Source organism: Vibrio sp. MEBiC08052 (assembly GCF_001506075.1).
In the GTDB taxonomy this organism is placed as follows: domain Bacteria; phylum Pseudomonadota; class Gammaproteobacteria; order Enterobacterales; family Vibrionaceae; genus Vibrio.
Genome location: NZ_KQ947475.1, coordinates 3,512,003 through 3,686,525 on the forward strand (window position 1 = coordinate 3,512,003; position 174,523 = coordinate 3,686,525).

Consider the following 174,523-nt stretch of genomic DNA (forward strand, 5'->3'; position numbering starts at 1 on the left):
TTCATGTCTCCGATGCTGGTTTGAAGCTGCCCCGATGCATTTTGGATTTCCCGCATCATCGCTTGCAAGTTACCAATGAATTGGTTAATGCCATCTGCTATCTGACCCAGATCATCGCTGGAATGGACTTTCAGGCGTTGGGTCAGATCACCGTCACCACGAGAGAGACCGGTAATCATATTTTTAAGAGAAATAATGGGACGATATAAGATTTGAATGACAAAGAAGGCAATGACCACACTCACGATGGTAGCAATGATGGTTGTGGTAATGGCCGTATGTTTTGCCGAAATAAGCCCTTTAAAGGCGATGGCTTTATTGAGACCAATCACAAAATACCAGTTTTTATTAGCCACCTTGATTCGGTGCGTAAACAAAATTTTATCTTGTCCGTTGAGCACATAATCTTGTACGGTTTGCTCCTGTTTGACCGCTTTGGATACGGCATCTTTGAACCAGTCAAAATCAATACCTTTGTCCCCGGGTTTCAAGACTTCGGAAGAAGAAGCCAGCACGGTCGTGTCTTGATTCAAAATTAAAGCAACAGAACCTTCAATGTCGTTTGCGCTTTTAACCAAATGACTCAGGAAGGCAAGCTGCATATCAACACCGATCATCCCATCTTTAATTTTTTGGACCATACTGACCCAGTAAATATCAGGATTTGCCTCATCCGGATAGGGCTCTGTCATCGATGGATTGACCGCATTGCGACCATCTTGATAGTAGCTCATGGTTCTGATATCCCCGTTGAATTTATGATCGGGCCAGGCATCACTGACCTGATTCCAATATGCGTCTCCGGTTGTTTCAAAACCGATAAATGAACTGCCGGTATTGAGAGTGGTCGCAAAAATTTTTGCTTGGTTTATATAATCCTGAGGGGACTGGCCGGGAAGCGATGTATCTTTATACATGTCGCCGATGCCCTTTATTCCAGCTATTTTTTCACTGATAAACTGCTCAACCAAATCTGCTTTATTGGTGGCGTAATCTGTTCCGGAAGCAATAATCAATTGAGATATTGTTTCCGCTTGTTTCATATACGCAATGTAATTGGAAACTGATACAGAGGCACCAACGAGCAAAATAACGGAAATGAGTAGTATCTGTTTAAGTCCGTACTTTTTCATATTGAATCCTTTCAGATAATTACCCTAATAACATTGTCGTCAGGAAATATTAAAAGTTTAGTATTATTTTTGCGGTCGAAACAATTTTATTGTTATAAATATTAATAAAAGAGTATTTAAATTTGAATGGTTTGATATGAAACATGTAATAAAAATCGTATTGCATAAAAATAACCATCCAAAATCTTGGGTGGCTATTGATACGAGATTGAGTGATCTACTGGGCCAATATAGAGAGGGTTATATTGGTCAGTGAGAGCTCGCCATCAGTGACGCCGACACTCAGTTTGGTTCCGGGTTTCTGATACATTCTGACACTTAAGGCCGTGCCGTTGATGTAGAGCACTGCGATATCATCATCAACGACCAGTTGCAGCGAATAGTCAGTCTTCTCTTGGAGGTTAACTGGCCTTTCGAGCCCTTTATTCATATATTGGAACCACGGCCAGTTCGGTGTTTTATCGAAAGTCAGCCGCTTTTCATTGAGGGCAAAACGGTATTCATAAGCCTCTTCTAGTTCGTTTCCATATAGGAAAACAGAGAATCCGCGAGTCCCCGGAGTAATGTTCACTGTCGCTTCAATGCTAAAACAAGTTGAGGTATCTTCTGCCAGAACCTGTACCTGATGTGAATCAACGGTTTGCAGTTGCGTATCAGCCAACGGCGTTTTGATACAAAAAGCATCCAGCACAGATTTGAGTGGTTTCACACCCAGCGTATTATCGGTTCGCTGATAGACTTCCTGAGGAACAAACGTCCCGCCCCATTCATAATTGCCTAAATCGTCATTGTTCTCTTTGGTCGGCACCCATCCAAAAAGCACGCGTCTGGCACCATCGGTCGCTGTGCGGCCTGCATAATATGCCCGGCCATCAAATGCATCATCTGCCGGGGCTAGCCAAGGGCCGTCTAAGCTCCGGCTCATACGGTAGATCATCTTATTCTGATCACTGAATTCAGAAACAATCAGATACCACCACTCGCCAATTTTGAATAGTTCTGGCATCTCAATCATGGTGAACAGGCCCGGATACCAGAAGTCCCCCTGAAATGTCCATTCCGTCATATCTTTACTGGTAAAGGAAACCAAACGCCCCGTACGTTTTCTGTTGTCCCCCGGTGCTCTGGCCCCCAGAACCAACAAGTATTCCTCTTTTTCGTCATTCCAGACAATAAAAGGATCTCTCCAGGCAAATATGTCGTATCCTTCCTGAGGCACAATTTGATCCGCATTCCCGTTCTTTTCCCAGTGAATTAAATCTTGGCTTGTCGCCTGCATTAATTTCTGAGAGGGGATTCCCTTTTTCTTAAATATCTTATTCGCGCCAGTATAAAAAGCAGTGTAAGTATCCTCTGATGTCTGATATACGCTGCCAGCGTAGATGTACTGATCCTGATCGTCATTTGAACCATGTTCTATTGAGGTGCCGTGTTCTTCATAATGGCGAAAATCCTTGGTGGTACATAATGACCAGCCAAAAGGTTCACCCATCGGGCCCGGATTGCGGGTATCTCGTTGATGGTACAAATAGAAAACACCATCTTTGCAATAAGGCATACAGTCACCAAACCAATGCCCGTCAGGCTGATAAAAAATCTTATACATAAAATAATCTCTTTTTATTCTCACTGAGAATCTGCGGTTAATGTTTTACGTTCATTACTATGAATAACGGAAATGAAGTAGGAAATGACAAAAGCGCTACCAAACGCAATGACCATACCTAATATATAATTCAGCAGGCTGCCTGGTTGAGCGATAACCATGCCGGGAATACCGGTCATTCCCACCGCGGTCATCCCTACTTTTGTGTACACAACAAAAGCACCACCTAATGCACCACCGATAAGTGCTGCCAGAAATGGTTTGCCATAGCGGATGTTGATCCCAAATATAGCGGCTTCAGTAATGCCCAACAAACACGAAATACCCGCCGGGACAGCAATTGCTTTAACTTTTGCGTCTTTTGCTTTAAACGCAACAGCGAGACACGCTCCGCCCTGAGCAACGTTAGCCATTGACCAAATTGGTAGCAGAAAGTTAACGCCGACTTCGGGATTGGTTAACAGGCCTGCTTCAATGGCGTGGAAGCTATGATGAATGCCTGTAATGACAATCATTGAGTACGTCCCGCCAAACAGCAATCCCGCAAGCCACCCAATATGTTGATAGATGAAATTCAGAGATAATGTAATCCCATCACCTAAAGCTCGTCCAACAGGACCGATAAATAACAGCGCAATGAACCCGGTCAGAATGATAGTGACGAAAGGCGTCACGATCAGATCGAGGGAATCAGGAACGACCCGATGTAACTTGTTCTCCACGAAACTTATGAACCATGCAGCTAGTAGCACCGGGAATACCGTGCCTTGATAGCCGATCATCGCGACGTCGATGCCAAAGAAATCCATGGTATTAAAACCAGAGGCGACGCCCCATGCATTTGTTAATGCCGGATGGGTCAGAATGCCACCGAGTACGGCACCTAAAAATGGATTTCCTCCAAATTCTTTCGCGGCGGTAAAACCAATCAGAATGGGTAAAATGATAAAAGCAGCGGAACTGCACATATCAAGCATGATGAACAGCGCACTATCTGGTGATACCCACCCATTGGAACGGACTAATCCGAGTAATCCCATCAGCAACCCGGCAGAAGCAATTGCAGGGATAATAGGGACAAAAATATTCGATAAAAGTCTGGCTATCCGCTGAAAAGGGTTAAGTTTTTGGGCTGCAATATTGGTTAAATTTTCCTTTGATGTTTCATTGATGCCGGTTTGAGAGACAAATTCAGCATAGACTTTATTGACTAACCCCGTCCCAAAGATGATCTGGATTTGCCCCGCGTTGATGAAGCACCCTTTTACACCATCGACATTGTCAATTGCCTCTTGATTCAACTTGCTTTCGTCAGCCAGAACTAATCTGAGTCTGGTTGCGCAGTGTGCTGCACTGGCGATATTGTCTTTCCCTCCCAGCAATGGGATCAGTTCACGGGATATTTTTTCTATGTTCATTGCGTGACCTTGTTGCATGTTTTTGTATTGGATGTATGGATTGTTTTAATTTGTATTCAATTTGTATTAGATATCACTATTTTTTAAATGACAAATAGGACAAATAAAAAATGAGATAATGATCAATATTCGCAATTAGATATAAATAGATAACAAATAATGTGGAATAATCTGGTGGATCACATTTGTTATGCTGTTAATTGAATAGGTTCTTGATTTGTTTGAATTCTGTATGCTAGTTTTAGCCGAGATAAGGAGAGAAAATGCTGTATAAAAAAGTGATGCTGGATCTGAAATCTCGGATTGACTCGGATGAGTTGAACATCGGTGATATGTTACCGACGGAAAAAGCACTGATAGAACATTACTCGGTCAGTCGGAGTACGATTCGTAAAGCTATCGATGAATTGGTGAAACTAGGATTAGTTGAGAAGAGACAGGGCTCAGGGTCGAGTATTGTTAGCAAAACGTTAGCAAATTCAATGTCAAATTTGGTTACAACCCAAGAAATGCTCGCGAACTCAGATAAGAGTTTGGTGTATAAAGTTGTCGAGTTTCAGTTAATGTCAGCGGATAAAGAAATTGCAGAATTCTTAAAAGTTTCGCCATCGGAAAAAATTTACTTTATTCGTCGCATCAAGTTGATTAATGAGGTGCCTTCGATATACGAAGACTCCTATATTCCGGTTACGTTACTTCCTCAAATTAATCTGCTCTCCTTAGAAGGATCCAAATACAGCTATCTGGAAAATGAGCTAGGGTTTGAGATTGATGGTGCCATTCAAGATTTTGAGGCGATCCTGCCAGATCAGGATATTTGTGAGGCCTTGAACGTGTCACCTGAACGGCCACTGATTCGTATTCATTCCATCGGGAAACTCAAAGATGGGCGAGTTTTTGAGTATACGAGAACGAGCTTAAATCCTGAAACCTATACCTATAAACATTATTTAAAACGTTAATATAAGAGAAATCCACCAGTTGAGTGACCTTGAAAAGGTCACTCTCCCGAGCCTAAATGAAACGCTTAGCATTTTGGGTGTCTGGTGGGGTGAATCTGTAAATTTTCCTTACTCCTTTCTCGTCCGCATACTTGAATGTTTCTTCCATGTTTTCGAAGGTGTTATTCAATAGATAAGGGTTTTATCACGAGTCTGTTGAGCCGTATGATGAAGTCTCTAAAAAGTTGCGAGTGAAGAGAGGCAATCATGAATCATACGATCATGCCGACACTGTTTGTTTCCCACGGTTCACCGATGATGATTGTGGAACAATCTGAAACAACAGAGTTTTTTAAACGAATGGGTCAGAGCATCCCAAAGCCGAAGGCGATTGTCATGTTCTCTGCCCATTTTGATGTGGCAGGTCCGGTGATGATTACCAGTGGGCAAACCTTGGGAACGATTCATGATTTTTACGGTTTTCCTCAACCGCTTTACGAGGTTGAATATCCGGCTCATGGTGCACCGGATTTAGCACAAAAGGCTGGTGAATTGTTGCAAAATCGTGGTTTCTCAGTCGAACTGGATGATACTTTGGGGCTGGATCATGGCGCATGGGTTCCGCTGCAATATATGTTTCCGCATCGGGATATTCCGATTATCAGTATCTCTATTAATCGTCAGGCGAGTGCTCAGACTCACTACGAGTTAGGGCAAGCTTTATCATCTCTGCGGCGAGAAGGCGTTCTCTTTATTGGCTCCGGCGGAATCAGTCATAACCTGAGAGCCGTATTTTCTGCCGCGTCAGATCCGGAAAGCATTCATAAAATGCAAGTGTTCACCGACTGGGTTGCTGAAAAAATAGAGCAGCGGGATGTTGACGCGATTAATCACTATTTACAAACAGCCCCTTATGCGCAGTTTAATCATCCGACACCGGATCATTTTCTACCACTGCCCTGTATTCTGGGAACCAGTGACATATCCGAAAACGGGCAAGTGTTGCACCGCTCGGTGGATATGGAATTGCTGGCGTTAGATGCATATGGGTTTGGATTTGCGGCGTAGAAGATAGTGTGACTTTCTGCTAATCCCGGATTCATTGTGACCGATCTTAATGGAGATAGTGGCTCATGTATCATGTATGGCAGAGGCAAGCAGCCGGAATGATAATCAAACTGGCTACTCTTGATGAATCAGGCCCGACAAGGACCTCGATTGAGTGGATATCTTATCAGGTGAAGAGTGTTTTATCCCAATGTTAGCGCATCCCTTGCTAGGATAAACCCACCGATAATTGCTGCCTCATTTTTCAGTTGAGGTCTGACGATATAATCATCAATGTCGGGTATTTTAATATAATGATTTAGCTGTTGATTAACCGAAGCTTTGACCATATCCAATACATGTTCCTGTTGCATGACTCCGCCGCCCAGTATGATTTTTGCCGGAGATAGAATCAGACTATATGTAACAATAGCTTGTGCTAAGTAATAGGCCTCAACCTCCCAGAGAGGATCATCTTTGCCAATTTGATTCGGTGTCTGATAGGCTCGTTCAGCCAGAGCCGGTCCGGATGCCAGACCTTCTAAACAATCGGTGTGATAAGGACATATTCCGGCGAACGTATCTGACGGAAAACGTTTGACGGCGATATGTCCCAGTTCCGAATGATGATACCCATTGAATATCTGCAGATCTACAATGACTCCGCCACCGATTCCGGTGCCGACTGTGATATAAATACAGCTGTGTTCGCCAACCGCAGCACCGCATTTTAACTCTCCCAAAGCCGCGATATTGACATCAGTATTCAGGGCGATCGGGATGCGATATTGTGCTTGTAGTGCCCCGAGGATATTAAAACCTTTCCATGCGAGTTTAGGCGTCGATTCAATATATCCGTAAGTCGAGGATGACAAATTCAGATCGAGGGGACCAAAACATCCGACCCCCATAGCAGCAATCGAATATGACGAGAAAAAATCAGCTATTTTCCCTAGTGTCTCACTCGGATCTGTGGTTGGTATGCTGATTTTATCAATCAGATTCAGATCCTGATCAGAAACTGCCGCAATAAATTTCGTTCCACCAGCCTCTATTGCACCTAACATGAATGTATCTAACATAAAAGCCCCGTTTAATTATCAATAAAACACGGCAATAATACACCTGTGCAATATCACTTGTGATATAACATATGGATTGGCATATTAAGCCGTGATTAACTTTAAATGAAATTTATAAGTTGCGTTAAAAATAATAACTATTGAATGTAAAGTTCGACTTTATTTATCGAATTAAATAATTTCATTTTTGCTCGGATAACTTCTTTGGCCGCATCAATACAATCAGGATAAATAACATTTGGATCCCACCAACTATGTTCTGAAAGAATTTCTCTACATTTATCAAAATAAGCCGCTTTCATATCACTTGAAATATTCACTTTCTGAATACCGATTTCAATCGCACTGGTAATTTCTTCATCGGGATTTGCTGAACCGCCATGTAATACCAGAGGGATATCAACTCGGTTTGCAATATCTGTTAAAATATCCAGTTTTAGCTTGGGTTCCATATCTTTCGGATAAATACCATGTGCGGTTCCGATGGCTACGGCTAGCGTATCGACACCGGTTCGGATTACGAAGTCTTCTGCCTCGGCCGGATCGGTATATATGACTTTGCTCACACCACCTTCTACTGAGGTTCCTGTAGAACCGATGGTACCTAACTCCGCTTCAACAGAAACCCCGATGGAATGCGCTGCTTCAACTACTTTTTTGGTTAACGCCACATTATCTTCATAAGGGAGCAGCGAACCATCGATCATCACTGAAGTAAATCCACAACTGATCGCCCGCATGACATCATCAAACGAACCACCGTGATCTAAGTGAATGACAAAAGGAATCGGACTATTTGATGTTCTCTTCACCACATATGCAAAAAAATCATCGGTTAAAAATGATAATTCTGTCGGATGGATAGAAATGATTGCCGGAGCCTGACAAGCTTCTGCTTCTTCAACCACTGCACGTACAAAACTACTATCTGCCACATTAAAAGCACCGATGGCGAATTTATTCTTCTTGGCAACTGATAATAAATAATTCATTGAAACTAACATAGATAAATTCCTTATAAATTTAACTTTAATGATATAAATAATTACTCAGCAAGGACTTGCCTTCGGATCCAGAAATAGAAATATAATGCTTGATTATTTCTTTGCTCTGTTCTTCAGCTTGCCGAATAACTTCCCAATAATTTTTATTTGGATTTTCATGGAGCTGGTCTTGAATGCTATTCACATTGGCTTTCATAAAATCACTACCCACGTTAATTTTATTAATGCCTAATGTGACGGATTGTTTGATATTTTCAGCACCTACTCCAGAGCCGCCATGTAAAACCAAAGGCGAATGAGTCGCTTGTTTTATTCTTACCAGAATATCGAAATCCAATTTCGGCACCACACCTTGTGGATAGTGTCCATGTGAAGACCCATATGAGACTGCCAAAGCGTCAATCCCTGTCTGATCAATAAATTTTTTCGCTTGGTCAGGATTGGTAAACATGGCTTCATTGGTGTAGTCCCCTGACATGGTCAGGCCAATATTCCCCAGCTCGCCTTCGACACTGACATCATATATTTTGGCAAAATCCACAATTTCTTTGGTGTAACGGATATTTTCATCAAATGAATACTTCGATGCATCGACCATCACACTTGAAAAACCGTCAGCTATGCATTTTTTGATTAAGCCAATATCTTCTCCGTGATCCAAATTTAAAGCGACATCAACATTGGCCCGACTCGCCAGTTCAATGACCAGAGGTGTGATCAATTTACTGTCACAGTGATGACATAGGTGTTCCTGAACAATATCGATAATAATCGGAGCACGGAGTTCCTGCGCAGCTGATATTACACTCCTGACCGTTTCCAGGTTGAAGCAGTTTATCGCCATGACCGCATAATTTTGCTGATTTGCCTGAAATAACATCTTTTTCATAGAGACATACATGTGATTTAATCCTCTATTTATTGAGAAATTTTGATCGATGAGAGATCGAGTTCTTCTTCATCCTCATCTTCTGTCACTGCGCCTTCCTTCGGTTTTTTCTTCAGGATCACCAGCAGTAATGCGGTGATGACCGAGCCGATCAACAAGGCGATACAAAATGAGATAGGGTGGGTCATGGCAGGGACGATAAACATGCCGCCGGATGGTACCGGAGAGCCGATTCCTAGATACATCGAGATGCCACCACCAATCGCAGCACCAAAGGTACATGAGAAAATGACCCGGATTGGATCGACAGCGGCAATGGGAATGACGCCTTCGGTGATCATGCAAATCCCCATTGGGAATGCAATTTTGATATTGTTTTTTTCAGAGGTAGAGTAGATTTCTTTACCGATGATTTTGGATATGAATAAAGAGATTGTGACTCCGAAAGGCGGCACCATAGACGCCAATATTTTGATCGCTTCCGGTTCTTTAATCCCCTCAAGTAATAGGCCGTCAGCAAACAGAGAAGCCACTTTATTCACTGGCCCGCCAAAATCAAAGGCCGCCATGCCACCCATGATCATCCCAAAGACGAACCGGGTTCCGCCCTGCATACTCATCAGAAATGTGGTCATCACATTGGTTGCCCAGACAATGGGAACACCAATGACGAAATACATCAGGATGCCAATACAAACGGTGGAGACCAACGGGATGATCATCATCGGCATCAAGCCCTGAGCCCAGCTCGGGACTTTGATTCTGTCTTTTAAAAATAAGATAAAGAATCCAACCACATAGCCGCCTAACATCCCGCCAAGGAATCCGGCACCAATTGAATTGGCAATCAGTCCCATCATCAATCCGGGCGCAATCCCCGGCCGATCGGCAATCGAATAGGCAATTGCCGCAGAGATTACCGGGGCCAGTAATCCCATACCGAGCACGCCCAGAGAGACGAGTGCATCAGGAATATTATAGGCAGCTTTATAGTCATGAATAACGTTACCTCCGGTTAAATTACCGATTGCAATTAATAAACCGGCAGTGACAACTAAAGGTAACATGTAGGATATGGCTGTTAATGCATGTTTTTTCAGTTCAAGTTTCATCGTTTAACTCGCTATCATGAAGTTATACTTTAGGAATCATATCTTCCTGCAATTTATTTATTAACGCCTTAGGAGATTTAATTAATAATTGTGTTGGTACTTCAACGATACGTTTTCCCGCAAATCTCTCTTTTCCTGATATTTTTATATCGGCGGCAATAATAACGACATCCGCTTCGGCAATATTTTCTTTCCTTAATTCATTTTCTACACCGATGGTTCCCTGAGTTTCAACGTAAATACTATGCCCTAAAGATTGTGCAGCTTTTATCAGTTTTTCTTTAGCGATATACGTGTGGGCGATTCCAGAGGTGCAAGCCGTAATAGCGACTATATTCATAGTTTTAGTCCTCTTCTATGTTTTCAAATAAATTTAATAGTTCTTTTTTTGACTTGATGTTTAATAGTTGATCTAATAAATCATCATCTGCTAAAAGCTCAGATACATGAGCTAATAATTTTATATGCACTGTAGATTTATCTACCATTCTGACGGCAAATAAAATAATGAAGCGAACCGGAAGATCATCTAAAGATTCCCATGCGATATCATGAGGTGTTTTCCCAATAGCAATCGATGTTTTCATCACTGCATCTGATTTTCCATGAGGAATAGCGATGTAGGAACCCAACCCTGTTTCGCCTTCATTTTCTCTTAAATAAACATCCTTTAAAAAGGTATCTACATCTGAAATACAACCATTGTCGTAAAGCATATGACAAAGTTCATTTAATACTTCATCTTTCGTTTTTGCCTGAAGGTTTAAATTAATTAGTTTTTCATTCAATACATTTCTGATATTCATTTCAGCTTACCATTTCAATTGATTAAAATTCTATTTACAATATAGGGTGATCATCCACTTCTAGTGTTTTAGTTATTTTTAATATATTGTCGATATCTTTTTCATTAATAAAAGCACTAACGTGAACATAAGGAATTTTATAGTCAAAACTGTCTATATTAATTGTTGTTAAGATTAAATCTACATCTTCTATATTCTGAATGTTTTTTATCTTCGAAAATGGAATAATGTCGATAATTTTCCATTTGGGGAAAGATTTTAATACCCGCCCCTTTAAAAGATGAGATGTCCCTATGCCTGTGGAGCAAACAATGACAATGTTTAAAGATTGCAAGTGTTGCTCATAGTAATATTGAAAGTACAAGGTGAGATAACCGATTTCATCGTAACTAATGTTTCTATATTTGCTAAATATGATTGAATTTTTAATGATTTTTGTTAGGGAATTAAATAAAAGATCACATTCACTTCTAATTTCATTCAATAACGGGTTATGGATGTTGATGTGATGCTTTAACCTCATGATCAACAGCCTTACATGCGGCATAAGGTTTCTACGTAGCTCATTGTTATCAAAAAATTTAGCTGAACATTCATCGACCATGTTAACGATAAGAAAATCAGTAAAACTCACACACTCCATTTCCTCATGGGAACTGTCGAATTTATTTCTGTTACAGTTTTCAGAAAATCTTGATGAATAAATAAGATAATATAGATTTTCCGTTTCATAATCATTCAATCTTCTCATGGTATATGATGAGATTTTTTTGGTTAATTCTGACGCGATTTTTTTGATAGATAAGTTTTTTGTTTTTTCTTTGTTAACATTATTTACTCTATCTAAATATTGTCCTGTCTTAATTCTTTTCATCGTTACAATTATATAAATCAGTATGTTTATATAATAAGGTTCTTCTAATGATATGTTTTTTGATATGATATATTTTAAAATATTTTTAGTAAAAACGATTTCTTCATATAGGAAATAATTTTGAAGTAAAATAAGATCATAACTATAATCATTGTTAGTGATTATGTTAATGATGAAATTTTTTAGTAACTCTCTTATTTTTGCCTCGTCCCCATCAATAAAAGTTCCCTGACTTGTTTTTATGAGTTTAACATTGGTATCGTTGAGTATTTCATCTATATGATCAAGATCGTGGGCGATAGAAGATGAACTGATCATATATAATTCTGATAATCTGGAAATTGAGGTTTTTTCTGGAGAGTTCAATAATAAATAAATGAGTATTTTCTCTCTCCGCTCACTTGTAGACATTGCATGTTTTTTATAGGAATTATTATTTGAGTTGGAAAATTTGCTGATATATTCTTGGTAATTTATTTTAAATCCTTTACCGATATGATTAATGATGATGTCCATATACTTAGATTGGCTTTCTTTAATGCTTTTTATTTCGCGGTATATTGTTTTCTCAGATACATTTAATTTTATAGAGAGTTCTTTTGCAGTAATGAAATTATCCTCTTGAACTAAATGGTCAAGAATATTTTTTTGTCTTTTAGATAAAATCATATTACCCTCCTACCTGTAGTCTTTTTACTTATCCTTGTCTACAATATTTCTATCATAGCAACACAAACCACATATAATGAATAACATAATCTGTCCATTTTTAATGGACAGGATTAAAGTTAAAAATTTGATCTAGATCTTATTTGATTTTTATTATAAAAAAATACAATTAAACAGCATATTCTAATTGTGGTTCAGTTTTTGTGTTCTATGACAACTACTGGAAAATATTAGAAAGATTATCCATAAGGTTGCATGGGGATTGGATAATTGAATACAACAAATAACATCCTCAAGGGTACATCATGATATGATACTATGGGAATATTTAATAAAATATGAAAAGCTCGGAAAATCTAACTTTGATACTAGTGGTTGGGGACAGCGTCTCGAAAAAGAGTTTGCTGAGCGTGCTGGTGGCAAATTCAATATAGGAAAATTTAAATCCTTATCCATTAACAGTGCTATACCATCTAATTTGAAAGGCGAGTTTAATGTTGCTGTTGGCAATATTACCGACAGCCTGTTTCCCTCTCCTTGGTGCTGAGCCATGGGAAATGCCATAAAGACTGATAAACAGAAGGTTTCGGAGAAAATAAAGAAAGCCCTGATGAAGGCTTTCTTTTACAAAGTATAAAAACTTAAGAAAAGAGAGTTGTAAGATGATCGTTAAAACGCTTAATTTCACTTTCTACATTCGGCTCTTTGACCACATCAGTGGTAATAAAGGTCGTCAGTGCTTCCATCCCCAAAAACTCATTGGCTTTATGAAAATGTAGGTAGACCCCGTCTACGCCCTGACCCTCAAAGAATTGTTCTGGATCATTAAAGGCTTCTAAAGGTGCATTCCATGTAAGAGAAAGCATGTATTTTTTCCCTTGAAGAAGACCCCCTGAACCATATTTTTTAGACGTATCTGCGCGTGTGCGTCCATCACTTTCGTACAGAGTTCCATGACCTGCAGTAAATACCTCATCGATCCATTTTTTAACGGTCCATGGTTCACCCATCCACCAACCCGGCATCTGATAAATCAATACATCGCTGTTAAGGATTTTCTTTATCTCGTTCTGAGGATCGAACTCACTGTCAGCATTCGTAACGGTTACTGTGTGCCCAAGTTTGCTTAAAACCTCTTGTGCTGTGTTGACATAGAGCGTGTTTAACTCTCCTTTAGCGAAGTTAAAACTCTTGGCTCCATTGATAATAAGAATGTTACTCATAAAACGACGACCTCCAACTGAGTCATAGTGTGGTTTCTTTCTTAATCGATACAGAGAAGGGTACAGCACACGATCATCATGAAAAAGATGATAAAAACGTTTAAACTATTCACATTTTTCGAACAATGCAATCATTGTCTTGTCTAGGGAGAAAGAATATGGATCGCATTCAGGCGATGCAGATTTTTATGCGAGTCGCAGAAGTTAGAAGCTTCGTACGCGCAGGATGTGAATCAATCCGGCCCTGATAACGGGCGCTGAATCCAGAGAAAGGCATTGTGTGTCATGCCTCGAAGCTAGGGGCTGAAACAATCATAGGGGGAAATACATAAAGAAGAACTGCGTCGTATTTTACCCTTCAAAAGTGCTAATACCATGATAAGTAGTGTTTTTTGCTGATTGCTTCTTTTATGTTACAGCGATGCCATTCACCAGTTTGAAACGCCCTTGATGAAAACATCCCTCGACCATCTGCCTGAATTCAAACAGCAAGAGCTTGCCACGATCTCGACCATTCTGCATGATATGCTGGGAGATTATTTTGAGGGCAAAAACGGGAGTAAAAGCGAGTTTCGCATCCTGAAAATCATTCTGTTAGGCAGCCACGCCAAAGGGAATTGGGTTAACGATCCGGCCAATGGTTACATCAGCGATTACGATATTTTGGTGATCGTCAATAAAGCTGCCTTGGTGGAGGATTATGTGGTCTGGCAGCGTGCTGAAGAGCAAATTGATCGCAAAGTAAAATCCGCGCCGTTGGGTTTGATTGTTCACGATTTACAGGAAGTGAATGAACGATTGCAGCAGGGGCACTACTTTTTTCGGGATATCCGCGAAGAAGGAATCGAACTGTTTGCCGCGACACCGAAGCCTTTGATGGCGCCGGGTGATTTAACCGAGGCCGAGAAACGGGAAATTGCGCAAAAGTATTTTATGCGATGGGTTAAAAGTGCACATGATAGTTTCGCGATGTCCGGTTATGCCATGAAAGATAAACGTATTGAGCTAGCTGCTTTTGAACTTCATCAATCCGCAGAAAAATTTTTCGCCTGCGCGTTACTTGTCTGTACGAATTACTTACCCAAATCACACAATATCGAAAAGCTGAGTAAACTGTGCGCGCAAATCGAGCCTGAGTTTAAGGGATGGTCACACCATGTTTTGTTGTATCAACTGGCGAATAGCTTGGCATCAATTCAGAATGTCAATGAGCATCTGTTGATTAAGGCTTGGTTGTATTGATTCTAGTTAATGGTTTTGTAACAAGACTTAGGCATAACACGAATCAAATCTGTGAATGTGACGGATCTGATCGTTTAGTTCAATCGAATTACGTAACAAGGTCCAGAGATTTGTTAAATTTTAACAGTGGCACTGTCCTACCTTATGTCTAATAAATATGTATATTATTACATGCACATATACTAACGTAGGTAAATGTGTGATATTTGTCAAAAACATGACCCATGCAAAATGTAATAACCATTTTTGTCATTAATATCCTTAGTTCTTTTTAAAATAAAAATATAAAAAAATTAACAATAAAAGCATAAAAAAACACAATTAGTTAATATGTGTCAATTTAATGTTACAAAAACGTTTGTTTTTGTTTCTTTTTTTGTGTGTTTGTCTTTGTATTTAGCAAGGAAGTGAGTTAGCAGAAATAATCTTGTCTATAATTACTACTCTGAAAATAAAATGTATACCAATATAACATGAAATTCATCTCATTTTTTCTTATCTATAATAATAGTAATGATAATTAAAAATATAATTTAAAGCTAGTATAAATGGCATGGCTGAGTTTCATATATTCATCTGTGAGAATGTGATTTAGATCGCATATTGCGGCGTGACTATTGTGGCAAAAAAATATTATACATATCTTACCAGATAATTCTCTGGAATATAGGTGTCTAATGATTGTTGAATCAATGAGTGATATCATCAATGATGATATTTTCCTAAAGCTTAATGATTTCTGTGAAAATAATAGCCCAATCCTAAAGATTGAAGGTTTAAGTGCTGGTGGTTCAATTAAAATTAAGGCGGCTAAATATTTAATTGATGATGCATTAAAAAATAGTAATTTGAGCAAAAATAAAAGGTTTATCGAATCAAGTTCTGGAAATATGGGAGTGGCTCTCAGCATTATAGCAGCATCTAATTCTCTAAATTTTACATGTGTAGCAGATGTGAATACATCGGAACAAAATATTAGGACTATGAGAGCGTTAGGTGCTGAAGTCATTGTTATCACACAAAAGGATGACAAAGGTGGTTATCTAGGAAATAGATTAAAATATATAGAACACAAGCTAAAGGAAGACAATTCACTTATTTGGTTAAATCAATACTCAAATCCTGGTAATGTAAAATCGCATTATTCTCTTACTGCAAAATCCATATATAAGTCAATTGGAGAAATTGACTATCTCGTTATAGGAGCTGGCACGACAGGAACGCTCATGGGGTGTGCTGAATATTTTCGAATACATTCTCCAAACACAAAAATTGTTGCAGTAGATTCTGTTGGGTCTGTAACTTTTGGTGCTGAGGCAGGACCACGTTACTTACCAGGATTAGGGGCTAGCGTTCAACCGCCATTCTTTAATGCATCGTACATAGATAAGCTAATACAAGTGCCTGAAAGTGAAACTATTTTGATGTGTCGAGAGTTAGCAGAGAAATATGGTTATCTTGCAGGAGCGTCAACGGGTACTGTACTCGCTGGCATCAGAAAGATTAGCAAACTATTCAAACAATCAGATAAAGTTGTCGCGATTTCACCAGATCTTGGTAGTGGATATGTAAATACTGTTTTTAATCGTGAATGGTGTGAAAAAAAATTTGGCATTTAAATTGAGAGTAATATGAGAGATATAAAAGAAAATAAGTTTGATGTTATTGGTGGTGAATATATTAAAAATATTCTCTCCGATTGTAAGAAAGATATTCTAGATGTAATTGAAAATACATATATTTCCCACGAGGTTGGACTTGCTGAAAACCCTGATAGTTATTTTTTGAGGTTTAAAGATAAACCTGAATCTAGAATTATTGCATTACCATCATACATAAATGACTGTGAAAAATCATTGAATGTAGCAGGAATTAAATGGATATCTAGTTTCCCCCAAAATATTGAAATTAATCTACAACGTGCTTCTGCTGCAATACTATTAAATGATAGAGAGACTGGTTATCCATTCTGTTTATTAGAAGGCGCTCAAATAAGTGCGACTAGAACTGCCGCATCGGCAGTTTTAGCTGCTAATCATTTAAATAATAAAGGAAAATCTAGTGAACGAGTAGCAATTATTGGTGGCGGGGTTATTGCTAGAAATATTATTGAATTTTTCTATGCTGATAATTGGAATATTGGATCGTTTGAAATTTATGATTCATCTGAAAATAATGGTAGATTATTTTCAGAACATATGTCGTCAACTATAGGTCAAAATATAGAAATTAGTTCTTCTCTTGAAGATTCACTATCTGCCGATATTGTCATTTTCACAACTACTGCATCTTCGCCATATTTAGACCCAACATTTCGATTCAATAGTAACCAGCTTGTTCTAAACATATCTCTGAGAGATATACCTCCTGAAATAATTATTGATAGTAACAATGTATTTGATGATGTCGAACATTGTATGAAAGCAAATACGTCGCCACATCTTGCGGAGCAAATGACGGGAAATAGAAACTTTGCAAATGGGACTTTGGCTGCATTTATTATGGGTAAATTCAAGCTAGATTCAAGCAAGCCGACGATTTTTTCACCCTTTGGTCTAGGTGTATTGGACCTTGCATTATCTATGTATTTATACAATCAAAGATTGGATTTACCAGGGCGGTATACACTAAAAGATTTCTTCCCCGATGTATCAAGGTGGGGAGAGTTATCATGATAAAAAACTGCAAGATATCGTTATTAGATAAGAACTTTAACCATATATGGCTAGTTACTCCGGAAACGAGCAAACAGACAGTAGAAGGTGTTCTTTCTGGCGTCAATTTAAATGAACTGTTGGCAGAAAAAAAATGCTTGTTGTTTCGTGGGTTTAATGTCGACAGCGATAAGAATTTTAGTCAGATCGTTTCATCTTTAGCTGAACAACAATTGACGTATAAGGAGCGATCTACTCAACGTATACAAACAGCTAAAGGGGTATATACGAGTACCGAGTATCCAGCAAATAAACTCATTGCTAATCACAGTGAAAATGCTTTTCAGAATGTTATCCCAGGTAAAATTTTATTTTGTTCTTTGGTTGTTGCTGACGTAGGTGGTGAAACTCCGATTTCGGATAACAGGAAAATCCTTAAAATTCTTCCACCAGAAGTGATTGCGAAGTTTCGTGAGCATGGAGTTATATACCAAAGAAACTTTGATGGAGGATTTGATCTATCTTGGCAAGAAGCGTTTCAAACAGAAAGTCAATCTGAAGTTCAGCAATATTGTTATGATAATAAGATCGAATTTGAATGGATTTCTGAAAATCATCTTCGAACGCGACAAAAAAGGCACGCAATCATTCAGCATCCTATTACAGGTGAAGATGTTTGGTTCAACCAATTACATTTATTCCATGTGACGAACCTCGAACCGACAATCCAACAGGCTTTGTTATTATCTCTAGGCACTGATTTGTTGCCTCGTCATGCATTTTATGGAAATGGGGAAGAAATCCCTAATCATGTAGTTGATGAAATTAGGACTGCGTTTGTTCAGTCTGAAGTGGTGTTTAAGTGGCAAGTAGGTGATTTTCTTATTGGAGACAATATGCTAATTAGCCATGGACGTAAGCCTTTCGAAGGTCCCCGGGCTGTACGTGTAGCTCTTATTGATCCTGTAACTCTATGATTGGGAAATGTAACATGTCATCAAAATATTTACTTAAAGCTTTAGAAATACAGACGAAGAATCATCCAAAAAAAACGGCTGTTACTGACGAGCATGAATCGCTGAGTTTTGAAGAGTTTTACAGTCGTATATGTGAGCTGTCTGAGAAGATAAAGCAGCAATCAAATGAAGGTGCAACAGTTGCGGTTAGCATGAAAAGAAGTGTTAACTTTGTAGTTGCAGCATATGCGGTTTGGATGGCTAATAGAGTTTATGTCCCTATGGATCATAATTGGCCAGAATCAAGGAAATATAAAGTTCAGCAGTTAGCAGACGCTGAACTACTCATCGGGTTCGATAGCATTGAAGTTTTGCAACCAGAAAAAACTGGAACGACGAAATCGGATCATGCATACATCATTTTCACTTCAGGAACCACAGGTATACCTAAAGGGGTTCTGGTTAGTCATCGTGCGTATGAGCACTTGGTTAGAAAACATCAGACTGACATCTATCAGCCTTCCCTAGTGATTGATGGAAATGTAGCGATGAATGCCTCATTTTGTTTTGATAGTTCTCTGGAGCGATTGGCCTTAGTCGCTCTAGGTTACTCACTACACATAATTAGTGATGATGTAAGAAAATCACCACAATTGCTAGTGAATTACATCCGTGAAAACGATATTTGTAACATAGATTTGGTACCATCTCATCTAAAGTTATTACTTGACGTAGGTTTGGGGTCATTGGCAGTTTTACGTTTGCTCATCGTAGGTGGGGAAGCAATTAATCGTGATCTCTGGTGTTCATTGGTTTCTTTGAATATTACAGCATATAACGTATATGGGCCTACGGAAAATACCATCAACACGTCAATTGCAAAAATAGAAGGTGATATACCAACAATTGGTAAGCTTTTTGACGGAGTCGACGGTATTATCGTGAATGAATCTGGTGAGGTATGTGGTGTAGGTGAGGCCGGGGAATTATATGTTTCGGGAGCTCATCTTGCTGAGGGTTATTATAATGACCACTTGAGAACCGAGCAGTCTTTCGTCATGTTCAATGGTAAACGGTGTTATCGCACTGGTGATCTAGTTAAACAAAGTCATGAAGGCAATTTACTATTCTTAGGTAGAATTGATGAGCAAGTGAAGATCAGTGGATATCGTATCGAAGTAGAAGAAATCCGACGTGCAATTTTAAGTCTTACGGGCATTTCTGACGCAGCGGTGTCTGTAGTTCTGCGAGAAAACAACAGTCCTTCGTTACTTGCTTCCGTAGTTTTGTACGATGGTCAAGAAGTGAGCATTGATAAACTGAAATGTGAACTAGAAAAATCACTCCCCAGTTATATGATACCAACACTATGGCAAACAATTAAAAGTGTTCCTCTTACCGATAATCTTAAGTCCGATCATAAATCACTTTTGAATCAATGGAAAATCCAGGCAACAAGATCTGACCAAGTTATCCCGTCAGGCAATCTAGACAACATGTTTGAACGAGTTAAGAAAGTTTGGGTGGACGTTCTTGAACAACCAGATTTATCACTGGATACTCACTTTTTTACAGTCGGAGATTCGTTGTCAGCAATGAGTCTTATGGTTCTTCTGGAAAAGGAACTTAATTGCCAAGTATCTTTACCTGAATTGTTCAAATATCCGACTATTAGATCATTATCTACATATTTAGAATCTAGAACAGAAGAGGCTATTTGATAATGGATAAACCTATTATCTTCTGTTTCCCTCACGCCGGTGGAGGCGCTCACCAATACCTATCGTGGCAAAATATGCTTCCTCAGGATATTACTTGGCGAGCTGTTGACCGAGCTGGTCGATATTCACGTACTAGTGAGCAAACTCAAGATAGTTTCGAACATCTTGTCCAAGATCTCGTAGAACAATTGTTGCCAGATATTCATAAAGCTCCATTCGCCCTTTTTGGCCATAGTATGGGGGGAGCATTAGCATTTGAGGTGACAAAAGAACTTGAGATGAAAGGGTTATATCCCAAGTGTCTTTTTATCTCTAGCGCTGTATCTCCTTTAGATCGAGATAAAGATGAAATTCGCTTTTTTGAGTTGGAAGATCAATTGTTTCTTGATCACATACTCGGTGGTCGTGATGAGGTAAATCGTGCAGTGTTACAAATTTTCTTACAGGATATTCGAGATGAGTATAAACAATATCACCAGTATTCTCCTGATAGAGACTCAGTGCTTGAAACACCAATTGTGGCGTTATGTGGAGAAGATGAACCTATCAATGTAACTATGGATAATTGGCAAAATTTCACTAGGAAATTTCACGGTGTTTTCCAATTTCCAGGTAGTCATTTCTATTGGAAAGAAAATTTAGTCGAAGTAGCTGCTTTAATCAGTAATCAGATGAAATTAAAGGGATATTATGCCTGAGGTTTATAATAAAGATGTTATCGTCATTGTTGACGCATATACAGGTGGAAAGTATTTGATTAATGCTTTTCAGTCAATTGGCTATAAAGTTATTCACGTTGAATCACAGTTCACTCCAGATTATTTTCTTCAGGATCAGAAATTTGTGCGAAGTCAGGCTGACAAAACGATCACGTATGATTCTAAGTTAGATGAACTAGTCGAAGTGTTAAAAGAATATTCAATCAAAGCTATTATCGCAGGTAGTGAAGGTGCTGTTGAGTTAGCTGATACATTGAATGAGGCAATTGGTCTGACATTTTCAAATGATTTTTCACTATCTAATGCTAGGCGCGACAAATATGTTATGCAACAAACATTAAAACAAGCTGGTGTACCTTCAATTAGGCAAGCTAAGGTGAGTACAAAGACGGAATTATCTAATTGTCTATCAGATATCGCTGACTGGCCTGTAGTAATAAAACCTTTGAAGAGTGCAGGAACAGACGGTGTTTCAATATGTTATTCGATGAAATCGGCGCAGGAAGCATTTGATCACATAATTGATAAGTTAGATATGTTTGGTCAAACCAATACGTCAGTACTTTGTCAGGAATTTTTGGAAGGTGTTGAGTATGTGGTTAATGGTGTTGCTAGGAATAACAATTACTTTTTTACTGAGTTATATGAGTCAAAAAAACGTTTCGTGGACGGTAATCCGGTCTACGACGAGCAGATTCTTCGTTATGTTAATGACGAGTGCTATTCTTCTTTAACAGATTACACTCAATTAGCCTGTCAAGCTCTGGGCATTAAAAATGGTGCATTTCATGCTGAAGTAATGTTAACAGAAAATGGTCCAGTGTTAATTGAGGTAGGTGCAAGAGTAGCAGGGGGAGCAGATCCTTACATTATTGAAGAAACATTAGGACATTCACAAATAAGTAAATTAGTTGATGCGGTCATTCGTCCTGACTTTTTTTTCAATAGTGTTGTGCAACAACGTAATGTTAACCATTGCCACCATAAGCAAGCCGCCTACGTATATATGATCAGTCCTGATGAGGTATTTATTAAGTCGGAACTATTGCCCTATATCAAAAATGTTCCAGGGGTCATTTCGGCTAAATACCACTATAAGGTAGGAGATTTACAACCTAAGACTGTGGATCTTTTGACTGCACCAGGTGTTATTATGATTATAAAAGAGGATTATTCTAGCCTTATGGCGACTATTAAGGAAATACGCCAAATTGAAAAAAATTTCTATGAGTTAGAATTACATAAAGGTTGTGATACTTCCACCAATGATTTGTTATCTTTAGTCCAAGAAACTCAGGAAAAATTTCCTTGGTATACGAAGTTGAAAGCCATTGATACTAAAAGTCAATTTACAATTAACGATTTACCACTTATCGATGAACAAGTACTTACCGAACATTATTATCATGTAGATCATGAGTTTGAATCCGCAGATGAATATTTAACTTCGGGGACAACTTCTGGTCAAAGGAAACGGATTCTTTATGCACCATCTGATCAAGAAATATACCGTAAACAAAGAAAAAAAATAATTCAGCAATTTTGCGGCTTAGGATACAAAACTGCATGTGCCGATTTAGGAACAGGCCATGCAGCTGCAACGGCTGGAGATATATTTCATTCAATGGGGTGTGAAACGAAATTGATCGATTTCACTCGACCGATTAACGAACACATAGAAATTCTAAATCGTTTTAACCCAGAAATATTTTTTACTATGCCTATGATCTTAGATGCTCTTATTGCAACTGGAGAGCTGACTGCAAAACCAAAAAAAATTATAGTCTTAGGTGATGTAGCTAGCTTTACTTGGCAGGAGAAGGTAGCTGATTTCTTTGATATTACTACTGATGATATATTAGATTTGCTGGGCAGTATCGAAATTGGCTCTATTGCGTTTTTTAACCACGATATTGGTAGATATCAATTTGATGATTATATATTCCCCGAAGTTATGGATGCAAACAGTTTGTATCCTGAAGCAAACTATACTGGACCAGGGAAAATACTGCTACTAACCTCGTTTGCCCGTAAATTTTTCCCTGCAATTCGATTCGTTACAAATGATCTAATTGAAGATTTTCAGTCTGTAATACATGACGGCAGAACGATTTACACTTTCAAGCGTTGTCTAGGGCGTTATTCCGGTGAGTTTAAGCATGGTGAAAAGATTAATCTATCAGATATTACAGCTGCTATCGCTATGTATTCTCCATATAAAGCATATGACTTAGATGATTCTCAGGGGGGATTAGTGATTCGAATTGCTGACAGTGGGCTTAGTGAATATCAAAAAGAAAAAATCAAGAGTGAGCTTTTTAAGCGAAATCCAGATATATTCGAAATGATATCCTCAGGGTTAGTTGGTGATATTGAAATAATTCCCGTATCTGAAGAAGAAATAAACTGTACAGTTAGCAAACGTCGATATAAGTCGTAATTGGAGGTTAATAAATGTGTGGGATCGCTGGGGTAAAGCATTTTAGTAATAAAAAGTATGATATTGATAATTTTCAATCTATGTTAGATACATTATATCACAGAGGTCCTGATCAAGAGGGTATCTATAGAAGTGATAGAATTCTCATGGGGATGCGGCGATTGAAAGTCATAGCTCTTGAAAATGGAGCTCAGCCTTGCTTTAGTGATAACGGTCGATATGCGATAGTATTTAATGGAGAAATTTACAATTATGTTGACTTAAGAAATGGATTGAAGGAACGAGGTCTAAATTTTAATACAGATTCAGATGCAGAGGTTATAGTAAATTTATATCAAGAGTATGGAAGTGAATTTTATAACAAACTTGAAGGAATGTTTGCAGCAGCTATTTATGATACTAAAACTGAATCTATATTACTATTTAGAGATCGAGCAGGTAAGAAACCGCTTTACTACAGTTTTGAAGATGGGTCATTGATATTCTCCTCCGAAATTAAATCTTTACTAAAAAGTGGCTGTATCAAACGAAATCTCAATTACTCAGCTATAGATTATTTTTTGAAATTCCGTGTAATGCCAAATGACCAAAGTGTTTTTGACTCTGTACATAAAGTACCAGCAGGAACTAGCATTATTTTTAAAGGTAGTGGAATATCGAAAATTCAGCATTGGTCGGTAAATTATTCACCAAGTATTGTTAGAAAAACTGAAGTTGAGTGGATTAATGAAGTTGATTCACTACTAAATAAGTCAGTTGAGAAACGGTTATTAGCCGAAGTCCCTGTAGGAACTATGTTGAGTGGGGGGTTGGATTCAAGTCTTATTACTGCAATTGCTCGTAAGCTAGATTCTATTCATAATCTTAAAACTTTCTCTATTGGATTCCGGGATGCTGAGTTTTCTGAATTAGCATATGCTCGACGGCTAGCAGAAGATCTTGGAACGGAACACTATGAGTATATAATTGAGCCAGAAGAAGCTATTCAGGCCGCTAAAGATTTAGTGAATCATTTTGGTGAACCTTTTGCTTTTCCTTCGTCGATTGCGAGCTATTTTATGTTCAAATTAGCAAGAAAGCATGTGACAGTAGTTTTGGGAGGTGATGCTGCTGATGAATTGTTTGGAGGCTATGCTAGATACCAGCTACTACAAAGTTTCCCGAATATTCCAGCCGATATGGGGTTACCACGTAAAGTTGATCTTGACGGTGGAGACTTGGGCAATGTAACTTTTCCACATTTTTACCACTCATTATTGACTGACGGGCTTGATAGGCAAAGTAGAGAATTATTGTATAGTTCTGAATTTATAAAAATTTTGTCCCAAGAGCAGTGTATAAGTAAACAAACGAATTATACGGATCAATTGTCCTTAGAGAATAAGAGTTACTTGGATCTTGCAATGGAATATGACTTTAACCATTGGATGAATGAAGCTCAATTGGTTAAAGTTGATATAGCATCTATGGCTAATTCGTTAGAGGTACGAACTCCTTTTTTAGATAGATCTTTGGTTACATTAGCTACTTCAATGCCAAATGAATTTAAATTGAAAAACGGGAAGGAAAAGTACTTACTCTATCGAGTGGCGGAGAAATATTTACCTGAATACATATTGCATAGAAAAAAACAAGAATTGGCAGTTCCATTAGAAAAATGGTTATTAAATAATATGAGAAGTGAAGTTACAGAAACTCTTTTAAGTGAAAAAGCACTAAAAAGAGGAATATTTAATCCTGTAGCATTAACCAAATTTGTATCTGAGTTTAAATATGAAAACTGTTATGCATTGTGGACTTTATATATGTTGGAAATTTGGTTTATAAAAGTGTTTGAATCGGAGTAATTTAAGTATGTGGAATGGGTACTTTATTGGGGTGTTATTAGTATTTATTTATGTTTTTATCGCTTCTACACAAAGTGTAGTACTTAATATTTGGTTAATAAATACAAATGTATTCGTGATGGTGGCTCTGAGTTTTACAGTTGCAACCCTAGTATTTTCTTTAATTACATTGTCTAAACAACCTAAATCCTATCGAAATTTGATGGTTGAATGGCGTATGGTTTTAGCATTTAACGTTGTCACTGTATGTAATTGGCTCTTTTATTTTTTGTCAGTAAAGTATTTAGAACCATCCGTCGCAGTTACTATTACTCAGGGCTTAGGCCCTGTTATTATGACTTCGTGGTTGCTAGTTAGAAGACAAAATGTATCCAAGTTTACCCAGATTTGTCATCTAGTTATATTAGTTTCGATTTTGGTGCTATGTATATACGTTTTTACAACTAGGTCTGCACTAAGTGTATATAGTCAGTCTCAAGTTTTACTAGGTTTTATGCTTGCACTGCTCTGTTGCGTTAGTATCACAGCAACTGTACTTATCTCTAAGAAATTTGCAATTAATCACGTACCGGCTTCAACGATGCTTTCCATTCGTTTCCCGCTGTTAATTCTAGTTTCTGCTTCATTCATACCCTTTCAAGCAGATGCCTCTATTGATTTAAATGATGTTTATACGATTTTAATTGTATCGCTCCTTGGTGTATGTACATCTATTTATGTTTTACAAAAGGGGATTGAAATGGCATCACCGTTAGCAGTATCTACATCTTTGGCTGTATCCCCCCTTGTTGTTTTGGGGATTCAAAGCTTCTTAACTGACTATCCAACTTCTATCTTTCTACTTTCATTGATTACCCTGATTGTTTTAACGTCACTGGCTTCCATTTTATATGAAGGTAAGTTGTTAAAGGTTGTAGAACAATGAAGTAAAAATAGAGAAAAATACGGCAAGGCTGGTTTGTGGTTCCACAGCGTTATAGTTTTCCCAATACAAACATTCTGATACGTTGAGTTAAACAGGCTTTGTTGCGTATTAATCCCACATTCTAATACGAGTGCAGCACACTTTATGATCACATCTCCAATCCACAGGAGATGTAGTATGTACGCCAACCAAAAAAGATTTCTGGTTACGCTTGCATCTTGGCAAGGGTCACTGGCACACAAAGCATCGATGCCAATGAAATTGAAGAACATCATTGCGCACCAAACTACAGCACGACCATTTTGGAGGCTTAGAATATAAAACCAGTTCCACCCCACATCACCACAATACACAACAAAGTGCATTAACTTCCCGGCAATTTAGCGCTATTTCAGCGATAAATTTAACAATTACTTGAAATAAGAATTAAACTCATTTAGATTTTCGTCTTCTTTGATACATATCTCATTTTATTGACGGATCAAACCATCTCATGTTTCATGCTAAATACAATAATCAAGCGCAGACATCTGTGATGCCGGGTAAAAAAACACCGCTCGCACTGATGATCGCGCTCAGCTTTTCTGCCGCAGCAGTGGCAAGTGACGAGACCAAAACAACCCCAGCCGATGCAACCATGACGGTTCATGGCCGGGCGCTGTCACTTTACCGGGCACAAGAAACCGCATTTGCAACCCGGACACCAACCGCGATTGATGATACCCCACAGTCAATTCAGGTACTTCCTCGTCAGTTGATCGAAGATCAGGCGGCGCGGCAGATTACCGATTTGTACCGTTCAATGAGTGGTGTCAGCCAATACAACTACTCTCATGTGACGTTCCGCGGCTTCCGTCAGGATCATGTTTTATATGATGGTGTGCGCGGCGATCCGTTTGAAGGGCTGTCGATTCCACAGTTATTTAATATTGAGCGGGTGGAAGTATTGAAAGGCCCGGCGGCTGCCGTGATGGGCAGTGGCGAGCCGGGGGGCACCATCAACTATACGACTAAAAAACCAACTTATGAGACCAAACGCCACGTTGCTGTGACTGGCGGGAATCAGGATTATACCAGCGCTCAGGTTGAGTTATCCGGGTCTGCCAATGCCGATCAGTCACAGCGTTATCGTCTCGGTATTTATCAGGATCATGAGAATCCTTACCGTAAAAATACTGATACCCGTAACCGTATCATCGATTTAGGCTATGAGTGGGATGCAGGAGACGATACCACGATTGGTCTGCAATATGTCAATGTTACGCAGCACATCGGCGGGGGCCGGATTCGTGGTATTCCGACCGATGACGACGGTAACTTCTTGGCCGATGCATCATGGAATGCCAATGATGCCAGTGATTACCACGATCTGGATGCGCAAGTCTATCAGGCACGTATCAATCATAATTTCAATGACTGGCTCTCCGGTGATGTGACTTTCCGCTACTTTGAAAATGAAGATACGCAAAAGTATCATGAATCGAGAAGCTTGAAAGACACCAACAAAGACGGCAGAAATGATACGGTGACCCGTGAGTACCGGGATCAGTTGAGAGCGCATAAAGCCGGATCAGTGACCGGGAATCTAATCGCGCAACTAGACCAACATACCATTCTGTTCGGTGCCGATTATTACCGACTGAACAAGAAATTTACCTATTATCGTGCCCAGCGTAAAGGTGGGGTCTCGGATCGCAGTCTGACGCACCCCGACTACACACCGGATGATGTTTCATCCTATAAAAAGCCGCTCTTCAAGCAGAGTGACTCTCATGAAGAACGTTACGGGGCTTATCTTCAGGATCAATGGCAAATCACCGATGCGTGGAATGTACTCTCAGGTGTTCGGCTGGATGGCTACCGCGATGAAGTGATTGATTTGAAAAAGAAGACCAAGGAAGAGTATTCCGGTACCGGTTTCTCTTATCGGGTCGGCTCGACGTATAAAATTAACGCGCAGTTCCATCCTTATGCGGTGATTGCAACCGGTTTTGTCCCTCAGGCTGCGGCATCTCAGGTTTCCGACAATGGCGGGCCGTTCGATCCGGAAGAGAGCCTGATGTATGAAACCGGGGTGAGAACTTACCTGTTTGATAACCGGGTCAACATGAATGTGGCGCTCTACCACATTACTAAGGAAAACGTACTTCAGACCGATCCGAATGACAGCGATAGGCAGGTGGCGTACGGCAAAGTTCGCAGTCAGGGGATTGAAGTTGATGTGCTGGCCGACCTGACAGAAAACTGGGTGGCGAATCTGTCTTATGCGTATAACGATACGCTGGTCAAACAGGGTTATGGTCAGTTCTCTAACCGGACGGTCGGCAAGCGTTTTGCGAACGCACCGCATAACCAACTGGGCTTGTGGACGCGCTATCATTTCCCTGCGATTGATTCATCGATTGGCTTTGGCGCAGATTATGTCAGTGAACAGCTCACGCAAAGTGCACAAAGAGTGAAGCCTTTTACGGTGTACGATATGTCATGGCAGACACAGTGGCAGGATTGGAAGTTCCAGCTGAATGTGAAAAACCTGTTTGATAAGGCGTACGCTGTCAGCGGCTTTACAGAAGCAACCGGCCCGTTCGTCGGTGAGCGGCGGCGCGTTTACTTACAAGCGGATTATTCATTCTAATCTGTCTTGGCCCGGAATTTTCCGGGCCTTTTTGTCTTAGTAAGGCCGAATGAGATTGCGACAAACAGTTCCCTATTTCTGGTGTTATATCTGAGTTTTTCGTAATATGAACAATTCTCATTTATATAGCTCAATGCTTTGATTTTTTGGATGTTTTGCACATGCTGAAATGTTTTATGCGCCGTGTTGCTTTGCTACTCTTGCTCTCTTGTGGATTTGCACCATCAGTTCTGGCGGTAACGGTGCAGGATCAACGTGGCACTTTTTCCATCGATTATATCCCGAAGCGCATTGTGGTACTGGAGTTCTCTTTTGCCGACGCATTGGCAGCCGTGCATGTGAGCCCGATCGGGATTGCTGACGATAAAGATGCTGAACGGATACTCCCGGCTGTCCGCGCGCAATTTTCTAACTGGGTTTCGGTGGGGACGCGTTCTCAGCCGTCACTTGAGATGATTGCCGAGCTCAAACCCGATCTGATTATTGCCGATGTGGATCGCCATGCGGCGGTGTATGACGCACTGAATAAAATCGCTCCGACACTGATGTTACGTTCTCGGCGCGAGACTTATGCGGATAATCTCGCTGCCGCAGCGATCATCGGTGAGGTGGTCGGCAAAGCACAGGCGATGCAGCAACGCTTAGATTTACATCAACAACGGATGGCGCAATATCGTCAGCAACTGCACGCTTTGCAAGGCAAAACGTTACTATTTGGGGTCGCGCGGGAAAATGGCTTTTATGCCCATGCCAATGATTCATATGCGGGCGGGGTCGCGCAAGCGTTAGGATTTCAATCGCCACCGGCATTATATGATGACCAGGCCAGCCACCAGATTGGGCTAGAACAGTTGTTGGCCATTAATCCTGACTATTTAATCGTCGGAGACTATACCCCGAACAGTATTATCCATCGGTGGAAAAAGCAGCCCTTGTGGCTAATGTTAGGTGCTGTACGAGCCCACCATGTGTTTTCTGTCAGTGGTAATCTTTGGTCACGTTGTCGGGGAATTCTGGCGGCTGAATATATGGCGAAAGATCTGCTTCAGTTGGTTCCGTCATCGTCATGAGTTTTCCCCGCCGAGCTATATTTCCCGGAGCTGCTCACTCTTATATGTTGCGTATGATGCTGTTGTTGTGTCTGAGTGGTTTGATTTTGGTGCTCGGATGGTGGGGGCTATGCGCTTTTTCTGCGATTCCGATGTCACTCAGTACCCCCTATGATGCTTTTTTATCGTCTCATTCCCCGACGATTGCCGAAACTGTGATTGTTGAAATCCGTCTGCCCAGAGTAATTGAAGCGATATTAGTGGGAGGCGGATTGGCGGTTGCCGGGTTGCTGATGCAGACGCTGACCCGTAATCCGCTCGCATCGCCGAGTCTGTTTGGTGTCAATGCCGGTGCCGCTTTGGGCGTTGCGCTGACATCAACCCTGTTGTTACAGCAAGCTTATGTGAGTCAGCCGGTTGCCGCGATTATCGGCGGCGCGCTGGCTTGGTCGATTGTGGTGCTGCTTGGTGGTGCATGGCGTAGTGGTGCTGAGCGTAAACAACTGGTCTTGGCTGGTATTGCGGTCTCTGCGTTGTGTGGTGCGATGACCAAAGCGATGGTGATCTTGGTGGAAGATCAAGCTTCCGGAGTGATGACTTGGCTCGCCGGTTCTTTTGCCAGTGTGAGCTGGCAGCATGTCTCGCTGAGCTGGCCGTCGCTATCGGTCGCTTTGCTGGTGGCATGGCTGCTCTCTCCCAAGCTCAATTTATTGGCGCTGGGGGATGAACGGGTCAAAAGTCTGGGTGTCCGTCTGACATGGCTACGGGCGTTGACCGGATTACTGGTGTTTATCATTGTCGGCGTGTGTGTCAGTGCGGTCGGTTCGATCGCATTTGTCGGGTTGATCGTGCCGCATATGGCGCGGAAATTGTTTGGTTATGATTTGCGCTGGCTGATACCGGGCGCGGCATTGGTCGGCGCGATATTAACCTTAAGTGCTGACATTTTTAGTCGCTGGGTGATTTTTCCCTCAGAAACACCAGCCGGTGCTGTGCTGGCATTGATGGGAGCGCCTTGTTTTATCTATCTGGTCAGGAAAGAACGATGAATCATGGATTGAAGATGCCGCTGCTGTTGAGCGGGCTTATTGTGGTCAGTTTTTTCGTCAGCCTGAAATACGGGGCGGTTGATCTCAGTTGGACGCAGTTATGGCACGGATTACACAATCAGGGGGCTTTTGCTTTTACCATTTATGAATACCGCTTTCCGCGCGCGATTGTGGCGATTGTAGTCGGGGCGATGTTAGCCACTGCCGGGGTGTTGATTCAGGGGGTGATTCGTAATCCGCTCGCGTCTCCCGACATTCTGGGTGTCAGCCACGGGGCCGGGTTGGCGGCTGTCGCAATGATGACACTGTTTCCGGCCGTCTCGGTTTTCTGGCTGCCATGGGCTGCGCTGGTCGGAGGGATTGTTGCAGCATTCATTCTGGCGCTGTTGGTGCGGGGCAATCTGGCACCGGTGAAACTGGCGATAACCGGTGTGGCTCTTGCGGCGCTTTATGCCAGTGCGATTGATTTCATCATGCTGATTCATCCGTTAGATATCAACAATGCCTTACTCTGGCTGACCGGTAGTTTATGGGGAAGAAGCTGGGAACAAATTCAATTATTGTTGCCGTGGTGCGTACTACTACCTGTGGTGCTGGGGTTAAGTCATCCGCTCAATATTCTGGTATTAGGCGAACAACGGGCCACCAGCCTCGGGGTAACGGTTAGTCTGACGCGATTGATCGCGTTGGCGATTGCGGTGGGATGGACTTCGGCAGCGGTTGCGATTTGCGGGCCGATTAGCTTTTTGGGACTGGTTGCACCGCATCTGGCGCGCCAACTGGTCGGCGGTAAGCATCAAATTTTGCTGCCGACAGGCATGTTAGTCGGGGCACTGATCTTACTGGTTGCAGATTTTGCCTCGCGGGTGATTGATCCACCGATTGAACTTCCGGCCGGGATTCTGACCGCTGCAATCGGTGCGCCTTACTTTTTGTATTTATTAGTCAAAATGAGATAAAGATGGGACTGAAGACCGAAAATCTTGATGTCGGATACGGTGATACACCGATTGTTCAGCAGGTAAATTTGCAGATTTTGGAAGGCAAGGTTACCGCTTTACTCGGGCCGAATGGGTGTGGCAAATCAACCCTTCTGAAAGCCTTGGTTCGTATTCTCACGCCGCAGTCAGGAATGGTTCAGTGGCAAGGCAAAGATATCCGTCATTACTCATCACAGGCAATTGCGCGGGTATTATCGCTGTTGCCTCAGTCTCAGGAAGTTCCGGAAGGCATCTTAGTTCGGGATGTGGTTGGCTATGGCCGTAGTCCTTATACCGGTTTCTGGGGACAGTTAACACAGACCGATCAGCGGCAAGTCGAGCAAGCGATGCAGTTAACCGGGGTCACCGCCTTTGCCGAGCGAAAAATCGCTGAACTTTCCGGCGGCCAGTGTCAACGGGTCTGGTTAGCGATGACTTTGGCGCAGGATACAGATTATGTCTTTCTCGATGAGCCGACCACCTATCTCGATTTAAACCATCAGGTTGAACTGATGAAACTGATACGTCGTTTGAATCACGAAGGGAAAACATTAGTGACGGTTTTGCACGATATTAATCAGGCCTGCCGCTATTGTGATCATTTGGTGGTGATGAAAGCCGGGCAAGTGGTGGCGCAAGGAGCACCGACAGAGATATTAACCACGCAGTTGCTGGCGGATGTCTTTGAGCTGGATGCCGAAATTCACCGGGATCCGATTGCGGGCACGCCGATGTGTGTGGTGAAGTAGCGCTGCTCGATTTCGTGCGGCAATACCCATTTGTGCTAATAAAAATGTGTCAATAAAAAAGCGCTAAGCCAATCTGGCTTAGCGCTTTGCGTAATCGGTGCGTCTGATTACTCTTCGTTATGCATTTCTGCCCAGCTTTGGGCGCATTTAACAGCGCGTCTCCAGCCTTTATAACGACGTTGCCGCTTTTCTTCATCGTGATGTGGTGAGAAGGTGCGATCAATCTCTGCTTTGTTTTTCAGTTCGTCCAGACTATCCCAGAAACCAACTGCAAGGCCGGCAAGATAGGCGGCTCCCAAGGCGGTCACTTCAGTGACTTTCGGACGGTGTACCTGAGTATCAAGCACATCGGCCTGGAACTGCATCAGGAAGTTATTGGCAACCGCACCGCCGTCCACTCTCAGCCCGGCCAGCTTAATACCGGAGTCTGCCTGCATGGCATCGAGCACATCACGTGTCTGATAGGCGATACTTTCGAGTGTGGCTCGGATGATATGGTTTGAATTGACGCCCCGGGTCAGACCGACAATCGTGCCGCGCGCGTAGGCATCCCAATAGGGAGCGCCTAGACCGGTGAATGCCGGCACCACGTACACACCGTTTGCCGTGTCTTCTTTGGTGGCAAAGTATTCGGAATCTCTGGCATCGGAGATGAGTTTCAGTTCATCTCTGAGCCATTGAATCGCAGCCCCCCCCATAAACACTGCACCTTCAAGTGCGTAAGCGGGTTCGCCATTCGGGCCACAGGCCAGTGTGGTCAACAGGCCATTACTGGAGATGACTTTTTCCTGACCGGTATTCATCAACAGGAAGCAGCCGGTTCCATAGGTGTTCTTCGCTTGTCCTGCCTGAACACACATTTGCCCGTACAGTGCGGCTTGCTGGTCTCCGGCAATCCCGGCAATTGGAATCCGGGTTCCCCCTTTACCACCGATGTTGGTTTTACCGTAAACTTCCGAGGATTTTTTGACCTCCGGCATCATTGAGAGTGGAATAGCAAATTCAGAGAGAATTTTCTCATCCCACTGCAAGGTGTTGATGTTGAACAGCATGGTCCGGGATGCGTTGGTGTAGTCCGTGACATGGACGCGTCCTTGAGTCATTTTCCACACCAGCCAAGTATCCACTGTACCAAACAGCAGTTTGCCGGCTTCAGCATCTTCACGGGCACCTTCAACATTATCCAGAATCCATTTGATTTTTGTCCCGGAAAAATAGGGGTCTAATAACAGCCCGGTATTTTCCCGGATATAGGATTCTAGTCCGCGTGCTTTGAGGGTTTCACAGATCTCTGCGGTACGACGACATTGCCAGACAATTGCATTGTAGACCGGTTTACCGGTTTCTTTATTCCAGACAATGGTTGTTTCACGTTGGTTGGTAATCCCGATGGCTGCCACTTCGTCACTGCGAATCCCAGCCTTACCAATTGCTTCGATTAATGTTGAACTCTGGGTTGCATAGATTTCCATCGGGTCATGTTCGACCCAGCCGGCTTCGGGATAAATTTGAGTAAATTCACGCTGAGATACACTGACGATATTGGCGTCATGGTCGAGTACGACGGCCCTTGAGCTTGTGGTCCCTTGATCAAGGGCAACGACATATTTTTGCTCAGTCATGGTTCATTCCTTCATCTTTTATTGTTTCATGTTTTATTAAGTCGCTGCTTAACTTCTTTTTGTTGCTATTGTTTGTTACGGGATTCAGTGCAGTTAAATATGCGCTTCGGTATTCTCTTCTTCAGTTACATCACACTGATTCGGGATTGTACAACCCACACCCACTGTCGGCAGGTATGCTGCAATGAACTTAGGATAGGCCCAGGCCCCGAAGCACGCACCGGCAATCGGTCCGATGATCGGCACAATAAAATAGGGGATATCCTTACCACCGGTCAAGGCAAAGTCCCAACCTGCCAGATAAGCGAAAAGTTTGGGGCCGAAGTCCCGGGCTGGGTTCATGGCAAAGCCGGTCAATGGCCCTAATGAGCTGCCGATGACGGCAATCAGAACACCGATCAACAGTGGGTTCATTGCGTTTCTGTGTGCCCCGTTATTTTCATCGCCGAGCGCCAGAATCGCAAACATCAGGACTGCAGTAATGGTAAACTCAACGGCAACGGCACCAAAAAAGGATAACGATGCATTCGGATAGGTTGAAAAAATACCGGCGGTTGCGAGTGCCTCCTGACTGCTGCGTAGTATGCCATGAGTGACTTCATAGTTGACGAATAGATTGCTATACAACGCGTAAATCAATGCCGCAGAGCAAAATGCCCCGAGGATTTGTGATGCGATGTAAGGGAGTACTTTTGCTTTGTTAAAACCGTGGAATGCTGCCAGAGCTATCGTGACTGCGGGATTAATATGTGCTCCGGAGACACCTGCCGTGCAATAGATCGCAATCGACACACCGAACCCCCAAATGATACTGATTTCCCATTGTCCATATGAAGCACCGGTGAGGACCAGAGCTGCCACACAGCCAACACCGAAAAATATCAGTAACCCTGTTCCGATAAATTCAGCGATGCATTCCCCTAATAGGGTATGTTGTTTTGTACGAGCCATAGGTAAGAGTCCTTGTTTTACTCATATTATGCAGGGCTTATTCTGCATAGAATTCTTTTTGCGAAAACAAACAAACATAATTAATGAGTGTTCGAGCACAATTGTGTCTCTTTTATTTCTATTTTTGTTAATTAGAGCATTATTTTAAAGTACGACATTCTGTTTAATGGGGCAATGATGCGGTTCAAATATCGCTTTGAGCCGAGAAATAGCTCATGTTTTTAATATTTATTTAAAAAAATGTTTGATAAATGTTGTGATTTTGGGTTGGTGGTTTACTTGCCATGATTGAGCGTATGTGGGGTTGTACTTCGATCATTCATCAGCTGACAGCTGCTGTTTTCTGAGCGGGTGATAGTTGTGATAAACCTCATGATATGACGATCTTTAATTGTACGAGATGATGATTGAAATGTTCGTTCGCTCTTTTGTGAGCAATATATCGAACATTTAAGATAATAAATGACACACTATTTGTAAGTGCATTGATATCAGAAGGTTCATATTCATGGCGGTTGCCCGAAGATTAGAAACAGATGTCGTTATTATTGGTGGTGGTGCAACAGGCACCGGGATCATGCGTGACTGTGCGTTGCGGGGCATCGACTGTATTTTACTGGAACGGGATGACATTGCTTCCGGGACGACGGGGCGAAATCATGGTTTATTACATTCGGGGGCGCGTTATGCAGTGACCGATCCCGAGTCAGCAAAGGAATGCATTCAGGAAAATCAGATCCTCAGACGGATAGCCAGACACTGTGTTGAACCGACCAACGGTTTATTTGTCACTTTACCGGAAGATGATTTGGCTTATCAGGATACGTTCGTCAAGGCGTGTGGCGTTGCTGGTATTGAGACGACGCGTTTAAGTCCCGGAGAGGCACTGGCGTTAGAACCTCATGTCAATCCACAGTTGCTTGGGGCCGTCAAAGTGCCTGATGGTACATTAGACCCGTTTCGCCTGTGTAGTGCGAATGTTCTGGATGCGAAAGAACATGGTGCACGTGTTTTGAACCGGACACATGTCCAAGGCTTGATTCGTCAGGGAGATACGGTGCTTGGTGTCCGGGTCTGGCGTTCGGATACCCGTGAACACCTTGATATCTATGCCAGACAGGTGGTGAATGCCGCTGGCATCTGGGGGCAGAATATTTGCGAATATGCTGACCTGAAGATTCGTATGTTTCCCGCCAAAGGGTCTTTGCTGATCCTCGATTACCGCATTAATAACCTCGTAATTAATCGCTGCCGCAAACCGGCCGATGCCGATATCCTCGTTCCCGGTGATACCATTTCTTTAATCGGTACTACCTCTGAGCATGTCGATTATGACCAGATTGATAATTTACAGGTGACGGAGCGAGAGGTTGATTTGCTGCTGAAAGAAGGGGAAAAGTTAGCCCCGATTATGGCTAATACTCGGGTATTACGGGCATATGCCGGTGTGCGGCCATTAGTATCTGTTGATGATGATGGCAGCGGACGTAATATCAGCCGGGGGATCGTATTACTCGATCATGAAGCGCGGGATGGCCTGAAAGGGTTGACGACGATTACCGGTGGTAAGCTGATGACCTATCGTCTCATGGCCGAATGGGCAACGGATATGGTCGCTCAAAAATTGGGTCATTCAGCCCCGTGTCAAACACATCTCAAACCGCTGCCCGGAGCAAACGGGATGCCGAAGAAGGCGAAAAAAACAGCCAGCCTTGCCAAGCCGGTTTATGAATCAGCCATTTATCGTCACGGTGAACGCGCCGAAAAATTTTTAACGGATAGTCCTGAGAGTCAGGCCGTTATATGCGAGTGTGAGATGGTCACCACCGGTGAGATCGAATATGCAATTCAACAGCTGGATGTAAAAAACCTCATGGATCTCAGGCGTCGGACCCGATTAGGGATGGGGCCTTGTCAGGGGGAACTGTGTAGTTATCGGGCAGCCGCGCTGTTTTCTGAATATGCCGGTATGGATGGGTGTGAATCCGGCGCCTTGTTGACTGATTTTCTGGAAGAACGCTGGAAAGGGATTAAGCCGATCTTCTGGGGCAATGCGCTGCGGGAAGCGGAATTTAGTTACTGGATTTATCAGGGACTGCTTGGCGTGGGAGAGCAACCGCAGATGGATTCGGATATTCAGCAGGAGGAACGCCAATGATGGATTATGATATTGCCGTGATTGGCGGTGGGATTGCCGGATATAGTGCGGCGATCCGCAGTCAACAGGCGGGAAAGAAAACCGTGCTGATTAGTCAGGGGCAGAGTGCGTTGCATTTTTCTTCAGGCTCCATTGATGTATTGGGGCGTCTGCCAACGGGTGAGCGGGTTGAAGATCCTTTCGCCGCCATTCTTCAGTTACAACAGCACCAATTCGGTTCCTCAGCATTACCGGGACAGACGGACTTACATCCGTATGTGAAAGTCGGCCGGTCGGTTGTGGAGCAGAGTCTGCTGTGGTTTAAAGAGATGCTGGCCGCGGAGATCCAGCTTTCTCATCAGCCGGATTATGCGAACCACTGGCGCATTACACCGTTTGGCACCCTGAAAGCGACTTGGCTATCTCAGCCATATGTGTATCAGCACCGTTCGCAAGCGAGTTTCCGCGAAATCGTGATTGTTGCGCTGGCTGGGTACCGTGATTTTCAGCCTCAGATCCTGAAAGATAATTTAGCCCGCGTGGCTGATTTTGCCGGGATACCGATACGGATTGCTACCATTCGTCTCCCCAGCGTTGCGCACGATCAGCGTCATCCTTGTGAAAGGCGCTCGCTGGATATTGCTCACTCGTTGCAACAGGCATCAGTTTGGTCGTCATTTTGTGAGCAACTGACCCGAATGACCTGCGCTGATGATTTGGTGATTTTGCCAGCGGTGGTTGGTCATGGTGGTGGGATGACAACCTTGGCGCAATTACAACAGGCAACGCAACGTTACTTTCATGAAGTCCCGACCATGCCGCCTTCGTTGATGGGCATCCGCCTTGAAGCGGCTTTACACCGGATTTTTATACAGGCGGGAGGCATTCATCTCAAAGGAGATCAAGTTCTCGGAGGACACTTTGAAGGGCATCGTCTGACAGAAGTGTATACCCGTAATCTGACCGATATTCCGGTTCGTGCCGGGCACTATATCATGGCGACCGGTAGTTATTTCAGTCAGGGGCTTCAGGCATCACGACAGGCGATCAAAGAACCGGTTTTCGGTTTGGATGTTGCTCAAATGACTCCGCGAACCCAATGGGGAACGCATGATTTTATTGCTGATCAACCACATCCGTTTATGACCTTTGGTGTGTCAACTGACGCCCATCTTCATCCGAGTTATCGCGGTCAGCGCATCGATAACCTTTATTGTTGCGGTGCCATGCTGGCCGGATATGACCCGGTTTTTGAAGGCAGTGGTGGCGGGGTTGCCATTGCCACGGCCTATCATGCCATTGAACAATGTATGGGCCATCATGTTTGCCCGGCGACTTGTCAGGAGGCTCTGTCATGAATCGTCCTTTTACTCAGCTTGCCCCTCAGGGGACCTCGTTCGAACAGTGTATCAAGTGTACGGTATGTACCGCTTACTGCCCGGTTTCGAAGGCAAATCCTGACTATCCGGGTCCGAAGCAGTGTGGCCCTGATGGGGAGCGCTTACGGATCAAAAATCCGGCTTATTACGATGAAGCATTGAAATATTGTACCAATTGCAAACGGTGTGAAACCGCATGTCCTTCCGGGGTCAAAATTGGCGATATCATTGCCGTGGCCCGAGGGAAATATGGTCAGGAGCCGCTCAATCCGAAACGAATCCGTGATTATGTACTCAGTCATACCGATCTGTTCGGTACACTGGCATCACCGTTGGCACCGATTATCAATGCGACGACCGCTTTACCGATTGTCAAAAAAGCCATGCATCGGACCATCGGTGTTGATCAACATAAATCATTACCCAAGTATTCACACGGGACATTCAGACGCTGGTTCAGACAAAACTGCACCCGTCAGCCGTTGTATCAGCATCAGGTGACTTATTTTCACGGCTGTTATGTGAACTACAACCATCCGCAACTGGGGAAAGACTTCATCAAAGTCATGAATGCGATGAATATTGGTGTTCGCTTGTTGGAGCGTGAAAAATGTTGTGGTGTTCCTTTGATGGCGAACGGATTTCATCATAAAGCGCGCCAGAATGCTGAGGCAAATGTTCAATCGATGATCGCGGCTGTGCGGGATTATCAAACGCCGATTCTTGCCACGTCATCCACCTGCTCGTTTACCTTGCAGCAGGAATATCCACATGTGCTGGGGGTCGATAATGCTCAGGTTGCTGACAAAATCGAATATGTGACGCGCTTTTTACTGCGATCATTTATGAATGGGCAGCAACCGGTGATGAAACCATTGAATTTGAATGTGGTGTATCACACGCCTTGTCATTTGGAACGCAGCGGACAAGCGATATTTACCATTGAGTTACTGAAAATGATTCCGGGGGTTACTGTCACGGTGCTGGATAGTGAATGTTGTGGCCTGGCCGGAACGTATGGTTTTAAGGCCGAGAACTATCCGGTATCGATGAAGATCGGTGCACATTTGTTTGAATCGATTGATCAATCCGGTGCGGATCTGGTAATCACGGATTGTGAAACCTGTAAATGGCAGATTGAGGAAAACACCCGGCTTGATGCGATCCATCCGATCAGTTTGCTGGCGATGGCGGTTCAATGAAAAGCAAATCAGCTTAGGGAGAAATTGTTGATATGATTCATGATTGGCTTTGGTATTTCTAAAAATTGTATTCTGCACCGATTGAGAAATAACTATCATTTTTTAAGTATGCAATGGGTTCATTACGATTCATGGCGGAAAGGTAGTAACTTTCCGCGACCCATTTCCAATTTTTGTTGATCCGGCCTGATGCTGTTAGTTTGTAAAGGGCTGATGTCTCTTCTAGATCGAATAATCCAGAGAATAAAAACTCTGTATCTTTGATATCGTTTGCCTTCCAGCGTAAACCGAGAAATATGTCGTTGTTGTAAATCGTCGGAGGAGCGGAGCTATCACGATTATCCCATGTGTATTCAGTGATCAATCCAAGTGTTCCCCGGCTGAATGAGAACCCATAAACTGAGTATTCAAATCCGGTGACAAGCGTTTCGTAGTCTTTGCCTTCTCCTGACTTATAGGTGCTTTCCCACTTAAGCAGTAAATCGTCTTGAGTCCATTGTAATTCGGTCCCTAGCTGAAATATTTTGGCGTAAGAAGCCAGCCAGTCGTTGGTTTGTTCCACCAATCGAGGTTCACGACTATTACCATAAAAAGCACTAAGGGCGACATCTAAAGCATCTTGCCAAAAGCTGACGCGAACAGCGCTATCAACTTTGTTTTCACCATCGGGATAAAGAGGGTGGTTACTGACGCTTTTAGTTAAGGTTCGACGCTGGTCTGGTTCTCGAAAATGGCGTTTTTGATGAAAAGGAAGCAGTAGCATTTGAACTTCCCCCCATTTGGGTAACCAACGTGCTTGTAACATGGGTTGGCCCATCTTTTCCTCTGTCCCAAGTGAAATGTGTCCATCATATTGATTGACGATATTGACGGGCTGGTAGACTTCTGTCACGCCCCAATAAATCATTCCGTAGCCAAACAGCCATTCGATATTGTTATCGGTATAGGTGATATTGGCTTCTCTGAGATTGATAAATCCTTGTTTAGATTGAGCTTCATACTCGATATAAGGACTTAGCGTTGCTGACCAGTTTGAGTCGTTCCACCACAATAGTCGGGGAGCGAGTAATGCGCGGTTAGCAAATATATCGCAACACTGTCCTGATTGTGCGTCGTCTTTGTATATATCAGTTGTAATACTAACAAAACCTTCGGTTTGCCAATCAGCCCATACGGGGGAATTAAACTGAGTGTCAACATGGCAGCGAAGTATTGATGCTTTGTTGCCATTAGTTGTACCTATATGTATTGCGCAGTTGTTTGGGTTCGAACTGAGCTTGTGGAACATTGCTGCCTAGGGTCATATTTTTCCACGTTAATGAAGATGAACGCTTATTTTGCAAGTTGTCCATTTGTGAAAATTCAGGACGCCAGTAATGTTGATTATAAAGCTCATATTGAGACAGGCTCAGTCGTTTAAATAGCTCCCCTTTACGGTCGTAATACTCGATTTTTCTTGGTTGATAGATATCTTGATCAATCCAGGCGATAAGTTTGGAGTAGCCAGAATTCTCATAGCGAGGGAAACAACTCAATAACCAATAGCTTTTTCCATCCAGCATTTTTTCTCCGACTAACTCATAGCTATATTTATCTAACTCCCAAGAACTCATGTCTTCGTAAGCGAATTCACTGCCCATAAATGGTCCCGAACGGTTGTTTGAGGAGATACGTTTGACCCGTTTAATCGAGGGAAGGTACAGCCATTGATCGTCTGCTTTTATTGAATGACTGAACGTTAAAAGTGCGGTGCCTGCAATATCACGAGGTGCTTGAAAGTAAGTGATAATTTTGTCGCCGTCGTTCTCTTGTTCAATCCCTTTAATGGTCAGATCTCTGTATACGGTGTCACCATTAGCTGCAGTAATCGCCATATTTACATCTGATGTATAAGAAATATATCCAGTGTCTCGGGCGATCATTTCACTTGCAATATCAAATCCAGTGAGTGCATGAGCACTTGTTGATAATAAAATTAATAGGGTGGTGGGTATTCTCATAGTCAACTCCTTGTTGAAACACGAGTTTAGCTACGAAATATACAAAATTTAGTTAGAAACGAAACCTATACGAACGGATAGGTTGAGTCGACAGTTGGATAGGATAAAAAATTTTATACAAGAGGTAGCATAAATATTCCACGAAAAAATGTGGTTTTTATACAAGGAGTATTTTTTATGGATATTAATCTTTCAGGTAAGGATATCAATGAGATTAATGAAGTTGTGACCAGTATTGATGACATTCTTGGTCCCTCTGAGCAGCGTTATTTCGGTGAAGGTTACAAACGCACAGAGTATGAATGTAATATCAATTATGGGAATGACTCTGCACAAGGGAGTGTGAGTATTGCGTACCGAACTGGCTGGTCGCAGAAAAAGATACAGTATCGCCGTCCTCATCTGAGTACGATTGATGCGTTCTTGATTGCTGGTCGCGTTTCTTACGGCATTATCAAACGTCATTATCAGCTTTCTTCTCACCAATCGGCGCAAGCATGGATACGCCATGTATCGATTAAAGCTGGGGCTGATGCTGTGGAAGATCTGGATGCTGTCAGACTTTCTGCTGAGTTGCTGGATACCACCGGATCTTACGACAGCATGTTTGGTATGTTAACACGAGTAAAAACTAAGCTCGATAGTATGGAGATTGAAGTGGTCATTGATCATGAGGTTGTGACTGATTCAGCACTACATATTGCGTCAGTTACGGATGACGATGAGTATTTCTCCAGTGATTTTCGATTGCGTCATTGCCACCTTGCTAACAGTACCTTTTGTGACTCAATTGATGAAGTGTCCAGTGAGCTGTTGTTTAAATGTTCTGGTAAGCCCTCATCTGGTGCTATGGGACAATACCCAATGCCATGATGATCGTTGACTGGCTAACATGTTTTGCCCAGTTATCGCAGTTGGTGATGTATCGACTTGATAAGCTGGATCGCAATGAAACGCACAATTTATGGATGCGTTCTGTTTCTGTTACAACACCATATCCTATTATTCCGCGCCGTAAACACATACTCACGTTGCGTAATATGAAGAGCTCTCTGGTGAAAAAGAAAGATTCTGCATGGAGACTTGCAACCGTCAATGGTTCGATATCCGGTCACCCTGAATTCAAGATAACTGCCAAACTTTGTCACCAATTACCTCAGGGAGAAGCTGCATGAAAATAGCTATATCAGGAACTTATTCAACGGGAAAAACCACATTGACAGAAGCGTTGGCCATTGCAACTCAAGTCCCTAGGACTCAAGCACGGACGATGCGTGAGATTTTACCAGATGCGGTGCCGGGAAAAACGCTGGAACAATGCACCCCGGCCGAGCTGCTTAATTTGGGGCTGAGTCGTTTGAGTGAACGTGTCGTTAACGAAGAACGCAGTGGTGATCGCTTTTTCTCGGATGGATCCTGTCTGCACGAATGGGTATATGGTGCGGCACGATTAGAGACCGGTATTAATCCGAATGACAGTGATTTCGCCCTTGCCATAAAACGATTTGTCGGTAAGCCATATGCGTCTATTCATCGAGGTTATATTGATGCTTTCGGTAATGTAGCGAAACGCCATGCCAAAAAAACTTACAGTAAGTTTATTCATTTACCGATTGAGTTTGATTTGGTTGAGGATGGTCACCGTCCAGTGTCCGAACGGTTCAGAAAACTCTCCAATGATCTTCTGCTTTCCACTGTCAAAGAGCTCCACATTCCGTACATCACAGTAGAAGGTGAGCTTCGTCGTCGACTGCTAACTATTGTCGAACACTTGGAATTACCACTGCTCGTCGATCCAGATGAAGCGATCGAAAAAGCAGTAAACAAAGTAAAAGCAGAAGCAATAGAAATAGAAAACCATCGTCTGTCTGTATTGGCAACGCAACAGGCTTAATTCAAAGGAAGTCTTGAATAATGAAAAAATGGAAAAAAATCAGAGCCTTGCTTGCCCTCGTAGTTTGGCTTAGCTTCATGGCCCTAGCATTTGTTGGTCTAGGAAAACTTAGCTTAAATAATGACTATAAAGTCTTTTTTAGTCACGATAACCCCGATTTGATTGCATTCGAAAATATTGAGGAAAAGTACAATAGCAATGATAGTGTGCTGATTGTATTACATCCAAAATTTGGTGATGTGTTTCAAGAAAATGTTTTAAAAGCAGTGCTTGAGCTAACCGAGTATGGTTGGCAAACTCCGTATTCTTTCCGTGTCGATTCTCTGACAAACTATCAGTATACCCATGCACAAGAGGACGATCTGATAGTCGAAGACTTTGTGAATACAGAGCAACTGACAGACAACAAGTTATTGGCAGAAAAGAAAGCGTATGCTCTTAAACAGCCAGAGTTGGTTAACCGTTATTTGTCGCAAAATGCTCATTCTACAGCGATTAACGTATTAGTGCATTTGACAACAGAAGGTCAGTCTGAAGAAGTGCGTAAGGTTGCTCAGTTTTGGCAAGACAAAATTGCGGAAGTGCAGTCTCGCTACCCAAATGTACAGTTTTATCTCACTGGTCAAATTATGCAAAACGATGCCTTCGGTGAGGCAACGCAACGTGACATGGGAAGTTTAGTGCCAGGTGCTCTGTTGCTGATTATTGTCGGTACGGGAATCTATCTGCGTAGTCTGTGGAGTTCAGTGGTTGTAGCATTAACCATTATTTCTTCTGTTTTCATTGCCCTAGGGGCTGCCGGATGGTTAGGGATCGCAATTACGTCACCTTCTGCATCAGCTCCGCTGATTATTCTGACGATGGCTGTCGCTGACTGTATCCACTATTTGCAAGGTTATAAGCACGCATTGAATAAAGGGGAGGAAAAACTATTGGCATTGCAGCAGTCGATGGAAAAACATCGTTTGCCCATCATTCTGACTAGTTTCACAACTGCTGTTGGCTTTCTTTCTATGAATTTTAGTGAGTCTCCCCCGTTCAATGATTTAGGTAATATCACTTCGATCGGGGTCGTGGCAGCCATGCTCCTGACATTATTTTTTATTCCGGCCATGCTTACTCTCTTACCCGCTCGGCGTAGTCATATGGTTAAACAACAGCAATTGGTCAAACCTCTTGAAGCGATAGCTCGCTGGGCAATGGTGAAACCTGGAATAAAGATTGCGATGGTTGTGTTTGTCGGGGGTGTGATTGCCGCGAATCTAGTTCGCAATGACATTGATGATACGTTATTTGAATATTTTGATGAGTCTTATGCAGTACGTCAGGCAAATGACTTCACTTATGCCAATCTAACCGGTGTTGCGAGTATCCAGTATGCAATTCGTCCGGAGGCGGACGAATTAGTGACATCTCCGGACTTCCTACATAAGTTAGATCAATTTGTTCAACAAGCGCGTGAAACTAAAGGGGTCTACCATGTTCAATCGTTGACTGACATAATGAAACGGTTAAATAGTAGCCTGCACAACAATCAAGCAGGAGAATATCGTCTGGCGACTGACCCGGATCTGTCTGCACAGACCCTGTTACTATACGACATGTCATTGCCGTATGGCTTGAATTTGAGCAATCAAGTGGCATTAGATAAAAAAGAGCTTCGCGTTGTGGTTACTGCGAAGAAGATGTCATCAAATGATTTGATTAGGTTAGAGTCTATGCTGCGTAGCAAGCTACTAGGGCTGTTTCCTGAGAGTAGTGTCAGCCCCGGAGTGAGTGCTGACATCATGTTTGCTCATATTGGCTACCGTAATAATGTGAATATGCTAACTGCCTCTGCTGCAGCTCTATTGGTCATTTCATTCTTGATTGGCGTTATTTTACGTTCATTCAGACTTGGTGTGATCAGTATTTTACCTAACATTTTACCTGCATCTATTGCATTTGGATTGTGGGGGTTGAGTATTGGTGAAGTCGGACTGAGTCTCTCTGTCATTGCAAGTATGACGTTGGGGATTGTTGTTGATGACACGATTCATTTGTTGTATCGCTACCATACACATACCTTGCAAACTAAAGGTAAATCGGAAGAAGAATCGATTATTGCAGCAGTGAAAGAAACGGGTGTAGCCGTTATTGGTACTTCAATTGTACTCAGTGCTGGTTTCTTTGTACTGGCCTGTAGTTCTTTCAAAATGAATGCGGACATGGGGCTTATGACCGCAGTTACCATCTTAATTGCGTTAATACTGGACTTACTTCTCGTACCTGCATTACTGAAGATAACGAGCAAAAAGGTGCTGACAGCTCAGGGTAAACCACAGGTTGCTTGATTTTACTCAATCTTTTGTACAAAAAGGCTTAGGCATTCGTCCTAAGCCTTTTCTCAACATGCTCATACCAACCAAATTCTGTTGCTTTAGATACTGCATGTATACGATTGTGGACCCCGAGTTTGCGATAAATGTTTTGTAGATGGTACTTAACCGTGCATTCGTTAATATTGAGTAGACGACTGATTTCCCAGTTACTCTTACCAATCTTAAGCCAAGCGAGTAATTCTTGTTCTCTACCGGTAAGTCGGTTTTCAGGAATAAAAGGTTTAGCTAGTGTATTGTGTTCCGATATTTGGTTTAGCACGATATTGAGATGTGGTGTTAACAGATATAATGCATTGATTTCTTCACTGGAAGGTTGTCGGTCACCAAACGAAGTCAGGTAAATGTTTTTTTGGTTGCCATAATTACTGGTCAAAAGTAAACGTTTACCGTAGTCGGGATGAGTATGAGAATCCATCAGTGTTGTGATGTGGCTGTTCGAGTGTTGCAATACGTGGACTAAAAAATCACCATCTGAGTTTTTTTTCCTAAAGCATTCAGAAAACAGGGTGGAAGAAAAACCATAACAGACAGATTTCGGTGTATTGTTGTCGTCAAACAGCGCAAGAATACTAAAATTAAAGTTGATTTCGTTCTGTAGTTCACGAAACCATGTATGAGCTGAGTCTAAGTTGTTGACATACCGCAACTGATTTGAGAGTTCGAATAATCTTAACTTGTCCATAAGTAAACATATTCCATAGCAATATTATTTTATAGTTCGTTGCTCAATGAACGACGACTCTGCTTCTGATTACTGTAGCTTTCCTTTTTATTTTACGTAATATCTCCAGCAAAGTTGTTATTTGGTAAAATCAGCATCAAACGTCCATGTTAGATGACGTTACTGGATTGTTACACATCATATTTTTCATAGAGACATAGTCGTATAAGTAGCTCGAAGACCATCCAAAGTGGGACTATCGGTGGCTGGATGTTTAAGAAGCGACTCATAATATATATCAATAACACTATTAGTTTAAGTGAGTAGTTTCATAATGTAAATGCTCTTTCTCATTATCTGAATTACCCTGATATTGATATCGTCAGCTGTGATATAGAACATTCTTCAAATATAAAACAGGGGAGCAGTGCTCCCCTGTTACTTAGGTTGGGCCCGAAAGCCCTATGGACAGAATCAATTTGGATTAGTGTTGTACTGAAATAAAGCGATGAGTGACGAGTTTTTCACCGTTTGGTTCATGGACACTAATTTTGAAGCTACGAGCATGGTTTTCATTGTTTTCAACAATGACAGTACCGTGTTCTGAAGTCATTAATGTTTGATGCTGACTGCCACCATCAACTTCAACAGGAACCTGACTGACAGGTTGGCCGTTTTCAGTCACTTTGACAATCGCCTGTTCTGGCAGCGTATAAATACTCATGTCGTATTGTGATTCAGATGCAAATACATTGGCTGAAAGTAGCGTTGCAATTGCAGTAACGGCAGCTAGTGATAGTTGTTTTTTCATAATCTCACCCATATTCGTTGTTGGTTGTATTTATTATTTCGTTATGTCGAGAGTGATTATGAGCCGAAATAATTGTGACTTCGATAGCATAAACTTGTTCGTTGCTTTCTAATTTTTTGAACTTAGTCACATTTAAAATATGTGTGAGAGGAATCATTCTATTGACTTATATTTTTTTATCATATAAGGGTTAATTTTGGGTTAAGACCATGTCAGCGCCATCAACACACGTTGGTCCCGACCTGTGGAATCAGCTAGTGCGCCTGCGCCAGACAGGACGGCGGGATACTGATTACCGGCCACAAATGGCGGATTATGAGAGAGGGTGTGTTGATTCGCGAAGTTCCAGTGAGCCGAAATATTCAAAATGCTGCGGGGCACTGGTTATCTTATTGGCCATGTTAATCGCCAGATTCGTCGCATCGATGGTTAATTGCTCGATCGGAAGAGAGACTGTAGACAGGCTTGGGATCGCATAAAATGCCGCCGGCTCATTATCGATACCAATCACTGAAATATCCTGAGGAACAGAAAGCCCTCGTTCATATAACGCCCGGATTGCTCCGAGTGCCATGTCGTCATTACAAGAAAAGATAGCACTGAATGCCTGCCCTTGATCCAACAACTGCATGACGGCGGTATATCCCCAGATATGGGTACTTTTCCCTTCGACGATCAAGGCCTCATTCACCGGAATATTATTGTGGGTGAGTTGATCGCGATAAGCCTGTAATCGAAGCTGACCGGTTTGATTGTTCAACGGAGTGGTCAGACAGGCAATGTTGCGATGGCCGAGTTTCAGCAGATGTTCTACAGCAAGTACTCCGAGCTGGTATTGATCAAAACTGAAGCTGACCAGTTGCTGTGTCGATAGACTGCGGTTCAATACAACCAAGGGTCTCTGTGTCTGCTCTTGATAATGGATCAACTGGGTTTCGCTGAGATAACGACTATAGATGATGATGGCATCACAACGCTGCAGCGCGAGTGTATTCATCGCTTCAATTTCTCCGGCTTCACTGTTATGACTTTCCATGACAAACAGCTTTTTTTGGGATTTTTGGAGCGTTTGTGCGGTTTGTTTTAAGATTGAACCGAAGTAATAGCTGTCAAAGTGAGGAAGAATTAATCCGATGGTGTTTGAGGTGTTGGTCGCCAATGCTTGGGCTAAAACGTTTGGTTGATATCCCAATGATTTCATCGCATCAAGGACGCGTGCCCGGGTTTTCTCTTTGACCTGCGAGCTGCCGTTGATCACGCGGGAGACGGTTGCTTTTGATACGCCGGCTGCTTTACAGACATCAATGATGGTCGCCATCTATTCCCTCAATGTTTCTCAATCGGTCATTTTCATGCACAAAGCGCGATTTTACCGAATTCCTTCGGGTGGGGGAATGATATTTTTCCCGGGTTGATGAGGCAGACACCATTTCTCTGTAATAAGGAGAAATGGTGTCACACACCCGAATCACTGAGCCTGAGATTCGGTTAATCGTGTGATGGTCAGAACGTTCTGATCAATTTGTGCCAGTTCAGACTGAACTTCATTGATATCATTGATGCTTTCTTCAATGCTGGAAGACGCTTCGCTGGACAGGGTTAACATCTTGCCCATTTCTTCATGCAGGCCGAGTGAAGAGTTATTGACATGCTCCATCAGTGCCACGGTTGTTTCAATGACATCTTTGATTGCGTCGATTGAAGAATAAAGATTGTTCACCGTCTCTCCGGTAGAACTGAGACTTTCCTGGGTATTTTTGGATAGATTTCTCACTTCATCGGCAACGACGGCAAATCCTCGACCCTGTTCTCCGGCCCGGGCTGCCTCAATCGCGGCATTCAGTGCCAGTAAATTGGTTCTCTCTGCAATACCATCAATGACGTCCAGAATATCCTGAATCTTGTTTGAATTGGTTTTTAAGGTTTCAACATACTGCTGGAGTTCCTGACTATGCTCGGTTTGTCTTTTGACTTCACTCGATAGTCCGGCAAACTGAGTCTGAACCTTTTGAAGTACATCTGACGTATCTCTGGCATAGGATGCAACGTTCTGTAAGCTTTGGAGCATCCGTCCCAATAATTCCTTATAGCGGAACAAGTCGCGGATGGTTGTCTGTTGCAGCGAGGCGACTTTCTTCAAACTATGCAATTCATTCTGTAAGAAATAAGCTTTGAAGTGACTGTAGTAAATAGGGAAGTTATCTGTGTATTCATCGTGAAACGATTCCCCATCATGAACCTGATATAGATAAAGCGCTGTCAGGGTTTCATTTTGATGCAGTCCCAAAAATTCACCGAATGTACTGAATCCGGCAACCGCAGGGATATGATCGAAATTATGTACGGCAGAGAGCGATGAGCCGTTATGTAAGCGACGCAGAATACAGTCGTTCGCAAGCATCGCAATCGGTTCTCGCGGTTTACCGCGCTGAAATGTTGCATAATCGCGCTGGATCGAGCCTGAGAAATCTTTTGCCTTCATCAGATATAATTTGTCACCGAATGAAAAATCACAGAAGAAATTAATGGTTTCGTCTTCATAGTTAATATTGGCAATTGAGCGAATATACGTTTCATGACCAATTTTGACCCCGAAACTATATTGTTCGAGCATCGATTCAAGTTTGGATGGGGGACAACCAAAATGTCGGCATAACATCGATAGTGGTGATTGGAGTGTCATACTCCCTTCATCAAGGAATGTTTTCACGGTGCGTGTGGCGGCGTTTGTTTCGGCAATCGTAAAGTGGGTTGAAGTTACTTCAAAGTTGTGTGTTTTTAATATGCCATATCGAACTGCCGGTGCCAGTTTCACGAATACCAGACAGACTTTGTTGGTCAGGATTTTTCCGTCTAAGGCGACATCGGCCTGACCGAAATCCAGTTTGCCACCGGCTGAACTGCCAATGAAGTAACAGGGGAAACAGTCAGACTGGTAAAGGGCTTGCACAAAGAAATTTTCAGAAGAAGACAGACCATCGAAGAATGTCAGTGCAACGGTATCGAGATAGTTGACGGGAAAATCAAGGTTAACTTTTTTGATTTCATCCTGAATACGTGCGATCCGGTTTTGACGGCTGAGCTTGATTTGACCACTTTTGATATCTTCACAATGAAGTGGGACCTGAGCGATAGAAATCGCTTGAAATGCCTGCTCACTGAAGCTTTGGATGACAATGTTATCCCAGCTTTCCGGCGTTGCATGATAGAGTCCTTTGTTATCCCGTCCCCCTAGCTCTCCCGCACTCATGATCGAGACCACATGTTTTGCAAAAGGCATTGCCTCTTTTAATTTTCTTGAAATTGCTTCGAAAGAAAGATGTGGTGACACATAGGCAAGAACAAGCATGGTCGCACTGTCATGGAAGCTCATTTCTTTTAATTGATTAACACCAATCCCATGGCTTGTGATTGCTTTAACCTTCACTGGGGGTTCGTGATGTAGGGATTGTTTTTTTGAGGCATTTCGCCAAGATAGATTGAACATAAAGCCACTCCGCCTGTTAGGATTCCGGAAAAGTCTGAAATAATTGGTGCATATCTGTTCAGTTTGATTTGTTTTTATCATGAGTAAATAGCCGAAATATTATAAACAGGATGCATAAAAAACAATATAAACAGTATGGATAAGATTGCGATATGAAAACAAGCACATTATTACTTATTTCGAGAGGTAAGAGGACTTAATTAAAATAGATTTGGTAATTTATTTGATAATCAAATATTATAAATTAAATAAATTTTGATTATCAAGGTATATTATGCATGCCCCACAGTGTTCTTATATCGATGTATTTTCTCGTTTTAATCCCAACAATGAGCGGAAAACGTTTTATGTTTTACTGTTAACCGCTGTCACGATGCTGATAGAAATTATGGCCGGGAGCGTTTATGGTTCGATGGCATTACTGGCTGATGGATGGCATATGGGAACACATGCGGCCGCTTTTTGTATCACACTGTTCACTTATCGTTATGCCCGTCAGCATAAAGCAAGTCGCAAATACAGCTATGGGACCGGGAAAGTGAGTGTGCTTGGCGGTTATTCCAGCGCTGTTGGGTTGGGATTAGTCGCAATCGTGATGTTGTTTGAATCACTGTATCGTTTTATTGACCCGGTTCAAATCCATTTTACCGAAGCGATGGTGGTCGCTTTTATTGGCTTGTTGGTCAATGTTGTCAGTGTTTTTCTGTTACACGACCACGACCACGACCACGACCACGACCACGACCACGACCACGACCACGACCACGACCACGACCACGACCACGACCACGACCACGACCACCACCACCACCATGATCACAATCTTAACGCGGCATATATGCATGTTCTGGCGGACGCATTGACTTCCATACTTGCGATTGCTGCATTGCTGATTGGTAAGTTTTTAGGATGGGTTTGGTTGGATCCGGTCATGGGAATTGTCGGTGCAGTTGTGATTACCCGCTGGGCGATCCGCTTAATGAAACAGACCGCCCCCGTTTTATTAGATGAAAGTATTGATCATGACTATGAAGCGAAAGTGTTGCAGAAGCTGGAGTCGCTCAATGCTGATGTCACGGATATGCATATCTGGCGAGTCAGTGCTGATCATTTTGCTGCATCGATATGCCTGAATGCGCGTGATGGGAACAGTCCAAATTTTTTCAAACGTCAATTGGAAGAGTTTGATAGAATTCACCATCTGACGATTGAAATAAATCATGTTTGATTTTGATGCTGACCGCATGTGAGGTAAGAATGTCATCGCTGAACGAGCTGAATAATCTTCTGACGGAGTTCTATGACAAGATGTCATCTTGGGAACTTTCGGTTGTAAAAGGAACAGGCTATTCGCTGGCACAAATACATACGCTGGAAGTGTTGGGCAGCCACGGCGCAATGAAAATGAAAGATCTGGCAAATCGACTCGGGATCACGACAGGAACCTTAACCGTTCAGGTCGATAAACTGGTCAAACTGGGACTTGTTGCCCGGCATTTCCACGAAGCGGATCGCCGTTCTATCCTCGTTGACCTGACCGAATCCGGGCAGCAGATTTTTCGGCAGCATAATCAGTTGCATCTCTCTCTTTCTGAAGAACTGACCAAAAATTTGGATTCGGAAGCCAAATATGCGCTGACTGCGATTCTGAAACAAATCAATCGAGAGTTCTAAGTGAGACTTCCAATCCTTAATCCTCCCGTGGATTGATAAGCTTGACTGATTGATCCACCCGTTCCCCAATTTTCATACGTGGTGCTATTTATTTTTCTATGTCAATAAGACTGATATGACCAGTTCATAGATTGAGTGAATATAATTTGAGCATTTCAAATATATTGGTGATTAAAAATCCCCAATATCACACATGAAAATATGGATGTTGTATATTTTTATATGAGTGAAATAAATGTTTGATTCATTCAACTTGTATTAAAAATGGAATCAACATCATATTTTTATGATCTTATTATGTGTGGAATGACTTATTTTATTTTTCTGATTCAATAAAAGTCTTAGCGTTTTTATAGAAAAACAGAAAATTATACATTTTTTTTATCAAAATGAAAAATTTTTTGTGAAAATTTTGTGCAAATTATTGGTGCTTATCATAAATGTAATCTGTTTGACATGTGGTCTTGGGGTGTTTTGTGATCTTCTGCGGTAAATGGAAAATTATTAAATAATAAAAATGTTTTTAGATATCCTGCACTAGATTATTTTGTCAATATAAGAGAAAATTATTTCACCAATTAGGCAATATATTGCTTGAGCTAGGCAAGATATTGCCCGGTTGAATAAAAAATAACCGGCAAGAATAAATAAAATAGATAGATTCTAAGTGGTTGCCGGCAAAATCTGGTAATTGTTCGACCGATTTTGCATTGATTTACACTTTTATCAGCTAACAACAGAGGCATAATATGGGAAACGGAATCGTCGTTGGTAATACAGGTTCTGATCATGATGGCTTTCCTCCTACTCCTGTCACCGCAGGGTCAGGAACCGTTAAATATGATGGTATTCCTGCTGCCCGGCAAGGTGATCCTCTTGCGCCACATGATAAGCCGAAACATCCACCTCATGGACGCTCTATTGCAGCAGGTTCAGGAACGGTAATGGTTGATGGCAAGCCAGCAGCCCGTGCTGGTGACCCGATTAGTTGTGGTGGCGCTTTACAAGGTGGTAGCAGTGTTAATATCGGCTAAAAATAAGGCATTTTTGCTCAGTGCTTTTGTGTTCGGTTCTTATGGCAACATTGTCATGGCAGATGAAGTTGCACCTGCTGTCACTGTCGAATCGGCCGTGGTGAGTGGTGAAGAGCCAAATCCTGTCTCGATTCAGATGCCGGAATCGGATCAGCAAAAGTATGATTATGATATTAATTTTCTGACCGCTGATCAGGCGTATGAGAAAGGACGTTTGCTGCGTGCACAATTTAAAAATGAAGAAGCGCGACGTTATCTGAAATATGCTGCCGATAAAGGTGATGCGGATGCTGCTTATTTATATGCGATAGAGCTGTCGGAATATAACCCGACTATCCGCACACCACGGCTTGTCAGAGAGTATGTTGAGCAGTCGGCAAATCTAGGTAATCTACACGCGATGGACTACCTGTACCGACATGGTACTTGGTTACGTACCGCGATTCGACAATCATGGCAGAAACGCTACCACGATGGTTTGGTCAGACTCGCAGCGACACAACCGGCAAAAGCAGCCTATTATTTGTCGCTTTATTATGAAAAAACTGACCCGGATCAGTCTAAATATTATTTACAACGAGCGATGGATTACAGTTATCCACTGGCGTGGATGGATAATTCCAGAAGATCACTCGATGATATTAATCAGCTATATACGAAAACAAGATTTTCTACTGGGATCTATACCAACTACCGTCATGCAGCGGAGCATAATTTTATCCCGGCAATGAAAGCGTGTGTTGAACTATATGAAGGCCGCGGTGATTTTAAGAAAGCTTTTGAATGGCGTCAGCGGGCACTGGATGCCGGTGACCTGACATCTCTGGCTGTTGTCGCGAAGATATATGCAGGAGAAGCATCATCTTATCAGTTTGTGGATGAAGACTTGATTAAAGCTCGTGCTTACTCTGAACTTTACTTGGATTATGCCGGTAGTGATCGCCTGACAAGCTTGCATAAATCAATGGAACAATTTTTTGTTGATATTACTAATGAGATGACGCCCCCGGATATTGAGCGTGCTCAAAGCATTACAGACACTTATAAAGAAAAGGTAACCTTTTATAATCACGACACTTATTGGGATTTATAAATAAGGCACAGTGTTTTTATTTAATTCCCCTAAACAAAATAAGGGAATTAAATAATTGGTTGAATTCCAAGTGTAATATTATCGATTTGAAAACATTATTAAATAAGTGAATTTTTTCATTTATTTAATTGATGCGAATGTTATTCGTGTTCTCATGTCTGAGTCAGAATATTATTTCTGCTCAGATACCATTTTGCTGGTGAAATGAATATACGCAAGCAACGACTATTGGCATAGGTATTGGAGACTTGATATGTCTAAAGAAGGAAGTGTCGCTCCGAAAGAGCGCATTAATATTAAATATGTTCCTGCGACAGGGGATCAACAGGCCGAAATTGAATTACCACTCAAAACATTAGTGATTGGTGATTTCAAAGGTCATACGGAAGAAACGCCAGTTGAGGATCGCCAATCTGTTTCAGTTGATAAGAACAACTTCGAGTCAGTGATGCGTGAGAGTAACCTCTCAATCAGCGCAACTGTGAAAAATAAATTAAGTGATGACCCTGATGCTGAATTACCAGTCGAACTCAGCTTCAAGTCACTGCAAGATTTTGCTCCGGATTCAGTTGCGGCTCAGGTTCCGGAATTGAATAAACTGATTGAACTTCGTGAAGCCTTGGTTGCTTTAAAAGGTCCTTTAGGAAATATCCCTGCATTCAGAGAGCGCTTACAAGCACTGATTGCATCTGAAGAGTCTCGTGAAAAGCTCCTTGCTGAACTGGATATTGTCGGCGGGTCTGAAGAGAAAGAACCTCAAGAGTAACGATAGACGCAATACTTTTGGTGTTTTTTAACTTATTGTCATAGGAACTTGATTAATGTCTGCTACAGAAGAAACGGTACTAGAAAGCCCCCAGGCTGGTGAACTCAGCCTGTTAGATGAGATTATGGCGCAAACACGCCTTGCACCGAATGAAGAAGGTTATGATATCGCGAAAAAAGGTGTTGCCGCGTTTATCGAAAACCTGATTGGTTCAAGCCAAGAATCAGAGCCGGTTAACAAATCGCTTGTTGACCAAATGCTGGTTGAACTGGATAAAAAAATCAGTGCGCAAATGGATGAGATCCTTCACCATGAAAAATTCCAGCAAATGGAATCAGCATGGCGTGGACTGAAGCTGTTCATCGACCGTACCGATTTCAGGGAAAACAACAAAGTTGATATCATCCATGTTACCAAAGAAGAACTGTTGGAAGATTTTGAGTTTGCACCAGAAATCTCTCAATCAGGCCTGTATAAGCAGGTGTATTCTTCAGGTTATGGCCAGTTTGGTGGTGAACCAACAGGTGCGATGATCGGTAACTATGCGTTTACACCGTCCACACCGGATATGAAACTGCTGCAATACATGGGTGCGCTTGGCGCAATGGCTCATGCACCGTTCATTTCGAGTGTAGGTCCCGAATTCTTTGGTATCGACTCTTTTGAAGAACTTCCTAATATCAAAGATGTAAAATCGATCTTCGAAAGTCCAAAATATACCAAGTGGCGTTCGCTACGTGAGTCTGAAGATGCACGCTATCTGGGTCTGACTGCACCACGTTTCTTGTTGCGCGTACCTTACGATCCAATCGAAAACCCAATCAAAACGTTTAACTACCAGGAAAGTGTCCGTGAATCTCACGAACATTATCTGTGGGGTAACACTGCCTTTGCATTTGCAACTCGTCTGACTGACAGCTTTGCAAAATACAGATGGTGTCCGAACATCATCGGTCCTCAAAGTGGTGGTGCGGTTGAAGATCTGCCAGTCCACGTTTTTGAAACCATGGGTGCCTTGCAAGCGAAGATTCCAACGGAAGTGCTGATCACTGACCGTAAAGAGTTTGAACTTGCCGAAGAAGGTTTCATTGCACTGACGATGCGTAAAGGCAGCGACAACGCAGCGTTCTTCTCTGCCAACTCGATTCAGAAGCCAAAAATCTTCCCGAATACGAAAGAAGGTAAAGAAGCAGAAACCAACTACAAGCTGGGTACTCAGCTCCCTTACATGATGATTATCAACCGTTTGGCGCACTACATCAAAGTATTGCAACGCGAACAGATTGGTTCATGGAAAGAGAGACAAGACCTTGAGCGTGAACTGAATGGTTGGATCAAGCAGTATGTTGCTGATCAGGAAAACCCACCGGCAGACGTTCGTAGCCGTCGTCCACTTCGTGCTGCACGCATTGAAGTGTCTGATGTGGATGGTAACCCAGGCTGGTATCAGGTATCGCTGGCAGTTCGCCCACACTTCAAGTACATGGGTGCGAACTTCGAACTGTCACTCGTTGGCCGTTTAGATCAGTAATATGTCTTACATTGCGCCTGAAGAGGTTGCATTTGGCGTCGGCTTCTTTGAACGCTTAGAAGCCGGCGAAAGACCCCGGTCTTTGACTCAGGGCCCAGATGCAAACGATGTGCTTAATTCGATCAAGCGGAACGTTTCCAATGTTCTGAATACTCGGCTGGGAGAAGCGCAGAGCGCACCCGAGCTGGGGCTCGTTGATTTTAACGACGCAACACTGGAAACACTTGATCTGGCTGTCAGAATCCGCATGGCGATTAAGGACTGTTTGAGAAAATATGAGCCACGATTGAAAGAGATTGTGGTGACGTCAGAAAGAGACGATTTGAACCCATTATCATTGAGATTTCGGATCACTGCCGAAGTGAATAGTAGTGCTGTTCATGAAACGGTAAAACTGAATCTGTTATTGGATCAAAATCGTCAATATCGAGTGTATTGATACATGGCACAGGATAAGTACTTTCGAGAAGAACTTTCATTTTTGAAAGAGCAGGGGAAGCGTTTCACTGAAATCCATCCCCAGCTTTCTCGTTTTCTTCACGGTCAGGTGACCGACCCGGATGTCGAACGTCTACTGGAAGGTTTTGCATTCCTGACAGCACGTTTGCGTGAAAAAGTTGAAGATGAATTTCCTGAGCTGACGCATTCGATTATTAACATGTTATGGCCGAATTACCTTCGGCCTGTTCCTAGCATGAGTATTGTTGCGTTTGAGCCGGAATCGAAAGTCAGTGAGAAGCAGATTGTCCGCGCTGGTATCCAACTTGATAGTTCAGAGAAAGTTTTGGGCACGGTGTGCCATTTCCGAACCTGTCGTGATGTTGCGGTTTTCCCGTTGGTGATTGAGGATATTACCTCACATCATACCCGGGAATCGAGTACCGTTGATATCAATCTGGCGATGAAAGGCGAGATGTCCGTCGGAGAAGCGCTGGTTGACAGTCTGCGCTTTTATCTCGGTGGCGAGAAGTATAGTGCGCAAATGCTTTACCTGTGGCTCCATCATCATCTGGATAAAATGGTGATCGACGTCAATGGGACTGAATTCAGTATCCCGCGGGATGCACTTCAGTCGGTTGGTTTTTCCGGTGAAGACTCACTGCTGCCTTATCCGAAGAATGTGTATGAAGGGTATCGGATTCTGCAAGAGTATCTGTCATTTCCGGAAGCTTTCCATTTCTTTGATATTGGTGCACTGGATAAAGTGCTGCCGAAATCCGTGCGCGGCAAAATGACGCTTCGCATTCATTTTTCAAAAACATTGCCGACTGATGTGCGGATTAATCAGAGTAGTTTCCAACTCTACTGCGTGCCGATTATTAACCTGTTCGAGCATGATGCTGATCCGATTGACTTGACCGGTAAGCAGTCAGAATACCGCGTGATTCCGTCGAGTCGTTATCCGTCACACTATGAAGTGTTCAGTATTGATGGTGTATTCGGCTGGCAGGATAAAACGCAGGATAGTCAACGGATTCGCGGTGAAAAACGCGTTTATCATCCATTTGAAAGCTTTCAGCATCAGGTGGAAAGAGCCAGACAGCGTGAAGTGCTCTACTATCGTTCACGGGTCAAAGATAGTCAGCGTAATGATGGCTTCGATACTTTTATTTCGTTTATCCGCGGGGATGAAACGTTATCGGTCAATGTCGATGAAGCGATCTCGATTCAACTGACCTGTACCAACCGATTATTACCGATTGAACTGGGAGTCGGGGATATCTGTCAATCAACGGACACCTCGCCCGACTATGTGACGTTCAAAAATATTATTGCACCGACTCAGCCGTTGCGTCCGGTTTTGGATGGCAGCTTGTTGTGGGGGTTAATTTCAAATCTATCCCTCAATTACTTGTCGCTGCTTTCGAAAGATGCACTGAGCAGTGTACTCAGAACTTATGATTTCCGGGCTCTGGTTGACCGTCAGGCCGAGCGTGTGGCGAAAAAGCGTCTGGAAGGCATTATCAAAATAGAATCGAAGCCCATAGATAAATTATTAAGAGGGCTTCCTGTACGTGGTCTGCAATCCGAGATTCATATTGATCAGAGCTGTTTTGGCTCAGAAGGTGATCTTTATCTGTTCGGTCGGGTGCTGAGCCACTTTTTTGCTTTGTATGCCAACATCAATTCATTTCATGAACTGATATTGGTCAACGTCAGTAATAACGAGAAATACACATGGGGAACCCGGACAGGGATGCAGCCGCTGATATAGATTCAGCTCAAGAAAAGCAAGCGCTCATACCAATACCGGATAAGGTGAGGTCGTACAATTTCTTCCAGTTGGTGGAATTGTTACAAAAACTTCAGCGCTCGAATCCGGAAGATGAAGATTGGGAAAGAGTTTGTCGCTTGGTATTTAGTGCGAATCCCAGTTTGGGGTTTTCGCCTGCTGACGTGACGGATTTGACCCAGTTCGATGACGAGCATTTGATTTTACAAACCAATTTTTTTGGTTTGACCGGATCGCAGTCTCCGTTGCCGGGCTTCATTCTTGAGCAGCTGGTGACAGAAGACCCGGGCGGATTCAAACGTCCTTTTCTGGATTTTTTCAATAACCGCCTGATCAACTTGGTCTATCGAATCTGGCGTAAATATCGTTATTACGTGCGTTTTCAGGATGATGCGCAGGATCTGTTTTCACAACAATTATTCGCTTTGGTCGGACTGGCTGATCCTGATTTAAGAGGTGATACGCCGATCAACTGGTGCAAGATGCTGGCTTACGCCGGTGTACTGGCCGGACGAAGTCGTTCCCCGCAAGTTGTTGCCGGGATTATTGCCCACTGCTTTGATTTGGAAGATGTCAGCATCCGGCAGTGGGAAAAGCGCAGAGTGATGATCGATCCGTCGCAGCAATTCAGTCTGGGTCAGCAAAATGGCAACTTGGGGATGAATACCGTCATCGGTGAGTCGGTGATGGATTGCAACGGTAAATTTGTGATTTGTATTAAAGGGCTTTCACGCCAGCGGTTTGCAGACTTTCTGCCGATCGGTAAGGAATTCCAACCCCTGTGTAAGTTGGTGGAATTCGTTCTGCGCGAGCAGATGGCTTATGACTTGGAGCTCTCTATGGATGAGAAAGAAGTCCCCGTACTTCGATTGAACTCTCAGGATAGTGTGGCCTTAGGGTGGTATTCGTTTCTTGGCTCCGGTGAGCGTGAGAAAAACGTGTTAATTCAGGTGAGGCAATAGTGATGATTCAGAGTAAACAGCCTTCCCTCAACATAATTGTCACCAATGTTCAGGTGTTGGAGTCCGGTTTGATCTCTCGGACGTCTTGGACGCCTGCGGGTGGAACAATCGGAACGGCAACAGATAGTTTTTGGCATCTGACGGATAAGAATGGGGCGATTTACCCGAATCATTGTGAAATTTTGGTCGTTGACGGTGCTTTTTGTGTGCGTGATAACTGCGGTGAAACCTACGTGAACGGTTCATCGATGGCGTTGGGTCGCAACAAGTTAGCCCGATTGGAAAACAAAGATGAAATTCAAGTTGGTCCGTACACACTCCGTGTCCATTTAGGTAACACCGGTGACGATGATATGGCTTCCAGCAATGTGTTGGAGCAGTTATTTGATGATGATCGTCATAGTCTTTTAGCTGACGATGACGGTGAAGCCGCGACTTTAAACCGTAGCGATGAAGTCGATCACAGTGTGACTGACCCATTAATGGCATTGGATGAACTCTCTCCGCAGAACAAAGATGACAGTTATGTGTTGATTGATGGTGATGACGATGAAGTTCGGCCAGAAGATGAAACCCAAGAACAACCTTTGCTTGCGGCTGAAGAATATTACCAGCGCCCGTTGCAGGAAACGCAGCAAGAGAACGGTGAATACGATATGACCGCGTCGATTAGTCTGAAGAAAATCTTCAGATTCGGGGCGTTAAAGTTGGGCAGAAAGCCCAAACCAGACGTACAGCAGGCAGCGCCTGTCAATACGCACAGTAACCACACCAATGCGACAGACAATCAATCTGTGCACAACCGATCTGTGAGTCATGGATCAGTCGATTATCAATCAGTGAACAACGAATCAGAGGGCTATGGGATGGATGAGAACGTACTCGATCTACTCGAAGAAGAAGTCGCAAAAAGCATGTCATCGACATCAGAACAGTCTGTTGGCACAAATCATCATGGGAAACATCTGCTGACCGGTCCGATGCTGGATGGTCTGGGTGTAGATCTGACCGATAGCCATGATATGGAAAAAATGCACTTCCTTTCCGAAGAACTGGGCTTGTCGCTGCAGGCATGTGTCAAAGGACTCCTGGATCTGCACAAGCAGGTAAATCATGGTCGTTTCGATATGATGAATCGCAATCTTCAGCCCATTGAAGATAATCCGCTGCGACTGGGTCTGTCTTATGAAGAGACCATGAAAACCATGTACGATTCGCAAAAGAGTCTGGTTCATTTGTCGGCACCGGCAGCTATTACTGAAAGTTTAAAAAGCATTCAAGATCACAACGAAGCGGTTCAGTATGCGACGACAGAAGCACTGAGTCAGATTCTGGCAGCGTTTTCACCACAGGTCCTCCTCCGTCGCTTTAACAATTATAAGCGTCCGAATGAGCAACGCAGCGACTCCGAGGAAGCATGGGCTTGGAATATGTATAGCAGCTACTACCAAGAACTGACGTCTAACCGTCAAAAAGGGTTTGAAAAGCTGTTTTGGGAAATTTTCGAACAGGCTTACGACAAGAAAATCCGTGAGAAGCAACTGGAGTTCTGATTGTGAAAAAGTTTGCTTGTGTTTTATTCGCTTTGCTAATGCTTACTGCGTGCAGCAGTAGTAGCAGTAGCACCCCGGCGGATGAATATAATCCGGCAGAAGCTCCGACAACAGTGACATTCAGTATGGTGACGGATGCTGGTGTAAACCCCAATATCTGGGGCGAAGCATCACCGGTGGAAGTACAGGTCTTTGAATTGGAAGATGATTCTATGTTCATGTCAGCTGACTATGACACGATCAAAGCCAACTATAAAAAAGCACTGCGCAGTAATTTCGTCAGAGATTACGACTACATGCTAATGCCTGGCCAGTTTAAGTTTGTCAATGCATTCAAAGTTGCTCCGGAAACGCATTATATCGGTGTCATGGCGCATTTTGCCGAACCGGAACTGAGTGAATGGAAGAAAGCGGTCAAAGTCCTGAATAAAGGCCGGGAGTATCACCTGCTGATGCTGTTCAAAGACTACGATGTTAAATTAGAAAAAGTGGAATAATCGAGATGTTTGCACGTAACCGTGTTATCTGGAACGAAGGATTGTTTATCAAACCTCAGCATTTCCAACAACAACAACGATATACAGAATACTATGTTGATGCACGGATGAATTCTGTCAGTGGCTATCTGTACGGCATCTCTGAGCTGGCATTAAATCCGGAATATCTGGCATTCGGCCGGATTGCAATTGAACGTTTATCGGGCGTCATGCCTGACGGTACAGTCTTTAACGTGCCGCAGGAAGATTCGCTCCCTGAACCGCTGGAAATTGAAGACGCCTCATTGGCCGGGCAACTGGTCTATCTGGCATTGCCACTGCGGACCGAATCGTTGCTCGAAGTCAGTTGGCCGGAAGAGCGGGGTACCGGGCGTTATGAAAGCCGCCGGATGGATGTCCGCGATGTCCAGAGCCGACAAGGCGACACCACGACGATTGATGTCTCTCCGGTTCGCATGCATCTGATGCTGGAGAAAGAAGATCGCAGTTCCTATGCATCATTTGCGATTGCCCGGATTCTGGAAAAACGTCCGGACGGCAGTCTGGTGCTGGATCCTGAATTTATCCCGTGTCATCTCAATTCGTCTGTCAACGTGACGTTGCATCGGGTGGTGACTGAAATCGCCGGGCTGATGAATGAACGGGCCAAAAGTATTGCTGAACGGATCAGCTCTCCCGGTCAGGGCGCTGTTGCGGATGTATCTGACTTCATGCTGTTACAGGCGCTGAACCGTTTACAGCCGCTGATTGAGCATTTATCCAAGCTCCGGACACTTCATCCGGAACGATTGTTTGAATGTCTGGCTTCGATCTGTGGTGAACTGGCAACGTTTACTGATGAAAGTCGTCTGCCGCCAGCCATTCCGGTTTATAACCATGACATGCCGACGGACTGTTTTATGACGTTGATTCGTCACATGAGACAAAGTCTGAGTGTGGTGCTTGAACCGCGTGCTGTGTCTATCCAGCTGGATAAACGGAAATACGGCCTCATGGTGGCGCCAATCCATGACACCAACCTCATGGAAGATGCCGACTTTATTATTGCGGTCAAAGCGAGAATGCCACTGGACGAGTTGCGTCGTGTGTTTGTTCAGCAGACAAAAGTCGCTTCCGTCGAGAAGATCAGAGAACTGATTTCTCTCCAACTGCCGGGTATCCCACTGACGCCGCTGCCTGTTGCGCCTCGTCAGCTCCCTTACCATGCGGGTTATACCTATTATCAGCTTGATAAATCCAGTGCAGCTTGGTCAATGATCAGACAGGCCAGCGGCTTCGCTTTCCATGTGGCAGCGGCATTTGAAGACCTTGACTTACAATTCTGGGCGATAAGGAGTTAATGGTGGTGCAGAATACGGGTGAACACATTGACAACCTACTGTTTGATAATGTGGAAAATATTAACCGGGATCAAGACTATTGGTTCCAGTTGCGGGGTGATAATTCCAATGTCCTGATTGATGCGGCGACCCCGTTATTTGGTCTGTCACTCCGGGTCCGGAGCATGACCAGTTGTCCGAATATCGAACAGATCTATCATCAAACGGTTGAAGAGATCAAAGCGATCGAAATCGAACTGACCGAGAAAGGTTTTGATAATGCCGTATTGATGGCTTATCGATACATCTTGTGTACGTTTCTCGATGAAGCCGTGATGGGCACTGAATGGGGATCGTCCAGTATCTGGGCATCACATTCGATGCTTTCCCGTTTTCATAATGAAACCTGGGGTGGCGAAAAGGTCTACACCATTCTTGCGCGTCTCGAAGGTGAACCACAACGCTATAAGCTGCTGCTGGAGTTTATTTATCACTGTCTGATCCTTGGCTTCGAAGGCAAGTATCGCGTGATGGAAAATGGTCACAACGAGCGCGAAAGAGTGATCAGTCATTTATACGATATGCTGGCCGCGCTTGAAGAGAAAAAGATTCAACCGCTCAACCAAGCGAATCAACATATCGTCGATGCCAAGTACCGTCTGAATCGCCAACTACCGGTTTGGTCAGTTTTTCTTGGATTCTTCCTGCTGTGGAGCGGGATCTTTCTGGGTTACACATGGTTATTGCACGAGAAATCTGCTGACGTTGTGAACCAGTTAAGTCAACTTCTTAATTAATTTTTTAGGCTAGGTGATCGCTGTGATCCGAATTGAATTACCCACTCTTATTTCAAAGTTAAACCAACAAAGTAAGCTGGCGCTTGAGCAGGCAGCTTCTTTATGTATCGAACGCCAACATCCTGAAGTGACATTAGAACACTATCTCGATGTTCTGCTGGAAAATCCACTTTCGGATATTCGAGTCATCCTCAAGCAGGCCAACATCGATTTTGAAAGTGTCAAACAGGCGATTGCCAGCTCGTACACCCGTGAACATGCACTGGACACCTATCCTGCTTTTTCGCCATTGCTGGTGGAATTGCTTCAGGAAGCCTGGTTATTGTCTACCACTGAGCTAGACCAACAAGAGCTACGCTCCGGTGCGATCTTTTTGGCTGCGTTAACTCGCGTAGACCGCTATTTGCCCGTGCGTTTGATTTCGCTATTAGAAAGTATCAACCGTGAAACACTGAAGAAAAACTTCGCTGCGGTTGTGGCTGATTCTTCAGAAACGGCTGTCGAAAAAACAGCTGAGAAACGCGGTGCAAAATCACCGCTGACGGAAGCAACGACACCATTACAGAAATATTGCTCGAATATTAGTGAACAAGCGCGTCGTGGCGAGCTTGATCCCGTTTTATGCCGTGAAAATGAAATCAATCTGATGATTGATATTCTCTGTCGTCGCCGCAAGAACAATCCGATTGTAGTCGGTGATGCCGGGGTGGGTAAAAGTGCCATGATTGAAGGCCTTGCACTGCGTATCGAAGCGGGCAACGTGCCTGACCAACTGAAAAATGTTGATATCATGGCGCTCGATTTAGGTCTGCTTCAGGCGGGTGCATCGGTAAAAGGTGAATTCGAGAAACGTCTTAAAGGCGTGATTGATGCGATCAAATCGTCTCCGACACCAATTATTCTGTTTATCGACGAAGCGCATACCTTGATCGGTGCGGGTAATCAAGAAGGCGGCGCTGATGCGGCGAACTTGCTCAAACCTGCACTGGCGCGTGGTGAGTTGAGTACGGTCGCAGCGACGACTTGGAAAGAGTACAAAAAATACTTTGAAAAAGATCCGGCGCTGACCCGTCGTTTCCAGCTGGTTAAGCTGGAAGAGCCGAGTATCAACCAAGCCGTTGATATCCTGCGTGGTCTCAATAGTGTGTATGAGAAAGCACACCATGTGTTGATCACCGATGAAGCGTTGAAAGCAGCGGCAGAACTCTCGGCTCGCTATATTTCAGGCCGTCAGCTTCCGGATAAAGCGATTGATGTGTTAGATACCGCTTGTGCCCGTATTGCGATTCACCTGACTACGCCACCGAAGCGTCTCGCGCAATTGGAAACCAATTGCTACCAGCGTCAGCTCGAAATCGATATGTTGGAAAGAGCCCAGTTCCTCGGCAGTGAAAATGATGTCAAACGTCTCGATGAGCTGCGTGCTCAGGAAGATCAGGACGAGGCAGAAAAATTAACACTGCTTGAAAGCTGGGAAAGCCAGAAAGCGCTGGTTGAGTCAATTATTGAACTCCGTTCACAGCTGATCGCAATGTCGTTTCAGCATGCTGAAGAAGCCGCCCAATCGGTTGAAGCCGCTCCATTTGAAGTTTTAGATGAGTTGGCGGAAGGGCAGGATGTGTCCGAAGAGCAGTCTTCGCAAGAGCAATCTCCGCAAGAACAGTCTCCGCAAGAACTGATGGCAGCGCTGAAAAGCGAGCTGAAAGAGAAGTATGCTGAGCTTGAAGCGATCCCACATCGTGAGCGTCTGATTTACCCACAAGTGGATGCTGACCAGATCGCTGAAGTCATTGCAGACTGGACCGGGGTTCCTGTCGATCAGATGAACACCGATGAATTGCACAAAATTACTCATCTGACATCGATTTTAGGCGAAACCATCAAAGGTCAGGATACGGCTATTGAACGGGTTCACCGTCATCTGCTGACTGCCCGTGCTGACTTACGTCGCCCCGGTCGTCCGAAAGGTGCGTTCCTGTTGGTAGGGCCAAGTGGTGTCGGTAAAACAGAAACTGTTATTCAGCTGGCAGAACAACTGTATGGCGGACAACAATTCCTGACCACGATCAACATGTCTGAATATCAGGAGAAACATACCGTTTCACGTCTGATCGGCTCACCTCCGGGCTATGTCGGTTACGGTGAAGGTGGTGTTTTGACCGAAGCGATCCGCAAAATGCCTTATTCGGTCGTGCTGCTGGATGAAGTTGAAAAAGCCCATCCTGAAGTGCTGAATATTTTCTATCAGGCGTTTGATAAAGGTGAGCTTGCCGACGGTGAAGGGCGGGTGATCGATTGTAAGAACGTGGTGTTCTTCCTGACATCGAATCTCGGTTATCAGACCATCGTTGATTATGCTGACGAACCGAAAATTATTGCTGATCGGTTGTATCCTGAACTGGCTGACTTCTTTAAACCAGCATTGCTGGCCCGGATGGAAGTGATTCCTTACTTACCGCTGAAGAAAGAAGTCTTGGCTGAAATCGTTCAGGCGAAACTGACACGCTTGGAAAAACTGTTCCAAGAGCGTTATGCCGCAGAAGTTGAGATTGCCGACTCACTGATTGAGGAAATCCTGACGCGGGCGACCCGTTCTGAAAATGGCGCGCGGATGCTGGAAGCGATTATCGAAGGACAACTGTTACCACCGGTTTCGCTGGCATTGCTGAACAAACTTGCGCAGCGTGAACCGATTAATCGCGTCTATCTGGCTGCGGTTGATGGTGAATTCATCGGTGAGGTTGAATAACGATGAACCGCTGGTTAACTTACGCGACCGATCTCGTCGGTATCAGAAAGCCGCAACAACTTGCGACGCTTTTTATCGACACGGTTTCACGTGAGTTGAATCTTGATACTTGCTTATTGCTTGTACCCAGTGCCGATGGGCGGACATTAGTCCCCCATCGGTCCGATCTGGAGATGGTTTGGTCGGTGACTGATTTTGATTGTCCGTTCGCCCATGTTCTCCAGTCCTCAAAACCGATGGCCTTGTCATTAGAGAGTTTGGTTTTCTGGCAGTCTGATCGAGCCTTTGTTCAGTTGACTGAATCGGTCGGTATGTTTGATGTTGTCCGCATCGTGCCGCTGCCACTGAATCAGGATGTTGTCAAGACACTGTTATTCCTGATTGGTGAGACGGAACATCTTCACCAGATATTTGCTGATGACGATTTTCGTCGTTATGTGGATGTATTCAGCCAACAGTGGGCTTTGTTGACCGATATCGAACGTGAAGAGCAGCATCAGCGCGATCTACGCGAATCACTATTCGATGTTGAGCGTGCCCGTGAACAGCAACGTCTGACTGACTCATTGTCCCGGACACTGGTCGGACAAAGTACACCGATGGTCAAACTCAGAGAGCAGATTGTCAGTGCAGCCGGCTCTCAGTTATCGGTCATGATTCAGGGTGATACCGGGACAGGAAAAGAGCTGGTGGCTCAGGCGGTGCATGATCTGTCTGAACGGGCAAATCAGCCGTTTATTGCGATTAACTGTGCGGCGATTCCGGAAAACTTACTGGAGAGTGAGTTATTCGGCTATAGCAAAGGGGCTTTTTCCGGCGCTGAAGCCGATAAGCAAGGGCTGATCGCACAGGCCAATGGCGGCACCTTATTTCTCGATGAAATCGGTGATATGCCTTTGGTTCTGCAAGCCAAGCTGTTACGGGTACTTGAGACGCGGACATTTCGTCCGGTTGGCGGTAAAGAAGAGCTGACCTCCGATTTTCGGTTGGTTTCTGCAACGCACGTCAATCTATTGAGCCAAGTTCGCCAGAAAGCGTTTCGACAAGATCTCTATTACCGGCTGTTTCAATATCCGATTACGGTGCCGTGTCTGACTGAGCGAATCGATGACATCGCATTATTGAGTCAGCATTTTGTTCAGTTATTTAACGACTCGCACGGGACTCAGATTCGCGGGTTGAACTATAAAGCGATTGATTGCCTGAAGCAGCACAGTTTCAACGGTAATGTGCGTGAGCTGAAGCATTTAATCGAGTTTGGATGTGCACAAACACAAGACGGCCATGAAGTTCAGGTGAGTAGTTTTATTCATCGGATTCTGCCTCGTGAAGAGGTCAACCTGTTTCAGGTTGAAGAGCCGGAGTCGTGCACTGTGATTAAAGATCTCAAACAGGCGATCCAGGATTTTGAATCAAAAATCATCAGAGAACGTCTGCGATTGTTTTCCGGTGACCGTGCCAAAGCGGCAGAAAGCTTGGGGATTCCCAAACGGACACTGGCTTACAAATGCCAGAAACTGGAGATTAAAGCGCCATGAAATTAGGAATTTCTCGCTCAGTCATGAGCTTGGCGACACTGATGTTATTTCCCGCGGTTGCAGCCATTGCGGCAACCGATCCCCAAATGCCGAAACCGGAGACGTTATCCAAACCGGAGCAGTTGGTCGAACAGGCAAGTCAGTGTCGCAGTGTCTCGGAGCGTCTGGAAAGATTACGTTGTTTTGATCGGGTGTTTGAAACGCCGTTGCATCTGACGCCAGTCAAAGAGCAGACGGTCGGGGCATCGGAGTCGTGGCTACATGCGATGGATTCATTGGCGAAACTTGGTGACGGCAAAATGATGCATCTGACCGAACAAGGGGATGATGCTTGGTTGATCCTATTGGCAGCAAATCCAGCATCACGATTCGCAGATGATCAAAAGCCGGTGTTAATGATGAGCTGTATTCACCGGATCAGCCGGGTTGAACTGGCACTACCGAGCGAAATCCCTGATGCAAGAGCCAAAGTCACGATCCAGCGGGAAACACAATACTGGCGTAGTGATGATGCAGGCTTGTTACTTTCCTCGGGACGCGGTATGCCGGCAATTAGTCTGATGAAAATTATGGCCGGGCAAGACAACACGGTGTTGCGTTCTAATTCAAAGGTGGTTGATGGTCTGACTTTCGATACCTCGGGTTTAAGCGAAGCACTCAAGCCGTTAAGAACACGTTGTGATTGGTAGCTGAAATTATGGAATTATCTGAATATCGCCCGTGCATTACCACACCGATTGAGGGAGAGAACCCTGTCGGTGAACGGTTGATCGACGATTCACTATTTGATTTTGTCGAAGATCAGATGATGAAAGTCGGTTCGCTGTCCCATGCCAGTGTGCAATGGGATGAAGTTGAGCACAGCGTTTTAAAACTACTTAAAGAAAAATCAAAAGATATCAAACTGTTGGTTTATCTCTTACAGTGTTTGCATCATCAAGTGACACCGGCGCGGTTTAATTTGTCTCTGTTTATCTGGGCTGATTTTATCTCCCTGTTCTGGGAAGAGAGTTATCCGGCACCGGGTCCGCGAGGCGCATTACCACGGCGTAAATTTTTTGGACAGATCATCCAGCGTTTTGGCATTGCCATCGACAAACAGGATTTCAACCGTTTTTCCGGCGAGTTAATGAGTGATCTGGAAAGTGCGTTGGAGAGTCTCAATCAGGCGGTGGAAACCAAAGGATTGGTAACGGAGGACTTTTCCGGACTCTTAAACACCATTCGCTCGAAAATGCGCTTGGCTGAAGAGCGCCAGCGTGCCGAACAGAAAGCACAGAAGCCGAAGTCACAACCGCAGCAGGACACCGCAACAACCAGCAGTCCTTTATCAGTTGACAGTTCCAGTGATAAAGCAGCCAGACAGACCTTGTTGAAAGTGTCTGAGTTTCTTGCTGAACAGGAACAAGGCATCGGGCTGGCAATTCGTTTGCGTCGTCATGCGGTGTGGTCCGGCATTCTCTCTGAGCCTGACCATAATCCGGACGGAGAAACCATGCTGCGGCCGATGCAGCAAGATCGCATCAAAGACTACCAAGATCTGATGCGTAGCCCTGATTTGTCCTTATGGCGCAAGATCGAACAGAGTCTGACGATGGCGCCTTATTGGTTTGAGGGGCAGATGATGAGCTATCAAATTGCCCAATCTTTGGATAAGAAAGAGTGGTGTCGGGCGATCCGGGAAGAAACGACTTATTTTCTTGAGCGTTTACCCAAGTTAAAAGAGCTGAAGTTTAAAGGCGGGCAACCGTTTGTTTCAGAAGAAGTAAATGTATGGCTGGGAGAGCAGGAGCAGGCGACCACGCAGGCTTCGGTGGTCGGAAGCTGGCAGGAAAAACGTAAGGAAGCATTTACTTTGGCAAAAGAAGCCGGAATTGCTGTCGCTCTTTCCATGATTAATGGCGGCCTTGAAAAGGCGGTCGAACCCCGGGATAAATTTTATTGGCGGATGATGTCTGCTGATTTGCTCAATGAACATGGTTTTTCAGCCATGGCCGAAGAGCAATATCAGACCTTGTATCGTCAGGCGGGTTCAGCAAGTGTTTCAGAGTGGGAACCCTCACTCATGCAACGATTAGAGAAATATTCAACGTCAGAGTAAGCGAAGGATATCGTCCATGTTGAAAAAGATTTTCGGGCTGCTAAAAAAATTAATGCCAAGCATGGTAGCACTGGTGCCGGCATTACTGTTAGTTAGCTTTATTTTAATTAATATTGCCATTTGGTGGGCTGGTCCATGGCTCACAATTTATGACACAAAACCATTAGCGAGTATTACTGCGCGGCTTTTTGCCAGTCTGCTCGTCTTTTTGCTGGCGGCCGCTGTATGGGGTTTCTGGCAGTGGCGGAAACTACAGAATTACGAAGCTGAACAACAAAAAGAAGAAATTTTCCGTCAAGACCCGATTAAACTGATGGAAGAGCGACAAGAAGTTGAGCTCAATCAGGTGATTACCAATATGCGTAAGAGTCTGAAGAATAAGCGCGATTTTCTCTACTCTTCCCCTTGGTATCTGGTGCTCGGTCTGGAAAATGCCGGTAAAACCAGTCTGATTAACCGCTCCGGACAGAACTTTACCCTGTCTTCAGTGATGCGAGCTTCGGGGCAGCGCAGCGAAAATCAATATTCATTTGACTGGTGGATCGGCGACAAAGCCGTAGTGATTGACCCCGATGGTGAGTTGCTGACGCAAGGCAACCGTGATGAAGACAATGACGGTGAGATGGAACGTCGTTTGTGGAAGCACTTTGTCGAATGGCTGGAGCGCACCCGTAGCCGTCGTCCGTTGAACGGTATTGTGCTGGCTCTGGATGTGTCGCATCTGGCGACAGCTAAAGCCTCTGAACGAAAAGCCTATGCCAGTATTCTGCGTGCCCGCCTGCGCGAGTTGATGGAAACCATGTCAATTCAGTTACCGGTCTATATTGCACTGACCAAACTGGATCTGCTCTATGGCTTTGAACCCTTTTTCAGACACTATTCCAAAGCAGAACGAGAAGAAGCATTAGGATTTACTTTTCAACTCAATCCGAATGATGACCAAGATGCTTGGTTAGGAGAGTTCGAAAACGATTATCTACAGTTCATGTCAACCATTAATGACATGCTGCCAAAAGCGGTTTCCGTGCCGATGGAAGCAGAAGAACGTCATGGTGTTTACAGTTTCAGCCGTCAAATTTCCGGGCTGAAAGATATTCTGACGCAGTTCTTCCGCGAAACATTGGGCAATGACCAATATTCCTTGTCTGCTGTGGTTCGCGGGGCTTACTTTACTTCGGTGTATCAGCAAGGTGTGCCGACCAATGCGTTTGATGATGCGGCCTCGCGTCGCTATGGTTTAGACCATGCGATCAATCGTGCGCAAATCGCAAAAAATTCGACGGTCTATTTTACGTCGCAGTTATTTAGCAACATTATCTATGCCGAGTCAGGTCTGGCATCGGACAACCGCCGGGTTGCCAAGCGCAAACGGCGTCTGATGATGTTGTCGGGCGTTACCTGCGCCATCGCATCATTATTACTGTTTGGTGCGTGGCAACGTTATTATGCCGTCAACGTTGCCCATGCGGATGCGGTACTGACCAAAGTGAATGAGTTTAAAAATGAGTTGCCGAAGAATATTTATCAGGCATCGCAACGCGACATGCTCGACTCGCTCAATAAAATTCGGCAGGCCACACTGGAGTTTGGTTTCTTCCGGAATAAGTCGAGATATTTTTCAGATATGGGTCTGTATCAAGGTCACACCATCGGGCCGATGGTTGAAAAGACCTACCTGAATCTGCTTGAAACCCGTTTTCTGCCGATCCTGCTCTCTGATGTGATCGTGAAAATGAATGAAGCCGACACCGAAGTTGAAAAACTGGATGCGCTGCGGGTTTATCGCATGATGACTGACAAAGAAGGGCGTTATAAAGACATCGTGCTGGATTACTTCGGTAAATACTGGCAGAAAGAGTTCCCGGCACGCCGTGCGGTTCAGGAAGAGCTGATGGGACACTTGGATTATGCGATGGATCATACTGACCTAACCACGGCGCGGAAGAATGGTGATCCGAACGCTGAGAAGATTATGGGAGCCTACGATCAGACCATCGCTAAAGTTCAGACTGCGCTCAATGCAATGCCGAACAAACAGCGTGTCTATCGTAACCTGAAGTTGAATGCACCGACGGTACTTGGCCCGTCACTGAACTTGCGTAATCTGGTGGGGCCGGTATTTGACCTCGTCTTTGATGAGCGGGTGATGAACGGCGACGGACTATATATTCCGCAAATGCTGACTAAACGTGGCTTTGAAGATTACTTCATTCCACAGGTCGAATCGGTGTCGAAACTGGCGTTGATCGATGGCTGGGTTCTGGGACAAAACCGTTCTGCGGAGTTCAGTGAAGCGGACAAACAAGATCTGCGGGATAAAATCCGGGGACTGTATGTGGCCGACTATACCAAGACTTGGCGTGCTGCTTTGGCAGAAGTGGATATCAAATACTTCAAAGATATCAACGATGCGGTGACCGTACTGGATAATATCACCAGTAGTGTTGAGCCGATTCAGCGTCTGTTGAGAACACTGGAAGCCAACACTAAAATGATCGCGGGTATTCCCGATGATTCTGCGGCACAGAGCGAGCTGCTGAAATCACCGAAATACCGGGTTGCCTCGATGATTGATACCCCGTTTGCCGATCTGAACGGCATGTTGGATGCAGTCGGTGACAAGCCTGCTTATATCACCGAAGTGATGGGCGCGATTGATGAGCTGAAGCTGTATCTGAAAGGGATTCAGGCCTCTCCGGATATGGGAATGGCCGCGCTGAATGCGACCAAGGCGAGAATGAAACTGGTGAACGGTGATCCGATTTATACCCTCAGACGGGTGGCATCGGGACTACCGGCACCACTGGATCGCATCCTGACCAAACTGGCCGATGAAAGCTGGTATGTGATCAAGCAAGAAGCGGTTAAGTATCTGGAAGTGCGCTGGCATGATGACGTTTATCGCGTCTTCCGTGAAAAACTGGCAGATCGCTATCCGTTCAATCCAAACTCAAACAAAGATGCATCATTGACTGACTTTGAAGAGTTCTTTGCACCGAACGGTATCTTAGACAGCTTCTATCAGAACCAGTTGAAGATCTTCATTGATGAGAAAGTCGGCTTGTCTGATGCAGAAAGCGGTCAGAGTGTGGTGAAATCTGAAGTATTGGAGCAGATTGAACGGGCACGACAAATTCAGGATGCATTCTTCAACCGTAAAGGTGTACTGGATGTGAGCTTCTCGATTGAGCCGATTCGCCTGACGGGCAACAAACGTCGCAGTGTACTGAATGTTGACGGGCAGTTCTTGTCATACAGTCATGGTTCAAGAGAAAACGTCGAACTGATTTGGCCGAATACGCTGCGTGATTCTGCGATTTCTAAGATTACGCTGATCCCGACTAAGTCGAATCTGTCGCCACGGAGTATTATTATTCAGGGACCATGGGCATTCTTCCGCTTACTTGATGCGGGTGACGTACTGGCTGCAAGTACCACCTCGGTTGACTATAAGTTTACGGTTGATGGCGGTGACATGGTGTATCGCATTAACTCTGAAGCCGATGTAAATCCGTTTACCCAGCGTTTGTTTAAATCGTTCAAACTCTCAGGTAATCTATATTAATACTCAACAAATTGCGGAGTGCCTTCGGGCACTCCCTGCATTGATTAGGGCAATTTAACGCCATGTCCCCACGACTATTGATTGAAAACACACCTTTCATACTGACAGCAGAACAAGAAGAACTCCACAATCACGCCCTGTATCAGGCGGTTAAAAAAGAGATCTATCGTGAGCGTTCTCCCTTTGCGGGCGGCACCGATTGGGAACTGGTCAAACAGAACAGCGAACAGTTGGCGCAGGTCACCGGGCTTGATCTGGCGATGAGTGTCTATTACAGCATTGCTTGTCTCAAGCTGGATGGATTGCGGGGATATACCAATGGGCTGGAGCTGATGTATGGCTGTCTGGTGAGCCTGAAAGAGGAGATCAAAGAGAGCGATAAGTATATCGAGCGTTTATTCCATTGGGCCAATGCACAAGCATTGATTGAACTGCAAAACCTCCGCGCCAGTTATGAAATGCTGCGTGAGCTTTACCGTTGTGAACAGTTGTATGATCGCATCAGCTACTTACTCCAAGCGGAAAGACCGGGTGTGAAAGCTGATTTTGAGTCGATTGGGTATCTGATTTTTGAACAGATTGATCGACTGGAAACCTGTTATCAGGTCGCTTTAAAGCGGCGTGAGTTCACCGAAAGCGGTCGCCCGGCAGCGGTAGTCAAGGTCACCCAACCGGGCACGCGCTGGTGGAAGCTGATGTTGATGTTTGTGTTGGGCGGCGCGATTGCCGGCAGTGGTGTGTACTGGTGGTTATTGCAGACACTTGGCAGTTGAATGACTTTTTAACGGTATAGGTTAGAATGATTGAAAGCCCCTGATGAAAGGGGCTTTTTTCGTTTTACAGTGTAAATAGTGGGGATTTGTTGTATTGCTGTTGGTTGTTGTAGTCTCCGGCGTTGCAGTTTGACGCACAATCAGCGTCAGTGATTTCAGAGACATTGGTGCCCAGTGCGCCAGTTACTCTTGCAGAGATGCAAGCATAACCAGAAAATCTTTTTGTTTGGTTTGGTCACGCGTTGTTCAGAACCAGCTTTTACGGGCGTCCTGCCCGGAAAAGCCTAATCATTCATCCGTGAATGGTTTTCTTCGGTGGGTGGTTGATTTGAGTGTGGTGAAACACTGAATCAACGAAGCTTAATTGATCGATGTACTCATGAAATGTCATTGTATATCAACAAATCAGCACATCACCTCTTTTACTGACTGTTAAAACGTTGCTGTTTCTTGCAAACCCTACCTATATCAAAGAATGTCATGTTTGTGTCAATTATTTCTGGATGTTTTCCGTAACTTATTCAATTCTATGTACGGTGTCTGAGTGCTTATAGGTGAACCAATGGAGCTTATCTGAGAAGGGGACGACAGCAAGTTATACGGCAGGTGCTTTTTAATAATTGTTATACCTACAGGAGGATTTATGCTTAGTAAAACTGAAAAGAAGGTAAGGAAAATACTTATCAAAGTGGCTAGAGGATTATTAGATACTTATCACTTTCGAAAAATTACTTACAAAGAACTTTGGTTGACACAATATCCCAAGGAAACATGGGGGCAAGGACATACTCCGGAAGTCGTTGAATGGATTGTTAATATATCAAATGCTGATACAGATAACGGGTTACCGCCACTAAATGCTCTCGTTGTGCGTAAAGATACATCTGAACCGGGTAAAGACTGGAAATCTTGGCATAAAAGTGTAGGGAGTCCGTTTGAGTCTCAAGCACATGCACAGGCAGCTTGTTGGGCATATTGGCCGAGTATGCATGTAGTCGAAACATTCTATAGGAAGCGCTAGTAAAGGTATAACAAGGTGCTGAAGCAGATGTATTTGGTACTACTTATTTTGGTGTTAGGTTTACGGTAAAAACAGGAGTGTATATGCCAGCAGTTAGAAATATTGTAAGGGACTTTCGTGTAGAAGAAGCAAGGGCAGAAAGGAAGTGCCATGCGAATTCCTCGCACAAGATTCTCGCAGGAGAAAAGCACTTTGCATACGATGATTTAGGTAGAATTAATATATGTAAAAAGTGCGCGGATAGCGTACTTAAAGTTGCATCGGATCATATAGAAAAGGTTAGGATTGAGTTGTCTAGATAATGTAATACATAGGGTTTTCAAATGAGAAAAATATGCGGTATTGAGTTAAAAGGGCATGAAGCAATACTCACTGTGTTAGAAAAGCAAAACGATGATAGTTTTGCAGTCAAAGCAATTGATAAAAAGAAAATTGCATTGAAAGACAGTGAGAACAGAGAATGTATCAAAGAGTTTAAAAAAGAAATAAATGATTTTTTTGATACTAACGACATAAGCAAAGTTTGTATTAAAAAACGCAGTAAAAAAGGAGATTTTGCCGGAGGCGCTGATACTTTTAAAATGGAAGCGATAATTCAAGATTCAGATGTCGAGGATGTAATATTAATCTCTCCTCAAGCGATTTCTTTGTATCAAAAAAAGAACGACGCAGATGTGCCTTGTGAGCTCAATAAGTATCAACACGACGCATATTTAACAGCTTTAACTGGTGCCAAAAAGTAAAACCTTACAAAAATGAGTATAGCGTCGATAGTTAATTTTTTTCGCCATATTCGCATCCAAATCCCAACTTGATCGATGCTCTCAGGGTAAAATTCATGGATGAATTTTAAGCTTTTCGTGAGCAGGAGAGAATAAAAGCGACCCTGATTACGCGCACCGAACTCAAAAAAGATGCTTTTGGTTACTTTAATAATATGGTCCGCCCAACCTCACTCCCAAGCAACATCTATGACTATGCTTGAGAGTAACCCTGACAACTGAGGTGTACCATGATGAGTAATATACATATTCTCGGCATCGATCTAGGCAAACGCACATTCCATTGTGTCGGACATGACCGACATGGACATGAAGTGCTTCGTAAAAAATTAAATCGTGCAAAATTGCTGCTATTTTTATCTGATTTACCGACAACAACAATTGCATTTGAATCCTGTGGTGGCGCTCACTGGTTGGCTCGAAAATGTAAAAGCTATGGGCATGAAGTAAAACTCATCCCGCCTCAGTATGTAAAACCCTATATCAAATCAAATAAAAATGATTACATTGATGCATCGGCGATTGCTGAAGCGGCCTCCCGTCCCTCAATGCGTTTTGTCGCAATAAAATCGGAAAATGCTCAGGTGATAAGTGTCATTCTCCGAGCCAGAGATGCTTACCTCAAAGAGCGTACAGCGACGATGCTCAGGATAGGCGCGATTCTTGTTGAATTTGGACTCAGTCTTCCTAAAGGTCACGCAACTATGAAAAAGTTATTTCAATGGCTGGCTGAGCAACATGAATCCCTCCCTCATTTATTGATTCTTGAACTGAAAGAGCTTCATGAACATTACCTGTATTTGAGTGAGCGTATTCAAAGGCAAGAGACAAAGTTAATTCAGATGACGGCTGAAAATGAAGTTGGCGAGTTACTGATGACCATACCGGGAATTGCTCATATCACAGCAAGCACTTGTCTGGCGGCGATAGCCTCTCCGAGTCATTTTAAGTGTGGTCGGGATATGGCAGCGTGGATAGGACTTGTTCCGCGACAATATTCAACTGGTGGGAAAAACACGCTCTTAGGGATTAGTAAACGAGGGAACAAACGGCTCAGAACACTGTTTATTCATTGTGCCCGCTCAATTTTGTCCAAACCGGAAACGACGGGGAAATGCTTTGAATCATGGCTCACGAAACTGAGAGCGACCAAACCTTTTAATGTTGTGATAGTCGCACTGGCAAACAAACTGGCGAGGATCGCGTGGGCGGTGATGAATACACATCAAGCGTTCAACGCCAGGATGCTTGTTTCTTAATCAACTCAATAACGAACCAAATTTGCAATGATAATGATGACGACAACGGTCAATCGGCCAGATAGAAAACCTGACGATGTCAATAGCACTTAGCATGCTTATCCTTTTGTAAGGATTATCTGGCGCAGATATCATCGTGGAGCTGGAATGCGGGAGCATCCAAGAGAGACTCCGAATACATTAGCGCAAACCATCCCCGTTAAAATTATAGTTGCAAAAACGGGGCGGACCATACATTGACATCTATCAAAAGTAACTGGGGCGCAGTCGGAGATGCAAATGAGATCGAAGAAAGTCATTGCGTCCCAAACCACAACCTAATGATAATAAGCAGAATTTACCCCGTCTTCCCTGTTATTCCCATTCCAAAAATAACCACTCCCCATCAAAACCCCAAATTTAAACATGTTTTATAAATCCATTTGAGTATAATTATTGATTCGTATGAAAATAAATTTATCAGTAAGCATCCATCGATAAAACAATCACGGCTCAGTCAACAACGTCAATGAACTATCAAACAACTCAAATCTATAATCTGATGAGTTATGAATTTGCTCAAGTTGAAGGGGATTTTGCCTCCTTACGTGAGTCAGAGATGAAATCCGTTATCCCTGCTGGAATGCGCTTTGCTGATTTTCTTGAACAACTTCACTACGGTCATCAAGTGTTACTGACGGATGTGCCATCGGTTCCGTTGCTGATTCCGGATCGGGATGAATGCCTCTGTTTCTACTGAGCCTTATGTCGAACGAAAAACTGTGAAACTCACTTTAGAAGAGCGGCTGGTCAGGCAGCGTCAGGAACGATTACGAGAGTTGGATAAAATCCCACTGCCTTCATCTGCATGGCAGAACGTATTTAACAAACCGCCAGTCAAACCCTCCCGTTTCGCCAAATCTGCGCTGGGGGATTATGCGGCTTATACACTGGCCGTCGGGCAGGGGATTAGTGCTGCTTCTGAAGAAGCTTTTTTGACTCGTATTGGTGGTGCGGCATTGGCAGAACTGCCGGGAATGGCGCTGAAAATCGTCGGGCGAGCCGGAATGTTGGCTGCATTTGTGCCGAACAAATTAGCGGACAGTACGCTCTATAGTGCAGCCGATATGCGCAATAAAGACATGGTTGAAACCAATATTCGCTTAGGATTCAATGCGGAAGGGCGAATTTACGGCTATCACGTCAATGGGACGAATATCCCTAAGCGTGAAGTAAAACAGGTTGGTGAGCGGTTTGTCGTCGAGTTAGAGCCGGATATCACTATTGAATGGGTGCCGATCAGCGGCGATTTCGGCGGTAAACCGATCCTTGTCAATCCTATCCCGGATATGGAAAAGTTCGATATCTGGATTCATCCGGAAGCGGAGCAAGGCCAAGAATTTGATAACACCTACATTACGCCAATTGCTGATGCAGATCTGCAAGACTATATTCTGACTTTTCCGGCAGAGACTGGGTTACCGCCGTTGTATGTGGTGTATAATTTGACACCTAAAACGCGATTACCACGAACGAATGGACGGTGGATTCAAGGTGTGCCCGGTAATGGGCTATGGCAGTCTGATTTAGATGTAGTCAACAGAGTAACCAACGGTGAGGCAATCCCCTTTAAAAATGGGAGACCGATTTTTGATAAATGGTCAAAAGGTCGTCTTATCTTTGAAAATGGCGTGTTAGACGGGACGAAAGACGATTTCACTAGAGTTTATGATGAAATAGCAAACGCTAAAAATCTTTCTAGTAGTCATGCAGCAAAAAACCTTTTGAGAGATAAAGGATTAACACCTCACCATCATACTTTAACTGAAATACAGCTTATTCCGACGGACTTACATAGTAATATTCCACATATTGGTTCAGCATCAGACATGAGGTCACATAACAAATGATCAACATAGAGAAAAAACTTGAAGAACTCAATGTGATACTAGCTATTGAAGAGGTAAATACCGCGCTTCCACCTATGCCATCTAGTGCGAGTCATATTGTTCGCCACTACAAGAGATCAGTTCTTTTTTCTGAAAATGTCATTTTTAAACCGCAGTACAAAACGAGTTTAGAAGGCAGGAATGGAGATCTGTCATTAGAGGTTCTGTGGGGAATAGAAGATAGTCCTTTTAACATCGAGAAAGCCAACCAAAGTTTGAAAAATTTAGAAGCAGAGAGTGACCTTTACTCAATTGGCGGTAGTTCAGGAAGTAATCATATTTGTGTATCAACGGATGACAATGCCATTTATTTGTTCACGAATGGTATTGATATGACAAGGTTTAAATTATTTGATCATGCTGATGATTTTTTTAATGCCCTGACAATTGAAAAAAGCAGTGGTTCGGACAACTCTCAAACGGTATCTGTTCAATTGGATTTCTAGACTTAGTCAGCTTGCGGAGGCTGTTCATTCTTGGTGTCATAGCTCGAAGCCGAAGCCTGAGAAAATCATTGGGGAAAAAAATAAAAAAGAACCGCGTCGCATTTTACCTTTGAGCCGTGCTAAAACGATGATAAACGGTGTTTTTTGCTGAGTGCTTCTTTTATGCTAGCGCTATTCATCCACAACGAGCCTCAATACTGCGATTATGAAAACATCTCTCGATCATCTGCCCGAATATAAACAGCGTGAGCTGGCGGATATCTCAACGATTCTGCGCGATACACTGGAAGATTACCTGCAAGGCAAACAGGGCAGTAAGAGTGAGTTTCACATTCTGAAAATTATTCTGTTTTTTTCATACTGCTGAATATTTTTCACATACTACTCTGAGTAAATTCTTTTTATAGCCCGCTTTATTGTTTCTATCATTCAGCAATCACCGTGCTCATCTTTCCCGAAAATGCAGCTGCTCAGCAACTTTACCCAAATTGAAAACGGAGATACTTTGGCTTAGCCTGTGCAGTTGGGCAGAATCAAGATTCTCAACCAGCGTTTTATCCGGTGTACTCAAGAACCCCATTTCATCAAAGAGTTTGAGTAGAGTTTTGTTATGTTCATCAGAGAGTGCTTGCTTAAGCTGAGCCTGTTGTTGAGCCGAGCATTGGTACATTTTTTCCTGATAAATATACAGCACAACATATTTCTGCTGAATTGCGCTGAGTGAATGAAACCAAGCATCGTCTTCGGGGAATCTGACCGAACTATTTTGCTCTTGCGCCAGACACTGGCCGTAAGCTTTGTCCCATTGAGTGAGTGCTTGAACACTATTGACCCGATTCGCACAACCACTCATCAACAGCATGATGAATAGATAAAAAAGGCTATAACGCAGCTTCACTGATACATCTCCAGAATTCTCCTTCTTTTCCGCCAGTATACCAACTCATGGGTTCTGCAACAGAACGGATTCTATAGCGAACGATTTTCGGCACAGAACCCATAGCATCGCCAAATGTTTGCCAATCATATTCGCGAATATTAATTCCAGTCTCTAGTGGACTACTGGTGATACTCGGACTCATAAAAATCTGAACAAACGGGATAGAGCCCATGGCTGTACTGAAAAGATTAGCATGGTACATGATGTCATGAATCTCAAACACAGCACCTTTGCTCTGACGACTCAATTTTAAATTATCGATTTCACAATACCCCAGTTTTGCCATGCTCTTTTGAATTGTATAAATAAACTCTAATGAGAATTTTACCTGCAATTTTTCGTCAATCACAGTCTTTAAAGCGGGCAATCGGTGGTTATGAGAGGTGTTGCCTGAAAATAGATATCGATATTCACCGAATGGTCATTTGGAAGTATTGGACTCGACCTATTGTCATATTCTTTTTGCAGGGTCTTTTGATAAATCCAATGCACCAATACCGGGTTTGACAACCTGCTGCCGATTGGCTTTAAATACCCGAAACGGCTGAGGATGAGCGGGGTAACTGATGAAATTTTGTGATGAAGCGTTGGGGCCGCCAATTATTGCCTATGCCCATAATTATTCTCACGGAGACGTGGAAGCGTCTCATATTCATCAGTGTGCCCAGTTTTTACATCCCTTGAATGGGGTGATTCGTGTCGATACCCAAGCGGGCGCGTGGGTGGTGACGGCGAATAAGGGGTTGTGGATCCCGGCAGGGGTCTCTCATAGTCTGCGAATTACCGGCGATGTGCGCGTTCGCACACTGTTTGTCGATCCGATGGCGCGGGCCGATCTGCCGAATACCTGTGTGTTATCGACGGTCTCCCCGTTGCTGACCTGCTTAATTGTTGAAGCGGTTGCTCTCCCGGATATCCGTATGGCGGGCACCCGGGAAGAACGTATTTTTGAATTGATTCTGGACGAATTACGTCGTTTGAATCCCATCGATTTTTATTTGCCTCATCCGAGTTCTGAAGCGTTGATCACGCTCTGCCGTAATCTCTCGGAGCGTCTCTCCCATCCGTGGACGGCTTCTGATGCTGCCAAATCGCTCGGCCAGAGTGAGAGAACGGTATCCCGTCGCTTTCAGCAAGAGCTGGGATTAACCTTTACCGAATGGTTACGTCAGAAGCGTTTGCTCCACGCGTTAGAACTGTTAGCCAGCGGCTGTAGCGTGTTAGATACCGCCTTAGCCATTGGCTATGACAGCCCGAGTGCATTTAGCGCCATGTTTAAAAGCCGCACCGGGTTATCACCGAGTGAATATTGTCCGCCGACCCTGTCTCTAGCGTGAGTGAGCGCGCTGAGTTGATGCCTGACCTAGCTCGCCTGTATGAGCTGCGCATAGGCATTCAGTAGTGCCTGTAGCGAGGCTTTGGTGGCATCTTCTTCAATGGCGACGCCGAAAATACTCACATTCGACCTTGCAGACTGCAACTGAACATAACTCGCCGCTTTACTGTGGGTTTGGGTGCCCAGCGTATGTTCGTGGTAATCGACCACATTAGCCTGACAGTCAAATTGCTCCATTAATCCGGTTAATAAGGCCGACATCAGCCCGATACCACTGCCGACACAGACGATCTCTTGCTCGCAGTAACGGATCTGTGCCTCAATCTGTTGCCCGCCCGCGGCGGGGTGGGTGTGATAGCGTTGCAGGCTCATCACTGGCTGGTGAACTAAGCCATAAGCGGTGCGGAACAGTTGCCATAACTCGGCAATGTTCATTTCGCGCCCGGTGCTGTCGGTATGCTGTTTGACCCGTTGGCTTAAATCGACCTGAAGCATTTTGGGCAGGTGCAAGCCGTGATTTTGTTGTAGTAACCATGCTGCCCCGCTTTTTCCGGACTGGCTGTTGACCCGAATTACTTCTTCATAAGTGCATCCCAGATCCATCGGGTCGATGGGTAAATAGGGGATATTCCAGTGGTTGGGTGAGGCGCCTTGAGCGTAGGCAAATCCCTTTTTGATTGCATCTTGGTGAGAGCCGGAAAACGCGGTAAACACCAGTCTGCCCGCGTAAGGATGGCGCGGATGCACCGGCAGCTCGTTACACTGTTCGACCAGTTCAACTGTCTGTTGAATGTCGTCGAAGCATAATTGTGGGTTGATCCCCTGAGAGTAGAGGTTTAAGGCCAGCGTCACCAAGTCAACATTGCCGGTGCGTTCCCCGTTGCCGAATAAACAGCCTTCGACCCGTGTCGCCCCGGCGAGTATTGCCAGTTCAGCACTGGCCACCCCGGTACCGCGATCATTATGCGGATGGACACTGATAGTGACATGATCCAAGGAATCAAAGTTGTTGATGAAGTGTTCGATTTGATCGGCAAACACATTGGGAGTGTTGCGTTCCACTGTGGTTGGCAGGTTGATAATCAATGGCCGTGACGCACACGGTTGCCATACTGCGGCTACGGCCTGACAGATTTCAAGCGCAAATTCCGGCTCGGTAAAGTTAAATGTTTCCGGTGAATATTCCAGCGTCCAGAGCGTTTCAGGATGCTGTTGACACAAATCCCGGATCTGCTGCGCGCCTTTGACCGCCAGCGCTAAAGTGGCCGCTTGATCTTGGTTGAATACAATTTCGCGAAAAGCGGGCGCGGTGGCGTTGTATAAGTGAACAATCGCCTTGGAAGCACCGATCAGCGATTCGATGGTTCGCTCAATCAGATCCGGTCTGGATTGGGTGATGACCTGAATGGTGACATCATCAGGAATCAAGGCGTTGTCGATCAGTTGGCGGACAAAGTCGAAATCCGTTTGTGAGGCGGAGGGAAATGCCACTTCAATTTCTGTGAAGCCACACGCAACCAGATGGTCAAAAAACTTCAGTTTCTTTTCGATATTCATCGGGTTCGCCAGCGATTGATTACCATCTCTTAAATCGGTCGAGCACCAACGCGGTGCTTGTGTCAACTGTTTCGACGGCCAGGTTCTTTGCGGAAACTGGATCACCGGTGCGGGCACATATTTGTCTGAAGGGGGGGCTAACATATGAATTGTCCATCGGTTTGAAAAGGGAACATTCATGCTAGAAGGGTTTGTGAATCATATCTGAACAGAAGTTGACAGGAATCGTCGGGTTTTGGACAAAATGCAGTTGAGGCGGTGTATCGTCAGTTTGGCAAACGTCCCTGCTTAAGCATAAATAGCTGTATGCAGAGACGTTAAACGCCTGTGAAAAGTGGACACACCCGATACAAACTGCAATCTGACATTATCTGAGTTCAGCATCCACTTCGAAGGTTGGCTTTATTATGTTTATTTGCACCCGTTAGAAGCGAATTGATACAAATTGGCGGTATTACTATCAAAGTATGGGCTCCATTCATCAGAGTTATTACCTCTATAATGGAAAGAATTCAACCCGACAGCATAGTTACTACCAAGCCACGCTCCGCCACTATTGCCACTACGCATAGGGTTACCGCGCATTTCAACGACCCCACCAGTAATTTGGCCCTTGGTGCCTGTAACTTTGTACATATATTTACCGTTACCATAGTTACTAGGATAACCAATCGCAACTAATTGAGAGTATGGGATTCCTGTTTTTAACCGCATGTATCCTGCATTTGAGTTAGCATTGGTTTTAATAAATGCGTAATCCCATTTATAACGCCCGTTACCCCCATTCACCCAGCCACTTTTTGTGCTTAAGCATCTGGTACCAACGGCTTGGCCGCCGCCATTAGAATAAGCTCTGCGAAATACGACATTCGACGCCCAAGCACCACTTGTCGCTCTGACACAATGGGCTGCAGTCATCACAACACTTGTACTGCCGACAAATTGAGCAGAACAGCTATAGTTATTCCCGTTCAAAGTAAAGAATAACTTGCCACCCTTGTTGTATGGCGATGAACTAACATCAGCTCTGCTCGGGGTACCCAAGATTCCAGGTTCAGCACCTATTATTTGTTCGGGTGCCTGTTCGATTGGAAACTCTTGGAGTGCTTTAAACTCTTCTTCTGAAATCTCCGGGGTTGGATAAGGCACCGCTTTTTCCATCTCCTCCGGAGTCCAATACTCAACGGCCGTATTGATTTGTTTTTCACTGACCTGAAAACTTTCAGACTCATTTACATCGTTTTGAGCAAACGCGAAAACAGGCAATAGTAAAGTAGCTAGGATCAGTTTGTTTGACATAATATTTCCCTGTTGTTTAGTTGATTAAGTTAATGATTAGACTGCTACTTCTACTTCTACTTCTCAAAATCATTCATAATTTATTATTATGAAATCTATTGTATAAATTTTATTATGAGAATTATTGTATATATCAATGAAAATACAAGTCAAATGATGAATAAAAATGATGTGAAGTAGCGATTCCTGCCCGGAAAAGCTTAATCATTCTTCCTTGAATGATTTTCTTGGTTTGGTGGTTAAGCTGATTTGAGTGAAACAGTTCGGTGAAACAATTCAGTAAAACATAGTAAAAGCGAAGCCAACTTGAACGATGCTCTCGGGTGAAAAATCCACAAATGGATTTTTTAGGATTGGATGGACAGAAAGAAACAATCCCCTTCTCCTGAGGGAGGTTGGGGGAGAAGAGGATTGTCAAACCCGGTCAGCTGTTAACTGATATCTTGCCCGTTGCTGGCAATGACTTTTTTATACCAGTAGAACGATTTTTTCGGTGTCCGGTTCAAGGTGCCTTGGCCTAAATTGTCACGATCAACATAGATGAAACCATAGCGCTTACTCATTTCGCCGGTGGATGCCGCCACTAAGTCAATACAGCCCCAAGGGGTAAAACCCATCAACGGCACACCATCTCGCATCGCATCGCTCATGGCCTGAATGTGCTGGCGCAGATAATCAATCCGGTAGTCATCGTTGATGTTGCCGTTCTCATCCGGAGTATCTTTGGCCCCTAGACCGTTTTCGACCAAAAAGAGTGGTTTCTGGTAACGGTCATACAGGGTGTTCATGGTAATTCTCAGTCCGAGTGGGTCGATCACCCAGCCCCAGTCGCTGGCCGGTAAATGGGGGTTACGAATCGATTTCACCACATTGGCGGCACTGGTGTTGCCGTCATTCATATCGGCAGATGCACAGCGCGAGGCATAGTAACTGAAGGAGATGAAATCGACGGTATGCCTGAGAATTTCAAAATCTTCGGCTTCGGTCTGAAGTTGCACGCCTTTTTTCGCGAATACTTGCTGGCTGTATGCCGGGTAATAGCCGCGAGACTGCACATCGATAAAGAATAAGTTCTCGCGGTCTTTTCCCATTGCGGTAAAGACATCTTGCGGTTTACAGGAATAAGGGTAGAAGTTCCCCCCGGCGAGCATGCAACCGACTTGGTTTTGCGGGTCAACCTCATGGGCGATTTTGGTCGCCAGTGCGCTGGCAACCAGTTCATGGTGCGCGGCTTGATATTTGACTTGATCGTGGTTTTCACCGTCTTGGAACAATAATCCGGCTCCCGAGAACGGACTTGCCAGTAAAATATTGATCTCGTTGAAGGTCAGCCAGTATTTGACCAGACCGCGGTAGTGTTCGAAACAGGTGCGGGCATAACGCGTAAAGAACTCAATCATCTTGCGGTTGCGCCATGAGCCATATTGAGTGACCAGATTCATCGGCACATCAAAGTGACATAAGGTCACCAGCGGCTCAATGCCATACTTATGGCACTCTTGAAACACGTTTCGATAGAAATCTAAGCCGGCTTGGTTGGGCTCGGCATCGTCACCATTGGGGTAGATGCGGCTCCATGCAATCGACAGGCGGAACACTTTGAAACCCATCTCTGCCAGCAAGGCAATATCTTCACGATAGCGGTGATAGAAATCGATGGCATGATGGCTGGGATAGAATTCATCCTCACTGAGTGTGACGCTGGAAACCTGCCCCAGTTTAATCGGTAGCCGGTTCTCACCGTATGGGATCATATCCACGGTGGTTAAACCTTTGCCGCCCGCAAGGTAAGCCCCTTCAGACTGGTTGGCGGCAATTGCGCCTCCCCAGAGAAAATCTTGTGGAAAATGCAGATCAGACATGTGTTTCCTCTTCAATGATACAAGCCATCTTGATGGGCAGATGACTTGAACCGTTTTAGTGCTGGTTAAGCTGTTGCTTGTGGTGATGTGGCTTTGCCATCGTCAGGCCGATTGATCGCCGATTGCGGGTCAGTGCTGACGGTCGGGTCATCCTCGACTTGTGGATCATCCTCAAAGCCGAGTACCAGCGTCAGAACGAATGACAACACAATCGCGAGGGCAATCAGACCAAACACCCACACAATACTCATCGGGTCGTTGACATCAAAGAACTGCACGCTGGTAAACAGGCTCGGTGACGCCATCGAGTGGCTGGCTAAACCGCCCATCCCGGCGAGCGCACCGACAATGAATCCGGTAATCATGGTCGCAATCAGCGGCCGTTTCAAGCGGACGAGTACCCCATACAGCGCCGGTTCAGAGATTCCGGCAAAAATCGCTGAAGCTCCGGCTGCGAGAGCGGTTTGTCTGAGTGCCGTGCTTTTGGTTTTATAAGCGACGGCTAAACATGCGCCGCCCATACCTAAATTCGCCCCGATTTCAGACGGCATCACCATGCCTTCACGACCTGTTTCAGCAATGGTTTGGATAATCGTCGGGGTAAACACGCGGTGCATTCCGGTGAGTACCAGCAGCGGCCATAATGCCCCCATAATCGCGACGGATAACCAGCCGAGGGTGCCGTGAATGGTATACACCACCGCTGAAATGGCTGTCCCGATCCAGATACCGACCGGGCCAATGATCACAATGGCAATCGGTGCGGCAATCAATACGATCAGCATTGGCTTGAGGAAGTTTTTGGTCACCACCGGGGTAATCCGATCCACCCAGCGCTCAATGTATGATAGCACCCAAGTCATCACCAGTGCCGGAATTACTGTGTAGGTGTATTTTACCGAGGTAATAGAAATCCCGAACAGATCGACCTGCTGGCCTTGTGCAGCCTGAGCCATCAAGTTGATAAAGTTGGGATGAATCAGCACCCCGGCTATCGCAATTGCCAAGGACATATTGGTTTTAAATTTAATCGATGCGGAAGCGGCAACCATCACCGGCAGGAAGAAGAACGCACCGTCGCCAATGGCTTTCAAAATGATCAATGTTGAAGCATTGGGTTCAACCCAACCGCTCATTTCTAACACCATCGCTAACAGTTTGACCATTGAGCCGCCGATAATCGCCGGGATGAGCGGTGACATGGTGCCGACAAGTGCATCGAGCATTTTCGCGCCGATGACTTTTGCCGTCAGTTTTTGTTTTTTCTCCGTTGCGGGGGCGGTGTGTGTTGCGCCATCAAGGTCAATCAGTGCCATGACCTCTTTGTAAGCAACGGCCACTTCGTTACCGATGATCACCTGAACTTTATCGCCATTATCGACAACACCCATCACGCCCTTGATTGCTTTGAGCTGAGCGATATCAACCAAGCTCGCGTCGTTGAGAACAAAGCGGAGTCGCGTCATGCAGTGGGTCAGTGCGGAAACGTTGTTTTTTCCTCCCACATGGGCAACAACTGATTGCGCAATTGTCTGGTAATTATTGGACATTTTTCTCTCCTAGAAACGCTTCCCGGTGATGTTCATTGATGATTCGTGCGACTTTGATGAAAGATCTGAGCCGGAAAAATCCATCTATTTTGTTATTAAATTGGTTGAGCAAGTGACTTTACAGGTCTTTAGGTTACCGGTAACATGTTACCGGTAAAGTTAACTGGGTAAACCCTAATTTTGACGTGAATTTCAAAAATGAGATCATGCGCAAGTTTGTGATGAGGATTGAGTATGTCAGGTAGCAGTATTGTCGTGATGGGGGTTTGCGGTTGCGGTAAAAGCACGATTGGTGAGCGATTAGCCGACCGACTCGGGCGTCAGTTTATTGATGGTGACGACCTTCACCCCAGCGCCAATATTCAGAAGATGGCAGCGGGACAGCCTTTGGATGACACTGATCGTCAACCATGGCTGGCAAGAATCCGCGAGGCTGCTCATCGTTTCGAAAGTCAGGATGAACACGGTGTGTTGGTCTGCTCGGCATTAAAAAAAGACTATCGTGACCAAATCCGCATGGGGAACAACCATGTGACTTTTGTTTTTCTTGATGGTGATATGGCGTTGATCCTTGAACGAATGCGGATGCGACAAGGTCATTTTATGAAAGAAAATATGGTGAAAAGCCAGTTTGATACGCTGGAGCGACCCGATCAGGAACCCCAGACAATTGTCGTCAATATTGAGGGCAGTATTGAACAAGTGGTCGAGCGGATTGTGACTGCGCTTAAAAAGGCACAAGTGCCGGCGGTGATGTAACTAAATACTTTCCCCTTCACGAATCATATAGCCCATATCAATTATAGGATTGGCAATCGGTTCGTTCTTGAGTCGTGCGAGAATTAACTCTGCGCTTTTTTGCCCGATATCAAAACGGGGTGTATCGACACTGGTGATTTTTGGGCGAATGGTCTTACCAATATCTAAAGCGTTATATCCCACAATCGAAAGCTGTTCAGGGACTTTGATCCCTCGCTGTTGGGCGGCGAATAAGGTGCCGATGGCGATATCGTCGTTGGTACAGAAAACGCCGTCTAGGTCAGGGTACTGTTGTATCGCCTGATCCAGTAAATCACCGGCCAGCGAAAAACTGGAGTGTTCTTTGGTGAGAATGTGTTGCGTTGCTAACCCTGCTTCGAGCATGGCTTTATCATAGCCAAGCATCCGGAGATGCGTTCGGGTATCCAGACGGGCACCAAAGTATGCGATCGAACGTTTCCCTGCGGCAATCATCCGTCGTACCACTTGGTAAGAGGCATCCAGATGATCCAGCCCGACCACCATATCAATGGGAGAAGGGGGCAACTCCATCGTTTCAACCACGGGGATTCCGGCATTGTGGATCATCTGTAAGGTTCTTGGGGTATGGTTGCTGGCAGTGAGAATTAATCCGTCCACCTGATAAGAGAGCAGCGAGGCAATTTTACGTTCTTCTTCCTGTTCATCATAACCAAAGTGAGCCAATAGCGTTTCATAACCATTGGCCTTCGTCACGGTCTCGATACCTTGCATAAACGAAGCAAATATCTGGTTAGACAGTGAAGGAAGTAACACGCCAATTGCATTGCTGGAGGCACGAGACAGCATGGCTGGTGCGCGGTTTTCGATATACCCCAGTTGTTCAATCACTGCGGCGATTTTTTCCTGAGTCTTTTTCGCTACCGATTGTGGATTGCGCATGTAGCGAGAGACGGTCATCTTCGTTACGCCGACCGCATCGGCTACGTCTTGTAAGGTGGTGCGGTTCTTCTTCGGTTTCGGGGGCATAACGGTTGTTTTGGTCATATTTCATCGGCTGCAAATCAGATCGGAGACCATCTTACCTTGCGTTTGCTTTTGATAGAAGGGCTGGTGGTTGAGAACGCTGCTTCTATCGGGTTTTATTCAATCAATGGTTATATTGAGGAAGGTGAGTTTCTCCAGTCTTTGGCTCCTAAGTTTGACGCACAATTTCTTTCTTCGATTTCTGTCACATCGGTACTCAGTGCGCCGGTTACTCTTGCCAAGATGCAAGCGTAACCAGAAGACTTTTTGTTTGATTGAGTCGCACGTTATCCAGAACCGGCTTTTACGGGCGTCCTGCCCGGAAAAGCCTAACCATTCATCCGTGAATGGTTTTCTTTGTTGGGTGGTTGATTTGAGTGGGGTGAAAGATTTTTCAGGCCAATTTGAACGATGCATTCAGGGGAAAATTCAGGACGAATTTCAAGCAGTTCTCTAGCGAAAAAGTTGAGCAGGAGCGAATAAAACCATCGCGGCTCAGTTAACAACGTCAATGAACCAAACATTGTGACACTCTCACTTACGGAGTTGACATGTGGGAAAATACATATATGATATTTAATATATGTATTTTAAGAGATGTGAAATGTGACTCCATTACAGTTTTTCAAATGCTTGTCTGATGACACCAGACTCAAGTCAATTCTGATTATTCATCAACTCGAAGAAGCTTGCGTGTGTGATCTCATGGCAGCACTTGAGCTTGACCAACCGAAAGTTTCACGCCATTTAGCCGAGCTACGCAAATGTAATATTTTGCGAGATGAGCGCCGTGGCAAATGGGTCTATTACCAGCTACATGAACAGCTTCCTGACTGGGCTAAAGAGGTTGTCCGTCAAACGGCTGAAAGCAATCACAGCTATTTTGCTGAAGCTTTGTCAAAACTGAAAGCAGCCAAGCAGCAAGTTTCATCCTGTTAATCAAAAGGAATACCCATGAAAATTCTTTATATCTGCACCCACAACCGTTGTCGAAGTATCTTATCTGAAGCCATCACCAATCATGTGGCCGGAGAACGGATTGTTGCCAAAAGTGCCGGGAGCCAGCCTGCGGGGGTCGTACATCCGCTTTCTGTCCAGTACCTGAAAGAGGCCAATATTTCTGTTGAAGGTTTGCAAAGCCAGTCATGGGATGAGTTTGAAGATTTCAAACCCGATGTGGTTGTGACCGTGTGTGATTCTGCTGCCGGAGAAGCCTGCCCGGTGTGGTTTGGCAATTCCGTTAAAGTCCACTGGGGACTGGCAGACCCTTCTAAAATAGAAGGCAGTGAAGCAGAAAAAGCACAAGGGTTTCGCGCCTGTATTGCTGAAATCACAGCACGGGTTAACCAATTACTCCCCATCGCAGCACAAGACCTCTCCCCTGCCGAACTCAAAGCGGAATTGGCGAAGTTAGGAGCGCTGTAGGTATGCGTCAAGACATTACACTGCCGAATATTGATGAAGCGCGGCTTGATATACCAACATTTGATAAGTGTCAGAGTACACCGACTGACCATGCGCCGCGCATCCTTTTACTTTACGGCTCGTTACGAAAGCGCTCATTCAGCCGCTTAGTGGTCGAAGAATGTGCTCGCCTACTCACGCGAATGGGCGCAGATGTGAAAATATTCAACCCCGAAGGCCTGCCACAGACAGATACCGAAGATGAAAGTCACCCCAAGGTGAAAGAACTCCGGGAATTAATGATGTGGTCAGAAGGACAAGTGTGGTGCTCGCCGGAACGTCACGGCGCCATGAGCAGCATATTCAAAAGCCAGATTGACTGGGTGCCGCTGAGCATCGGTGCCGTGCGGCCGACGCAGGGTAAAACGTTAGCGGTGATGCAGGTATGCGGTGGCTCACAGTCATTCAATGTGGTGAATCAGTTACGGATTCTTGGCCGCTGGATGCGCATGGTCACTATCCCAAATCAATCCAGTGTGGCGAAAGCCTTTCTTGAGTTTGATGAAAACGACCGGATGAAACCTTCCTCCTATTACAATCGTATTGTTGATGTGATGGAAGAGCTCATGAAGTTCACTTTATTGCTGCGGAGTAATAAAGACTATTTCGTAGACAGGTATTCTGAACGTGTTGAGTCAGCTGAGCAGTTAAGTCAGCGTGTCAATCAGCGTTCTATTTGAGGGGGAAATATGGGCTTGTTTGAACGCTATTTATCTGTGTGGGTGGGGATTGCCATTGTGATTGGTATTCTCCTTGGCAGTGTTGTCCCTGATGCTTTCGCTGTCATCGCCGGTCTCGAATATGCACACGTCAATCTGGTGATTGCCGTACTCATTTGGCTGATGATTTATCCAATGATGGTGCAGATTGACTTTTCTTCATTGAAAGACGTGGGTAAGAAACCCAAAGGTCTCGCCCTCACACTCGTGATTAACTGGTTAATCAAGCCGTTTACCATGGCTTTCCTTGGCTGGTTATTCTTCAAGGGGCTGTTTGCAGACTGGGTTGATCCACAAACGGCAACTGAATATATCGCCGGCATGATCTTACTCGGTGTTGCGCCTTGTACCGCAATGGTGTTTGTCTGGAGTCAACTGACCAAAGGCGATGCGAACTACACGCTGGTGCAGGTTTCTATCAACGATATCGTCATGATCTTTGCCTTCGCACCGATTGCAGGAATGCTATTAGGCGTCACTGATATTACCGTGCCGTGGGATACATTATTTCTGTCTGTCATCTTGTATGTGCTGATTCCGCTGATTGCCGGCGCAGTCACCCGCCAAAAACTGGATAAGGCAGATGACCATTCACGATTGAATCAGTTTTTAGCAACGATGAAACCTTGGTCAGTTATCGGGTTACTGGCAACCGTCGTTTTACTCTTTGGTTTTCAATCTGAAACGATACTGGCGAAACCGCAAGCGATCGTGCTGATTGCTATTCCTCTGCTTATTCAAACTTATGGAATTTTTGCCATTGCTTACTTTATGGCAAAGCAAATGAAGCTACCTCATAACGTCGCAGCTCCTGCCTGTATGATTGGCACATCTAACTTCTTTGAACTGGCAGTTGCCGTAGCGATTTCGTTGTTTGGCCTGCATTCAGGCGCAGCACTTGCCACTGTGGTTGGGGTGTTGGTGGAAGTTCCCGTCATGCTGTCATTGGTATGGTTTGCTAACCGTACTCGTCATTGGTTCGGAGCGTAAACATGTTTGAAGTGTTCACCCAATTCGCCGACTGGCTGACTTATTCAGTGTTCTCACTGTCACCTGCGTCTAAATTGGGTGACGCTGTGCATTTTTTTATCGAAGATGTCAGTAAAATCTATGTTCTATTGGTTGTGATGATTTATGTCATCGCCTTACTGCGAGCATCTCTCAATGTTGAGCGTGTCAGAGATTATCTTGCAGGCAAGCACAAAGGTATAGGATACGTATTAGGCTCTTCTTTCGGCGCTATTACACCCTTCTGTTCCTGCTCTAGTATTCCCGTTTTTTTGGGCTTTACGTCAGCGGGGATTCCCGTTGGTATCACAATGGCCTTTCTGCTCACTTCGCCACTCATCAATGAAGTCGCAGTTTTACTGCTGATGAGTCTGCTGGGATGGAAGTTCACGTTGGCATACGTTGCGATCGGGATGCTTGTCGGCATTTTGGGGGGCGTATTTCTGGATTTCATCAAGGCCGAACGATGGCTACAAGATTTTGCAGCAAAGGCCCTGAAAAATGCGCAAAACAGCACCGTAACCGCAACATCGGCAACACCACAGAAAATGACGTTTTCAGCAAGACATCAGTTTGCCAAAGATGAAGCCGTCGAGATTTTTGGCCGGGTGTGGAAATGGGTGATTATTGGTGTCGGTTTGGGTGCCGCCTTACACGGTTTCATCCCTGACGGCTGGATAGCACAACACCTCGGCGACGGCCAATGGTGGTCAGTGCCTGCGGCTGTGCTCCTAGGCATTCCACTCTATTCTAATGCCACCGGCGTCATTCCGGTAATGGAGAGTTTAGTCGTCAATGGATTACCTATCGGAACTACGTTGGCGTTTTGCATGAGTACCGTTGCGGCCAGTTTCCCTGAATTTATTTTATTGAAACAAGTGATGCAATGGCGATTATTAGTCACCGTCTTTTTGATGTTACTAGTGTCCTTTACTTTGGTCGGATGGCTATTTAACGCCTTATCCATTTATATATGAGGTGAATGATGAAAAATATTAAAGTGCTCGGCAGTGGCTGTGCAAAATGCACAAAAACAGCAGAACAGATTGAGAAAATTGCGGCTGAACTCGATGTAGAAGCCAATGTGACAAAAGAAACCGACCCACAGACGATAATGCAGTACGGCGTCATGAGTACGCCAGCCGTTGTCATTGATGAACAGCTTGTTCATTCGGGCTCGATCCCTCAACCAGCCCAGATAAAAGCGTGGCTGAATCGTTAAGCAACTTAAGATTTGGCGTCTTAGCTCATGTGAATATTGCATTTCGATCGGCCATGGTCGTGATTGTCGAGACGCTTTTGTGATGCCGGATGTTCAATGAGAAAAATAAGGTAAAGTTATGATTGTGATACATCACAACCCTGAATGTGGTACATCGAGAAATGTTTTGCAGATCATTCAGGATGCAGGATATACGCCTGTCATCGTCGAATATTTACAAGACGGATGGACCCGAAATCAGTTACTGGGGCTTTTTGCAGCGGCTAACATCACGCCCCGTGAAGCGCTGAGAACGACCAAGTCCCCAGCCAAAGAGCTGGGATTACTCGATGAAAATGTCACAGATGAAACGCTCATCACTGCAATGCTTGAGCACCCGGTTTTAGTCAATCGGCCAATCGTCTGCTCGCCGAAAGGAGTCAAATTATGTCGGCCAAGTGAAGCGGTACTGGATTTACTCGACAACTGGCCGGCGGGCCCGTACTTCAAGGAAGATGGAGAGCAAATTCTGGACGAACAGGGCTGCTTGATATCTGAGCGTAAATAAAATCAATACACAAACGGGATACGACATCATCAAAATCGCTTGGTACTTATAGTGTCAGTATCCCTTAGTAATCACACTAATACATTTTAAATACTAAGTAATAAACAGATGCTTGTGTTTTAACTTAGTTTTTCACATCTGTACTAAAATTGTTTATTAGTTTTACTGAGCTAGGCTGGATAATTACTATTCACTAAAGTTTGTTGTTCCATTGCGGGTTTCGGATAATTAGGTATCACTGATGGTGAGAAATATGACTATAATCACCACAGTTTTACCTAATGAAGAAGAAATTTCTTTGACGAAGTTCAGCTGTCACAAGTTGTAAGCTGACTACCTATCCTACAAATGTCAATATGAATCCTATTAGGATGATATCTCCGTATTGTCTCCATAAGCTGCTATTTTAAAAGCAGCTTATAAAAACGTGTATCGAATTATCAGATAGGTAATCTACGGCAGATTTAAATTATGAATTGGAGTCGTACTCTGATTTTATTTTTTTAAAGTATTCTTTTACTCTTTGATTATGATGTATATCTGATCCCCGAATAAGGTTTGCCTTTAAGTTATTTATACTTTCGTTTAATAAATATTTATGCTGTTCAATATGGTTATTCCCCCATAGTTAAAGCAGCAGCGGCGGTGGAACTTGTTGTCGAGCGGAAAAATCGTCGCAAACTCCGAGTTGATTTGGACGCATAGCTTACCGAGCTTTTCAAACATTGTAGGATTTGGGCAGGTAGTTGGTGCAGGAGAGGGTACAGGCAAAGCATCTTTCAGTCGTCTGATGAAGTTCAAATACAGTTTGCTCGAGGCGTTTATCTTTCATGGCATAACCGAACATAGCGAAACTATCTTTTCCTCTTCGAATGTCTGCACGTTTCCCCTTGAAGCATTTGTATGTTTACACGACAAGTGTTACCCCGATTTCAGTTTTGTTGAAAAATATAGAAAAAAAACACGAATGAACTACGTTATATAATATAAATTTATATTTTGTTTGTTTTTGTTTCGATTATCTTTGTGATTTATCAAAGTATGACGGTCATCATTGTCATATGCCGGAAATTGGCAGATAAAGTCAGGATACTTTGTCATTGAAAACATATCGTCATTGAACAATATGCTCATTAGGGAATATGTTTCATCACCTCAATTAAACAAGGTGTGTCTATGTTTAAAAATCTATCATTAAAAAATAAGTTAGCGATATCTGCCAGTATTGCCATCATTGTTGGTTGCATATTGGTCGAAATCATTTCATTTAATGCCTCTTTGGATCGATTATCCGTTTCTGTCGAACAGCGATTACTGAGTACCAGTGCTTCTTATAATCAATATGTCGCTGATTGGTTGAAGTCGAAAGAACTGGCTTTGACTTCTTTATCTGAAGAAATTCAGGAAGGGGCCGTGGTTGTTCATTTGAAGCAGATGAAGCGTGCTGCGGGCTTTGAGAATGTATTCCTTGCTTACCCTGACGGCAGTCAGAAGAATGCCAATGGGGTCGTGTTGCCACCGGGCAACAATGATCCCAGAAAGTGGGGTTGGTACATCAATGCGAAGAAAAATCCGGATAAGGTTTTCATGGATAACCCGACGGTTGCTGCGGCCACCGGGAAAAATGTCGTTTCAATGGGGAAAGAGGTCAATCTGTTCGGTTCGAAATTAGTGCTGGGCATCGATATTGAACTGAATGATATTCTCCATAGCCTGAAACAGGTGATTCTACCGGGTGATGGTTATATGTTTATCACCAATAAGGTGGGGCATATCTTCACTCATCAAGATGTTTCTTTACTGAATCAGTCGATTGAAAAGCTGGGGATTCCTTTTGCTGATATTCAGAATATTGTCCGCTCCGGTCAAGATGAAGTGATAGAGATTCAGGGGAAAAAATATGTGGTTTACGCACGGGCGATCCAAGGCAGTGATTTGATCACGGTAGTGGTGATTGATCAGCAGTCTTTGGTCAAGCCGCTTTATCATACCTTGTATAGCCAACTTGCGGTAACGGGGGTGTTGGTCTTGATCGGTGTCGCGCTATTCAACTGGATTTGTAATATATTATTCCGTCCGTTGAAGAACGTCTCTGATGCGTTAGAGCAGATCGCAGGAGGCAGTGGTGATCTGACGCAGCGTATTGAGATCCGTAGTAATGATGAAGTGGGCAGAGTCGCGCATGGATTTAATACCTTCGTCGATAGCCTGCAACAGTTAATCGGTCATATTCGTCAGCAATCCGATGCGCTAACCATGATGTCGCAAAAGAGTACCGAACGGGTCAATCAGACCGCAGAGGAGCTCTCGGTTCAGCAGCAGGAAATTACCATGGTTGCAACCGCAGTGACGGAGATGGCTTCTGCAACGCAGGAAATTGCCTCTCATGCAGAACAGACCGCACACTCGGCTCAGAGTTCTTCTGAGAGTACCCAGCACGGGCATCAGTTGGTGATGAATACCAGAAAGTCGATCAACCATCTGGCGAGTGAAGTGACTCAAGCCAGCTCAGTGATTTCAGAGCTTGATCAGCATTCTGCGGCAATATCGGCAGTGCTAAGCACGATTCAGGGGATTGCGGAGCAGACCAACCTGTTAGCCTTGAATGCCGCAATCGAGGCTGCCCGGGCCGGGGAACAGGGACGTGGATTTGCGGTGGTGGCTGATGAGGTTCGGATGCTGTCTCAGCGGACACATACTTCAACCGAAGAGATCAAATCGACGATTCAAACGCTGCAGGAAATGACCAAAAGAGCGGTCGGTTTTATGGAAAATAGTGCCAAACTGGCCGAAAGCTCGGTTCAGGATGCTGATCATGCCAGTCAGGCTCTAGAGGAAATCCTGACCTCTGTCGGGCTGATTAGTGATATGGCGACGCAGATTGCTACCGCAGCAGAAGAGCAGACCCATGTTACCGGTGAGATTACCCAAAATATTACTGCGATTAAAGATGTCACGGAGGGGCTGGCAAGTGGTGCCGAAGACGGGTTGCGTCAGACCAATGAAATGAAAGATCAGGCCATCGCCCTGAATTCGAAAGTGGCAACGTTTAAACTGGATTAATCTGTCGATTGATACAACGAAAAAACCACGTGGATATCCATGTGGTTTTGTTGCTTCAGTAGCGTTTATCATCAAACGGTCTGTAATGATCACAGTCGGCAATGACAATCATCTGTTGTGGTATCTGTTATGGCAACGACGGTTACGATAAGAGTGCTGTAATCACACCGATGAGCCCACCGAATACACCCCCCCAAATCACCAGCCAGCCCAAATGTTCTTTAATCATTTTCTGCACCATCTCTTTGACCAGTTGCGGGGTTAACTCACTAAGCCGCTGATCGATGATCTGTTCGATGTTCTGACGGATATCTGCTTTCATCGTCTCGGACTCTAACTGCTCTTTCAGAGCGCTTTGGACCGAATCACTGTGACTGATTTCAACCATCGCTTGCTGCATCTTTTCGACAAAAGGCTGTTTGAGCGGCTGTAGCGCATCGGTTCCGCCAAACATTGCCAGCATTCCTCCGAAAGATGACTGAGCAATGGTTTCAACTAATGCATCGAACGTCGGATTAAAATCGACTTGCGCGATCACCGGTTCCAGACTGAATTGACTCGTTTGATTCAGTTCTTGATCGAGAAATTTATCAATATTGGTATTGGTAAAAAACTGTTCCATCATCAGAGATTTGATCGCGGAACGAAACGCATCAAAACGTTTGGGAATCACGCCTGAACCGTATAATCCGGGTACTTTCTCGAAGAGCATATGAATGGCGAGCCAGTTGGTGATCGCACCGGAAAAGGCAAATAGTCCTGCAGTGAATAGAATATCTTCGTTCAGCTGATAGCCTGCAAATATACAGAGAATTGCAATCAGGTTGGTATAAAGGCTTTTGTTGATCATGTTGGTGTCTCATCTCCTGAAAATCTCGAAACAGGCGGATTTTAGAAGAAAACGGTCAGTTTTAGAAGGAAAGCCTTGATTGCGGAGAAAGAAACAATCAAGGCTGATTGATGAAGCGGCGCACGGATGAGAAGAGCAGCATGAGCACCGCCGTGACTCATGCTACGGATTTACTTACAACCGATAAACCCGCCAGTCTGATGTTCCCAAAGATGCGCGTAAATACCATGTTTGGCGAGTAACGCTTGATGCGTCCCTTCTTCAACGATTTTGCCTTGATCGAGCACGATCAGACGGTCCATGGCGGCGATCGTTGAGAGACGGTGAGCAATCGCAATCACGGTTTTGCCTGCCATCAATTCATAGAGGCTTTCCTGAATGGCGGCTTCCACCTCTGAGTCGAGCGCTGAAGTCGCTTCGTCCAGAATCAGAATCGGGGCGTTTTTCAGCAACACTCGGGTAATTGCGATGCGCTGGCGTTGTCCGCCGGATAACTTGATACCGCGTTCTCCGACTTGCGCATCATAACCTCGATTACCATGCAGGTCAGAGAGGGTTTCAATAAATTCATGAGCGTGAGCCTGTCGTGCAGCGCAAATCATCTGTTCTTCAGTCGCTTGAGGATTACCGTAGAGAATGTTTTCACGGATGGAGCGATGAAGCAGAGATGTATCTTGCGTGACCATACCAATCACACGGCGGAGTGAATCTTGAGTTATCTCATCGATGGCCTGACCGTCAATGCGGATTTGACCGCTTTCGACGTCATGAAAACGTAGCAGTAGGTTGACCAGCGTTGACTTTCCGGCCCCGGAACGTCCGACAATCCCGACTTTTTCTCCGGGCCGAATATGCAAGTTTAAATCATTGATGACATTGATATCGGTGCCGTAGCGGAAACGGACGTGATCAAATTCGATCGCACCTTGGGTAATCTGTAACGGTTTGGCATCCGGTTTGTCTTGAACTGAAATCGAGCGGGAGAGCGAATTCATCCCGTCCACGACGGTACCCATGTTCTCAAACAGTCCGCCGATTTCCCACATGATCCATTTGGACATCCCGTTGATCCGCAGTGCCAGCGAAATCGCTACGGCGATGGCACCGACGGTAATGGCTTGCTGTGACCACAGATAAATCGAAATGGCAGAAATAGAAAATAGCAGTAGGTAATTGGCGGCTTCAACCGAGATATTAAATCCGGTGACCAGACGCATCTGGCGGTACACTGTGCCGAGAAATCCTTCCATACTCTCTTGAACATAGCTTGTTTCCCGGTGATTGTGCGAGAAGAGTTTTACCGTCTGAATGTTGGTGTAGCTGTCAACGAACCGTCCCGTCATGGTTGAGCGGGCATCGGCTTGGAGTGACGAGACATGTTTGAGCTTCGGTACATAGAAAAACTGGATGCCGATGTAACTGATGAGCCAAAGCAACATGGGGAGCATCAGACGCCAGTCAGAATCGCCAAGCAGCACCAAAATAGCGGTGAGATAAACACTGACGTAAATAAAGACATCAACCATTTTCATCACGGTTTCGCGAATGGCCAGTGAGGTCTGCATGACTTTGGTTGCAATCCGGCCGGCAAATTCATCTTGATAAAAAGAAAGGCTTTGTTTGAGCAGGTAGCGGTGTGCCAGCCAGCGAATTGACATCGGGTAGTTGCCGAGCATCGACTGGTGGATCAACAGCGAATGAATCGCGACAATCAGTGGCATTGCGATTAGGATCAAAACCGTTAGTCCGATCAAAAGCGGTTGATTATCGGTGAGGAATGTTTCCGGCTGACTGGAAGAAAGCCAGTCCACCAATCGACCCATAAATCCGAATAGGGCGACTTCAATAATGGCGATTGCCATACTCAATACAGCGATGATAATTAATGGTTTGATAAATCCCTGAGTGTAATGACGACAAAACGCCCATAAAGTGGCTGGCGGTTGTTGTGGCTCTTCTAAGGGAAAAGCCTGCGTAAACCCCTCAAATCGCTTAAACATAAAGGTCCTTTGGTTGCGGTAATATCTCGGTAAATCACGGAGAAATCGTGTTGTTCTCAGAGCAGACTGTCACCCTGCGGCGTGGAAGAAAACAATAAGCCTCCATTATAATCATCTTGGGAGGCTTTCACAGTCTGCTACGATCTGGACATTTGCTGAGATGAACAATCCTGAGATGCACAATAGAGAATGGCAAAAGACATGGCAGGTTGTAACCGTTCATTCTTGGTGGTGGTGGACATCATTTCAAAGGATGCGGTATCACATAAAATTTGCCATACCTGCTGACTTTCGGGGAGAGAAAACCGGGCTGGTGCCTTGGTTCGATTGATCAGGTAAAGAATTTCATCACCAGTATCGCCGATCCCCAGATGCAGCGACACACTATTGAGTTGGTTCCAGTCGTCCTGAGTCATCAGTGAGCCGTCCACTTTGCGCCAGAAAACACGGTTGGAGTTGCGTGAGTCGCCACTGAACGCCTGAATAAACGGCACCATATATTTTTCCCGGGCGGTGACGAGTTTGCCCAGCCAATCCTGAAACTGTTGTTCATCCTTGCCTAACTGCCATTTGAGCCAACTGATTTCGTTATCCTGACAGTAAGCATTGTTATTGCCTTGTTGCGTATGAGACAGTAAGTCGGCAGCCAGTAAATGCGGAATGCCAAATGAGAACAGTACCGTGACCATAAAGTTCCGCTTTTGCTGCATCCGGATTTTATTGATCTCGGTATCTTGGGTCGGGCCTTCGATTCCATAGTTTTCAGAGCGGTTGTCTCCGTGCCCGTCTCGGTTTTGTTCACCATTAGCTTCGTTATGTTTGTGTTTGTATGACACCAGATCTTGGAGTGTGAAGCCGTCATGATAAGTAATGTAATTAACCGTCAGTTTGAAAGGCCAGTTTGCGGCGCTGTACAAATCTCGGGAACCCATGATTCGGGTTGCGAATTCTTTGAGATATCCCTGATCGCCACGCCAGAAGCTGCGACTGATATCTCTGAGTTTGTCGTTGGTTTCGTTCCAGCCGAACGGAAAGTTACCGACCTGATAACCGTTTGGCCCAATATCCCAAGGTTCTGCGATTAGTTTGATTTGCTTGAGCACTGGGTCTTGAGCCACGGCTTTAAAAAACGGTGCATCCGGACTGAACGTTTCTCCGGATCTGCCGAGGGTTGCGGCAAGATCGAAACGGAAGCCGTCGATGTGATATTCACTGACCCAATAACGAAGTGTATCCATGACCAGATTGAGAGACGTCTGATAAGCCAGATCAATCGTGTTGCCACAACCGGTGAAATTGGCGTAAGCATCTTCATGGGTGATGTAGTATTTGGGATCTAATCCTTTCAGATTGAAGATTGGCCCATCGGCACCACCTTCGGCGGTATGGTTGTATACGACATCCAGAATCACTTCAATACCGGCCTGATGCAGTGTGCGGATCACTGTTTTCAGCTCAGTGACCGGGTCGTCAATGGCGTAGCGCGGGTCGGGAACCATAAATAGATACGGATTGTATCCCCAGTAATTGACCTGCTGTGTTTCCAACAGGTGAGACTCATGCATACACGCAGCGATAGGCAGAAGCTGTAGCGTTTTAATGTGCTGTTTTTGATAAAACGCCATCATTTCCGGGTGAATCAGACCGAGATATTTTCCGCGCAACTTGGACGGGACATCCGGATGCTGTTGTGTCAACCCTTTCACATGAGTTTCGAATAAAACGGTCTCTTCCCGCGGAATATCGGGGCGAGATGTCCCCTGCCAGTCAAAGCTGTCATCGACCACCACACATTTAGGCAGTTGAAAGCTCGATTTGATGGTGAACGGAGGTTGATAGCTGAGTGGTCCATCAAGCGATTTCGCATAAGGGTCGGAGATATATTGCCACTTTTTTGGGTCTGGTTGCTTGATGAGATACCCATATTTTTGACCGACGCGAATCCCAGGAATATAAGTAAACCGGATTCCGGCATATTCACCGTCGAGTGTATATGTGTCGTAGTATCCTTGTTCATTGAATAATGCGAGCCGAATGGACGGGTTACCCGGTGCATAGATAGAAAAATTGCATCCGTCGGCATCCAGTGTGGCACCTAAAGGATAAGGTTGAGATTGGACCGTATCGTTCACTTTATGCATTTAGTTTCCCACCCGATTATCCTTACTCGTGTTGTTTCTGCTAAAAACGGTTCTAGTAAAAAACTTTGTCGTGCATTGGTCAAGTGTTCGTCACAAAATGTATGTAGATCACGCGAGTGTCAATAGATTAACGCAAACAAAGGTGACGCACGCTATATATTTTATATACCACAGGATTTGCATTTTTGCTGCGGAAATCGATGAAAGTCCATCAGACGTGACAAATCTTCAGCATCGATTCTCATCCTTATTTTAGGTAGATATCACTTTGTGAGGAAAATGATTCGCGTCATTACATCCGTTGCTGATATTCTTTTTGATATGGGAATCGTCAGGCATCAAAGTTTGAATGCTCTGCTTTGCAACCAACCAGAAATAGGCATGAATGAATATTATCGGATTTTTAATGGGACTGGCTGGTCTATCACTGATTTTATTGGTGTCCTGGATGATGGTCCTCTCGGTAAAACAAAAGCGGCTGGAAGCTGAACGTCAAGCTCGGGAAAGTTCAGATCGCCGTGCGAGAGAACAAGCTGTAGCAGAAGACCGGAAAGAGCGTCAGAGAAAAGCTGAGGAAGGCCATATTCCGACCATTCTCTATTTGGCTAAAGAAGCTGAGAAACGCGATCTGCGGGAAGCATTATTTTGGTATGAAAAAGCAGCGTCGCTAGAAAATATCACCGGGATGTATGGTGTTGTGCGAATTTGTCAGCGTTCCCGCAAGGATACGGTGCTGGAAGAAAAAGCTAAATTCTGGCAAATATATATTCGCGGCATGGAAGGGGATTTGCATTCACTTTGCGAGACAGCGAAGGCCTATTTCGCTGGTCTGGGGATTTCGGTGGATATCGACAAAGGTGTTCAGATTCTTGAAAAGGCCGCGATGACAAACTTCATTCCGGCCCAACTGATTTTGGGAGATTGGTATGTCTCCCGCGACAATCCGGTCCCGAAGCCTGAAGATGCTTGTTTTTGGTATGCCAAGGCAGCCAGACTCGATAGCTCGGAAGGGATGATGAAATTAGGCTTGAGTTATCTCAAAGGCAATGGCGTGAGCCAGGATCATCGTAAAGGCTGCTACTGGCTGGAATGTGCCGGAGAAAGAGGCAATGCCGAGGCGATGTATCATGCCGGGAAAGCGTGGATGGATCATGGTGCGTACGGTAATTCGGTGGCTTATATCTGGCTATTTTTATCAGCGCATTGTGGTTATGAGCCGGCAAAAGGGATGCGGGATGATGTTGGCAGCCGCCTTGGGGTTGATTCGATTGTACTGTTACAAAGTTTTGCCAAACCATTGTTGAAAAAAATCCATGCAGGAACGATCGGGAAGCATCTGATTATCCGGGCTTTCAATAAGTTATATAAACGCAATGTGCCGATTCCCCAACGTGAATATCCTGATGATGACTTTCCGTCAACTGATGATAGTGATGCATTGGTTGCAGAAATGGAGGAGTTGTTGCCTGGAACGCATGACGATACGACAAGTGGTGAAGCACAAGCGGACGCTGAAAAAGATGCCGGTGAGGAGAAAAACCTCAAACTGGACTTTACCGATAAGCATATGCACTAACATCGTATTATCACAAGACGGTCAGCTCATCAATATTGATAGGCGCTATCCTGCCCTCATGTGGGCAGGATAGCGAAACGAAAGCATCAGACTGTCTTCTGATGCTCTGCCTGACAGACTGCTGCGGTAAACACAACATCTGTTGAACTGTTTAGCGCGGTTTCTGCTGAATCTTGAATCACCCCGATAATAAATCCAACCGCAACGACCTGCATCGCTACATCATTGGAGATACCGAAAAGGCCACACGCCAGCGGGATGAGGAGCAGAGAGCCTCCGGCAACACCCGAAGCGCCACATGCCGAGATCGCTGCAATGATGCTGAGCAGTAATGCGCTCATCATATCAACTTCAATCCCCATCGTATTGACCGCAGCCAGTGTCAGAACTGTGATAGTGATAGCAGCACCTGCCATGTTAATCGTCGCACCGAGAGGAATTGACACGGAGTAGGTATCTTCATCCAATCCCAGTTTGTCACACAGGTTTAGGTTGACCGGAATATTGGCAGCACTCGAACGGGTGAAAAATGCGGTCACGCCACTTTCACGCAGACATTGCAAAACCAGCGGATAAGGGTTACGACGCGTTTTGACATAAACGATCAGTGGATTGACAATCAGAGCGATAATCAGCATTGATGCCAGCAAGACGGCAAGCAGATGGGTATAGCCCGCAAGTGCCGAAAATCCGGTTGTCGCAAATGTTGAAGCCACCAGACCAAAGATACCGAACGGGGCGAGGCGAATCACGAAGCGGACAATCATGGCGACACCGTGGCTGAGATCTTCGAGCATCGCTTTGGTCGATGCACTGGCATGGTGTAAGGCTAACCCTAAACCAATCGCCCAAGCCAGAATACCGATATAGTTGGCTTGAACAATGGCATTGATTGGATTATCGACAATTTTAAACAGAAGGGTATGAAGCACCTCTGTGATACCTTGTGGTGGTGTTGTGCCATCAGCTCCGGCAACTAGTGTCAATGTGGTTGGAAACATAAAACTTAATATCACTGCGGTGAGTGCAGCGGTAAATGTTCCCAATAGATACAATCCCACAATAGGACGCATAAAGGTATGTTGGTTTCTTTTCTGATTGGCAATTGAAGCCGCAACTAAAACGAAAACGAGAACGGGTGCGACGGCTTTCAGTGCACTGACAAAAAAGCTGCCCAGCAAGCCAGCTTTATTGGCAGCTTCGGGAGCGAATGTCGCCAGAAGTGCTCCGAGAACAATGCCTGCGATGATTTGCAGCACTAAGTTGCCTCGGGCAAAACGAGCGAAGATGTTGTTGTTTTGCATACTAATTCCTGCGATTTAGTGATGGAGGGATGTTGATCGTCATTGATTTTGGCCGGAGGACGGCTTGTCTCTGTCTCAGATCACATCCAGATTCGAATTATAATATTTCTGAACAGCGGTGATACTAAGCAGCGTGTTGTGATGCATGCCACCAAAGTCCGGAAAAAGTCATATTATAGTGACAAAATGATGTGTCTAGAATTAATTAGATTTCAGGCAGGAAAATTGCTGCTTGAGGGTGGGGATGGATGATTTTGTTGCAATTATTGATTTTTTGTGACTAAAAATGTTGTAACATGTTAGCTTTATTTTTATGTATTTGGTGGGGAAGGGCGACTTCCCCAAACCGTTATGATCCCGTGATACGCTATTTTTGTGAGGGACTGGCAAACTTGTCGAGCGCCAGAACCAGGATAATTGCGCTACACATCATCACGATTGCCAGAAACAGTTGTGCAGATTGAGATGTGAGTTGCTCATACGCCATCGGCGACAGATTGTGTTGTACCAGCGGGACTTGCTCACCATGAGAATTGGTGCGCCAAGTCAGAGTTTCTTTCCACGGCCAGATCTTCGGTAATGTGCCGACCATGAGCCCTGTCAGAGCTGACAGTGTAATATTCCGGTGATGTTTCAGTAACCAAGAGAGTAAGTGAGAGAAACTGAGTAACCCTGCAACACACCCGATTAGAAATACCATAAGAATATCGATTTGCATGGCTTTCACCGCATCAAGGATCGGTGCATACATCCCAAGTAGCAGCAGAATAAAACTCCCTGAAATTCCCGGCAGAATCATGGCGCAGATCGCGATACACCCGGCAATAAAGACATTCAGGAGTGAAGGTTCTAAGTTCAGCGGTTGTAATACCGTGATGGTATAGGCGAGCGCTAGCCCAGCCCCCCATGCGACAAGATCCAATAAGCGTTTCTGTTCAATTTGTCTGAAAATATGGTAGACGGAAACCAGAATCAGGCCGAAAAAGAAAGACCAAAGCGGGATGGGATGCGTGTCCAGTAACCACGAGATCAGTTTGGCCAGCGTGAGAATACTGACAAAAATGCCGCCGAACAGACTCATTAAGAAGAGCGCATTGATGTGACGCAATGTGGCAGCTACGCCATGTTGGCGTAGGTAGGAGATTAGTCTGGGATTAATACGACGAATACTTTCCAACAGTTTGTCATAGATACCGGTAATAAAAGCAATTGTGCCACCGGAAACACCCGGCACCACATCAGCGGCTCCCATGGCGAGGCCTTTCAAGAAAGTGATGAAATAATTCATTGAGTCAATCAAATATAAAGAGTTATCGGGCATTCAGTATATCGAATTCTGATCGAGATCCCCATAGGCTTTGCAAAATCGGTGTTTGAATGCTGTTTGCTTTTTGCAAGATGAAGATATTTTTTGCAAAATGCAATTTATTTATTCATGTGAATGCATTTAATAGCTAACTATATCGTTTAGTTCACTGTATTTAATGATTATTTTAAGTTGGCATGGTGTGTGCATTATTAACAATGACCCTCTAAACCGAGGGTCACCTAGCCAACTGACGTTGTTAGTGAACCCTGTTGTTCACATTGATTGTGCCAAGTGCAGATTGCACTTGGCTTTTTTTTGCGTGTGAATAAACGGTTTTTCAGGCGCTGGTTTTGAGTGAATCAATGTCATTATCCCATCAGTATTTTGATAAACGATATTCATTGGATGAACAATATTGAGAGCAGACGTTGCCGTTGATATACCTGTTGACATGCGTTCTCATTTTTATCCGGACAGCGTATGATGGGGCTCTTTTGGAAATATAAGTGATCATTATGTTAAATCGGCAAGCTCATGGCTGGCAGACACCGACTAACTTTTTGTTGATTGTGTCGGTGATTGTTCCGATTGCTTTCTCAAGTTGGATGGCTCTGTTGAACAATTTTGCGATTGAAAATGCACAGTTTAATGGTGCTGATATCGGGATTTTGCAAAGTGTCCGTGAAATTCCCGGCTTACTTGCGTTTACTGTCGTATTTATTCTGCCGTTTATCAAAGAGCAACGATTTCTTGTGGTTGCTTTATTTATGTTGACGATTGGTACCGCGATAACGGGTTTCTTCCCATCGTTTTCTGGACTGCTTTGGACTACGTTACTGATGTCGGCGGGGTTTCATTATATGGAAACACTGAAGCAGTCGCTGGCATTACAGTGGATCAACAAAGAAGATACCCCAGAAATGTTGGGGCGTATGATTTCAGTGGGTGCATTTGCATCGTTACTGACTTATGGCGCACTATGGGTCATGTTAGAAGTGTTTTCGTGGCCCTATCTGTGGGTTTACCTCGTCAGTGGGGGAATTGCCTTGTTATTGGCTCTGTTTGTCTGGATGACTTTCCCACAATATCAGGCTCATACCATTCAGAATAAGAAGTTACTGCTGAGAAAACGTTATTGGTTGTATTACGTTTTGACTTTTCTGAGTGGTGCCCGGCGGCAGATTTTTACGGTATTTGCCGGTTTTCTGATGGTTGAAAAGTTCGGTTATTCTGCCGCAGATATCACATTACTCTTTCTCATTAACTATGTGTTTAACTTTCTGTTTGCCAAGAGGATCGGCCGGGCCATTGGCAGAATTGGTGAGCAACGCGCATTGATGATTGAATATCTGGGGTTACTGTTTGTATTTATTGGTTATGCTGTGGTCGAGAATAGCCATTATGCGGCAGGACTGTATGTGATTGATCATCTGTTTTTTGCACTGGCGCTGGCGATCAAAACTTATTTTCAGAAAATCGCGGATCCGGCGGATATGGCATCTACAGCCGGAGTTTCTTTTACTATTAATCATATTGCGGCAGTGGTCATTCCCGCCTCCTTCGGCTTGATCTGGATGATCTCTCCAGCGATGGTATTCTACCTTGGAGCCGGTTTGGCTTGTCTGTCTCTGCTATTGTCTCTGAACATCCCCCGGATACCAGCTCCGGGAAATGAAGTCAAAATCTTGCAGTGGTAATCGTGAGTGGTAGGCCGTGGCGGAAGGGATGAGTCGCGACCGATAGTGAGACAAGGAGCAGTCTGTCTGTAATGTAAGTTGTCCTTAACTCAACTCTCGGTTACTCCTCGATACAGATTTGATTACGGCCGTTCGCTTTTGCCCGATAGAGCGCCTTATCCGCGCGATAAAAGGTACGTTGCGTGTTCTCACCTTCCCGATGCAGCGTAATGCCAATACTGACCGTCAATCCTCTCTCTCCCAGAATCTCTTGCCAATTGAATTGGTATATATTTTCACGGAAGTGTCCACCATGGGCTTGCGCTTCTTCCAGCGTTACCTCTTCGAGAATGACCAGAAATTCCTCGCCACCAAAGCGCACACAGGACGCCTGTTGAAAACTGAAATACTCGCTTAACTGTTTGGATACATTGACAATGGCTTTGTCTCCGACAAGGTGACTGAGTTCATCATTAATCGATTTGAAATGGTCAATATCCACGACGAGAAAGGCAAACGGTATTTCATGAAGCAGCAGATCTTTGAGTTTGGCATCCAGCCAGCGGCGATTATGGAGTTTTGTCAGCGGATCGGTAAATACATCCTGTTGTAGTTGGGCAACGGTATTCTTTTGGTTTTCCGTTGTTTCTTTGAGTTCCCGATTTTCTATCTCTGACAGAATCAATTTTAACTGAAGTTCGAAGCGAGACAGCCGACGGAGCTGAGTCGTGCCCAAATCGCCTATCGGAATCCGTTTCATCAGATCGACTTCGACCTGAAAAGCGCGCTTCTGACATTCCAGTGCTTGCTGATATTTATGTTGGAGTTCATAAATATGACTGAGAACCTGATACAGATCTTTTTTCAATTCCGGATGGGTAAATGAAGCAATTTTCTTATTCTGACTGAGGAGCAGCATTTCTGCGAGATGGACTTTCCCGATTTGGGTGAAGCAAAGCGCCAACTCGATTTTGATTAAGCACGAGAGTGACATCAGGTAGTTATGTCGAGTGGTATAAGGGACTGAAGCAATAACCTGTAGAGCACCGGAAACATTATTTTTAGCAAGACAAATCCTTGCTTTGTATAATAGGATTTGGCCCGCCAGCGTTTTGTCACTGACTAGTATACTGAGTTCCTCGCACTCTTTGATAAGCTGTTCTGCCTGCTTATAATTTTTAAGGTCGATATAGCAGGCGAGCATCGATATTTTATAGCGAAGACGAAGCGCACGACTGTAGAGGGCATGATCAATACTATCGATTTTTTGATAAAAGCGCACCGCTTTAGCCGGTTCACCATAGCGATGGCAGAGTGAGCCCATCCCCAAGACAGCCTGAGCGTATTCGTCAATAAAACCGTATTCAACAGCGAGGTTTGAAATAGCAATATACGCTTGTAAGGCGGTTTGATAGTCCCCGATTGCGATATAGCGTTCACTTAAACTGATTTCTATCGATAAGATTTTTTCAGCATCTTGTGGGAATTGCAGTAATGTTCGGGCGGCTTTGAGTTCCTCGATACTTTGCTGGAACTGATTGAGTGATGCCCGGTATTCGGCACTGATAATATAACACTGGGCTTTTTGCCACGGTGTTGAGGCAATGTCATTTTTGACTTGTTCCCAGAAAGTGATGGCTTCTTCCCCACTGACCGCAGTGACATCAAGACCTGCATCTTTTACTTTATCGAGTAAGTCCTGCATTTTACGACCCTTTCAGTGGTAATTCAGTGAGTTGATCTAATGTAAACGGGAAAGAAAGGATATCATGCAGCGAAATATCCGGAAGGTTGCCTGTCAGACCTTTTCTTCCCCAAGGATAAATCTGAATCATCTGCTGCAAAATATCGAAAATCTGTTGAGCATTTTCACCGGTGTCTGCCAGTAATAGCCCGAGTCGGTCTGAGCTCAGACGGGAGACAAGATCCTGTTTTGAACAGAGTGAATGTGTTAACTCTGTGCAGGCGTCGATATACCGAGGGGTCTCATGATAAATAATGATGACGGAATAGTTTGATGACTTCAGTGCCGTTTTAAACAAAACCAGTTGTTCCCACCAGTAGGTTTCCGAAACGACATTGGTCAGGTGCTTCTCCGGGTCATATTCATATTGACCCCTGATCCGGTTGATGAGTTTTCTCGCTCTTTGTTCCAACTGTTTCTTTAATTTACGGACTTGGTCTTTGCTTTCCCGCTTGTTTTGAATGTTTAGCTGCGACGAGGAATAGCTGCGGTAGCGCTTAAAAGCCGCTAATGCATTTTGATAATCTTCTTGCTGTTCAGCAACCAAAGATTGTTGAAAATAAACTAACGCTAATAACTCATCATTGGCCGAATCCCGGGCTGCTTGTTCGGCTTTGGCGAGAAGTGCGACTGCTTCCGTCATATTCTGACGGAGCATTTCCAATCGGGCGCGGTTGATGTAGGAGTGTGTTTTTACCCAAGGAAGATTATTTGCAACTGCCAAATCATGTGCATATTGAGCCGCTTCTTCGGCATCTTCCAGACGTTCCAGTCCTAGCAATGCTAAGGCTCGAAAATCCCAGACCTCCGCAACTTCCTGAAGAAAGTTTTTGTCCTCCAGAACTTCAAGCGCGCCATCTAAAACCGTCAACATATCGACATAACGGTTGAGCAGATATAAATCCCAAGCCCATAAGATTCTGGCTCTGCCTTCGAGTGATTCTTGACGAGTATTATTAGCAACTTTGACTGCCAGTTCATGGGTTGCGCAAGCGAGATGATATTCGTGAGTACTTCGCCAGATATTGCCGAGTCCGAGTAGACTCTCGATCAGAATATGGATGTCTTCTTCAAGCGTCGCCTGCTCTAAAGCATGAATCCAGTGTTGCTGGGCGGTATAAAATTTCCCTTCTTTCCATGAATGTAAAGCATGGAGGTGCAGAATTTCCGGCAAATATTCATCATTGTCGAGCTCGTTCTGAGTTGCCAGCGCTTCTTTGGCATAGCGGATTCCCTGCGCATGTTTTCCGAGTATCAAAGCACATCGGCACATGAGCATCAGGCATTGAATTGACCCCTCAGCGAAGTGAATTTGTCTGGAGCGTATCAGACACTGTTCTGCTTTAGACAGAACGTCTGCTGGCGCAATCTCGAAACGGCGCTTGAGTTGCTCTATTTCAAGGAGATAAAGGCTTTTTTCCAAACTTAATTATTCCTTTGTTACGTCACTCCGACAAGTTACATTGATGAGCTTAGTTGAAATTATCAATGTGAGCGATTCTGGTCATAGTCTCCAGTCAAGGGGCATTTTACAGACTTATCTAATCGTTAAAATCATGTATTTGCATTAGCATAAAATATGCCAATAAGAGATAATTGCTGATAACGAATGCTTCAACTGTTTATTTTTCCTGTCTATACAGTCATTATCATAAGATGATTTTAAAAAGGTGAGAAATATTTCTGATCGATATTTTGACTGGTACAAAATTAAATGGATTACAAAATTAATTATACATGATTTTTTTTTGTACAATCTGCTATCATTGTTATACATGTGTATTTTTTGTATAACTATTTGTATGACGGTGAGGACGGAATGATGGAAACGAAAATCCCAGTTGGTGTGAGTAGTTGTGTGACAGGTCAACAGGTTCGTTTTGACGGTGGGCATAAGAAAAGCCATTTTGTGATGGGTGAACTGGTACCATTTTGTGAGTTTATTCCGATTTGTCCTGAAGTCGGTGCTGGCATGTCAACTCCCAGACCAACCATCCGTCAGTATGAGAAGCATGGTGTGATTCGGTTAGTGGAAACGAAAAACGACACGGTTGATTATACCGAACAAATGGCAAAGTTTACCGACAGAGCGCTTCAGGAGATCGGTCAGTTTCAACAACCGTTGTGTGGTTATGTGGTTGCGGCTAAATCACCGACCTGCGGGATGAAGCAAGTGAAGATTTATCATGACGGGGGCGTTCGTAAAGAGGGGGTCGGCTTATATACACAGAAGCTGATGGCGACCATGCCTTGGTTGCCGGTTGAGGAAGATGGCCGCCTGAATGACCCGAACTTGCGTGAGAACTTTATTTTGCGTGTTTTTTGTCTGCATGATCTCTATCAGTCGGTCGGTAATGACCCGACACCGGCCAATTTGGTTGCGTTTCACAGTCGCTATAAGTTTACGCTTATGGCTCATCGCCCGGATGCTTATCGCTCGCTCGGAAGAATGGTTGCCCATATGGGTGATAAAACACCGACAGCATTTTTTGAACAGTACCGGTTGGCACTGATGCAAGCATTAGCCAAACCTGCCAGCCGAAAAAATAGCACCAATGTGTTGATGCATTTCCAAGGATATTTCAAGCGGCAGCTCAAACCGGATCAAAAAGCAGAGCTGACACGCATCATTCACGAATATCGTCAAGGACTTGTCCCATTACTGGTGCCGGTCACACTGATTCAACATTATCTGACGCTTTACCCGAATCCTTATTTGGCACAACAGCATTATCTAAATCCTTACCCACAAGCATTGAAGTTACGTTATGGACTCTAAAGAAAAACGTTATGCAATTCGTGAAGTCTCCGCGATCACCGGTGTAAAACCAGTGACGCTAAGAGCATGGCAGCGCCGCTACCATTTGGTCGAACCGAGGAGAACAGAAAAAGGGCACCGATTATATAGTGAACAAGATATTCAGCAGATTCAGCAGATTCAGAGTTGGCTGGCGAAAGGGATTTCGATTGGTAATGTCGCGCAACTGCTTCAAGCGACAAATACGTCGGATCTTGAGCCTTCCGGTTCCGGGGGATTGGAAGAGTGTGAGTCATTCCTTTCCGCATTGGCTCAGTTGAATCGGGGTAAAGCTGAAGCGGTCATGGTGGCGGTATTGAAAAACTATCCGCTGGAGATTGTCAGACAGCAATTTGTGATTCCGGTCGATGAGGCGCTGCTGCGGATGAAAAGTTCCCGGCAATCGATTCAGCGTGGGTTGTTTCAGTCAATGCTGATAGGGCAGTTTGCCTGGATGATCACGACAGCAAACCGGGCCAGCCATCTGGGGAAATGTCTCTGTGTCAGCCTTGATCCTGTGGGCAGCATCTGGGCATGGCTGCATGCGTTGCAGATTGCCGAACAGGGATATTTTACTGCATTACTCGATGGTGTCGAGGAACTGTCCGGACTGCTTGATCACGCCAACGAAGGGACATTTCAGCGGATTGATTTTTTTTCTAATCGAGCCTTGACGGGCAAACAGCAGCAAGTGATTCGTCAGCTACAGCAATCACAAGAGCAGGACGCTGATTTACCTGAACAGATGCGACAACAGGGAAAAGAATTGCGAGGACAGACACCGCTGGTCGTGACCTGTGATGGTCTGTTACAACCATTCGACAGCGAAGCATGATATCGCTAATTAATTGATATCATTAAAAACTGAGGGATCATAAGGGGAGTAAGCATGAAGCTGGTTTGGTTCAGACGTGATTTGAGAACGGTTGATCATACGGCGCTGAATGAGGCAATCGGCAGTGGAGAGCCGGTTTGTGCTATTTTTGTTGCCACACCGGAACAGTGGCGGCAACATGATATGGCACCGATGCAGGCTGATTTGATTGCACGGCGTTTGCCGGTGATTGGTGATGAACTTCGGCAATTGAATGTGCCTTTATACTATCGGGAAGTGAATGATTTTGCTGAGAGTGTTGAGACGGTTGCGGATTTGGCCCGGCAACTGCAGGCAAATGCGGTTTTCGTCAATATTGAATATGAACTCAATGAGCAGCGGCGAGATCAAAAACTCAAGCAGTGTTTACAACAGCATGGCATTGCTTATCAGGCATTTCATGATAAATGTTTATTCTCACCCGGGCAGGTTTTAACCAAGCAAGGGGAATTCTTTAAAGTTTTTACGCCCTTTCGCAAAGCTTGGCAAGCACAGTTCACTATACCTTCCGTGGTCGCGCCCTCATCGGCCGCAAAGGTACCATCGTCAAAGGTACCATCACATGATGCAGTTGATCTGAATGACGTTTGTGAGCCTTTTTCTTATCCGCGAGAGTCCAGCCATGCATGGCCGGTAACAACTCATGAGATTCGTGACCGACTCCGGGCTTTTTGCCGAGAGCGGGTCGATGTTTACCATCAACAGCGTGATTTCCCGGCACTGACCGCAACCAGTGAATTATCTCCGTATCTGGCCATTGGGGCGTTATCGGTACGTCAGTGTCTGGCAAGGCTGTATCAGACGTCAGAACATGGCCGTTTATCTGCAGGGGCCGAGTCTTGGTTAAATGAACTGATCTGGCGAGAGTTTTATCAGCATTTAATCGCTTTTCACCCCTTACTGTGCCAAGGCAAAAGTTTTCATCCTTGGGGGGAACAACTGCGTTGGCATGATACATCAGAAGCCCTGACGCGTTGGCAGCAGGGAATGACTGGTTATCCGATCGTTGATGCCGCGATGAGACAGTTGAACCAGACCGGATGGATGCACAATCGCCTGAGAATGGTGGTGGCGAGTTTCTTGACCAAAGATCTGCACATTGACTGGCGAGAAGGCGAGCGTTATTTCATGAGTCGGTTGATTGACGGTGATTTTGCCGCCAATAACGGCGGATGGCAGTGGTCTGCATCGACGGGATGCGACGGTCAGCCTTATTTTCGGATTTTTAATCCGGTCTCTCAAGGGAAAAAATTTGATCCGGATGGTGAGTTTGTGCGCAAGTGGGTGCCGGAGCTTGAGCCGGTATCAAACAAATGGATTCAAGAGCCTTGGCGTGATCTATCTGTGAATTATATGTCATATCCTCAGCCAATCGTTGATCATCAGGTCGAAAGAAAGCTAACCTTGTCCCTTTATCAAACAGCAAAGGATAACTGCTGCCATGATTCGTAATCTGCTGTTGGCATTTGTGATGTGTTGTCTGAGTCTACCGATTCAGGCCAAAACCTATCCTTTCCCTCCTCAGGGAAGTCGTATTGTCGGCAACATTGTTTATCATGAGGTACAAAAGGGCGAAACGGTCGCGAACATCGCGGATGCTTACAATGTGGGTTTTTTGAACATGATGGAAGCAAACCCCGGTGTCGATCCGTTTTTACCGCAAGTCGGGCACGTGATGACGATTCCGGCGCGAACCATTTTACCGGATGTCCCTTGGCAAGGGATTGTGGTGAATCTGGCGGAGCTAAGACTTTATTATTTTGAACCCAAAAAGCGTCTGGTTCATATCTTCCCTGTCGGCATTGGCCGAATCGGACGCGATACACCGGAAATGGAAACCAAAATTAGCCAGAAACGTCCCAACCCGACTTGGACACCTCCTCAGTCAATCCGGGCTGAGTATCGTAAGAAAGGAGTCGAGTTGCCAGCGATCATCCCTGCGGGGCCCGAAAACCCGCTGGGTTTATTTGCATTGCGGCTGGCTTACGGAGCCGGTGATTACCTGATCCATGGGACGAATAAAGACTTCGGCATCGGGCTGCGGGTGAGTGCCGGTTGCATTCGGATGAATCCGAAGGACATCGATTGGTTATTCCACCATGTGAATGTGGGAGAGAAAGTTCGGGTTATTGATGAACCGGTCAAAGTATCCCTTGAACCGGATCGCTCGGTGTTTGTCGAGGCTCATGAACCTCTGACACGCAGTAACGGTAGTAAGAAAGCGCTGGCTTTGCCGCAGGAATTGGTTTGGTGGATGGCGGAGTTTCACCATTCCGATCAGAAAGCCAAAGCGGCATTGGTCAGTAAAAATGGGATACCGATTGAGGTTGTCAAAGCGCAGTAGCCAACTGAGGCAATTCAGCTCAGTGAGAGGATTTCTGTGGGTGCGAAGGAGAGACAGAGCCCTCGAAAGTACAGCCGCTGATAAAATTCAGGGCAACTGATGTTGCCCTGAATTGATATCGAAAAGAGGGGGGTTATTTAGTGTAAGACTGGGCAATATGATCGATACGTTCATTCGCTCTTTGTGCTTCTTCCCGTACCGCATTGACAGAGTCTGAAGTCTGATCGATTTTATCGCTAAGCATCATCTGACTGCTTTTTAGGGAAGCGACTTGGTCACTTAATTTGCTGACTTGGTTGCTCAGCTCATCCATTTTTGCCGTAGTTGCACTATCTGTGCTAGAGGCACACCCGGAAAGAAAGACAACACCTGACGCTGCTACTGCCAAAAATACTTTGTTCATTATGAACTCCTTGATTGTTCCTTCGGATCAAAGTCACTTGCTTTCCATCATTTTGACGATACGACGGCAACAAGCAGTATGTTTTATGATTGTAGCACTGAAACAGACAATGAAAAGTCAGAGGAAAATAAGAAATATGAAAAACTTATGAGAAAATTATCTCGACTCCGCTGATTTTTACCCGCAACCGCAGATGTCTTTTTCTATTCACCTTCGGGGAATTGCGTTATGATAGCGCGTTTCATTCAGTCCCCCCCTGTTTATTGGGGATAGACATTGATTTAGTCACAAATAATTGGAGACTCCTTTGCAGTTTAAAGATTTAGGCTTAGATAATCGTTTACTTAAGAATGTCAACCATTACGATTTCAAGCAAGCAACGGAAATACAACAGAAGGCGATTCCTCTGACGATTGCCGGAAAGGATTTATTGGCGTCATCGCAAACCGGTTCAGGCAAGACGCTTGCCTTTGTACTCCCTATGTTGCACAAGTCATTAAAGAGCAAAGCATTTTCTGCTAAAGATCCGCGAGGACTGATTCTGGCACCAACGCGTGAACTGGCAAAGCAGGTATACGGGGAGCTGCGTACCATGCTGGGTGGACTGTTGTACGATGTGGCGTTGATCGTCGGTGGTGAAAACTTCAATGATCAAGTGAAAGCGTTGCGGCGTCATCCGCGATTCATCGTGGCAACACCGGGGCGTTTGGCCGATCACTTGGATCACCGTTCCCTGTTTCTGGAAGGCCTGGAAACCTTAATTCTGGATGAAGCGGACAGAATGCTCGATTTAGGGTTCGCTCCTCAATTGCGACGAATTCACTGCGCTGCCAAACATCGTCGGCGTCAGACGCTGATGTTTTCTGCCACACTTGACCATGCTGAAGTCAACGATATCGCGATGGAAATGCTGAATCAACCGAAACGCATCGCTGTTGGTCTCTCGAATGAACAGCACCAAGATATTCGTCAGCGTTTTTATCTGTGTGATCACCTTGATCATAAAGAGGCGATTCTTGATCGTGTGCTTGAGTCTGAATCTTACCGTCAGATCATTATCTTCACGGCAACCCGTGCGGATACTGAACGATTGACGACAAAAATGAATCAGCGCAATTTAAAGGCTGTGGCCTTAAGTGGTGAGCTGAATCAGACCCAACGTAATACCATCATGAGTCAGTTTGAACGGGGTGTGTTCAAGATTCTGGTGACAACGGATGTTGCTTCCCGGGGCTTGGATATCAGTACCGTGACCCATGTGATCAACTTTGATATGCCAAAGCATACCGAGGAGTATGTGCACCGAATTGGTCGTACCGGTCGGGCTGGGAGTAAAGGTGATGCTATTTCGCTGGTGGGGCCGAAAGATTGGGACAGTTTCAAACGAGTTGAAGCGTTTTTGGCACAGACCATCGAATTTTCGGTCTTTGACGATTTAAAAGGCAAGTTTAAAGGGATTACACCGAAGAAAGTTATTCCGCGTCAATCGACGAAGAAGAAAACTCCGGTTCGCAAAGCAAAACCGTCGGATCAGAAACAGGCATCGCAGCGGGATAAAAGTTTTTATCAGAATACACCGGTGGGTGATGCGGTCTTTATTCCGCGTAAAAAACCGGCCGTGCCAGATGATAACACCTGAGTGATTTGATTGATTTTCTAACAATGAATGCCGTGGCAGAAAATGCCACGGCATTTTTTTTGATATCAGTTTTCGATATCAGAATGGTACTCAACAGCACGGTACTCAATCGTATGGTGCTCAGCGTCATGCCTCTTGGGTCAAACCGCCGGAGGCATGACCATCGCTCAGCTCAGTTTAAAGTAACTGAGTTGTTGAGACTGTTGCTCCGCAAGCGATGAGAGTTCCTGACTGGCCTCTGCTGACTGAATCACACCCGTTACATTCTGCGTGACCAGTTGGTAGATATTATTAATATTTTGGCTAATGTCAGCGGTTACTGAGCGCTGTTCTTCAGAAGAAGACGCAACCTGACTATTGACGGCTTCCAAATGAGTAATCGATTCGACGATGTCATTGAGTGACGTCTGAACTTCTTGAGCCATCGCTTGGTTCTTATCCAACATTCCCAGACTGGTCGTCATACTGTCATTTGCGAGCCCGGACTGTTGTTGGAGGGTTTCAATAATTTCTTGAATCTCCTTGGTGGACTCTTGCGTTCTGGCTGCCAACAGACGAACTTCATCGGCAACAACCGAGAAACCGCGTCCGCTTTCTCCGGCCCGAGCTGCTTCAATTGCAGCGTTGAGTGCCAACAGATTGGTTTGTTCGGAAATATTTTCGATCACTTCGATCACTGTGCCGATTTGTTCGGACTGCGCCTTCAGTGACGCAACGACTTGGGCGGCATCTCCGATTTGTCCGGCCATTTGCGTGCTGAGACGACCGGTCTGTTCGAATATATCCAGACTTTTTCTCGCGCGTTCGCTGGCTTGATGCGTAGCAACATCGGCTTCTTGGGCGTGGTTTGTCACATCGTTGGCGGTCATCTCTAATTGAGAAACTGCCGATGCAACTTGTTCAAGATCCGCTTTCTCCTGATCAAAATTGACTTGGGATTGCGTCATGACGGTTGCGAGTTCTGTCGCTGCTGATGCCACATCGGCACTGATGGATGTCAGTGTATAAGTGGTTTGTTTTAACTGTATAACGGTGGTGTTGACATCTTGAGTAAGCGAAGACAGTTCATTATTTCCCTCGGCTGTGACGTTTACCGTCAAATCGCCTTGAGCAATTTGCCGCATCGCAGCCTGTAACTGATGAATCGGCTTGACAATGATCCCCGCCAATACCCAAGCAAAAATAGCAATAATCACTAAAACAATCAGCAGTCCGAAAATCGAATAAGTAAGGATTGAATGGTGTTCTTGAGCGAGAATATCAATGTCTTGTAACGCAGCACGGTTCATCTGTTCTGATAATGTCTGAACGGCTTTCACCATGTTGCGTCCGGCGGTACGGTAGTTTTCAGCGGCTCGGCGGTAACGCTGTTCAAAATCAGCACGAGGTTGCTGGAGACTATGTTTTTCGTTCATCAGTGGCAGCATGACTTCGATGGAATAACGGACATATTCATCCATTGCTTGATGAAGTGCCTGAGCTTCGTTTTTGATCGCCGGTAGCTGACTTAACTGATTCAGCATCTGTGCATTCACTTGCTGCTTTTCACGTAGCGTTGCAGTCAACGTTTGTGCATCGTTGGGTTGGAAAATACTATAGATAGCACGGATCCGCATGGCATAGATATTGTCGATGATTGCAGTCAGATTATCCTTGTTCTGAATGATACGTGTTGTTGAAGTGGATACGCCATTAAAGGCCCGACTGAGATGGTTGGTCGCAAATAGGACTCCTGTTGTTAATAGGACCAGAGCTATCAGGCCCGGAATAATCACTTGGACCTTGATAGAGCATCGACTGATGATCTGGCGCATATTTTTACCTCTAATAATTGACTAAGTTGTCGATTCTAGCCCGTCATCTAAATAATTCAACGTCAAATAGACGTGTTACAGATGTAATTACTCATATTAATCAATATGTTGAATAGTGAGTAATTGTAGATGTAATGGTTTATCGCATTGTCTTATATAAGTTTTCAGTCAGTGAGGTTGAAACGCAGTTGGAAGCGTTATCACATAAATAATTTCATCATTTGTCATACATGCTTCAACTGATTGAAACACAATTGTCATATTTCCGTCCTAAAGTGACCCTCGTTGAGACAAAACACAAACGGCAATCAAGCCACTTAAGGATATAGTGATGAAAAAAACAGTTATCGGTGCAGTTGCTCTTATCAGTGCATTATCAGTGAACGTTGCTTCAGCGAAGGAAACGATTTCAGCAGTGGGCTCTAGTAGTGTGACACCATTGATGGAAGTATTTGGTGAGACTTACATGAAAAATCACTCAAATGTTTTCATTGAAGTTCAAGGCCCGGGTTCTTCTGCTGGTATCAAAGCTGCAAAAAATGGTAGTGCAGATATCGGTATGTCTTCTCGTAATCTGAAGGCTTCTGAAAAAGAACCAACATTGGTTGAAGAAGTGATTGCTCGTGACGGTATCGCAGTTGTAGTAAACCCGAAAAACCATCTGAAAGGTCTGACTTCTGAACAGGTTTCTGCAATTTACCGTGGTGAAATCACAAACTGGAAAGATGTTGGTGGTAACGACAAACCAATCGTTGCAATCACACGTGATACTGCATCTGGTACCCGTGGTGCATTCGAAGAAATCATGGAACTGAAGAAAAAGATTGGCGGTAAAAAAGTATCTGCTATCTCTCAACGTGCGCAAGTTGCGAATGGTAACGGTGGTCTGAAAACCATGGTTGCATCAAACCCATACGCAATTGGTTATATTTCACTTGGTTCAGTTGACTCAACAGTTCATCCTCTGTCTATCGACGGTGTTGCTGCAAACGTCACTAACGTGAAAAATGGTTCTTATAAAGTTGCACGTCCGTTCTTGGTTCTTTATCACGAAGGCAAACCTTCTGCTGCAACGAAGAAATTCCTAGACTGGATGCTGACGAAAGACGCTCAGAAAATCGTAGACCAGAAAGGCTACATTTCTATCCACTAAGTTTGGCTCTTATTTGATATATTGCTCAGCCAGCATTGGCTGAGCCTTTTCTATTCACGCGGATTTGTCCGATAAGTGAGAAGAAGATTATGACCATCGCAACAACAAATAGCGACAAGTTTATGAACGATAGCTCCGCTCAAAGCTCTGTTTCTTCACCCCGTAAACTACGGATTGGCAAGCGTATTGATTGGAAGGAAAGGATTTTTCACGGCCTGTTTCTGACCAGTGCGACCATTGGTATTGTTTCACTTTTTATCATTGCTTATTTTATTGTTAGGGAAAGTATTCCTGCGTTTGAAGAAGCCGGTGTACTGGGGATCGTCCTCGGTGAAGACTGGTTACCACCTGCCTTATACGGTGTTGCGACAATGATCGTTGCATCGGTCGTTTCTACCTTCGGTGCGGTTATGATTGGGGTTCCAATCGGGTTATTAACCGCGATATTCATTGCTGAAATTGCACCGAAACGTCTGGCGAATATCATTCGTCCGGCAGTTGAACTGTTAGCGGGGATTCCGTCCGTCGTTTATGGTTTCTTCGGATTGATCATTATTGTCCCACTGATTCAACAGATCTTTGATGTCCCGGCCGGTAACACAATTCTGGCAGGGATGATTGTGCTGGGTGTGATGATTCTGCCGACTGTGATTACGGTTTCTGAAACATCGATTCGTGCCGTGCCTGCTGCCTATAAAGAAGGCTCTCTGGCGCTTGGCGCATCAAATATATTTACGATTTTTAAACTGCTTGTTCCGGCTGCTCGTTCAGGGATTATGACCGCAGTAATTTTGGGGATTGGTCGTGCTCTGGGTGAAACCATGGCCATTATCATGGTGATGGGGAATGCTCCTGCGATGCCTCAGGGTATCCTTGATTCCGCCCGGACATTGACTGCGAATATTGCCATTGAGATGTCCTATGCCAGTGGTATTCACGCAAATGCCCTTTATGCGACAGGTGTTGTATTGCTGGTCTTTATCATGATGCTCAATGCTGCCCTGTTATACCTGAATAGAGAGAAGGCAAAGTAAGTTATGAATCGCGTAAAATTAAAGCAGTCCCGAGTGCTGAAAGATAACATCCTCAGAGCGTTTATCTGGTTATCTGCTGCGTTTACTGTCGGGTTCTTATTCTGGATTATTTGGTACATCCTTTCCAACGGTATCCAGCATGTCGATTGGGATTTCATCACCGACAATTATACCCGTACCGGTGATGAGCATGGGATTTTCCCAATGATTGTTGCAACCTTGTACATGGTTATTGCCTCCATTGCCGTCGCGGCACCGATGGGGATTATGACGGCTATCTATTTGACGGAATATGCCAAAGTCGGTAGCCGACTGGTAAAAGTGATTCGCTTCTGTACCGAGTCGCTGGCCGGGATTCCGTCAATTATTTTCGGTCTGTTCGGTATGACATTCTTTGTGGCCATTCTCGGATTTGGATTCTCCATTCTGTCGGGCGCACTCACCTTGAGTATTCTGATCCTGCCGGTGATTATCCGGACCACTGAAGAAGCTCTGATGGCGGTTCCGCAAACCTACCGTGAAGGGTCATACGGTCTCGGTGCATCCAAGATCTATACGATTTGGCGTCTGATTTTACCCAGTGCGATCCCGGGAATTCTGGCATCGGTCATCCTGAGTATCGGTCGGGTTATCGGTGAGTCTGCACCGGTGTTTTTGACGGCCGGGATGGTTGCCCGGATTCCGGACTCTCTGTTTGACTCAGGACGGACACTGACGGTTCACCTGTATAAGTTAACTACCGAGCTGTTTACTGTGGAAGAGTGGAATCAGGCTTATGGTACTGCAACCGTTCTGATCGTGGTGGTACTGCTGATTAATATGGTCACCAAGCTGATTGCTAAGCGATTCAATACGGCAACTTATTAAAATAGCCAACTTGGTTACAGGTCATAAAGAATTTTTTGAGATGAAAGACAATGAATAAATTTGCGATTGAAAATTTAGATTTATATTACGGTGATAATCAGGCATTAAAATCGATTAACCTCCCGATTCCAATGCGTCAGGTGACTGCTTTGATCGGTCCGTCCGGATGTGGCAAATCAACATTGTTACGTTGTCTGAACCGGATGAATGACCTGATCGAAGGGGTAAGAATCACCGGGAAGCTTGAGATGGACGGTGAAGATATTTACGGCAATATCGATGTGTCCGACCTACGCATTAAAGTCGGCATGGTATTCCAGAAGCCCAATCCATTCCCGATGAGCATTTATGAAAATGTCGCTTACGGACTACGTGCGCAAGGTATCCGTGATAAAAAACATATTGATGAAGTGGTTGAACGTTCACTACGCAGCGCAGCACTGTGGGATGAAGTAAAAGATCGTCTCAAGTCTCACGCGTTTGGTTTGTCTGGCGGTCAGCAACAGCGTCTGTGTATTGCACGGACGATTGCGATGGAGCCGGACGTCATTCTGATGGATGAACCGACTTCTGCATTGGATCCGATCGCAACGCACAAAATCGAAGAATTGATGGAAGAGCTGAAGAAAAACTACACCATCGTGATTGTGACTCACTCAATGCAACAAGCTCGTCGTATCTCTGACCGGACCGCTTTTTTCCTGATGGGAGAACTGGTTGAACATAACGATACTCAGGTGATTTTCAGCGAGCCGAAAGATGACCGCACCCGTGGTTACGTGAACGGTGATTTTGGTTAATGGTTAACCGGGGCCGTAAAAATCCATACTGAAGGTTCGGATTGAACCTTCAGCGCGAATGAAATAATTCATATAATAATAAGCGATGGTAAACTTTGCCCCTTCATTGAAGGGGCTTTTTTATATCAGGTTACAGATGCCTACAATTGGTATGCTCATACGCCGTATGCTGACGCGGACTCACTCAGGGCACGTGTCGAAAGTGCCCTGAGTGTGACTAAAATATCAGATGAGCGATACCCGTGATGACCGGCAGCGTGATCAGGGTACGCAGAATAAAGATAATAAACAGTTCGATAATATTGACCGGAATACGACTGCCCAGTAGCAAGGCACCGACTTCTGACATATAGATGAGCTGGGTGACCGACATGGCTGCGATAATAAAACGAGTCATTTCATTATCAATCCCTGAAGCCAGAATTGCCGGGATAAACATATCGGCAAAGCCGACAACGATGGTTTCCGATGCCTGTACCGCTTCAGGCACACCGAGCCATTGTAAAAACGGGATGAAGGGTTGACCTAACGTCGCAAACACCGAGGTATGTTCTGCCACGATAAGCGCAAGCGTACCTAATCCCATCACCACTGGTAGCACGCCAAAAACCATATCTGCGGCATTACGGAGCCCCTCGGCCACGATGGCGCGACCTGAGTTCACCTGTTGTGCCCGTTGTATTGCCAACTTCATTCCCCAGGAAAATGAATGATGTCCGTCAGGAATCGCATCCGCAGCACGGTCGGGCTGGCTGCCATCGACATACAGGTCTTTTTTCAGGCTTAAAGGGGGAATTCTCGGCAAAACAATGGCTGCGGCAAGACCGGCGAGACAGATCGTGCCATAGAATGGTAAAAACAGGTGTTCTAGCTTGACCTGAGCGATAACCACCAGACTAAACGTAATCGATACCGCAGAGAAGGTTGTACCGACAACCGCTGCTTCTCGTTGCGTATAAAACTTCTCTTCGTACTGTTTGCTGGTCAATAAAATGCCGACACTGCCGTCTCCCAACCAAGATGCCATACAGTCGATCGCGCTGCGTCCCGGTAAATTGAAGATTGGTCGCATGACTTTACTCAGGAGAGTGCCGAATAACTCCAGCAAGCCGAAATTGAGTAATAAAGGCAGCAGTAATCCCGCAAAAATAAACACAGAAAATAGTGTTGGCAGCAGGCTTTCCAATACCATACCACCGGTATTCTTTTCCCAAATCATCGCCGGGCCCCAGTGATATAAACTGGAGAGTGCCGCGGCACCACCGATGACCCGGACAGTCAGCCAAAGCAGCGATGGGGATAAGAGTTGCACTAAAAACGGCTGCCGACGAATGACAGTGGGTTGATAGCAGCGGTAAAGCAGCGATAACCCTGCCATACCCGCGATGATTAGCGTAATGATCGTGACAATATATTCGTCTAGGAAATCGCGCAATGTCGCAGCAAGAATCGCAACGGGGATAGTTAAATCACCTTGATAACGTAGCGGAGCCATGAACAGGAAAATCCCTGCTAATGATGGAAGCAGAAAGCGCCAGAAATCGCTTCTGGATTCTGAAGGCTGCGCAACGTCAACCGCTTTTGTATTGTCTTGCATAGTTATTCTCAGATATGTCAGTGATCTATGCATGGTGAACGCTCTTGTTCTGAGGCGAGTCCACGATGCCTGACACCGGCAAATATTCAAAAAAGTAAGTCGTCTGTCCGGGCTTAAAATGTTTGATAGAGCCCAGATGATAAGGCGCGAAGAATATCTGTTTTCGGATACTGCCGCAACACTATTCATCTATATTATCTATTTATTCACTATTTTTGTGCTGTAAATTCCGATTAAGTTAGGTAATTGTATCTTGGTGTTACGTTGAAGTTACGTTGATGACTCAAGATAATATGCACTAATGGAACAGTGAAACTTGAGTAACACGAAATCAGTGCTTCATATCATTTGTATGACAGTGTGTTTGTTTTGGTCTTCATCTATGATTGTAGATGTGTGTGATATTTCTTATGATAGGTTGGTCTGGTTGTTTTTTGCTCACATGAGAGGGCGGTACTCATTTTTATCAGCAAATGATAGTGATCAGACTAAAACAAAGATAACTGGTTATATGATAAACGGAGTTTGCAGATGATTAGGAAGCGCTTTTTTAAAACTAAAGATGAAGTAGAAGTCATTTTTGAACTGGACATCCCTGAGACAGCATCCAATGTTGCGATTGTCGCGGACTTTCTGGATTGGCAACCGGAGCCGATGAAGAAAGTCGCCAAATCTTCGACATACAAATACAAAGCGCGTCTCCCGAAAGATAGTGAATATCAGTTTCGCTACCTGCTAGGGGGAGGTCAGTGGATGAATGATCCCAATGCTGATCAATATATTCCCAATGGATATGGCGAATATAACGGCCTTATTTCTACATATCAGTAACATTCTGATTTTGATGCTGAGTTGACTTCAACAGCGGTAAATCATGTTCGTGCGATTCACATGTCGGGTGTAGAGAAAGGGTACTTTGGTACCCTTTGGAACATGCTTTGACTTTACTCTGATATTGATTACGTCATAAAATCCTATGCTTGAACGTCTTTGATCTATTTTGCAAGGTGGGGTTGTGGTTAAGTTAATCGTTGAACGAGTGATGTCACTGTCCAGACGACAGCGTGTTTTCATCCTGGGATTACCTTTATTGGTCGGGGTTTCTTTTTATACGCTACTGAACGATCACACCACTCGTCATAGTCTTGATGTCAGCATTGCTTCAGAGAAGCAGCTTGTCGATTCGCTGATTGCTGAACAAACCCAAGTCCCCGCTGAAAACCTACCTGATTACGAGTATGTTATCCGTTCCGGAGATAACCTCAGTACCATTTTTGAACAACTTGGATTCGGCTATCGTGATTTGTTGAAAATCATGGAAACGGATTTGAACTATTTGGCACTCGATACGATTCAGCCCGGTGATACTCTGAGATTCTGGCGGAGTAAGGATGGCAATGCCTTAGCGAAAATGTCGTTGCAATTTAGCTTAGTCAAACAGGTCGTGTATACCCGTCTGGATGATGGCAGTTATGCGTATCAAGAGATCAAAATCCCCGGGACTTGGAAACCGTTCCCACTGATTGGTGAGATAGAAGGGTCGTTTTCACAGTCTGCCTATCGACTGGGGCTCAATAGTAATGAAATTGAGCAGATGGTCGGTTTACTGAAAGATAAAGTGAATTTCACAAAAGATTTGCGCGCTGGCGATCAGCTTGAAATTGTCCAATCGAAGCAGTTTGTCGGGGATCAACTGACTGGCAACAGTGAAATTCAGGCGATCAAAATATTTACCCGTGGAACGGTTGTTTCCGCTTACCTGCATACTGACGGACAGTATTACGATCAGGATGGTCATAGTCTGCAAAAGGCATTTCGTCGTTACCCGACCAGCCGACACTGGCGGATGAGTTCTGGGTTTAATCCTTTCCGTCGTCATCCTGTGACGGGGCGTATTATGCCACACAACGGAACTGATTTCGCAACACCGGTCGGAACCCCCGTACTGTCTACCGGTGATGGCACGGTGATTATTGTCCGTAAGCACCCATACGCAGGGAATTATATTGTAATTCGTCATGACAGCACTTATATGACGCGTTATCTGCATCTGAGTAAGATTCTGGTTCATCGCGGACAAAAAGTGTCCCGGGGGCAAAAAATCGGATTATCCGGTCAGTCGGGAAGAGTAACTGGCGCACATCTGCACTATGAGTTGATTGTGAAGGGACGTCCGGTTGATGCCATGAAAGCCAAAATCCCGATGGCAACCTCTGTTGCCAAGAAAGAGATGAAGCAATTTATTGCGCACCGGAACAAAATGAATCAGTTACTTGAACGGCAAGAGTTAAAGCTTGCTGCGCATACAGAAGACAAGACCGATCAGAGTTAGATGTGTTTGTGCGGAACACGATTTATTTTTAGTGCTGGATTTATTTTTAGTACTATCGGTTTGACTCTCTCCGCCCGAGCAATTGGTGAATGACCATTTCGGGCGGTAGGGGTGCAGAGAATAGATACCCCTGAATTTGCGTACAACCCATCTCATATAATCGCGCCAATGATTGTTCCTCTTCCACGCCTTCTGCAACTAAATCCACATCCAATTGATTGGCAAGTTGAATGATCAAACTGACGACTTTCTCGGATGTATCATTGCATAGCATGTTTTTGATGAATGATGCATCGATCTTGATGCAGTCGATCGGATAATTATGGATATAATTCAAGCTGGAGTAGCCGGTACCGAAGTCATCCAGCGCAACCTTAAAGCCGGTATCCCGTAGGTCTCTGAGAATATTTCGGGTGACCTGTCGTTGTGATAACAGGGCTGTTTCCGTCATTTCAATGGTGAACTCTCCCGGATAAAAACCATAGCGCGTGATCAGTTCTTTCAGCATCTGAATATAATCACCCGGCTGGTTTAACTCATAAGCTGAACAGTTAATACTCAGCCTAATTTTTTGGCCTAACGATTGCTCAATTTGTTTTTTGGCAAGACAGGCGAGTTCAATAACACGATGGCCGAATTCGATAATGAGACCGGATTGTTCTGCCGCTGCGATAAACTCGACCGGAGAGACCTCACCGAGCACTTGACTCTGCCAGCGGCAGAGCACTTCAAAATAGTTCCAGATTGATTGATGCTGTTTGACGATCGGTTGGAGCACAACATAGAGTTCCTGCGGTTCGTCGAGATTTTTGCTCAGTGCATCTCTGAGTGCATCAATCACTTGATTCTTACGGTGATATTCCTCGCTCAGATGGGTGTCGTAACAACAAATGGCGGGCTGACAGAGCTTCTTGCTATTTTTGAGTGCCAGACTGGCGTTGAGCAGCAATTGATCTGCATCGATCGATTCTTCCTTGTATCTGGCAATACCGATACTTGCTGAGATTCTGATGTGATGGGCTGTATCTTGATATCCGGCACGAATCTGGGTGAGTATTTTTTGGCAGACCGTGGTGGGTTGTGGCTCAAAGGTGATGAAAGCAAATTCGTCTCCGGCAATCCGAAATGTCAGTTGCTCGTCTTGAATACATGCAGAAATAGTGTGAGCAACAAATCTTAACACTTGATCACCAATATAATTGCCGTAGAGATCGTTAATGTATTTGAAGTCGTTAATATCCAGCATTCCCAGCGTAAAACTGAACTGGCTTTGGGATGCTGACACTAGCCTTTCTAACGTGTCGGCAAGAAAACTACGGTTCATCAGGTTGGTCAGGTCATCGTGGGAAACTTCATAATTCAGGCGGTTGAGTAACACATCCGTTCGGTTGGTTTGATGTTGAAAACGACGGTATTGCATCACCACCTGCGAGACCAGACGATGCCACTGTATGATTGTGGATGGTTCAGCAATCGGTGACTGTGTTAATGAAATAAACAGATAGATCCGATCACCGGATACCGTATGGTTCACCATGGTTCCCAGATAGCCTTCGATTCGGTGTTTTACCAGATAATTTGCATGAGGGTAGCGTTGGTGAACCTGAGCCGGAATTAGATAATATTGATGTGGTTGATGTTCAAGTTGATACGTAATCAGTGTATCCAGATGCGTGCCGATATCTTCATCAAACAGTTCCGTCGAAGATGCAGCGAGCAAACGTCTCTGTTGTTTAATTTTGTCGATCTCAAACAGCAAAGAAGCATTCGAATTCGTTGCCTGATGCAACATTTCGGTTGATTTCTGATAGAGAGAACAATCGGTAATCGAAATCAGTTCAGAGATCGATTGCAAATCCACTTCGTTGAACGAGAGTGGTCCTCTTATATTCATACTGAAAGCCTACTGACATTGTGATGTTATTTTGTTTTACCATATAACTTTGGGCTAAGAGTGATGCTTTTTCCAGTTTTTGACTCGATTTACGCCCATTGTCTGAGGTCTTGCATGGGGTTAGTCTTGAGAATAAATGAATTTGTGAGAGTATACGCGGGTTACCCGATGATGCGTTTTCCGTATGTCGGGATGATTTTGAACGCCAGCAAAAAACAGAGACGGAAATATAAATGTTACAGCATGATTTTGAACAGATGGTGAAGCAAGCCTGTCAGACCGGAAGTTTACCGCTTGCACTTGCCTATTTGAAGCAGGTTGACGAGGCAGAAATTGCTTCAGCGGCTGAAGCTTTAAGCGGGCAGTTTATGATTGCAGAGATTGAGGGTGAGCAACGTATTTATCATGTAACCATCCAAGAAGATGAATCGGGAACACCTGAAGAGCTTGCTGAATACGTGATGACTGAAGGGGATGACGTGATTCGTTTTGTCGCTTGGTTTTTCGATACTCAATTCAGTATCAAAGGTAAAGAAACCTATCAGGCTGCGGGAAAAACATATACCCAGCCAAAGCGCAAATAGCATGATGAAGGTTGGCGTTTTCAGATGAACCAGTGATCGTAAGCGCTGATTTTGGTTACATTACTGTAAAAAAAAAGCCTCCCTGATCAAAGGGAGGCGAAGAACATGAAGTGACCAGTGATTCTGCCGTATCACTGTGAAAGAAGCACAAACGCTGCCTGCATTTGTCACTCTATAGATTGCAGAGTTTGTGCCAAGTTATTAATGTTAGTTAAATCAGTAAGTTATTTTATTTTCTGTTGTGATGTACTTTTATGTGTGCGTTACAATGGGGCAAGATAGCGATGAAATGGTGCAGTGAGCGTCGTGTCAGGAAAAAAGGTCAGGCATCTCTGCCTGACCAACCGTGGATTATATGGTTCTATTTGTTGTTCGGATTAGAAATCGTAACGAATACCCGCTTGGAGTTGATCGTCTTTTTTCGTCAGTTGTTCGAACTTGTAGCCGGTATAAACACGCAGGTTACCATTGAATTTATGCTCAACTTCCAGTGCAAGATGATCGACCGTATCTTTGTTATCAACTTCCTGAAAGTTGTATACAGCGATCAGTGATGTTTTGCCGAACTTGTATTTTGCACCTAACTCATAGTCATCGGCATCAACTTCTTTGCCGCCTGAAACGGCTGTGCCAGTTCCGTATAGGGCACCTAGTGTTAATGCATCCAGTTTAAATTGTCCGCCGATATTGAATTGGTCTTCAGAGTTAGAAGATCCACTGTCTTGAGTCACGTAACCCAGACCAACAGTCAGATTTTCAGTGAAGCCATACACAGCTGAAATACCGAAACTATCATTGTCCTTTTTGTCTGACGCAATGTAGTTCGCTTGAATGCTCAGTGCATCGAATTTACCTGAATAAACAAAGTTGTTATCACGCTTATCTTTGTTACCACCGATGAGGTCGGCAGCTTCTTCATCAAATGTGTTCATCAGATCAGTAAAGTTTGTTACCTGTACCTGAGCTGAATCTTGCTTACCATAAGAAAACTCACCGATATTTGTGCCCATACCCGCATAGAAATAACGGTTGGTCAGGTTATCGCCATCCCCGTCTCCTTTGCTGCTACTGTTATCGAGTTCTGCTTCATATTTACCAAAGCCATACAAATCATCAGATAGTGCAGTTTTACCGACCAAGTTAACCCGTGCCCGAGATTTGTCTTTAAAACGACTATTTTTAGTCGATTCATTTTCGTCGGAAAGATTGAAACGCGCTTCGGCACGACCGCCCACTTTCAGGGTTGTGCCTTTGCTATCATAGACTGTGGCAGCAATAGAAGAGCCGGATACCAATGCTGTGAGAATGGCTGTTGTCAGAACTGCTTTTTTCATCTTGTTTACCTTATTCCATTGTGATTGAGCTTCTTTGCTCTTTTTTGTAATGACTGGAGTAAGTTAGAGGGGAAATATGAATATCAGATTGCAATGTTATTACTATTAGATGTTGTTTTTATTTGATTTTTTTATGACTTTTGTGAAAGTATGCGTTTAAATTGCTATTGGATGCAAATGTAAACCATAAATACATTCTTTGTATTTATGGTTTATTCCTGGCTTATATGCTTTTTTATGTATATGAACTCACCTTGCAGTCCTGACCGAGCTAGTGAATTCGCTCATTTTGTGGTTTGATGAAACATCCTGAATCACGGTGGTAAAGATTATGAATTTTTTAGCTCACCTGCATCTTGCTCAGGCCTGTCAGTCCAGTCCGCTGGGAAATTTGTTGGGGGATTTTGTCAAAGGTGACCCGCAGGGACGCTACCCGGAGTCCGTCGTTAAGGGGATTCACTTACACCGCTTTGTTGATGCGTATACGGATCGACATCCAGTGGTGCAGGAACTGAAGTCCTGTTTCCCGGCAGAGAGTCGGCGCTTCGCACCTATCGGACTCGATTTATTTTGGGATCACTGCCTGGCCCGTGACTGGCATGATTTACATGACTACCCACTCGATACATTTTGCCAAACCGTGCGTGGGCAAATTGAGCAAGAGTTGACGTTTACGCCACCGGAATCCTTCATGCAGGTTCACCAACGGATGTGGCAAGGTCGCTGGCTGGAGTCTTATGCTGAATTCGATAATATCGAGTTTGCTTTACAGAGAATGTCGCGCCGCTCGCCACGAATGCAGGCATTGAGCAGTTGTACCCCGGCACTGAAAGCACATTATGTACATTTGTATACCGCTTTTGCTGAGTTGTACCCACAGGTGCTGGCAGCGACAAAGACCAAATGTATGGAGATGGGGCTATCCGATACGAACAACTAAAATTGGCGCTCACAATTTTATATCGTGGCTTCTTTGGCGGCATGTATCCGCCGAACTCTTTCACCAAGCATGATAAACATCAGGCAGCAGCCTCCCATACTGCAAACGACTGTCGCAAGATAGAGGGTATTGCTATCCGGCAAGCGTGCAAAGTAAGTCGAGATTAGGCTGACGAGAATCATTTGTAAACTGCTGTAGAGCGCACTCATTTTGCCGCCGGATGTTGCCGGAAACAGTTGCAGTGCTGATGCAATGGTATTACTGAATATCAGTGCCTGACCGAATGTTGCAATCATGAACGGGAAAATCACCACATAAATATTCTGGTATCCGCTCAGATTGGCACCAATCATCACTGCACCGGCTGCAAGGATCAACAGTCCCCCGAGCACACATGAAAAGTAAATGCCGTGTTGAAGGACAATCTTACGGTTCATTGATGCTGCCAGATAGTAAGGCAAGCCAATCAGCACCGCGAGATATCCGTATTCATCCGGAGAGAAATTAAGATGTCCCTGTACTAAAAATGGCGTCATGACGTTATAGGAAATCACAATACAGTAGGCAAAAAAACCGCCTAATACATTGATCATAAACTGCGGGTTGGATATCGCCTGCAGATAATCTTTCAGGGTGCTCTTGAGTAAGTGGGCCGCTGGTTTCCGGGGCCTCGCTGTTCTGGTTTCCGGAAGATAGAAAAAGCACAGGACCATGATGAATAGATCAAGCAGAGCCAGAAAAATAAACACTGCGGTCCAATGGAACATTTTGGTCAGCAGACCACCAATTACCGGGCTTAATCCGAAGCCAAGCGCAAATCCCATCGAAAGATAAGATGAAGCGCTCGCCAGTGCTTTTCCGGAGAAAACGTCCCGGACAATCGACCGTCCACTGGTCAGTAATCCGCCACACCCCAGACCTTCCAAAATGCGGCATAAGATGAAAACTTCAAACGTTGCACTGAATATGTTGCCGATAAATCCTATCAATGCCAGTAGTAACGCGGTAAACAGAATTGGCTTTCTCCCGATGCGGTCAGAAATCGGACCGAAAAACATCGGAGATATGCCAAAGCCAATGATAAAGCAGGTCACGGTGAGCTTGGTTTGGAATTCATCAATGACCAGACCGCGACTGATCTCGGGCAATGCAGGCAGATATAACGCAATCGATGCCTGACCTAAAATCGTGATGATCAGGATGAGTTTTTTAATTTGTGATTGTTGTGACTGGGCGCTGTGCATTTGGAGTCCATGGTGTGTGAACGATATTCAGGATTGTATTCAAATGTGATCGGATTAATATAAAGATTCTTGCAATACAGCTTTGCGTAAGGTGCAAATCAGTGAATCATTATCCGAGTTCTGAGCAGCTTTTTTTATTTTCGACGGTGGTTGATCAGGGCAGTTTTTCGAAAGCTGCCGCGCATATGGGTGTGCATGTCTCAACGGTTACCAGGCAGATTGACCAATTGGAGCAACTCATCAAAGCGAAGTTACTGATTCGTTCAAGCCGTTTTTTAGGGTTAACGGAAGCGGGCCGATATCTTTATGAAAGGTCGCAGCCGTTGTTAAAAGATATTACCGATACGATTGAGACGATTCGTTCAATCGAACAATCGACGTCCGGCGTTATCCGCATGAGCTGTCTGCCGACATTTGGCAAAATGATCGTCATCCCTTTTCTTGCTCAGTGTCACCGGCAAGGGATGAATATTGATATTCATTTGAATTTAACGGAAAGACTGATTGATCCGATTGTAGAACGTCTGGACTTAGCCATTCGCGTCGGGGAACAGCCAAACAGTAGCTTATATCCCCAAAAAGTGGGGACTCAAACGTGGCATATCTGTGCCAGTCCTGCTTTATTGTCCCGCTATTCTGCTGAGCAGATTGGTCAGTTAAACCATTTACCGCTGATTGATAAATGCGCCGAGTACAACTCGCTGTGTTGGAAAGGGCTGGAAAAATCAAATGTTATTGCGGCCAGATGTGACGATTTCCATGCACAGTTGATGCTGGCAATGGCAGGCATTGGTGTTTGCTGTTTACCGAATTGGGTTGTTGCGCCAGCAATTGCCTCCGGAGAGCTGGTCAAAGTGATGGATGACCCGTTTGATCGGTGTGAAACGATTTATGCACTCAGGCCATTCCGGAAAGCCAGTGCAAAAGTGAGCTTAGCGATGGATGGTATTGAAGCTGCGCTGGCAACCATCTCCGGGACGATGGCAACTGGTAGCCAATGAGCCTCAAGCGGCTCATTGGTCGGAGCAGGAGTATTGGATTACAGAAACCGTCGTGATTGTATGACTTTACTGGTCCGTAAAACGAGCAAATTCAGTCGTGTATCGTTCTCCTGCAACACCGAGCTGTGCGGTGATCTCACTGAGCTGACGTACTTCATCGGCTTGGAGACGGAGATCGGCGGCACCAATGTTGTCATCGAGGTGAGCAATCCGTCGACAGCCCGGTATCGGTACAATATCGTCGCCCTGATGGAGTAACCAAGCCAGTGCGATTCTGGCTGGCGTCGTGGCCTTGTCTGTGGCGAGCTGACGGATCGCATCAACCAGCCGCAGGTTTGTGGCGTAATTCTCGTCACTTAGCCGTGGATCGCCCCAGGCACGAAAGTCATTCTTAGCGTAGGCGGAAGCGGGTTTGGTATCACCGCTCAAAAATCCCCGACCCAAAGGGCTGAATGGCACTAAGCCTATCCCCAGCTCGCGCAGTAGTGGCAGCGTTTCGTGTTCCAGACGGCGTTCCCACAGCGAATATTCGCTTTGTAGCACCGAAACCGGACAGGTTTGGTGGGCTTTACGGATGGTTTCCGGTGCCGCTTCAGATAAACCAAAGTGGCGAACTTTCCCCGCCTCAATCAATTCGGCGACTGTCCCTGCAACGTCTTCAATCGGCACGTTAGGGTCCACCCGGTGTTGATAGAGAATATCGATATAATCGGTCTGGAGCCGTTGCAGAGAGGCATCCACCACCTCCCGGATATGTTCCGGGCGACTGTTGAGTCCGGGAAAAGCACCGTCACGGATATCAAACCCAAATTTGGTCGCAATGACGAGCTCTTGCCGCTGATTTTTCAGTGAGTTGAGCCATTGGCCCAGTAATTTTTCATTGGTATAAGGCCCGTACATTTCAGCGGTATCGAAAAAATTAATTCCTTGTGCCAGCGCATGATTGAGTGTGGCAAACGATGCACTGTCATCATAACCCCCATAAGCATGGCTCATTCCCATACAACCCAATCCTAACGCTGAAACTTGTAGACCCTGACTTCCTAAATGACGCTTTAGCATGTGTGTATCCTTATCATTGATTAACGGGGCTATTATGCGTACATTGACATTGTTTATTAATACTTCAGAATATTCATTAACTATGAAGGATAAGATTGATAATGTTCTCAAGCCTAAGTCGATTGGTGTGAGAAATGGCCCCTACCAAATACAGGTGAAAACCATCGGTATGAACCCTATTTATCTCAAGAGCGATATCAATGAAAAGCAGTGAATATACAGAAATGAAAGCGTTCAAAGCCGTTGCTGAACAGGGGAGTTTCTCGGCCGCTGCGAAGACACTACGCATCACGCCTTCTGCATTGAGCCAGATTATTAAACGTTTGGAAGATAATCTGGGCAGCCGACTGTTTAACCGGACGACGCGCAGTGTGGGACTGACGGAAATCGGGTTGCAATTTTATCAGCGCCTGCGGCCGGCACTGGATGAAATCGAAGCTGCATTTAATGAAGTGAAGACTCAGTCAGGCGCACTGGCCGGCACGGTTCGGTTACACCTGACTACGGCTGCGGCTGATGCGATCTTACAGCCGGTTTTAGGGCAGTTTTATCGGGCATATCCCGATATCGTGCTGGATATTCTGGTTGAAGATGCTGTGATTGATCTGGTGGCTGATGGGTTTGATGCCGGGATCCGGTTGTGGGAGTTTGTTGAGCAGGACATGATAGCCTACCCGATCGGGCCGAAAGTCCGTATGTGTGCTGCGGCTTCGCCTCAGTATCTGGAAAAGTATGGCTGGCCTGAAACCCCGGCTGCGCTGCGTGAGCATCAGTGTCTCAACTGGCGTCTTTCCGGTGACAGGGCTGTGTACCGGTGGGAGTTTTTCCAGCACGGGCACTGGTTTTCAATGGCTGTTGACGGGCCATTGATCACCACCAGCAGAGAGCTGGCAGTGACAGCGGCATGTGAGCATCAGGGGATTGTTTTCTGGACGGAAGACAAACTCAGGCCTTGGCTGGAAAGAGGCGAGCTATTGTCTGTTCTGGATGATTTCTGCCCATTCTTTCCGGGGTGGCATCTCTGTTATCCACGTCACCGACATACTTCCAGCGCTTTGCAAGCCTTTATCCAGTTTATGCGTCAGGCTTATCCGCTACCACTGTCTGGTGAAACAAGAACATCGAGTGATTGACCTGACTTACCCCTTCCGATAACAGACTAACAGCAGCCTGTTATCGAAAATCAGCTTAACACTTGCCTTTTTTCGCCTGTCCCGGCGGGCAGAACTTCCCTTGATCATTGGTTTCCGTGGTATTGACTTTCACCTGAGTATCATTGATTTTCCCTTCAACCCGGGTCAACTGGCAGCCAGATAAAACGATGGATGTAACGGCAATCATGAGCAACTGTTTCATATATTCACCAATTAAATGTTTATTTATTTACTTATACATAATAGTTGGATCAAGAGCGCGTTTGTCTAGGAGACGTAAAAATTCTGGGGATTGATGAATTTGAAACACAGTCGGTTAACAGGTGAACAACAGGTAACCGATATGAGTGGATTTGATGCTGATGGTGTTAGTGACATGGGCTTATTTCGACGGACTTACGTTCGATGGGCTTATATTAGGTGAGCTTATATTTGATGGGAACATGCCGTAAATCGCATGACTCAGAATTCGGTCTCCGACTTTTTCCTGATGGCTGATAATCCCTTCCAGAGTCATACCTAACCGTTCGCAGACGGCTCTGCTCGGTCGGTTATCTTCAGCGACCGCAATTTGAACTTTTTCGACATTGAGCGTTTCGAATGCGTAGGCAATTAAAAAACGACAGGCGCGGGTAATAATTCCGTTTCCCTGATATTGCTGACCGATCCAGTAACCGATTTCGGCTTTTTTCAGTTCATGGTCAATCGTATTAAAACCAATATTTCCGACCAGCTCTCCTCGAAACTCAATTGCGTAATCCAGACCATCACCATCAATATATTTATAAAGTGAACCTTGAATAAAAGTTTTGAAATCGTCGGTGGAATGACAAACTCTGGGCCAGTTTAACCACTGTGAGAGGTATTGTTTATTTTCTTGTACGAGCTCAGCATATCGGGGCGCAAATGACTCATGCAGCTGGTATAAAATAATATCCTGATCGATCGTCCATTTCAGCATAAGGTGATTTAATTTCCTTGGAATTGTTTGGCGTTATATTGAATCTTTTAATTGCAAGCCATCTGAACATTCATTCAATACAGATTAAAGGAACATCTCAGCAAACAGAAGATAAAATGCCCGGTTATTTTATCGGCTATGAAACAGTGTGATGTTCTGTCGTATTTTTCTTCCTGTTCATCAAATTATTTACAGTCAAAAAAATTATCGTGCTATGGTTTGGATGCTATATGAATATAAAAGCATATATTGTTTAAACACTGTAATGAAATAATGGAGAAATGATGAAACTAAAAAATACGATATCTATCGCATTGTGTGCTGCAGCGTCTTTCACTTCCGTGAGCGCTTTTGCAGTCAATAAAGATGCGATTGCAGCACAGTTGGCTTCTCAGTTACATAATTCAGGTCATTTGAATCAGCAAATTATACAGATCGAACGCTCACATACACCGATACGGGTAAACACATTTTTAGCCCCGCAAAGTATGCTGGCACATCAGTCAATTGATGAAACGACGGAAATGTGGTTATTCCTGCCTTCAGATCGTGCGCTGGATGATGATATGACCGATTTGGTGGTCGCATATCCGCCATCCGGTGATGAAGATTCATGGACTAAAGTCGTAGGGTATACCCTCAGCGGTGACAAAGTATCGCTGGCCGTAGATCAGGAACCCAACGTCCCGGTACTGGTAGTGGATGACAACGGTTATTACGCCATGAAAGAGAGTGTCAAAAAATTAAACACACTGTTACAGGAAAACGGCTTACAGGCAAAAACATCGCATACACCTCACTTCAGTGCACAAGCAAATGAAGCAACTGGTTTTGATGCTACCAAACTAACCAAAGTGAACGTCAACAATGTGCGTGAACCCTGGATTAAAGGGGCAGCAGAAGTTTATAGCGTTGTCACTGGTGTTTTGAGCGGCAATGAACCGCAAATCATAGCTGTTGAAATGCCTTATCTGGATTACAAAGAGACCAACTATTATCCCAATCAAATCGTGATTAACTGGTCGGAATATGATTATCGGGTCGTTGACATGCTCATGTACGAACATGATTCAGGAACCAATTACAAAACGTTGGTTCAAGCGCTGGTGGCGGCTGTCGGAGAAGCCGGTTCTCTGGCAGGCTGGCCACCTTCATCTGCGATTGCTGAAATTACCAACCGTGTGATTGCAGCGATGCCTGATTCCGTATTTGTTGATGACGATGATTTTGTTGATGCCTGCTATACCCTTGAGCGCGGCAAATCTTATACTGATTTCCATTGCTCGGCCGATAATGCGGTTATCAGTATGGAACCTTTTTTCGTTGAACCCAATTAAATGTTGAACTCAATTAAATCCGTGAGGTAGTACGGCGTTGTGTCCGTATGGCAAGCAAAAATCCGGCTTCAAGCGCCGGATTTTTTGGTTCCGGCACATCGGTGATGTTGTGGCACTTTGTGTTTGTTCTGATGCGAATCACCGAAGCGCAATAATGTACAATTTTTTTGCTTCAGTATTAGTTATGATAGGACAAAAACGACAAAGGGAAGGAATAAGCACACCATGGCGATGATTACGAAAGCGCACCACGCTTCAGATACACCGGTAAGACTATTTTTCCGAGGCTCGCTTGCGATGATGCCTTTAAGTATTGCCGTGTTACCTTGGGGGCTGTTGGCGGGATCTTTTGCGGTCGAATCCGGATTAACCGTTATGGAAAGCCAAGCGTTATCTGCGATTTTATTTGCCGGTTCTGCCCAGTTGGTTGCTACAGGGATGCTAAAAGCCGGTGCCGGATTATTCTCTCTGCTCTTGACGGTCTTTTTTATTACCTCACGCCATTTTCTCTACAGTGTGTCGATGCGCTCGAAAATCAGCCCAATGCCGCTGCGCTGGCGGGTCATCCTGGGATTTTTACTGACCGATGAACTGTTCGCTTTACTCAACCATCAGGATGATGCCCGCTTTAACCGCTGGTATGCATTCGGGGCCGGATTGAGCTTTTATTTGTGGTGGAACCTCGCAACACTCGTCGGTATTGTTGCGGGTCATGCGATTCCGCAACTGAGTTCGCTGGGGCTTGATTTCGCAATTGCAGCGACGTTCATTGCGATTGTTATTCCGAATGTCAAAACGGTACCGGTAACAGTCTCTGTTCTGACCGGCCTTGTGATGTCGGTAACGCTGAATTTGTATCAAGTGGAAGGAAGTTTGGTTATCGCCAGTCTGTCTGCGATGGTTGCCGGTTATGTGATGGAAACTTATCTGGAGAGGAAATAGTATGGTGCTCATCCAAATTGTAGCTATGGCAGGGGTGGTGTTTCTCAGCCGCTATCTCTTTTTAGAACCTAAATTGCCATTGCGTTTAGGCCCTCATTTACATCGGTTTTTGAGCTATTCCGGCCCGGCCATCTTAACGGTAATCTGGGCACCGATTGTATTCATGCCGGAAAAGTCGTTATGGATTCACTGGCACAACCCTTATTTGTGGGGCGCTTTAACGGCAGGAGTGATCTCTTGGAAAACCAAAAATGTTCTGCTCACCACCGTGCTGAGCATGATGGTGTTTTTGGTACTTCATCTGGTAGTTTTCCCGGCGTAATGGTCGGGTTACTGAGCGACCCATTCAATTTCGATTAAGGTTTTTTCCTCACTTTTCAGCCGTGCAAGAAAAATATCCCCCGTTTGGACAATCCCCACACCTTTGGGGGTTCCGGTCATGACAATATCTCCGTCTTCCAGTGTGGTGTAACTTTGCAGCTCCTGCAAAATTGTATCGGGTGAATACATCATTTGCGTGACCCGGCCATGCTGAATGCGGACGCAATTGATCAGTAATTCCAGATTCAGCGTCTCGATATCAATATCTCTTAAGGCAATAAACTTGCTGAATACGGCCGAGCCGTTGAATGCTTTAGCCCGCTCCCAGGGTAACCCCTGTTGCTTGAGCCGGGATTGCAGGTTTCTTTTGGTGAGATCCAACCCGAGCCCGACACCGTGAAAACGGTTATTTTTGACCAAAAAGCAGATTTCGGTTTCATAGTGAAGTGGTTCTTCATGGAAGGCATGCAGTTGAGCAGTGATACTACTGTTGGGTTTATGGAACACCACCATCTGTTCAGGAACGGCATTATCTAATTCATGAATATGTTCGATATAATTTCTGCCGACACATACAATTTTTGAAGGTGTGATTTTCCGGTTGCCGAAGCGAATGGTGTTCATGATCCTGTCCTTGATAAAGTCTCTCCTGTGAACCTCTGTATCGTATTGTCAGAGATGGTCAGAGAATAGTCTATCCGATCTGAGATAGAATGAATATTAATATATATTCAATAAGTTATTTGCCATCCTGAACGGATACTCGCACTCAGAATTGCGCTTGATTGAGCCACATATGAGTTGCAATACTGGCGGCATAACCTAAAGCAATGATGGGCGTCCACCGCAAATGACTCAAAAATGTATACTGTCCGTGAGCGGCACCCATGAGAGCAACACCCGCAGCAGAACCAATCGATAACATACTGCCGCCGACACCGGCCGTCAGGGTAATGAGGAGCCAGTTACCGGTGGACATCACCGGGTCCATGGTGAGTACGGCATACATAATCGGGATGTTATCGATAATCGCGGAGAGTGCGCCCATAAAGATATTCGCCCATTCGGCTCCCCAATGCGGATAAATGGTGCCCGAAATCAGGCTGAGATAGCCCAACAGACTAAGGCCACCGACACTCATGACGATGCCATAGAAAAACAGCAAGGTATCCCATTCGGCATGCGAAATCCGTTTAAAAACATCAAAAGGCACAATTGAACCCAGCCGCTTCAGGGTTGTTTCATCATGATTGGCCTGTGCGAGGGCTTTCTGTTGAGCGAGAAAACGGGGCAGGGATTTTTGGAGGTAGTAGCCGAAAAACTGGAGATAAGCCAATCCCATCATCATACCAACAACGGGTGGGAATTCGAATAAGGCGTGAAAACTGACCGCGGTGAGAATCGTCAGTAAAAACAAGGCCACAATCCGTTTTGCACCCCGTTTGGGGTCGATATGTTCTTGAACGAGATCCGGACGGCCTTTGGGTAAAAAGCATGACATGAATATGGCCGGCATGAGGTAATTGACGACCGACGGCACGAAGAGGTCAAAAAAGTGGAGAAAACTGGCCATGCCCGCCTGCCAGACCATCAGGGTGGTAATGTCTCCGAACGGACTGAACGCACCACCGGCATTGGCGGCAATGACGATATTGATACAACACAGGTTGACGAAAGACGGATTATTTTCACTGACTTTCATCACCACAGCACACATCAACAGCGCCGTGGTTAAGTTATCTGCGACCGGAGAAATGAAAAAAGCGAGTAAACCGGTCAGCCAGAACAAAGTTGCGTAGCTGAACCCCTTACTGACCATCCATGAACGTAATGTGTCAAATAAGCGCCGTTCTTCCATGGCGTTGATGTACGTCATCGCCACCAAGAGGAAGAGCAACAGTTCAGCATATTCCAGCAAATTTTTCTCGAAAGCTGCTTTGGCGACTTCAATTTGATCAATTTGTTGATAAGAGAAACCGATAATGGCCCAGATAATCCCGGCAGCCAATAGAACCGGTTTCGATTTTTTGAGCTTGATGGCTTCTTCAAAAGTGACCGTAATGTAGGCGAGCACGAAGAGAATCACACAAGCATAGCCCGCCCAGGAATGGGTCATATCAATTGAAAGTGATGGGCTGGAATGGGTCGATGCAACACTGATAAAGGGAACTAACAGGAGTAAAATCAAAAAGCGTCCGGCTGATCTTGTCGTCATCACGTTATCCTTCTGATGAAAAAGCGTATTTAGTGTAGACCGCATTCATCGTGCTAACTGTGAGTCGAATCAAAATCAACTATATTCACTCTGTTCAATATATCAGTCATTGCATCGGTGTGTTTTGCTGTGAACCACCGGCAGACTCAAGAACGTTACAATACCATCGGCAGAGTTGAGGCAACCAGCAGGAAAGCCATGGTGTAGTTAAACCACAAGAGATGAACCGGTTTTCTCAGTAAGGTACTGATCTGTTTTCCGGCAAAAATCCAAGTGGTGCCGGAGGGAATATTGATGATGATAAAGATGACCGCCGTCCAGAGCAGCCCTTGTACGCTTGCCGAAGGATTATAGAGACTCACCGCGGTGAGAGCCATCGACCAGCCTTTGGGGTTGACCCACTGAAATAGCGCTGCGGCATAAAATGTCATCGGTTGATAGTCACCGCTGGCCGGATTTGAGCGACTGATCGCGATCTTGATGGCTAAATAAATCAAATAGGACAGGCACAGCCATTTGAGAATCGGGTGAAGGATCGGGAAGGCGTGAAAGACACCGGTCGCCCCGATCCCTACTAAAAATAGCATCGCACCAAAGCCTAGGGTGACACCCAGCATATGGGGAAGTGTGCGCATAAAACCGACATTCGCCCCGGAAGCCATCAGCATCATATTGTTTGGCCCGGGTGTAAATGTGGCGATAAATGCGAATAGTATCAGTGCTGGCAGTTGTTCAAATGGCATGGATTACTCTCTGATGATTGTTAGTTATGTTAATAAACGCAATCATAACGAGAATAGGGCGCAATTTTGTGTTTATATTGAATGTCTTATCCACTTTTGAACAATAAATCGTTTCTATTTAGCTTGTTGGGGAAATAATATTGCAGGGGGGATGATAAGAGAAGAGAGTACACCATAAGCAGGATAGGTATTGAAGAAAAACGCCGAGAGATATACGGGAGCAGCGATGGTGCAACATCAACGCATCACACCATCATGGATTCACACGCGATTACTTACTGGTTACCAAACGGGTCGCCAGACCCAAAAAGATAACACCGAGCAGGCCATCGACATGACGCCCCAAAGTCAATTTACCCTCGAAATAAGCACTCAGTTTGCTGAATATCAGCGCAAACAATATATTCATGACGAAAGCTGTCACACTGAGCAATAAACCCAGCACAAGAATTTGCGACGTCAGTTCAAATTGTGAATTGGTAAATTGTGGCAGGAACATGCTGAAAAATAGCAGTGCTTTCGGGTTCATGAGATTATTCCAAAGGCCTTGATACATCAGTTGCGTCATGCTCAACGAGCGGATCTGCGCATCATTTTTGACAACTGTGTCACGTTGAAACCATGATTTCAGCATTCTCAAACCCAGCCAGGCAAGGTATAAGGCACCTATAATTTTAACGCCCAAGGCGACAACCGGGACAGCCTGCATCAGTTGACCAAGACCAAAAGCGACCAGCGTTGTCTGAACAAGCCCTGCAATCAATATCCCCAACGCGATGGCTATCCCGGCGTGAAACCCACGGATAGAAGCGTATGTTGAAATCAACAATAAATCCGGGCCGGGAGAGATCACGAGGAAAAAAACGGAGATAAAGAAGAGCGGTAAGATACTGAAATCAATCATGTTGAATCTGTTTCCTTCGTGAAAGTCGTTGCACCCATCATGCTGTACTATAGTGATGACATCAATCCCTTTGCCGTATGCCGGCGTCGATTTCCAGTTGCCAGTAGCCGACGGAAATATGGCGATTAAATTTGAAACCGATGTCGTGGAATTCACCGACCTGATTGAACCCCAAAGATTCATGTAACCGAACACTGGGTCGGTTCGGCAGGGCAATCACACCCATTACGTTTTTAATCTCTTGCTGTTTCAGGCGCTCGATAAGTTTGCGATATAATGTACGTCCGAAGCCCTTTCCTACAGCCGTAGGCGCTAAGTAAATGGTCGATTCTACGGTAAATCTGTATGCAGAACGGACATGCCAAGAGCTGGCATAAGCATACCCAATCACTTCATGATCAACTTCTAAAACAAGACATGGGAAACCTGTGTCCAATATCTTTTGCAGCCGTGCGCCCATTTGCTCGACTGATAAGGGCTGCTCTTCAAAGGTGATGGTTGTATCACGGATAAAATGATTGTAAATCGTGGTGATTGCCGCTGAATCATTTAAATGAAAATCTCTGATTATCATGCATCCTCCTTGATGCTAAAAGTCTAATTATGCCCCGACCCATTTACTGATGCCAATCGCTTCCATAATAAACTCGACAGACAACGCTGCCAGTATCATGCCCATGACTCGGGTCAGCAGAGACGCTCCGCCAATGCCGATGATTCTGATAATTTTGCCCGAGAAAATCAGTAAAACCAGTGTCGTGGCTAAGACGCTCAACATCATAAGTGACGTGATAATCTGCTCTTGGATCGTATAAATATTGTTATCCGTAATCAGGATGACCGCCAAAATTGCTCCGGGCGACGCAGTAGCAGGAATCGCGAGTGGGAACACCGCAATATCATGCAGCGGTTCTCTCGCCTCTTCCTGATTCCCATTCGAAAAAATCATCTGTAACCCGAACAGGAACAGAATAACGCCCCCCGCGACCTGAAATGAAATCAGGCTGATTCCCATTGCTCCAAGCAGTAACTGCCCGACAACAATTGCACCCATTAAAATCAGTGCGGCATAGAAAATAGTCTTGTATGCGGTTTTTCTGCGTTCTCTGGCTGAGAATTTGACCGTCATACCAGCAAACAGCGCCATCGTCCCAATTGGATCAATGGTCGCCCAAATCACTAGAAAATCGTGTATTACCTTGTCTATCACTCGTTTTTTAGTCCTTATTTTATAATCAATGAGATGAATCTTCCTCTGGCGAGGGGCTGCCACACGAAAGTGATGCATCATTGTGTCGGAGACATCATGGCATCAACTAGAACGACGGTGATTATCCTAAATATTATGGGCAGAGATGGAAGTCTATGAAACCTAAATATGACGAAAAATTAACGATCAATGCAATACTTATTTTGTTAGTTTCTATTGCTGATGTTGAAGTGTCGGTCTTAGCCCCCGCACCTTATAGGGCCACTTCTCGCACAGGTCACAGGGTTGGATCATTATCCCGGTCCGTACATTCGAAGTGTTGGTATTTCGTTGTGGTGGAAGGCTGGCTATGGGGTAGACGGGGCGTAAGTTACTGAAATTCACTGCCGTGATTCTCTAAGGTGTGGTGGTGGCACTGGGTGCACACGATATATCGATCCACGAGATCAAGAGAGGCACCTACAGGACTTGCCATACCGCCGAAGAAACCGTTAAGAAAAGCCTTGAATTGCTCTTTTCTGCTGGTGCCATATTTTGACGGTTTCTGCTTAATGATTTCTTTGTGCTCGGTTTTCTTACCACACTGTTCACAGAACCTAGTGCTCATGACGACCTCAATGCTGATTGATTATTTTTGATAAAAATAACAGATTGCATTGGGGGGAAATATACTTATTTTTCAAATATGACTGCAGAATGAGTTCTCGGTTTTAGAGATATAGGGGCTTGAGTGCTCTAGAGCGATTTTGATCTTATCCTCCGGCTCCCTAATTTGACGTACAATCAGTTCTCCAATTTCAGAGACACCGTTACTCAGTGCGCCAGTTCATCTTTCAGAGATGAAAGATGAACCAGAAAATCTTTTTTGTTTGACGGAGTCACACGTTGTCCAGAACCAGTTTTTACGGGCGTCCTGCCCGGAAAGCTTAACCATTCGCTCTCGCTGTCTGAGGGACGTCCAAAACGCTGCACTCATCTGGTTGCCTCTGTACGGGGGTTAGGTTCTCTAGAGATTAAGTTTTACTTTGATGCTGTATATAAACACAGTCATTTCATGATATTATCGAAGGCTAACAATTAATCACTGGGTAGTAAAATGAAAGAGTTTAAACTGGATAATAATGTGATTCTTCGGTATCAGGATCTTCCTGGAGACGATGTTCCGATTGTATTTATTCATGGACTTGGTTGCGCTTCATCATTTGACTATCCACAAGTAGCATCAGTGAGAAGCTTATCTAATCATCGACGCATTCTCGTTGACTTAATCGGGTCGGGTTACAGTGATAAACCAGAGTTATTTGATTACACGATAGCCAATCATGCTGATTGTATAAAAAAATTATTAAATCATTTACGTCTCGACAATGTTGTCATTTATGGTCACAGCATGGGGGGCGCAGTATCTATTGTGTTAGCTAATCTGATAAAAGATAAAGTGAATACCCTTATCCTGAGTGAAGCTAATCTTGATGCTGGTGGCGGTTTTTTCAGTAAAAAGATTGCAAGTTTTACTGAAAATGATTTTAAAAATTTCGGATATGCGAATCTTATTAAAGAGAGTGTAGCAAGTGGTAATACTGAATGGGCTGCTGGATTGTCAAATAGTTCACCAATTGCGATTTACAGAAATGCAATATCTTTGATAAATGGTCAAGTGCCAAGCTGGAGACAATTATATTACTCACTTGACTTAGCTAAAACATATATTTTTGGAAGTCATAGTCTGCCAGATTCAGACTATGATGAATTGAATAAAAATAATATTAATGTAGTTGTAGTATCGAATGCCGGACACTCAATGGCATGGGAGAATCCGCAAGAGCTAGCATCAGTCATAGCTAGTTCGATTTAAACAAAACTAACAAACGCATCAATTGTACTAACTCATACACAATCTGACAGTTTAATCGTACACCTACACTCAAAATCCCACAGCTCACTTTTGGACATTAATTCGCTAGAGTAGCTCGCCTAGAATCTTATCGAAGTGAACAGCGCTCATACAACCTCAGATCGCACGGATATTATTTATTTAGATACTTGCATTTCATGTATTCTGAGGAGTTAGCGATCATCTTGCGGCTTTAAATGTTCCATTCCATTGAATATGTAGTCATTCAATATCACACGTTTGAAAAGTAACTTTCGAGTAACTTCAGGGACATCTACTTCGTTACACACGGATTCAAACTCTTGGATAATCGTATTAATTTGCAACCTAATAATTTCTTTTGCTTTTTCAGCCTTAATATTGAAGCTTGGTGCTGCTTTCATACAAAGTGATAACAGAGACAAATTAAAATTTTCGAAGAGCTTCATTCCATGACTCGCCTCTCCACCTGTACGGTTTTGTGGACAAATATCATAAGCAGGTGACAGGGATATTTTATCCCCTTCTACAAAGAAAGCGTGATTGCGAGCATGGTCATCCGTATTGCCGATCAGTACATTAAATACCATCCGTGCAAATAGCTCTTGGCTATCAGAGGCAAAATCGTTGCAATATTGCTTCATAATATTCACTAGGTCTGCGTAAGATGCCTCTCTAGCCCATGCTTCATCTAAGCCTAAAACTGTCAGCCCTGACACCATTGAGCGACGACACCATGCCCCATCAACTAACTCTCTATCAAATCGTTTTACAAGAAGAACATCTTTTCCTAATACTTTTTCGAAAATAACTTCGGCAACATTGAGTCCTGCTAACTTGGCTAGCCTCATGGCTACGTATTCTGATTGTACAACTTCGTAAGTATCATTTGATGCTGAAAACTTAGCAATATACTTAGCTTTACCAGTGATCATCGCTTTCGGACGAGCACCTCCGAGCGATGTACCATGCATAAGTGCTCTATCCAAATCCGGCGAGATTTCCTTACCTTGACTGACGATTTCAGACGCTTGGTATAATTCTTCAAGAGTGGCCGCATCAGTAGAACGATCAACATACTCAGTGGCCGATTCTTGAAAGTCGAGAGAACCGATCCGGTCTGAAGCGGAATGCATCAAATACGTCATTTCGTCTAACTCAGCATCGTAGTCTTTGCCCATCAACCGAGAATTAATGACCCTGCGCCCCCAAGCATCAGGAGCTGCATCACGCAAGCACGAGAATATAGACATACCTTGAACTGGCTCCTTAGTACCAGCAGAAAGCGGTAATTCATTTGAGTAAATTGGCTCTGCATCTGGACGCTTCAAGTAAGACTGACCGTACGTAAAATATTGGCCGGTTTCATCAATAGTGAGTCTACCGGCTACCACAGGCTCTGATTGTCCTCTAAGCCATTTCCAAACGAAGCATTGGTTACTAGAAGTCGTCATCTAAAATTACCTTTTTCCTTCTCACTCGATTAGGCAGCAATGCCTCAACTTTCGCATTTGTTTTACGTTTAATAGCAAACTGGTTTTCATCGGGTTCAAATAAGGAAACACCTAACACCCAAGCAGTTTCGAAGTAGAGTCCGATACTTACAGACGGATCACCCTTAAGAATCTTTATCATCGTGGGTTTAGATACCCCAACTCGTGAACACAGCTCTTCTACAGTGATTTTCTTTTCCTTACGCTGGATTGTAAGCATAGTGGCGAAATGAGTTAGTGCAGCACTAGCAACAGTGCTAACCTGAGTATTTCCCCTTCCCATAGTAAATTACTCTTTACCATAAATTATATAAGGTAAAGAGTAATTTACCAATCTCTGAATGTCAAAGCAATAGGCCAGAAATAAAGGTAGTAAAATATATTTTACCATAAACCAGTTAAGGTAAATTATATTTTACCGTTCAAATAGTCATTGAAATGGCAGTAAATGAACAACAGAGATCCAGTCTGAACTCTCTATTGAGTAATTGCTTTAACACACTTCGGGGCAATAATTAGTTGGGATACACGAAGATTGTTCATTTCAAAAGCTACACATATGTCACATGAAGTTTTTATTTTGCTTTTACTTTATGTATAACTTATTGAAAGTAATGGGTTAAAGTGTTTTATTGCAACCCCTTAACAGGACGTTCGTTAGTTTGCTTAAAATGTGTTAGCTCAGGCTGGCTCGAATATCAGCAATCGTGATAAATAGTCGGTTTTCTGTATCTTTAAATGCGGTAAACCCATATTGTTCATAAAAGTGTTTTGCGCCGTCTTTTGCATCAACAATAACAACAGGAAAAGCGACAGTATCACTGGCAGTCAGTAGTTTGCGAAGAGCGTCGATCAATATCCATTCGCCAAAACCTTTCCCTTGAAAATTTGCATCAACGGCTAAACGAGCAATGAGTCCGCCAGACGTTGATGAGTGGTACTTTTTCTGTAGTTTATCTGGTAAAGCATTTAGATCAATTGGCGTCATGGTTAAAGTGTAAAATCCAATAATTCTGGATTCATCGTTATCATCTTCCAGAATAAAAGTTCTGGTGTTATCTTTCTTTGCTTGCTGACTCGCCATAACTTTCAGATAGTTATTCAGAGCACTGATACCGCAGTCGAATCGGTTTCTGTTATGTTTAGACTTATCAAGGAGTACCGTATTCATTGCTGAGTCTTATCGTCATAACGTTGAGCCGCAGTTTTCAGTTTTGCATTTGATGTAGCCGGACGGTCGAGTGCATCCATCAATAACATAGCGTCAGCTTGGCTAAGTTTTAGTGTTTCTTCGCGTTCGATAACTTGCATTGCTTTTTCAGTAGCGGCGCTGAGAACGAATGAATTAATACTCGGCATACCGGCAATAGCAGCAGCTTTAGCCAGTAAGTCTTGTGTTTCAACGTCGACTCGGGCAGTGATGCGAGGTAGTGTTGCCATAAATAATCTCCCTTTGTGCCAAAATGTCACATCGGATTATGGTATCAAATGGCGAGAAAAGCAATATGCGTGTCACTTTGGCACATGAATCTAAAAAATCGCATCAATTGACAGGTATTTTGTAACTGAACTCAGCATTAGCTGCTTCTTGTTGTTTGAGATTTATCATGTTGAAGAAATACAACATGGTGGTGCTATCTATGATATTGATAATATGAGCGTTGTGGCCCCCAAAATCATAAGAGAATCACTATGGGGATAAGCAATGATACCGTTTAAGAACAGCCTCTCAGAGTATACAGAACGCGAATTTACTTAATTTGTTGAACTTATTTGTGATAATGAATGACCTGAGTCGGAAGAAAATAAACTAGTTCGTCATTTTTCAAAGATTGTGTGTCATGCCCGAAGCTGGAAGCGGAGACAATCATAGAGGCAAGGAATAAAAAAGAACCGCGTCGCATTTTACCTTTGAGCCGTGCTAAAACGATGATAAACGGTGTTTTTTGCTGAGTGCTTCTTTTATGCTAGCGCTATTCATCCACAACAAGCCTCAATACTGCGATTATGAAAACATCCCTCGACCATCTGCCCGAATATAAACAGCGTGAGCTGGCGGACATCTCAACGATTCTGCGCGATACACTGGAAGATTACCTGCAAGGCAAACAGGGCAGTAAGAGTGAGTTTCGCATTCTGAAAATTATTCTGTTCGGCAGCCATGCCAAAGGCAGTTGGGTCAAGGATCCGGTGAACGGCTATATCAGCGATTACGATATTCTGGTGATCGTCAATAAAGCAGCGTTGGTGGAGGATTATGTAGTCTGGCAGCGGGCCGAAGAGCAAATTGATCGCAAAGTGAAATCGGCACCGTTGGGTTTGATTGTCCACGATTTGCAGGAAGTGAACGAAAGGTTGCAACAGGGGCACTATTTTTTTAAGGATATCCGCGAAGAGGGCATTGAACTGTTTGCTGCGACGCCGAAATCACTGGCGGAGCCGGGTGATCTGACGGAGGAAGAAAAACGGGAGATTGCCCGTAAGCATTATGAGCAGTGGATAGAGAATGCTGCTGATAGTATTAAAGTTTTTCATTATACTTTTCATGAATCCATGCTTAATGAAGCAGCATTCAACCTGCATCAGGCAACGGAGCGTCTTTTTGCCTGTACATTACTAACTTGTACCAACTACCTGCCGAAGTCTCACAATATCGAGAAACTCGGTAATCTGTGTGCGCAGATTGATCCGGCCTTTGCTGAGATTTTCCCGATGGACAACAAATTCCACCGTCGTAGTTTCCGGCGTCTGCAACGGGCGTATATTGATGCGCGTTATTCAGCGCACTACGAAATCACTGAAGAAGAGTTGAATTATTTGGTGGCAGAAGTGCAGCGGTTGCAGGCATTAACCGAACAGATTTGTCGGGGGAGAATAGGGGATTGAGGGCAGTATTTTTTCAGCCTTTTGGCTCCCAAATTTGACGCACAATTGCGTTCCTCAATTTCAGAAACTGTGGTGCTCTGTGCGCCAGTAACTCTTGCAGAGATGCAAGAGTTACCAGAAGATCTTTTTTGTTTGGCTTGGTCGTGCGTTGTCCAGAACCTTAATCGTTTGTTAAGTTCTACGTTTGGCACGGATATTAGAGCTTGATATTAAAATATTACAGAATTGAATTACATCGGTAATATTACGAAGCGAATATACAGCTCTTCCATAGCGCCCCTCACCCTCATCATTTGTATATTCCCACTGGTGAACCTGCAAATAACCAGAGTCATTTTCACATAAAGAAAAGTCTACAGAATTATATTTATCAAGGTAAATTTGAGAACCTTCGACTTCATAGCCTTGTTCAATAGCGACTGTCTTAACTAACTCAATCCAATTTATATTATTCATTCATTACCTCTTGTGGACTTAACGTTTGCAGGGGCGCGATGTTAGGAGCGTCCCTTGCCTGCACTTGTTATACACTTCCTGCTTCGAATTTTAATAACTCATCCATCGCATGAAATTCCAATTGCTTTGGACTACTTTGAACATTTAAGTATTCAGTTATCGAATCAAACAATGCATCAGGGTCAGTCAAATCAGAATCAGTGAATACAAGAATTGAGATACCAAATTTTCTAAAGTATGACTTTAATTTTCTCATTTCTTTTTCAAAATTAGCTAAAGCTTCGGCATTTATTTCTTTTTGTAATTTACTTTTAGTTCCGGTCAGAGCACCATGTGTTGACCATGGTGATAATTCAAACCCTACCTTACTCATATTATAAGGGTTAATGATTGTAAAATCTAAACGATACTCATGTTTCTTTTCTAACCCACCGTAGCGAAACTCTGGAATTAGGAGAGGAACCTTTTCTGGGTTTTCGCTTGCTTTAACAAATTTACAGTAACGTTTAGCGAACTCCATTTCATGTGTAGAACCAGAGTTACGAACCAAAGTATTTTTGAAAAAGCTTAAATATTGGTCAATATCGGTAAATGTTATTCTTTCATCTTCACCCGGCACTACAAAACCAGTTTCTAGAATATGGCCTATGGTCCAATACTTTTTCTTAAAACGTCGAATTTCACTCTTGTCATTTTCCCATTGATTATCCCTAAACCGGGGAGTTACCAATATTCCATAAGATGCATTTTCCTGACCTATCCACATCACTGATTCTTCAACAGTTGGGCGAACCTTTGAAAGTTCTTCATACTTTCTCAAGTAAGTACGCTCTAAAAATAAATGTAACCATTCTCTTACTTCTTCATGGTCACGATAATAAGCGAAAGCATCGAAAGTCTTGTTTCCTGGTTTTGCAAAATGACCAAGTCCTTCAAGTTTGTTCAAAAAACCAATTAGATAAAGTGAACGAAATTGCTGTGGTGTATCAATTACTTCATTCTTCAGGTCAATATACTCTGCATACTTGCCACCATATGTAGCATTCAAAGAATGTTCATTTCTATAACCCGTCAAATCTAAAATTTTAGGAAGCAAAGATTTAATCCTTGCTGACAAATTACTAACCTCTTTGTTTCTTCTAGTTTTTTGGGGATCTCTCTTTGCCATAAAATCCTCTTTACTTATTATATTTACCGTACCTGACGAAGTGTATAACAGTACCTTTTAACTCGACTCTGTCTGTATAAATTCGGCAGAAAACACAGAATTAATTGTTGTATTTATTTGTTTTTACTAATTATTCTGTGTAACCAACGGGATGATTACAGACAATGTCTGCCTAACACACCATACTAAACTAAGTACATAATCATTCATTAGTAAAAGCAGGTCAATGAATGATAAAAGAAATGTGTCCCAAATCTTAGGCTGGCACACTTTGGGGCAATAATTAGTTGGGATACACGAAGATTGTTCATTTCAAAAGCTATACAGATGCTACATGAGGTTTTTATTTTGCTTTTACTTTATATATAAATTATTGAAAGTAATGGGTTAAAGTGTTTTATTGCAACCCCTTAACAGGACGTTCGTTAGTTTGCTTAAAATGTGTTAGCTCAGGCTGGCTCGAATATCAGCAATCGTGATAAATAGTCGGTTTTCTGTATCTTTAAATGCGGTAAACCCCATATTGTTCATAAAAGTGTTTTGCACCGTCTTTTGCATCAACGACTAAACGAGCAGTGAGTCCGCCAGACGTTGATGAATGGTGCAACACAATCTCAGCTTTGATTTACTACAAATTTTAACGGTTTTTAAGGTCTTGTTTTCCATTTAAATTATTGTTTTTTTATCTATTAAATTGATGGTTTTCCCTATTGCTGTTAAAATTAAGTAGTGTGTTTTCGTAGGTGCATGTTATGAAGCTTGAAACTCGTATTAGACAATCGATAATACATCGTAAAGATGCTGTTTTTTCACGTTCAGACTTAGCTTCACTTGGTAGCCAATCTCAGATGACTGTCGTTTTATCTAAGCTAGTTGATAATGGCGAGTTGTTGAGGATTTCACGAGGATTTTATGCAAAAGCTCATTTTAAGGACGGAGAGGTAAAAACCTGTGCTCCCATAGAGCAAGTCGTTAAAGATACTGTGAAAAAACTAGGCTTACAATTGTACGGTAACACAGCCAAAGAATTAAAAAACGCTAAACCTAAGTCCACATTGGTTGTTGAAACAAAGTCATCTCGTACGGACAGAGTTTTAAATTTTAATGGTATAAAAATCATACTTAGAAGTCATAAGAAAAGTCATAGTGACAAGAACGGTGTTGCGTCGGTTGAGCAAATGCCGACAAAAGATATTAGAGAGTACGTGTTATCATTAGCTAAGCTACATAATGTTTCCTATACATATAGTTCAATAGATCAATTCGCTGATTCTGTGACTGCATTGGCAGGGGATGATATTAAGCGCGATCACGTTGAAGATTTACTGGTTGCATTAAAAAGAGCAGGAAAGTTATCTATGCAGCAAGTGGCTTTATTATCAGTGAATTATCTAAGGGAACGTCATGCCAGTCTTTGACCCTTTTTTAGATTTTGAGGAAAATGGTTATTTACAAAACAGGTTCAAAGAAAAAGACCCTAATGTAATTAGAGAACTAGAGCATACGATGTTTCGTGCTGGCTTAGATGACGCATTGAAATATCTATCAAAAAGAGAAGAAATTACATACAGGGACTTCCTAGAGGTTCATCGGATATTATTCTCTGAAATTTATCCATGGGCTGGTCGGGATAGAAATGAGTTAGTGCCTGATAAAGCTATATCTAAAGCGGGCGTTAAGTTTTGTCACCCGATGGAAATACGCCGTTCAATTGACTATGGTTTGCGGTTGGGTCAAGACAAAGAGTATATGCAGGCTAATCCCGGTGAGGTAATGGGCCTATTTGCTTATGGCCATCCTTTTCTTGACGGAAATGGTCGCACGATGTTGTTGATTCATACTGAGTTGTGCCACCGAGCTTGTTTCTCAATAGCGTGGGAAAAAACGACGAAGTTTGACTATTTGACTGCCTTAAGCAAGGAGATTGAGAGACCAAGAGATAAAACTCTAAACGCATATCTGTCTCAGTTTATCGGTTCGCCTAGAAATCGTGATGCATGGGGCGGCTCTATTCAAAGTATCAAAGGACTAAATGGCGTCGGTGAAACAAATCATGTTGATGGCGATTATTCTGATGAACAAATATCTCGAGAGTATCAAGCGTATAAATTAGAGCGAGAGCGTACAGATTAGTTGTTATTTGGTTGCTCCAATAAAACAGCACATAACAAAAATCTTGAGTCGAATACAAATCAATCCGGCCCTGATAGCATGCGCTGAACTCAAATCCTAGGCATTTTGAGGCACTTCTTCTACCCTGAAAAAGCATCTTGGGTGCGGTTGGAGATGCCATTGAAATCGATGACGTCTGAGCGCACCAACCGCTACATCACACCTTAATCTTCATCCATACCTTGTTGACGGTATAAGGGAGTCCATATATTAAACAGCAACATGGCCTAATTGACCCAAATAGTTAATTCGGCTCGATATCCATTCAGCTATTTTCTCTACGTGTTCTTGCGGCATAAAACTATGACGGTAGATATCAAGAATGGCATCTTGCTTGGCGCACAAATCTTTAATCATTTTGGTCGCCAGTTTAGGGTTGAGGCCAATATTTTGTGCGAAGATGAGAAAGTCATAGCCGGTGTAGGTACAATGTGACTGATAGCCACTTGTATTGCCATTATCGCCTTCTTCACTAGCGAGCAGAGGTAATGCTAATGGGTTCTCGTTTGCGATGTAGTCTGGATAAGGTGCTATAGATACGTAATCATAGATTGGCGCTATTCGAGTGGCCTCTTGTTCCGGTAGCAGCACACCAATATTTCTAAGGTGTAGGTCATTATTTCCGAGAAAGTAGGCTACGAGTATTCGGTTAAATAACTCTTTCTTAAAGTTTAAGCTGCTGTCTACTTTATTAATTAAGAACTTACAGGCTTGCTCGTAGCTAACGTATCCCTCAGCATCGCCTTTTGTCTTCCCGTACTTTTCACGCACGTCCATTGCGGCATCCAATTGTTCTTGATGAATCGTTTCTTCACCTGCTTTTAAGCGGTCATAGCGCCTAATAATAAATGCGAGTTCGCCTGTTTCGTTCTGATCATGAAATCGAACTAATCCAAATGGAGGTGTGTCGAAACCGAGGAATTTCATGACTAACATTGTCGCGTGCTCGTTTTCGGCAAGATGAGGAAATTCTTCTGGTGAAGGCTTGAGAATAAATAGCGCTTTATCCGCTACTACCCCTAGCTGATTATCTTCATTGATCGCAAGAGAAAGCTTTGGTTGATAACCGGAAATACTCATGCCTTTTTGTTTCTTTGGTAACTCAGTAACAAACTCAGCACGCGAAAAAGGTAATTGAATCTGGAATCTATTCGAACCTAGTAGGGTTTTGATTTCCCCTTTTTTGTACTCGACTTGTTCTCTATTTTGTTCATTGAGCTCATCGAGGCTAATAAGACTTCTATTGCTCGGATACATGGTCTTCTAATCTCAACAGTTGGACAGCACCAAGTAAATTTTTGCCGTTGGACAAAAGCATACCTAGCGGATCGTTCTCATCAATTTTTTGTAGTTCTGAGTAGCGCTTCTTCAGCCATCCTTCGGGTGCAAGACTCAGGAAAAAAGGATGTAGCTCTTTACTCTCAAATGGCCCATCTTCTAGAGGCATACTCAGCGATAAGCTACGACCTTTGTAGCTAGGTTCGTATTCGAATGTAAAGCCTTGTTCATTTTGAGACAAAACACCACAAAACTTTCCGTACAAAAGAACTTTTACTTTTCGATCCATATTTTCATTCCTAGTTCGTTAGCAACGGTTAAAAAGTTTTCTAGTGAAGTCTTACTTGGGTCTTTAAGCATTCGTTTTATCGTTGATCTAGAAATATCCGTCTGCAATTCAAGGTCTTCTAATGAGATATCTCTCTTTCGTGATTGCATATCATCAATCAGAGTGTTCGTCTCGTAAATTGAGTAACTTGAAATAGGACGGTTGCTTGAGGCTTCAACATTGCTAAGCATCTCTTCGAAAACTTCGTGAATTTCAGACTCAAGTTTACTTGTAAGATTTCGAAGTTGTAGCACTTTAGGATTCATATTGTTGCCTCTGATGTGTCAAATATGAGCCGTATAATGATTTTGTGTAAATATAAGCTCAAAAATAGGCCTTGTAAAGCACTGTTATTCCATTGTTGACCCTTATGCGGTTCTTATAATTATAAAGGTTCATATTTGAGCATTTAGTGCTGTTCAATTTGAAAAATTGGAAATTTTATCATCGAGGCATGTGCGTCTACCCTGAAAAAGCATTCGGGGACGCTTCCAGAGATGTCATTGAAGTCGGGGAAAATCATTGCGTCCCAAACAGCAGAGTCACAGTTTATTTCCCCAACTCCAACAAACATCACTCACCCCCAGAAAATCTACTCATCCACCACCACAATCACGATGAGCTCCCTTGGCCCGTGAGCGCCATAAGCCAGTGTCTGCTGGATATCCGCGGTTTTCGATGGGCCGGAGACTAAAACCACGTTGGTTGGCATCTGTTGGTGCCACTGCTGCGCGATCATCAGCTCCGAGAAACTGTTAAACAGCGTCGATTGACGAATCACGGCCACGTGGCATGGCGGCACCAGTGATAACGTGCGTGGCTGATGGTTATCCGGCCAGAGCACGAGCGTTCCGGTATCGGCAATCCCGGCTCGTGCATCGGTCAGACCGACATCAACAGTGGTGAATAAGTCATCTTTCCACTGTTCGATAGTCTGTTGGTACTCAGTCATCTGAATGGTTTCCAGCCCCTGGCGAAAATCATGATGCCACTGACCACCGGTGCCGATAGCCGCGTGTTGCCAGCCACGTTGTGCACATAGTTGCCGAAGGGTAGCAATCAGTTGTTGCCGCTCAATCGGTAACACTTGTGCATGGTTGGACTCTAAGGCGGTCTGAAAATGGGTCAGCTTTTCCTCACGACTGAAGTCGTTGGGATGGAAATGTCGGGCAAGTTCTGCCGAGCCATTCTCCAGCGGTGCGGGCTGGGCGGCCTTGAGCCGGTTGAAAATCTGCTGTCTGGCGTTGTTCATGACGACTTGCCTCCTTTCTGTGGCTGGTTGGCTCGTTCCTTCATCAATTGATGTAAGGTTTTGGCGGCCGGTTTCGGCGCGGTCCGGCATTGGGTCCACGGACCCAGTTTGGCCGGGATCAAATGGCGCATCTGTCCGGCAAGGCGAGTGCCGATCCGGTAAATGGTCGGGTGGGTGGCGGAATACGCAAAACTGCGCATTGCCAGTTTTTCGGTGGGTTTGTACGCCGATTTCTGGCCGCGCATGGCTTCAAGGCCGGGTTTCGGCGCGTGTTTTGCTTCGCGGCGCAGGCGCAATAACATGTCGGGAATCGGAATCCGAACCGGGCAGACTTCGCCACAAGCGCCGCACAAACTGGATGCGGTGACCAAATCTTGGGTCGCTTCGAGCCCCATCAGATGCGGGGAAATGATTTTGCCAATCGGACCGGGATAAACTGTGCCGTAGGCATGGCCGCCAATGCGGGTGTAAACCGGACAGTGGTTCATACAGGCACCACAGCGGATACATTGCAGCGTTTTGCGTAGTTCTTCATCCCGATAGGCTTGGCTGCGCCCGTTGTCGAGCAGCACCAGATGGACTTCTTGCGGGCCGTCTTTCTCACCGTCCTGACGGGGAGAGGTGATCATGTTGAAATAGGTCGTGATCGTCTGACCGGTGGCGGAGCGGGTGAGGGCACTGAATAACGGCGGCACGTCGGTGAGAAATTCCACCACTTTTTCGATCCCGGTGATGGCGATATGAACGTTCGGCACGGTGGTGGACATCCGGCCGTTACCCTCATTTTCTACCAGACACAGGGTGCCGGTTTCGGCGACCGCAAAATTGACCCCGGATAAACCGATATCCGCAGTGCGGAATTTTTCCCGCAGCTGGGTACGCCCGGTCTGGATTAAGCGATCCACATCGAGAGTCGGCTGAAAACCGGAGAGGTTATCGCGGAACGTGTCACTGACTTCCTGCTTATTCTTGTGAATAGCGGGCATGATGATATGTGAGGGCTTGTCACCGTCGAGCTGAATGATGTACTCGCCCATGTCACTTTCTAAACAGGTCACCCCGTGCTTGGCCATTTCATGGTTGAGTTCAATCTCTTCACTGACCATCGATTTGCCCTTGACCATCAGTGACGCCCGATGGTGTTCTGCAATCCCGGCGATAATGGTATTGGCCTGTGCGGCATTGTCGGCCCAATGCACCTGAATACCGTTTTTCTGACAATTGGCTTCCAGTTGTTCCAAGAGTTGCGGCAGTTTACTCAGGCAGCGCTGGCGAATCGCTTCCGCCAGATCCCGGGTCTGTTTTTCTTCCTGCGGGTCGGCAAAGGCAGCTTTGCGTTTATCTTTTAGGTAGTCCATCGCACCGCGAAAATTGGCGCGTAGTTGTGGGTCACCCAGTGCCGTTTTGGCCTGTGCATGAAATTGTTGCGGAGAGTCACTCATGATGATTGCTCCTGTGTCGGCTCAGTGGTGGTTCTTTCCAGTAAGAAGCTCGCCAGATGACGCCCCTGTAGCGTGGCCGGATCGCCTTGCTGATGCTGAAAATCCAGTGCGCCATTGATATTGAGCAGACAGCCCCAGTCGGCACTGACCAGATGATCGGCTTGGGTGGCTTTGATGTGACGGGTTTTATCTTCCACCATCGCTTGAGAAATGTTTGGGTGACGCACAGAGAATGTCCCGCCGAAGCCACAACATTCGCTTTCGTAGTCTTGGATTTTCAGCTCGACGTGCTCAAGCTGACTGAGCAGTTGGGTGGCGGTGATATGGACATTCATCTCTCGCCGGGCGGCACAGGAGGTGTGCATCACCACGGAGGTTGCCGGGCCGTGATCCTGCAATTTAGCGCGGCAGACATGCACCAGAAATTCGGTGAATTCAAACACCCGATCACAAAAGGTATTGACCATACTTTCCTGTTCGCTGCCTGCAAACAGGCGACGATAATGGTGATGCATCATGCCCCCGCAAGAGCCGGAGAGCACAATCACCGGGTAAGGTTCGGGAAACAGCGCGATTTGACTCAGTGCTACGGATTTCGCTTCATCATCATAGCCGGATGTGTAGGCCGGTTGGCCGCAACAGGTCTGTTTTTCAACGTAAATGACTTCGATATTTTGCTGCTTGAGCAGGGTGATGGCATCAAGCCCCGCATCGGGGTCGAATAGGTCTACCAGACAAGTCGCGTAGAAATAGACTTTGTCCGGTTTCGCTGGGTAAATTCTCATAAGGTGCTCCAGTGAATGCATGAGTAAGTGAGGCCATCACCCTCAAAGAAACACGACGTTGGGGGAGTGTCGGTTGGAAAGAAGAGTGATGGCTAATGGGTAATTCTTATTGTTAACTTTTCAGGCAGCTCGTTTTATTTCATCAGTTTGTTCTAATTCATCAGGACATCAGTGGCATGAAATCCGTAGATCACCAGCAAGCCGATCAACCCCGTTACTACGAGATAATAGGCCGTTGGGATAATGGTCTTGCGCAGGGTTGCCCCTTCTCTGCCCAACAGGCCGACAGTCGCTGATGCTGCCACGACGTTGTGAATCGCAATCATATTGCCGGCAGCCGCACCGACGGCCTGCAAAGCAATCACAATTACGCTTGAAACCGAGAGTGTGTGAGCCACTTCAAATTGAAACTGACTGAACATCATATTTGAGACGGTATTTGAACCGGCGATAAAGGCACCGAGTGCCCCGACCGTTGCGCTTAAAGCAGGAAACGCATTGCCAACCAGCCCGGCGGCGAAATCAGCGGTGGTGACCGGCATACTGGACAGTTCAGCCCCGTTCACCCCTGAGTTGATAAAGATCCGTACCATCGGAATGGTAAAGACCAGTACAAATCCGGCTCCGACCAGCGTTTTGCTCGATTCACCGAGTGCGCGGATCATCGGCGCCGGGTTTCTGGCTTGAATCAAGACCGCAAGTAGTGCGACGAATACCAGAATGCCTCCGGGTAAGTACAAAGGCTGGAATGAGGTACTGACACCGGCTTCACCGAGAATATTGGCAAACGAGAGATTGATACTCTGTAATAGCGCTTTAAAGTCAGGGCTGACCCGGCTGGCGACCAGTATCACCGCGAGAAGCAGGTAAGGTGTCCACGCCAGGGTGAGGCTCATCGGGTTCGAGCGGATGCTGTTCAGATCCATTTTCAGCGAGCCGAGCCATTCGCCAGGCCATTCGTGCTCAGGGCGGAAATCCCAGACTGTGCGCGGCACGAGGAAGCCTTTTTTCGCCGCCGTGACCACCACCGCGAGCCCGACTAACCCACCGATCAGCGAGGGGAACTCAGGGCCGAGCAGGGCTCCGGTCAGCGCGTAAGGGATGGTGAAGGCCAGTCCGGCAAACAGGGCGAATGGCAGAATATCTAATCCTTCCGTCCAGCTTTTATTTTTGCCGAAAAAGCGCGTCAACATCATCGCCATCAGCACCGGCATCAGGGTGCCGACGGTGGCATGGATCAGCGCAACGCTGGTGGTAATCTGCTGTAGATAGCTCTCCCAGCTTGAACCGTGCGCTGTCAGAAGCTGGCTGATATTGTGGCTGTCGAGCCCTTTACTGACACCGACCAGAATTGGTGTGCCAACCGCGCCGAAAGAGACGGGGGTTGATTGAATCATCATCCCCATCAATACCGCAGCCAGTGCCGGAAAACCAATCGCAACCAGTAGTGGTGCGGCAATGGCCGCGGGCGTGCCGAAGCCGGAAGCACCTTCAATAAAAGAGCCGAAACACCAGGCAATAATAATGGCCTGAATGCGTCGATCCGGAGAAATATCGGTAAAACCGTTACGAATCACGGTAATGGCACCGCTGTGTTTGAGGGTGTTGAGCAGAAAAATTGCGCCGAAGACAATCCAGAGTACTGAGACGGTAATGCCCAGCCCCTGTAACACGGAAGCCAATACCCGATTGGCGGACATGTCCCAGCCGAATAAGGCAATGACAACGGTCAGGCCGAATGCAATCGGCATCGCTTTTTTGGCGGGCCAGTTCAGGCCAATCAACAAAATTGCTGCGACAACAATCGGAGAAAAAGCAAGTAAGGCTAATAATGTTTCACTCATGGAGGCGACTTCCTTATGCGTAGAATAGAGCCATGGGTCGTGGTGACGTTTCATACGTTGAAACAGAGCCACATGGGTAGGGGGTTCTACAATTTGTTTTTATTTATGATGTTATTGTTAATCCAGTGTGAATCTAGCGCTTTATTTTTTGTGGATATAGGGAAATAATGAAAATGATTGATTCCAAAAGTGACATAATTGTATGAGAGCCGACGATCTGATTTTATTTTCTTCCGTGGTGGAACTGGGTAGTTTTAGTCTGGTTGCCGAGAAAAATAACCTTACTAATTCAGTGGTTAGCAAACGTATTGCGCGTCTGGAAAAAGAGCTCGGGGCACAACTTTTGTATCGGACAACGCGCAAACTCACCCTGACGGAAGCCGGAAAAGCCTTGCTACAAGGTGCTAAAAATGTGAAGCAAGCCACTCAGGAGGCGTTTGACGCCGTGGCCGGGTATGGCGAAAACCTCAGTGGTCATATCCGCATGTCGGTACCGACCATTTCCGGTGAATTGCTGTTAGCTGAAGCCGTGGCGGAGTTTTGTCAGATGCATCCGGGACTGACCGTGGATATGTCGCTGGATAATCGCTTCGTGGATCCGATTGGCGAAGGTTATGATTTGGTGATTCGAACCGGATTACTGGAAGACTCCAGCTTGATTGCCCGGCACATTATCGATTCGCAATGGGTGGTCTGTGCCACGAGCAGCTATATCGCTAGGGCAGGAACGCCGTACCGTCCGGAAGATTTGGTCAATCATAATTGTCTCCAGTATGTCTATCAGACAACCGGTGCCAGTGACTGGGAATTTAAAGGACCGGATGGCAATTACTTGTTAAAAGTCTCGGGGAGTTTTTCCAGTGATAATGCGATTGCATTGAGAAAGGCAGCACTGAGCGGCTATGGCATTGCTTATCTGCCGCGCTGTCTGGTATATCCTGATCTACAGGACGGCTCACTGATTGATTTATTCCCGCGGCAAGTCGGTAAAAGGCTCGGGGTTTACGCGATTTATCCGTTTACCCGTCAGCCACCGAATAAAATTCGGCTGCTGATTGAACATATCCGCGCCAGTTATCTCAAGATTGGCTACTATTTTTACTGAATCACCATCAGGAATATGTCCCTTCAGTACAGTGATTATTGATGATTCGACTTGCTATATGAATGATTCCTGCGAATATTATGAGAGCAGCGATTATTTATCTTGGAATAAACAATAGGAAGCATATGACGGTTGACAATGGATTGTTGAAGAATCGGTTTATTTTTTTACTCGCATTTCTGAGTGGCTTTTGCATCATGTCGGTCGAGCTGATGGGCGGCCGGATTCTGGCGCCTTATTTTGGCAGCAGCATCTATGTGTGGGGCAGCATCATTACCATTTTCATGGTGGCCTTGTCGGCTGGCTATCTGCTGGGCGGACAATGGTCGATGCATTCGCCTTCTTTACGCAAATTCAGTCTACTTTATCTGTGTGGTGCGGTGACTTTACTGCCGTTGGTGTTTTGGGGCGATACGGTGATGGAACAGGTTTTTATCCGGATTATGGACCCGCGTTATGGCTCACTGGTGGCAGCGCTGTTGCTATTTTTCCTGCCAACGTTGATTTTAGGCATGATTTCGCCTTATTCGATCCGCTTACTGATCAGTGACTCCGGGCGTAGCGGGCAAGTTGCCGGTAAGCTCTATTTCGTCTCGACCTTAGGCAGCGCACTGGGAACGCTCTTGACGTCGTTTTATCTGGTGTTGTGGTTTGAAGTGAATACGATCTTATTGAGTTTGATTGGTATTTTGTGTGCCGGTGGCGTGGTTGCATTCTATGTCCGGTTTCCCCGAGTGGTTGCAGAGGCTTAAAGTGATGTTGAAAAATATGTTATCGGTGCGTATCTGGATGCCCGTTGTGATGTTATTGATTGGATTTTCTGCCCAGAGCGAAGTGATCTATACCCAGAAGTCGCTTTATCGGGATATTGCGGTGGTTGAAAAAGATGGTTTGCGTTGCTTGGTGTTTGCGTTGGTGAAGGGCGACAGTGTCCAGACGTGCCAGTATCAGGACGAGCACGATCAACGACTGGTCTATTCATATAGTCAGATGGTAATGGGCGGGTTGTTACTCAATCCTCAGCCGCAGCGGATACTTGTGATTGGACTGGGCGGTGCTTCGATTCCGAATGTGCTGACGCAGCTTTATCCGGACGCTGAAATGGATATTGTGGAATTGGATCCGGGCGTGGTCAAAGTGGCGCGGGATTACTTCCACTTTCAAGAAACCCCGCAGACTTCAGTGGCAGTTGCGGACGGACGCGTTTTTGTCAAACGTGCGCTGCTGCGGAAGAAAAAATATGACTTTATCATTCTTGATGCGTTTACCGGTGATTATATTCCGGAGCATTTGATGACCCGGGAATATCTACAGGAAGTGCAACGACTGATGACTGAGGATGGTGTGCTGGTGGCAAATACCTGGTCGTCGAGCCGGCTTTATGCGCATGAATCCGAGACATATCGTCAGGTGTTTGGCCCGTTTTTCAATTTTAAAATCAAACAGGAACAAAATTACGGTAACCGGATCATCATCGTCGGTAATGGCAAACAGCCGCTGCCTTCCCGGCAAGTGATGCAGCAACGGGCGAAGTCATTGGTCAAGCCGTTGGCACCGTATAATGTCCTGATTGATCGTTATCCGGCACTGATGTCCACTAAAGCGGACTGGGATCGAACTGCCCGTCCTTTAACCGATCAGTATTCGCCTGCCAATCTATTGTGATTTATTGCCATGCTTCATCTAAAACAGGCAGTCTGTAAGACTGCCTGTTTGCTTGTCTTGTTTGTCGTGTGGTATTAAATCAGCGCCAGTGATGACAGTACAAAGACCCCGAGTGTAGTGGTTAACAGCGACAACAAGGTTGTCAGCACAATGATATTGGCGGCCAGTGTCGCGTTGCCGCCCATAGCGCGTGCCATCACATAGCTGGCGGCAGCGGATGGTGCGGAACTGCATAAATAGATAATCCCCAGTTCTGAGCCCCGGAACCCACAAACCCATGCACCGAAGGTGATCAGAATCGGACAGGCAAGGAGTTTGAATGCCGTTGCTGACCAAGCCGGGGCTTTATCATGATTGAGCTGACGGATATCCAGTGAGCCGCCACCGCAGATCAGGGCTAATGGCAGAGTCATATCGGCGAAATACTGTCCGGCTGTACCGGCGATATCCGGTAGGGTCAGGTTGAGTTGAGAGAAGCCGAGCCCTAATAAAATGGCAATAATCAGCGGATTTTTGGTCAGTGTTTTGACCACAATGATCAGCGCCTTCATGCCTGACTGACTGCCCTTCGGCGTGAGTGTGAACACCGCCTGTACATTAAACAGCAATGTTAAGGCTGCCACATACAGGGCTGCCTGTGCCAAGCCGTCAGACCCGTATGCGTTGGTAATTAAAGCCAGCCCGATAATCGCACTATTACCGCGAAACGCGCCCTGAATGATGACCCCTTGATCTGCCGCGCGCTTGAAGTAACATTTGACCGCCAGCGTGATCAACAGGAAAAAAGCGAAATTAGAGGCGACCCCATAGAGCACCAGTGAGCCACCGGTGGTGACATCATGTGACGAGTTGGCAATACTCAGAAAGAGCAATGCCGGGAGCGTGACTTTAAATACCAGACGCGATGCAACTTCAATGAAATGGTCATCGATGAGCTGACTACGGCGGAAATAGATTCCCAGAAAAAGCATCAGACAGATCGGGCCGGTCACCGACAGGGAAAATTGCAGTTGTTGTAGTAGTAAATCCATAACGCTCCTGATTGGTAGATAAAGCTATGATTGATGCACCTTGGTATGATGACCACCGAATGGCCGACCAATAAACTAATTGCCATCATTTTTATAGGGATAACTGCTTTTATTGACTCGTGTAACAGAACCAAGGTATGGGTTATGTCATTAATTGTTATGTCGCTTATTGCTTACTTCATTGAATAATGACTCACAACCGCTTGCAATGGATGGTCGTCTCACATTGACCTTTTCCATCCGGGTTGCTGAGGTTCAACATAGCCCAAATAAAAAGGAAGTCTAATGAATAAAAACGATAATGTCCCTCTCCCCGCGAACACCCGAGAATGGTTTTTTAACCGTAATAGTATCATCATCTGTGTCGATATCCTGCTGTTTTTACTGCTTTATTTCACCTTACCGTTTCAGCCCGATGTGGTGTTGGGGATCAGCATGCTCACCTTCATTGCGGTGTTATGGTTAACCGAAGCATTGCACGTTACCGTGACTGCCATTCTGGTGCCGGTGATCTCGGTGTTGTTTGGTGTATTTGATACCACCACCGCGCTGAGTTACTTTTCCAATCCGATTATTTATCTGTTTCTGGGGGGCTTTGCGTTAGCCGCAGCCATGCACCAGCAAGGGTTGGATAAAGTGGTTGCCGATAAGGTGCTCTTGATGGCGAAAGGCAGAATGAGTGTCGCGGTTTTCATGTTGTTTATCGTCACTGCGGTGATTTCGATGTGGATTAGCAATACCGCAACTACCGCGATGATGCTGCCATTGGTGCTGGGTATCCTGAGTAAAGTCGATGCAGACAAAGGGCATAAAACTTACGTTTTCGTTCTATTAGGCATTGCATATAGTGCCAGTATCGGCGGGATTGCGACGGTGGTCGGTAGTCCGCCAAACGCGATTGCAGCCGCCCAAGTCGGGTTAACCTTTACCGACTGGATGAAATTTGGCTTGCCAACGACGGTAGTGATGCTGCCGGTGATGATTGGGATTCTCTACCTGCTGCTCAAACCGGATCTGTCCGGCCATTTTGAGCTGAACCACGAACCGGTTGACTGGGATAAAGGCAAGGTCGTCACGCTCGGGATTTTTGCGCTGGTGGTGTTCTTCTGGGTGTTCAGTAAACCGATCAACGCCATGCTGGGCGGATTTAAATCGTTTGATACCATCATTGCACTCAGTGCAATTATACTGGTGAGTTTCGCCCGGGTCGTACACTGGAAAGAGATTGAAAAAACCGCAGACTGGGGGGTGTTATTGCTGTTCGGCGGCGGTATCTGTCTCAGTAATGTTCTCAAGCAGACCGGAACCAGCGTATTCATTGCCCACGAACTGAGCAGTATGATTTCAAACCTCGGACTGCTGTGGATCGTAATTATTATCGCAACATTTGTGGTGTTCCTGACCGAGTTCGCCAGTAATACCGCCAGTGCTGCGTTGCTGATTCCGGTGTTTGCCAGCGTTGCGGAAGCGTTTGGGGTTTCACCGGTCTTGCTCTCAGTATTAATCGCGGTCGCAGCATCTTGTGCATTTATGTTACCGGTGGCAACCCCGCCCAACGCGATTGTGTTTGCCTCGGGCCATATCCGGCAGTCGGAGATGATGCGAGCCGGTATCTACTTAAATATCGCCTGTATTATTGTGCTAACCCTGATTGCGGTGTTCTTCTGGTAGGAGCGCGCAATCAGACTCAATCCCGCTCATGAATCGGGGATTCAGAGCGGCAAAATCAAGGGCGCTGATGCGCCCTTGATTATATTTTAAGCTGTTCTCGGATACGGTTTGGTGCAATGTAGATCAGGCCTCGCTGACCTTTCTTCGTTGAGGACAGGAGCAAGTCTTCTTCGACTAACGCATTGAGATATGCGCGTGCAGTATTTTCATTCACACCGAGATCTTGAGCAACGACTTTGGCGGTAAAGACTCGCCCCGGCTGCTTCACGGCAGTTTTTAGAATTTCTAATGCACCATGCTTCAATCGTTTTGAGACAGGACTCTTGTCAATCCAATTCATAAATTCGTAGAATTGCTGACGTTTTGCCTCGACATGATCGTGCAAGGCACTCACTGCTTTATTGATCACATCCACTTGATGATAGAGAAAGTATGTCAGATCGAAATCATCAGTTTCTGTATAGATATACGCCGTGTCGTATTCGCTTCTTTTTTCCTGAATAAGTTTACTAATGGATACATACTCAAATAGCCAGTACCCGGACTTGAGCATGAACCAGTAGAATAATGCTCTTGCTGTTCTTCCGTTACCATCACCGAATGGGTGAATATAGCCAATCATAAAGTGAAGGATGATCGCTTTAATCATCGGATGCATGAAATTGGCAGAGCCTTGTTGATCATGGCGGTCATTTGCAAAATCACACAGCTCATTCAGCCTATCGATCAACGTGGTATGGCAAGGTGGTTCATGTGCGACTTCGTTATAGATATTCGCGACCGTGATGTTGTCATCTTCACGGAGTTGCCCGGAGACCGCATCATTGTCAATAGCTTTGAACGTCGCGATTTTGTGGAGCGCCAATATCATATCAATTGAGAGTGGCTCGTCTTTGAGTTCAACGGCTTTCTCCATCAACAAAAAATTGTTGAATATCATCTGTTCTGATTTATCCTTCGGCTTCCGACTTTCTTCCAGCATCTCCTTGGCAACTTTGCGAGTCGTCGAGGCTCCCTCTAGCTGTGAGGAGCTAATCGCTTCTTCCATCATTAAGCTTTTTACAAGATAGCGGTCTTTCTCTCTGCTTGTGACAAAGGAGTCTTCACCGATTTTGTAACCCCCCCCTGTTTGTGTATCAATACGATGCAGCATCGCCTGTAGCGATTCAGGTACACAGTATTTGAACGTCTTGCCACCCTCTGCACTGAGTGTTTGAATCTGTTTTGAGTTTGCATGGCGGGCATACTTTGTCGCAAGCCATGCTAGCTCTTTGTTGGCATGCTTCTCGACTCGCCACTGAAATTTATCCCAGTGCAGGTATTGTCCTTTGCTATCGGTTGGGCCGTATTTTTCTAAAGCAGGGAAAATTACACTAGGCTCAAATTTTTCAATCAATTCATTGAATTTTGGCGGTTTTCTTAGTCTTGCCATACCCACACTCGTGACTGAAGTTTACTTTAGATTAAATTTTGAAATTTAAGTTTATAAGTGAGTTATGTGGTTTTCAACTCAAAAATTAAAATTTGAGGTTATGTCTCTGTTCTGCCTTAAATCTTCTCCTTTAGCAAGTGTCATCATGTGCATAGAGCGATGCATAACACGACTAAATACCGCCAGCGGCTATGGCAATGTCAGCGCCTATATTGAGGTATTCCGGCATCGTTTCATCTACCTCAATATTATGAATTCTCTATTTCCGAGGATGATTTGATTCACGCAGCCTTTATGTTACACCAAATCACGGAACGTTATTTAGCCTGTACTCTACTCGTCTGTACTAATTACCTACCCAAATCCCACAATATTGAAAAACTGGGCAAACTCTGTTCGCAAATCGACCCTGAGTTTGCAACGATTTTCCCGATGGACAACAAATTCCACCGTCGTAGTTTTCGGCGTTTGCAACGCGCTTATATTGATGCCCGTTATTCGGAGCACTACGAAATTACCGCAGAAGAATTGAATTATCTGGTGGCAGAAGTCCGACGTTTACAGGCACTGGCGGAGCGGGTTTGTTTAGCGCAGATTGATTCTGCCTAATTATTCTTCCTTGAATGGTTTTCTTTGTTGAGTGGTTAGTTTGAGTTGGGTGAAATCTTTTTAAAAAGCCAACTTGATCGATGTTCTCAGGGGGAAAAATCATGGAGGATTTTTCAGGATTGCTTGAGCAGGATGCGAATCAATCCGACCCTGATTATGCGTGCTGAACTTAAACCTAGGCCTTTTGGGGTACTTTTTCGGCCTTGAAAAAGTACCTGGGGCGCATTCGGAGATGTCGATGAAATCGGAGAAAGTCATTGCGTCCCAAACCACAACCTAATGATAATAAGCAGGAATTTACCCCGTCTTCCCTGTTACCCCCCATTCCAAAAATAACCACTCCCCATTAAAACCCCAAATTTAAACATGTTTTATAAATCCATTTGAGTGTAATTATTAATTCATATGAAAATAACCTTATCAATAAGCATCCATCGATAAAACAATCACGGCTCAGCCAACAACGTTAATGAACTATCAAACCACTCAAATCTATAATCTGATGAGTTATGAATTTGCTCAAGTTGAAGGGGATTTTGCCTCCTTACGTGAGTCAGATGTGAAATCCGTTATCCCTGCCGGAATGCGCTTTGCAGATTTTCTTGAACAGCTGCGTAGCGGTCATCAGGTATTGCTGACTGATGTACCATCGATTCCGTTGCTGATCCGGGATCGGGATGAATGGGGCAATCAATATTGGCGAGTCAATCCTGCGATTGAGCCTCATCTCGACTTGCTGGCTAACAAGGCTTATACCGCCAGAGTTGAATGGGTCAATCATGGCATTGGTTCAACTTATTCCGGCAGTGTGAATGCCTCTGTTTCTACCGAGCCTTATGTCGAACGCGAACCTGTGAAACTCACTTTAGCAGAGCGGCTGGTCAGGCAGCGTCAGGAGCGGTTACGGGAGCTGGATAAAATCCCACTGCCTTCATCCGCATGGCAGAACGCATTTAACAAGCCGCCCGTTAAACCCTCCCGTTTCGCCAAATCTGCGCTGGTGCCAAACGGTACGTGTGACATCGGTACACAAAGAGAGTCGCTTTCTGCGCTGGGGGATTATGCGGCTTATACACTGGCCGTCGGGCAGGGGATTAGTACCGTTTCTGAAGAAGCCTTTTTGACGCGTATTGGCGGCGCAGCGCTGGCAGAGCTGCCGGGACTGGCGATGAAAATCGTCGGAAGAGCTGGCATTCTGGCTGCATTTGTGCCGAACAAATTAGCGGACAGTACGCTCTACAGCGCTGCTGATATGAGTAATAAAGACACGGTTGAAACCAATATTCGCTTGGGTTTCAATACGGAAGGGCGAATTTACGGCTATCACGTCAATGGGACGAATATTCCTAAGCGTGAAGTAAAACGGGTCGGTGATAAATTTGTTGTTGAGTTAGAGCCGGATATCACCATTGAATGGGTGCCGATTAGCGGCGATTTTGGCGGTAAACCGATTCTGGTTAATCCCATCCCGGAGATGGAAAAGTACGATATCTGGATCCATCCGCAAGCGGAGCAAAGGCAAGAGTTTGATAATACCTACATTACGCCAATTGCTGATGCGAATTTACAAGACTATATTCTGACCTTTCCGGCAGAGACTGGGTTACCACCGCTGTATGTGGTGTATAAAGAAAGCCCTCGCAACGAATCAGGTGTTGTGACTGGCAACGGTGAAGATATCACCGGCCTGTGGTTAGAAGCTGCCGGAAAAGAGTTAGGTGCGCCAGTGCCGTCGCAAATTGCGGATCAGCTTAGAGGCCAGAAGTTCGAAAGCTTTGACAATTTCAGGGAACGTTTTTGGTTGACTGTGAGTGAAGATGGAAATTTGTTATCGCAGTTTGCGTCAAAGAACCAACGATTAATCAAAAAAGGCCGTTCACCTTTTGCTTTACCTCAAGAACATGTTGGTAAAAGAAGTCGATATGAAATTCACCATGTAGAAGAAATTCAGCATGGCGGTAAAGTCTATGATGTTGATAATATGAGAGTTATGACACCTAAAAGTCATATAAATATCCATAGGAAATAACAAAATGAAGTTAAAAGATAGCTTACATGATTATACAGAAGATGAGTTTCTAATTACTTTGGAATGGTTCTGGGATGGTGAAGGTTCGGAAGATGAAGAAGATGAATTTGTCTATCAGTTCAATCAGATCGTACTCCATCCAGAGAAAAGCGCTCTATTAACTCATCCAAAATCACACCAAGAAGATTCTCCCGAAGGTGTTATTCAAGAGTTGAAACGATGGTATGCTGAACAAGGCTTGCCATGCTTTAAGGACTGATTCGGTCTTTTTAATTTCCAGCCTTGGGCTCCCGAATTTGACGCACAATTTCTTTCTGCGGTTTCAGCGGCATTCGTGATCAGTGCGCCAGTAACTCTTGCAAAGATGCAAGCGTAACCAGAAAATCTTTTTGTTTGGCTTGGCCGTGCGCTCTCCAGAACCAGCTTTTACGGGCGTCCTGCCCGGAAAAGCTTAATCATTCTTCCTTGAATGGTTTTCTTGGTTGGGTGGTTAATTTGAATAGAGTGAAATCTTTTTAAAAAGCCAAATTGATCGATGTTCTCAGGGGGAAAAATCATGGAGGATTTTTCAGGATTGCTTGAGCAGGATGCGAATCAATCCGACCCTGATTATGCGTGCTGAACTTAAACCTAGGCCTTTTGGGGTACTTTTTCGGC

Annotated in this window: 159 protein-coding genes and 1 pseudogene (1 of these 160 only partly in view); 94 read left to right on the forward strand and 66 right to left on the reverse strand. The window is 44.7% G+C overall.

Features of this window, described 5'->3' with window-relative positions:
• The 3 genes from VRK_RS15080 to VRK_RS15090 form a co-directional block, all read right to left on the reverse strand.
• Positions 1 to 1,133, reverse strand: partial view of a methyl-accepting chemotaxis protein gene (locus tag VRK_RS15080; protein ID WP_059122129.1) — the 5' portion only. The gene continues 784 nt to the left of window position 1, outside the view; the window shows 1,133 of its 1,917 coding nt (coding positions 1-1,133); it begins with the start codon at positions 1,131 to 1,133; its stop codon lies beyond the left edge, outside the window.
• A gap of 217 nt (positions 1,134 to 1,350) precedes the next feature.
• Positions 1,351 to 2,739 (reverse strand): glycoside hydrolase family protein, encoded by a 1,389-nt coding sequence (locus VRK_RS15085; protein WP_059122130.1) that lies wholly within the window; start codon positions 2,737 to 2,739, stop codon positions 1,351 to 1,353.
• Positions 2,740 to 2,759: 20 nt separating this feature from the next.
• Positions 2,760 to 4,157, reverse strand: coding sequence for a sucrose-specific PTS transporter subunit IIBC (locus tag VRK_RS15090; protein ID WP_059122131.1), 1,398 nt, complete (start codon positions 4,155 to 4,157; stop codon positions 2,760 to 2,762).
• A 263-nt stretch (positions 4,158 to 4,420) separates the two neighbouring features.
• On the opposite strand from VRK_RS15090, the gene VRK_RS15095 reads away from it, so the two are divergent.
• Positions 4,421 to 5,119: a GntR family transcriptional regulator gene (locus VRK_RS15095; RefSeq protein WP_059122132.1), complete on the forward strand. Its 699-nt coding sequence runs from the start codon at positions 4,421 to 4,423 to the stop codon at positions 5,117 to 5,119.
• A 246-nt stretch (positions 5,120 to 5,365) separates the two neighbouring features.
• Positions 5,366 to 6,166: a dioxygenase family protein gene (locus VRK_RS15100; RefSeq protein ID WP_231735784.1), complete on the forward strand. Its 801-nt coding sequence runs from the start codon at positions 5,366 to 5,368 to the stop codon at positions 6,164 to 6,166.
• 182 nt (positions 6,167 to 6,348) lie between these two features.
• Here VRK_RS15100 and VRK_RS15105 read toward each other — a convergent pair whose 3' ends face one another.
• The 7 genes from VRK_RS15105 to VRK_RS15135 all read right to left on the reverse strand — a co-directional run bounded on the left by VRK_RS15105 (position 6,349) and on the right by VRK_RS15135 (position 12,581).
• Positions 6,349 to 7,227 carry an ROK family protein gene (locus VRK_RS15105; RefSeq protein WP_197413121.1) on the reverse strand — a complete coding sequence of 293 codons (879 nt, stop codon included), beginning with the start codon at positions 7,225 to 7,227 and terminating at the stop codon, positions 6,349 to 6,351.
• Between the two features lie 137 nt (positions 7,228 to 7,364).
• Positions 7,365 to 8,231 carry a ketose-bisphosphate aldolase gene (locus tag VRK_RS15110; RefSeq protein ID WP_059122134.1) on the reverse strand — a complete coding sequence of 289 codons (867 nt, stop codon included), beginning with the start codon at positions 8,229 to 8,231 and terminating at the stop codon, positions 7,365 to 7,367.
• Between the two features lie 25 nt (positions 8,232 to 8,256).
• On the reverse strand, positions 8,257 to 9,132 hold the full coding sequence (locus VRK_RS15115; protein WP_059122135.1) for a class II fructose-bisphosphate aldolase: 876 nt from the start codon (positions 9,130 to 9,132) through the stop codon (positions 8,257 to 8,259).
• A gap of 17 nt (positions 9,133 to 9,149) precedes the next feature.
• A complete protein-coding gene (locus VRK_RS15120) occupies positions 9,150 to 10,232 on the reverse strand; it encodes a PTS fructose transporter subunit IIC (protein ID WP_059122136.1) in 1,083 nt (360 codons plus the stop codon).
• Positions 10,233 to 10,254: 22 nt separating this feature from the next.
• Positions 10,255 to 10,572 (reverse strand): PTS fructose transporter subunit IIB, encoded by a 318-nt coding sequence (locus VRK_RS15125; RefSeq protein WP_059122137.1) that lies wholly within the window; start codon positions 10,570 to 10,572, stop codon positions 10,255 to 10,257.
• A gap of 4 nt (positions 10,573 to 10,576) precedes the next feature.
• A complete protein-coding gene (locus tag VRK_RS15130) occupies positions 10,577 to 11,038 on the reverse strand; it encodes a PTS sugar transporter subunit IIA (RefSeq protein WP_059122138.1) in 462 nt (153 codons plus the stop codon).
• A 34-nt stretch (positions 11,039 to 11,072) separates the two neighbouring features.
• A complete protein-coding gene (locus VRK_RS15135) occupies positions 11,073 to 12,581 on the reverse strand; it encodes a BglG family transcription antiterminator (RefSeq protein WP_059122139.1) in 1,509 nt (502 codons plus the stop codon).
• A gap of 310 nt (positions 12,582 to 12,891) precedes the next feature.
• On the opposite strand from VRK_RS15135, the gene VRK_RS15140 reads away from it, so the two are divergent.
• Complete coding sequence (locus VRK_RS15140) at positions 12,892 to 13,128, forward strand: hypothetical protein (RefSeq protein ID WP_059122140.1); 237 nt, start codon at positions 12,892 to 12,894, stop codon at positions 13,126 to 13,128.
• Positions 13,129 to 13,222: 94 nt separating this feature from the next.
• On the opposite strand, the gene VRK_RS15145 is transcribed toward VRK_RS15140, so the two are convergent.
• Positions 13,223 to 13,804: an NAD(P)H-dependent oxidoreductase gene (locus VRK_RS15145; protein WP_059122141.1), complete on the reverse strand. Its 582-nt coding sequence runs from the start codon at positions 13,802 to 13,804 to the stop codon at positions 13,223 to 13,225.
• A gap of 450 nt (positions 13,805 to 14,254) precedes the next feature.
• Between VRK_RS15145 and VRK_RS15150 the strand changes: the two genes are divergently transcribed.
• From VRK_RS15150 to fecE, 14 genes are all read left to right on the forward strand, one after another.
• Positions 14,255 to 15,046 carry a HEPN domain-containing protein gene (locus VRK_RS15150; RefSeq protein WP_059122142.1) on the forward strand — a complete coding sequence of 264 codons (792 nt, stop codon included), beginning with the start codon at positions 14,255 to 14,257 and terminating at the stop codon, positions 15,044 to 15,046.
• Positions 15,047 to 15,723: 677 nt separating this feature from the next.
• Positions 15,724 to 16,665 carry a 2,3-diaminopropionate biosynthesis protein SbnA gene (gene sbnA, locus VRK_RS15155; protein WP_059122143.1) on the forward strand — a complete coding sequence of 314 codons (942 nt, stop codon included), beginning with the start codon at positions 15,724 to 15,726 and terminating at the stop codon, positions 16,663 to 16,665.
• Between the two features lie 12 nt (positions 16,666 to 16,677).
• A complete protein-coding gene (gene sbnB, locus VRK_RS15160) occupies positions 16,678 to 17,721 on the forward strand; it encodes a 2,3-diaminopropionate biosynthesis protein SbnB (RefSeq protein WP_059122144.1) in 1,044 nt (347 codons plus the stop codon).
• A complete protein-coding gene (locus tag VRK_RS15165; protein WP_059122145.1) occupies positions 17,718 to 18,677 on the forward strand; it encodes a TauD/TfdA family dioxygenase in 960 nt (319 codons plus the stop codon). Before sbnB ends, VRK_RS15165 begins: the two co-directional genes overlap by 4 nt.
• A 14-nt stretch (positions 18,678 to 18,691) precedes the next feature.
• Entirely contained in the window at positions 18,692 to 20,377 is a 1,686-nt protein-coding gene (locus VRK_RS15170) for a non-ribosomal peptide synthetase (RefSeq protein WP_197413123.1), read from the forward strand.
• Positions 20,378 to 20,379: 2 nt separating this feature from the next.
• Positions 20,380 to 21,075 (forward strand): thioesterase II family protein, encoded by a 696-nt coding sequence (locus tag VRK_RS15175; RefSeq protein ID WP_059122147.1) that lies wholly within the window; start codon positions 20,380 to 20,382, stop codon positions 21,073 to 21,075.
• Complete coding sequence (locus tag VRK_RS21325; RefSeq protein ID WP_197413124.1) at positions 21,068 to 23,536, forward strand: ATP-grasp domain-containing protein; 2,469 nt, start codon at positions 21,068 to 21,070, stop codon at positions 23,534 to 23,536. Before VRK_RS15175 ends, VRK_RS21325 begins: the two co-directional genes overlap by 8 nt.
• Before the next feature lie 14 nt (positions 23,537 to 23,550).
• Positions 23,551 to 25,383 carry an asparagine synthase (glutamine-hydrolyzing) gene (gene asnB / locus VRK_RS15185; protein ID WP_059122148.1) on the forward strand — a complete coding sequence of 611 codons (1,833 nt, stop codon included), beginning with the start codon at positions 23,551 to 23,553 and terminating at the stop codon, positions 25,381 to 25,383.
• Between the two features lie 7 nt (positions 25,384 to 25,390).
• Positions 25,391 to 26,308, forward strand: a complete 918-nt coding sequence (locus VRK_RS15190) for a DMT family transporter (RefSeq protein WP_059122149.1) — start codon at positions 25,391 to 25,393, stop codon at positions 26,306 to 26,308.
• Positions 26,309 to 26,801: 493 nt separating this feature from the next.
• Positions 26,802 to 28,943, forward strand: coding sequence for a TonB-dependent siderophore receptor (locus tag VRK_RS15195; protein ID WP_157371927.1), 2,142 nt, complete (start codon positions 26,802 to 26,804; stop codon positions 28,941 to 28,943).
• A 161-nt stretch (positions 28,944 to 29,104) separates the two neighbouring features.
• Positions 29,105 to 30,013 carry a Fe(3+) dicitrate ABC transporter substrate-binding protein gene (locus tag VRK_RS15200; RefSeq protein ID WP_059122150.1) on the forward strand — a complete coding sequence of 303 codons (909 nt, stop codon included), beginning with the start codon at positions 29,105 to 29,107 and terminating at the stop codon, positions 30,011 to 30,013.
• Positions 30,010 to 31,041 (forward strand): iron chelate uptake ABC transporter family permease subunit, encoded by a 1,032-nt coding sequence (locus tag VRK_RS15205; protein WP_231735785.1) that lies wholly within the window; start codon positions 30,010 to 30,012, stop codon positions 31,039 to 31,041. The genes VRK_RS15200 and VRK_RS15205 overlap by 4 nt, the downstream gene beginning before the upstream one ends.
• Positions 31,038 to 32,000 (forward strand): Fe(3+) dicitrate ABC transporter permease subunit FecD, encoded by a 963-nt coding sequence (gene fecD / locus VRK_RS15210; RefSeq protein ID WP_059122152.1) that lies wholly within the window; start codon positions 31,038 to 31,040, stop codon positions 31,998 to 32,000. Before VRK_RS15205 ends, fecD begins: the two co-directional genes overlap by 4 nt.
• A 2-nt stretch (positions 32,001 to 32,002) precedes the next feature.
• Positions 32,003 to 32,770 carry a Fe(3+) dicitrate ABC transporter ATP-binding protein FecE gene (gene fecE, locus VRK_RS15215; RefSeq protein ID WP_059122153.1) on the forward strand — a complete coding sequence of 256 codons (768 nt, stop codon included), beginning with the start codon at positions 32,003 to 32,005 and terminating at the stop codon, positions 32,768 to 32,770.
• 107 nt (positions 32,771 to 32,877) lie between these two features.
• Here fecE and glpK read toward each other — a convergent pair whose 3' ends face one another.
• Both glpK and VRK_RS15225 read right to left on the reverse strand, forming a co-directional pair.
• On the reverse strand, positions 32,878 to 34,392 hold the full coding sequence (gene glpK, locus VRK_RS15220; protein ID WP_059122154.1) for a glycerol kinase GlpK: 1,515 nt from the start codon (positions 34,390 to 34,392) through the stop codon (positions 32,878 to 32,880).
• Between the two features lie 93 nt (positions 34,393 to 34,485).
• Complete coding sequence (locus tag VRK_RS15225; RefSeq protein ID WP_059122155.1) at positions 34,486 to 35,343, reverse strand: MIP/aquaporin family protein; 858 nt, start codon at positions 35,341 to 35,343, stop codon at positions 34,486 to 34,488.
• Between the two features lie 508 nt (positions 35,344 to 35,851).
• Here VRK_RS15225 and glpA point away from each other — a divergent pair.
• From glpA to glpC, 3 genes are read left to right on the forward strand one after another with little or no spacing between them, the layout of a single operon-like run.
• Entirely contained in the window at positions 35,852 to 37,501 is a 1,650-nt protein-coding gene (gene glpA / locus VRK_RS15230; RefSeq protein ID WP_059122156.1) for an anaerobic glycerol-3-phosphate dehydrogenase subunit A, read from the forward strand.
• Complete coding sequence (gene glpB, locus VRK_RS15235) at positions 37,498 to 38,838, forward strand: glycerol-3-phosphate dehydrogenase subunit GlpB (protein ID WP_059122157.1); 1,341 nt, start codon at positions 37,498 to 37,500, stop codon at positions 38,836 to 38,838. The genes glpA and glpB overlap by 4 nt, the downstream gene beginning before the upstream one ends.
• Positions 38,835 to 40,061 (forward strand): anaerobic glycerol-3-phosphate dehydrogenase subunit GlpC, encoded by a 1,227-nt coding sequence (glpC, locus tag VRK_RS15240; RefSeq protein ID WP_059122158.1) that lies wholly within the window; start codon positions 38,835 to 38,837, stop codon positions 40,059 to 40,061. Before glpB ends, glpC begins: the two co-directional genes overlap by 4 nt.
• A 58-nt stretch (positions 40,062 to 40,119) precedes the next feature.
• On the opposite strand, the gene VRK_RS15245 is transcribed toward glpC, so the two are convergent.
• Positions 40,120 to 41,349, reverse strand: a complete 1,230-nt coding sequence (locus VRK_RS15245; protein WP_231735786.1) for a malate transporter — start codon at positions 41,347 to 41,349, stop codon at positions 40,120 to 40,122.
• Positions 41,291 to 42,061, reverse strand: coding sequence for an outer membrane lipoprotein-sorting protein (locus tag VRK_RS15250; protein WP_059122159.1), 771 nt, complete (start codon positions 42,059 to 42,061; stop codon positions 41,291 to 41,293). The genes VRK_RS15245 and VRK_RS15250 overlap by 59 nt, the downstream gene beginning before the upstream one ends.
• Positions 42,062 to 42,238: 177 nt before the next feature.
• On the opposite strand from VRK_RS15250, the gene VRK_RS15255 reads away from it, so the two are divergent.
• Genes VRK_RS15255 through VRK_RS15265 form a run of 4 tightly spaced genes read left to right on the forward strand, consistent with a single transcriptional unit; the run spans position 42,239 to position 46,288 of the window.
• On the forward strand, positions 42,239 to 42,934 hold the full coding sequence (locus VRK_RS15255; RefSeq protein WP_231735787.1) for an AvrD family protein: 696 nt from the start codon (positions 42,239 to 42,241) through the stop codon (positions 42,932 to 42,934).
• Positions 42,931 to 43,236 carry an AvrD family protein gene (locus tag VRK_RS21495; protein WP_231735788.1) on the forward strand — a complete coding sequence of 102 codons (306 nt, stop codon included), beginning with the start codon at positions 42,931 to 42,933 and terminating at the stop codon, positions 43,234 to 43,236. The genes VRK_RS15255 and VRK_RS21495 overlap by 4 nt, the downstream gene beginning before the upstream one ends.
• Entirely contained in the window at positions 43,233 to 43,955 is a 723-nt protein-coding gene (locus tag VRK_RS15260) for an ATP/GTP-binding protein (RefSeq protein WP_059122160.1), read from the forward strand. Before VRK_RS21495 ends, VRK_RS15260 begins: the two co-directional genes overlap by 4 nt.
• Positions 43,956 to 43,975: 20 nt before the next feature.
• Complete coding sequence (locus VRK_RS15265; RefSeq protein ID WP_059122161.1) at positions 43,976 to 46,288, forward strand: efflux RND transporter permease subunit; 2,313 nt, start codon at positions 43,976 to 43,978, stop codon at positions 46,286 to 46,288.
• 28 nt (positions 46,289 to 46,316) lie between these two features.
• Here the strand turns inward: VRK_RS15265 and VRK_RS15270 are convergent, their stop codons facing one another.
• From VRK_RS15270 to VRK_RS15285, 4 genes are all read right to left on the reverse strand, one after another.
• Positions 46,317 to 47,018, reverse strand: coding sequence for a helix-turn-helix transcriptional regulator (locus VRK_RS15270; protein WP_059122162.1), 702 nt, complete (start codon positions 47,016 to 47,018; stop codon positions 46,317 to 46,319).
• A gap of 463 nt (positions 47,019 to 47,481) precedes the next feature.
• Positions 47,482 to 47,808: a hypothetical protein gene (locus VRK_RS15275; protein ID WP_157371928.1), complete on the reverse strand. Its 327-nt coding sequence runs from the start codon at positions 47,806 to 47,808 to the stop codon at positions 47,482 to 47,484.
• A 313-nt stretch (positions 47,809 to 48,121) separates the two neighbouring features.
• Positions 48,122 to 49,126 carry a LacI family DNA-binding transcriptional regulator gene (locus VRK_RS15280; RefSeq protein ID WP_059122164.1) on the reverse strand — a complete coding sequence of 335 codons (1,005 nt, stop codon included), beginning with the start codon at positions 49,124 to 49,126 and terminating at the stop codon, positions 48,122 to 48,124.
• 150 nt (positions 49,127 to 49,276) lie between these two features.
• Positions 49,277 to 51,235 (reverse strand): methyl-accepting chemotaxis protein, encoded by a 1,959-nt coding sequence (locus VRK_RS15285; protein WP_197413125.1) that lies wholly within the window; start codon positions 51,233 to 51,235, stop codon positions 49,277 to 49,279.
• A 334-nt stretch (positions 51,236 to 51,569) separates the two neighbouring features.
• Here VRK_RS15285 and dmeF point away from each other — a divergent pair, with 334 nt between their 5' ends.
• The 26 genes from dmeF to VRK_RS21045 all read left to right on the forward strand — a co-directional run bounded on the left by dmeF (position 51,570) and on the right by VRK_RS21045 (position 81,283).
• Positions 51,570 to 52,523, forward strand: a complete 954-nt coding sequence (dmeF, locus tag VRK_RS15290; RefSeq protein WP_059122166.1) for a CDF family Co(II)/Ni(II) efflux transporter DmeF — start codon at positions 51,570 to 51,572, stop codon at positions 52,521 to 52,523.
• Between the two features lie 29 nt (positions 52,524 to 52,552).
• The gene (locus VRK_RS15295) at positions 52,553 to 52,969 is read left to right on the forward strand and encodes a MarR family winged helix-turn-helix transcriptional regulator (protein WP_059122167.1); all 417 of its coding nucleotides are present in this window, start codon (positions 52,553 to 52,555) and stop codon (positions 52,967 to 52,969) included.
• Positions 52,970 to 53,718: 749 nt separating this feature from the next.
• A complete protein-coding gene (locus VRK_RS15300) occupies positions 53,719 to 54,003 on the forward strand; it encodes a type VI secretion system PAAR protein (RefSeq protein WP_038184374.1) in 285 nt (94 codons plus the stop codon).
• The gene (locus tag VRK_RS15305; RefSeq protein ID WP_059122168.1) at positions 53,987 to 55,096 is read left to right on the forward strand and encodes an SEL1-like repeat protein; all 1,110 of its coding nucleotides are present in this window, start codon (positions 53,987 to 53,989) and stop codon (positions 55,094 to 55,096) included. Before VRK_RS15300 ends, VRK_RS15305 begins: the two co-directional genes overlap by 17 nt.
• Positions 55,097 to 55,349: 253 nt before the next feature.
• Positions 55,350 to 55,862, forward strand: a complete 513-nt coding sequence (gene tssB / locus VRK_RS15310; protein ID WP_038184371.1) for a type VI secretion system contractile sheath small subunit — start codon at positions 55,350 to 55,352, stop codon at positions 55,860 to 55,862.
• Between the two features lie 55 nt (positions 55,863 to 55,917).
• Entirely contained in the window at positions 55,918 to 57,393 is a 1,476-nt protein-coding gene (gene tssC / locus VRK_RS15315; RefSeq protein ID WP_059122169.1) for a type VI secretion system contractile sheath large subunit, read from the forward strand.
• Position 57,394: 1 nt separating this feature from the next.
• Positions 57,395 to 57,832: a type VI secretion system baseplate subunit TssE gene (gene tssE, locus VRK_RS15320; RefSeq protein WP_059122170.1), complete on the forward strand. Its 438-nt coding sequence runs from the start codon at positions 57,395 to 57,397 to the stop codon at positions 57,830 to 57,832.
• Positions 57,833 to 57,835: 3 nt separating this feature from the next.
• Positions 57,836 to 59,608: a type VI secretion system baseplate subunit TssF gene (gene tssF, locus VRK_RS15325; protein ID WP_059122171.1), complete on the forward strand. Its 1,773-nt coding sequence runs from the start codon at positions 57,836 to 57,838 to the stop codon at positions 59,606 to 59,608.
• The gene (gene tssG, locus VRK_RS15330) at positions 59,572 to 60,588 is read left to right on the forward strand and encodes a type VI secretion system baseplate subunit TssG (RefSeq protein ID WP_059122172.1); all 1,017 of its coding nucleotides are present in this window, start codon (positions 59,572 to 59,574) and stop codon (positions 60,586 to 60,588) included. Before tssF ends, tssG begins: the two co-directional genes overlap by 37 nt.
• Before the next feature lie 2 nt (positions 60,589 to 60,590).
• A complete protein-coding gene (gene tagH / locus VRK_RS15335; protein ID WP_059122173.1) occupies positions 60,591 to 62,141 on the forward strand; it encodes a type VI secretion system-associated FHA domain protein TagH in 1,551 nt (516 codons plus the stop codon).
• Positions 62,138 to 62,638: a type VI secretion system lipoprotein TssJ gene (tssJ, locus tag VRK_RS15340; protein ID WP_443083482.1), complete on the forward strand. Its 501-nt coding sequence runs from the start codon at positions 62,138 to 62,140 to the stop codon at positions 62,636 to 62,638. The genes tagH and tssJ overlap by 4 nt, the downstream gene beginning before the upstream one ends.
• Positions 62,639 to 62,643: 5 nt before the next feature.
• The gene (tssK, locus tag VRK_RS15345) at positions 62,644 to 63,978 is read left to right on the forward strand and encodes a type VI secretion system baseplate subunit TssK (RefSeq protein ID WP_059122174.1); all 1,335 of its coding nucleotides are present in this window, start codon (positions 62,644 to 62,646) and stop codon (positions 63,976 to 63,978) included.
• Complete coding sequence (icmH, locus tag VRK_RS15350) at positions 63,978 to 64,754, forward strand: type IVB secretion system protein IcmH/DotU (protein ID WP_059122175.1); 777 nt, start codon at positions 63,978 to 63,980, stop codon at positions 64,752 to 64,754. Before tssK ends, icmH begins: the two co-directional genes overlap by 1 nt.
• A 22-nt stretch (positions 64,755 to 64,776) precedes the next feature.
• Positions 64,777 to 67,503, forward strand: a complete 2,727-nt coding sequence (gene tssH / locus VRK_RS15355; RefSeq protein ID WP_059122176.1) for a type VI secretion system ATPase TssH — start codon at positions 64,777 to 64,779, stop codon at positions 67,501 to 67,503.
• A 2-nt stretch (positions 67,504 to 67,505) separates the two neighbouring features.
• Positions 67,506 to 69,041, forward strand: coding sequence for a sigma-54 interaction domain-containing protein (locus VRK_RS15360; protein WP_059122177.1), 1,536 nt, complete (start codon positions 67,506 to 67,508; stop codon positions 69,039 to 69,041).
• Positions 69,038 to 69,730: a type VI secretion system-associated protein VasI gene (vasI, locus tag VRK_RS15365; protein WP_231735789.1), complete on the forward strand. Its 693-nt coding sequence runs from the start codon at positions 69,038 to 69,040 to the stop codon at positions 69,728 to 69,730. The genes VRK_RS15360 and vasI overlap by 4 nt, the downstream gene beginning before the upstream one ends.
• 8 nt (positions 69,731 to 69,738) lie before the next feature.
• Entirely contained in the window at positions 69,739 to 71,142 is a 1,404-nt protein-coding gene (gene tssA, locus VRK_RS15370) for a type VI secretion system protein TssA (protein ID WP_059122178.1), read from the forward strand.
• Positions 71,143 to 71,203: 61 nt separating this feature from the next.
• The gene (gene tssM, locus VRK_RS15375) at positions 71,204 to 74,707 is read left to right on the forward strand and encodes a type VI secretion system membrane subunit TssM (protein WP_197413163.1); all 3,504 of its coding nucleotides are present in this window, start codon (positions 71,204 to 71,206) and stop codon (positions 74,705 to 74,707) included.
• 62 nt (positions 74,708 to 74,769) lie between these two features.
• Positions 74,770 to 75,480: a type VI secretion system ImpA family N-terminal domain-containing protein gene (locus tag VRK_RS15380; RefSeq protein WP_059122180.1), complete on the forward strand. Its 711-nt coding sequence runs from the start codon at positions 74,770 to 74,772 to the stop codon at positions 75,478 to 75,480.
• Positions 75,481 to 76,123: 643 nt separating this feature from the next.
• Positions 76,124 to 76,501 (forward strand): hypothetical protein, encoded by a 378-nt coding sequence (locus VRK_RS15385; RefSeq protein WP_059122181.1) that lies wholly within the window; start codon positions 76,124 to 76,126, stop codon positions 76,499 to 76,501.
• Between the two features lie 323 nt (positions 76,502 to 76,824).
• Positions 76,825 to 77,244: a DUF3010 family protein gene (locus tag VRK_RS15395; protein WP_059122183.1), complete on the forward strand. Its 420-nt coding sequence runs from the start codon at positions 76,825 to 76,827 to the stop codon at positions 77,242 to 77,244.
• A gap of 272 nt (positions 77,245 to 77,516) precedes the next feature.
• Positions 77,517 to 78,542, forward strand: coding sequence for an IS110 family RNA-guided transposase (locus tag VRK_RS15400; RefSeq protein ID WP_059122801.1), 1,026 nt, complete (start codon positions 77,517 to 77,519; stop codon positions 78,540 to 78,542).
• A 508-nt stretch (positions 78,543 to 79,050) separates the two neighbouring features.
• A complete protein-coding gene (locus VRK_RS15405) occupies positions 79,051 to 79,281 on the forward strand; it encodes a hypothetical protein (protein WP_059122184.1) in 231 nt (76 codons plus the stop codon).
• Entirely contained in the window at positions 79,259 to 80,431 is a 1,173-nt protein-coding gene (locus tag VRK_RS15410) for an S-type pyocin domain-containing protein (protein WP_059122185.1), read from the forward strand. Before VRK_RS15405 ends, VRK_RS15410 begins: the two co-directional genes overlap by 23 nt.
• Entirely contained in the window at positions 80,428 to 80,916 is a 489-nt protein-coding gene (locus tag VRK_RS15415) for a hypothetical protein (protein ID WP_059122186.1), read from the forward strand. Before VRK_RS15410 ends, VRK_RS15415 begins: the two co-directional genes overlap by 4 nt.
• A gap of 205 nt (positions 80,917 to 81,121) precedes the next feature.
• A complete protein-coding gene (locus VRK_RS21045) occupies positions 81,122 to 81,283 on the forward strand; it encodes a hypothetical protein (protein ID WP_157371929.1) in 162 nt (53 codons plus the stop codon).
• 78 nt (positions 81,284 to 81,361) lie between these two features.
• On the opposite strand, the gene VRK_RS15420 is transcribed toward VRK_RS21045, so the two are convergent.
• Positions 81,362 to 81,814, reverse strand: coding sequence for a hypothetical protein (locus VRK_RS15420; RefSeq protein WP_059122187.1), 453 nt, complete (start codon positions 81,812 to 81,814; stop codon positions 81,362 to 81,364).
• The gene (locus VRK_RS15425; protein ID WP_231735790.1) at positions 81,798 to 82,205 is read right to left on the reverse strand and encodes a hypothetical protein; all 408 of its coding nucleotides are present in this window, start codon (positions 82,203 to 82,205) and stop codon (positions 81,798 to 81,800) included. Before VRK_RS15425 ends, VRK_RS15420 begins: the two co-directional genes overlap by 17 nt.
• Before the next feature lie 217 nt (positions 82,206 to 82,422).
• On the opposite strand from VRK_RS15425, the gene VRK_RS15430 reads away from it, so the two are divergent.
• Complete coding sequence (locus VRK_RS15430; protein ID WP_059122189.1) at positions 82,423 to 83,193, forward strand: AraC family transcriptional regulator; 771 nt, start codon at positions 82,423 to 82,425, stop codon at positions 83,191 to 83,193.
• 26 nt (positions 83,194 to 83,219) lie between these two features.
• Here the strand turns inward: VRK_RS15430 and leuA are convergent, their stop codons facing one another.
• The 4 genes from leuA to ascF all read right to left on the reverse strand — a co-directional run bounded on the left by leuA (position 83,220) and on the right by ascF (position 89,460).
• A complete protein-coding gene (gene leuA, locus VRK_RS15435; RefSeq protein WP_059122190.1) occupies positions 83,220 to 84,893 on the reverse strand; it encodes a 2-isopropylmalate synthase in 1,674 nt (557 codons plus the stop codon).
• Positions 84,894 to 85,160: 267 nt separating this feature from the next.
• Complete coding sequence (locus VRK_RS15440) at positions 85,161 to 86,048, reverse strand: trypsin-like serine peptidase (RefSeq protein WP_059122191.1); 888 nt, start codon at positions 86,046 to 86,048, stop codon at positions 85,161 to 85,163.
• 431 nt (positions 86,049 to 86,479) lie between these two features.
• On the reverse strand, positions 86,480 to 87,910 hold the full coding sequence (ascB, locus tag VRK_RS15445; RefSeq protein ID WP_059122192.1) for a 6-phospho-beta-glucosidase: 1,431 nt from the start codon (positions 87,908 to 87,910) through the stop codon (positions 86,480 to 86,482).
• 65 nt (positions 87,911 to 87,975) lie between these two features.
• Entirely contained in the window at positions 87,976 to 89,460 is a 1,485-nt protein-coding gene (gene ascF, locus VRK_RS15450; protein WP_059122193.1) for a PTS cellobiose/arbutin/salicin transporter subunit IIBC, read from the reverse strand.
• A gap of 234 nt (positions 89,461 to 89,694) precedes the next feature.
• On the opposite strand from ascF, the gene VRK_RS15455 reads away from it, so the two are divergent.
• Entirely contained in the window at positions 89,695 to 90,219 is a 525-nt protein-coding gene (locus tag VRK_RS15455) for a gluconokinase (protein WP_059122194.1), read from the forward strand.
• On the opposite strand, the gene VRK_RS15460 is transcribed toward VRK_RS15455, so the two are convergent.
• Positions 90,220 to 91,227, reverse strand: coding sequence for a substrate-binding domain-containing protein (locus VRK_RS15460; protein WP_059122802.1), 1,008 nt, complete (start codon positions 91,225 to 91,227; stop codon positions 90,220 to 90,222). It abuts the gene before it with no gap.
• A gap of 57 nt (positions 91,228 to 91,284) precedes the next feature.
• On the opposite strand from VRK_RS15460, the gene VRK_RS15465 reads away from it, so the two are divergent.
• The 9 genes from VRK_RS15465 to VRK_RS15510 all read left to right on the forward strand — a co-directional run bounded on the left by VRK_RS15465 (position 91,285) and on the right by VRK_RS15510 (position 99,247).
• The gene (locus VRK_RS15465) at positions 91,285 to 91,479 is read left to right on the forward strand and encodes a hypothetical protein (protein WP_059122195.1); all 195 of its coding nucleotides are present in this window, start codon (positions 91,285 to 91,287) and stop codon (positions 91,477 to 91,479) included.
• A gap of 351 nt (positions 91,480 to 91,830) precedes the next feature.
• Positions 91,831 to 92,163: a metalloregulator ArsR/SmtB family transcription factor gene (locus VRK_RS15475; RefSeq protein ID WP_059122197.1), complete on the forward strand. Its 333-nt coding sequence runs from the start codon at positions 91,831 to 91,833 to the stop codon at positions 92,161 to 92,163.
• A gap of 15 nt (positions 92,164 to 92,178) precedes the next feature.
• On the forward strand, positions 92,179 to 92,649 hold the full coding sequence (locus VRK_RS15480; protein WP_059122198.1) for an arsenate reductase ArsC: 471 nt from the start codon (positions 92,179 to 92,181) through the stop codon (positions 92,647 to 92,649).
• Between the two features lie 2 nt (positions 92,650 to 92,651).
• Positions 92,652 to 93,368: an arsenical resistance protein ArsH gene (arsH, locus tag VRK_RS15485; RefSeq protein ID WP_059122199.1), complete on the forward strand. Its 717-nt coding sequence runs from the start codon at positions 92,652 to 92,654 to the stop codon at positions 93,366 to 93,368.
• A gap of 9 nt (positions 93,369 to 93,377) precedes the next feature.
• On the forward strand, positions 93,378 to 94,397 hold the full coding sequence (gene arsB / locus VRK_RS15490; RefSeq protein ID WP_059122200.1) for an ACR3 family arsenite efflux transporter: 1,020 nt from the start codon (positions 93,378 to 93,380) through the stop codon (positions 94,395 to 94,397).
• A 2-nt stretch (positions 94,398 to 94,399) separates the two neighbouring features.
• Entirely contained in the window at positions 94,400 to 95,392 is a 993-nt protein-coding gene (locus VRK_RS15495; RefSeq protein ID WP_059122201.1) for a permease, read from the forward strand.
• 5 nt (positions 95,393 to 95,397) lie between these two features.
• Complete coding sequence (locus VRK_RS15500) at positions 95,398 to 95,637, forward strand: thioredoxin family protein (RefSeq protein ID WP_231735791.1); 240 nt, start codon at positions 95,398 to 95,400, stop codon at positions 95,635 to 95,637.
• Positions 95,638 to 95,755: 118 nt separating this feature from the next.
• The gene (arsC, locus tag VRK_RS15505) at positions 95,756 to 96,184 is read left to right on the forward strand and encodes an arsenate reductase (glutaredoxin) (RefSeq protein WP_059122203.1); all 429 of its coding nucleotides are present in this window, start codon (positions 95,756 to 95,758) and stop codon (positions 96,182 to 96,184) included.
• 1,176 nt (positions 96,185 to 97,360) lie between these two features.
• Positions 97,361 to 99,247, forward strand: a complete 1,887-nt coding sequence (locus VRK_RS15510) for a methyl-accepting chemotaxis protein (RefSeq protein WP_059122204.1) — start codon at positions 97,361 to 97,363, stop codon at positions 99,245 to 99,247.
• A gap of 142 nt (positions 99,248 to 99,389) precedes the next feature.
• Here the strand turns inward: VRK_RS15510 and VRK_RS15515 are convergent, their stop codons facing one another.
• The 3 genes from VRK_RS15515 to glgX form a co-directional block, all read right to left on the reverse strand.
• Positions 99,390 to 100,094 carry a DUF445 domain-containing protein gene (locus tag VRK_RS15515; RefSeq protein ID WP_059122803.1) on the reverse strand — a complete coding sequence of 235 codons (705 nt, stop codon included), beginning with the start codon at positions 100,092 to 100,094 and terminating at the stop codon, positions 99,390 to 99,392.
• Between the two features lie 173 nt (positions 100,095 to 100,267).
• Positions 100,268 to 102,097, reverse strand: coding sequence for an ABC transporter ATP-binding protein (locus VRK_RS15520; protein WP_059122205.1), 1,830 nt, complete (start codon positions 102,095 to 102,097; stop codon positions 100,268 to 100,270).
• 137 nt (positions 102,098 to 102,234) lie between these two features.
• The gene (glgX, locus tag VRK_RS15525) at positions 102,235 to 104,238 is read right to left on the reverse strand and encodes a glycogen debranching protein GlgX (protein WP_059122206.1); all 2,004 of its coding nucleotides are present in this window, start codon (positions 104,236 to 104,238) and stop codon (positions 102,235 to 102,237) included.
• Positions 104,239 to 104,623: 385 nt separating this feature from the next.
• Here glgX and VRK_RS15530 point away from each other — a divergent pair, with 385 nt between their 5' ends.
• On the forward strand, positions 104,624 to 105,814 hold the full coding sequence (locus VRK_RS15530; RefSeq protein ID WP_059122207.1) for a tetratricopeptide repeat protein: 1,191 nt from the start codon (positions 104,624 to 104,626) through the stop codon (positions 105,812 to 105,814).
• Between the two features lie 86 nt (positions 105,815 to 105,900).
• On the opposite strand, the gene sstT is transcribed toward VRK_RS15530, so the two are convergent.
• From sstT to VRK_RS15550, 3 genes are all read right to left on the reverse strand, one after another.
• Positions 105,901 to 107,118 (reverse strand): serine/threonine transporter SstT, encoded by a 1,218-nt coding sequence (sstT, locus tag VRK_RS15535; RefSeq protein ID WP_059122208.1) that lies wholly within the window; start codon positions 107,116 to 107,118, stop codon positions 105,901 to 105,903.
• Between the two features lie 367 nt (positions 107,119 to 107,485).
• Complete coding sequence (locus tag VRK_RS15545; RefSeq protein ID WP_059122804.1) at positions 107,486 to 108,406, reverse strand: polyprenyl-phosphate transporter; 921 nt, start codon at positions 108,404 to 108,406, stop codon at positions 107,486 to 107,488.
• 294 nt (positions 108,407 to 108,700) lie between these two features.
• Positions 108,701 to 108,880: a hypothetical protein gene (locus VRK_RS15550; protein ID WP_059122210.1), complete on the reverse strand. Its 180-nt coding sequence runs from the start codon at positions 108,878 to 108,880 to the stop codon at positions 108,701 to 108,703.
• Positions 108,881 to 108,942: 62 nt separating this feature from the next.
• On the opposite strand from VRK_RS15550, the gene VRK_RS15555 reads away from it, so the two are divergent.
• Entirely contained in the window at positions 108,943 to 110,124 is a 1,182-nt protein-coding gene (locus tag VRK_RS15555; protein WP_059122805.1) for an MFS transporter, read from the forward strand.
• 100 nt (positions 110,125 to 110,224) lie between these two features.
• Here the strand turns inward: VRK_RS15555 and VRK_RS15560 are convergent, their stop codons facing one another.
• Complete coding sequence (locus VRK_RS15560) at positions 110,225 to 111,808, reverse strand: GGDEF domain-containing protein (RefSeq protein WP_059122211.1); 1,584 nt, start codon at positions 111,806 to 111,808, stop codon at positions 110,225 to 110,227.
• Position 111,809: 1 nt separating this feature from the next.
• Positions 111,810 to 113,270 (reverse strand): tetratricopeptide repeat protein, encoded by a 1,461-nt coding sequence (locus VRK_RS15565; RefSeq protein ID WP_059122212.1) that lies wholly within the window; start codon positions 113,268 to 113,270, stop codon positions 111,810 to 111,812.
• A gap of 396 nt (positions 113,271 to 113,666) precedes the next feature.
• Here VRK_RS15565 and VRK_RS15570 point away from each other — a divergent pair, with 396 nt between their 5' ends.
• Genes VRK_RS15570 through VRK_RS15585 form a run of 4 tightly spaced genes read left to right on the forward strand, consistent with a single transcriptional unit; the run spans position 113,667 to position 117,862 of the window.
• Positions 113,667 to 114,626: a YbgA family protein gene (locus VRK_RS15570; RefSeq protein ID WP_059122213.1), complete on the forward strand. Its 960-nt coding sequence runs from the start codon at positions 113,667 to 113,669 to the stop codon at positions 114,624 to 114,626.
• Positions 114,616 to 115,479 (forward strand): MerR family transcriptional regulator, encoded by an 864-nt coding sequence (locus VRK_RS15575; protein WP_082671413.1) that lies wholly within the window; start codon positions 114,616 to 114,618, stop codon positions 115,477 to 115,479. Before VRK_RS15570 ends, VRK_RS15575 begins: the two co-directional genes overlap by 11 nt.
• Positions 115,480 to 115,533: 54 nt before the next feature.
• Positions 115,534 to 116,970 carry a deoxyribodipyrimidine photo-lyase gene (phrB, locus tag VRK_RS15580; RefSeq protein WP_059122214.1) on the forward strand — a complete coding sequence of 479 codons (1,437 nt, stop codon included), beginning with the start codon at positions 115,534 to 115,536 and terminating at the stop codon, positions 116,968 to 116,970.
• The gene (locus tag VRK_RS15585; RefSeq protein WP_059122215.1) at positions 116,960 to 117,862 is read left to right on the forward strand and encodes a L,D-transpeptidase family protein; all 903 of its coding nucleotides are present in this window, start codon (positions 116,960 to 116,962) and stop codon (positions 117,860 to 117,862) included. The genes phrB and VRK_RS15585 overlap by 11 nt, the downstream gene beginning before the upstream one ends.
• Before the next feature lie 133 nt (positions 117,863 to 117,995).
• Here the strand turns inward: VRK_RS15585 and VRK_RS15590 are convergent, their stop codons facing one another.
• On the reverse strand, positions 117,996 to 118,265 hold the full coding sequence (locus VRK_RS15590) for an Lpp/OprI family alanine-zipper lipoprotein (RefSeq protein WP_059122216.1): 270 nt from the start codon (positions 118,263 to 118,265) through the stop codon (positions 117,996 to 117,998).
• 295 nt (positions 118,266 to 118,560) lie between these two features.
• Here VRK_RS15590 and VRK_RS15595 point away from each other — a divergent pair, with 295 nt between their 5' ends.
• Complete coding sequence (locus tag VRK_RS15595; protein WP_059122217.1) at positions 118,561 to 119,904, forward strand: DEAD/DEAH box helicase; 1,344 nt, start codon at positions 118,561 to 118,563, stop codon at positions 119,902 to 119,904.
• A gap of 167 nt (positions 119,905 to 120,071) precedes the next feature.
• Here the strand turns inward: VRK_RS15595 and VRK_RS15600 are convergent, their stop codons facing one another.
• A complete protein-coding gene (locus VRK_RS15600; protein ID WP_059122218.1) occupies positions 120,072 to 121,718 on the reverse strand; it encodes a methyl-accepting chemotaxis protein in 1,647 nt (548 codons plus the stop codon).
• A gap of 331 nt (positions 121,719 to 122,049) precedes the next feature.
• On the opposite strand from VRK_RS15600, the gene VRK_RS15605 reads away from it, so the two are divergent.
• From VRK_RS15605 to pstB, 4 genes are all read left to right on the forward strand, one after another.
• Positions 122,050 to 122,871, forward strand: coding sequence for a phosphate ABC transporter substrate-binding protein (locus VRK_RS15605; RefSeq protein WP_059122219.1), 822 nt, complete (start codon positions 122,050 to 122,052; stop codon positions 122,869 to 122,871).
• 89 nt (positions 122,872 to 122,960) lie between these two features.
• A complete protein-coding gene (gene pstC / locus VRK_RS15610; protein WP_038180227.1) occupies positions 122,961 to 123,905 on the forward strand; it encodes a phosphate ABC transporter permease subunit PstC in 945 nt (314 codons plus the stop codon).
• 3 nt (positions 123,906 to 123,908) lie between these two features.
• Positions 123,909 to 124,772: a phosphate ABC transporter permease PstA gene (pstA, locus tag VRK_RS15615; protein WP_059122220.1), complete on the forward strand. Its 864-nt coding sequence runs from the start codon at positions 123,909 to 123,911 to the stop codon at positions 124,770 to 124,772.
• A 50-nt stretch (positions 124,773 to 124,822) separates the two neighbouring features.
• Positions 124,823 to 125,572 carry a phosphate ABC transporter ATP-binding protein PstB gene (pstB, locus tag VRK_RS15620; RefSeq protein WP_059122221.1) on the forward strand — a complete coding sequence of 250 codons (750 nt, stop codon included), beginning with the start codon at positions 124,823 to 124,825 and terminating at the stop codon, positions 125,570 to 125,572.
• Positions 125,573 to 125,789: 217 nt separating this feature from the next.
• Here pstB and VRK_RS15625 read toward each other — a convergent pair whose 3' ends face one another.
• Positions 125,790 to 127,169 (reverse strand): YjiH family protein, encoded by a 1,380-nt coding sequence (locus VRK_RS15625; protein WP_059122222.1) that lies wholly within the window; start codon positions 127,167 to 127,169, stop codon positions 125,790 to 125,792.
• A 531-nt stretch (positions 127,170 to 127,700) separates the two neighbouring features.
• Here VRK_RS15625 and VRK_RS15630 point away from each other — a divergent pair.
• Positions 127,701 to 128,000, forward strand: a complete 300-nt coding sequence (locus VRK_RS15630; protein WP_059122223.1) for an isoamylase early set domain-containing protein — start codon at positions 127,701 to 127,703, stop codon at positions 127,998 to 128,000.
• 211 nt (positions 128,001 to 128,211) lie between these two features.
• Positions 128,212 to 129,501, forward strand: coding sequence for a peptidoglycan DD-metalloendopeptidase family protein (locus VRK_RS15635; protein ID WP_059122224.1), 1,290 nt, complete (start codon positions 128,212 to 128,214; stop codon positions 129,499 to 129,501).
• Between the two features lie 52 nt (positions 129,502 to 129,553).
• On the opposite strand, the gene VRK_RS15640 is transcribed toward VRK_RS15635, so the two are convergent.
• Positions 129,554 to 131,395 (reverse strand): putative bifunctional diguanylate cyclase/phosphodiesterase, encoded by a 1,842-nt coding sequence (locus VRK_RS15640; RefSeq protein WP_082671414.1) that lies wholly within the window; start codon positions 131,393 to 131,395, stop codon positions 129,554 to 129,556.
• A gap of 233 nt (positions 131,396 to 131,628) precedes the next feature.
• Here VRK_RS15640 and VRK_RS15645 point away from each other — a divergent pair, with 233 nt between their 5' ends.
• The gene (locus VRK_RS15645; RefSeq protein ID WP_059122225.1) at positions 131,629 to 131,979 is read left to right on the forward strand and encodes a hypothetical protein; all 351 of its coding nucleotides are present in this window, start codon (positions 131,629 to 131,631) and stop codon (positions 131,977 to 131,979) included.
• Between the two features lie 377 nt (positions 131,980 to 132,356).
• Here the strand turns inward: VRK_RS15645 and VRK_RS15650 are convergent, their stop codons facing one another.
• Positions 132,357 to 133,313 (reverse strand): porin, encoded by a 957-nt coding sequence (locus VRK_RS15650; protein ID WP_059122226.1) that lies wholly within the window; start codon positions 133,311 to 133,313, stop codon positions 132,357 to 132,359.
• A gap of 331 nt (positions 133,314 to 133,644) precedes the next feature.
• Here VRK_RS15650 and VRK_RS15655 point away from each other — a divergent pair, with 331 nt between their 5' ends.
• Positions 133,645 to 134,253: an acyl carrier protein phosphodiesterase gene (locus VRK_RS15655; RefSeq protein ID WP_059122227.1), complete on the forward strand. Its 609-nt coding sequence runs from the start codon at positions 133,645 to 133,647 to the stop codon at positions 134,251 to 134,253.
• A gap of 17 nt (positions 134,254 to 134,270) precedes the next feature.
• On the opposite strand, the gene VRK_RS15660 is transcribed toward VRK_RS15655, so the two are convergent.
• Positions 134,271 to 135,497, reverse strand: a complete 1,227-nt coding sequence (locus VRK_RS15660; protein WP_059122228.1) for a multidrug effflux MFS transporter — start codon at positions 135,495 to 135,497, stop codon at positions 134,271 to 134,273.
• A gap of 101 nt (positions 135,498 to 135,598) precedes the next feature.
• Here VRK_RS15660 and VRK_RS15665 point away from each other — a divergent pair, with 101 nt between their 5' ends.
• Positions 135,599 to 136,498: a LysR family transcriptional regulator gene (locus VRK_RS15665; protein WP_059122229.1), complete on the forward strand. Its 900-nt coding sequence runs from the start codon at positions 135,599 to 135,601 to the stop codon at positions 136,496 to 136,498.
• Positions 136,499 to 136,564: 66 nt separating this feature from the next.
• Here the strand turns inward: VRK_RS15665 and VRK_RS15670 are convergent, their stop codons facing one another.
• The gene (locus VRK_RS15670; protein WP_059122230.1) at positions 136,565 to 137,560 is read right to left on the reverse strand and encodes an aldo/keto reductase; all 996 of its coding nucleotides are present in this window, start codon (positions 137,558 to 137,560) and stop codon (positions 136,565 to 136,567) included.
• A gap of 34 nt (positions 137,561 to 137,594) precedes the next feature.
• Between VRK_RS15670 and VRK_RS15675 the strand changes: the two genes are divergently transcribed.
• Together VRK_RS15675 and VRK_RS15680 are read left to right on the forward strand one after the other, a co-directional pair.
• Complete coding sequence (locus tag VRK_RS15675; protein ID WP_157371930.1) at positions 137,595 to 137,774, forward strand: hypothetical protein; 180 nt, start codon at positions 137,595 to 137,597, stop codon at positions 137,772 to 137,774.
• Positions 137,761 to 138,693: a LysR family transcriptional regulator gene (locus tag VRK_RS15680; protein ID WP_059122232.1), complete on the forward strand. Its 933-nt coding sequence runs from the start codon at positions 137,761 to 137,763 to the stop codon at positions 138,691 to 138,693. The genes VRK_RS15675 and VRK_RS15680 overlap by 14 nt, the downstream gene beginning before the upstream one ends.
• 55 nt (positions 138,694 to 138,748) lie before the next feature.
• On the opposite strand, the gene VRK_RS21330 is transcribed toward VRK_RS15680, so the two are convergent.
• Positions 138,749 to 138,916 carry a hypothetical protein gene (locus VRK_RS21330; RefSeq protein ID WP_169739358.1) on the reverse strand — a complete coding sequence of 56 codons (168 nt, stop codon included), beginning with the start codon at positions 138,914 to 138,916 and terminating at the stop codon, positions 138,749 to 138,751.
• 180 nt (positions 138,917 to 139,096) lie between these two features.
• Entirely contained in the window at positions 139,097 to 139,675 is a 579-nt protein-coding gene (locus tag VRK_RS15685) for a GNAT family N-acetyltransferase (RefSeq protein WP_059122233.1), read from the reverse strand.
• A 281-nt stretch (positions 139,676 to 139,956) separates the two neighbouring features.
• Between VRK_RS15685 and VRK_RS15690 the strand changes: the two genes are divergently transcribed.
• From VRK_RS15690 to VRK_RS15700, 3 genes are all read left to right on the forward strand, one after another.
• Complete coding sequence (locus tag VRK_RS15690; protein WP_082671415.1) at positions 139,957 to 141,012, forward strand: DUF3103 family protein; 1,056 nt, start codon at positions 139,957 to 139,959, stop codon at positions 141,010 to 141,012.
• Between the two features lie 231 nt (positions 141,013 to 141,243).
• The gene (locus VRK_RS15695) at positions 141,244 to 141,954 is read left to right on the forward strand and encodes an AzlC family ABC transporter permease (protein WP_059122807.1); all 711 of its coding nucleotides are present in this window, start codon (positions 141,244 to 141,246) and stop codon (positions 141,952 to 141,954) included.
• Between the two features lies 1 nt (position 141,955).
• Entirely contained in the window at positions 141,956 to 142,276 is a 321-nt protein-coding gene (locus tag VRK_RS15700) for an AzlD domain-containing protein (protein WP_059122235.1), read from the forward strand.
• A gap of 8 nt (positions 142,277 to 142,284) precedes the next feature.
• Here VRK_RS15700 and VRK_RS15705 read toward each other — a convergent pair whose 3' ends face one another.
• The 7 genes from VRK_RS15705 to VRK_RS15735 all read right to left on the reverse strand — a co-directional run bounded on the left by VRK_RS15705 (position 142,285) and on the right by VRK_RS15735 (position 147,954).
• Entirely contained in the window at positions 142,285 to 142,899 is a 615-nt protein-coding gene (locus tag VRK_RS15705) for a fumarylacetoacetate hydrolase family protein (RefSeq protein ID WP_059122236.1), read from the reverse strand.
• 145 nt (positions 142,900 to 143,044) lie between these two features.
• Positions 143,045 to 144,490, reverse strand: a complete 1,446-nt coding sequence (gene nhaD / locus VRK_RS15710; protein WP_059122237.1) for a sodium:proton antiporter NhaD — start codon at positions 144,488 to 144,490, stop codon at positions 143,045 to 143,047.
• Between the two features lie 155 nt (positions 144,491 to 144,645).
• The gene (locus VRK_RS15715; protein WP_059122238.1) at positions 144,646 to 145,233 is read right to left on the reverse strand and encodes a LysE family translocator; all 588 of its coding nucleotides are present in this window, start codon (positions 145,231 to 145,233) and stop codon (positions 144,646 to 144,648) included.
• A gap of 271 nt (positions 145,234 to 145,504) precedes the next feature.
• The gene (locus VRK_RS15720) at positions 145,505 to 146,137 is read right to left on the reverse strand and encodes a LysE family translocator (RefSeq protein WP_059122239.1); all 633 of its coding nucleotides are present in this window, start codon (positions 146,135 to 146,137) and stop codon (positions 145,505 to 145,507) included.
• Positions 146,138 to 146,198: 61 nt separating this feature from the next.
• On the reverse strand, positions 146,199 to 146,711 hold the full coding sequence (locus VRK_RS15725; RefSeq protein ID WP_059122240.1) for a GNAT family N-acetyltransferase: 513 nt from the start codon (positions 146,709 to 146,711) through the stop codon (positions 146,199 to 146,201).
• Between the two features lie 27 nt (positions 146,712 to 146,738).
• A complete protein-coding gene (locus tag VRK_RS15730; protein ID WP_059122241.1) occupies positions 146,739 to 147,347 on the reverse strand; it encodes a MarC family protein in 609 nt (202 codons plus the stop codon).
• 370 nt (positions 147,348 to 147,717) lie between these two features.
• Positions 147,718 to 147,954 (reverse strand): hypothetical protein, encoded by a 237-nt coding sequence (locus VRK_RS15735; RefSeq protein WP_059122242.1) that lies wholly within the window; start codon positions 147,952 to 147,954, stop codon positions 147,718 to 147,720.
• A 489-nt stretch (positions 147,955 to 148,443) separates the two neighbouring features.
• Between VRK_RS15735 and VRK_RS15740 the strand changes: the two genes are divergently transcribed.
• Entirely contained in the window at positions 148,444 to 149,202 is a 759-nt protein-coding gene (locus VRK_RS15740; RefSeq protein ID WP_059122243.1) for an alpha/beta fold hydrolase, read from the forward strand.
• Positions 149,203 to 149,414: 212 nt separating this feature from the next.
• Here VRK_RS15740 and VRK_RS15745 read toward each other — a convergent pair whose 3' ends face one another.
• The 4 genes from VRK_RS15745 to VRK_RS15760 all read right to left on the reverse strand — a co-directional run bounded on the left by VRK_RS15745 (position 149,415) and on the right by VRK_RS15760 (position 152,153).
• Positions 149,415 to 150,674 (reverse strand): type II toxin-antitoxin system HipA family toxin, encoded by a 1,260-nt coding sequence (locus tag VRK_RS15745; protein ID WP_059122244.1) that lies wholly within the window; start codon positions 150,672 to 150,674, stop codon positions 149,415 to 149,417.
• Positions 150,661 to 150,996: a helix-turn-helix transcriptional regulator gene (locus tag VRK_RS15750; RefSeq protein WP_059122245.1), complete on the reverse strand. Its 336-nt coding sequence runs from the start codon at positions 150,994 to 150,996 to the stop codon at positions 150,661 to 150,663. Before VRK_RS15750 ends, VRK_RS15745 begins: the two co-directional genes overlap by 14 nt.
• Before the next feature lie 393 nt (positions 150,997 to 151,389).
• Entirely contained in the window at positions 151,390 to 151,884 is a 495-nt protein-coding gene (locus VRK_RS15755; protein ID WP_059122246.1) for a GNAT family N-acetyltransferase, read from the reverse strand.
• Positions 151,881 to 152,153 (reverse strand): type II toxin-antitoxin system TacA family antitoxin, encoded by a 273-nt coding sequence (locus VRK_RS15760; protein WP_059122247.1) that lies wholly within the window; start codon positions 152,151 to 152,153, stop codon positions 151,881 to 151,883. The genes VRK_RS15755 and VRK_RS15760 overlap by 4 nt, the downstream gene beginning before the upstream one ends.
• A gap of 151 nt (positions 152,154 to 152,304) precedes the next feature.
• On the opposite strand from VRK_RS15760, the gene VRK_RS21700 reads away from it, so the two are divergent.
• Together VRK_RS21700 and VRK_RS15765 are read left to right on the forward strand one after the other, a co-directional pair.
• The gene (locus VRK_RS21700) at positions 152,305 to 152,415 is read left to right on the forward strand and encodes a hypothetical protein (protein WP_443083437.1); all 111 of its coding nucleotides are present in this window, start codon (positions 152,305 to 152,307) and stop codon (positions 152,413 to 152,415) included.
• Between the two features lie 305 nt (positions 152,416 to 152,720).
• Positions 152,721 to 153,599, forward strand: coding sequence for a HEPN domain-containing protein (locus VRK_RS15765; protein WP_059122248.1), 879 nt, complete (start codon positions 152,721 to 152,723; stop codon positions 153,597 to 153,599).
• Positions 153,600 to 153,770: 171 nt separating this feature from the next.
• Here VRK_RS15765 and VRK_RS15770 read toward each other — a convergent pair whose 3' ends face one another.
• From VRK_RS15770 to VRK_RS20710, 3 genes and pseudogenes are all read right to left on the reverse strand, one after another.
• Positions 153,771 to 154,055, reverse strand: a complete 285-nt coding sequence (locus tag VRK_RS15770) for a hypothetical protein (protein ID WP_059122249.1) — start codon at positions 154,053 to 154,055, stop codon at positions 153,771 to 153,773.
• Between the two features lie 67 nt (positions 154,056 to 154,122).
• Complete coding sequence (locus VRK_RS15775; protein WP_059122250.1) at positions 154,123 to 155,223, reverse strand: hypothetical protein; 1,101 nt, start codon at positions 155,221 to 155,223, stop codon at positions 154,123 to 154,125.
• Positions 155,224 to 155,667: 444 nt separating this feature from the next.
• A pseudogene (locus VRK_RS20710) lies at positions 155,668 to 155,827 on the reverse strand (GNAT family N-acetyltransferase); the annotation flags it as partial.
• 148 nt (positions 155,828 to 155,975) lie between these two features.
• Here VRK_RS20710 and VRK_RS15780 point away from each other — a divergent pair.
• Positions 155,976 to 156,641: a type IV toxin-antitoxin system AbiEi family antitoxin domain-containing protein gene (locus VRK_RS15780; RefSeq protein ID WP_059122251.1), complete on the forward strand. Its 666-nt coding sequence runs from the start codon at positions 155,976 to 155,978 to the stop codon at positions 156,639 to 156,641.
• A complete protein-coding gene (locus tag VRK_RS15785; protein WP_059122252.1) occupies positions 156,628 to 157,356 on the forward strand; it encodes a Fic/DOC family protein in 729 nt (242 codons plus the stop codon). The genes VRK_RS15780 and VRK_RS15785 overlap by 14 nt, the downstream gene beginning before the upstream one ends.
• A 249-nt stretch (positions 157,357 to 157,605) precedes the next feature.
• Here VRK_RS15785 and VRK_RS15790 read toward each other — a convergent pair whose 3' ends face one another.
• The 7 genes from VRK_RS15790 to VRK_RS15820 all read right to left on the reverse strand — a co-directional run bounded on the left by VRK_RS15790 (position 157,606) and on the right by VRK_RS15820 (position 164,324).
• Positions 157,606 to 158,652 carry a type II toxin-antitoxin system HipA family toxin gene (locus VRK_RS15790; protein WP_059122253.1) on the reverse strand — a complete coding sequence of 349 codons (1,047 nt, stop codon included), beginning with the start codon at positions 158,650 to 158,652 and terminating at the stop codon, positions 157,606 to 157,608.
• Positions 158,636 to 158,962 (reverse strand): HipA N-terminal domain-containing protein, encoded by a 327-nt coding sequence (locus VRK_RS15795; protein WP_059122254.1) that lies wholly within the window; start codon positions 158,960 to 158,962, stop codon positions 158,636 to 158,638. Before VRK_RS15795 ends, VRK_RS15790 begins: the two co-directional genes overlap by 17 nt.
• Positions 158,947 to 159,267, reverse strand: coding sequence for a helix-turn-helix domain-containing protein (locus tag VRK_RS15800; protein WP_059122255.1), 321 nt, complete (start codon positions 159,265 to 159,267; stop codon positions 158,947 to 158,949). Before VRK_RS15800 ends, VRK_RS15795 begins: the two co-directional genes overlap by 16 nt.
• 326 nt (positions 159,268 to 159,593) lie before the next feature.
• Positions 159,594 to 160,253 (reverse strand): LutC/YkgG family protein, encoded by a 660-nt coding sequence (locus VRK_RS15805; RefSeq protein ID WP_059122256.1) that lies wholly within the window; start codon positions 160,251 to 160,253, stop codon positions 159,594 to 159,596.
• Positions 160,250 to 161,695 carry a LutB/LldF family L-lactate oxidation iron-sulfur protein gene (locus VRK_RS15810; protein ID WP_059122257.1) on the reverse strand — a complete coding sequence of 482 codons (1,446 nt, stop codon included), beginning with the start codon at positions 161,693 to 161,695 and terminating at the stop codon, positions 160,250 to 160,252. The genes VRK_RS15805 and VRK_RS15810 overlap by 4 nt, the downstream gene beginning before the upstream one ends.
• On the reverse strand, positions 161,692 to 162,480 hold the full coding sequence (locus VRK_RS15815; RefSeq protein WP_059122258.1) for a (Fe-S)-binding protein: 789 nt from the start codon (positions 162,478 to 162,480) through the stop codon (positions 161,692 to 161,694). Before VRK_RS15815 ends, VRK_RS15810 begins: the two co-directional genes overlap by 4 nt.
• 152 nt (positions 162,481 to 162,632) lie before the next feature.
• Positions 162,633 to 164,324: an L-lactate permease gene (locus tag VRK_RS15820; protein WP_059122259.1), complete on the reverse strand. Its 1,692-nt coding sequence runs from the start codon at positions 164,322 to 164,324 to the stop codon at positions 162,633 to 162,635.
• 202 nt (positions 164,325 to 164,526) lie between these two features.
• Here VRK_RS15820 and VRK_RS15825 point away from each other — a divergent pair, with 202 nt between their 5' ends.
• From VRK_RS15825 to VRK_RS15835, 3 genes are all read left to right on the forward strand, one after another.
• Positions 164,527 to 165,429 (forward strand): LysR family transcriptional regulator, encoded by a 903-nt coding sequence (locus VRK_RS15825; RefSeq protein ID WP_059122260.1) that lies wholly within the window; start codon positions 164,527 to 164,529, stop codon positions 165,427 to 165,429.
• Positions 165,430 to 165,554: 125 nt separating this feature from the next.
• Positions 165,555 to 166,181, forward strand: a complete 627-nt coding sequence (locus tag VRK_RS15830) for a fused MFS/spermidine synthase (RefSeq protein WP_059122261.1) — start codon at positions 165,555 to 165,557, stop codon at positions 166,179 to 166,181.
• Positions 166,182 to 166,185: 4 nt separating this feature from the next.
• Positions 166,186 to 167,094: a spermidine synthase gene (locus tag VRK_RS15835; protein WP_059122808.1), complete on the forward strand. Its 909-nt coding sequence runs from the start codon at positions 166,186 to 166,188 to the stop codon at positions 167,092 to 167,094.
• A gap of 74 nt (positions 167,095 to 167,168) precedes the next feature.
• On the opposite strand, the gene VRK_RS15840 is transcribed toward VRK_RS15835, so the two are convergent.
• Complete coding sequence (locus VRK_RS15840) at positions 167,169 to 168,125, reverse strand: AEC family transporter (protein ID WP_059122262.1); 957 nt, start codon at positions 168,123 to 168,125, stop codon at positions 167,169 to 167,171.
• Positions 168,126 to 168,410: 285 nt separating this feature from the next.
• Here VRK_RS15840 and VRK_RS15845 point away from each other — a divergent pair, with 285 nt between their 5' ends.
• Complete coding sequence (locus tag VRK_RS15845; protein WP_059122263.1) at positions 168,411 to 169,796, forward strand: SLC13 family permease; 1,386 nt, start codon at positions 168,411 to 168,413, stop codon at positions 169,794 to 169,796.
• 79 nt (positions 169,797 to 169,875) lie between these two features.
• On the opposite strand, the gene VRK_RS15850 is transcribed toward VRK_RS15845, so the two are convergent.
• Positions 169,876 to 171,228, reverse strand: a complete 1,353-nt coding sequence (locus VRK_RS15850) for a Fic family protein (RefSeq protein ID WP_059122264.1) — start codon at positions 171,226 to 171,228, stop codon at positions 169,876 to 169,878.
• Between the two features lie 261 nt (positions 171,229 to 171,489).
• On the opposite strand from VRK_RS15850, the gene VRK_RS15855 reads away from it, so the two are divergent.
• The 3 genes from VRK_RS15855 to VRK_RS15865 all read left to right on the forward strand — a co-directional run bounded on the left by VRK_RS15855 (position 171,490) and on the right by VRK_RS15865 (position 174,125).
• On the forward strand, positions 171,490 to 171,837 hold the full coding sequence (locus VRK_RS15855) for a HEPN domain-containing protein (RefSeq protein ID WP_269431951.1): 348 nt from the start codon (positions 171,490 to 171,492) through the stop codon (positions 171,835 to 171,837).
• A 469-nt stretch (positions 171,838 to 172,306) separates the two neighbouring features.
• A complete protein-coding gene (locus VRK_RS15860) occupies positions 172,307 to 173,866 on the forward strand; it encodes an S-type pyocin domain-containing protein (protein ID WP_059122266.1) in 1,560 nt (519 codons plus the stop codon).
• Positions 173,867 to 173,870: 4 nt separating this feature from the next.
• The gene (locus VRK_RS15865) at positions 173,871 to 174,125 is read left to right on the forward strand and encodes a bacteriocin immunity protein (RefSeq protein WP_059122267.1); all 255 of its coding nucleotides are present in this window, start codon (positions 173,871 to 173,873) and stop codon (positions 174,123 to 174,125) included.
• The last annotated feature ends 398 nt before the right edge of the window (positions 174,126 to 174,523 follow it).

Excerpts from the sequence above, each read along its gene's own strand:
- VRK_RS15830 (WP_059122261.1), top strand. The coding sequence starts at position 165,555 with ATGACGGTTGACAATGGATTGTTGAAGAATCGGTTTATTTTTTTACTC.
- vasI (WP_231735789.1), top strand. The coding sequence starts at position 69,038 with ATGAAATTAGGAATTTCTCGCTCAGTCATGAGCTTGGCGACACTGATG.
- phrB (WP_059122214.1), top strand. The coding sequence starts at position 115,534 with ATGAAGCTGGTTTGGTTCAGACGTGATTTGAGAACGGTTGATCATACG.
- VRK_RS15685 (WP_059122233.1), bottom strand. The coding sequence starts at position 139,675 with ATGCTGAAATGGACGATCGATCAGGATATTATTTTATACCAGCTGCAT.
- tssK (WP_059122174.1), top strand. The coding sequence starts at position 62,644 with ATGTTTGCACGTAACCGTGTTATCTGGAACGAAGGATTGTTTATCAAA.
- VRK_RS15275 (WP_157371928.1), bottom strand. The coding sequence starts at position 47,808 with ATGAAAAAACAACTATCACTAGCTGCCGTTACTGCAATTGCAACGCTA.
- VRK_RS15145 (WP_059122141.1), bottom strand. The coding sequence starts at position 13,804 with ATGAGTAACATTCTTATTATCAATGGAGCCAAGAGTTTTAACTTCGCT.
- VRK_RS15865 (WP_059122267.1), top strand. The coding sequence starts at position 173,871 with ATGAAGTTAAAAGATAGCTTACATGATTATACAGAAGATGAGTTTCTA.
- VRK_RS15460 (WP_059122802.1), bottom strand. The coding sequence starts at position 91,227 with ATGCCCCCGAAACCGAAGAAGAACCGCACCACCTTACAAGACGTAGCC.
- ascB (WP_059122192.1), bottom strand. The coding sequence starts at position 87,910 with ATGTCTGATCTGCATTTTCCACAAGATTTTCTCTGGGGAGGCGCAATT.
- VRK_RS15265 (WP_059122161.1), top strand. The coding sequence starts at position 43,976 with ATGAAAAAATGGAAAAAAATCAGAGCCTTGCTTGCCCTCGTAGTTTGG.
- VRK_RS15510 (WP_059122204.1), top strand. The coding sequence starts at position 97,361 with ATGTTTAAAAATCTATCATTAAAAAATAAGTTAGCGATATCTGCCAGT.
- tssA (WP_059122178.1), top strand. The coding sequence starts at position 69,739 with ATGGAATTATCTGAATATCGCCCGTGCATTACCACACCGATTGAGGGA.
- VRK_RS15415 (WP_059122186.1), top strand. The coding sequence starts at position 80,428 with ATGATCAACATAGAGAAAAAACTTGAAGAACTCAATGTGATACTAGCT.
- VRK_RS15440 (WP_059122191.1), bottom strand. The coding sequence starts at position 86,048 with ATGTCAAACAAACTGATCCTAGCTACTTTACTATTGCCTGTTTTCGCG.
- VRK_RS15195 (WP_157371927.1), top strand. The coding sequence starts at position 26,802 with ATGTTTCATGCTAAATACAATAATCAAGCGCAGACATCTGTGATGCCG.
- VRK_RS15650 (WP_059122226.1), bottom strand. The coding sequence starts at position 133,313 with ATGAAAAAAGCAGTTCTGACAACAGCCATTCTCACAGCATTGGTATCC.
- VRK_RS15670 (WP_059122230.1), bottom strand. The coding sequence starts at position 137,560 with ATGCTAAAGCGTCATTTAGGAAGTCAGGGTCTACAAGTTTCAGCGTTA.
- arsH (WP_059122199.1), top strand. The coding sequence starts at position 92,652 with ATGCGTCAAGACATTACACTGCCGAATATTGATGAAGCGCGGCTTGAT.
- VRK_RS15660 (WP_059122228.1), bottom strand. The coding sequence starts at position 135,497 with ATGCACAGCGCCCAGTCACAACAATCACAAATTAAAAAACTCATCCTG.
- VRK_RS15805 (WP_059122256.1), bottom strand. The coding sequence starts at position 160,253 with ATGAACAACGCCAGACAGCAGATTTTCAACCGGCTCAAGGCCGCCCAG.
- VRK_RS15190 (WP_059122149.1), top strand. The coding sequence starts at position 25,391 with ATGTGGAATGGGTACTTTATTGGGGTGTTATTAGTATTTATTTATGTT.
- VRK_RS15090 (WP_059122131.1), bottom strand. The coding sequence starts at position 4,157 with ATGAACATAGAAAAAATATCCCGTGAACTGATCCCATTGCTGGGAGGG.
- VRK_RS15175 (WP_059122147.1), top strand. The coding sequence starts at position 20,380 with ATGGATAAACCTATTATCTTCTGTTTCCCTCACGCCGGTGGAGGCGCT.
- VRK_RS15745 (WP_059122244.1), bottom strand. The coding sequence starts at position 150,674 with ATGACGACTTCTAGTAACCAATGCTTCGTTTGGAAATGGCTTAGAGGA.
- VRK_RS15165 (WP_059122145.1), top strand. The coding sequence starts at position 17,718 with ATGATAAAAAACTGCAAGATATCGTTATTAGATAAGAACTTTAACCAT.
- VRK_RS15785 (WP_059122252.1), top strand. The coding sequence starts at position 156,628 with ATGCCAGTCTTTGACCCTTTTTTAGATTTTGAGGAAAATGGTTATTTA.
- ascF (WP_059122193.1), bottom strand. The coding sequence starts at position 89,460 with ATGTCCAATAATTACCAGACAATTGCGCAATCAGTTGTTGCCCATGTG.
- VRK_RS15140 (WP_059122140.1), top strand. The coding sequence starts at position 12,892 with ATGATACTATGGGAATATTTAATAAAATATGAAAAGCTCGGAAAATCT.
- VRK_RS15715 (WP_059122238.1), bottom strand. The coding sequence starts at position 145,233 with ATGCCATTTGAACAACTGCCAGCACTGATACTATTCGCATTTATCGCC.
- VRK_RS15245 (WP_231735786.1), bottom strand. The coding sequence starts at position 41,349 with ATGTTCCACAAGCTCAGTTCGAACCCAAACAACTGCGCAATACATATA.
- tssG (WP_059122172.1), top strand. The coding sequence starts at position 59,572 with ATGGGGAACCCGGACAGGGATGCAGCCGCTGATATAGATTCAGCTCAA.
- pstB (WP_059122221.1), top strand. The coding sequence starts at position 124,823 with ATGAATAAATTTGCGATTGAAAATTTAGATTTATATTACGGTGATAAT.
- VRK_RS21045 (WP_157371929.1), top strand. The coding sequence starts at position 81,122 with ATGAAAACATCTCTCGATCATCTGCCCGAATATAAACAGCGTGAGCTG.
- VRK_RS15395 (WP_059122183.1), top strand. The coding sequence starts at position 76,825 with ATGAGAAAAATATGCGGTATTGAGTTAAAAGGGCATGAAGCAATACTC.
- VRK_RS15250 (WP_059122159.1), bottom strand. The coding sequence starts at position 42,061 with ATGAGAATACCCACCACCCTATTAATTTTATTATCAACAAGTGCTCAT.
- VRK_RS15105 (WP_197413121.1), bottom strand. The coding sequence starts at position 7,227 with ATGTTAGATACATTCATGTTAGGTGCAATAGAGGCTGGTGGAACGAAA.
- VRK_RS15170 (WP_197413123.1), top strand. The coding sequence starts at position 18,692 with ATGTCATCAAAATATTTACTTAAAGCTTTAGAAATACAGACGAAGAAT.
- VRK_RS15205 (WP_231735785.1), top strand. The coding sequence starts at position 30,010 with ATGAGTTTTCCCCGCCGAGCTATATTTCCCGGAGCTGCTCACTCTTAT.
- VRK_RS15100 (WP_231735784.1), top strand. The coding sequence starts at position 5,366 with ATGAATCATACGATCATGCCGACACTGTTTGTTTCCCACGGTTCACCG.
- VRK_RS15735 (WP_059122242.1), bottom strand. The coding sequence starts at position 147,954 with ATGAGCACTAGGTTCTGTGAACAGTGTGGTAAGAAAACCGAGCACAAA.
- VRK_RS15575 (WP_082671413.1), top strand. The coding sequence starts at position 114,616 with ATGGACTCTAAAGAAAAACGTTATGCAATTCGTGAAGTCTCCGCGATC.
- VRK_RS15790 (WP_059122253.1), bottom strand. The coding sequence starts at position 158,652 with ATGTATCCGAGCAATAGAAGTCTTATTAGCCTCGATGAGCTCAATGAA.
- asnB (WP_059122148.1), top strand. The coding sequence starts at position 23,551 with ATGTGTGGGATCGCTGGGGTAAAGCATTTTAGTAATAAAAAGTATGAT.
- VRK_RS15300 (WP_038184374.1), top strand. The coding sequence starts at position 53,719 with ATGGGAAACGGAATCGTCGTTGGTAATACAGGTTCTGATCATGATGGC.
- VRK_RS15480 (WP_059122198.1), top strand. The coding sequence starts at position 92,179 with ATGAAAATTCTTTATATCTGCACCCACAACCGTTGTCGAAGTATCTTA.
- VRK_RS15755 (WP_059122246.1), bottom strand. The coding sequence starts at position 151,884 with ATGAATACGGTACTCCTTGATAAGTCTAAACATAACAGAAACCGATTC.
- VRK_RS15545 (WP_059122804.1), bottom strand. The coding sequence starts at position 108,406 with ATGAATTATTTCATCACTTTCTTGAAAGGCCTCGCCATGGGAGCCGCT.
- VRK_RS15270 (WP_059122162.1), bottom strand. The coding sequence starts at position 47,018 with ATGGACAAGTTAAGATTATTCGAACTCTCAAATCAGTTGCGGTATGTC.
- VRK_RS15225 (WP_059122155.1), bottom strand. The coding sequence starts at position 35,343 with ATGGCTCGTACAAAACAACATACCCTATTAGGGGAATGCATCGCTGAA.
- fecE (WP_059122153.1), top strand. The coding sequence starts at position 32,003 with ATGGGACTGAAGACCGAAAATCTTGATGTCGGATACGGTGATACACCG.
- VRK_RS15645 (WP_059122225.1), top strand. The coding sequence starts at position 131,629 with ATGTTACAGCATGATTTTGAACAGATGGTGAAGCAAGCCTGTCAGACC.
- VRK_RS15530 (WP_059122207.1), top strand. The coding sequence starts at position 104,624 with ATGAATATTATCGGATTTTTAATGGGACTGGCTGGTCTATCACTGATT.
- VRK_RS15380 (WP_059122180.1), top strand. The coding sequence starts at position 74,770 with ATGTCCCCACGACTATTGATTGAAAACACACCTTTCATACTGACAGCA.
- sbnA (WP_059122143.1), top strand. The coding sequence starts at position 15,724 with ATGATTGTTGAATCAATGAGTGATATCATCAATGATGATATTTTCCTA.
- arsC (WP_059122203.1), top strand. The coding sequence starts at position 95,756 with ATGATTGTGATACATCACAACCCTGAATGTGGTACATCGAGAAATGTT.
- VRK_RS15110 (WP_059122134.1), bottom strand. The coding sequence starts at position 8,231 with ATGTTAGTTTCAATGAATTATTTATTATCAGTTGCCAAGAAGAATAAA.
- VRK_RS15800 (WP_059122255.1), bottom strand. The coding sequence starts at position 159,267 with ATGAATCCTAAAGTGCTACAACTTCGAAATCTTACAAGTAAACTTGAG.
- VRK_RS15200 (WP_059122150.1), top strand. The coding sequence starts at position 29,105 with ATGCTGAAATGTTTTATGCGCCGTGTTGCTTTGCTACTCTTGCTCTCT.
- tssC (WP_059122169.1), top strand. The coding sequence starts at position 55,918 with ATGTCTGCTACAGAAGAAACGGTACTAGAAAGCCCCCAGGCTGGTGAA.
- VRK_RS15810 (WP_059122257.1), bottom strand. The coding sequence starts at position 161,695 with ATGAGTGACTCTCCGCAACAATTTCATGCACAGGCCAAAACGGCACTG.
- VRK_RS15260 (WP_059122160.1), top strand. The coding sequence starts at position 43,233 with ATGAAAATAGCTATATCAGGAACTTATTCAACGGGAAAAACCACATTG.
- VRK_RS15590 (WP_059122216.1), bottom strand. The coding sequence starts at position 118,265 with ATGAACAAAGTATTTTTGGCAGTAGCAGCGTCAGGTGTTGTCTTTCTT.
- VRK_RS15410 (WP_059122185.1), top strand. The coding sequence starts at position 79,259 with ATGAATGCCTCTGTTTCTACTGAGCCTTATGTCGAACGAAAAACTGTG.
- tssM (WP_197413163.1), top strand. The coding sequence starts at position 71,204 with ATGGTAGCACTGGTGCCGGCATTACTGTTAGTTAGCTTTATTTTAATT.
- VRK_RS15740 (WP_059122243.1), top strand. The coding sequence starts at position 148,444 with ATGAAAGAGTTTAAACTGGATAATAATGTGATTCTTCGGTATCAGGAT.
- sstT (WP_059122208.1), bottom strand. The coding sequence starts at position 107,118 with ATGCAAAACAACAACATCTTCGCTCGTTTTGCCCGAGGCAACTTAGTG.
- glpK (WP_059122154.1), bottom strand. The coding sequence starts at position 34,392 with ATGACTGAGCAAAAATATGTCGTTGCCCTTGATCAAGGGACCACAAGC.
- VRK_RS15095 (WP_059122132.1), top strand. The coding sequence starts at position 4,421 with ATGCTGTATAAAAAAGTGATGCTGGATCTGAAATCTCGGATTGACTCG.
- VRK_RS15770 (WP_059122249.1), bottom strand. The coding sequence starts at position 154,055 with ATGAATAATATAAATTGGATTGAGTTAGTTAAGACAGTCGCTATTGAA.
- VRK_RS15150 (WP_059122142.1), top strand. The coding sequence starts at position 14,255 with ATGAAAACATCCCTCGACCATCTGCCTGAATTCAAACAGCAAGAGCTT.
- VRK_RS15295 (WP_059122167.1), top strand. The coding sequence starts at position 52,553 with ATGTCATCGCTGAACGAGCTGAATAATCTTCTGACGGAGTTCTATGAC.
- VRK_RS15850 (WP_059122264.1), bottom strand. The coding sequence starts at position 171,228 with ATGGCAAGACTAAGAAAACCGCCAAAATTCAATGAATTGATTGAAAAA.
- tssF (WP_059122171.1), top strand. The coding sequence starts at position 57,836 with ATGGCACAGGATAAGTACTTTCGAGAAGAACTTTCATTTTTGAAAGAG.
- VRK_RS15695 (WP_059122807.1), top strand. The coding sequence starts at position 141,244 with ATGATTACGAAAGCGCACCACGCTTCAGATACACCGGTAAGACTATTT.
- glpC (WP_059122158.1), top strand. The coding sequence starts at position 38,835 with ATGAATCGTCCTTTTACTCAGCTTGCCCCTCAGGGGACCTCGTTCGAA.
- VRK_RS15495 (WP_059122201.1), top strand. The coding sequence starts at position 94,400 with ATGTTTGAAGTGTTCACCCAATTCGCCGACTGGCTGACTTATTCAGTG.
- VRK_RS15455 (WP_059122194.1), top strand. The coding sequence starts at position 89,695 with ATGTCAGGTAGCAGTATTGTCGTGATGGGGGTTTGCGGTTGCGGTAAA.
- VRK_RS15655 (WP_059122227.1), top strand. The coding sequence starts at position 133,645 with ATGAATTTTTTAGCTCACCTGCATCTTGCTCAGGCCTGTCAGTCCAGT.
- VRK_RS15795 (WP_059122254.1), bottom strand. The coding sequence starts at position 158,962 with ATGGATCGAAAAGTAAAAGTTCTTTTGTACGGAAAGTTTTGTGGTGTT.
- VRK_RS15130 (WP_059122138.1), bottom strand. The coding sequence starts at position 11,038 with ATGAATATCAGAAATGTATTGAATGAAAAACTAATTAATTTAAACCTT.
- VRK_RS15630 (WP_059122223.1), top strand. The coding sequence starts at position 127,701 with ATGATTAGGAAGCGCTTTTTTAAAACTAAAGATGAAGTAGAAGTCATT.
- VRK_RS15845 (WP_059122263.1), top strand. The coding sequence starts at position 168,411 with ATGAATAAAAACGATAATGTCCCTCTCCCCGCGAACACCCGAGAATGG.
- VRK_RS15700 (WP_059122235.1), top strand. The coding sequence starts at position 141,956 with ATGGTGCTCATCCAAATTGTAGCTATGGCAGGGGTGGTGTTTCTCAGC.
- icmH (WP_059122175.1), top strand. The coding sequence starts at position 63,978 with ATGGTGGTGCAGAATACGGGTGAACACATTGACAACCTACTGTTTGAT.
- tagH (WP_059122173.1), top strand. The coding sequence starts at position 60,591 with ATGATTCAGAGTAAACAGCCTTCCCTCAACATAATTGTCACCAATGTT.
- VRK_RS15835 (WP_059122808.1), top strand. The coding sequence starts at position 166,186 with ATGTTGAAAAATATGTTATCGGTGCGTATCTGGATGCCCGTTGTGATG.
- VRK_RS15115 (WP_059122135.1), bottom strand. The coding sequence starts at position 9,132 with ATGTATGTCTCTATGAAAAAGATGTTATTTCAGGCAAATCAGCAAAAT.
- tssE (WP_059122170.1), top strand. The coding sequence starts at position 57,395 with ATGTCTTACATTGCGCCTGAAGAGGTTGCATTTGGCGTCGGCTTCTTT.
- VRK_RS15570 (WP_059122213.1), top strand. The coding sequence starts at position 113,667 with ATGATGGAAACGAAAATCCCAGTTGGTGTGAGTAGTTGTGTGACAGGT.
- VRK_RS21325 (WP_197413124.1), top strand. The coding sequence starts at position 21,068 with ATGCCTGAGGTTTATAATAAAGATGTTATCGTCATTGTTGACGCATAT.
- VRK_RS15750 (WP_059122245.1), bottom strand. The coding sequence starts at position 150,996 with ATGGGAAGGGGAAATACTCAGGTTAGCACTGTTGCTAGTGCTGCACTA.
- VRK_RS15600 (WP_059122218.1), bottom strand. The coding sequence starts at position 121,718 with ATGCGCCAGATCATCAGTCGATGCTCTATCAAGGTCCAAGTGATTATT.
- VRK_RS15520 (WP_059122205.1), bottom strand. The coding sequence starts at position 102,097 with ATGTTTAAGCGATTTGAGGGGTTTACGCAGGCTTTTCCCTTAGAAGAG.
- VRK_RS15815 (WP_059122258.1), bottom strand. The coding sequence starts at position 162,480 with ATGAGAATTTACCCAGCGAAACCGGACAAAGTCTATTTCTACGCGACT.
- VRK_RS15585 (WP_059122215.1), top strand. The coding sequence starts at position 116,960 with ATGATTCGTAATCTGCTGTTGGCATTTGTGATGTGTTGTCTGAGTCTA.
- VRK_RS15500 (WP_231735791.1), top strand. The coding sequence starts at position 95,398 with ATGATGAAAAATATTAAAGTGCTCGGCAGTGGCTGTGCAAAATGCACA.
- VRK_RS15430 (WP_059122189.1), top strand. The coding sequence starts at position 82,423 with ATGAAATTTTGTGATGAAGCGTTGGGGCCGCCAATTATTGCCTATGCC.
- arsB (WP_059122200.1), top strand. The coding sequence starts at position 93,378 with ATGGGCTTGTTTGAACGCTATTTATCTGTGTGGGTGGGGATTGCCATT.
- VRK_RS15765 (WP_059122248.1), top strand. The coding sequence starts at position 152,721 with ATGAAAACATCCCTCGACCATCTGCCCGAATATAAACAGCGTGAGCTG.
- VRK_RS15780 (WP_059122251.1), top strand. The coding sequence starts at position 155,976 with ATGAAGCTTGAAACTCGTATTAGACAATCGATAATACATCGTAAAGAT.
- VRK_RS15705 (WP_059122236.1), bottom strand. The coding sequence starts at position 142,899 with ATGAACACCATTCGCTTCGGCAACCGGAAAATCACACCTTCAAAAATT.
- nhaD (WP_059122237.1), bottom strand. The coding sequence starts at position 144,490 with ATGACGACAAGATCAGCCGGACGCTTTTTGATTTTACTCCTGTTAGTT.
- dmeF (WP_059122166.1), top strand. The coding sequence starts at position 51,570 with ATGCATGCCCCACAGTGTTCTTATATCGATGTATTTTCTCGTTTTAAT.
- VRK_RS15720 (WP_059122239.1), bottom strand. The coding sequence starts at position 146,137 with ATGATTGATTTCAGTATCTTACCGCTCTTCTTTATCTCCGTTTTTTTC.
- tssB (WP_038184371.1), top strand. The coding sequence starts at position 55,350 with ATGTCTAAAGAAGGAAGTGTCGCTCCGAAAGAGCGCATTAATATTAAA.
- VRK_RS15680 (WP_059122232.1), top strand. The coding sequence starts at position 137,761 with ATGAAAAGCAGTGAATATACAGAAATGAAAGCGTTCAAAGCCGTTGCT.
- VRK_RS21330 (WP_169739358.1), bottom strand. The coding sequence starts at position 138,916 with ATGAAACAGTTGCTCATGATTGCCGTTACATCCATCGTTTTATCTGGC.
- VRK_RS15840 (WP_059122262.1), bottom strand. The coding sequence starts at position 168,125 with ATGGATTTACTACTACAACAACTGCAATTTTCCCTGTCGGTGACCGGC.
- pstA (WP_059122220.1), top strand. The coding sequence starts at position 123,909 with ATGAATCGCGTAAAATTAAAGCAGTCCCGAGTGCTGAAAGATAACATC.
- leuA (WP_059122190.1), bottom strand. The coding sequence starts at position 84,893 with ATGTTAGCCCCCCCTTCAGACAAATATGTGCCCGCACCGGTGATCCAG.
- glpB (WP_059122157.1), top strand. The coding sequence starts at position 37,498 with ATGATGGATTATGATATTGCCGTGATTGGCGGTGGGATTGCCGGATAT.
- VRK_RS15725 (WP_059122240.1), bottom strand. The coding sequence starts at position 146,711 with ATGATAATCAGAGATTTTCATTTAAATGATTCAGCGGCAATCACCACG.
- VRK_RS15560 (WP_059122211.1), bottom strand. The coding sequence starts at position 111,808 with ATGCAGGACTTACTCGATAAAGTAAAAGATGCAGGTCTTGATGTCACT.
- sbnB (WP_059122144.1), top strand. The coding sequence starts at position 16,678 with ATGAGAGATATAAAAGAAAATAAGTTTGATGTTATTGGTGGTGAATAT.
- glgX (WP_059122206.1), bottom strand. The coding sequence starts at position 104,238 with ATGCATAAAGTGAACGATACGGTCCAATCTCAACCTTATCCTTTAGGT.
- VRK_RS15675 (WP_157371930.1), top strand. The coding sequence starts at position 137,595 with ATGCGTACATTGACATTGTTTATTAATACTTCAGAATATTCATTAACT.
- VRK_RS15640 (WP_082671414.1), bottom strand. The coding sequence starts at position 131,395 with ATGAATATAAGAGGACCACTCTCGTTCAACGAAGTGGATTTGCAATCG.
- VRK_RS15135 (WP_059122139.1), bottom strand. The coding sequence starts at position 12,581 with ATGATTTTATCTAAAAGACAAAAAAATATTCTTGACCATTTAGTTCAA.
- VRK_RS15280 (WP_059122164.1), bottom strand. The coding sequence starts at position 49,126 with ATGGCGACCATCATTGATGTCTGTAAAGCAGCCGGCGTATCAAAAGCA.
- VRK_RS15405 (WP_059122184.1), top strand. The coding sequence starts at position 79,051 with ATGAACTATCAAACAACTCAAATCTATAATCTGATGAGTTATGAATTT.
- VRK_RS15825 (WP_059122260.1), top strand. The coding sequence starts at position 164,527 with ATGAGAGCCGACGATCTGATTTTATTTTCTTCCGTGGTGGAACTGGGT.
- VRK_RS21495 (WP_231735788.1), top strand. The coding sequence starts at position 42,931 with ATGATGATCGTTGACTGGCTAACATGTTTTGCCCAGTTATCGCAGTTG.
- VRK_RS15360 (WP_059122177.1), top strand. The coding sequence starts at position 67,506 with ATGAACCGCTGGTTAACTTACGCGACCGATCTCGTCGGTATCAGAAAG.
- VRK_RS15605 (WP_059122219.1), top strand. The coding sequence starts at position 122,050 with ATGAAAAAAACAGTTATCGGTGCAGTTGCTCTTATCAGTGCATTATCA.
- VRK_RS15820 (WP_059122259.1), bottom strand. The coding sequence starts at position 164,324 with ATGAGTGAAACATTATTAGCCTTACTTGCTTTTTCTCCGATTGTTGTC.
- VRK_RS15690 (WP_082671415.1), top strand. The coding sequence starts at position 139,957 with ATGATGAAACTAAAAAATACGATATCTATCGCATTGTGTGCTGCAGCG.
- VRK_RS15120 (WP_059122136.1), bottom strand. The coding sequence starts at position 10,232 with ATGAAACTTGAACTGAAAAAACATGCATTAACAGCCATATCCTACATG.
- VRK_RS15255 (WP_231735787.1), top strand. The coding sequence starts at position 42,239 with ATGGATATTAATCTTTCAGGTAAGGATATCAATGAGATTAATGAAGTT.
- VRK_RS15775 (WP_059122250.1), bottom strand. The coding sequence starts at position 155,223 with ATGGCAAAGAGAGATCCCCAAAAAACTAGAAGAAACAAAGAGGTTAGT.
- glpA (WP_059122156.1), top strand. The coding sequence starts at position 35,852 with ATGGCGGTTGCCCGAAGATTAGAAACAGATGTCGTTATTATTGGTGGT.
- pstC (WP_038180227.1), top strand. The coding sequence starts at position 122,961 with ATGACCATCGCAACAACAAATAGCGACAAGTTTATGAACGATAGCTCC.
- VRK_RS15085 (WP_059122130.1), bottom strand. The coding sequence starts at position 2,739 with ATGTATAAGATTTTTTATCAGCCTGACGGGCATTGGTTTGGTGACTGT.
- VRK_RS15385 (WP_059122181.1), top strand. The coding sequence starts at position 76,124 with ATGCTTAGTAAAACTGAAAAGAAGGTAAGGAAAATACTTATCAAAGTG.
- fecD (WP_059122152.1), top strand. The coding sequence starts at position 31,038 with ATGAATCATGGATTGAAGATGCCGCTGCTGTTGAGCGGGCTTATTGTG.
- VRK_RS15625 (WP_059122222.1), bottom strand. The coding sequence starts at position 127,169 with ATGCAAGACAATACAAAAGCGGTTGACGTTGCGCAGCCTTCAGAATCC.
- VRK_RS15125 (WP_059122137.1), bottom strand. The coding sequence starts at position 10,572 with ATGAATATAGTCGCTATTACGGCTTGCACCTCTGGAATCGCCCACACG.
- VRK_RS15635 (WP_059122224.1), top strand. The coding sequence starts at position 128,212 with ATGTCACTGTCCAGACGACAGCGTGTTTTCATCCTGGGATTACCTTTA.
- VRK_RS15400 (WP_059122801.1), top strand. The coding sequence starts at position 77,517 with ATGAGTAATATACATATTCTCGGCATCGATCTAGGCAAACGCACATTC.
- VRK_RS15860 (WP_059122266.1), top strand. The coding sequence starts at position 172,307 with ATGAACTATCAAACCACTCAAATCTATAATCTGATGAGTTATGAATTT.
- VRK_RS15550 (WP_059122210.1), bottom strand. The coding sequence starts at position 108,880 with ATGTCAACAGGTATATCAACGGCAACGTCTGCTCTCAATATTGTTCAT.
- VRK_RS15760 (WP_059122247.1), bottom strand. The coding sequence starts at position 152,153 with ATGGCAACACTACCTCGCATCACTGCCCGAGTCGACGTTGAAACACAA.
- VRK_RS15555 (WP_059122805.1), top strand. The coding sequence starts at position 108,943 with ATGTTAAATCGGCAAGCTCATGGCTGGCAGACACCGACTAACTTTTTG.